Annotated in this window: 178 protein-coding genes, 2 tRNA genes, 3 rRNA genes, 1 pseudogene and 2 riboswitches; of the genes and pseudogenes, 156 read left to right on the forward strand and 28 right to left on the reverse strand. The window is 42.4% G+C overall.

Going from position 1 to position 217,123, the window contains the following annotated elements:
* Together I6N90_RS22085 and rrf are read left to right on the forward strand one after the other, a co-directional pair.
* Positions 1 to 349: ribosomal RNA gene (locus I6N90_RS22085) — 23S ribosomal RNA — on the forward strand; the annotation flags it as partial.
* A 126-nt stretch (positions 350 to 475) separates the two neighbouring features.
* Positions 476 to 592 (forward strand): 5S ribosomal RNA (gene rrf / locus I6N90_RS22090).
* 81 nt (positions 593 to 673) lie between these two features.
* Here rrf and I6N90_RS22095 read toward each other — a convergent pair.
* Entirely contained in the window at positions 674 to 874 is a 201-nt protein-coding gene (locus I6N90_RS22095) for a hypothetical protein (protein WP_197937890.1), read from the reverse strand.
* Between the two features lie 200 nt (positions 875 to 1,074).
* Positions 1,075 to 1,242, reverse strand: a complete 168-nt coding sequence (locus tag I6N90_RS22100; protein WP_197937891.1) for a hypothetical protein — start codon at positions 1,240 to 1,242, stop codon at positions 1,075 to 1,077.
* A 647-nt stretch (positions 1,243 to 1,889) separates the two neighbouring features.
* Between I6N90_RS22100 and I6N90_RS22105 the strand changes: the two genes are divergently transcribed.
* The 12 genes from I6N90_RS22105 (at position 1,890) to I6N90_RS22160 (ending at position 12,115) form a co-directional block, all read left to right on the forward strand.
* Positions 1,890 to 3,080 carry a GNAT family N-acetyltransferase gene (locus I6N90_RS22105; RefSeq protein WP_197937892.1) on the forward strand — a complete coding sequence of 397 codons (1,191 nt, stop codon included), beginning with the start codon at positions 1,890 to 1,892 and terminating at the stop codon, positions 3,078 to 3,080.
* Between the two features lie 142 nt (positions 3,081 to 3,222).
* Positions 3,223 to 4,680, forward strand: a complete 1,458-nt coding sequence (guaB, locus tag I6N90_RS22110) for an IMP dehydrogenase (RefSeq protein ID WP_197937893.1) — start codon at positions 3,223 to 3,225, stop codon at positions 4,678 to 4,680.
* 230 nt (positions 4,681 to 4,910) lie between these two features.
* A complete protein-coding gene (locus I6N90_RS22115; RefSeq protein ID WP_232243271.1) occupies positions 4,911 to 6,200 on the forward strand; it encodes a D-alanyl-D-alanine carboxypeptidase family protein in 1,290 nt (429 codons plus the stop codon).
* A 122-nt stretch (positions 6,201 to 6,322) separates the two neighbouring features.
* Positions 6,323 to 7,204, forward strand: a complete 882-nt coding sequence (gene pdxS / locus I6N90_RS22120; RefSeq protein WP_197937894.1) for a pyridoxal 5'-phosphate synthase lyase subunit PdxS — start codon at positions 6,323 to 6,325, stop codon at positions 7,202 to 7,204.
* Between the two features lie 66 nt (positions 7,205 to 7,270).
* Positions 7,271 to 7,855, forward strand: a complete 585-nt coding sequence (pdxT, locus tag I6N90_RS22125; protein WP_197937895.1) for a pyridoxal 5'-phosphate synthase glutaminase subunit PdxT — start codon at positions 7,271 to 7,273, stop codon at positions 7,853 to 7,855.
* Between the two features lie 58 nt (positions 7,856 to 7,913).
* On the forward strand, positions 7,914 to 9,194 hold the full coding sequence (serS, locus tag I6N90_RS22130; RefSeq protein ID WP_197937897.1) for a serine--tRNA ligase: 1,281 nt from the start codon (positions 7,914 to 7,916) through the stop codon (positions 9,192 to 9,194).
* 97 nt (positions 9,195 to 9,291) lie between these two features.
* Positions 9,292 to 9,380: transfer RNA gene (locus tag I6N90_RS22135), tRNA-Ser, on the forward strand.
* A 182-nt stretch (positions 9,381 to 9,562) separates the two neighbouring features.
* Complete coding sequence (locus I6N90_RS22140; protein ID WP_197937898.1) at positions 9,563 to 10,156, forward strand: lipoprotein BA_5634 family protein; 594 nt, start codon at positions 9,563 to 9,565, stop codon at positions 10,154 to 10,156.
* Positions 10,157 to 10,219: 63 nt separating this feature from the next.
* Positions 10,220 to 10,567, forward strand: a complete 348-nt coding sequence (locus I6N90_RS22145) for a hypothetical protein (RefSeq protein ID WP_197937899.1) — start codon at positions 10,220 to 10,222, stop codon at positions 10,565 to 10,567.
* Positions 10,568 to 10,581: 14 nt separating this feature from the next.
* Positions 10,582 to 10,755: a hypothetical protein gene (locus I6N90_RS22150; protein ID WP_197937900.1), complete on the forward strand. Its 174-nt coding sequence runs from the start codon at positions 10,582 to 10,584 to the stop codon at positions 10,753 to 10,755.
* A 26-nt stretch (positions 10,756 to 10,781) separates the two neighbouring features.
* On the forward strand, positions 10,782 to 10,934 hold the full coding sequence (locus tag I6N90_RS22155; RefSeq protein ID WP_197937901.1) for a small acid-soluble spore protein P: 153 nt from the start codon (positions 10,782 to 10,784) through the stop codon (positions 10,932 to 10,934).
* Between the two features lie 125 nt (positions 10,935 to 11,059).
* Complete coding sequence (locus tag I6N90_RS22160) at positions 11,060 to 12,115, forward strand: hypothetical protein (protein ID WP_197937902.1); 1,056 nt, start codon at positions 11,060 to 11,062, stop codon at positions 12,113 to 12,115.
* A gap of 77 nt (positions 12,116 to 12,192) precedes the next feature.
* Here the strand turns inward: I6N90_RS22160 and I6N90_RS22165 are convergent, their stop codons facing one another.
* Positions 12,193 to 12,549, reverse strand: a complete 357-nt coding sequence (locus I6N90_RS22165; protein WP_332262497.1) for a DUF4870 domain-containing protein — start codon at positions 12,547 to 12,549, stop codon at positions 12,193 to 12,195.
* 280 nt (positions 12,550 to 12,829) lie between these two features.
* On the opposite strand from I6N90_RS22165, the gene I6N90_RS22170 reads away from it, so the two are divergent.
* From I6N90_RS22170 to I6N90_RS22180, 3 genes are all read left to right on the forward strand, one after another.
* A complete protein-coding gene (locus I6N90_RS22170; protein WP_197937903.1) occupies positions 12,830 to 13,162 on the forward strand; it encodes a PadR family transcriptional regulator in 333 nt (110 codons plus the stop codon).
* Complete coding sequence (locus I6N90_RS22175; protein ID WP_197937904.1) at positions 13,159 to 14,505, forward strand: FtsW/RodA/SpoVE family cell cycle protein; 1,347 nt, start codon at positions 13,159 to 13,161, stop codon at positions 14,503 to 14,505. Before I6N90_RS22170 ends, I6N90_RS22175 begins: the two co-directional genes overlap by 4 nt.
* A 296-nt stretch (positions 14,506 to 14,801) precedes the next feature.
* Positions 14,802 to 18,575, forward strand: a complete 3,774-nt coding sequence (locus I6N90_RS22180) for a non-ribosomal peptide synthetase (protein WP_197937905.1) — start codon at positions 14,802 to 14,804, stop codon at positions 18,573 to 18,575.
* Positions 18,576 to 18,672: 97 nt separating this feature from the next.
* Here I6N90_RS22180 and I6N90_RS22185 read toward each other — a convergent pair whose 3' ends face one another.
* From I6N90_RS22185 to I6N90_RS22195, 3 genes are all read right to left on the reverse strand, one after another.
* A complete protein-coding gene (locus I6N90_RS22185) occupies positions 18,673 to 19,749 on the reverse strand; it encodes a hypothetical protein (protein WP_197937906.1) in 1,077 nt (358 codons plus the stop codon).
* Between the two features lie 280 nt (positions 19,750 to 20,029).
* Complete coding sequence (locus tag I6N90_RS22190; protein ID WP_197937907.1) at positions 20,030 to 21,406, reverse strand: S-layer homology domain-containing protein; 1,377 nt, start codon at positions 21,404 to 21,406, stop codon at positions 20,030 to 20,032.
* A gap of 160 nt (positions 21,407 to 21,566) precedes the next feature.
* Positions 21,567 to 21,644 (reverse strand) — tRNA-Arg (locus I6N90_RS22195).
* A gap of 347 nt (positions 21,645 to 21,991) precedes the next feature.
* Between I6N90_RS22195 and I6N90_RS22200 the strand changes: the two genes are divergently transcribed.
* Both I6N90_RS22200 and I6N90_RS22205 read left to right on the forward strand, forming a co-directional pair.
* The gene (locus I6N90_RS22200) at positions 21,992 to 24,667 is read left to right on the forward strand and encodes an S-layer homology domain-containing protein (protein WP_197937908.1); all 2,676 of its coding nucleotides are present in this window, start codon (positions 21,992 to 21,994) and stop codon (positions 24,665 to 24,667) included.
* Between the two features lie 386 nt (positions 24,668 to 25,053).
* On the forward strand, positions 25,054 to 27,846 hold the full coding sequence (locus I6N90_RS22205; protein ID WP_197937909.1) for an S-layer homology domain-containing protein: 2,793 nt from the start codon (positions 25,054 to 25,056) through the stop codon (positions 27,844 to 27,846).
* Positions 27,847 to 27,889: 43 nt separating this feature from the next.
* On the opposite strand, the gene I6N90_RS22210 is transcribed toward I6N90_RS22205, so the two are convergent.
* From I6N90_RS22210 to I6N90_RS22230, 5 genes are all read right to left on the reverse strand, one after another.
* Positions 27,890 to 28,600, reverse strand: coding sequence for an aspartate/glutamate racemase family protein (locus I6N90_RS22210; RefSeq protein WP_197937910.1), 711 nt, complete (start codon positions 28,598 to 28,600; stop codon positions 27,890 to 27,892).
* A gap of 58 nt (positions 28,601 to 28,658) precedes the next feature.
* Positions 28,659 to 29,768 carry a C39 family peptidase gene (locus tag I6N90_RS22215; protein ID WP_197937911.1) on the reverse strand — a complete coding sequence of 370 codons (1,110 nt, stop codon included), beginning with the start codon at positions 29,766 to 29,768 and terminating at the stop codon, positions 28,659 to 28,661.
* Positions 29,768 to 31,609: an asparagine synthase (glutamine-hydrolyzing) gene (gene asnB / locus I6N90_RS22220; RefSeq protein WP_197937913.1), complete on the reverse strand. Its 1,842-nt coding sequence runs from the start codon at positions 31,607 to 31,609 to the stop codon at positions 29,768 to 29,770. Before asnB ends, I6N90_RS22215 begins: the two co-directional genes overlap by 1 nt.
* 69 nt (positions 31,610 to 31,678) lie before the next feature.
* On the reverse strand, positions 31,679 to 33,154 hold the full coding sequence (locus I6N90_RS22225) for a UDP-N-acetylmuramoyl-L-alanyl-D-glutamate--2,6-diaminopimelate ligase (RefSeq protein ID WP_197937914.1): 1,476 nt from the start codon (positions 33,152 to 33,154) through the stop codon (positions 31,679 to 31,681).
* 25 nt (positions 33,155 to 33,179) lie between these two features.
* Entirely contained in the window at positions 33,180 to 34,364 is a 1,185-nt protein-coding gene (locus I6N90_RS22230; protein ID WP_197937915.1) for a carboxylate--amine ligase, read from the reverse strand.
* A 270-nt stretch (positions 34,365 to 34,634) separates the two neighbouring features.
* On the opposite strand from I6N90_RS22230, the gene I6N90_RS22235 reads away from it, so the two are divergent.
* Positions 34,635 to 34,832 (forward strand): aspartyl-phosphate phosphatase Spo0E family protein, encoded by a 198-nt coding sequence (locus I6N90_RS22235; protein ID WP_197937916.1) that lies wholly within the window; start codon positions 34,635 to 34,637, stop codon positions 34,830 to 34,832.
* A gap of 3 nt (positions 34,833 to 34,835) precedes the next feature.
* Here the strand turns inward: I6N90_RS22235 and tadA are convergent, their stop codons facing one another.
* Positions 34,836 to 35,300: a tRNA adenosine(34) deaminase TadA gene (gene tadA, locus I6N90_RS22240; RefSeq protein ID WP_197937917.1), complete on the reverse strand. Its 465-nt coding sequence runs from the start codon at positions 35,298 to 35,300 to the stop codon at positions 34,836 to 34,838.
* Positions 35,301 to 35,521: 221 nt separating this feature from the next.
* Here tadA and I6N90_RS22245 point away from each other — a divergent pair, with 221 nt between their 5' ends.
* From I6N90_RS22245 to I6N90_RS22255, 3 genes are read left to right on the forward strand one after another with little or no spacing between them, the layout of a single operon-like run.
* Positions 35,522 to 37,342, forward strand: a complete 1,821-nt coding sequence (locus I6N90_RS22245) for a PAS domain S-box protein (RefSeq protein WP_332262498.1) — start codon at positions 35,522 to 35,524, stop codon at positions 37,340 to 37,342.
* A gap of 37 nt (positions 37,343 to 37,379) precedes the next feature.
* Positions 37,380 to 38,063 carry an NAD(P)H-binding protein gene (locus tag I6N90_RS22250; protein WP_197937918.1) on the forward strand — a complete coding sequence of 228 codons (684 nt, stop codon included), beginning with the start codon at positions 37,380 to 37,382 and terminating at the stop codon, positions 38,061 to 38,063.
* 32 nt (positions 38,064 to 38,095) lie between these two features.
* Positions 38,096 to 38,797 (forward strand): pseudouridine synthase, encoded by a 702-nt coding sequence (locus tag I6N90_RS22255; protein WP_197937920.1) that lies wholly within the window; start codon positions 38,096 to 38,098, stop codon positions 38,795 to 38,797.
* Between the two features lie 100 nt (positions 38,798 to 38,897).
* Here the strand turns inward: I6N90_RS22255 and I6N90_RS22260 are convergent, their stop codons facing one another.
* Positions 38,898 to 39,749 carry a flagellar motor protein MotB gene (locus tag I6N90_RS22260; RefSeq protein ID WP_197937921.1) on the reverse strand — a complete coding sequence of 284 codons (852 nt, stop codon included), beginning with the start codon at positions 39,747 to 39,749 and terminating at the stop codon, positions 38,898 to 38,900.
* Positions 39,733 to 40,533: a flagellar motor stator protein MotA gene (gene motA, locus I6N90_RS22265; protein WP_197937922.1), complete on the reverse strand. Its 801-nt coding sequence runs from the start codon at positions 40,531 to 40,533 to the stop codon at positions 39,733 to 39,735. Before motA ends, I6N90_RS22260 begins: the two co-directional genes overlap by 17 nt.
* A 168-nt stretch (positions 40,534 to 40,701) precedes the next feature.
* On the opposite strand from motA, the gene I6N90_RS22270 reads away from it, so the two are divergent.
* The gene (locus tag I6N90_RS22270; protein ID WP_197937923.1) at positions 40,702 to 40,995 is read left to right on the forward strand and encodes a hypothetical protein; all 294 of its coding nucleotides are present in this window, start codon (positions 40,702 to 40,704) and stop codon (positions 40,993 to 40,995) included.
* Between the two features lie 148 nt (positions 40,996 to 41,143).
* Positions 41,144 to 42,379: an EAL domain-containing protein gene (locus tag I6N90_RS22275; RefSeq protein ID WP_197937924.1), complete on the forward strand. Its 1,236-nt coding sequence runs from the start codon at positions 41,144 to 41,146 to the stop codon at positions 42,377 to 42,379.
* Between the two features lie 16 nt (positions 42,380 to 42,395).
* Here the strand turns inward: I6N90_RS22275 and I6N90_RS22280 are convergent, their stop codons facing one another.
* A complete protein-coding gene (locus I6N90_RS22280; RefSeq protein WP_442950981.1) occupies positions 42,396 to 42,914 on the reverse strand; it encodes a GNAT family N-acetyltransferase in 519 nt (172 codons plus the stop codon).
* A 58-nt stretch (positions 42,915 to 42,972) separates the two neighbouring features.
* Between I6N90_RS22280 and I6N90_RS22285 the strand changes: the two genes are divergently transcribed.
* On the forward strand, positions 42,973 to 44,229 hold the full coding sequence (locus I6N90_RS22285) for an MFS transporter (RefSeq protein ID WP_197937926.1): 1,257 nt from the start codon (positions 42,973 to 42,975) through the stop codon (positions 44,227 to 44,229).
* Between the two features lie 101 nt (positions 44,230 to 44,330).
* Here I6N90_RS22285 and I6N90_RS22290 read toward each other — a convergent pair whose 3' ends face one another.
* The gene (locus I6N90_RS22290) at positions 44,331 to 44,816 is read right to left on the reverse strand and encodes a C40 family peptidase (protein ID WP_232243258.1); all 486 of its coding nucleotides are present in this window, start codon (positions 44,814 to 44,816) and stop codon (positions 44,331 to 44,333) included.
* 4 nt (positions 44,817 to 44,820) lie between these two features.
* A riboswitch (cyclic di-AMP (ydaO/yuaA leader) is annotated at positions 44,821 to 44,971 on the reverse strand.
* Between the two features lie 231 nt (positions 44,972 to 45,202).
* On the opposite strand from I6N90_RS22290, the gene I6N90_RS22295 reads away from it, so the two are divergent.
* The 5 genes and pseudogenes from I6N90_RS22295 (at position 45,203) to hisC (ending at position 49,659) form a co-directional block, all read left to right on the forward strand.
* The gene (locus I6N90_RS22295; RefSeq protein WP_197937928.1) at positions 45,203 to 46,876 is read left to right on the forward strand and encodes a glutamine--tRNA ligase/YqeY domain fusion protein; all 1,674 of its coding nucleotides are present in this window, start codon (positions 45,203 to 45,205) and stop codon (positions 46,874 to 46,876) included.
* Between the two features lie 81 nt (positions 46,877 to 46,957).
* A pseudogene (locus I6N90_RS24930) lies at positions 46,958 to 47,440 on the forward strand (molybdenum cofactor guanylyltransferase); the annotation flags it as partial.
* Between the two features lie 135 nt (positions 47,441 to 47,575).
* Complete coding sequence (locus tag I6N90_RS24935) at positions 47,576 to 48,088, forward strand: GNAT family N-acetyltransferase (protein WP_232243273.1); 513 nt, start codon at positions 47,576 to 47,578, stop codon at positions 48,086 to 48,088.
* A gap of 52 nt (positions 48,089 to 48,140) precedes the next feature.
* On the forward strand, positions 48,141 to 48,599 hold the full coding sequence (locus I6N90_RS22305; RefSeq protein ID WP_197937932.1) for a VanZ family protein: 459 nt from the start codon (positions 48,141 to 48,143) through the stop codon (positions 48,597 to 48,599).
* Complete coding sequence (gene hisC / locus I6N90_RS22310; protein ID WP_197937933.1) at positions 48,592 to 49,659, forward strand: histidinol-phosphate transaminase; 1,068 nt, start codon at positions 48,592 to 48,594, stop codon at positions 49,657 to 49,659. Before I6N90_RS22305 ends, hisC begins: the two co-directional genes overlap by 8 nt.
* 156 nt (positions 49,660 to 49,815) lie before the next feature.
* Here the strand turns inward: hisC and I6N90_RS22315 are convergent, their stop codons facing one another.
* Positions 49,816 to 52,905, reverse strand: coding sequence for an FAD-dependent oxidoreductase (locus I6N90_RS22315; protein WP_232243259.1), 3,090 nt, complete (start codon positions 52,903 to 52,905; stop codon positions 49,816 to 49,818).
* Positions 52,906 to 53,105: 200 nt separating this feature from the next.
* Between I6N90_RS22315 and I6N90_RS22320 the strand changes: the two genes are divergently transcribed.
* The 7 genes from I6N90_RS22320 to I6N90_RS22350 all read left to right on the forward strand — a co-directional run bounded on the left by I6N90_RS22320 (position 53,106) and on the right by I6N90_RS22350 (position 60,304).
* Complete coding sequence (locus tag I6N90_RS22320) at positions 53,106 to 53,264, forward strand: hypothetical protein (RefSeq protein ID WP_197937934.1); 159 nt, start codon at positions 53,106 to 53,108, stop codon at positions 53,262 to 53,264.
* A gap of 133 nt (positions 53,265 to 53,397) precedes the next feature.
* Complete coding sequence (locus I6N90_RS22325; RefSeq protein WP_197937935.1) at positions 53,398 to 53,817, forward strand: RrF2 family transcriptional regulator; 420 nt, start codon at positions 53,398 to 53,400, stop codon at positions 53,815 to 53,817.
* Positions 53,818 to 53,883: 66 nt separating this feature from the next.
* The gene (gene trxA, locus I6N90_RS22330; protein WP_197937936.1) at positions 53,884 to 54,195 is read left to right on the forward strand and encodes a thioredoxin; all 312 of its coding nucleotides are present in this window, start codon (positions 53,884 to 53,886) and stop codon (positions 54,193 to 54,195) included.
* A gap of 195 nt (positions 54,196 to 54,390) precedes the next feature.
* Positions 54,391 to 56,799, forward strand: a complete 2,409-nt coding sequence (locus tag I6N90_RS22335) for an S-layer homology domain-containing protein (RefSeq protein WP_232243260.1) — start codon at positions 54,391 to 54,393, stop codon at positions 56,797 to 56,799.
* 271 nt (positions 56,800 to 57,070) lie between these two features.
* Positions 57,071 to 58,435: an ABC transporter substrate-binding protein gene (locus I6N90_RS22340; protein WP_197937940.1), complete on the forward strand. Its 1,365-nt coding sequence runs from the start codon at positions 57,071 to 57,073 to the stop codon at positions 58,433 to 58,435.
* A 121-nt stretch (positions 58,436 to 58,556) separates the two neighbouring features.
* Positions 58,557 to 59,417 carry a carbohydrate ABC transporter permease gene (locus I6N90_RS22345; RefSeq protein ID WP_232243261.1) on the forward strand — a complete coding sequence of 287 codons (861 nt, stop codon included), beginning with the start codon at positions 58,557 to 58,559 and terminating at the stop codon, positions 59,415 to 59,417.
* Between the two features lie 23 nt (positions 59,418 to 59,440).
* Positions 59,441 to 60,304 (forward strand): carbohydrate ABC transporter permease, encoded by an 864-nt coding sequence (locus tag I6N90_RS22350; RefSeq protein WP_197937946.1) that lies wholly within the window; start codon positions 59,441 to 59,443, stop codon positions 60,302 to 60,304.
* A gap of 121 nt (positions 60,305 to 60,425) precedes the next feature.
* Here the strand turns inward: I6N90_RS22350 and I6N90_RS22355 are convergent, their stop codons facing one another.
* Positions 60,426 to 60,569, reverse strand: a complete 144-nt coding sequence (locus I6N90_RS22355) for a hypothetical protein (RefSeq protein ID WP_197937947.1) — start codon at positions 60,567 to 60,569, stop codon at positions 60,426 to 60,428.
* 186 nt (positions 60,570 to 60,755) lie between these two features.
* Between I6N90_RS22355 and ychF the strand changes: the two genes are divergently transcribed.
* From ychF to I6N90_RS22370, 4 genes are all read left to right on the forward strand, one after another.
* Positions 60,756 to 61,856: a redox-regulated ATPase YchF gene (gene ychF, locus I6N90_RS22360; RefSeq protein WP_197937948.1), complete on the forward strand. Its 1,101-nt coding sequence runs from the start codon at positions 60,756 to 60,758 to the stop codon at positions 61,854 to 61,856.
* 262 nt (positions 61,857 to 62,118) lie between these two features.
* Positions 62,119 to 63,198 carry a peptide chain release factor 1 gene (gene prfA, locus I6N90_RS22365; protein WP_197937949.1) on the forward strand — a complete coding sequence of 360 codons (1,080 nt, stop codon included), beginning with the start codon at positions 62,119 to 62,121 and terminating at the stop codon, positions 63,196 to 63,198.
* A gap of 28 nt (positions 63,199 to 63,226) precedes the next feature.
* Positions 63,227 to 63,352, forward strand: coding sequence for a hypothetical protein (locus I6N90_RS25170; RefSeq protein WP_269669549.1), 126 nt, complete (start codon positions 63,227 to 63,229; stop codon positions 63,350 to 63,352).
* A complete protein-coding gene (locus tag I6N90_RS22370) occupies positions 63,334 to 64,419 on the forward strand; it encodes a N5-glutamine methyltransferase family protein (protein WP_232243262.1) in 1,086 nt (361 codons plus the stop codon). The genes I6N90_RS25170 and I6N90_RS22370 overlap by 19 nt, the downstream gene beginning before the upstream one ends.
* Positions 64,420 to 64,797: 378 nt before the next feature.
* Here I6N90_RS22370 and I6N90_RS22375 read toward each other — a convergent pair whose 3' ends face one another.
* Positions 64,798 to 65,235 (reverse strand): carboxymuconolactone decarboxylase family protein, encoded by a 438-nt coding sequence (locus I6N90_RS22375; protein WP_197937950.1) that lies wholly within the window; start codon positions 65,233 to 65,235, stop codon positions 64,798 to 64,800.
* Between the two features lie 56 nt (positions 65,236 to 65,291).
* Positions 65,292 to 66,179, reverse strand: a complete 888-nt coding sequence (locus tag I6N90_RS22380; protein WP_197938101.1) for an RNA polymerase sigma-70 factor — start codon at positions 66,177 to 66,179, stop codon at positions 65,292 to 65,294.
* A gap of 155 nt (positions 66,180 to 66,334) precedes the next feature.
* Here I6N90_RS22380 and spoIIR point away from each other — a divergent pair, with 155 nt between their 5' ends.
* From spoIIR to I6N90_RS22440, 12 genes are all read left to right on the forward strand, one after another.
* Positions 66,335 to 67,069, forward strand: coding sequence for a stage II sporulation protein R (spoIIR, locus tag I6N90_RS22385; protein ID WP_197937951.1), 735 nt, complete (start codon positions 66,335 to 66,337; stop codon positions 67,067 to 67,069).
* A gap of 217 nt (positions 67,070 to 67,286) precedes the next feature.
* Entirely contained in the window at positions 67,287 to 68,378 is a 1,092-nt protein-coding gene (locus I6N90_RS22390) for an L-threonylcarbamoyladenylate synthase (protein ID WP_197937953.1), read from the forward strand.
* 86 nt (positions 68,379 to 68,464) lie between these two features.
* On the forward strand, positions 68,465 to 69,025 hold the full coding sequence (locus I6N90_RS22395; RefSeq protein WP_197937955.1) for a manganese efflux pump MntP: 561 nt from the start codon (positions 68,465 to 68,467) through the stop codon (positions 69,023 to 69,025).
* A gap of 31 nt (positions 69,026 to 69,056) precedes the next feature.
* Positions 69,057 to 69,635 carry a low molecular weight protein arginine phosphatase gene (locus I6N90_RS22400; RefSeq protein ID WP_197937957.1) on the forward strand — a complete coding sequence of 193 codons (579 nt, stop codon included), beginning with the start codon at positions 69,057 to 69,059 and terminating at the stop codon, positions 69,633 to 69,635.
* A 61-nt stretch (positions 69,636 to 69,696) separates the two neighbouring features.
* Positions 69,697 to 69,778: riboswitch (ZMP/ZTP riboswitch) on the forward strand.
* A gap of 186 nt (positions 69,779 to 69,964) precedes the next feature.
* Positions 69,965 to 70,423: a ribose 5-phosphate isomerase B gene (rpiB, locus tag I6N90_RS22405; RefSeq protein WP_197937959.1), complete on the forward strand. Its 459-nt coding sequence runs from the start codon at positions 69,965 to 69,967 to the stop codon at positions 70,421 to 70,423.
* Positions 70,424 to 70,461: 38 nt separating this feature from the next.
* The gene (locus I6N90_RS22410; RefSeq protein ID WP_197937961.1) at positions 70,462 to 71,067 is read left to right on the forward strand and encodes a TIGR01440 family protein; all 606 of its coding nucleotides are present in this window, start codon (positions 70,462 to 70,464) and stop codon (positions 71,065 to 71,067) included.
* Between the two features lie 70 nt (positions 71,068 to 71,137).
* Entirely contained in the window at positions 71,138 to 72,385 is a 1,248-nt protein-coding gene (gene glyA, locus I6N90_RS22415) for a serine hydroxymethyltransferase (RefSeq protein ID WP_197937963.1), read from the forward strand.
* Between the two features lie 574 nt (positions 72,386 to 72,959).
* Positions 72,960 to 74,627 (forward strand): peptide ABC transporter substrate-binding protein, encoded by a 1,668-nt coding sequence (locus tag I6N90_RS22420; RefSeq protein WP_332262499.1) that lies wholly within the window; start codon positions 72,960 to 72,962, stop codon positions 74,625 to 74,627.
* A gap of 123 nt (positions 74,628 to 74,750) precedes the next feature.
* On the forward strand, positions 74,751 to 75,683 hold the full coding sequence (locus I6N90_RS22425; RefSeq protein ID WP_197937965.1) for an ABC transporter permease: 933 nt from the start codon (positions 74,751 to 74,753) through the stop codon (positions 75,681 to 75,683).
* A gap of 3 nt (positions 75,684 to 75,686) precedes the next feature.
* Positions 75,687 to 76,631, forward strand: coding sequence for an ABC transporter permease (locus tag I6N90_RS22430; RefSeq protein WP_442950982.1), 945 nt, complete (start codon positions 75,687 to 75,689; stop codon positions 76,629 to 76,631).
* Between the two features lie 31 nt (positions 76,632 to 76,662).
* Positions 76,663 to 77,664, forward strand: coding sequence for an ABC transporter ATP-binding protein (locus I6N90_RS22435; protein ID WP_197937966.1), 1,002 nt, complete (start codon positions 76,663 to 76,665; stop codon positions 77,662 to 77,664).
* Positions 77,661 to 78,617: an ABC transporter ATP-binding protein gene (locus I6N90_RS22440; protein WP_197937967.1), complete on the forward strand. Its 957-nt coding sequence runs from the start codon at positions 77,661 to 77,663 to the stop codon at positions 78,615 to 78,617. Before I6N90_RS22435 ends, I6N90_RS22440 begins: the two co-directional genes overlap by 4 nt.
* A gap of 299 nt (positions 78,618 to 78,916) precedes the next feature.
* Here the strand turns inward: I6N90_RS22440 and I6N90_RS22445 are convergent, their stop codons facing one another.
* Positions 78,917 to 81,136, reverse strand: a complete 2,220-nt coding sequence (locus I6N90_RS22445; protein ID WP_232243264.1) for an Ig-like domain-containing protein — start codon at positions 81,134 to 81,136, stop codon at positions 78,917 to 78,919.
* A 202-nt stretch (positions 81,137 to 81,338) separates the two neighbouring features.
* Here I6N90_RS22445 and I6N90_RS22450 point away from each other — a divergent pair, with 202 nt between their 5' ends.
* The 31 genes from I6N90_RS22450 to mreB all read left to right on the forward strand — a co-directional run bounded on the left by I6N90_RS22450 (position 81,339) and on the right by mreB (position 112,538).
* The gene (locus I6N90_RS22450) at positions 81,339 to 82,430 is read left to right on the forward strand and encodes a mechanosensitive ion channel family protein (RefSeq protein ID WP_197937969.1); all 1,092 of its coding nucleotides are present in this window, start codon (positions 81,339 to 81,341) and stop codon (positions 82,428 to 82,430) included.
* A 173-nt stretch (positions 82,431 to 82,603) separates the two neighbouring features.
* Entirely contained in the window at positions 82,604 to 83,233 is a 630-nt protein-coding gene (gene upp / locus I6N90_RS22455; RefSeq protein WP_197937970.1) for a uracil phosphoribosyltransferase, read from the forward strand.
* Positions 83,234 to 83,269: 36 nt separating this feature from the next.
* Entirely contained in the window at positions 83,270 to 84,418 is a 1,149-nt protein-coding gene (gene wecB / locus I6N90_RS22460; protein WP_269669550.1) for a non-hydrolyzing UDP-N-acetylglucosamine 2-epimerase, read from the forward strand.
* A gap of 189 nt (positions 84,419 to 84,607) precedes the next feature.
* Entirely contained in the window at positions 84,608 to 84,841 is a 234-nt protein-coding gene (locus I6N90_RS22465; RefSeq protein WP_197937973.1) for an AtpZ/AtpI family protein, read from the forward strand.
* Positions 84,834 to 85,199 carry an ATP synthase subunit I gene (locus tag I6N90_RS22470; RefSeq protein ID WP_197937975.1) on the forward strand — a complete coding sequence of 122 codons (366 nt, stop codon included), beginning with the start codon at positions 84,834 to 84,836 and terminating at the stop codon, positions 85,197 to 85,199. Before I6N90_RS22465 ends, I6N90_RS22470 begins: the two co-directional genes overlap by 8 nt.
* A gap of 24 nt (positions 85,200 to 85,223) precedes the next feature.
* On the forward strand, positions 85,224 to 85,991 hold the full coding sequence (gene atpB / locus I6N90_RS22475) for a F0F1 ATP synthase subunit A (protein ID WP_197937977.1): 768 nt from the start codon (positions 85,224 to 85,226) through the stop codon (positions 85,989 to 85,991).
* 100 nt (positions 85,992 to 86,091) lie between these two features.
* The gene (atpE, locus tag I6N90_RS22480) at positions 86,092 to 86,310 is read left to right on the forward strand and encodes a F0F1 ATP synthase subunit C (protein WP_197937978.1); all 219 of its coding nucleotides are present in this window, start codon (positions 86,092 to 86,094) and stop codon (positions 86,308 to 86,310) included.
* Between the two features lie 86 nt (positions 86,311 to 86,396).
* On the forward strand, positions 86,397 to 86,882 hold the full coding sequence (gene atpF, locus I6N90_RS22485; protein WP_197937980.1) for a F0F1 ATP synthase subunit B: 486 nt from the start codon (positions 86,397 to 86,399) through the stop codon (positions 86,880 to 86,882).
* On the forward strand, positions 86,879 to 87,427 hold the full coding sequence (locus tag I6N90_RS22490) for a F0F1 ATP synthase subunit delta (protein WP_197937982.1): 549 nt from the start codon (positions 86,879 to 86,881) through the stop codon (positions 87,425 to 87,427). Before atpF ends, I6N90_RS22490 begins: the two co-directional genes overlap by 4 nt.
* Positions 87,428 to 87,442: 15 nt before the next feature.
* On the forward strand, positions 87,443 to 88,948 hold the full coding sequence (atpA, locus tag I6N90_RS22495) for a F0F1 ATP synthase subunit alpha (protein WP_197937984.1): 1,506 nt from the start codon (positions 87,443 to 87,445) through the stop codon (positions 88,946 to 88,948).
* Between the two features lie 103 nt (positions 88,949 to 89,051).
* Positions 89,052 to 89,912: an ATP synthase F1 subunit gamma gene (gene atpG / locus I6N90_RS22500; protein WP_197937986.1), complete on the forward strand. Its 861-nt coding sequence runs from the start codon at positions 89,052 to 89,054 to the stop codon at positions 89,910 to 89,912.
* A gap of 32 nt (positions 89,913 to 89,944) precedes the next feature.
* Entirely contained in the window at positions 89,945 to 91,348 is a 1,404-nt protein-coding gene (gene atpD, locus I6N90_RS22505) for a F0F1 ATP synthase subunit beta (RefSeq protein ID WP_197937987.1), read from the forward strand.
* A gap of 24 nt (positions 91,349 to 91,372) precedes the next feature.
* On the forward strand, positions 91,373 to 91,774 hold the full coding sequence (locus I6N90_RS22510; RefSeq protein WP_197937989.1) for a F0F1 ATP synthase subunit epsilon: 402 nt from the start codon (positions 91,373 to 91,375) through the stop codon (positions 91,772 to 91,774).
* Positions 91,775 to 92,267: 493 nt separating this feature from the next.
* Positions 92,268 to 92,633 (forward strand): NADH-quinone oxidoreductase subunit A, encoded by a 366-nt coding sequence (locus I6N90_RS22515; RefSeq protein ID WP_232243265.1) that lies wholly within the window; start codon positions 92,268 to 92,270, stop codon positions 92,631 to 92,633.
* Positions 92,624 to 93,142 carry a NuoB/complex I 20 kDa subunit family protein gene (locus I6N90_RS22520; RefSeq protein ID WP_197937993.1) on the forward strand — a complete coding sequence of 173 codons (519 nt, stop codon included), beginning with the start codon at positions 92,624 to 92,626 and terminating at the stop codon, positions 93,140 to 93,142. Before I6N90_RS22515 ends, I6N90_RS22520 begins: the two co-directional genes overlap by 10 nt.
* Entirely contained in the window at positions 93,139 to 93,891 is a 753-nt protein-coding gene (locus tag I6N90_RS25175; protein ID WP_197937995.1) for an NADH-quinone oxidoreductase subunit C, read from the forward strand. Before I6N90_RS22520 ends, I6N90_RS25175 begins: the two co-directional genes overlap by 4 nt.
* A gap of 7 nt (positions 93,892 to 93,898) precedes the next feature.
* Entirely contained in the window at positions 93,899 to 94,999 is a 1,101-nt protein-coding gene (locus I6N90_RS22530; RefSeq protein ID WP_197937997.1) for an NADH-quinone oxidoreductase subunit D, read from the forward strand.
* Positions 94,999 to 96,012 (forward strand): NADH-quinone oxidoreductase subunit NuoH, encoded by a 1,014-nt coding sequence (gene nuoH / locus I6N90_RS22535; RefSeq protein ID WP_197937999.1) that lies wholly within the window; start codon positions 94,999 to 95,001, stop codon positions 96,010 to 96,012. The genes I6N90_RS22530 and nuoH overlap by 1 nt, the downstream gene beginning before the upstream one ends.
* Positions 96,013 to 96,031: 19 nt before the next feature.
* Positions 96,032 to 96,481: an NADH-quinone oxidoreductase subunit NuoI gene (gene nuoI / locus I6N90_RS22540; RefSeq protein ID WP_197938001.1), complete on the forward strand. Its 450-nt coding sequence runs from the start codon at positions 96,032 to 96,034 to the stop codon at positions 96,479 to 96,481.
* Positions 96,482 to 96,997 carry an NADH-quinone oxidoreductase subunit J gene (locus I6N90_RS22545; RefSeq protein WP_197938003.1) on the forward strand — a complete coding sequence of 172 codons (516 nt, stop codon included), beginning with the start codon at positions 96,482 to 96,484 and terminating at the stop codon, positions 96,995 to 96,997.
* Positions 96,998 to 97,300: an NADH-quinone oxidoreductase subunit NuoK gene (nuoK, locus tag I6N90_RS22550; RefSeq protein ID WP_197938005.1), complete on the forward strand. Its 303-nt coding sequence runs from the start codon at positions 96,998 to 97,000 to the stop codon at positions 97,298 to 97,300.
* Positions 97,301 to 97,308: 8 nt separating this feature from the next.
* On the forward strand, positions 97,309 to 99,195 hold the full coding sequence (gene nuoL / locus I6N90_RS22555; protein ID WP_197938007.1) for an NADH-quinone oxidoreductase subunit L: 1,887 nt from the start codon (positions 97,309 to 97,311) through the stop codon (positions 99,193 to 99,195).
* Positions 99,196 to 99,197: 2 nt separating this feature from the next.
* A complete protein-coding gene (locus tag I6N90_RS22560; RefSeq protein ID WP_197938107.1) occupies positions 99,198 to 100,817 on the forward strand; it encodes a complex I subunit 4 family protein in 1,620 nt (539 codons plus the stop codon).
* Between the two features lie 3 nt (positions 100,818 to 100,820).
* On the forward strand, positions 100,821 to 102,587 hold the full coding sequence (locus I6N90_RS22565) for an NADH-quinone oxidoreductase subunit N (RefSeq protein WP_197938009.1): 1,767 nt from the start codon (positions 100,821 to 100,823) through the stop codon (positions 102,585 to 102,587).
* Positions 102,588 to 103,517: 930 nt separating this feature from the next.
* The gene (locus tag I6N90_RS22570) at positions 103,518 to 106,586 is read left to right on the forward strand and encodes a S8 family serine peptidase (protein ID WP_197938012.1); all 3,069 of its coding nucleotides are present in this window, start codon (positions 103,518 to 103,520) and stop codon (positions 106,584 to 106,586) included.
* Between the two features lie 35 nt (positions 106,587 to 106,621).
* Complete coding sequence (locus I6N90_RS22575; RefSeq protein WP_232243266.1) at positions 106,622 to 106,891, forward strand: DUF1146 domain-containing protein; 270 nt, start codon at positions 106,622 to 106,624, stop codon at positions 106,889 to 106,891.
* 329 nt (positions 106,892 to 107,220) lie between these two features.
* Complete coding sequence (gene murA, locus I6N90_RS22580; protein WP_197938013.1) at positions 107,221 to 108,618, forward strand: UDP-N-acetylglucosamine 1-carboxyvinyltransferase; 1,398 nt, start codon at positions 107,221 to 107,223, stop codon at positions 108,616 to 108,618.
* Positions 108,619 to 108,883: 265 nt separating this feature from the next.
* The gene (spoIID, locus tag I6N90_RS22585; RefSeq protein ID WP_197938015.1) at positions 108,884 to 110,119 is read left to right on the forward strand and encodes a stage II sporulation protein D; all 1,236 of its coding nucleotides are present in this window, start codon (positions 108,884 to 108,886) and stop codon (positions 110,117 to 110,119) included.
* Between the two features lie 75 nt (positions 110,120 to 110,194).
* Positions 110,195 to 110,938 (forward strand): M23 family metallopeptidase, encoded by a 744-nt coding sequence (locus I6N90_RS22590; protein WP_197938016.1) that lies wholly within the window; start codon positions 110,195 to 110,197, stop codon positions 110,936 to 110,938.
* A gap of 173 nt (positions 110,939 to 111,111) precedes the next feature.
* The gene (gene spoIIID / locus I6N90_RS22595) at positions 111,112 to 111,399 is read left to right on the forward strand and encodes a sporulation transcriptional regulator SpoIIID (protein ID WP_197938017.1); all 288 of its coding nucleotides are present in this window, start codon (positions 111,112 to 111,114) and stop codon (positions 111,397 to 111,399) included.
* Between the two features lie 149 nt (positions 111,400 to 111,548).
* The gene (mreB, locus tag I6N90_RS22600) at positions 111,549 to 112,538 is read left to right on the forward strand and encodes a rod shape-determining protein MreB (RefSeq protein WP_197938018.1); all 990 of its coding nucleotides are present in this window, start codon (positions 111,549 to 111,551) and stop codon (positions 112,536 to 112,538) included.
* Between the two features lie 92 nt (positions 112,539 to 112,630).
* Here mreB and I6N90_RS22605 read toward each other — a convergent pair whose 3' ends face one another.
* Positions 112,631 to 112,843: a hypothetical protein gene (locus tag I6N90_RS22605; protein ID WP_197938019.1), complete on the reverse strand. Its 213-nt coding sequence runs from the start codon at positions 112,841 to 112,843 to the stop codon at positions 112,631 to 112,633.
* 17 nt (positions 112,844 to 112,860) lie between these two features.
* Here I6N90_RS22605 and I6N90_RS22610 point away from each other — a divergent pair, with 17 nt between their 5' ends.
* From I6N90_RS22610 to I6N90_RS22620, 3 genes are all read left to right on the forward strand, one after another.
* The gene (locus I6N90_RS22610) at positions 112,861 to 113,724 is read left to right on the forward strand and encodes a flagellar hook-basal body protein (protein ID WP_197938020.1); all 864 of its coding nucleotides are present in this window, start codon (positions 112,861 to 112,863) and stop codon (positions 113,722 to 113,724) included.
* 65 nt (positions 113,725 to 113,789) lie between these two features.
* A complete protein-coding gene (locus I6N90_RS22615; protein WP_197938021.1) occupies positions 113,790 to 114,629 on the forward strand; it encodes a flagellar hook-basal body protein in 840 nt (279 codons plus the stop codon).
* A 21-nt stretch (positions 114,630 to 114,650) separates the two neighbouring features.
* Positions 114,651 to 115,082, forward strand: a complete 432-nt coding sequence (locus I6N90_RS22620; RefSeq protein WP_232243267.1) for a DNA-directed RNA polymerase subunit beta — start codon at positions 114,651 to 114,653, stop codon at positions 115,080 to 115,082.
* 264 nt (positions 115,083 to 115,346) lie between these two features.
* Here I6N90_RS22620 and I6N90_RS22625 read toward each other — a convergent pair whose 3' ends face one another.
* Positions 115,347 to 116,804: an MDR family MFS transporter gene (locus I6N90_RS22625; RefSeq protein ID WP_197938025.1), complete on the reverse strand. Its 1,458-nt coding sequence runs from the start codon at positions 116,802 to 116,804 to the stop codon at positions 115,347 to 115,349.
* Positions 116,805 to 116,848: 44 nt separating this feature from the next.
* A complete protein-coding gene (locus I6N90_RS22630) occupies positions 116,849 to 117,451 on the reverse strand; it encodes a TetR/AcrR family transcriptional regulator (RefSeq protein WP_197938027.1) in 603 nt (200 codons plus the stop codon).
* A gap of 200 nt (positions 117,452 to 117,651) precedes the next feature.
* On the opposite strand from I6N90_RS22630, the gene I6N90_RS22635 reads away from it, so the two are divergent.
* The 17 genes from I6N90_RS22635 to I6N90_RS22715 all read left to right on the forward strand — a co-directional run bounded on the left by I6N90_RS22635 (position 117,652) and on the right by I6N90_RS22715 (position 147,796).
* A complete protein-coding gene (locus I6N90_RS22635; protein ID WP_197938028.1) occupies positions 117,652 to 118,182 on the forward strand; it encodes a CDP-alcohol phosphatidyltransferase family protein in 531 nt (176 codons plus the stop codon).
* Positions 118,183 to 118,333: 151 nt separating this feature from the next.
* Positions 118,334 to 118,765, forward strand: coding sequence for a 3-hydroxyacyl-ACP dehydratase FabZ (gene fabZ / locus I6N90_RS22640; protein ID WP_197938029.1), 432 nt, complete (start codon positions 118,334 to 118,336; stop codon positions 118,763 to 118,765).
* A gap of 51 nt (positions 118,766 to 118,816) precedes the next feature.
* Entirely contained in the window at positions 118,817 to 120,535 is a 1,719-nt protein-coding gene (locus tag I6N90_RS22645; RefSeq protein WP_197938030.1) for a phospho-sugar mutase, read from the forward strand.
* Between the two features lie 29 nt (positions 120,536 to 120,564).
* Positions 120,565 to 122,685 carry a DUF5693 family protein gene (locus tag I6N90_RS22650; protein WP_197938031.1) on the forward strand — a complete coding sequence of 707 codons (2,121 nt, stop codon included), beginning with the start codon at positions 120,565 to 120,567 and terminating at the stop codon, positions 122,683 to 122,685.
* On the forward strand, positions 122,649 to 123,821 hold the full coding sequence (gene csaB, locus I6N90_RS22655; RefSeq protein ID WP_197938032.1) for a polysaccharide pyruvyl transferase CsaB: 1,173 nt from the start codon (positions 122,649 to 122,651) through the stop codon (positions 123,819 to 123,821). Before I6N90_RS22650 ends, csaB begins: the two co-directional genes overlap by 37 nt.
* A 7-nt stretch (positions 123,822 to 123,828) precedes the next feature.
* Complete coding sequence (locus I6N90_RS22660; RefSeq protein ID WP_197938033.1) at positions 123,829 to 124,581, forward strand: WecB/TagA/CpsF family glycosyltransferase; 753 nt, start codon at positions 123,829 to 123,831, stop codon at positions 124,579 to 124,581.
* A 209-nt stretch (positions 124,582 to 124,790) separates the two neighbouring features.
* Complete coding sequence (locus I6N90_RS22665) at positions 124,791 to 125,927, forward strand: glycosyltransferase family 4 protein (RefSeq protein ID WP_197938034.1); 1,137 nt, start codon at positions 124,791 to 124,793, stop codon at positions 125,925 to 125,927.
* Between the two features lie 167 nt (positions 125,928 to 126,094).
* Positions 126,095 to 129,835 (forward strand): S-layer homology domain-containing protein, encoded by a 3,741-nt coding sequence (locus tag I6N90_RS22670; protein WP_197938035.1) that lies wholly within the window; start codon positions 126,095 to 126,097, stop codon positions 129,833 to 129,835.
* Positions 129,836 to 130,390: 555 nt separating this feature from the next.
* Positions 130,391 to 133,243 (forward strand): hypothetical protein, encoded by a 2,853-nt coding sequence (locus I6N90_RS22675; protein WP_197938037.1) that lies wholly within the window; start codon positions 130,391 to 130,393, stop codon positions 133,241 to 133,243.
* Between the two features lie 175 nt (positions 133,244 to 133,418).
* On the forward strand, positions 133,419 to 135,890 hold the full coding sequence (locus I6N90_RS22680) for a hypothetical protein (RefSeq protein ID WP_197938038.1): 2,472 nt from the start codon (positions 133,419 to 133,421) through the stop codon (positions 135,888 to 135,890).
* A gap of 78 nt (positions 135,891 to 135,968) precedes the next feature.
* Entirely contained in the window at positions 135,969 to 136,475 is a 507-nt protein-coding gene (locus I6N90_RS22685; protein ID WP_197938039.1) for a hypothetical protein, read from the forward strand.
* 194 nt (positions 136,476 to 136,669) lie between these two features.
* The gene (locus I6N90_RS22690; RefSeq protein ID WP_197938040.1) at positions 136,670 to 136,957 is read left to right on the forward strand and encodes an alpha/beta-type small acid-soluble spore protein; all 288 of its coding nucleotides are present in this window, start codon (positions 136,670 to 136,672) and stop codon (positions 136,955 to 136,957) included.
* A 162-nt stretch (positions 136,958 to 137,119) separates the two neighbouring features.
* On the forward strand, positions 137,120 to 138,322 hold the full coding sequence (gene metK / locus I6N90_RS22695) for a methionine adenosyltransferase (RefSeq protein ID WP_197938041.1): 1,203 nt from the start codon (positions 137,120 to 137,122) through the stop codon (positions 138,320 to 138,322).
* A 189-nt stretch (positions 138,323 to 138,511) separates the two neighbouring features.
* Positions 138,512 to 142,939, forward strand: a complete 4,428-nt coding sequence (locus I6N90_RS22700; RefSeq protein WP_197938042.1) for an Ig-like domain-containing protein — start codon at positions 138,512 to 138,514, stop codon at positions 142,937 to 142,939.
* A 180-nt stretch (positions 142,940 to 143,119) separates the two neighbouring features.
* Entirely contained in the window at positions 143,120 to 145,825 is a 2,706-nt protein-coding gene (locus I6N90_RS22705; RefSeq protein WP_197938043.1) for a stalk domain-containing protein, read from the forward strand.
* A 53-nt stretch (positions 145,826 to 145,878) separates the two neighbouring features.
* Complete coding sequence (locus tag I6N90_RS22710) at positions 145,879 to 147,087, forward strand: sensor histidine kinase (protein ID WP_197938044.1); 1,209 nt, start codon at positions 145,879 to 145,881, stop codon at positions 147,085 to 147,087.
* On the forward strand, positions 147,068 to 147,796 hold the full coding sequence (locus I6N90_RS22715) for a response regulator (protein WP_197938045.1): 729 nt from the start codon (positions 147,068 to 147,070) through the stop codon (positions 147,794 to 147,796). The genes I6N90_RS22710 and I6N90_RS22715 overlap by 20 nt, the downstream gene beginning before the upstream one ends.
* Positions 147,797 to 147,866: 70 nt before the next feature.
* On the opposite strand, the gene I6N90_RS22720 is transcribed toward I6N90_RS22715, so the two are convergent.
* On the reverse strand, positions 147,867 to 149,081 hold the full coding sequence (locus tag I6N90_RS22720) for an LPXTG cell wall anchor domain-containing protein (RefSeq protein WP_197938046.1): 1,215 nt from the start codon (positions 149,079 to 149,081) through the stop codon (positions 147,867 to 147,869).
* A 261-nt stretch (positions 149,082 to 149,342) separates the two neighbouring features.
* Between I6N90_RS22720 and I6N90_RS22725 the strand changes: the two genes are divergently transcribed.
* The 36 genes from I6N90_RS22725 (at position 149,343) to argH (ending at position 185,948) form a co-directional block, all read left to right on the forward strand.
* Positions 149,343 to 149,807 (forward strand): hypothetical protein, encoded by a 465-nt coding sequence (locus I6N90_RS22725; protein WP_197938047.1) that lies wholly within the window; start codon positions 149,343 to 149,345, stop codon positions 149,805 to 149,807.
* Between the two features lie 107 nt (positions 149,808 to 149,914).
* Positions 149,915 to 152,338 carry a helicase-related protein gene (locus I6N90_RS22730; protein ID WP_232243269.1) on the forward strand — a complete coding sequence of 808 codons (2,424 nt, stop codon included), beginning with the start codon at positions 149,915 to 149,917 and terminating at the stop codon, positions 152,336 to 152,338.
* Positions 152,335 to 153,273, forward strand: coding sequence for a ComF family protein (locus tag I6N90_RS22735; protein ID WP_197938048.1), 939 nt, complete (start codon positions 152,335 to 152,337; stop codon positions 153,271 to 153,273). Before I6N90_RS22730 ends, I6N90_RS22735 begins: the two co-directional genes overlap by 4 nt.
* A 128-nt stretch (positions 153,274 to 153,401) precedes the next feature.
* Positions 153,402 to 153,821 carry a TIGR03826 family flagellar region protein gene (locus I6N90_RS22740; RefSeq protein WP_197938049.1) on the forward strand — a complete coding sequence of 140 codons (420 nt, stop codon included), beginning with the start codon at positions 153,402 to 153,404 and terminating at the stop codon, positions 153,819 to 153,821.
* Between the two features lie 95 nt (positions 153,822 to 153,916).
* Positions 153,917 to 154,183, forward strand: coding sequence for a flagellar biosynthesis anti-sigma factor FlgM (gene flgM / locus I6N90_RS22745; RefSeq protein WP_197938050.1), 267 nt, complete (start codon positions 153,917 to 153,919; stop codon positions 154,181 to 154,183).
* A 7-nt stretch (positions 154,184 to 154,190) separates the two neighbouring features.
* Positions 154,191 to 154,697, forward strand: coding sequence for a flagellar protein FlgN (locus I6N90_RS22750; RefSeq protein WP_197938051.1), 507 nt, complete (start codon positions 154,191 to 154,193; stop codon positions 154,695 to 154,697).
* Positions 154,698 to 154,714: 17 nt separating this feature from the next.
* Positions 154,715 to 156,274: a flagellar hook-associated protein FlgK gene (flgK, locus tag I6N90_RS22755; protein ID WP_197938052.1), complete on the forward strand. Its 1,560-nt coding sequence runs from the start codon at positions 154,715 to 154,717 to the stop codon at positions 156,272 to 156,274.
* Positions 156,275 to 156,295: 21 nt separating this feature from the next.
* Positions 156,296 to 157,270 carry a flagellar hook-associated protein FlgL gene (flgL, locus tag I6N90_RS22760; RefSeq protein WP_332262500.1) on the forward strand — a complete coding sequence of 325 codons (975 nt, stop codon included), beginning with the start codon at positions 156,296 to 156,298 and terminating at the stop codon, positions 157,268 to 157,270.
* Positions 157,271 to 157,279: 9 nt separating this feature from the next.
* A complete protein-coding gene (locus I6N90_RS22765; protein WP_197938054.1) occupies positions 157,280 to 157,846 on the forward strand; it encodes a DUF6470 family protein in 567 nt (188 codons plus the stop codon).
* A 104-nt stretch (positions 157,847 to 157,950) separates the two neighbouring features.
* Positions 157,951 to 158,343 carry a flagellar assembly protein FliW gene (fliW, locus tag I6N90_RS22770; RefSeq protein WP_332262501.1) on the forward strand — a complete coding sequence of 131 codons (393 nt, stop codon included), beginning with the start codon at positions 157,951 to 157,953 and terminating at the stop codon, positions 158,341 to 158,343.
* A 48-nt stretch (positions 158,344 to 158,391) separates the two neighbouring features.
* On the forward strand, positions 158,392 to 158,616 hold the full coding sequence (gene csrA, locus I6N90_RS22775; RefSeq protein ID WP_197938055.1) for a carbon storage regulator CsrA: 225 nt from the start codon (positions 158,392 to 158,394) through the stop codon (positions 158,614 to 158,616).
* Positions 158,617 to 158,748: 132 nt separating this feature from the next.
* Positions 158,749 to 160,002, forward strand: a complete 1,254-nt coding sequence (locus tag I6N90_RS22780; RefSeq protein ID WP_197938056.1) for a flagellin N-terminal helical domain-containing protein — start codon at positions 158,749 to 158,751, stop codon at positions 160,000 to 160,002.
* A gap of 140 nt (positions 160,003 to 160,142) precedes the next feature.
* A complete protein-coding gene (locus I6N90_RS22785) occupies positions 160,143 to 160,559 on the forward strand; it encodes a flagellar protein FlaG (RefSeq protein ID WP_232243282.1) in 417 nt (138 codons plus the stop codon).
* Between the two features lie 30 nt (positions 160,560 to 160,589).
* Positions 160,590 to 162,398, forward strand: a complete 1,809-nt coding sequence (gene fliD, locus I6N90_RS22790; RefSeq protein ID WP_197938057.1) for a flagellar filament capping protein FliD — start codon at positions 160,590 to 160,592, stop codon at positions 162,396 to 162,398.
* 11 nt (positions 162,399 to 162,409) lie between these two features.
* Positions 162,410 to 162,835: a flagellar export chaperone FliS gene (fliS, locus tag I6N90_RS22795; protein WP_197938058.1), complete on the forward strand. Its 426-nt coding sequence runs from the start codon at positions 162,410 to 162,412 to the stop codon at positions 162,833 to 162,835.
* Positions 162,795 to 163,133 (forward strand): flagellar protein FliT, encoded by a 339-nt coding sequence (fliT, locus tag I6N90_RS22800; protein WP_197938059.1) that lies wholly within the window; start codon positions 162,795 to 162,797, stop codon positions 163,131 to 163,133. The genes fliS and fliT overlap by 41 nt, the downstream gene beginning before the upstream one ends.
* A gap of 202 nt (positions 163,134 to 163,335) precedes the next feature.
* The gene (locus tag I6N90_RS22805; protein WP_332262502.1) at positions 163,336 to 164,520 is read left to right on the forward strand and encodes a class I SAM-dependent methyltransferase; all 1,185 of its coding nucleotides are present in this window, start codon (positions 163,336 to 163,338) and stop codon (positions 164,518 to 164,520) included.
* A 3-nt stretch (positions 164,521 to 164,523) separates the two neighbouring features.
* On the forward strand, positions 164,524 to 166,038 hold the full coding sequence (locus I6N90_RS22810; protein ID WP_197938060.1) for a glycosyltransferase: 1,515 nt from the start codon (positions 164,524 to 164,526) through the stop codon (positions 166,036 to 166,038).
* Positions 166,035 to 166,805: a glucose-1-phosphate cytidylyltransferase gene (gene rfbF / locus I6N90_RS22815; protein ID WP_197938061.1), complete on the forward strand. Its 771-nt coding sequence runs from the start codon at positions 166,035 to 166,037 to the stop codon at positions 166,803 to 166,805. The genes I6N90_RS22810 and rfbF overlap by 4 nt, the downstream gene beginning before the upstream one ends.
* Complete coding sequence (gene rfbG / locus I6N90_RS22820) at positions 166,805 to 167,860, forward strand: CDP-glucose 4,6-dehydratase (RefSeq protein WP_197938062.1); 1,056 nt, start codon at positions 166,805 to 166,807, stop codon at positions 167,858 to 167,860. The genes rfbF and rfbG overlap by 1 nt, the downstream gene beginning before the upstream one ends.
* 9 nt (positions 167,861 to 167,869) lie before the next feature.
* Complete coding sequence (locus I6N90_RS22825; RefSeq protein ID WP_197938063.1) at positions 167,870 to 169,108, forward strand: class I SAM-dependent methyltransferase; 1,239 nt, start codon at positions 167,870 to 167,872, stop codon at positions 169,106 to 169,108.
* A gap of 25 nt (positions 169,109 to 169,133) precedes the next feature.
* Positions 169,134 to 169,871, forward strand: coding sequence for a cephalosporin hydroxylase family protein (locus I6N90_RS22830; RefSeq protein WP_197938064.1), 738 nt, complete (start codon positions 169,134 to 169,136; stop codon positions 169,869 to 169,871).
* Positions 169,872 to 169,891: 20 nt separating this feature from the next.
* Entirely contained in the window at positions 169,892 to 170,425 is a 534-nt protein-coding gene (rfbC, locus tag I6N90_RS22835; RefSeq protein WP_197938065.1) for a dTDP-4-dehydrorhamnose 3,5-epimerase, read from the forward strand.
* The gene (locus I6N90_RS22840; protein WP_197938066.1) at positions 170,422 to 171,339 is read left to right on the forward strand and encodes an NAD-dependent epimerase/dehydratase family protein; all 918 of its coding nucleotides are present in this window, start codon (positions 170,422 to 170,424) and stop codon (positions 171,337 to 171,339) included. The genes rfbC and I6N90_RS22840 overlap by 4 nt, the downstream gene beginning before the upstream one ends.
* 368 nt (positions 171,340 to 171,707) lie before the next feature.
* Positions 171,708 to 171,905: a cold-shock protein gene (locus I6N90_RS22845; protein WP_028599014.1), complete on the forward strand. Its 198-nt coding sequence runs from the start codon at positions 171,708 to 171,710 to the stop codon at positions 171,903 to 171,905.
* Positions 171,906 to 172,146: 241 nt separating this feature from the next.
* A complete protein-coding gene (hpf, locus tag I6N90_RS22850) occupies positions 172,147 to 172,692 on the forward strand; it encodes a ribosome hibernation-promoting factor, HPF/YfiA family (protein ID WP_197938067.1) in 546 nt (181 codons plus the stop codon).
* A 155-nt stretch (positions 172,693 to 172,847) separates the two neighbouring features.
* The gene (gene secA / locus I6N90_RS22855) at positions 172,848 to 175,355 is read left to right on the forward strand and encodes a preprotein translocase subunit SecA (protein ID WP_197938068.1); all 2,508 of its coding nucleotides are present in this window, start codon (positions 172,848 to 172,850) and stop codon (positions 175,353 to 175,355) included.
* A 26-nt stretch (positions 175,356 to 175,381) separates the two neighbouring features.
* Positions 175,382 to 176,489 (forward strand): peptide chain release factor 2 gene (gene prfB, locus I6N90_RS22860; protein WP_197938069.1). Its coding sequence is split into 2 segments (ribosomal slippage): positions 175,382 to 175,453 and positions 175,455 to 176,489, totalling 1,107 coding nucleotides; the frame shifts between segments, so codons are not numbered across the junction.
* A gap of 116 nt (positions 176,490 to 176,605) precedes the next feature.
* The gene (locus tag I6N90_RS22865; RefSeq protein WP_197938070.1) at positions 176,606 to 177,499 is read left to right on the forward strand and encodes a YitT family protein; all 894 of its coding nucleotides are present in this window, start codon (positions 176,606 to 176,608) and stop codon (positions 177,497 to 177,499) included.
* Between the two features lie 343 nt (positions 177,500 to 177,842).
* Positions 177,843 to 178,892, forward strand: coding sequence for an N-acetyl-gamma-glutamyl-phosphate reductase (gene argC, locus I6N90_RS22870; RefSeq protein ID WP_232243284.1), 1,050 nt, complete (start codon positions 177,843 to 177,845; stop codon positions 178,890 to 178,892).
* 35 nt (positions 178,893 to 178,927) lie between these two features.
* Complete coding sequence (argJ, locus tag I6N90_RS22875; protein ID WP_197938071.1) at positions 178,928 to 180,169, forward strand: bifunctional ornithine acetyltransferase/N-acetylglutamate synthase; 1,242 nt, start codon at positions 178,928 to 178,930, stop codon at positions 180,167 to 180,169.
* Between the two features lie 30 nt (positions 180,170 to 180,199).
* Complete coding sequence (argB, locus tag I6N90_RS22880) at positions 180,200 to 181,006, forward strand: acetylglutamate kinase (RefSeq protein ID WP_197938072.1); 807 nt, start codon at positions 180,200 to 180,202, stop codon at positions 181,004 to 181,006.
* Positions 181,007 to 181,008: 2 nt separating this feature from the next.
* A complete protein-coding gene (locus tag I6N90_RS22885) occupies positions 181,009 to 182,196 on the forward strand; it encodes an acetylornithine transaminase (RefSeq protein WP_197938073.1) in 1,188 nt (395 codons plus the stop codon).
* 17 nt (positions 182,197 to 182,213) lie between these two features.
* Complete coding sequence (argF, locus tag I6N90_RS22890) at positions 182,214 to 183,170, forward strand: ornithine carbamoyltransferase (protein WP_197938074.1); 957 nt, start codon at positions 182,214 to 182,216, stop codon at positions 183,168 to 183,170.
* 43 nt (positions 183,171 to 183,213) lie between these two features.
* The gene (locus I6N90_RS22895) at positions 183,214 to 184,449 is read left to right on the forward strand and encodes an argininosuccinate synthase (protein ID WP_197938075.1); all 1,236 of its coding nucleotides are present in this window, start codon (positions 183,214 to 183,216) and stop codon (positions 184,447 to 184,449) included.
* 83 nt (positions 184,450 to 184,532) lie between these two features.
* Positions 184,533 to 185,948 carry an argininosuccinate lyase gene (gene argH / locus I6N90_RS22900; RefSeq protein WP_197938076.1) on the forward strand — a complete coding sequence of 472 codons (1,416 nt, stop codon included), beginning with the start codon at positions 184,533 to 184,535 and terminating at the stop codon, positions 185,946 to 185,948.
* Between the two features lie 147 nt (positions 185,949 to 186,095).
* Here the strand turns inward: argH and I6N90_RS22905 are convergent, their stop codons facing one another.
* Complete coding sequence (locus I6N90_RS22905; protein ID WP_197938077.1) at positions 186,096 to 187,541, reverse strand: VanW family protein; 1,446 nt, start codon at positions 187,539 to 187,541, stop codon at positions 186,096 to 186,098.
* 208 nt (positions 187,542 to 187,749) lie between these two features.
* On the opposite strand from I6N90_RS22905, the gene ftsE reads away from it, so the two are divergent.
* The 5 genes from ftsE (at position 187,750) to I6N90_RS22930 (ending at position 193,646) form a co-directional block, all read left to right on the forward strand.
* On the forward strand, positions 187,750 to 188,436 hold the full coding sequence (gene ftsE / locus I6N90_RS22910; RefSeq protein WP_197938078.1) for a cell division ATP-binding protein FtsE: 687 nt from the start codon (positions 187,750 to 187,752) through the stop codon (positions 188,434 to 188,436).
* The gene (ftsX, locus tag I6N90_RS22915; protein ID WP_197938079.1) at positions 188,426 to 189,343 is read left to right on the forward strand and encodes a permease-like cell division protein FtsX; all 918 of its coding nucleotides are present in this window, start codon (positions 188,426 to 188,428) and stop codon (positions 189,341 to 189,343) included. The genes ftsE and ftsX overlap by 11 nt, the downstream gene beginning before the upstream one ends.
* Positions 189,344 to 189,355: 12 nt before the next feature.
* Entirely contained in the window at positions 189,356 to 190,576 is a 1,221-nt protein-coding gene (locus I6N90_RS22920) for a murein hydrolase activator EnvC family protein (RefSeq protein ID WP_197938080.1), read from the forward strand.
* A gap of 203 nt (positions 190,577 to 190,779) precedes the next feature.
* Positions 190,780 to 192,243, forward strand: coding sequence for a S41 family peptidase (locus tag I6N90_RS22925; RefSeq protein ID WP_332262503.1), 1,464 nt, complete (start codon positions 190,780 to 190,782; stop codon positions 192,241 to 192,243).
* 98 nt (positions 192,244 to 192,341) lie between these two features.
* Positions 192,342 to 193,646 carry a PDZ domain-containing protein gene (locus I6N90_RS22930; RefSeq protein WP_332262504.1) on the forward strand — a complete coding sequence of 435 codons (1,305 nt, stop codon included), beginning with the start codon at positions 192,342 to 192,344 and terminating at the stop codon, positions 193,644 to 193,646.
* Positions 193,647 to 193,711: 65 nt separating this feature from the next.
* On the opposite strand, the gene I6N90_RS22935 is transcribed toward I6N90_RS22930, so the two are convergent.
* Positions 193,712 to 197,626, reverse strand: coding sequence for a collagen binding domain-containing protein (locus I6N90_RS22935; protein WP_197938082.1), 3,915 nt, complete (start codon positions 197,624 to 197,626; stop codon positions 193,712 to 193,714).
* A gap of 217 nt (positions 197,627 to 197,843) precedes the next feature.
* Between I6N90_RS22935 and I6N90_RS22940 the strand changes: the two genes are divergently transcribed.
* From I6N90_RS22940 to I6N90_RS22955, 4 genes are all read left to right on the forward strand, one after another.
* Positions 197,844 to 198,989 (forward strand): response regulator, encoded by a 1,146-nt coding sequence (locus I6N90_RS22940; RefSeq protein WP_197938083.1) that lies wholly within the window; start codon positions 197,844 to 197,846, stop codon positions 198,987 to 198,989.
* A 133-nt stretch (positions 198,990 to 199,122) separates the two neighbouring features.
* Complete coding sequence (gene uvrB, locus I6N90_RS22945) at positions 199,123 to 201,123, forward strand: excinuclease ABC subunit UvrB (RefSeq protein ID WP_442950983.1); 2,001 nt, start codon at positions 199,123 to 199,125, stop codon at positions 201,121 to 201,123.
* A 15-nt stretch (positions 201,124 to 201,138) separates the two neighbouring features.
* Entirely contained in the window at positions 201,139 to 204,027 is a 2,889-nt protein-coding gene (uvrA, locus tag I6N90_RS22950) for an excinuclease ABC subunit UvrA (protein WP_197938085.1), read from the forward strand.
* Between the two features lie 148 nt (positions 204,028 to 204,175).
* A complete protein-coding gene (locus I6N90_RS22955) occupies positions 204,176 to 204,391 on the forward strand; it encodes a hypothetical protein (RefSeq protein ID WP_197938086.1) in 216 nt (71 codons plus the stop codon).
* A 182-nt stretch (positions 204,392 to 204,573) separates the two neighbouring features.
* On the opposite strand, the gene I6N90_RS22960 is transcribed toward I6N90_RS22955, so the two are convergent.
* The gene (locus tag I6N90_RS22960) at positions 204,574 to 205,542 is read right to left on the reverse strand and encodes a sugar phosphate isomerase/epimerase family protein (protein ID WP_197938088.1); all 969 of its coding nucleotides are present in this window, start codon (positions 205,540 to 205,542) and stop codon (positions 204,574 to 204,576) included.
* A gap of 272 nt (positions 205,543 to 205,814) precedes the next feature.
* Here I6N90_RS22960 and I6N90_RS22965 point away from each other — a divergent pair, with 272 nt between their 5' ends.
* The 6 genes from I6N90_RS22965 to I6N90_RS22990 form a co-directional block, all read left to right on the forward strand.
* Positions 205,815 to 208,346, forward strand: a complete 2,532-nt coding sequence (locus I6N90_RS22965) for a DUF3656 domain-containing U32 family peptidase (RefSeq protein ID WP_197938090.1) — start codon at positions 205,815 to 205,817, stop codon at positions 208,344 to 208,346.
* A gap of 172 nt (positions 208,347 to 208,518) precedes the next feature.
* A complete protein-coding gene (locus I6N90_RS22970) occupies positions 208,519 to 210,015 on the forward strand; it encodes a carboxypeptidase-like regulatory domain-containing protein (RefSeq protein WP_197938091.1) in 1,497 nt (498 codons plus the stop codon).
* A 167-nt stretch (positions 210,016 to 210,182) separates the two neighbouring features.
* Positions 210,183 to 210,881 (forward strand): heptaprenylglyceryl phosphate synthase, encoded by a 699-nt coding sequence (locus tag I6N90_RS22975; RefSeq protein WP_197938092.1) that lies wholly within the window; start codon positions 210,183 to 210,185, stop codon positions 210,879 to 210,881.
* A 170-nt stretch (positions 210,882 to 211,051) separates the two neighbouring features.
* A complete protein-coding gene (gene pcrA, locus I6N90_RS22980; protein ID WP_197938093.1) occupies positions 211,052 to 213,418 on the forward strand; it encodes a DNA helicase PcrA in 2,367 nt (788 codons plus the stop codon).
* Between the two features lie 113 nt (positions 213,419 to 213,531).
* Positions 213,532 to 215,526 (forward strand): NAD-dependent DNA ligase LigA, encoded by a 1,995-nt coding sequence (gene ligA, locus I6N90_RS22985; RefSeq protein ID WP_197938120.1) that lies wholly within the window; start codon positions 213,532 to 213,534, stop codon positions 215,524 to 215,526.
* A gap of 521 nt (positions 215,527 to 216,047) precedes the next feature.
* A 16S ribosomal RNA gene (locus tag I6N90_RS22990) occupies positions 216,048 to 217,123 on the forward strand; the annotation flags it as partial.

Consider the following 217,123-nt stretch of genomic DNA (forward strand, 5'->3'; position numbering starts at 1 on the left):
GGGTTGGGCTGTTCGCCCATTAAAGCGGTACGCGAGCTGGGTTCAGAACGTCGTGAGACAGTTCGGTCCCTATCTGTCGCGGGCGTAGGAAATTTGAGAGGAGCTGTCCTTAGTACGAGAGGACCGGGATGGACGTACCGCTGGTGTACCAGTTGTTCCGCCAGGAGCACCGCTGGGTAGCCAAGTACGGACGGGATAAGCGCTGAAAGCATCTAAGCGTGAAGCCCCCCTCAAGATGAGATTTCCCAGTATGTAAGACCCCTTGAAGACGACGAGGTTGATAGGTTCGGGGTGGAAGTGCAGTAATGTACGGAGCTGACGAATACTAATCGGTCGAGGGCTTATCCTAATACGCTTATATAGGTCATACAACTTGTAAGCAAACAGCTAAAGACATTCAAGCAAGATCTTTCGTATCCAGTTTTCAGGGCGCAAAACGCTTTGAAGCAGATGTTTGCCACGAGCAAATGTCACGTTTGGTGGCGATGGCGAAGGGGAACCACGCGTTCCCATATCGAACACGACCGTTAAGCCCTTCAGCGCCGATGGTACTTGGACCGCAGGGTCCTGGGAGAGTAGGACGTTGCCAAGCACGAATAAACTACCGCATCTAACTGCGGTAGTTTTTTTGTGCGTACAGAAATGTGCATGTTGGCTATGCCAATGCACATTCCTATGGCAACGTTCTTCTCCCTACTGGGAGAGTATCTAACCCTTTTAATCGAAGTAACTCGGCGTAGCTGACTCGGTTTTTAGCGGAAGGTTTAGATGCCGACCGTGATGTAGCTCGAGATGCAAATTCATCCGGTGCGGAATGGCCGTTGCCAAGCACGAAGAAATTACTATCAGCCCACTCCTCAATGTAAGTTCTCATTCTAATTCCTCAATGTAAGTTCTCATTCTAATTCCTCAATCTAAGCGCATATATCCCACTATTTACTGAGGAAGGTCAATAAGTACTTCTTTTAAGCGTAAAAATACACTTATTTATTATGAAAAACCTAATTTGTTTGCTCTCTTAGTGTAAAAATACACTTATCAACCCGGGGTTGGAGCATTTCAGATGAAGTAGAGTTATTTATCTTGTGAGGAAAAGACATTGCGAAGAACCAACAAACCAAAACCAACAAACCAAAACCAACAAACCAAAACCAACAAACCAAAACCAACAAACCAAAACCAACAAACCAAAACCAACAAACCAAAACCAACAAACCAAAACCAACAAACCAAAACCAACAAACCAACTGCCTTCTCCTATGAAAGTTATTCATCTTAAAAATTTTGAATGTCATTCCCAAAAACCCATACGATTTTTAAATGAACTCAACGCGTACTGCCTAAAACCTACTATTCAAATTTTTTCTGCACTAACTAAGCTCAACCTCACAATTTACGAATGAGATACTTGAAGCGTAGGATAGAGGAGGATCTTACTCAAGAGGACATACGATCAGCTATTTGTGTAAAATGTATCGAAAATACATATTCGAGGACACAGAATCCGTTATCACACCAAAATGGTGCGAGAAATTAGAACATTTTCAAAAATAAATAAGAGATTCTGTGTCCTCCAAAATCGCAAAACAGGCGATATGGAACAAATAAGGGATCTAGTGTCCTCACATAGTGTGGTACTAGAAAAACATAGTTGTTCAATTATTCTTTTTTATGTTGAGTCTTGCTTGTAGTTTGAATCGTTTTTTATCTTCCTAACACGTATATGAACCTAATTTCGAAGGTATTATGCTTTTTTCATTTAATAAAATGTGATTAGACGCTTCTTAAGAAGCAAAGAAGCAAAAAGAGTAGAAGTTGTCCTTATTTACAGACGTAATACTTACATGATATGGTAACGGGTATATTTATTATTCAAGGAGGATCTTTTAATGCCTGAAAATCTGCGAATTGAACGTATAGGTTTGGATAGATTTACTGAAAGCGTTGAGTTATCTCAGTTTGCTTTTCAATTTAAACGTTCACCTGAAGAAATAGAAGAGTTAAAGGTTAATTTTCAAATTATACCTGCTGACCGCTTTGCAGTTATTATTGATAATCAAATTGCGGCACAGGCAACTGTTTTGGAGTTACATACAAATATTGCTGGGAAATCTTTTGCGATGGGCGGTGTAGCTGGGGTAGCTACTTGGCCAGAATATAGAAGACAAGGATTAGTAGGAAAACTTTTAGTACATGCACTTCAGGAGATGAAGGAAAAGGGACAAACATTATCGTTTCTTCATCCATTTGCTTTTGGTTTTTATCGTAAGTTTGGTTGGGAAACTTATATTGAATATAAGCAATACGAACTTACAACATCACAGTTGCCCTTAAGAACTAACTCTCCAGGGAAAATTGAGCGTAAAAGTGGATACTCCGAATTAAAACAAGTATATGATCAGTTCGCAGAACGTTATAATGGCACTTTGGTTCGATCAAATATATGGTGGGAAAGACGAGTTTGGCAAAATAAGCAGGGACAAGTTGTACTTTACTCTGACAATACAGGGAAAGCTCAAGGTTATTTAATCTATCAAGTAAAAGAAAAAGAGTTAAAAATACATGAACTGGTACATCTGAATGAGGAATCTAGATCAGCACTTTGGACATTTATTTCACAACATGACTCTATGATCGACAAAGTTTCTTTAGATGCACCAATCGATGATAGACTGGCGGACTTTTTACAGGAGCCTCGTATTAAACAAGAAATCATTCCGTATTTTATGGCGAGGATAGTTGATCTTGAAGCGTTTATTAACCTTTATCCGTTTCAAAAGAGTGCTGAATCCGATCACTTCTACCTCGAAGTAAAGGATGAGTATGCACCATGGAATGCGGGTACATATGAATTGACGATTAATTCGTCAGGAAAGGGGCATTTGTCCAGAGTGAACGAGGTTGAAGATGGAAAACCTATTATTCGAGCAGGAATTGGAGCGTTAGCTTCACTTTTTATTGGATATCGAACAGCGTCCGAATTATCGTATTCTAATGGCATTTCAGCCCAAATCGACACGATAAATCGCTTACATTCTCGAATACCCGAACGAACAACGTACTTAGCAGACTTTTTCTGAAGAATGGAACTGTGGAGGCTTGCCATTACGGGAAAAGTAAGGGATTTATCCCCATTTGACCAGCCTTGACAGCCCCTACCCCCTCTGCTAATATTGCAATAATATAAGTCAGAGGCAATGAAATTAAAGGAGGAACATACTCGTGTGGGAATCGAAATTCGCTAAAGAAGGGCTAACGTTCGACGACGTTTTGCTTGTTCCGCGCAAATCAGAAGTGCTACCTAGAGAAGTTAACATCTCAACTAAATTAAGCGAAAGTGTTAAGCTTAATATCCCGTTGATCAGCGCAGGCATGGACACCGTCACGGAAGCTGCTTTGGCGATTGCAATAGCTCGTGAGGGCGGTATCGGCATTATCCATAAAAATATGTCCATCGCGCAACAAGCAGAAGAGGTTGATCGCGTGAAGCGTTCGGAGAGCGGAGTTATTACTAACCCGTTTTCATTGACGCCACACCATCATGTATATGATGCAGAAGAGCTCATGGGCAAGTACCGTATCTCTGGCGTTCCGATTGTGGACCAAGATAAGAAGTTGGTCGGTATTTTGACTAATCGGGATTTGCGTTTCGTACACGATTATTCCATAAAGATTAGTGAAGTTATGACTCATGAAAACCTTGTAACAGCAGCAGTAGGTACTACGTTGCAAGAAGCTGAGGTTCTACTTCAACAACATAAGATTGAGAAATTGCCACTCGTTGATGAATCTAATGTACTGAAGGGCCTAATCACGATTAAAGATATCGAGAAAGCTATTCAGTTCCCTAACGCAGCTAAAGATACTCATGGCAGATTGCTTTGCGGAGCAGCTGTAGGTATTTCTAAAGATACAATGGACCGTGCAGAAGCACTCGTTAACTCAGGAATTGACGTCTTAGTTGTAGACTCTGCACATGGACATCACATTAACATTCTTGAAGCTGTTCGTAAGTTGCGTAATGCTTACCCTGATTTAACGATCATTGCAGGTAACGTTGCAACAGGCGAAGCAACAAGAGACTTGATTGAAGCTGGAGCTTCAGTTGTTAAGGTAGGTATCGGACCTGGTTCTATCTGTACAACTCGAGTTATCGCTGGTATTGGCGTACCACAAATTACAGCTATCTATGATTGTGCGACAGTTGCAAGAGAATACAATATTCCTGTCATTGCTGATGGCGGTATTAAGTATTCCGGTGACATTACAAAGGCGATCGCTTGCGGCGCTAGTGCCATCATGATCGGTAGTTTGTTTGCTGGTACTTCAGAAAGCCCGGGAGAGACTGAAATTTTCCAAGGTCGTAGCTTTAAAGTGTACCGCGGCATGGGATCATTAGGTGCAATGAAGGAAGGAAGCAAGGATCGTTATTTCCAAGAAAACGAAAACAAGCTTGTTCCAGAAGGCATCGAAGGTCGAGTTCCTTACAAAGGGCCGCTTGCTGACACTGTACACCAACTACTTGGTGGATTGCGTTCAGGTATGGGTTATTGCGGAACGTCTTCGCTTGAAGAGCTTAAGACGGATACACAATTTGTACGTATCACAGGCTCAGGTCTACGTGAAAGCCATCCACATGACGTACAAATTACAAAAGAAGCACCTAACTACTCCCTATAATATTTTTTATATATTGGTTAACAAAAAGACAGAGACATGCCACTTCATGGGTGCCTCTGTCTTTTTTATTATGTTATTGGGTATTATGTGACGAAGTAAGTTTACAATACATGTCTCCTACCGCAGTAAGAGGTGAAAGAGGTTTTATTGTAGTGTTCTCCTATGTTACAATTATGTTCGAGAAATTTAATGGAAAAATAAATGGGAAAAGGGGAACGATAGTGAAAGTAATGGGAAGGCCGGTTCGGTTATTGTCCGTCATAGCTGCCAGTTTGGCGATTTGTTTGGCTGTGTTGTCACTGGGTGCGACAAATGCATTAGCAGTAGGTTTTGACAAAAGGCCCAGTACGGAAAATTCACTTGGTTTACAGGTGAAATCAGCGATATTAATCGAAGCGGAGTCAGGTCAGGTATTATTCGAGGTTCTTCCGAATGAACCTTTGCCAATAGCAAGTATGACGAAGCTGATGACGGAGTATATTGTTCTGAATGAAATTAAAAGCGGTCGCATGACATGGGAACAAATCGTTACAGTTAGTCCTGAAGTAGAAGGTACGCACCCGTCCGAATCACAAATTTATTTGGCTACAGGCGATCAGCATTCGGTTAAAGATTTATATATAGCTATGGCAGTAGGATCGGCAAATGATGCAACAAAAGCACTTGCTGCTGCAATCTCTGGCAGTATTGATGTCTTTGTAGAAAAGATGAATAAAACAGCAGATGAGCTTGGTCTAAAATCAGCTGTATTTACTAGCGCAACAGGTTTTGAAGATACTACGGTGATGTCGGCTGCTGATATGGCGAAGCTTGCACGTATTATTTTACAAGAACACCCTGAGTTTTTGGAGTACTCAAGCATACAGTCATATAAATTCCGTGAACGTGATACACAACCAATGATTAACTTTAACTACATGCTGGGATCAAACGTAAACCAAATAGGTCTTAAGCATTTGGCCTACGAAGGTGTAGACGGCATGAAAACTGGTTTTACTGAGGCAGCAGGTTATAACTTTACAGGTACGGTCAAAAAAGGTGACATTCGCTATATTAGCGTAGTTATGGATGCAAGCACAAAGAGTACACGTTTCTTCGAAACGGCGAAGCTATATAACTATGCATATGCTACATTTGAGAAAAAGACTATCCTTCCACCAAAATCCGTTGTTAAAACAGTGGAAAAAGTGAAGATTAAAAAAGGCAAAAAGAAGTCAATTCCTGTCGTAACGGAAAAAGATATTACGTTTATGGTTAAAAAGGGTGTAGAAGCTAAAGTAACAATGGATAGCTTTGAGTTGCTTCCAGAGAAGGAACTAGTTGCCCCAATTAAAGCGAATACGAAGGTTGGTACAGTAACGTACAAGTATACTGATGAAGCAACAGGCAAAGATTTAAAATATACGGTTAACCTAGTGACGAATGAAGAAGCAGAGAAAGCAGGTTGGTTCCGTCTATTCTTCCGTGCTATTGGTGATTTCTTCTCGAACTTATTTAATAGTATTTTAGATTTGTTCTAATCCGAGTATGTTACAAGGAAATAAAGGGTTGTCGATTTACCAGCATTCCTGTAAAATCTATGGATAGAACTACTGCGGTATAATCGATATTCCAAGGGATAAAAAATAGGAGGAAAAGACAGATGGAAACAGGTACTTCGCGCGTAAAACGTGGTATGGCAGAAATGCAAAAAGGCGGCGTCATTATGGACGTAATGAACGCCGAGCAAGCTAAGGTCGCAGAAGCAGCAGGTGCTACAGCAGTAATGGCGCTTGAGCGCGTTCCTTCCGACATCCGTGCAGCTGGCGGCGTTGCCCGTATGGCTGATCCAACAATCGTAGAAGAAGTTATGAAAGTTGTTTCTATTCCAGTTATGGCTAAAGCTCGTATCGGCCATTATGTAGAAGCTAAGGTTTTGGAATCTATGGGCGTAGACTACATCGATGAGAGTGAAGTATTGACTCCAGCGGATGAAGTTTTCCATATTAGCAAACATGATTTCACTATACCATTTGTATGTGGCGCGAAAGACCTGGGTGAAGCACTTCGTCGTATTCAAGAAGGCGCAGCAATGCTTCGTACCAAAGGCGAGCCTGGAACAGGCAATATCGTAGAAGCGGTACGTCATCTTCGTCTAATCAACGGTCAAATCCGTAAAATTCAAAACTTGTCGAAGGACGAGCTATATCATGAAGCAAAACTTCTAGGTGTTGCTTATGATCTATTGCTAGGCGTTCACGAGAGTGGAAAGCTTCCAGTTGTTAACTTTGCAGCAGGCGGTGTAGCAACTCCATCAGATGCGGCTCTAATGATGCATCTTGGAGCAGACGGCGTGTTCGTTGGTTCTGGTATTTTCAAATCGGACAGTCCTGAGAAGTTTGCTCGTGCAATCGTTGAAGCAACAACTCATTATCAAAATTACCAACTAATTGCTGAAGTTTCGAAAAACCTTGGTGCTCCAATGAAGGGTATCGAAATTTCGAAGCTAAATGCATCTGAGCGTATGCAAGATCGCGGAATATAAGAATGAAGCAGGAGCCGGTCGATCCAATAGGGGAGGCCGGCCCTTTAAAGGATGGCGAGTAAAACGATGAAAATTGGAGTACTTGCGCTTCAAGGCGCTGTTGCAGAACATATACGTAGCTTAGAAGCGGCGGGCGCAGAAGCGGTCGCCGTTAAGCGAGTAGAGGAGTTAAGCGAGTTAAATGGTCTTGTAATTCCTGGTGGGGAAAGCACGACGATTGGCAAGCTTATGCGTAGATATGGCTTTATGGATGCGATCAGAGACTTCTCAGCAGAAGGTAAGCCACTATTCGGTACTTGTGCAGGACTAATTGTTCTTGCGGGTAAGATTGAAGGACAAGAGGATGCACATCTTGAGCTCATGAATATGACCGTTGCACGTAATGCATTTGGTCGTCAACGTGAGAGCTTCGAAACGGATCTAGATGTAAAAGGTATCAATGAGCCTATACGAGCTGTATTCATTCGTGCACCGCTCATTAAGTCAGTTGGCCCTGAAGTTGATGTACTATCCACTTATAAGGGTGAAATCGTAACAGCAAGACAAGGAACGCTTCTTGCTGCGTCCTATCATCCAGAATTAACGGATGATTACCGTCTTCATGCTTATTTCCTAGAGATGGTTAAAGAAGCAGCGTTAGCGAAAGCTTAAGAAGAGTTAACTATAACAACAAAACTAATTACTCTCTCCAGAGAGGAGCTTATTTAACGTGTTAGATGTAAAGATATTACGTACAGAGTTCGAAAAGGTTGAGCAAGGACTACGAAATCGTGGTGCTTCACTTGATCTTATTGCAGGTTTCCCAGCACTTGATGTAAAGCGTCGTGAGCTCATTCAAGAGACAGAGCTGCTAAAAAGTCGCCGTAACACTGTATCTCAAGAGGTTGCGAAGCTGAAAAAATCAGGTGGAGATGCTGATGCCCTCATCGTTGAGATGAGAGAGGTTGGCGACCGTATTAAGACTTTGGATGAAGAACTGCGCGAGATTGACGTTCAGATGGAGGAATTAACTTTAAACATTCCTAACATCCCGAACGAAAGTGTTCCAGTTGGCGCATCTGAGGAAGAAAATGTGGAGCTTCGCCGCATCGGAGAAGTGCCACAATTCGACTATGAACCCAAAGCTCATTACGATATCGCTCAAGAGCTTGGTATTCTTGACTTCGAGCGTGCTGCAAAAGTTACAGGTTCAAGATTTACATTCTACCGTGGTCTAGGTGCAAGACTAGAGCGTGCATTGATCAGCTTTATGATGGACTTGCACAGCGATAAACATGGCTACGAAGAAATTTTGCCGCCATATATCGTTAACCGAGATAGCTTAATCGGTACGGGCCAACTTCCGAAGTTTGAAGAGGATCTCTTCAAAATTAAAGATACGGAATATTATTTGATTCCGACAGCGGAAGTGCCAGTAACTAACCTTCATCGTGAAGAAATTTTGGATGCTGAAGAGTTGCCAAAAGGATTTGTCGCGTATAGCGCTTGTTTCCGTTCTGAAGCGGGCTCAGCAGGTAGAGATACACGCGGTCTTATCCGCCAGCATCAGTTCAATAAGGTAGAGCTAGTTAAGCTAGTGAAGCCTGAGGACTCCTATGCTGAGCTGGAGAAACTTACGAATGATGCTGAAACGGTACTTCAGCTACTGGGATTACCTTATCGTGTACTTACACTTTGCACAGGAGATATGGGCTTCACATCTGCGAAGACTTATGATCTTGAAGTGTGGATTCCAAGTGCTAATATGTATCGTGAAATATCTTCGTGCTCTAATTTTGAAGACTTCCAGGCTCGTCGTGCTGGAATCCGTTTCCGTAGAGATCTGAAGAGTAAGCCAGAGTTCGTGCATACGTTAAACGGCTCAGGTCTAGCAGTAGGACGTACAGTAGCTGCTATATTGGAGAATTATCAGCAGGCTGACGGTTCTGTCGTTATCCCAGAGGTACTTCGTTCGTATATGGGTGGAGTTAGCGTGATTGAAGCTCGTTAATTAGAGTTAAAAATAAGTTGTACCACAAGTTAAAAATAGTACTTGCATTATATTTGGATCTTGTGGTACAATATTTTTTGTTACGACTTACACATATGGAGAGGTACCGAAGCGGTCATAACGGGGCAGTCTTGAAAACTGTTAGAGCGCAAGCTCACGTGGGTTCGAGTCCCACTCTCTCCTCCATCTTTACCCTAATAAGAACTTACACCCCAACGATTATCGTTGGGGTTTTTATATTCTCAGAAATATAATGGATTCTTACATTGCTGTAAGTTTCTTGTCACTAAGATAAATGGCTCATCATTCCCTTGCACCCTATACTGTAGAGAGTAACAAGGACTACACTCAGATAGGGGCGATATATAATGAAATGGAATAAAGCGGTGATGTTGTGTGCAGCGACTGTTATAGCGGGATCTATTATGGCAGGCTGTGGTATGTTTTCGAAAGCAAATGGTTTCATCGTATATGGTGAACAGAAGCAAGTAGAAGATGCAATTCTTAAAGAGGTCAATAGGTTCGAAGAAAAAGATGTGTACCGTATTAAATTAGCAACAGATAAAGATAAAAAAATCGTAATCATGGATGAAACAACAGCAAAAGCACTTTTGAAAAAAGGGCTGATTAAAGAGGTCAGAAGTGAAAATAAAGTAGCGGCTCTTAAATCATTACCTGCGATCGAGAAAGGCAAAGGGATAATATTTGCCCAGGAAAGTAAGTCTGAAATCAACGTTGACGGACAATCCATTTCGGTCGCTTATAAGGGTAACACGGTTATTGGGGATGCAAGACGTTACGGAGATATGTTTGTAGTTCTTGAAGATGCAGATTGGAAAGAACTAAAGGGTGATGAAAAAACGATGGCCATTATTAAATATAAGAAGGACCCGAGTGAAAGACTTAAACAGTTTACCGATTCTGATGTAGAAAAAACGCAGCTTGTTAAAATAGCCGATTGAATGCACTCGATGTATAAAAGCAAATGCACCTCCACATCTTAATGGTGTGGAGGTGTTTTACTTATGGCTAAATCTGATGAGCTTCGTATAGATCCAGAGAAGCTTGCTGAAGCATGGCAACGAACGTTGCCAGAAACATTAAAGGGTTCCGATCGCTGTGAGGTGCATCGTGATGAAGTAGATGACAAATCGCTGCGAGTCACGATTTTTGCTGCCGGGCATCAAGGTTATGAGGTTGATTTTAAAGTGACGTATGTGGATAGTCGTGAAGTAAAGGTGGAACTTATTGATGTAGAAAAGGATAATGTGACCGTCGATGAGAGAACGGATATTATCCAGCAATTGATTCACGACTATAAGAGGCACTTGCATGAATGTGCGCAGGCATTGCAGCAATTGACTCACGCTTAAGGAGTGGATAGAACATGACGAAGGCGAAGGGTACTGCAGATAAGAACTTGTCGAACGTTGTAGAGGCGCTAGATGTGGAGCCTGTTAACAGTCATCAGGCACAGCAGCTTCAACAAGATAAAAACGATCGTCGTCATCAAGATTCTATAAATTTTGATCAACCGGCAGATTTGGATCATCAACACTAACACACGTAATAGAGGAGGTTTTGAAAATGGGTAAGCCGGATAGTGTACCTGTTCCAGATAGCGTTCCTCATAATCAGAAGAGCAAGCAAAGAAATAACGAAGGGCAACAGGAACCGTTGTCTGGATCGAAAAAAACAAAAAATAAAAACCATGTGGATCATCATAATCCACAAGGTTAATGAGCGGTATAAAAGGTCTCGCCTCAGCTAATTGAGGCGGGATTTTTTGGTGCGTGCTTCTAATGATGCTCAAATTAGTATAGACTGGAGATGCTAATAAAAAGTACGATGGAGGAGACATTTTCATGAAGCAACTATCTCGATTTGCACTTATTGTTATGATGATAACGGCAGTCGTTATTTCAGGATGCAGTGGAGCTACACCACCTAAACAAGCGCTACAAGCGGCAATCTTGAAAACAATGGACGCAGAATCGTATAAACTTTCGACGACGATACAAATAAACGAGTTAGATCTACCTGTTGCGACAGAAGCAAAAGGTTTCTCGATAGGCAGCTTTGCAGGAATATTAAAGGATGCAACGATTAAGGTCGACGCTCACTATTCCAAAAAATCGGTGCGAACCGATATGAATGCTGAAATTGTATTACCAGGTATGATGGATATGAAGCTTACAGTTCCAATGATTATGCAAGAAAATTTATTGTATGTAAAATTACCAGTGCTACCGTTATTACAACTTCCAGAGTCAGTGGTAGGAAAATATGTTGTAGTGGATTTGGATAAATTAGCGACGGACCAAGGTACAAATTCGCCAGCTTCTTTTGCAGAATTACAGAAGTTTATAAAAGAATTTTCGGTTGCGGGTTTGAAACATTTTGATGAGAAGACTTACTTCAGTAAAGTAAAAGCAGCAGATGCTCAGTTGATCGAGGGGCTAAAGGTTGATCAAGTTGTCACGTTTGCAATTAATGATAAAAATTATGCTGGGACAGTAGAGCTATTAGTTAATAAAGTGTTGCCGGAGCTACTCGATATCGTTCTTGCAAATGAAGCATCTCATCAAGTGTTGCAAGTGGAGAAAGCTGAGCTAGAAAAGCTGAAGGCAGATTGGGATACTGACAAAACAGAGCTTCTTAATGTGCTTCAAAATGATTTGAAAATCCATACTCTAGAGCTAACAGGCGCGATTAAAGATAAATATCTTGTTTATCAGAATGGTAAAGTAAATATGGAAGTAACGAATAAGGAAAGCGGCCTAATTAATAAGGTTGGCTTCTCATTCTCGGGACATTATACAGAGCTAAACAAAGATGTAAAGTTCGAACAAGAGATACCTAAAGAGGTACTAACTTGGGAGCAGGTAAAGGTATTGCTCTCTTCGCCGGTCGGTCTATAAATATAAAATAAACAAAGAATAAAGAACCCCACAGATCAGACTCGCTGATGTTGTGGGGTTCTTTGTTCATTACAGTATTATTTAAAGAAACGAATAGTTAGCGGATAACGATAAACGATACCATCGTTTGCTTTAACTGCAGCAATAATGACCATTACAAGCCAGAAAATACCGACTGCAATTAATAGGAAAAATCCGATAAGGATGATAGCAAGAATAGTTGAAATAATCGTATAGATCAGGATGGATAATTGGAAGTTCATTGATTCTTTGCCTTGTGCATCGATATAAGCAGATTGATCTCTTTTGATTAACCAGATGACGAGTGGTCCAATAATGGAACCAAAAGGAATGAAAAATGCTGATAATGCAAGTAGATGGCTAAGCATACCGTAAGTTTTTTCATCTTTTGTAAGACCATAGGGATGGTTCACTTATAAATCCTCCTTTTTTTGATAAGTGTGTGTGTCGATATATATATATCTTATTCTGTACAATATGCTTAGTTTTGTCAAAGCTTGTATTTGTAAATGTTACTTACATATATTTTTAAAAAGTGAACGAATGAGTTGTTGCGATTGTCAGTATAGGTAGGAGGTGAACAGGATTTGGATTTTATCTATTTAAGTACACTTGCATAAAATGGATAAATTACTTTATACTAATACATAGATATTCGATGTATAGTATTTCGATGCATAGGGAGGGTTCACAATGAAAATTAATAAGGAGTTAATGAAAGGGAGTACGGTTATTCTCATCCTTACATTGCTTAGTCGTAAAGATATGTATGGGTATGAAATGACGAAAGAAATCGAACGAGGCTCTGAGGGCGTATTCACCTTTAAAGAAGGTACGTTGTATCCCATTTTACATACGCTTGAGGTAGAACGACTGGTAGAAGCTTATTGGAATGAGGAGGGTGGCCGAAAGCGTAAGTACTATAAGTTAACGGATGAGGGACGTGCGCAGCTTGCTGAGAAGCAGCGGGAGTGGCAGTTGTTTCGTTCCACGGTCGACCGGGTAATCGGGGAGGGCAGCTTATGAGTGAAGGTCTAAAAGGGTTTGGCAAACATCCGTTAATCGTTCAGTATTTGGAGCGGGTTTGTGGGCAAGTGAAAGCTAAGGATGTACATGAGGACATACGACTTGAATTGATGGCTCATCTGGAGGAACTAGCAGAGGAAAGAAGTGATCAAGAAGATAAATCCCTAGATGAAATAGTGAATGACGTTCTGAAGCAGATGGGTGATCCAAAGCAGGTCGGTATTGGCTTTCATGCAGTACATAAACCAAAGCCAGAGTGGAGCGTTATTGCGCTAATTGTAGGAATGGTTTGTATAGCTGTGGTTTCTATATTTGCGCTACATGAAGCTTACTCAGATGTTTTTTCTATTACCAATAAATTATTCTGCGGTCTCATCGGTACGGCAGTCATGATCGCATTGTATTTTGCTGATTATCGTAAGTTGCTACGCTATTCTTGGCTACTATATTGTGCAACATTATTATTGTTGGTACTAACTAAAGTGGGTGGGTTACATGTTAATGGGAAGCAACAATGGATTGATTTGGGCCCGTTTAACTTGAATATATATGCAGCATCACCTTATTTATTTTTGATTTCTATTGCTGGAATACTACATCTTCAGAGGAAGAAGGACTTGAAAAGTAAATTATTTTTGCTAGTACGATTTGTCGGGAATATTACAACGTTTATGATGCTTCCTGCATTTTTTTATTTATCGGCATCTGCATTATCTTATTTTGGTGTTTTTTGTATAGGACTTGTCGCTCTATTAATCATGGATGGAAGAAAAAAGTTACTTCTATATAGTGTTGCGCTTGCCAGTTCGTTTGTAGCTGTTCTCTTTCACCAGGATCCATGGAGGAAAGAGTTTATTTGGATCCGGTTATTAGGATTTGCACAAAAGAAAACGGATGCCAGCTACTGGACCGAACGTTCCGTAGAAGCGATTCAATCGGGAGGGATGTGGGGGCAGGGATTAGGTGCTGTTAACAACAGACTACCCATTCCATTCGGTGAAATGCAATTTTCATATTTGGTATACAGCCTAGGCTGGGTGTTTGGTGTAGTACTTATTCTGTTTTCTCTTGTGTTTGTTATAAGATTAGCTCGGATGGGCCGTTTGCTTAAAGATGGCTACGCTAGGGGGATAATAACTGCTTTAACCACTGTGCTGGGTATTCAGCTCATATGGAATCTACTGATGTGCCTTGGTCTACTTCCTATTATGGGGCTAAATTTGCCGATCATGAATTGGAGCTCCCAAACAGTTTTTGAATTAGCAGCAATAGGTCTTATGTTAAGTGCATATCGAAGGAAAGATATGATTAGTCAAAGTCAACTGCCTAAGGCAATTGCATAGACAAATCAATCTTAAGAACCGCACAATTGTGTGGTTCTTTTTCATTGTGAAACTCATTTTTTGTATTGAACAATGATTCTAGAAATTGTACAGTAATAATTAGCTGATCGACATAATTCGCGATACAATGCATGACACCCCAGACGATATCCTTCCTTGATTAACTTTCCATTGTAAGCGCCTGAACTCACATGATGATCGTAACACAGAAGAAAATTTAGGAAAGGCAATAAGTCTTTACTCAATATTCAATATTGACGTTTGTTTACGTGTGTATCGAAACAGGGGGCTTAATAATGGACAACAAAAACAAAGAGATGGAAAGCTATTGGCTCGGAGAGCTTACGGAGCCACTGCCGAGATTGGGGTTGTCTTACGATAAGACACCAGATATCACTAGTTCTTTTAAAGGTGATATTGTAACAACTAATGTAGGAAGCTCGCGAATGGAACGGCTGGCAACGTATGTGCAGCATCATCATACGACTGAGGAGTCGTTGTTTTTGTCATGCCAATTTGCTTTGTTATACAAGCTGACGGGTGATCTAGATATGTTGATTGGTACCTCGGTTATGTCAAACGAACTGATGTACACACAACATTTGAACGGACAACTTCCGAACGGACTGGGGTTACCGATAAGGGTCAACTTTGACGAGAGGATTAGGTTTTCTGATTTGCTTCAGCAAGTAGAGGAGAAATGTTTGTATGGACTTCGCAATAGTCAGTATCTATTCGAAGAACTTGTAACGAGGTTTGATTCGGAGCGGGTGGGTGCTCTCGATAATGCACCGTATATTTCGATGTTCCGATATAGGGACTCTAATTCCCCTCACTATGCCGATGTTGGGGCTTCTTTAGCGTTTTCTTTGCAATGTCGTAAGGATGACAATGATGTTACGCTGCAAATGGTCTATGACACATCGTTATTTAGAGCAGATACAATAGAACATTATATGCGATATTATTTACATATTGTTGATCAGGTGCTGGATGATCCTGATATCGGTCTAGTTTCTATCGGATTACTTACAGAGCAAGACACTGAGGAAAGGTTAATGGTCTGCTTTGATTTTTCGATGGATTACGTAAGGGGACAACTGACGGCGCATAAGCAATTCGAGCAGCAAACCGTACTTACTCCTGAAGCTCCGGCTATAGTGTATAAGCGGCAGATTGTGACTTACCGGGAACTTAACGCCCGCGCGAACAGGCTTGCCCGTACTTTGCGGGGCGATGGGCTTACTCCTGATCAAATTGTGGTTCTAATAGCAGAGCGTTCACCTGATCTGTTGGTTGGCATATTGGCTATTTTAAAAGCAGGCGGCGCTTATCTGGCTATTGATCCTTCCTTCCCGGAGGAAAGAAAACAATATATGTTGGAGGATTGTGGTTGCCGTCTTTTGCTTGTGCAGCGAGAGCTTAAAGGAGATATAGACGCAGAGCGTATTTGGTATCTGGATGATGAGTTAAGTTATCACGAGGATGACAGCAATCTTGATACGTTGTCTAGAGCAGAGAATTTGGCTTATGTCATTTATACGTCCGGTTCTACAGGACGACCAAAAGGTATTATGATTGAGCATCACGGCTTGACCCATTTTTTTGCTGGCTTTGTAGCTCAATTGCCGTTCCAGTCGGGGCAACGTATTTTGGGACTTGCTACGGTATCCTTCGACATCTTTATTGTAGAGTCGCTGTTTCCGTTATCGCTTGGCATGACGATTGTACTTGCAAGTGAACAGGAGAAAAATGATCCTTCCCGCTTATCCCGCCTACTTACAGAGGAACAGGTAGATGTCTTGCAGTTAACTCCATCACGATTCAAGTGGTGGTCAGCACAGAGCGGCGCTGCTGAGGCTTTTGGCCGCTTAAGCCTGCTTATGATTGGCGCGGAGCCGTTGACCCCTTCGGTATGGCATTCACTTAAAGCTTGTTTGAACCCATCCGCCCGTATATTCAATTTGTACGGACCGACAGAAACGACGGTTTGGGCTTCGGCACAAGAGGTTACGGAGGAACGTAATCCGATTACGATTGGCCGAGGCTTGATGGGGGCAGTGTTCCTGGTTATGAATGCTGACGGACAGCTTCAACCTGACGGAATACCGGGAGAGCTATACATTGGCGGAGCTGGACTTGGCCAGGGGTATATGAATCGTCCTGACCTTACAGAGATAGCATTTGTTGAACATCGTTATTGTCGGAAGGGTAAGCTTTATCGTACTGGCGATATAGTCAAAAAGCTTCCAAATGGGGAGTTTTTGTATATCGGGCGCAAAGATTTTCAAGTTAAAATACGTGGTTACCGGATTGAACTCGGCGAAATTGAGCAAGTACTGCTTGCATTCTCGGGTATTCGCGAGGCGGTCATTCATACTATTCCGGTTGCGGGACAAGAGGAACAGATGTTATGTGCCTATATCGTAGGGGAGGAGAAATTGGATGCGTCAAAGTTGCGCCAATATCTTGCGGAGCAGCTACCGACGTATATGATTCCTTCTTATATGATGAGGTTGGATGCTATTCCGCTAACTCCTACTGGGAAAGTGGATCGTAAGTCGCTGCCTGATCCGACGAAACATCCCGCAGGTATGTTACAAGTTCCCCCATCTGGTGGAGAGCAAGAGAGAGAACCGCAAAACGAGAAAGAAAGCGCTTTATTTAATGTATGGGAAAAACTTTTGGGCCACCGTTCCTTTCATAGAAACCAGTCCTTCTTTGAAGCTGGAGGTAGCTCCATTATGATTATTCGAGTATGCAGCCAATTGGAGCAAGAGGGATGGAAGCTTGCAGTAGAGGATATGTTCCGTTTCCTCACAATCGCCAGCACTGCGCCGCTTTTGAAGCGTACGGCTTCAGTATTTCAAGAGTGGAGCCTGTTTTCGGGAACGATTGAAGGAAAGGTTGATTTGATCAGCCAGCAACAAGCATATATGGCGAAAGCTTATGCAAGCACAAGTGGAAGAGTATATGACAACAGAGTAGTATATCGTCCCGGCGGATTCAATGAGAGACTACTTTCGTTTGTGTTAGGGCGTTTGATGGAACAGCACGATGCTCTTCGCATTGCGTACTTCCCTAAGGGAAGAGAGGTTACTCAGTACAATCAGGGAATGTTTACACCTCTCTACAAGCTCGATATAAGCGAGTTACCAAAAGATCAACCAAGTCTATCTTTCATAGAACAGATTGTAGAGGACACCAATCGCCGAAGGGACAGATTTTCCGACTGTCGTCTCGAGACGCATTTGTTTAAAGGGGAAGCGGGAGATTATTTGGCCGTCATGGGAGATCCACTAGTGATGGACGCTGTCTCATGGAATATTTTAATAGAGGATTTGTTCTCAGCCTACAAGCAAGCCGATGCCTCGCTTGATATACGTTTACCTGCCAAAACCAACTCGTTTCAACTTTATTCCAAAATAATAGAGGAGAAGCTAAGCGGTCATAACATTGGCTACTATCATGATGTTAGCTTGCATCATACAGCCATGCACAGACATAGATTCAGTTTGGATAAGGAGTTGTCTAACCAGCTGACCTCTTCTTTTGCTAATGAAATCGACGAGTGGATTGTAGAAAATATATTAGCTCATTCGTTGCTTCAAGCGTTGAGTGATGAGGGATTTGACGAGCAGGTGCATATTAGGATTGATGGTAGAAACATTGATATGTCTGGGCTAAGTTATAGTCGGACTATCGGCAGAATGGATCAAGTATTGACGGTTGCTCTGAAAAACTATTGTTTTGAGCCGGATAGACCTGTTCACGAGATTGGTATAGGGAATGAATTGAGGGAGCCGACTGCGGAAGACGGTGAAGAAGAAGCATCACCTCGTATTCTGATTCGGATGGACAAGCTGGCGACTTTTTTACCCGATATGGAAGTAATCAATGAATACCGCCAGCCCACCGGAAATTATCATATCGAAGGTTCCTTCGGTAGGTTCGGGACAGAGGTATATGTTGCGCTGGATTATGCCAATAGCGAGGAATTGGTCAAAATGCGACGGATTGCAGACACAACTCTTAAACTGATGAGGGACGTTATCGGTTGGATTGAATAGTGGGCTTTATAAAGTAGACAAAACCGCCTGACGTTACAGGCGGTTTTTGTAATTACACTAGAATGGATAAGCGTCAGAGCTAGTTGCGAAAGCAACGTTATGGGAGCGGAATCAGCTCCGCATTATGCTGTTTAAGTTGGTTCATTAAAGTAGGGATTAGTTCAAGTTCCATATCCTTCATATATTGCAGGTTTTGCTTGATGTGTTCATACACATCGGGTACTTCCTTCACGACATGCTCGGCGTATAGGTTACGCGATTGGTGAGCAAGTTGCTCCAGTTCAAGGAAACGAAGAAGAAAGTTTTCATCCTGCGGAAGTTTATTTTCTTTTTGGAGGAAAACGACTCGGTTTCTTAACATTTTTTTGTGCTCCCAGAGCAAATGAAGTTGCCTTGGTGGATTAGGTCTCAGAAGGGACCCGGGATCATTTTTTATAATCTGAAAATGTTCAGAAAGATGATCATAACAGGAAATCCCGAATGCTAAATACTCAATATCGGATGAGAAATAGCGGTTCTGGTCATTGTTGCTACTCACTGAACGCAAATATTCGTCTAGTTGTTCATGAATTAATCGGATATTCAATGAGTAGACGAGATGAGGAAGAAGCGTAAAAAAGTAATTGTATTGATCATAGATTTCGTGATTTTTTAAATAGTTATCAATAGAATGAAAAGCCTGTTCCAGTTCCTCAAAGGAGGTTTCATGATAACCTAATAACAGATCTTTGCCAAACCCATATGTATGATAGATTTGGCGCTCCTCGTCATAACCGTATATAAGTACATGATGGGGAAATGGGTAAGCTTGATATGCGGTCGTATAGGAGATATGGTATTCGTCAAGAAATAAGACAGGATACACGCCCTCCTTAATTTTTTTGGTCAAAAAAGGGTGCAGCTTGTCCTTGAAAATCTCATAAAGCATAGGTGTATCAAGCGTACTGGATAAAATAAAAGGATTATGATTAAGTTCGTTATTGCCTCCTCGATAAAAGTCGAAAAATAATTCCTGTTTTTCCTCCAAATAGTTTTTGTTGCAGCAAACCTGAATAAAGTTGCTATAAAACCAAGAGTTGAAATGAGGCATTGTACTTGTTGTACTAAGGGTGTACGCCCAGCTGAGCAGGCCGTAAAGTGGTGGATGTACAATGGGAAGAACGTGCTTGGACAACGTAATGAACCTCCTGTTCGATGGCGATGATAGGATGGAAATACGTGTTATGAAGTTTGTTGTTCTCATGGGGTTAGATCCTGTTATTATACCAATTGTTTGGTCTTTTTGTAAGAATATAAACGATATAAGGGGGAATGACCACTATAAAAGAATAGACAGTCTTATGACAAATCTGCTGTACCTTATGGAATATATCCGCGGAAATAAAAAAGAACCGCACAATAGTGCGGATCTGGTTGACCTACTTGGAAATTAACTTCAAACTCGTTTTTTAGGGTTATACCGGGCTTAGGCTTCCAGTCATCAAGGCCTTTGAGGATGCAAGTCCGACAGGGTTGGCACCAGCCGTTCGCAATTCAAATTGAGTTTTATGGAATCCCTTCTTGTGCAGAGTTGTTGGAATCTGAACGGACATCTTTAAGCGTGTTGCGTACTGTACGTAAGCCGAAAGTTCGAAACCTTGCGGACCTCCCCAAGCGACGACAAGAGGCTGCGATTGGCTACCTTCCTGAACAATTTCCGGCGCTCCCAGTTCTGCAACCGAGCCAAACGTAATGTCCTTACTCGTCACTTTATCGATACTAACATAAAGCTTAGCACGCTGCTGAGCGTCGGCTCGCTTAATATAGCCAGAGATAGTCAAACTCACTTGGTTTACTTGATTATATGTAAAACTACTATAATGAGGACGTAGAGTTAAGTTTGTTTTGTCGGCCTTTATAAATATATATTCGTTGGATCTGTCGGACAATTGTCCTTGCGCGTCTTTCGACTTTACATAAAAAACGGTATTGGATAAGTTAGGGTCCAGGTTCTCTAAGGTAAAAGAAGTACCCGCTGTCGATCCGATCTTTATTCCATCCCATCCCATAAAAATATCGTAGCCCGCAATACCGGAGACGTCGGAAGGCGCGATCCACGTAAAAGTGATACTAGCCCCATTAGCTTCCGTTACGGAAAATTGGGTAGGCGCTGATGGTTTGGCAGTTTCACCAGGTGGTTTCTTGCTATAGGTATTCAACGAGTCGAGTAAATTAACACCCATGACGGCAGCCATCTCGCGATTGGCATTGCTTATCGGATTGAAAGTGCCATCAGGACTACCAGAGATGAGGTTTAGCTCTTCAGCCATCGCCACGTAGGGTTTGGCCCAAACAGAAATGTGGTTGGAATCGACGAATGAGGGAGTATCATGTTCGTCTAGAACAATAGCCGCATTCGACCAGGTTATCGCCGAGATTAGCAGCTTGGCCGCTTGCTCACGCGTGAGAAGCCCATCTGGATTAAAGCGGCTATTACCTACTCCGTCTACTATGCCTGCGTTACGCGCGGAGTTGATGTACGGCACTGCCCAACCCTTAACATCGGAAAATTCGGGAGATGTGGTATTCGATTGATCGATCGGCAACTTTAGCGCTCGGACCAGAATAGCAGTGAATTCGGCCCGAGTTAAATAGCCCTTTGGATTAAAATGTGTTTCGTCTACTCCGCGCAAGATACCTTGCTGGACAAGGCGGTTAATGGCATCTTTGGCATAGGACTGCTCAATATCTGTAAAAGCAGAACTGTTCGATACAGCTGTCACAGCTGTAGTAGATCCGAAGCTGGCAGCAATTAAAAGGCTGCACATGATCTTTTTTGCTATATTTCTCATACTCGTTCACCGTCCAATTATCATTTCTCCCATCCTATCATAATTGCCCTAACCTTTCATTATGGTGTTATTACATCAATTATTTTAAACTTCTATCTGGGAGCCATTGTTACAAAAAAAAAAGAACCGCACAACAGTGCGATTCTGAAGCCTTTAAGTATGGCGCGCCGCGGCGGGATTTGAACCCGCGACCCACCGTTTAGGAAACGGTTGCTCTATCCAGCTGAGCTACGGGCGCACGACAAATTATAGTTTATCACGGAGCTATGAGTGGAGCAACTAAATGATCAATGTGTATCCCCATTACAATGATATGTAATTATCTAGTGAGTGCAGAACTACGTGGTAAACCCAATGTCTTGTTTTAAATATTTAGGTCAAAATACTCAAATAAGTACAAACGGTCATTTAAAATAGTAGATAAGTCATAAAAAAGTATCGTGTTATGGTACATTATGTATTACAATATTTTAGGTTGTAAATTTATTAGATAGGTTTATGCTGGTGCATAGGACTGAAAAAACTAGATTTTAATCTATGAGGTGTACTTCTTTATTATTTTGATATGAAGATGGAGGGATTTAATTGTTGAAGTTTAACAAAGTAAACAAAGCAAAAAGATGGATCAGTTTACTCCTTGTTGCGGCGATGTCATTTACGCTACTTGGAACAGTTGGAGCAAGCACAAAACCAGTAAGTGATATTGACGGCCATTGGGCTGCGGAAAGTCTGCGTAAGTGGGTAGATAACGGATTATTAAAGGGATATGATGATGGGTCTTATAAACCGGATCGTCATGTAACAAGAGCAGAGTTTGTTTCTCTGATCAACCGTTCTTTTAAATTGACAGAGAAAGCAGAACTTGCTTTCGCAGATGTGGACAAAAAAAGTTGGGTACACGAACAAGTTTCTATAGCAGTAAAAGCGGGTTATGTTAACGGGTTTTCGGATGGATCATTCCGTCCTAATGACAAGATAACGCGTGAGCAATCAGCTAATATGGTATTTAAATTGCTTGGATTAAAGGTTTCTGAAGGAAATGCAGTGACGTTTACTGACGCTGCTAACATATCAAAATCTAGCAAGGATGCAGTAGCTACTCTTGTTAAGGAGAACATAATCAATGGCTTGCCAGATGGATCTTTTAATCCACAAGGCTTCTTGTCCAGAGCTCAGAGTGTAACACTACTAGATGCTGGTCTTGCATATAAAGTTCCAACTACTACCTATGATAAAGCGGGCGTATACGGTGATAAGTCAGTTGCAGAAACCGTTTATGGCGATGTAGTTATCTCTGCACCAGGCGTTACCCTTCAAAATATGACGATTAAAGGTGACGTTACCGTGACAGCTTCGGTTTATGAAGGTGATGTTCATTTCAAAAAAGTGAAAATTGAAGGCGAAACAAAGATTCAAGGTGGCGGTCCAAACTCTATCCATTTTGAAGATTCTGTTTTGGTACGTATTACTGTTGACAAAAAAGATGGTTCCGTCAGAGTAGTTGTTGCCGGTGCATCTTCCATTCAACAAGTTGTAGTTAATTCTTCTGTTAAGTTAGAAGAATCGGGTGTAACGGATAGTGGATTCGCTAATATTCAATTAGCAAAAGGACTTCCTGCAGGTTCCCAAGTAGATTTGCTGGGCAAATTCGAAAATGTGGACATTTTATCTTCAGACGTTAAAGTGAATGTTCCAAGTGGAACGATAAATAACTTAAATGTACAAGCAGGTGCAGTAAATAACATAATCAATCTTAACAAAGATGCAAAAGTTATTAAACTAATTCTAGACGCAGTTGCGAAAATTGTTGGTGGAGGTAGTATAGAGAATGCTACGGTGAGTAAAGATGGTGCAGCATCTAGCTTCGAAACAAAACCTAATAAGGTAGAAGGATCAGGAGCAGTGACACCAACGTCAACACCAGTATCGAATGGTGGCGGAAGTGGTGGTGGAGGGCCAGTTTCAACACCTGCACCGCAACCAACGCCAACAGCAACACCAGTACCAACACCAGTGCCAACACCAGAACTGACACCAGAACCAACAAAAATATCACCAGAAGATTGTTTAAAAAATAATTGTCTTTTTACAGAACTAGAAGCTTTGGAATTTAAAAACTTTAAGTTAATTCAATTGGACTTTATGAATGTAAAAACTGAAAAAGAAGGCTTCGATCCGAAAGTAAAATCGTATAGCATAATAACGGAAAGAAACATGGAGTCAATTACAGTTCCGATAACCGTAACAAAATCTGTTTATGCTAGTAATGTCACTATTAGCTTGTGGAACGTGCAGAATGAAAAATATAAAGAAATAGCTATTGGAAACGAGCCTGTTGATATTACGATCAATCCAATGGAAGATACTATTATTAAAATAATTGTGAGAAATAATTATTCAGATCTTCCCGGTGAATATAAGATATATATTCAATATCCGAGAACGATTCAAGAAGGAACCAAAATATTGAAAACTCCATCGTTTGATCCAGTAAATAAATCATGGAAAAATTTTTACATGCTAATATTTGGAACAATAAATGGAGAGAAGCTGACATATGGTACTCATGTTGTCAAATTATATACGAATAGGCCTATAACTGAATGCATTGGATCTTACTGTTCTATTGCAGAGGAAGATATAATCGACGGTAATGGTAAGTTGTATATTGAAGTGTATAAAAATAATAAGCTGTTTGCAGAAGGTCTATACGAGTATAATACTAACCCGGTGCAACTATTAAACGAAGATATGATTATTGAAGTAGATACAATGGATAAACAAGAATTGGTGAATTACCGTGATAAGGATATGTTTAACCAATATCCCTATAGTCATGGTTTTCAAGCATATATTAATTCAAAAAAACTTTTAGAAATTATGCCTAATGTTAAATATATTGGAGAAACCATTTGGGACATACAGGCACCAACCAGCGAGATTAAATTAGCTTTGAATCAGGATTACGTAAAGTTGAGAATTAATGCTCTAGGTTTTGAGTATCCTATTATGTCACACGATATTCTTTTTTTAGATCGTATTGATAATAAACAATCAGAACGAATGCAACTTGTTGGAAAGCGATTTACTCAATGGAATATAGAAGGCCTACCAAAAGATGCACATGATTTAGTATATTATGTTGTATTGTATGATGCATCTTATAATCCAATTGGTTATTTTACTAAAGTAGTAACGTTTGATGAAAATCATGTTGCTGACGGATATACTGCAACCCAACATTGGCAAGTTAAACCTTAAATGAAGTAAAAAGTGAGCCGCATAATTATGCGGCTTTTTTGTCGTAATTATTAATCGTATTCAGCGAAAAAAGGAACGTTATAGTGGGAGAGATTGTTCTAACTAGTTGAGGTGTTTTCTCACGGTTAAGGAACAACGTTTGTTCGTTAAGTATTGTTTTAGTAATGGTATTATTATCAACCAAACAACATAGTTTTAGTTAACGTTTAGGACTATATTCTCAACAAAAAAACGATTAGCAAGAACATATTAGTAATTTAGTCTTAAAAAATGTCGTTTTTTGGGACAATTTGTATTATAATATAACTTGATATATTTTTACTAGAAAGCATGATGTTGGTCTGGTTGGTAGAGTAATAGATTTATATTTAATGGAGGGATTTAGATTGTTGGAGTTTAAGAAAGTAAACAAAGCAAAAAGATGGATCAGTTTACTTCTCGTTGCAGCGATGTCATTTACATTGCTCGGAACTGTTGGAGCAAGTACGAAACCAGCAAGTGATATTGATGGTCATTGGGCAGCAGAAAGTCTGCGTAAATGGGTAGACAATGGACTATTAAAGGGATATGATGATGGGTCTTATAAACCGGATCGTCATGTAACGAGAGCAGAATTTGTTTCTCTGATCAATCGTTCGTTTAAATTAACGGAGAAAGCAGAATTTGCCTTTGCAGATGTGGACAAAAAAAGTTGGGTACACGAACAAGTTTCTATAGCGGTAAAAGCAGGTTATGTTAACGGGTTTTCGGATGGATCATTCCGTCCAAACGACAAAGTAACGCGTGAACAATCGGCTAATATGGTATTCAAATTGCTTGGATTAAAGATTTCTGAAGAAAAAGCGGTGACGTTTACTGACGCTGCTAACATATCAAAATCTAGCCAAGATGCAGTAGCTACACTTGTTCAAGAGAAAATAATAAGCGGATTGCCAGATGGATCTTTTAACCCACAAGGTGGCTTGTCCAGAGCTCAGAGTGTAACATTACTAGATGCTGCACTAGCATATGGAGTTCCAACTACAACGTATGATAAAGCGGGCGTATATGGTGATAAGTCAGTTACAGAAACCGTTTACGGCGATGTAGTTATCTCTGCTCCAGGTGTTACTCTACAAAATATGACGATTAAAGGTAACGTTACGTTGACAGCTGCGGTTGGTGAAGGTGACGTTCATTTCAAAAAAGTGAAAATTGAAGGCGAAACAAAGATTCAAGGCGGTGGCCCAAACTCTGTCCACTTTGAAGATTCTGTAGTCGTTCGTATGTCTATCGATAAAAAAAGTGGCAAGGTAAGAATTCTAGTTGTTGGAGCATCATCTATTGAATATGTAGAGGTTCATTCACCTGTCAAACTAGAAGAGTCATTTGTTACTGATTCAGGGATATCGAATGTTAATCTTTCCAATGAATTGCCTTCTGGATCAGAAGTGGAATTATTAGGACATTATGAAAGTGTTAACGTCATGGCATCTAATGTTAAAGTTAACATTCCGAGTGGATCAATTGAGTCATTGAATGTAAAGTCCAATGCATCAGACAACCAAATCAACTTGAGCAAAGAAGCAGTTATTCTTAAGTTAGTTCTTGATGCTGTTACTGATTTGTTAGGCGGAGGTAAGATTGAAAATGCCGTTATAAATAAAGATGCAAGTGGTTCGGAATTCGAAACAAAGCCAAGTAAGGTTGACGGCGCAGGTGCGGTAACGCCAACATCGACGCCAACCCCAACTTCAACTAGTGATACTAACTCAGGTACCGGCCCAGGTCCGATAGCAACACCAGTGCCAACGCCAGAAGTAACACCAGCACCAACAGCAGAACCAACAGCAGAACCAACAGCAGTACCAACACCAGAACCAACAGCAGTACCAACACCAGAACCAACAGCAGTGCCAACACCGGCACCAACAGCAGTGCCAACACCAGAACCAACACCAGTGCCAACACCGGCACCAACACCAGAACCAACACCAAATACATGTGTTAGTGAGGCATGTAAGGTAGCTAAAATTGAAAGTTTATCATTTGGCGATTTTGAACTTCAGCAGTTGGATGGAAACTATTATTCTACGGGTACAGTTGGTTTTGATTCAGAATCGTTTAATTATAGTGCTGTTAATACTTTACTTGAACAGACTCAAATTAATTTAAGCGTAACGAAATCAACGTATTCAAAAATAAACATTTATATTGATGTATTGGATGATGTAAGTAAGAACACCATTTACTATTTTGATTACCAAGAAGATACTATTAACATTGATGTTAAACCGGGTCAAGATGTACGTATATATATGTACGTTCAAAGCGGCGATGGAATCAGAAGCAAGTCTTATAATATTATTTTCCAAAAAAGTAGAACAATTCAAGAAGGTGTAAAGATCTTCAAAAAAGATGTTTACAATTTCACATTAAAAGATTGGTCTGTAGGTTACACATTACAAATTGGTACTTTGAATGGTGATCGATCACGTGATACGGATGTTATCGAAGTATACACCAATGATAATCCAATGAAATTGATAAGAACAGGAACACATCGTAGTGTTTATCTTAATGAATCAGAGATTACATCTGAAAAGGGCACACTTTATGTTAAAATAATTCGCGATGGTGTGGTTTTTGCAGAAGGTCCTTATCATTACGACTTCTCCCCAGTTAATCAACTAACGATTGATACTGGTCTTAGAGTAGTTGCTCTAACAAAGGAACAATTAAAAGAAGAGCTTATAAACAAGCCTTGGGAGGTAACTCCATATAGTGCGGTTTCAAAAACTTATTTAAATCCAAATAAATTTAAAGAAGTTCTTCCCAATGCGAAGTACTATTCAAGTCATTCAGTTTCAGTCATGTTCCCAACTAGTCATTATCCAATGGCATTAACTAAAGAAAACGTTAAGTTGTATATTGATCCTTACGGTTCTAATACAGCATTATTTAGTCAAACAAATGATCTTGTGCTGTATGGCGATCAAGAACTCAATATAAGTTCAACATATAGCTATATCAGTACGAGTGAAGGTCAGCCAAAAGAAGTGGACGATACATTACATTACTTTGTATTCTACGATGAACAGTTTAATGTGTTAGGTTATGTTATAATTCCACTTGTATTCGATGAAGCGCATGTCGCAGATGGGTATACACCAACCAATCACTGGAAACCAGCGCCTTAAAAGAAATAAAAACAGCTAGCCCACAACGGGACTAGCTGTTTTTTTACGCTTTAATATCTCTTCCCGACAAAGCAATAGACTTCTCCACCAGCACCTGCATAGCATCGACGCTGCACTCAGCAGTAGCTGAGCTTAGTTTGATGCAGGACAGTTCAGTGCAAGCTAGAATGACGCATTTGCAGCCATGAACCGTTACAAGCTCCTCAATGAGTGCTTCCAGCTCATCAGGGGAAAAGTCCATCTGACCTTTAACGTTGGTGTAGATGATCTTCATAACTTTAGCTTGCATCTCTGCATCTGGAACATGTAGCTCCATACCGTATTGTTCGCTTACTTTTGTGTAGATGCCAGATTGTATCGTTCCGTTTGTAGCTAGAATGCCGATACGATTATTGGAACCGTACTGCTCATGAATAATCTTTAACGTTTCATCGACCATATTAATAATAGGAACAGTTGTCATCCCTTGCATGTCATCATAGAAATAATGTGAAGTATTGCAAGGAATTGCAATATGCGCCACGCCAGCATGCTCCAGCAGTTTGAAGTCCTTCGCTACTGCTTCTAGGAACCGTTCTCCCGTTCCTTCCAAAATAACAGTCGTGCGATCAGGAATCGTTGCATGATTCAGTATGACCATATCGATATGATCCTGATCACGCTCTGCGGCTGTATTTTCGATAACTTTGTCGAAAAATACAGCAGTTGCTTTGGGGCCCATTCCCCCTATTACGCCTAAGCTCTTATGCTCCATTATTTAACCTACTTTGAATAAGAAATTTTATAATTGCGATATCTATCTTCTTACAAGATTAACCCTTTACGATTAACGCATGGCTGCCCATTTCTACATAACTATTGAAGAAGGTATCTGCATTGTAAGTCACTTGTCCTGTTAATGGATTCATGACATTTACCGTGTTGCTTGTAGCGTCATAGCCGTTCAGTACGACAACATGGAGGTTAACGGGTGCTTTGAATTTTTCATTGGTCTCATTCAAATACCAGGAATAGGTGACCTTTGGTGGAGACAGGTCTAGCGTAATCCATGTGACAACTGGAATGCCGCTGTTCAGCTTTTGCAATATATCGCTACGTGAACTTCCGCTTATATCTTCTGCAGTGTTAACGCCACTTCGGTCGCTCAAGTACTTTTCGGCTGCAACGATAATAGGTGGCGCGTAGCTGAAAAATCCGCCAGGCTGTTCTCTTGGATCCCCCGCGTAAGCTTTATAAGGATCGGCACCGTACAACTTACCATTTTTTTTCGTCCAAGGCTGCTTAGGCAAATAGTTATCTGCCATGTCGAGCTTATCTGCATCGTAACCATAATAATTGAGTACAGCAGTTAGTGAAGTGATCTCACAGCCGTTCGGAAGCTCAGGCTTTTGCATAATCGTGTCTACATTCATGTAGACGCTCTTAATCTCAATCGTTCCATCGTCTTTGCGTACAACGTCTTTGATATGGCTTTCAAGCTTACTTTTATTATCAACCGTGTGACTCGGAGCCGAAATTTCAATTCTCGTTTCCTGTTCGTTCGGTTCGTACACAGCATTAATGTCTACCTGTTTAATTTTGTAGGATGTTCCATAATTGAAAAGCCCGGATGTTGCCTTACCCGTTGAATCTGTTCGCACAGTTTCTATGATAGCAGACGTCATCTCTTCGATGATGGCAAACTCCGTATTAGCGATAGGTAAACCTGTGTCAGCATCTACACTAGTAAAGGTAATTTTACCTTGAGCAAGCTTAGGTTTCTTAGATTCTGCTGGCTTTTCCTTACCTTGATTGTCGGTAGTGAGCGGTAATCCTACAGGCTGATCTTGATTAGCAAACTGTGAGTAGATGACGACAACAACTATGATAAGAAGGGATGTAATAAGGAGCTGAACACTCCGTTTTTTGTTTTGTTTCTTCATTAATTAAAAAACCTCTTATACCATACTAGGAAAACATACACCGTCCAAATATAGCGGGCATAGTTAGCTTTCCCGTCATAATGCGAGTCGAGATATTTCATAAGCTCTTCTACATGGAAAAATTGTTTAGCCGTTTCAGACTTGAACTGCTCTTTAACAAGCGAATAGTATTTCTCTTCCTTGAGCCAATGTCTAATTGGCACAGGGAAACCTACCTTCTCGCGGTTAGCCCAAGCATCCGGCAATACTTCCTTCGCAGCCGTTCGCAAAGCATACTTCGTATTGTTTGGATGGATTCTAAGCTTCGTAGGCAATTGCCCAGCGAGCTCCATCACTTTCTTATCTAGAAATGGTACACGTAGCTCTAGCGAATGCGCCAAACTCATCTTATCTGCTTTGAGCAAAATATCACCAGGAAGCCACAGCTTCATATCGAGATATTGCATCTTCGTTACGTCGTCCTTGCCTTGAATGTTGGCATAGACGCCTTTGGTAATGCTTTGGACCGATGGTCCTTGCTTATAATCATCCTTCAGAACCGCAAGCGCATCGGATTCCTCGAATACTTTGGCTTGCCCGATAAAACGTTCCTCAACCTTCTGTCCGCCTTTAACGAGGAAGGCAGTGATACGATTTTTCGGCAATGACTTAGCGAGGAAAGACATTGGCCTTCTAAGCGCATAGGGCAATCGCTCGTACTTCTTCATCGCTGGCGTCGTTTCGTACCAAGCATATCCTCCGAAAATTTCATCTGCGCCTTCACCGGACAACACAACGGTTACATGCTTGCTCGCTAGCTCAGCAAGGAAATATAGCGGAACGGAGGATGGGTTCGATTGTGGCTCATCCATGTGGTACTGGATCGTTGGCAACATGTTGAAGCATTCCTCTGCACTAATCATTTTTCGATGATTCTCAATGTGCAAAATATCCGATAGTTCCTTAGCCAAGTTCGTTTCATTGAACATGCCCTCGTGATCTTGAAAACCGACGGAAAACGTCTTATTTGGCTTAAGCAACGCCGTAATATAGCTGGAGTCAATCCCTCCCGATAAAAAGGAGCCAACTTTGACATCGCTTATTTTATGATAGTCCACAGATTCTCTTATAGAGTCCTTGATTCGCTCAACATACTGCTCTAGTGAACCGTCCTTCTCGTTAAAAGCTACGTCCCAATAACGCGTAGTATCGAGTTTTCCATCCTTATAAATCATATAGTGACCAGGTTTAAGCTTGAACACGCCTTTAAAGAATGTTTCATCGAGTACAGAATACTGAAACGTTAAATAAGGCTTCAGCGCATTCTTATTCAGTTCTTTACGGAAAGCAGAGTGCTTTAGAAAAGACTTAATTTCCGAGCCGAACAATAGAGAGCCATCGCTTGTATTCTGAGTATAGTAAAGCGGCTTAATACCGAAATGATCTCTTGCTATAAATAGGTTGCGAAGATTCTTATCCCATATAGCAAAGGCGAACATGCCGCGCAGCTTTTGAACAATATCAACACCATACTCTTCATAACCGTGAAGGATAACTTCACTGTCTGTTTGGCTGGTGAAAACATGTCCTTTGCTCAGCAGATCTTGTTTTAGTTCTTTATAGTTGTAGATTTCTCCGTTAAAAATAAGAATGCAGCTCTTATCCTCATTATACATGGGTTGGCTGCCTTCTTGGGATAGATCAATAATTTCCAAACGTCGAAAACCGAATGTGACATCATCATCGGAAAAGATACCTCCGCTATCAGGTCCGCGATGAATAATCGTATCCATCATCGCTTGGATAGTTTGTTGCTTGTCAATGTCAGTTTGACTATTAGCAAATCCTACGAAACCGCACATAGTGGGATAACCTTTCCGTTGCATAATTTGAAGTAGATGAATGAGTTAATTTTCCGAACGCCTCATCAATTACTTGCTGCTCATAATTTCGTTGACGATCTCTGCTTCATTGAAGGGGATTTCCGTTTTGCCTATCACTTGTGACGTTTCATGTCCTTTACCAGCGATAAGAATAACGTCATCCTTTTCGCTTATATCGATTGCATATTGAATAGCTTCACGTCGATCAACGATTCCGCGATACGTACCACCAGCAGCTTCTACTGCTGCAGATACTTCTGCGATGATTGTATCTGGATCTTGGTCCTTCGGATTATCCGAAGTGACAATTGCGATATCGGAATAAGCAGCAGCGATTTTACCCATCGCTTGTCGCTTGCCGCTACCAAGTTGTCCTGGGGCAGCATACACTCCGAATACAAGTAGAAGTCGCCCTTTTGTGAACGGCCTGAGTGTAGACAAAGCTTTCTCTAGACTATCTTCCGTATGAGCGAAGTCGACTATGATTTTACGATCATCATCTTGATAGACGACTTCAAGTCGCCCTTTGATGCTTTCAACAGCCCGAATGCCTGCTGCGATTTGATCAAGGCTAATTCCGTTGCAATAGGCGCATGCTACCGCTGCTAAGCTGTTATAGACGTATATAAGGCCAGGAAGGTTGCTCTGGATAGCAATACTGCCTGTTGGTGTATGTGCAATGTAGCTCGTATAATCCGCATATTGACGAATGTCCGTGGCGCGGATATCAGCTTCATTTTCAATGCCATAAGTGACGAGCTTAGCTTGATTGGACGATATCTTGGCTGCAAGGCGTCTGCCATATTCATCATCAATATTAACGATATTGTAGTCGGTCGTTAAATCAAAGAGCATAGCCTTCGCTTCGAAGTATTCCTCCATCGTATTATGTAGCTCTAGATGATCGGGTGTTAAATTAGTGAATATACCTGATTTGAAGCGAGAAGCAGCCGTTCTTTGCAAGCTTAATGCATGAGAAGAAACTTCCATGACACAGTCATGGACGCCTGTTTCGACCATATCGGCAAACATGTGCTGGAGATGCAGCGATTCAGGAGTCGTTGGCGTCGTAGACTTTGTTTTGAGTGACTGATTGCCAACCATCGCCCCGATCGTTCCGATAACCCCTACAGTACGTTTCGATTGCTCCAGGATAGACTTAATAAAATAGGTCGTCGACGTCTTGCCATTCGTACCGGTTATACCTATTAAATTTAAATTCTCTGTAGGATCACTATAGAAACGTGCAGAGGTGTGAGCCATAGCATAGCGAGTATCCGCAACCTTCAAAATGGTAATAGGAGCGTCTACTTTAATATCTTTCTCAACAAGAATAGCAGTCGCTCCAAGCTCGACTGCTCGCTGAATATACTGATGTCCATCTACTGTGAAGCCGGTTATCGCAACGAATAAACCGTTCGGTACAACTTCACGGGAATCGAAGGCGATGGACGAAATATTTGTATTGGTGTCACCTTGTAAAATGCTGAACTCAAGGTGCTCAACTAAGGTAGCCAGCAGCATGCCATCAACCCCATTCTTATATAGACTATCTTCTAAAAAGTTTATTTAATACTTTACCACTAATAATCGACGCATAAGCTAAACCTGGTTTCGGATCGCTCCATTGCCATATTGCGTTTGCTTTCGGTTTGAACAAAGATTTGACGAACTGACCACGAGTCATCTGCTTCGTTTTTATGTAATCACGAACGGCAAGCATATCCTCATAGAAGTACCAGAATACACGATTTGTATCCCAAGTAATGGCATGTGGCTCCACAGGTGATCCTGTTAATTCCCTGTAAGTGATGTAAGGGAAGTTGATGCCTACTTTATACAAAAGATTATTTAGATTCGTTATACGAACATTAATTTCGATCAAATAATAAAGCCCAGTCTCTGCATCTTTTTTGAACTCGATTTCTGCAAAGCCCTTCCATCCAATATTCTCGAGAAAAGCGGCTCCGATATCAAATAGTTCGGGAACATGCCTTTGACCCGTATAGACCGATGCCCCGAAGTTGATCGGATATTGTCGGAATTTCTGACAAGTTAACCAGTGAGTTACTTTGGAATCTTGATTCAAATAAGCATCAAAGGTGTACATATGATCATCAAACCCTGGAATGATCCTTTGAACGATGACTTCTAGGTTAGCATCCTTAGCTTTCGCCAGTGCTTCTAGCAGTTCGGATTCGTTATTAACCTTAAATATTTTGCGTCTAAATTTAGCTACAAATGATGGAGAATCTGTTGGCTTTACGATACAAGGGTACTTTAAAATGGTAGCGATTTTTTCAAGGAAATTGTCTTCGTTCACTCGCACTGTTTCCGGAACATTAACGCCATGTTCTTCCGCAAGTCGGTGAAGCACTTCTTTATTCATTGCCTTTGTATACAGCCCTTGTTCGGTCTGTGGTATTAAATAATAGTTTCTAAGCTCGTCAAGATGTTCGTCGATGACCTCGACGTAGGAATCGTGACAAGGGATAAGAACAGGCGGTTTGCTTTGCTTGCTTGCATAGTCCTTTAGGAAAGCGATAAATGACTTTGTGTCCTCTTTGTAATGAGGTGCAATTAAACGTTCGGACGTATATTTTGACAGCGCGCCATAGGCGTGCTTTTCTGAATAATCTACAGCGACAGTATGTATACCATTAACGCCTAAACAGCGAATGGTGCTGAGTCCAATATAATAATTGCAACCTAGAATAACTGCTTTATTGTTCACAAAAAATCATCCCTCTATCCACGGTGTTATGAAATAATTTTACTGCATCGCTTCCTATATTACAATTGTGCCCATTACGATTAAGAGCCTCTCATAAGTTGAGTAGGACAAAAGCACTAACATTTGGAACAAATGTCTCCTAAATGTCGAATAATGCCTAAAAATTGTAGCTGTTCGTCGACAAGTTTTTACAAACACCACGAAAAGCACGGAGTATAATGGAACTATTACGACATGATTACTAGATAAGGAGCGTGCCTCGAAGCGACCATGGATAAAATATACTTGCTTACACAGTTGCAATCGCTTCGGCAAAAGCTTCATGAAATAGCCGAGGTGCGGGGAAGTCTGACAGATCCGGCCGTCTTAGCTGTTAGTGAAGAGGCAGATCAACTTATCGTAGCCCTTCAATATTTACAGCGTAATGAATTCGAACTTTCTTCTACCCATCGCAATAGACATAGATAATGATTACCGTTCACGCAGCCGACGGAAAAATCGGGTGAGCAACAAAGCGCATTCGGCTTGAAGAACGCCGCTAGTGAGCTCCGTTTCATGATTGAAACGGGGCTCTTGCAGTAGGTTCATTAATGTACCTGCGCATCCTGCTTTCGGGTCGGTTGTACCGTAAACGACCCGCTTAACTCGTGATTGAACAATGGCGCCAGCGCACATTGGACAAGGCTCCAGTGTTACGTAAAGCGTGCAATCGAGCAGTCGCCATGCATGTATTTGTTCACAGGCATCCCTTATCGCAACGAGTTCGGCATGTGCAGTCGGATCAAGACTTGTCTCCCTTAAGTTATGTCCACGCCCAATGATCTCATTGTTTCGGACGATGATTGCTCCAATAGGCACTTCACCAATACTTTCAGCTTTTTGAGCTTCTTTAATCGCTTCCTGCATCCAGTATTGATCTTCTTCTTCTCTTTTCATTGTGATGCTCCTTGTTATGGGGTTTATTATTTATGCAACGAACAAATATTCCGATGTTAACATAGAGTGGATAACTTTGTGGATAATTGCCACAAGTATAAACAGAGTTGTGCACAACTTATTAACAGCTGGGGATAACTTCTGTTGACAGTGTGCACAGGTTGTGAATAGTCATTTGGTTCTACTTCTAACCGATCATCTCACAAAGGAGGTGTCGTTCAGTGTCGATTAAGTCAAAGCTGTCGATAGCCATTACACTCATGTTATTTATTGTAGTCATTTTATACCATCTGCTTAGTGAATATTCGATGGTGCTTGGACTAAAAGATATGATGAATTTATCTATGGAACGTGCTTCGGTACAAGCTACTGACACAATCGAAAGCTACGAAACGCATACATTAAATAGCGACGAGGAAAAGCCAATCGTACCTGAAGCGGTTTTCTCTATTTTGTATAACCTTAATCCACGGATCAAGGAAGTAACGGTCTTTGAGAAAGATACGTTGTCGATTCGTTATGGTACATATACGTATTCTGATGCTAACAACGATAAGTCGTTTGTGCAAGCGCTAAAGTCGGGTGATTTCGTGTCTCGAAGTTTTTCACAGGACGGGAGCAATTATTTAAGGAGCTATTATTTGCCTGAGGAAAAAAGCAATTACGTAGTCAGCATCGTTTACGACAAAGTAAAGCTTGCCACGATGGTAGATCGAAAACGAGATCACACAATTATGTACACCAGCATTTTTCTAATGATTATGGTTGTCGTCATGTATTGGTTAGTTGGCGTTATGATTCGTCCTCTTAAAGATATTTTGTGGAAGGTAAATGAAGTGTCTTCGGTTCGCTTCCACAAGCCAATTCAAATTAAGGGAAAAGATGAGTTTGGTCTGCTAGCGCTGAAGATCAATGCGATGTCACAGAATTTGAGCATATATATGAATAAGCTGAGAAAGGCTTTCGAGGAAAATAGAAGGATGAAGGAGCATCTAGAGTCCTTTATTAATCACTCTAATGATGCTATTCATATTATGGATCTGGACGGAAAGGTCATACAAGTTAACCGTGCATTCGAGCATTTGTTTGGTTATGACGAAGCGGAGGTACTCGGACAGCATTACCCTACTATTCCAGATTCCCATCAGATGGAGAAACGGCAGATGATTGGACTTCTGCTTGCGGGGAAGAAGTTGCCCGCGCAAGAAACAGTTCGAATAACACGGACAGGTGAGATTATTCCGGTTAGTGTTACTGTTTCACCAATTAGAGATACCGATGGCTCGATACGAGCATTTGCAAGCATTTGCCGGGATATGAGAAGCCGTAACCGGATGGAAGAATTGCTGCGTCGCTCGGAGAAGCTGACAACAGTTGGACAACTTGCCGCTGGGGTTGCACACGAGATAAGAAACCCGCTGACAACACTGAGAGGATTTCTTCAGTTGCAACAACAAAGCCATTCGCTTAATCAATCTCATATTAAGCTTATGTTATCTGAGCTAGATCGGATTAATTTGATCGTTGGTGAGTTCCTCATTCTTGCAAAACCTCAGGCAACTAAGTTTGTTATTAAAGATATTAGGGACGTCGTACAGGATGTACTTATTTTCCTCGATAGTGAAGCGCATCTCCATAATATCGAATTTAAAACGATTATTACAGATGAAGAATGCAGCATTTCATGTGAGGAAAACCAATTAAAACAAGTATTCATCAACTTACTCAAAAATGCGATTGAAGCGATGCCAGGTGGAGGCTCTGTACATATTTCTATCCAAAAGAAGAGCAGCAATATCGCAATATCGATTACCGATGAAGGAATAGGCATACCAGAAGATATGATTTCGAAGATTGGTGATCCTTTCTTCACAGCCAAAGAGACAGGAACAGGTCTAGGAATTATGGTGAGCCAGCGTATTATTAATAGTCATCAAGGGACGTTAGATATTCAAAGTCAGGTCAATGTAGGGACATCGGTTAAATTAACTCTACCTGCCTTGAATGAGAATGTGCAGAGCGATATACTACAGGAGGCTTAATGTTTGTGTAGAGGTACCTAGGGGGAAGAGTAAATAGATGGAGCGAAGAGCGGTAATTGTCGGAGCGACAGGTCTCGTCGGTGGAGAACTTGTAAAGTTGCTTCTGAGCAGTAGGCATTATACGAAGGTGACGGTAATTGTTCGTAAAAGACTTTCCATGTCTCATCCAAGACTAGAGCAGCGACAACTAGATTTTAAAGAATTAGGACATACTCCCGCAGAGTTAATAGAAGGAGCAGATATCTACTGCACATTAGGGACTACTATGAAAAAGGCGGGTTCCAAGGAGCAATTTCAACTTGTGGATTATGACTATCCTATGGAGCTGGGTCGACTGTGCAAACGCTATGGTGCAAGAAAGATGCTAATCGTAACGGCAATTGGTTCGAGTGTAAACTCGATGTTCTTTTACAGCAAAGTAAAAGGTAGGGTAGAACAAGATCTTAAAGCACTGCAACTTCCATCACTTCTTATCTTTAAACCATCACTCATTCTGGGGCATCGTGAGGAAACAAGTTTTCGTGAAAGTTTTGTCATTAAAGCTGCAGAGAAGCTATCTTTCCTATTCAATGGGAGATGGAGCAAATACAAGCCGGTAACAGCGAATGGGATCGCACAAGCGATGATTTCAGAAGCATTGACTTGTGATATCGCTCTACATATCATAGAATCTAACGAGATTATATCTTCAGCGAAGAAGTTGCAGAAAATAAAAGGATAGTGTAGGATACGCTACAACGAGGTGAGTCTTCAGTGAGAATCAATAAATTTATAAGCGAAACTGGTTTCTGTTCCCGTAGAGAAGCGGATAAACTGATAGATAGCGGGAAAGTTACGATTAACGGAATTATTGCACAGCTTGGCAGTCAAGCGGAGCATGGCGATGATGTACGGATTAATGGTCGTCGTATTGGTGAACATAAGCGCCATGTGTATATCGCATTAAATAAACCTGTAGGTATTACATGTACGACAGAGCTTCATATTAAAGGAAATATTGTAGACTTTATCGGTCATCCAGAACGAATATTTCCAATTGGACGATTGGACAAAGATTCTGAAGGGCTGATTCTTTTGACGAACGATGGTGATGTAGTTAATCCGATTCTTCGTTCTGAAGGTAAACATGAGAAAGAATATATCGTAACGGTGAACAAGCCTATTAATGAAGTATTTCTTAAAGGTATGTCAGATGGAGTACACATATTGGGCAGTATGACCCTGCCATGTAAAGTGACTAGAGTAGCGGAGCGATCCTTCCGAATTATATTGACAGAAGGTCGCAACCGACAAATTCGTAGAATGTGCGAAGCACTTGGGTTTCAGGTGCATCGACTTAAACGGGTTAGAATTATGAATATCCACTTAGGTGAACTACAGGTTGGCAAGTGGCGCAACCTGACAGAAGGAGAACGGTCGGAACTATTCGGTCTTCTCGATTACAAACCGAACTGAATACGTTTATGAACAAAGATAGATTCTCAAATAAATAGCCTCCAATTTCCACAGTTTCATGTGGGTATTGGAGGCTTCTTTATTTATCCGAAGAGCGATATTATTTTTTTACGGTTAGCTTTTGGGGATTGGTGGCATCAACATACGTATGAATGATGGAAACTTCCACACGACGATTTTTGGCTTTATTTTCTTTCGTGTTGTTTTCTGCTATTGGATGGTATTCTCCATATCCAATTGCACTGAAACGTTTAGGGTCAAGCTGTTTGTTCTCAAGCATGACGTCCATAAAGCGAACAGCGCGCATAGAGCTTAGATCCCAGTTGGAACGGAAAGCTCTATTATTGATCGGAGTATCATCAGTGTGACCAGCAACGATAATATTGTATTGTGGATATTGCTGGATCATCTTGCTTATCGCAGTAGCGAGTTCCTTCGAATCTTCTTTAACGACAGCTTGGGCTGGTGCGAACAAAGCGTTGTCACTAATGGTTATAAGCAACTGAGACATATTCAGCTTTGTCTCTAGATCACTAGTGAGACCATTTTTATCAATGTATGTATCGATCTTTTTCTTTAAATCTTCAAGCTCTGCTTGCTCGTGTTTGATTAATTCCTGGAGAGCTGCGTCGGCATCGCTAACCTTCTCATTTTCTTTCTCGTTTTCTTGATCTTTCTGTTTTTCTTCCTCTTTGTCGTCTGCATTGGAATCTGTCTTGTCAGGGTCTTGTCCTTGCTGCACAACTGAAGGAAGTTCTAATATACCACTGCCATTGTTGAGTGCCATACTGAATGCTTTCGACATATCCTCGAATTTCTTCACATCGACAGAATTCATAGCATACAAAACGATAAATAAAGCGAGCAAGAGAGTCAGCAAGTCAGCATAAGGAATTAGCCAAGATTCGTCAACATGTTCTTCATGCTCTTCATGTCTACGCTTTTTGCTCACCTTCGCCCTCCTCCTTCTCTTTCAGCTTCAGACGCTCTGTTGGCGTCAGGAAGACAGATAGTTTTTGGTTAATGGCAATTGTGGACACACCGGATTGAATCGAAAGTAGTCCCTCTAACATCATAAGACGAATTTGAATCTCTGCTTTGGAAATACGCTTCAATCGATTAGCCATTGGATGCCATAGTACATAACCTGTGAATATACCAAGCAAAGTAGCAATAAATGCACCTGCGATTGCATGGGCGAGTTTAGCCATATCACTCATATCAGCTAGAGCTGCAACCAGACCAACAACGGCACCAAGTACACCGAGAGTCGGTGCATATGTACCAGCTTGAGTGAAAATCAAGGCACCAGCTTTGTGGCGATCCTCAGTTGCTGCGATATCTTCTAGAAGGACGTCGCGAACGAGATCTTGGTCGTTTCCGTCTATAATCATGCGCATTCCATTGCGCAAGAAGTTATCCTCGATTTCATCTACGCGTGCTTCAAGAGCAAGTAAACCCTCACGGCGAGTGATCGATGCCCATTCCATAAATTTAGAAATTAATTCTTCACGCGATGGCAGCTTTTGTTCAGAGAAGATGATTTTAAATAAAGCACCCACTTTTTTAAGCTCAGACATAGGAAACGCGATTAGAACAGCAGAAACCGTACCTACTATAATAATCATATAGGCAGCAGGATTGAGCAATGACGACAAATGAGCGCCTTTTAGTACCATCCCGCCAAGTACAGCGATTAGACTTAACACGATACCAATAATTGTTGAGTTCTTCATCATACACCCCGTCCAGTATGTTTACGACATTTCGCGAAAGCGGACTGCACCATTTCAACCTGCGAACAGCCGTTTACACATGTCTACTTCTATTTATATCGTCAAAAGGGTATTCTGAGATTATAGTAAACAACTAGTGATCAATAAATTTAAAAGGATGTGCGGAAAATGGGAGTTCGTCATGCGCGTGAATATGAAGATATTTTGAAGGAATTGACATCTGCTGTAGGAGAAATAGAAGAAAGCTACACCTTTTTTGAGATGGAGCCGGAGGAGTGGGAAGTATTGCCGGTGGAAGATCGACATGAAGTAATGGAGGCACTCGCTGACGACGTCTTTTTTGGACTCGGTTCGAATCCAGTCATTGCAGTAGGCAAAGGAGTTCTTACTTATAATGACAAACATCATATTATTGAAGTGTCGCAAGGTGACAATGTTATTCAAATTGTTAGGTTGATATAGATTTTTGTACATATACGGAGGCGATACGGGGTAAACATCTGACATTGAAAAAAATGTCGAATCTTTACATTATAAGTCGCCTCCGATACAATGGAAGAAATATAATGATAGATATTTTGACATATTAGGTTACGTTAGGGAGGGCGCTATGACAGTCATTCATCCATCGAATTCGCTTCCGAATGCGCTTAATCTCAATGATGAAGTATTAGCGGCCTATTATCAGCCTATTATTGCGCTAGATACTAGACGGATAACAGGGTATGAAGTGCTTGGGAGAGCTGTTGGAAAAGAGTCTGTACGTAGTCTTGGACCGTTTTTCGGGGATGAGTCTATTCCTATGGAGGAACAACTGCAAGTCGATAGAATCATTCGAGAGCAGGCTATTGCAAGACTAGGACAAGAGAAATCGCCGCCCCTCCTTTTTTTGAACTTGAAGCCTAGTTGGATTTATCGGTTTGGACAACTGGGTGAGATGTATACGCTTACTTTACTGAAAAAATATAATGTTGATCCTCGAAGGATTGTCATCGAGATAACAGAGGAAAGTTTCGATGGTTCGATAGATGTGCTTCTTGCTTTGGTTGAAAACTATCGTTCTTACGGCTGCCAAATTGCAATCGATGATGTCGGAAGCGGGTTCAGCAGCGCTGATCGGATCGCACAGATTCAACCGGATCTACTTAAAATTGATATGCATATGGTCAAACGGAGTGCTACTCACAATGGTTATTTCGGGGTGCTTCGATCGTTCTCTGAACTTGCAGAGCAGATCGGCGCTTCTCTTTTATTTGAAGGAGTAGAGACGACAGAAGATCTGGAGCGCGCGATTCAGTCGGGGGCACGTTATGTTCAGGGGTTCCTATTTGCAAAAGCTGAACCGAATTTACGTGATCCATATGACTTCGCTTCTATTATTGATCAAGAATTAATGCGTCATCTTAAGCAATATGCTATGACAGAGAGATACTGGCATAACCGGGCAGAAGGCATGGCCGCCAAGCTGCAAAATATAGTGAATTCATCGGACTCCCCTAATGAATCCGATGTTTGGCTTAGGCAACTGCTTCCTGATTTGGATGAATCTTTTATGCGAATCTACATTTGTAATGAAGAAGGTATTCAAGTATCCTCGGACTATCGCAATGACGCTATAGAAGGTTGGACATCGGAGGAAGACTTCAAACAGCTCAATTGGAGTTGGCGTCCTTACTTTGTACCCAATTTAGTATTATTGAACGAACAACGGCGATCAATTGTATCAAGGGTATATACAGACCTCGATACGCGCGAATGGATACGAACGATTTCGGTGCTAGTACGGAAAGGTTTTATATTATTTGCAGATATTAAGGACTCAGGTAAGCGCGCTAGGAATCGTTAATCGTAACGATACAAAGTTAAGTACTTGGATTGTAGCACATGCAATGGCATTCTTTCATACCATTTGGAGTAGGTCGCATATACGTGTCCGTAATGTGAAAGCCGGCTTTCACATATGTTCGAATTGCTCGTAAATTCCAGGATAGTACCTCCAAATCAATCTCCTGGTCAGGCGTACGGCGAAGCGCTTCCGCAGTAATTAATGCTACAACGGACATACCAAGACCATGACCACATAGATCAGGTCGAAGACCTAATCCGAGTCTTGTTACATTAGACATAGGGAAAAATTGAACGAAGCCAATTAGATGTCCTTGGATGTCTAAGATAGCCGAATATTGTTCCTTACGAAGGACGGGATCGCCAAATTCGATTTCGTCCTTTTTCAATTGCTTCCAAGTTGGCCAGTTATATATATCGTATGGAGGATTGTAGGACCAATTGCATATTTCTATAGCGTGTTCAAGTGCCAAAGGGTGAATAGTCATGTTCGCGCCAATTGAATTATAATTGGAAGAGTTGTTTGTGTTTTTCATGAATACAGTATAACAGATAGACGTTAATCGGACGTACATGTAAGGGGAATGTGTAAACATGAAGCGACTGCTATGGATCGGCTGCTTGTCTTATTTGGTCATCGGTCTTGCACATGTTATTGGCGGTTCTGTTCTAGAACAGCTTATCGAACATTATGGTGTGACCTACAAGGATGGCGGACAGTGGATAATGAATCAATTTCTTGGTTTTTTGGTAGGTGTGCTTTTTGCTCCAGCACTATCCTCTAGAATCGGGAAGCGAGGGGCTGTTCTCGCAGCAATGGGCTTGCTGGCATTGAGCCAGGCAGCTTATAGCCTATTATTGCCCTGGGGTTGGATGCTTGCATTTGCCCCTATTGCGGGTGTTGGATTTGGTATGACCGAAGCGATAGTTGGAGCAATGATTATTGACCTAATGAAAGGTAAAGCTTCCGCAATGAGCAAATTGGAGACGTTTTTCGGATTAGGCGCACTAATCATCCCAATTACTACAGCGTATTTAATCGGTCAACATATTTGGCAGCTTTCATTTCCTATATTAGCAGCGATGTCGGGTATAGCTTTTGTGATGTGGTTAACCATTTCATTTGGGAACTTAGATGAGCAGATAGGATTGCCTCCCAATGACGGTCGTATTGGAAATGAAAGAAATGGAGCCGAGAGGAATACCCTTGTACCGGGTATAAGCGAAAATATTACGACAAACAAGGGGAGCTTGATTGGTTATCCGAACAAATCTGTTCCATTCCTTGCGCTATGTGCACTATTTTTTATGATGTATGTTGGGATGGAAATGAGTTTCTCCAATTACTTACCTTCTATATTAATTACACGTACTGGTATGTCTGAATCTGGTGCTACTGCTGCGCTAAGTATTTTTTGGGGGGCAGTTGTAGTGGGTCGCTTATTTGCAGGTATTCTTGCGGAAAAGCTTGGCTACGCGAAGTATTTGCTACTAACAACAATTGGAGCTGTACTTGTATTTGGGTTACTGGTTGTTATAGAGGAGCAGGGGTGGATGCTGGTATTAATCGCAAGTAGTGGACTTTGCTTCTCAGGAATATTCGGTATCGCCTTAGTATATGCGAATGGACTACTGCCTGGAATGACAGAACGAACTACAAGTCTGCTTGTTGCGTTCGGTGGAATAGGTGGAGCATTATTCCCAAGAATAACAGGTTGGATGATGGATCGGTATCACGTACAATCAACGTTATGGTATATCGGAGTATTGGTCACCTGTATGCTACTTATTTTGATTATGATGCTATTACTTGGGAAAGCACAATCAAGAAGATCATTGTTACAAGAATAAGAGAATTGAGTACGGTTAGCCGGTAGATGCCTGTACAAAAAAGAGGTTGCTTCAAGTAGAAATACTTCGAAGCAACCTCTTTATTTGGATGATGGTTAAGACTATTCAGCAGCCACAGTATATTGAGCTAGTGCAGTTTCATCCATTACGCGACGCGCAGTGATGAAACGAGATTTGTAATAAGAAGAATCAATTTCATCGATTGTTACGCCGATACGAGTGGAAGTATGAGCAAATTTGCCCTCTCCAACATAAATACCAACGTGGGAGATGCCGCCGTTTACTTTGCCGCTAGTGTCAAAGAATACGAGATCACCTGGCTGAAGATCAGCTTTAGCAACTTTTGTTCCTTGAGTAGCTTGGTCGACAGATCTGCGGGACAATTCGATGCCCATCTTGTTAAAGACGTAGCTTGTAAAGCCTGAGCAATCAAAGCCTTTAGTCGTTGTGCCACCATAAACATAGTTCGTACCAATTACATCATCGATATAGCTGTCCATCTTGGATGTGCTCGCGAATGCGCTTCCAGCTTGGAACGCTAGGAGAAGCACAAGCCCGAATAAAATCGTGCTAACTTTCTTTTTCAATTGGTGAAACTCCTTCCAGTGCCGACGAGGTTAGCTGAGGGGTTCGGTTGAAGGTTCCCTATGATTTCTTTGGCGCTGGTCTAGCCAAACGTCGAAATCAATTCACCCAAAGTGGTTCCCCCGTTTCCCGATTGGGAATTAGGCATATCATATTGTGGTTTCGTTATTGACTATAATAAATGGAAAATGTTGCTCCGTGTTAAATGTGAGAAGATTTTAATAATGTACATTGCAACTTTTTTAGAAAAGGTATTTTTAAAAAAACAGGGTAAATAAACGAATATCCACATTTTATAAAGTCAGGTGTCCCCTTTCTAAGTGTAATTTCATCGATTATTGTGTATTATATAGGGATAAATATTTTCTCGTGGGAAAGGTTGGTCGCGATGGAGAACGCAACAGAAAACAAGGCATCATCCTCAAACTTTATTAAAAATATAGTCATAGAAGATTTGAAGAGCGGCCGTACGCAGGATATCATTACGAGGTTTCCACCGGAGCCAAATGGATATTTGCACATTGGTCATGCCAAATCAATTTGTCTAAACTTCGAGCTGGCGAAGGAGTTTAACGGAAAAACAAATCTACGTTTCGATGATACGAATCCTGCGAAGGAAGATACAGAATACGTGGATGCTATTCAAGAAGACATTCGCTGGCTTGGTTTTGAATGGGACTCACTACATTTCGCTTCCGATTATTTCGAAGAGCTTTACGACCGTGCCGTTCTTTTGATCAAAAAAGGCAAAGCTTACGTATGTGATTTGAACGCAGAGCAAACGAGAGAGATGAGAGGAACGCTCACACAGCCGGGTAAAGAAAGTCCATTCCGCAGTCGTAGCGTTGAAGAGAATCTTGATCTATTTGCACGTATGCGTGCTGGGGAGTTTAAAGATGGAGAACGTGTACTACGTGCGAAGATTGATATGGCATCGCCTAATATTACACTTCGTGACCCTATTCTCTATCGAATCTCGCATACGCATCATCATCGCACAGGTGATGACTGGTGTATCTATCCAATGTACGATTATGCACATCCGATCAGTGATGCAATAGAAGGTATTTCGCACTCTATCTGTACACTTGAGTTTGAAGATCATCGTCCTCTCTATGACTGGGCAATAGCAGAGTGTGAGATGGCTGCTGTACCTCGTCAATATGAATTTGCTCGTCTTAATGTGACGAATACAATAATGAGTAAACGCTACTTGAAGCAACTGGTTGATGAAGGTGTCGTTGATGGCTGGGACGATCCTCGTATGCCAACGATTAGTGGTATGCGCCGCCGCGGTTACACTGCAGAAGCAATCCGTACATTCTGCCGTGAAATTGGCGTATCTAAGAGCAACAGTCTAGTTGATGAACGTAATTTGGAACATTTTATCCGCGAAGATTTGAAGATGAAGGCACTTCGTACGATGGCTGTGCTACGTCCGCTTAAAGTGGTCATTACGAACTATCCTGAGGGACAAACTGAACTGTTAGACGCGGAAAACAACGCTGAAAATGAAGAGATGGGTATGCGTCAAATCCCGTTTTCACGTGAAATTTACATTGAAAGCGACGACTTTATGGAAAACCCGCCGAACAAATATTTCAGATTGTTCCCTGGTAACGAAGTGCGTTTGAAACATGCGTATTTCATTACGTGCCAAGAAGTAATCAAGGATGAGAACGGTGAAGTTATCGAGCTTCATTGTACGTACGATCCTAAGACGAAAAGCGGTAGCGGATTTAATGAGCGCAAAGTAAAAGGAACCATCCATTGGGTTGAGGCATCGCAAGCCATTGCAGCTGATTTCCGATTATTCGAGCCGCTAATACTTGATGAATCGAAAGAAGAAGATACATCCTTCATGGAACGTATTAATCCTGCTTCAATGCAAATAGAAAAAGGATTCGTTGAGCCTAATATGAATGATGCTACAGGTGGAGATAAGTTTCAATTTTTCCGTCATGGTTACTTCAATGTTGATCCTAAGGACTCTACGGGAGAGAAGCTTGTATTTAATCGTATCGTTTCTCTTAAGAGTTCCTTTGACCCTTCCAAAGCTTAAGTAAAGAGCTTCGGCAGCAGCCTGTCAAGCTTCCAGCTTGGCGGGCTGCTCTTTTTGTTAGGTGAGGAGAAGTGTTAGCTAATGAAGGACAAGGGGCTTAGGACATTCCATAGCTTAATCATTGCTGGAGGCTTAAGTAGCCGAATGGGACGAGATAAAGCGTTGCTCCCTATTGATGGGGAGCTACTGCTTGCACGCCTTGCTAAGCGGCTTCTCGGACTATCCTTATCCGTTACAATTGCGGCGGGTACAGAGGAAAAATCCGAGCTATATCGGGATCAATTAGGTACACTTTCGAAACAGTTGCATTTTGTTGTCGACGCGTTCCCGGGATGCGGGCCTTTAGCTGGATTACATGCAGGCATGTCTATCATACCCGAAGGTCATATGTTTGTTATTGCTTGCGATATGCCTGATGTTAGTGAGGAGCTGTTAGGACGGCTTTATGCGGAGCGGGATAGCGGAGCGGATGTGATCCATTTAGCTGGCCAACCATTTCATGCGTTCTACCATACACGTGTAGTGGGCCTCGTTCAATCGGCACTTGATCGCGAACATTATAGGGTTATGTCTTTACTTGATAAACTGAACACGAAGAGTTTGGTACTAAGTCAGATGGAGTCTGACCAACTATTGCTGAACTTAAATACACCTGATGATTACAGCCAGTATATAGCGAGTAAACGGAGAGATGCGATAATGAAGGAACAGTCATTTGACATAGTAGATGCTTCGCCAATCCATCTAGAACATATCGTTTCAATCTATAACTCTACTATAGCAAGCCGCATGGTAACTGCAGATTTAGAGCCAATAACCGTAGAAAGCAGACGTGCATGGTTCGATGCTCATTCTCCTGAGAGACATCCTATATGGGTTGTTCTTATGGATAATGGCGAAGTTGGCGCATGGCTCAGCTTTCAATCGTTCTATGGTAGGCCAGCTTATCAAGCAACTGCTGAAATTAGTATCTATATTGCGGAAAAGTATCGTTCGCAAGGTCTTGGTTCCTTGTTGATCGAGAAAGCCATCGCAGAGTCTCCACGACTTGGATTAACGACATTGCTTGGTTTCGTATTTGGACATAACGAGCCGAGTCTAGCGTTACTCCGCAAGTTTGGATTCGAACAATGGGCTCTCCTTCCGAAAGTAGCAGTGCTTGATGGGATTGAACGTGATCTTGTTATATCAGGCAGACGTGTAGGAGAATAGAAGAGTAGGCTGCTAGATTAGGTGGTCAGAATGAGAGGTGATAGAGGCTAACATGTTTAAAAAAGCGTATAGCAACAACTTAGGATTTAATATAATCGTTTCAATATTAGCCATACTGTACGCAATGATTATGCTTAACCTCTTATTTCTTCGAGATCGCTACTATTTGGACAGTTATGCTTATAATTTTGTTCCGTTTGATACGATTTGGCGATATATCGAGCATCGTGATCATTTTAATTTTGATATTTGGTTCAAAAATTTATTCGGTAACTTGATCTTATTTATTCCGATAGGCATGTTTCTACCGTTGCTCAATAGGAAGTATAAACGGACTTTCTCTTTAATTGCTGCATGCATTGTTCTAATTGGCTTAGTAGAAGTAGCACAAATGCTACTTAGAGTAGGTAGTTTCGATATTGACGATATTATTCTAAATACGGCTGGCGCATGGTTAGGTCTTCTGCTAACTAAGCGATTTATGAAGAGGAGACGATTGAGCAATGAGTAACTTTTGGAGTCCACTTGCGGCATCGCTAGTTCCATATGTACCTGGAGAACAGCCGAAGGACAAATCGTATATTAAATTAAATACAAACGAAAATCCATATCCACCATCTCCGAAAGTGTTAGAAGCTATTGCTGAAGCGGCGAATAGTGACCTGAGATTGTATCCCGATCCTACTTGTGGGGCACTTGTGCAGGAAGCTGCTCGTTACTATGGCTTGTCCCCCAAGCAAACATTTGTAGGAAATGGGTCTGACGAAATATTAGCGTTTGCGTTTGCAGCTTTTTTCGATCCTGCTAAGCCTGTCCTCTTTGCCGATATTACATATAGCTTTTACAAGGTTTATGCAAAGATGTATGGCTTGCAGCCGAAGTTGATCCCGCTAAATGAGGAGTTCGACATTCCGCTCGAACAATTCGAGGGTGAACATGGCGGGATTATTATCCCTAATCCTAATGCACCGACAGCTAAACTACTGCCTCTAGGCGACATTGTGACATTACTAGAACGGAATCTAGACCAGGTTGTCATCATTGACGAAGCCTATATTGACTTTGGCGGGGAGTCTGCTGTTAAGCTTATCGATCGGTACCCTAACCTACTTGTCGTTCAGACTTTGTCCAAATCGAGGTCACTTGCTGGTCTTCGCGTTGGCTTCGCATTCGGATCAGAGGAGCTCATTCAAGGATTGGATCGTATCAAAAACTCCTTTAACTCTTATACGATGGACAGACTAGCCTTGCCAGGAGCGGTAGCTGCTCTGCAGGACGAAGATTATTTTAAAGAGACGACTGAAAAGGTTATCCGTACGAGGGATCGTGTAATGGACCAGTTGTTAGGTATGGGGTTCATTGCGACTGACTCTAAAGCGAATTTTGTATTCATTTCACATCCTGCAATTGCAGCGGAACAATTGTTTATTCAGCTACGCGAGAAAGGTGTCCTGGTACGTTATTTCGCTTCGCCGCGTATCGATAATTATTTGCGTGTAAGCATCGGAACTGATGAAGAAATGGATACATTCATTGGTGCATTAAAGGAAGTTATAGCTGAGCAAACGTAAATTAAATCAATGAAACTGACTGTGATGATGCAATTGTTATTATTTTGATAACTAAAAAGGGTGCGACTCGGTCAGTTCAAACTGACGCTGTCGCACCCTTTTCCAATTGATATAGTAATGATGATTTACGGATCAAATTTGTAAATACTATTTTGATTATTCGTACACGATACCTACGTAGAACTCGACTAAGTCACGTAAAATCATAAAAAACTCGCCATTCGTAATGGCCGTTTGATCCGTAATTGAGTCTATTGTCCCCTGTGTTAGCCATCCTTTTTCGATCATTACATCGCGAGTAAGGGAATCTGCCTCACTATTGTTCATGGCATGGGCGATTGTTTTCACTGCTTGATCTACTGAAACGGGCTGCTTTCCAGGGTTTGATATTCCATCAATGGCTTTCGAAGGATCACCCTTGAAGTATGAAGCATGCTGCTTAGCCACTCGATTCATGCTGTATACAATTCGCTGCATGTTTGACTTGCCATCAAGTTCAAATGACTCATTTTTATCGCCCCCGCTTGTGACAAGCATGCTGGCGGCAGCAACAAGACCTCGATATGACTTGTGATTTTTGTAGTAAGGTGTCTCAAACGTGTTCATCTTAAGGTCCATTCCTTGCTTCGTTAATTGCTCTCGAAGTTTCTTAATAAGCTCTTTTGATTTAGAAAGTTCTCTAAAAGTAACGCCATTGTCAGCTGCTAGCTTAGCTGCAACAGCTGCAGCTTCTCCCGTCGCCATACCAAGTGGCATAACCCTTGCACTGCCGTGTGGCAACGAATCAAAGCTTGCTGCTCTTCCAACGACAAGTAACCCATCAACCTTAAGTGGCACTAACGAACGGAATGGAACACCATATTGCATTGGTGAGTAAACGACATATCCTGTATCTAGTCGGCTCGCGGCCTGAATATCAACATCGTAGGAGCCATAGGCGATCGCATCCCAGAAATCGCGATTATCCATTAAATCAGCCATAGTTAGACGATATTCGCCTTGGAAATGTCGGGATTCCCTTACATACAATTCGTCGAATGTGTACGCGAACTCTAAATCTTTAAATTCTTTGAATGTGTTTTTCAGATAGTCAACGATACGTGGTGCTTCTGCACGACCGTCCTCAAGCGCTGCTGCTAAACTTGCTGGATCGAGTGGATCAACGCCAAAAATATGCATCGCATTAATGAGCATCGTTTCATCGTTTTGCCTACCGATATTGAGCCCGCGCATCTTTATACGTTCTGGATTGCTGGATACATAATTTGCTGCATCAGTGAAACCCCAAGCACTCATCGTGTCGATGCCTGCCAGTCCAGCATCATCGAAAGAATCCCAAACCGCTTGCGTAACACCCTTCATAGCGAATACGAGTGTAACAGCCATCTGAGCATCGGGGTCACCAATATCTTCTCGTCCAAGCGTAAATGGCGCACCAGCAAGAGCGGTGATATCACCATCTTGTGTTGCGTCAATGACGGCTGGGGATGCCACCTCAAGGGTAGTTCCGTCCTGTTTGACTATGCGCATTCCAGTCACAGTCACTTGACCGTCGGCACCAGACACTACTAATGGCTCCATAGACTGCACTTTCATTAGTAGGTCGATGCTAGGTTCAGCCTCAACCATACGATAAAAGGCATTTGCAGCCGATATCGTATCGAACGATGTACCTTCTATTTGGTCGTACCACTCTTGAAAAATTCCTTTATTCAAAAAGACATGTTTACCCGGTATAGGTGATTTTTTAGGTGAAAAGTTAAGATCAAGTGAGTTGAGGCCAGCTATGGTCATAAGACCGCCTAAAATTTCACGATTTCTACCGTCCACGAGTAAGACGCTTTGACCATTACGGGCTGCTGATATTGCAGCTGCTACACCTTCAGGTTCTGTACCAGCGACGATGACGTCATACGTGCTCATCACCTCTTCGGTCGCAGCAACTTTAAGAAATTCCTGTTTAGTACTCGTATTCACTGTATCGTTAGAGCGCAAATAGTAACCTGCGAGAGCTGCACTGCCAATAAGAATAATAGAAGTGATTAATAATGCTGCTCTAAACTTTGGTGATGACGGGGCATGAGATAATTGTTCCTTGGCAAGGCCACGTTTTGGCACATTTCCGAACAAAACCCATGCGAATGGAACGAACCGAGAAATGAGTGAGACCGTAATCCAAGATGCAACTAACATAACGATCCAACTGCCCAAGTATGTTGCGTGCTCTATCCACGCGGTACCGAAGTTTGGCATATGTTTATCGTAGATGAGTAAAAATAAAATATGTATTAAATAAATGCCAAATGATAATTGTCCTAATCGATACAAAAACCTAGTAAGCATCGCCGGTAGGTGACGATAAATGAAGAAGGACACTCCGATGACGACCAATGCTGTGAAAAAGGCATGGAAGTTCCACAAAAACTCATAAAGAAGAGGATTATAAATGGTGCCATTAGCACGAGCATTAAAAAAGATCGTAACATGAGCTAGGGCTAGAGTGAGCCAGCCGCCTATCAGTATGAGCCAAAATAGGATGCGGCTGAATGAGGCGTTTTCCCTCGTCATCGCAAGCCAACCTTTTATTTTCGGGAAGTAAATGCCTAGGAAAGCACCAGTAAAGAAGAAGGATAGATACGTTAGTGACCAGCTTCCTTTATTGTTAATCCCCCACTGGAAGGGATCATAGACTACTAATAATACAAAAATCCATTGCAACACGAATCCAATCGGAATAAACATATAAGTCAGCTTTGGCAATCGTTTTGCAATCCATAAAATAAGAGGGAATAATAGATAGAATTGAATACTAATATAGATGAAATAGAGATGAGAATAAACTTCCCCACGCCATAGTTTACTAAAAAACTGCTTGATGGCTTCGGCGGTGAAGACGGGTAGATGATTAGTGAGCTTTAAGTAAAGGAAATAAACAATTGAGAATACAATATACGGAATAATAATATAGAGAAGCCTTTTTTTATAGAAGCTGATAATTAGTTTGCTATCTAAAGGACGATTGTAATAGCTATAGAAGAGAACGAAACTACTTAACAGAATGAAGGTAGGTGTTCCGAATCGCATAAAAATATTAATAAAATTATAAAAGAAAAAGTAAGCTGATTCTTTCATAAATACAGTTGCGGCAGCGCTTGCATGAACAGATAAAACGCCAATAATAGCAATCGCACGAACGAGTTGAAGTTCAGGGATATGATCTTTTTTAGCTATGGGATGAGTGGTCATAATCCAACCTTTCTTCTAGCGATAATGGGTCACATTTGGTATAAATGGTAACATTATAGATATAGGTTTGCAATAATGCGAAGGTGTCATGCTAGAGTTGATTTTACAATCATTGTCTAGAATAAAAAAGGATATTAAACCCATTTATAGAACGTTTATATTACTAATAAAGTTGCAAATAGGAAGGGGGTACATGTGAGATGGTTGTAAAAAAGATATTTGCATCAGTTAATGAGCTTGTACAGAAGCAGCCGCTAGTTGGCGCATTAATTCTAGTCATTTTCATTTCTTGTTTGATGGTGACCTTTTACGAATTTGGTTACTCAGTTGGGCAAACAATTGAATCGTTAGTTAATTGACCAACCGTTAAGATGACCGAATAAGAGCAAGGGTCATTCCATAACCTAAGAGGTATTGACCCGCCTCGCTGCCCTTGACAAAAACAACTGTAACAGATAAAATTACAGTATAAAGCAGGGAGGCCCGCTTACAGTGAATAGTGAATTTACGATTGCCGTACACAGTCTCGTATATTTAGCTTATTTGCCGGAAAAAATGGCGAGCAGCGACATGATTGCCGACAATGTTGGCACGCATTCAGCACGTGTTCGGAAAGTGATGAGCGGCTTACGCCGCAGCAGTTTTGTGGAAACCCGAGAGGGATCGGGAGGCGGTTATCGCTTAACGATTGATCCAAAGGCTGTCACACTAGCTGACATTTATCGCGTCATGGCCCAGGGTTCACTTATTCCAAGTTGGTGCTCTGGAAATCCGGGCATGGATTGTTTGGTTGGTTCCAATATGAACCAAGTCATGACGGGTATTTTTTGCACAGCGGAGAAGAAACTCGAGGAGCATCTTAGCGGAATTACGATTCAAGATGTATTGAAGCAAATTCACGCCTGCGAGTAATGATTAGTCAGCGGTGAGACGGGATATCCCTATATCATAAACAATGGATTTGAGAGGATGATTAAGATGGCAGTAGCATTGACAAAAGAAACGTTCACGCAAAGCGTTGAAAATGGTGTATCGTTGGTTGATTTCTGGGCGCCATGGTGCGGACCTTGCAAAATGCAACTTCCTATCGTGGAAGAACTATCGACTGAACTAGAAGGCCAAGCAACAATCGCAAAAATTAACGTGGATGAGGAGCCTGAATTGGCTTCCCAATTCGGCGTAATGAGCATTCCAACACTTATTTTGTTCAAAGACGGTCAGCCGGTAGACAAAATGGTTGGTCTTCAATCAAAAGACGCTCTTAAAGCGAAAATTTCAAGCCATTTCTAATAATGAACTGGCGCATGCGCCAAAAAACAAAAAACCGTAGGGATTGCTGCTATTCATTAGCATGCAACCTCTGCGGTTTTTTTGTTTTTATTAGATGTAAGGAAAAGCTAAACAATTTTCTTTATGTAGGCGCAACCAATTAATTGCTATACTCGTCTAGAAAGTGAATATATTACCATTTCTGAGGAGTGTGCAATGGTGGGTAAAATCAAACCTAACAAACTAGCGTTAGTTCTGGCAGTAGCTATGGTATCGAGTGCAATGTCTGTTTCCGTATCGGCTCAGGCTTCAAGTGAAAAACCACAACAAGTTCGTGCTGAGCTTAAAGATGTAACGTCACCGTCTTCATCACCATCACCGTCACAAGAAGAGAAAGAAACGGAACAGAAAGTTAATAAAGAAGACCTTTCCAAAGAAGAAGCGGAGAAATTGTTTAGGCAATACGTAAACATTCCGAAGGATTACGTGCTTCAAAGCTCAAGATACGGATCAGCGAGACTAGCTAAAGGTGTTCAAACTACATGGAGTATGGACTTTGTGAAACGAGTGAACAGCAAACATATTGGAAGTATTTATGTAACTATGAGTGCGAAAACTGGCCAGTTGCTTAATTATAACTCTTATACCGACAATCCAAATGCTAAGCCGTCCTATCCACTTAAGGTAAATCGAGCAGACGCACAAAAGCTTGCAACGGCATTTATCGATCAAATAGCAAAGGACTACGTGACCAAGGTTAAATTTAATGAGAAGTTTGGCGTGCAGCTTCTTCCGCCACTAAGTGGTGAAGTAAGGCATACGCTGCGTTATGATCGAATTGTGAACGGGATTCCTTATTTAAACAACTATATTCAACTTGAGATTAATAGCGAGGGACATGTACTTAATTTTGAATTAAATTGGGATGATTCTATTGTTTTCCCTGTTATCGACAAGAAGCTCACATTAGAGCAGGCGAAGGAGAAGATAGCGCAAGCTGCAAATCCAGAACTGAGATATATTATTCCGTATAATGCTCAAAACAGGGATCCTAGATTATCTTATCGATTGAATCCATTTTCTGTACAAGCAATAACAGGAGAAAAGCTAAAAGATTCATCCCAGCATCTTTATTTCGAAGGGGAAATATCGGATAAAGCTATTTCAGAGAAACCTCTGGCAATTAAGCCGAAGGAAACGAGTGTGACTGAAACACAAGCACGCAAAATTATTGAAGATGCATTTGTCCTTCCAGCGAATAGCGAGTTTGTAGGTACGTCCTTCAGTGAGTATCGTGATGATACAACTGGGAAAACGTACTCCTATTGGTCGATAGAATGGAATATAAAAAAAGATGGTAAACATATTGGGTCGATATCTGCTAACGTTAATGGTTCAACGGGATTGATTCAAAACTATAACGAATACAGTGATAATAGTAATGCTTCGACTGCTAATGTGATCACTTATGAAAAGGCAGTTGAGAAGGCAGTTGAAACGATGAAGAAGCAATTGCCATGGCTCACGAATGAGCTTTATTTAATCGAGAAAAGTCCAGAACATAATGGAACGATTAATCCAGAAGAAGTTAGAGCGTATAGTGTTGAATTCGCGCATAAGGTTCATGGTGCAATAATTGATTATGATCGGATTAGTGTGTCTATCAATGCTAAGACCGGTAATATACAGTATTATGACGTTTCGATAGCTCCAAGCACTTATCCAGAAAAAGCACCTGTAACATTAAATAAAGACATAGCTGTAGAGCGCTGGTTGGATTACTATGACATAGACCTAACATATCGTGTGATAAATCAGTATATTTGGAACGGTAAGCCGATCCCATCTGAAAAATATTATACGCTCGTCGCAGCCGGTGAGGTTGGCGATGGGAAGATTGAAAATGAAGTTGATGTTCAGCTTGTTTATCAATTAACGGCTAAACCTAGTAATGAATCATTGTATCTAGATGCTGTTACTGGCAACTGGCATAACTGGGAAACAGGTGATATTACTCAATTGGAGTTACCTTCAGCAAACGATATTTCGGGTCATTGGGCGGAACAATCCCTTCAATTAATGGTTGCTTATAAAGCGTTGGATCTAGAAGAAGGCAATGTTCGTCCTAATGAAGGCATCACACGTGGTGAAATGATTAAAATGTTAATATTAGCTCGAAATAATGGAGGTTACTACGAAGGATTTCATACGATGTCAGCATCGTTAGAATTTAAAAATCAGTCATCCTTCAAAGACGTTGCTGCTGATTCTTCTTACTTCGCTTATATCGAAAGCGCTTTGCAACAGAACCTAATTGACTTGGGCGATGGTACGTTTAATCCAGATGCTAAGGTGACGCGGGATGAAATGTCGGAGTTAATCGTAAGAGCGCTAGGCTATAATGCACTTGCGAACTATGATCATATCTTCAAAGCAAGCTTTAAGGATTCAGCTGATATTCAGAATAAGGGTCAAGCGGCCGTTGTAGTTGGTCTCAAAATTATGAGTTTATCTGACGGTAAGTTTCTTCCTAAGAAGCAAGTGACCAGGGCAGAAGCATCAGTCGCGTTCTTCCGTTACTTACAAAGTAGATCTGAACTACAAGAAGCGCCACTGCGTATGTAGAGATGTGAAGGGACACATAATAACGCCCAGAGGGGAAGTTTATTTGTATAAATAGTGCTTAAGTTTAGTGCATGAGAAATTTGCCCCTAATTTTAGAGGATAGTGTCCCTATATGTGATAGGAATATCCCCCCTGAAATTAGAGGAATGTCCCCCCTAAAACGAGCAGAAACCGTTGACGCAACCTATGCTCATGCCATAACATTTTGAGTGTAGCATGATCGCAGGACAGGGTCATGTAGAATTATAAAAATTTAAGGGGGATTTACAAAGTGAAGAAATCGGCATTTATGTTTCTTAGCTTAATTCTTGTGATGACAATGTTCCTTACTGCTTGTGGTGGTAACGGCAACAACAAACCTGCGGCATCACCATCACCTTCACCAAGTGCTGATGCATCAGCAACTCCAGAAGAGTCAAAAGCACCAGACCCTGTTAAACTTCGTGTATTCTCGACGTTTGGCGGAACTGACGCAGCTCGTGAAGCGTTCCAAAAGGCTCTTGATGCGTTCACAACGGCTAACCCTCATGTAACAATTGAAAATGATACAATGTCTGCAAATGACGATAGCTTCAGAACAAAAGTTAATACAGACATGACTTCTGGCAATGAGCCAGACTTGTTGTTCTACTTCGTTGGTGCTGACGCTAATGAAATCATTAGCGCTGGTAAAGTTGCTCCTTTGGATGAGATCCTTGCAGCTGATCCAGAGTGGAAAAATGGCTTTATGCCAGCAGCGCTTGGATTCACTAAGCACGCTGATGGCAAAACGTATGCACTTCCTTTGACTGGTTTCTATGAAGGTCTATTCGTTAACAAAAAAATCTTCGCTGATGCTGGCGTAGAACTTCCAACTGACTGGGAGAAATTGAAAACGGCTGTTGCAGCGTTTAAAGCTAAAGATATCATTCCTTTGGCTGGTCCATTTGACCAATCTCACTACCTAATTGAGCACTTTGTACTAAGTGCTGCTGGTCCTGAAGGTCAAGCTAAAGGTTTGGCTAACGGCATCGACCCTAACTGGGAAAAAGGTTTTGCAGCTGTGAAGGAACTTGCTGATCTTGGCGCATTCCCTAAAGATGCTGGAACAATTGACCTTGCAATGGCGAGCAACTACTACGCACAAGGTAAAGCAGCTATGATCCTTGAAGGTAGCTGGGCTGTTGGTGGATTTGTAAACGCAGATACTAAAGATGCTACAGTTCAAGACAACACAACTGTACTTCCTTTCCCTGCGATTCCTGGCGGCGCTGGAACTGGTAAAAACCTAGTTGGTGGTTTCGGAACTGGTTTCTACTTGGCTCAATCTACTGTTGACGATGCAGCTAAAAAAGATGCAGCAATCGCATTGCTTAAACATTTGACAACTAAAGATTCCGTTAAAACAATCGCATCAGCTAACGGCGGTATTCCAGCAGTTACTGGTGTAGAAGTTGACGGCTTGAAACAAGCTCAAAAAGACGGTCTTGCAATGATGGAAGCGGCTGATTCTGTAACTAGCCCAGTTGATAGCAAAGTTACTCCTGAAACGTTCTCTGAGCTTCGTGCTAACTTCAAAGATGTAGCATCTGGCAAAGTTTCGCCAGCTGAGGCTCTGAAAAGAGCAGAAAAAATTGAACTTGAGTACGCAAAATAATCGTTTTCCAAACGCATAATTCATTATGCATAGCTGGAGTGATGGACGCCGCCCCTTAAATCGTAAGGGCGGCGTCATCATTTCAAGTGCATATCATTGAAAATAAACATCAAAGGTGATAATGATGAAGGGTGATCGTAAGTATATCTTGATGTTTTTACTGCCGGCGGCAGCATTTATGTCCATTTTCTTGTATTATCCATTCTTAAAAAGCTTGTACCTCAGCTTCTACCGTACCAAAGGTTTCTTAAGCAAAAAGTTTGTAGGCTTCGACAACTACGTTCGTTTGTTTTCGGACGAAAAGCTTGGTGCAGCTACACTTAATACACTTGAAATTATGTTTTTTGTCGTCGTGTTTCAAGTTGGTATTGCATTGTTCCTTGCGGTTCTGGTAGACAATATTAAATGGGGTAAAGGCTTTTTCCGAATGGTATTCTTCTTCCCGGTTGTTATATCGGGTACGGCAGTTTCATTATTGTTCGTTTTGTTATACAACTACGAATTTGGTTTACTAAACAGCCTAATAGGCAATCTTGGTCTTGAGAAGATTTATTGGTTGAGTGAAAGTATGGCACTGAAGGCAGTGGCCATCCCTACTGTTTGGCACTATGTTGGATTCTATTTTGTACTATTTTTGACTGCAATGTCTAAGATTCCTTCAGACTTTTATGAAGCAGCGAAGCTTGAAGGTATTACGGGCGTTAAAAAAACGTTCCTTCTTACAATTCCTCTTATTATGAGCGATATTAAAGTAGTTATTACATTGGCAATTACAGGTACACTAAAAGTGTTCGAATTTGTCTACGTATTAACAAGAGGACAAAATGATACAGAAGTACTCGGAACGTATATGTTTAAAAAAGCTATTGTGGATCAGAACTTTGGTTATGGTTCAACAATTGCGTTGTACATCGTAGTGTTTGGCGTATTATTGGCTGTACTTGCTAATCGCCTTCTGAAAAAGGAAGAAATCACATACTAAGCTGGTATTAGGGGTGTACGTATATGCAACAAAATGTTAAAGGAGCGCGTCAGACAGTTTTCAGCAAAATTAAGATTAGCACTATTCTTATGTATACTGTGTTATTCTCATGGTCCTTGACGACGATCTATGCCCTATTCTGGATTATAAATAACTCGTTTAAGGGCTCGCAATCTGTTATGAACAATTCATTTAAAGTAGCATTAGAGCCTATATTCACGAACTATACGAATGCCTTTGAACGGATTAATATCGGAAGAGGTTATGCGAATAGTTTGATCATGTCAGGCAGCGTTGTGTTTCTTGTGCTCCTGCTTGGCGGATTAGCAGCTTATGTGCTTTCACGCTTCAACTTTAAAGGAAGAAAAGCAATTTATTCACTTCTATATGCGACATTGCTTATTCCTACATTCGCAACGGTTGTACCCGTTTATGAACTGTTGATCGAATGGAAGTTTGCTAATAAGCATATTGGTTTAATTTTTCCGCAAACAGCAGGTAACTTAACGTTTGCTATCTTGGTATTAGCGGGTTATATGTCAACGATACCGAAAGAACTTGAAGAAGCAGCGTTTATCGATGGTTGTAACCGTTGGACTTTGTTTGTTAAAATTTTGTTCCCGGTAGCTAGACCAGCATTTGCTTCGGCAAGTATCTTTGTCTTCCTATGGTCGTACAATGACTTGTTCTCAGCACTTATCTTCGTAAGTAAAGATAGCGTACGTCCAATCGTTTCCCTACTGAGCGAAATAAGCTCCCAGTACGGTACTGACTACGGATTAATGGCCGCTGCGATATCGTTAACCGTTGTGCCCGTCTTAATTGTGTACTTGTTCGTACAGAAGTTTATTGAAAAAGGGTTAACGGAAGGTGCAGTTAAGGGTTAATTGTAGCCCTTATCTCCTTTTCTAGCCTAACAGTTAATAAAAAATGACAGCCACGCTTTAATCGGTGTATACCGATTATGACGTGGCTGTCGTCCTTTTGCGTGCGTAAGGTTGTTGTACTCTAATCTGTTTTTTTCTTAGTAGAAGAGAAATTAGTGATGGATTTTGCATCTTCAATTGTATCGTTAACGAATGCCATATCTTGATTTTTTGCCTTCATGTTTGTTGTGCCTTTGTAGTTGTCTTTATGTGATTTATTTTCCATGTGTGAGCTCACCTCCTGGCTTCAAGTAGTATTTCCAGAGTGTGAGTGAACATTCCGCTTCTATTAATAAGGGTGGAAGGATGTATTTCCCTTAACGGCTAACTTGCTTAGTACTTTCATTGTCTATGCGGCTAGGGTATAATGACGAGAGTTGTTTACTATCGGAAAATAAGGAGTGTCTCATACATGGCTTTGAAAGCTGGTATCGTGGGATTGCCGAACGTCGGAAAATCCACATTGTTTAATGCGATTACACAAGCAGGTGCAGAATCTGCAAACTATCCTTTCTGTACGATTGATCCAAACGTAGGTGTTGTTGAAGTACCTGATGAGCGTTTGAATAAGTTAGTTGAGCTAGTTGTACCAAAAAGTATCGTTCCAACTGCTTTTGAGTTTGTTGATATTGCAGGCCTTGTTGCTGGAGCAAGTAAAGGTGAAGGTCTTGGCAACAAGTTTCTAGCTCATATCCGCGAAGTAGATGCAATTGTTCACGTTGTTCGTTGTTTCCAAGATGAGAACATTACGCATGTATCGGGTAAAGTTGATCCAATTAGTGACATCACTACAATTAATCTTGAGCTCATTCTCGCTGATGCAGATTCGGTTGAGAAAAAAATTGAGCGTTCTCGCAAAAACCTTAAGGGCGGCGACAAAAAGGTAGCTCAAGAGGTAGAATTGCTTGAGCGTATCAAGGAATCTCTATACAATGATATGCCTGTTCGAAGCATGGAACTAACGGAAGATGAGAAACTTCTCGTGCGTGATCTACATCTACTAACGATGAAGCCTGTTCTTTACGCTACAAACGTGAGTGAAGCAGAAGTTGCAAACTCAGATGGCAACGAGTATGTACAACTGGTTCGTAAATTTGCTGCTGAGCAAGGTGCTGAGGTTGTGCCAATCAGTGCAAAGGTAGAGTCTGAAATCGCTGAACTTGAAGGCGAAGACAAAGAAATGTTCTTGCAAGAGTTAGGTATGACTGAATCTGGATTAAATCGTTTGATCAATTCAGCTTACAAGTTGCTTGGTCTTTACACGTACTTCACAGCTGGTGTACAAGAGGTTCGCGCTTGGACAATTCGTCAAGGAACAAAAGCGCCTCAAGCGGCTGGCGTTATCCACACTGATTTCGAACGTGGCTTTATTCGTGCAGAGGTTGTATCCTTCGATGATTTGGCTGCTGGTGGTTCGATGGCAGCCGTTCGTGAAAAGGGTCAGCTTCGTCTAGAAGGAAAAGAATATGTAGTGCGTGATGGAGACGTTATGCATTTCCGATTTAACGTTTAATTGTAACGTGTTTAGGAGCGTTTGGAGTGATCCCCTTACTTGTGGAAGCACTCCAAAGCGCTCCTTTTTTGAAACAAAATGTGTTGTTATATATGACCTTAATAGGATGTTGTGGACAAGATGTGCAAATCCTGTGCACAGGCTGTGGATTATATTGTGGATAACTTTATACGGTATCTGTTAAAAAGCACATATCGATACAAAGTTCACGTTGTGATATACTAATGAATATCCTAAAGGAATAAAACAGAGGTGAATATTAGTGTTTGATCGATTACAAGCACTCGCCGACCGGTATGAAAAGCTAAGTGAGCTATTATGCGATCCGGACGTGTCCAGTGACCCAAAAAGGCTTAGAGAGCTATCCAAGGAACAGTCGGATTTACAAGGCGCATTTGATGCGTATACGGAATATAAACAAGTGTCCGAGCAATTGGATGACGCTAAAGTTATGCAAGGCGAAAAGCTCGATGATGAAATGCGCGAAATGGTAAAGATGGAGATCGACGAGCTATCTAAACGTAAAAGTGAGCTTGAAGAGAACATTCGTATCTTGTTGCTCCCTAAGGACCCTAACGATAACAAAAACGTTATCGTTGAGATTCGTGGTGCTGCTGGTGGCGATGAAGCTGCATTATTTGCTTATGAGCTATATCGTATGTACACGAAGTTTGCGGATTCGCAAGGCTGGCGTGTAGAGCTAATGGATTTCAGTGAAAATGATGTTGGCGGATTCAAAGAGGTTATTTTCATGGTGAACGGAAAAGGCGCGTACAGCAAACTTAAGTACGAAAGCGGCGCTCACCGTGTTCAGCGTATTCCAGTAACAGAATCAGGTGGACGTATTCATACATCAACATCTACGGTTGCAGTTATGCCTGAGGTTGAAGATGTTGAAATTGAGATTTTGGATAAAGATATTCGTATCGATACATTCTGCTCCAGCGGTGCAGGTGGTCAATCCGTAAATACAACTAAATCCGCAGTCCGAGTGCTCCATGTACCAACAGGTATTATGGCAACATGTCAGGACGGCAAATCTCAGAATGAAAACAAAGCAAAAGCTTTGCAAGTACTTCGCGCACGTATTTCAGATATTCGCCGTCAAGAAGAAGAAGCGAAATATGCAGGCGAGCGTAAGAGCAAGGTTGGAACGGGCGATCGTAGTGAGCGCATTCGGACGTACAACTTCCCGCAAAGCCGTGTAACGGATCATCGCATTAACTTAACGCTTCATAAGCTTGATTCTGTTATGAACGGCGACATTTCTGAAATTGTTTCGTCGCTTACGATTGCAGAGCAAGCAGATTTGATGGATCGTGAAATGATGGGTAATGCGTAAGCGGAATAAATAATAAAGATTAAACCGGATGCGGTTATCAATTGCCGCAGCTGTTGTTAAGGGGATGCCGGATTACCGTGCGTTTGCTGCTAAAGCAAATGAATCGGTGAACCGGCTCTTTTCATTAGCTGGCTTATGGACAAGGATGGTGTAGCTAACGTGGTAGAGAATCAGAACAATGAGCAAGATCTATGGTTTCAAATGCCGCTAACGCTAAGGCAAGCGTATAGAAGTGCTGCCGACTGGCTAGAACAACAGTCGGTTGAGGAGTCTCGCAGCAATGCAGAGCTTCTGCTCATGCATGTGCTTGGGATCGACCGTGCAGCGCTATTACTCGCCTGGAACGACCCTTTTCCAGAGGAAAAAGGGGACGAGTGGCGTACGCTAGTGCGGCGTAAAGCACTTGGCGAGCCGATCCAATATATGATCGGCGAGCAATGGTTCTACGACCGACCATTCATCGTGTCGCCGGCTGTCCTTATTCCGCGCCCTGAGACGGAGTTGCTCGTCGAGGAAGTGCTTGCCGCAGTTGATCGGCTATGGCCGGAGGTGGCGAGTGGTGTGGAAGTTGCAAAGCTAGGAGTTAGGGCGGAAGTGTTGAGTTCGAGTGCTGAGCAACACGGAGATGCGAAAGAGCTGGGAGCTAGCGCGGAGCAAGGAAGTGCTGGTATGCCGACCGTGGTCGATGTCGGCACAGGCAGCGGCGCCATCGCCGTGACGCTAGCATCGCAGCGTCCACGCTTACGCGTGTGCGCGTCCGACCTATCGCCGGACGCGCTTGAAGTCGCCCGCGCGAATGCGGTCCGCCAAGGTACGGCGGATCGCATTGCCTTCGCGCAGGGCGACCTGCTCGCGCCCTTCATTGCTTCAGGGCGCGGTGGCACTGCCGTCGATGGCGGTACGCACATCGACGTGCTTGTGTCCAATCCGCCGTATATACCGGCGGCGGATATGCCAGGATTGCAGCGCGAGGTGCGGGATTATGAACCGCACCTCGCGCTGGAAGGTGGGGCGGACGGGTTAGATCCGTACCGCCGCATGTTAGAGCAGCTTCCGCTACTCCCTTCTATGCCGCGCATCGTAGCGTTCGAACTTGGGATAGATCAGCCTGTTATTGTTGCTAAGCTAATGCAACAAATGGCCGCATGGGATGACATCCGCATCATCACCGACTATAACGGCATCGACCGTCACATAATCGCAGTGAGAAATGTGGAGTAGTGGATAGACGCCCTAATGTGTAGTTAGCTGTTTACTCACTGGTGGTTATATATGAGGACATAGGATCCTTTATCTGTGATAAAAGCACGTAATTTGCGACTCTTCAGGACATACGATCACTTATTATATAAAATGAGATGCTTTTGAGCTTCATTTAGGATCAATAACGGATCGTGTGTCCTCGAAAAAGTCGTAGTAACTCCTTTTTAAATAAATACAGGAACCTATGTCCTTGAATATGTAGTCGTCACCTGTCATCCGAATCAAGAGGACTACTAAACTAGATCGAATCGCATATAGGATTAACAAAAAGGAGGACGGAGCAGAGTATTTCTGCAGCCGTCCTCCTTTTTTTGATGAACTCACTTCAACTCACGCTTATTCAGGCATCTTGCCAGTCGAAATGGCGAGCCGATTCCAACCATTTATCGTAATGATCGCCATGATCAATTCACCAAGTTGCTTAGTATCGAAGTGCCTAGCTGCCTCTTCATATACACTATCAGGTACATGATTTTGTGCAATGAGCGTAATGGACTCTGTTAAAGCAAGTGCAGCACTTTCCCGTTCTGTGAAATAAGGAGTGTCTCTCCACGCGCTAAGCGCATAGATGCGTTTTTCAGTCTCACCATGTTTCCTTGCATCCGCTGTATGCATCATAATACAGAAAGCACAGCCGTTTATTTGTGATGCACGGATTTTAACTAGTTCAATTAAACTCTTTTCTAAACTTGAAGTTATAACGAACTTCTCCATACCGAGCATAGCGTCATATGCTTTTGGTAGCTCTTGCCCCAAATCCATTCTTGTTTTCATACGTTAACATCTCCTTGTTTTGGCTCTTACCAGCGCTTGTTGCGATGGTGATATATCTAAGACAAAACAGCACCTGCATTTGTGACATGACGGAGCTTCTCTGGGTTCATTATGAAATAAATCTGTTCAATTCGCTCTCCACTCTTATCCCATTGGAAGGTTATAACCTTCTTTGGAACGCCGTCTTGTAGTAGCAATAAACCGGACTGCCCGTTTACATCAGCAGGCAAAAAGTCTACTCCGAGCGTACCTTTACGCGATAAACCAAGGAGAAGAGCGATAATCCGATCGCGGCCAAGTATAGGAAATATGGCTGCACGAACTTTTCCTCCTCCATCAGAGATCATGAGCGCGTCTTCTTTTAACATAGTGATCAATGCAAGGGTATTTCCGGATTTTGCTGCTTCAATAAAAGCTTGTGCAAGTGAAGTGGCCTTCTCGCTGTGGAATGGAGGGTTATCCGTGACATAACCTAATTTTTCTTTAGCTCTGCTAAAGATTTTACGACAGTTCGATTCCGACTTATTTATCATTGAAGAGATTTCCGAATAGTCGAAAGCGAGTGTCTCTCTAAGAATGAAGATGGCTCGTTCAATGCCACTCAGACGTTCCAACATAACTAACATCGCATAAGTGACCGTCTCACTATTGTCCCATCGCACGGCAGGGTCTTCTGTTGTAGCAGATCCATAGGTGACAGATGGCTCAGGAAGCCAATTGCCAACATACGTTTCTCGTCGATTGCGTGCGGATCCTAGAAAGTTTAAGCATCGATTCGTTATCATGCGAGCTAAATACGCTTTTTCATTTTTAATAAAATCTGTTTCTAATAAAAGATAGTCCATATATACATCCTGTACAATATCTTCAGCGTCACTAATTGAGCCTAACATACGATATGCTAAACCAAGAAGCAGCGGACGGTACTTTTCATATAGTTGCATATGATTCAATGCAATCAACTCCTTTACGAGAATTTATATCTATTTTTAATAGGTTGATAGGTTTATAGAGCCAATAATTTGGACATAATGACGGATAGAGACGTTCCGGAACGCAAGCAGTCGCATCGGCAGATGCGCGAGAGGAGCTTGTGTGTATGTCCAATTATTATACTTCATCCCATTATTCCGTTAGACCTTACCGTTATCCTTACCGCAAATCTTATGGATTTATCCTTATGGCAATTATCGTTCTCATTATGAGTTGGGAATCAGCACAAATTGACGCCGCAGTTGCAGGAGGTAATATACCTGAGGAAGCGATTCGTCTTCGTATTTTGGCTAATTCGGATAGTGCATCAGATCAATTAATAAAACGTGTTGTTCGTGATGAGATTGTAAAAACGATGAATAGTTGGGCAACTGGCCCTGTAACGATAGAGGAAGCGCGTGAAACGATTCAGAACAATATGCCGGACATCGAGCGTGTTGTATCGAATGTGCTTAAAAGTAGAGGTTACACGTATACGTTCACAGCAGAGCTAGGGATGGTTGATTTTCCAACAAAAATGTACGGCAATAAAGTGTATCCGGCTGGTTTATATGAAGCATTGCTTGTAACGATTGGTGAAGGTAAAGGGCAAAATTGGTGGTGTGTTCTGTTCCCGCCGCTATGTTTCATTGATGCAACAACAGGAGAAGCTTCAGCGGCTTCAGTAGATTCCACGATAACTGAAGAAAAACCGAAGGCTGAAAAGGACGCAAGTGACAAAGCGCAAGTAGAGAAAGCTTCAGCAGATAACGATGAAAGCAAAGGGAAAACGCCAGAAACGAAATTTTTTATATGGGAGTTTATTAAATCGATTATTGATTGGTTTAAATCATTATTTTAAAAGCAGCTATTATAATAAATCATTGCACTTATAGAAATGTGAAATTAAGTAAATCAAACGTCCGCGCCGCTTTTCATAAGTGGAGGGGCGTTTTTTGTATCTCTAACAACTACTAGGAAAACACAAGCCATATTGGATCATCTCGAATATGTTTTCATTATGCTATAATAACGTTGAAGCGTCCATTATAGGTAACAGCAAGGATTGAAAACTGACTATGATAAAAACAAAGATTTGGCATGTTGACCGTCAATCTAACACTAATAGCACGAATCAAGAACAAAACAAAAAGCTATACTCTGAACTTATTGAAGGTGCGGAAATGCTGCGTAGTGGTGGCTTAGTCGCCTTCCCTACAGAGACTGTCTATGGACTAGGTGCAGATGCAAGGAACAGCGAAGCGGTTGCGGGCATCTTTGAGGCAAAGGGTCGCCCATCTGACAATCCGCTAATCGTTCATATCGCGGACATTAATCAGCTAGGTGAACTGGTTTTGCCTTATCCGCAGTTAGCAAAGGAATTAATGAACCGCTTCTGGCCGGGTCCACTTACAATAGTACTGCCAGTGCAGCCGGATAAGTTATCGCCACTTGTAACTGCAGGACTTTCAACGGTTGGTATTCGGATGCCGGATCACTCTGTTTCGTTGGAGTTATTACGTTTATCTGAATGCCCAGTAGCTGCACCTAGTGCAAATCGTTCAGGTAGACCAAGCCCAACGCTTGCACAGCATGTACTGGATGACTTGGATGGTCGCATTGACGGCATAGTTGATGGTGGACCAACTGGAGTTGGTTTGGAATCGACTGTTGTGGAGCTAGAGGATGAGCGTACATTGCGTATTTTGAGACCTGGCGGCATTACGGAAGAAGCGCTCATTGAAGCATTTCCTGATGTTTGTATCGTAAAAGAACATGTGAACGATGAAATGGTGGAGAAGCCACGTTCACCAGGAATGAAGTATACACATTACGCGCCTAAAGGTGAACTTTCCATTGTGCAAGGGGATTCTCTTAACGTAATTGTTTACATTAATAAGCAACTTGAGATTGCGAAATCAGAAAACAAGCTAACAGGTGTGCTCGCATTCAGTGAACATGTTAGTGAGTATAAGGCTGATAGGGTAATTGATTGTGGGAGCGAGAAGCGTTTAGATGAAGCTGCGCAACGATTGTATGCTGCTTTAAGGGAATTTGACGAAGCTGGTGTGCAGTTTATGTGGGCTGAGGCTTGCAAAACCGAAGGCATCGGTGGCGCATTAATGAATCGATTAGTGAAAGCAGCTGGGCATCAAATTATATACGTATAGTCGATCACGCAATTATTGAAGTATGTTCGTCCACATGTCCGCATATGTTTCAGAGAGAATGCAATCGGACATGGGGGAGATTTGCTGTGATGGATGCTAGTGCTGATGCGGGACAGTTTATTACGCTGCTCATCATTGCGATGGCGCTTGGGTTCGACGCTTTTTCCCTCGGATTAGGTATCGGATTAAAAGGAATTCGACTACGGGATATTGTGAAGTTAGGCGTAGTTATCGGGTTCTTTCATGTACTCATGCCGATTGGTGGAATGATAACAGGTCAGCTTGTTGGCGGTTTGCTCGGCAATGTGGCGACTACAGCAGCGGGAATATTACTCGTTTTGCTTGGTGGACATATGATATATAGCTCTCTTCGGGGAGATGAAGTACAATCTTTTGATCATCGTACGTTATGGGGATTGCTTGTTTTATCGCTCAGCGTAAGTATAGACGCTTTCTCTATCGGTATTACGCTTGGCATGTTTTCGGCGGATCTATTGCTAACGATCTCATTGTTTGGATTGTCGGGTGGAATAATGTCTATGCTGGGCCTGCTGCTTGGTAGGAAGGTGAGCGGTAAGCTCGGTGAATATGGTGAAGCATGCGGAGGAGCAATCCTTTTTATATTCGGGATTATATTTATTTTTTAGCTCATATACAGTCGTGAAGGGGGATGTTGGGTTGAAACGTATACTTTTTGTTTGTACAGGCAATACATGTCGGTCTCCTATGGCAGAAGCTATGTTAAGACATTCGGCTGCCAAAAGAGGGATTACAGTGGCAGTTCGTTCGGCTGGTGTATCAACAATAGATGGTTTGCCTATTTCCGACAAGGCGTTAACGACACTTCGTAGACGAGAGATTGGGCATGCAGGTTCTTCTAGAGCGATTACGGCCGAAGCCGTTAATTGGGCTGATATTATTTTGACGATGACATCTGGTCATAAACGGAATTTGCTCCACTTTCACCCGGAAGCAGTGGACAAAACGTTTACATTAAGAGAATATGCATGCCAGGATGAACAGGTTATCGCTGATATTTCTGAGCTTGAAGGTTTATATACCGAAATGCAAATGAAGCAAGCGCTAGGTGGACAATTATCTTCAGAAGAGCGCCATCGACTACTAGAACTCGAAAAACGTATTCCAAGTTTTGATATAGCAGATCCATTCGGTGGTACACAATCCCTATACGACAGCTGCTCATTAGAAATAGAAGAAGCGGTTAAAGGGTTACTTGATAAGCTGTCAAAGCGATAAAAACAAGGCTTTTGATGATTGATTTCTTCCTTATTTTGAGCTATGATAAAAATATCAATTGAGTATCCGGTGTAACTGGCGACGGAAGTGGGCTAACCACGGTGGAGCATCGGAATATACGGCCGGTCGCCTGGGCAAAGAGCAGCATGCTAATTAGCATGTCTTGCTCTTTTTTTCGTCTTTTTTCGCGGAACGAGGTATACTAACTGCATAAGGTTTTTCACAGTTTGCTAAAGAGATTTCATTTTCGGAAGCTGTGTTCTCAAAAAGGCGGCTTTTGCCGTTAGTGCTAGTTAGAACTTAGAACGTAAGAAGAAAGGGTGTTTCGTTTGAAAATTGCAATTGGTGCTGATCATGGTGGCTATCAACTGAAAAATGTGCTTGTCCCGTTTATACAATCGTTAGGTTATGAAATTGAGGATGTTGGCTGTTCATGTGAACAATCTGTAGACTATCCTGATTACGCTCTTCCTGTTGCTGAATTGGTTGCAAGCGGTAAGGCAGATCGCGGGATATTAATTTGCGGTACAGGAATCGGAATGTCGATTGCTGCTAACAAACATCCTGGCATTCGTTGTGCGCTCGTTCACGATATGTTTTCGGCTCAAGCTACACGTGATCATAATGATACGAACGTATTGGCAATGGGAGAGCGTATTATCGGACCTGGTGTTGCTCAAGAAATCGTTAGAATATGGCTTACGACACCATTCTCGAATGGTGAACGCCATGTAGGGCGCATTAATAAAGTGATGCAGCTTGAGAAGCGATTTAACGCTCAAAAATAAGCCTTTGATGCGTGAACAACGGAAGGAGACATCCTAGTATGAGCGAGCTTAGTGAAGAGACGCTAAAGGGCATTTCGAATCAGGTGCAAACCATTGTGAGAGAGCTTGCGGAAGCTGGTAAGTTATCTTCAGGTCAATTACTTGTTATTGGAGCTAGTACAAGCGAAGTGATTGGACATCGAATTGGAACGGCTGGCGCCGTGGAGGCAGCAGCAGCTATCTTCGCAGGTGTGGAGTCGGTGCGAAGAGACATTCCATTTATCCCTGTCTTCCAATGCTGCGAGCATCTTAATCGTGCACTCGTTATTGAGCAATCTGCTGCCTTACAGCTTGGACTAGAGCTTGTTCATGCTATTCCGGTTCCGAAGGCGGGAGGCTCAATGGCTGCTTATGCTTACGGGAGGTTCGTGGAACCTTGTTTAGTGGAGTCTATCGAGGCACATGCAGGTATCGATATAGGTGATACATTTATCGGTATGCATCTGAAGCGGGTTGCTGTTCCGATCCGACCTTCTACTCAGACGATTGGATCTGCGCATGTGACGATGGCTATAACAAGACCTAAGCTGATTGGCGGAGTTAGAGCTGTTTATGATGAGGAAAGTAAGTTGAAGCCTGAGCAATCCTTATTTCATTGCGAGTAGTTTATTTTGCAAGCTTAGCCGTATAGCTACAGTGTCGGCAGCTGCACTAACATACAAGGAGGAATTTGAGATGGAACATTTACGTAAGCAAGACCCAGAGGTGCTAAAGGCGTTAGGACTCGAGCTTCAGCGTCAACGCGACAATATTGAGCTAATCGCGTCAGAGAACATTGTTAGTGAGGCAGTACTTGAGGCAATGGGTTCAGTATTGACGAACAAATATGCAGAAGGCTATCCGGGCAAACGTTATTACGGCGGTTGTGAGCATGTTGATATTGTTGAAGATATCGCACGCGATCGTGCTAAACAATTGTTCGGAGCAGAACATGCCAATGTGCAGCCACATTCAGGCGCACAAGCGAACATGGCTGTATACCTTGCCGCACTAAAACCTGGTGATACTGTTCTAGGTATGAATCTTGCACATGGCGGTCATTTAACACATGGTAGCCCTGTAAATGCATCTGGCTTGCTATACAATTTTGTTGCTTATGGCGTACAAGAGGATTCCTTCACAATTGATTACGAAGAAGTTCGCAAGCTTGCGTTCAAACACCGTCCTCGTATGTTAGTTGCAGGTGCTAGTGCTTATGCGCGTACGATCGATTTTGAAAAGCTAGGTGAAATCGCAAATGAAGTTGGAGCCCTATTCTTCGTCGATATGGCTCATATTGCTGGACTAGTTGCTGCTGGCTTACATCCGAGCCCAGTTCCATACGCACACTTTGTAACAACAACTACACACAAAACGCTTCGTGGTCCACGTGGTGGCATGATTCTTTGCCGTAAAGCATGGGCTGCAGCAATAGATAAAGCGGTATTCCCTGGATCTCAAGGTGGGCCTCTTATGCATATTATTGCTGCTAAGGCAGTCGCATTTGGTGAGGCTCTTCAACCGGAATTTAAGGAATATGGTCAAAACGTAGTTAAAAATGCTAAAGTTTTATCTGAAGAATTGGTTGCTAGAGGCATAAACATTGTTTCTGGTGGTACAGATAACCATTTGATGCTTATCGATACTCGTAACTTAAACATTACAGGAAAAGTAGCTGAGCATGTACTTGATCAGGTTGGTATTACTGTGAATAAAAATGCGATTCCATTCGATCCAACAAGCCCGTTTGTGACAAGTGGTATTCGTCTAGGCACACCCGCAGCTACAGCACGTGGTATGAATGAAGAAGCTATGAAGGTAATTGCAGAGGTAATTGCTCTTGTTCTTAAAAATCCAGAAGATCAAGCCGTATTGGAAACTGCAAGAGGTAAGGTACGTCATTTGACGTCGCAGTTCCCGTTGTACGCGAATACAGCTTACTAATCGAATTTTTTAACACCGCATTGGTTAAAATACCGATGCGGTGTTTTTTTATTTCATAGAAACAAATAAAAACTTTTATGGTTTAATATTACATATATGGTTACGAAAATGTTCAGAATATTATCAAAATATAATCTTTTTGACGAGCTATTTTTATTCTTTTCAGGGTATAAAAATAATCTATTAAATAGTAAGAGAGATGAAACTTTACCCGATTAATACGTCAACTTGATTAAGAATGCCTTTTAGAATACGGGCTTGATTTAATACAAGAATGAGGTAATACAGGGCAGTATTAATGCTTATACGTGGTAGAGTAGTAAAGTAAATTGAACAAAAATGTATCGAAATTAGACTCATAAATTTTCATAAACAGGAGATAGTAAAACCGTTGCTTGGAAACATTTTCGGGCAACAATCCAGTTGACAATAGTTCAATTGTAGTTGTATATTGTTAATCGTCATATATATTTATTTTTCATGTTATTTTATGTTACATTGCGTTATAATATTAGTAAGGGTCTTATTACTGTTGGTTTTAACAAAATTATATAGAAAGTGGGAGTTGATGTTGGTGAAGAAAAATTTCAAAAAGCCAGTGCACTTCATGCTAGTCCTAGTAATCGCTTTCAGTATGTTGTTGTCCGCTTGTACGGGCGACAAGAAGAACGAACCTGCTAAGGGTGAAGGAACAGGGGAAACAAAAGCACCTCAAGAGTTCCGTTTCACACTAGCTAGTGAACCACCAAGTTTAGACCCAGCTTTGATGCAAGATGCGCAATCCAGTATTGTTTCTGAAGGTATCTATGAAGGTCTTACTCGCTTGAACGGAAAGGGCGAGCCTGAAAATGCAATTGCAAAAGAAATTAAAGTTTCCGAAGACGGCAAAACATACACATTTACACTTCGCGACGATGCTAAATGGAGCAACGGCGACGCTGTAACTGCAAAAGATTTTGAATATTCTTGGAAACGTGCTTTGAAACCAGAAACAGCAGCTCCTTATGCATACATGTTGTTCTACCTAGAAAACGGTGAGAAGTATAACGCAGGTACAGCAACTGCAGATGAAGTTGGCGTTAAAGCAATTAACGACACTACACTTGAAGTTAAACTGTACACACCAGTTACTTACTTCCCAAGTCTTCTAGCTCACTACACATACTGGCCAGTTCACCCTGCAACTGCAGAAGGTAACGAAAAATGGGCAGCTGAAGCATCAACAATCGTATCCAACGGTCCTTTCCTTTTGAAAGAATGGTTGCATGCTGACAAATTAGTACTTGAGAAAAACCCTAACTACCACAGTGCTAAAGACATTAGCTTCGACAAAGTAACGATTTCACTTGTTGAAGAAGATAGCACTGTATACCAATTGTTTGAATCAGGCGAAATTGACTGGATCGGCGCTCAAGCTGGTTCCGTACCTGCAGATCTAACAAAGAAATTGCTTGACGAGAAAAAAGCTGATGTAACTGATATCGCATCAACTTACTACTACTTGTTCAACACAACTAAAGAGCCTTTCGACAATGCTAAAATCCGTAAAGCTTTGGCAATGGCTATCGATCGTCAATCTTTGATCGATAACGTAACTCAAGCGAAACAAAAACCTGCATTCGGTCTAGTACCACCAAGCATCGCGGGCCCTGAAGGCAAATTGTTCCGTGAAGTATATCCAGACACTGATTACTTCAAAGAAAATGTTGAAGAAGCTAAGACACTTCTAGCTGAAGGTTTGAAAGAAAAAGGTCTAGCTGCATTCCCTGAAGTAACGCTTCTTTATAACACAAGTGAAGGTCACAAAAAATTGGCTGAAGCTGTAGTTGATATGTGGCGTAAAAATCTTGGTATCGAAGTTAAGCTGAACAACCAAGAGTGGGGTACTTTCTTGGAAACTAGAAATGCTGGTCAATTCGACATTACACGTGCAGGTTGGGGCGCTGACATCAACCACCCAATTAACTTCACGTATGACTTGATCCACCCTAAATCTGGTAACAACGATGGTAACTACAACAATCCAAAAGTTGGAGAGCTTCTTGATGGTTCCCTTGTTGCTACAGACGCTGCAACAAGCATCAAAATGATGGCGGACGCTGAGAAAACAGCAATCGCTGACGATATGGCTGTATTGCCAACTTACTACTATACAACTGTAACAATGCTTAAACCAGGATTCAAAAATGTTGGTTCTGACTACGCAGGTCACCTTGACTGGGTACATGGAAGCAAAGAATAAGCCACTCCATTTTCATTTAAAGCGACTAACCTAGAGTAACGTAGTAACAAAAGGGTATATATAGTCACTCTATATATACCCTTTTCAAATGCAAATAAAGATTGTGAGAGAGTGGGTGATCGTGTGCTCCGCTTCATTTTAGGCAAAGTAGTATCTATGGCAATATCGTTGTTTCTATTAGTGACAGCGACATTTTTGCTCATGAATTCCGTTCCAGGTAGCCCGTTCCAAGGGGAAAAGGCATTGAGTCCGGCAGTTCAGGCGAATTTAGAAGCGTATTACGGGCTAGACAAGCCAATGATTGTGCAATATGGTAATTATTTGAAGAATCTTCTTCAAGGTGACATGGGCGTATCCATGAAGAAAAAGTTCCAATCCGTTGATAAAATGATTAAAGAATCATTTGGTCCGTCATTGAAACTAGGTTTAACAGCAATTGTGACGTCTGTTATTGTAGGCTGCCTAATAGGTATTCTCGCAGCTATGAATCATCGTAAAATGATTGATAATGTCGTAATGAGTATCGCGGTAATTGGACTCGCGATTCCGAGTATAGTTATGGCTCCAGTTTTGCAATATATATTAGCAACAAAATTAGGTTGGTTTGGTGTTGCAGGTTTAGATGATCCACTTGACTATGTGTTACCTACAATTGCATTATCTGCTGCTCCTATCGCATTTATAGCAAGATTACTAAGATCGACTATGATTGAAGTACTAAGTGCTGATTTTATTAAAACTGCCAAATCCAAAGGACTTTCCGGTTATGTAATTGTTGCGAAGCATGCGCTTCGGAATTCGCTACTACCCGTAGTAACTTATTTGGGCTATTTAACTGCCGGAATTATTACAGGGTCTGTTGTCGTAGAGAAAATCTTCTCCATTCCTGGTATCGGAAAGCACTTTGTTTCGAGTGTTATAGATCGTGATTATCCGTTAATTATGGGTATTACTATTTTTTACGCCATCATCCTAATGGTGAGCAGGTTGTTAGCTGATATCGCTTATGTGTTGGTAGACCCACGTATGCGTGCTGGTGGAAAGGTGGGGAAATAATCGATGTCTAATAAAGAAAAAGAACGTTCTGATTCATTATCCCCAGAGATGTTTCAGAAGCTTGATAGAAAGACATTTGGTGTCGATGGAGCAGGTCGCGCAAGTTTGACTGCTTGGCAAGATATACGTATCAGACTAGTGAGTAATAAGCTTGCTATGGCTGGTTTTTGGATTATTATAGCACTTGTTATTGTGGCGATATTTATGCCATTGATCTGGCCATTTGACCATTTCACAAATGACTTATCGAAAACGAATCAACCGCCAAACGGAACACATTGGTTTGGAACGGACGATTTGGGCCGTGATATGTTTGAGAGAGTATGGAAAGGTGCGCAAGTATCTCTATTTGTCGGGGTAGTTGCAGCAATGATCGATTTGATCATTGGTATCATCTATGGTGGAATTATGGGCTACTACGGTGGTAAAGTAGATGAGGTCATGAACCGTATTTCTGAAATTTTGGCTGCTATTCCTTATTTGCTTGTTGTTATTCTATTGCTTGTTGTAATGGAACCAAGTATAACGACAATTATTATTGCCATGTCTATAACAGGCTGGATTAATATGGCGTGGATTGTACGTGGACAAGTTATGCAATTGAAAAATCAAGAGTACGCTCTAGCATCAAAATCATTGGGCGCTGGCGCTATGCGCATTATTTTCCGCCATTTGATCCCGAATGCAATGGGTCCAATTCTTGTTACGCTCACGCTAACGATTCCAAGTGCGATCTTTACAGAAGCCTTCCTAAGTTTCCTTGGTCTTGGTGTTCAGTCACCAATCGCATCATGGGGTACGATGATTGATGATGGTGTTGGCGGTATTTTGGCTGACCATTGGTGGCGTTTGTTCTTCCCAGCATTCTTCTTGAGCTTGACAATCTTTGCGTTTAACGTCTTCGGCGATGGACTGCGCGATGCATTCGATCCGAAGCTGAAAAAATAAAATCAGTTTATCTGAGAGGAGGTCATTGCTAATGAAGACCTTACTGGAAGTGAAAAATTTAAGCGTATCATTTGACGTATATGGCGGTGAAGTACAAGCCATTCGTGATATTAGCTTCCACGTGAAGAAGGGTGAATCCGTCGCAATAGTCGGAGAGTCAGGGTCGGGTAAAAGTGTTACTGCTCAATCGATTATGCGATTAAATCCTTCTCCACCGAGCAGAATTAAAAGTGGTTCTGTAAAGTTTGATGGACAAGAGTTGCTCACTTTAACGGAAAAAGAGATGCAGTCTGTTCGTGGTAATAAGATGGGAATGATCTTCCAAGATCCTATGACATCTTTGAATCCTACATTAACTGTAGGTGTTCAAATTATGGAAGGTCTTATTAAACATCAAAACGTAAGTAAATCAGATGCTATGGCTAGAGCGATTGAAATGTTGAACTTGGTAGGTATTCCAAACCCAGAGCAACGTATCAAACAATATCCACATCAATTCTCAGGTGGTATGCGTCAACGTGTAATGATCGCTATTGCACTTGCATGTAATCCTGCATTGTTGATTGCGGACGAGCCTACAACGGCACTTGACGTAACGATTCAAGCGCAAATTATGCGTGTAATGAAGGATCTTCAACAAAAGATGGGTACATCCATCATTTTGATTACCCATGACCTTGGTGTTGTAGCTGATGCGTGTGACAGAGTAATCGTTATGTACGCAGGACGTATCGTTGAGACGGGTACGAAATGGGAGATTTTCAAAAACCCACAACATCCTTATACACGTGGTCTATTACGTTCACTTCCGCGTCTTGATCAGCGGAAAGATGAGCCTCTTATCCCGATTCCGGGTACTCCACCGGATCTAATTAAGCCGCCTGCAGGTTGCAGCTTCTGTGCACGTTGTGACGAGGCGATGAAAGTTTGTGTAGATAACGATCCAAATCTGCATGTTATTGAAGGCGCTGAGTCTCATGCAGCAGCTTGTTGGATGCTACATCCTTATGCTAAACGGGAGGTGCCGGTATGAGCTCTCCATTAGTTCAAATTAATGATTTGCGTAAGTTTTTCAACTTAGGCAAAGGCAATATACTAAAGGCAGTAAATGAAATTTCTTTCGATATCGCTCGTGGCGAGACGGTTGGTGTAGTAGGTGAGTCCGGTTGTGGTAAATCAACTGCTGGACGTACCATTATGCGACTTTATGAGCCAACAAGCGGCAGTGTAACATTTGAAGGAAAAGATGTTTCCAAGTTGAGGGGTGCAGAACTTAAAGGTTTGCGCCGCAACATGCAAATGATTTTCCAAGATCCGTACGCATCACTTAATCCGCGTATGACCGTTACTGATATTATTGGTGAAGCACTTGATATTCATAACTTGGTAAGCAGTCGTGCTGAGCGTAAGCGCCGAGTAGAAGATTTGCTTGATCTCGTTAACCTGAATCCTGAGCATGCAACGCGTTACCCGCATGAGTTCTCAGGCGGTCAACGTCAACGTATTGGTATCGCTCGTGCTCTTGCTGTAGATCCAAAGTTTATCATTGCCGATGAGCCGATTTCTGCACTAGACGTATCGATTCAAGCACAAGTTGTAAACTTGATGCAGGACTTGCAAAAGCGTATGGGTTTAACATACCTATTCATCGCGCATGACCTATCGATGGTTAAGCATATTAGTGACCGCGTAGCGGTTATGTACTTGGGTAAAGTTGTTGAGCTTGCTGAGAGCAGTGAGCTATATGAAAACCCACGTCATCCGTATACACGTGCACTATTGTCTGCAATTCCAATTCCAGATCCAGAGGTAGAAGCTACGCGTGAGCGTATCGTACTGAAGGGTGATCTGCCAAGTCCGATCAACCCACCGTCTGGTTGCCAGTTCCACACTCGTTGTCCAATTGCTACTGAAAAGTGCAAAACAGACGAGCCTAAGTTAGTTGATATTGGCAGAGGACACTTTGCTTCTTGCCATTACGCATAATATTAAAAGGCTTTCTTTCAGGTGTTGCCTGAGAGAAAGCCTTTTTTGTTAAATGGTCATGAAATGATTGAAATTTTTCAAAGCGATTGATTTAATACATGCACATGTTGTCAAAATGGGCAAATGAAAAGATTAGAGAAACCAAGCTAGCCAAGTTTTGTTTGTTAAGAAACGAGCTTGAGTTCATCTTACCTGACCTAGCTAATTTAATAGAGCTGCAAGGATCAAAAAGCCCCACCAACAGACGTGTGCGCGTTTGTTGATGGGGCTATTTCGTTACTACGTCTATTACTCCAGATCTACTTCACTGTAACGCGCAGAGATACACTTCTACCTTCAAAGGTAGCTTTGATGGTTGCAGTACCTTTACCAATTGCAGTTATTTTTCCATCGATTACTGTAGCAACGTTTGTTCTAGAGGATACCCACGTTGCATTTGCAGTATGGTCGATAGCACTTCCCGTATAGTAGTAAGCTTTTAATGTCGTGCTATACGTACTACCTTTAGTTAATTGGATGGATTTAGTAGAAAGTTGTAACGATTTCAACTTAGGAGTTACTTCTACTAAAATTTCAATTGTTTTTCCTTGATAGGAACCTGAAACTTTTGTTACGCCCACATCAATTGCTTTTACTGAGGATGACCCGCTTACTGATGCAATCGCGGTGTTGTTTACAACCCAATTCATTTTCGTGCTAACGGAAACCGTTTTTCCATTTTTATAAAAACCAGTCACTTTAATGGACTTTGAACGGCCTGGATTCAGTTGAATTTTTGTAGGCTCAGCAACGAGCTTTATGATCTCTTCTTCAATTTTAACTCGAACCGTTACGGATTTCGTTAAATAAGTACCAGTAAGAGTGACAGAAGAAGCCTCAATACCTTTCATCGTTTTCTCTAAAAGTACGATGTTATCAGAAGTCGTTTTCCATGTCATAGACTCCGTTACGTTCATTTCTTCGCCATCCTCATTTACGAGGGTTACCTTTGGTAGAGCGGATGCTTTACCGATGATTATACTCATATCTTTTGATTCGGCGATTAGTTTAACTGGTTTCGTATGGACAATTATTTTCACTGGAACCGTATGACCTTGAATGTAGGCTGTAAATGTCGTTTCACCTAGTTTCTTTGCTGTCCACTTTGTTCCTTCAATGCTTGCAATCCCTTCATCAGCTGAAGTCCATTTTACAAGCTTAGAGACGTCCACAGTTGAACCGTCGAACGTTGTAGCTGTAATCTTAGGAAGATCACCGCTCATGTCCTTAAAGCCATCTACCATGTCTTTCTCTGCTTTAATCTTTGTAATACTAGGATAAACGGTGACATCAATACTGCGACTTAAACCTTTATAGGTGACAGTGATCTTCGCTGTCCCGACAGCCATCGGTTTAACGATTCCTTTATCGACAGTAGCGATTGCAACATCGGATGAGGTCCAGTCCCCGAGTTGTGTAATCTCTTCTATTTTACCTGAATTTTCTTGTACATCTGCTTTAATTTGGAGAAGTTTAGTATCATGTAGCTGAATGTGGTACTCTTTTTCCGGACTAAGTTTAATAGACTGATACGGCGTACGAACGACAGCTTCAAGTGTGCTCGTAACTCCCAAATAAGAAACGGTAATCGTTGCTGTACCAGTTGAAACAGCCTTAACGACACCCTTTTCGACAGTAAGTACTTTCGTGTTGCTGCTCGTCCATGATGCAAGTGCAGTAACGTCGCTTGCCGCTACACCACTTTGTTTATTTTCTGCCGTAGCAGTAAGCTTCACATCAGTGGAATCAATCTCAAGTTCAAGAAGATCGTTCGTTTGTTTTGGCGTAATCACTATCGATTTATATGGCGATGTTGCCGTTATCTTTATTGTATCTGATTTTCCTTTGTACTTCGCAGTGATCGTAGTTGTACCCGCACTAACGAATGTAATCTTACCTTCCTCGACTGTAGCAACAGACGGGCTGGAAGATGTCCAATCAGCATCAATGCTAATGCCATTTGGTTTGCCGTTCTTTTCCCCGTTAAGAGTAAAAGCTAACGTATCTCCAAGCTTAATATCTGGTAATGCAGTAGGGGCTTCCTTATCACCTTGCATGAGAGTTACTTTGTCGTAGGTAAAATCAGAAGTTGCTTTAATGCTTTGGGTATATCCTTTATAGGAAACGCTTATAGTGACTGTACCTTGGCCTAAGCCTGTCAGCACGCCTTTGTCTACTTTAATGATAGAACTGTTTGACGACTTCCATGTTGCTTCTGGAGTAACATTTTTCGATGTTGAACCAGAGATAGTTGCAAATGCGGTAACAATCACATTGTCATCTTCAACTAACATTTCAAGAGATGATGTGGTCGTATTGTAATCTGTAGCATCGTAACCGAGTTCAAGACCAGTAACTGTAGCTTCAGCTGCTTGCGCGACTCCTGTAAAGGACGACATGAAGAGCGCCATTATTAACGCAGCAGCAATCCATCTGCGAGCCCCCTTCGAAGACATGTTCCAACTTAAGTTTGAGTTCACTACATCCCTTTCCTTTCTCTGGAAAACTGTTTTTTCTCTTATTAATAACGGCATGTTGTGCTCAAAAATGAAGACTTAACACGTATTTCACATTTTCGACATTAGAGCAATCTATGTTAGAATGAACCTTCATTAATTGCAGCCTTTTGTTTGACATGCCTTTATCGTCAAGTCCAAATTGCCTGCGGAAGGAGATTTAACCATGATTGAAAATTGGTTTGTTGAACTGGATGAGGCGTTGCGGCTAGTCCCGCTTGGTATAGCAATTGGTATTTTCCTATTGTTCCTTTTTATTAGAAAGATGTTTGTTCGCTATATGTTCTCATTCCTAGTGAAGCGACTTCATCGCTCGAGTACTGCAGTGAAAGCGATTGAGGCTTTCCAAAAGCCGCTACAAGCGATTTTATTGATGCTAGGTGTCTATTTGGCTATCGTTTATTACGCACAGGAGAATTGGCTGATTCTGTCGGCACTGCATCGCTTATTCCGGAGCGGAATTGTAATAGCAGTAGGTGTAGGGTTTTATAACATGTCTGCATCTTCATCAACGCTACTCGAGAGTGTAAGTAAGAAGTTTGGGGTCGATGAAGCAAGCATGCTCATTCCGTTTCTGTCAAAAGCGGTTCGCTTCGTCATCATTATTCTTGTAGCAACTGTTGTTATTTCTGAGTGGGGTTTTAGTATAAATGGGGTTGTTGCGGGAATGGGGCTTGGCAGTTTGGCTATTGCACTTGCGGCTAAGGATACGCTAGGCAATATATTAGGCGGAATCATTATCATCATAGAGAAGCCCTTCTCTAAGGGTGATTGGATTTTAACGCCAAGCGTGGAGGGTGTCGTTGAGGATATTACATTCCGCAGCTCGCAGATCCGGACGTTTGCTGATGCAATTGTGACCGTTCCAAATTCAACACTTGCAGATCAACCGATTACGAACTGGAGCCGTATGGGAAAACGAAGAATTACTTTCAGTTTAAATGTTGCAATTGATACTGAGGCTAATAAGCTTAGGACTGCTATTGATCGAATTGAACAGTATTTAACAGAAGATCCTTCTGTTGATCCTGGAACAATTATGGTTCGTTTCAATGAAATTAAAGAGGGAAGCCTCGGTATTTTTCTTTATTATTTCTCGAAGACAGTCGCTTGGAAGGAGCATTTAACAGTGCGCCAAGACACTACGCTTGCAATGATGCGAATTTTGGAGGAAGAAGGAATTAAGCTCGCTTATCCTGTACAGCGGGTATTGTTAGAAAATAATTTAACATCCGAAAAGTCAGTTGCTCGGCAATAAGCTAATCGCGCGTAAACTTTTATAAACGTTAGTAAAGTCTGCATTTCGGTGCAGACTTTTTTTATTTTTGCGCCCCAGATGCAACGCTTAAACGCAAGTGCTATAATATATGGGATTGTGTCCATGCTAAAGGCATGACATTCGAAATGCATATTTGGGAGGAATTACGCTCCATGAGCAAATTAGTAATCTGTGACCATCCATTGATTCAGCATAAGCTGACGTTCATTCGGAACAAAGAGACAAACACGAAGGATTTTCGCGAATTAGTGGACGAGGTTGCGACTTTAATGGCATACGAAATTACACGCAACATTCCACTCGAGACAATTCAAGTTGAGACACCAGTGACAGTAACAGATGCAAAAATTGTTTCGGGCAGAATGCTCGGCCTAATTCCGATTCTTCGCGCTGGACTTGGTATGGTAGACGGCATCCTAAAGTTGATCCCATCCGCAAAGGTTGGACATATCGGCCTTGCGAGAGATCACGAGACACTTCAACCAAAAGAATATTATATTAACCTACCTACGGATGCTCCGAATCGTTTGCTAATCGTAATCGATCCGATGCTTGCAACTGGCGGTTCTGCTCTTGCGGCCATCGCTTCTTTGAAGAAGCGCAACTGTGAGCATATTAAGCTAATGTGCTTAATTGCTGCACCAGAAGGTGTTAAGGCGGTTCAGGAAGCTCATCCAGACGTTGACATTTATATCGCAGCTCTTGACGAGAAGCTAAACGAAAAAGGCTATATTGTTCCTGGTCTTGGAGATGCGGGAGATCGCATGTTTGGAACAAACTAGAAATAGGCATGAACTAAGATGTAGGAGTGAACACTGTTGCCCAAATTAAAGGTAATGACTATATTCGGTACAAGACCAGAGGCAGTCAAGATGGCCCCGCTAGTGTTGGAATTGCAAAAACGAGAAAATGATATTCAATCTATCGTATGTGTAACTGCACAGCATAGGCAAATACTTGATCAAGTGCTTGATTTCTTTGAAATTAAACCAAATTACGATTTGAACGTAATGAAGGATCGTCAGACCTTAACAGAAACGACAGTTAGAGTTCTTGAAGGACTTGAGCCTGTTCTAGATGAAACAAAACCTGACATCGTATTAGTGCATGGGGATACACAAACGACGTTTCTAGCAAGCTATGCTTCGTTTTTGAAGCAGATCAAAGTAGGACATGTTGAAGCTGGACTACGTACATGGAATAAGATGTCGCCGTATCCAGAAGAGATGAACCGTCAACTTGCTGGTGTACTATCTGATATTCATTTTGCACCAACAGAGTGGTCAGCGAACAATCTTCGTAAGGAAAACAAGTCAGAAGAAACGATTTACGTTACAGGAAACACGGCTACTGACGTATTCCAATATACGGTTGATGAATCTTTTGCACATCCAGTGCTTGAGTGGGCTAAAGGTAAACGAATGATTCTAATGACTGCACATCGCAGAGAATCGCTTGGTGAGCCGCATCGCAACATATTCCAAGCTGTTAAGCGTATTGCTGATGAGCATGAGGATGTTGTGGTTGTTTATGCTGTCCATCCGAATCCAGCAGTAAGAGAGCCTGCGAATGAAATATTGGGTGATCATCCGCGTATCCGTTTGATTGAACCATTAGACGTATTTGAAATTCATAATTTCTTCCCTCATGCGTACATGATTATGACGGATTCTGGCGGATTGCAAGAAGAAGCGCCATCGTTCGGAGTTCCAACGTTAGTACTTCGTGATACGACAGAGCGTCCAGAAGGAATTGAAGCAGGCACGTTGGAACTTGTTGGTACAAATGAGGATAATGTTTATGCGAGAGCTAAAGCATTGTTGAATGATACTGCTCTATATTGTCGCATGAGCCAAGCAGCTAATCCTTACGGTGACGGTAGAGCCTCAGAGCGAATTGTAGACGCAATACTCCATCATTTTGGTAGGCAAAAAGAACGCCCGGATTCGTTCACACAACGTTCATAGTTCTAGCATTAGAGGCGGCGTGAAGGCTGAATGTACAGCATACAGTGGTACTGTACGGTTTTGGCGCTTCGAAAACCTTGTAACACAAGGGTTTTTCGCCTTTTGTTCACGAAATGTTTGTTGTTATTTCAATTGACAAACCTTGAGCCGCTTCGATAAAATAAATGAGGATTGACAGGGGTGCAAGCCATGGCAGGAAAGGGCAACAATGATAATCCTTGGTTAGCGGGTGCTGTTATAGGCTCGTTAGGTGTGGAAGTCGGAGTGTGTGTTTTCTTAGGATATTGGCTAGGCTCCAAGGCTGGTGAACATTTCGGAGACGCTAAGTCTTGGATGCTCGGAGGTGTACTTGTTGGTCTGGCTGTCGGAATTGTTTCAGCCATTCTTATTCTTAGGAAGGTGTTGAAAGAATCCGATGGATAATTTATTTAAATCGGCGATACGAGTGGCACTGTTTTTTTCAGCTGCTTGCTTGTTGCTCTGGGCAGTCATTCCAGGGTGGAGGAGCGTATTCGCTGGCCTGCTGTTAGGTATTGGAGCGAGTGTTATGAATGCGCTCTTACTGAAGCGCAGAGTGGAACTAGTAGGACAAGTTGTACCAGACGGAAGCAAGCGACGAATGGGTTTAGGACTCGGAAGTCGCATGGCAACGGTGTTATTGGCTGCAATGATCGCCTATAAGTATCCAGAAACGTTCAACATGCCAGCTACGCTGGCCGCTTGTATGATGATGCCGTTTATAATATTGGTATCAGCTAGCATTTACAATAAACGACACTAGCAGCGGAGAGGGGTGAAAAATAACATGCATGAATTTCCCGTCTGGGACGTAGGTGGCTTTCGTATTGATATGTCTACATGGGGTACGATTCTCATAACGATGCTCATTACATTTATTATTGCCCGTCTTGCGGTGCGCAACCTATCGGTTGAGAATCCAGGCAAGATGCAAAACTTTCTTGAATTGGTCATTGAATTCGTTCATAACACAATCGCAAGTGCAATGCCACTGGAGAAGGTTAAACGTTACTTGTTTCTGGGGCTAACGCTTTTCCTTTACATTGTAATCTCCAATCTTCTTGGTTTGCCGTTAGGTGTTGCGTTTGAATTCACTGAAGTAAATGAGTTCTTAGGAATAACGCCTGATTTGCTAGATAAGTACCATGGGCATGTGCATATGGCTTTCTTCAAGTCGCCAACTGCCGATCTATCGGTCACAGCTGGTTTAGCGATTATCGTAATCTTCCTAGTTCATTTCTTAGGCTTGAAAGAAAATCGCAAGTACTATCTGAAGCATTACTTTGAGCCGTTCCCGATCTTCTTCCCGCTTAACGTGATCAAAGAGATTTCGAAGCCAATCACATTGTCCCTTCGTCTTTACGCGAACATCTTTGCTGGTGAAGTATTGATCTCAACAATCTTGAAGCTTGGATTATTCGGATTGCCGTTCCTAGCTGCTTGGCAAGGGTTTAGTATTTTCGTTGGTTTGTTGCAAGGTTTCTTGTTCACGATTTTGACGATGGTGTACATCTCGCAAGCAACTATCCATCACCACGAAGAAGAACATCATTAATAGTTGGTTAAATCTTATATTGGAATCCAAACGGTTCTATATGAGAGCAGTTATAAATTAGTTTTGAATCAAATAACACAAATTCGAGGAGGATTTTTCAATGGAATTAGGAGTATTGGCAGCAGCAGTAGCAGTTGGTTTGGGCGCACTTGGAGCAGGTATCGGTAACGGTCTTATCGTTAGTAAAACAATCGAAAGCGTTGCTCGTCAACCAGAACTACAAAGCAAGCTTCAAACAACAATGTATATCGGTGTCGGCGTAGTAGAAGTAGTGCCAATTATCGCAGTAGTTATCGCGTTCATGGCTTTGTTTACTTAGTAAATAATGAAATTGAAATGGCGGGGAAGGCCTAGCCCTCTTCGCCTTCGTTTTGATTACAAGCTTGTAAGGAAGGAGTTGCAGCAATGGATAAGTTTTTATGGGAATCGATGATATTTCAAATGGTTGCCTTCTTGTTCCTCTTGTGGTTGCTGAGTAAATATGCTTGGGGACCGCTTGTTGCAGTAATGGAGAAGCGCAGAGAACTCATTCGTGAGCAAATGAACACGGCAGAAACTAGTCGTAAAGCGGCTGAAGCATCGATGGATGAGCAGAAGGCTGCGCTCGAGCAAGCGCGTAAAGAAGCATACGGCATAATCGAGCAAGCAAGAACAACTAGCGTGAAGCAAGCTGACGAAATCGTTCAAACTGCGAAATCGGAGGCAACTCGTCTGAAGGACGACGCGCTTAAAGATATCGTAAGTGAAAAGAACAAAGCAATCGCGGCGCTTCGTACGGAAGTGGGCGGCATCTCCGTGAAGATCGCATCCAAAATTATCGAGAAGCAAGTGGACGAAAAGTCCCAAGAACAGCTTGTTGATAAGTACCTGAAAGAAGTAGGTAGCAAATGAGTCGGGACACGGTTGTAGCGAAGCGCTACGCAAAAGCGTTGTTCGAGCTTGCTTCCGCCGCAGGTAAAGTTTCAGAAGTGGAAGATCAGCTTAAGCTGATCGCTGACGCTTTGAAACAAGATGAAGAAACTGTGAAATTCCTTTCGTTGCCAACTGTAGCTCCAGAGGGCAAAATTGCTCTTTTGAAAGCAGTATTCGGTGACAATGTATCTGAGCTTGTGTACAACACTTTGCATGTCCTCGTGACACGCAGACGTCAATCCATCATTGGTGATGTGTACGAAGCGTACACAAAAATTGCTGGTGAAGCATTGGGACAAGCGCATGCGACGGTATATTCGGCTAAGGAGCTTACGGATCAAGAGCTTGCAGACGTTTCAGCTCAATTCGGAAGCATCACAGGCAAAAAAATTATTGCACAGCAAATAGTCGAGCCAGCTCTACTAGGCGGCTTGCAAGTTCGTATTGGCGATCGCCTTTATGACGGCAGCTTGTCAGGCAAGTTGGATCGTTTACAAAAATCTTTGAATTCTAAAGCACTGTAGATAGGGGTGAACGAATTGAGTATCAGACCTGATGAAATCAGCACGCTGATTAAACAACAGATCGAACAATATAAATCCGAGATTCAAGTCGTAGACGTTGGCACAGTCATCAATGTTGGTGACGGTATCGCACGTGTACACGGTTTGGAAAACGCGATGCAGGGCGAGTTGCTCGAATTCGCAAACGGTGTTGTCGGTATGGCCTTGAACCTTGAGGAAAGCAACGTGGGTGTCGTTATTCTTGGACCTTATACAAACATTCGTGAAGGCGACCAAGTTAAACGTACTGGTCGTATCATGGAAGTTCCAGTTGGCGAGGAGCTACTAGGACGCGTTGTTAACCCGCTAGGTTTGCCACTTGATGGTAAAGGACCAGTTAACACAACACAAACTCGTGCGATTGAATCCCCAGCACCAGGCGTTATCGACCGTAAATCGGTTCATGAGCCTATGCAAACGGGTATTAAAGCAATCGATGCGATGGTACCAGTAGGCCGCGGTCAACGTGAGCTTATTATCGGTGACCGTCAAACAGGTAAAACGACGATTGCAATCGATGCAATCATCAACCAAAAAGGTACTGGCGTTAAATGTATTTACGTTGCAGTAGGACAAAAGCAATCCACAGTAGCAAACGTTGTTGAAACATTGCGTCGTCACGGTGCTTTGGATTACACAATCGTAGTTACAGCGGGCGCTTCCGAGCCAGCTCCATTGTTGTTCTTGGCTCCATACGCAGGTATTTCCATGGCTGAGTACTTCATGTACAAAGGCGAGCATGTATTGATCGTTTATGATGACTTGTCGAAGCAAGCTGCGGCTTACCGTGAGCTTTCCCTATTGCTTCGCCGTCCACCGGGTCGGGAAGCTTACCCTGGTGACGTCTTCTACCTACATTCTCGTTTGCTAGAGCGTGCAGCTAAACTTAGCGACAAGCTTGGCGGCGGTTCTATTACAGCATTGCCATTTATCGAGACACAAGCATCTGACGTATCGGCTTACATTCCAACGAACGTAATTTCGATCACAGACGGCCAAATCTTCCTAGAAGCTGACCTATTCTACTCCGGCCAACGTCCGGCAGTAAACGTAGGTATCTCCGTATCCCGTGTAGGTGGATCCGCGCAGATTAAAGCGATGAAGAAGGTTGCTGGTACACTTCGTCTTGACCTTGCGGCATACCGTGAGCTTCAAGCGTTCTCCCAGTTCGGTTCTGATCTAGACAAAGGTACACTTGCTCGTCTTAACCGTGGTGCTCGTACGATGGAAATTCTTAAACAAGGCGCTAACCAACCGATGCCTGTTGAGAAACAAGTTATGTCCATCTACACAGCAGTTAAAGGTCATCTTGATGATATCGCTATCGAAAAAATCTCTCGTTTTGAGAAGGAATTCCTTGCATTCTTGGAATCCAATCATCCAGAGATCGGCGCTTCCATCCGCGATACAAAAGATCTTGTATCCGATAACGAAAAAGCGCTTGTTGATGCGATCAACAAATTTAAGAAAAGCTTTGCCTAATCGGCTCTGAAATATAAGCCTACACCCGTCCATCAGAACAGGTGTAGGCCCCTTACTACGCCCCAGAATGATTTCTTGGGCAAACGAAGGCGGGTGAAAATGAATGGCTAAAGGCATGCGTGATATAAAACGTGAGATCAAGAGTAAACAAAACACGAAGCAAATTACGAAAGCGATGGAAATGGTTGCGGCATCCAAGCTCAGAAGAGCACAGGAGGCAGCAGTTGCAGCAAGACCTTATGCAGATAAGCTTAAGGAGGTAGTTGCAAGCATCGCCGCGGGCACAAAGGACGTTAAACATCCAATGTTAGCAAAGCGTCCTGTCAAAAAGACAGGTTACCTCGTTATTACTTCGGATCGTGGTCTTGCGGGCGGTTACAACGCCAACATCTTGCGTAAAGTAACGCAAACGATTCAAGAGAAGCATAAATCGACGGATGAATACGCTCTGTTCGTCATTGGACGTAAAGGTCGTGATTTCTTCCGCCGTCGTAATATGCCAATCGTGGAAGAAGTAATTGGACTTGTGGATTCTCCGTCATTCGCGGATATCAAAACAGTAGCAGCGACTGCAGTTAAGATGTTTGCAGATGGTTCGTATGATGAACTAAATCTATATTACAACCAATTCGTAAATGCAATTACGCAAATCCCTACTGAAACTCGTCTATTGCCGCTAGAGGAAATTAGCGGAAATAAGTCAGTGTCAGCTTATGAATATGAGCCATCACCTGAAGGCGTGTTAGAAGTGTTGCTACCAAAATATGCGGAAACGCTTATTTACAGCGCAGTTCTAGACGGTAAAGCCAGCGAATTTGGTGCTCGTATGACAGCAATGGGCAGTGCAACAAAAAATGCAACGAAAATGATCAACGGCCTGACGCTTACGTACAACCGAGCGCGTCAAGCTGCTATCACTCAGGAAATTTCCGAGATCGTTGCTGGAGCAAACGCACAATCATAATTTTTATATAAGATGGACCAGGAGGGAAAACAATGAAAAAAGGACGCGTTGTATCCGTCATGGGACCGGTCGTCGACCTTGAGTTCGAACGTGGCAACTTGCCGGAAATTTTGAACGCTGTCAAGATCGAGCAGAAGGCTCAAGCGGGTGGAGTAGATATTAACCTAACGCTTGAAATTGCCGTTCATCTCGGTGACAACTTGGTTCGTGCAGTTGCGATGAGCACAACTGACGGTCTAGTTCGCGGCATGGTAGCAGTAGATACCGGTGCAGCAATTACGATCCCAGTAGGCGCACCAACACTTGGCCGCGTATTTAACGTACTTGGTCAACCAATCGACGAAGCTGGCGATGTGACTTCCAAAGTGAATCTTCCGATTCACCGTGCAGCACCTGCATTTGATGAGTTGTCTACGCAAGCTGAAATCTTGGAAACTGGTATTAAAGTTATCGACTTGCTTGCTCCATACGCTAAGGGTGGTAAAATCGGCCTCTTCGGCGGCGCAGGCGTAGGTAAAACGGTAACGATCCAAGAGCTTATCAATAACATTGCACAAGAGCATGGCGGTATTTCCGTATTCGCAGGTGTAGGTGAGCGTACTCGTGAGGGTAACGACTTGTACCATGAGATGAAGGATTCCGGCGTACTTAGCAAAACAGCGATGGTATTCGGACAAATGAACGAGCCTCCAGGCGCACGTCAACGTGTTGCACTAACAGGTTTGACAATGGCTGAATACTTCCGTGATGAAGAAGGTAAAGACGTTCTATTGTTCGTGGATAACATCTTCCGCTTCACGCAAGCAGGTTCCGAAGTTTCGGCCCTACTTGGCCGTATGCCTTCCGCGGTAGGTTACCAACCAACGTTGGCAACTGAAATGGGTCAATTGCAAGAGCGTATTACATCCACGAAAAAAGGTTCGGTTACTTCGATCCAAGCGATCTACGTACCAGCCGATGACTACACGGATCCAGCTCCTGCAACGACGTTCGCTCACTTGGACGCAACAACTAACCTTGAGCGTAAAATTTCAGAGATGGGTATCTTCCCAGCGGTTGATCCACTGGCGTCGTCTTCCCGTATCCTAAGTGCTGATGTACTAGGTGAAGAGCATTACAATGTTGCTCAAGGCGTGAAGAAAATTCTTCAGCGTTACAAAGAGCTTCAAGATATTATCGCGATTCTGGGTATGGATGAGCTTAGCGAAGAAGATAAAATTACGGTTTCTCGCGCTCGTAGAATCCAATTGTTCCTATCCCAACCGTTCCACGTTGCCGAGCCGTTCACAGGAACGCCGGGTAAATACGTACCGGTTAAAGAATCCGTTCGTAGCTTCAAAGAAATTCTCGAGGGCAAATATGACCACCTACCGGAAGAAGCTTTCCGTTATGTAGGTGTCATTGAAGAAGCCGTGGAGAAAGCCAAAACGCTTTAATAGCGAAGGGCGGGAGGAATCCACATGAGTACCTTTTTGGTAGAGATCGTAACACCAGAGCGCAAGGTGTATGAAGAGACTGCGAATATGGTCAGTGTACGAGGTGTTGAAGGTGAGCTAGGTATTTTGCCTAACCATATTCCACTAGTAACTGCACTTCGCATTGCTCCAGTAACAATCAAGCGTGATGGAGTCGTAGATATCGTAGCCGTTAATGGTGGCTTTATCGAAGTTCGCAAAGATAAAATTGTCATTCTTGCTGAGAGCGCTGAGCTTGCAAAAGACATTAACATCGAACGCGCAGAGGCTGCTAAGCAGCGTGCTGAACAACGTCTTGCTGCTAAGCAGCAAGATCAAGTTGACTTCCGCAGAGCGGAGCTCTCCCTGCAACGGGCGATGAACCGTCTAAACGTGAAGCAGCGTTAATTGATGTAGCGAAAAATAGCAGAAAAAACGTCGATCTATGGTCGACGGTTTTTTTGTTTTTTGGCATTAAACACGCTAACGAATCGTAACACCCTTATTTCGTAAAAATGAAGTGATTTCATAATCTAATGAACCCCACAAACGTTATTTACCTAAAATCAGACTAGTTTCTGCAATAAATGAGCCATTAACGTTATGTAGATTCGTTAGAATAAAAAAACGGTTTTTTTGCTTGATAAGCATTGTACGATTCGTTAGAATTTTTGGTGCTTGGTGCTACCAATCATTTTTCCAAACACGAATTTTGGTTGTGAGCCATTTCTAACTCGAAACGCACATACAAGCTATAAAAGTTGAATAGAATAAACGATTCGGTATGTGCTTACTGTCCAACTCCGTCATAGACGGCTGTGGAAGCATTTGTTATAATTGTGAGGAAAAATTGACCAAGATTAGACATCCTGCATTCCATCCCCAAGACGGAGGCGATTGTTTGGAAAACTACATCAATAACTACGTTGTCGTCGCTATATTCGCAGTGCTAGGATTATTGCTCCCGGTTGTTGCATTAACAGTCGGTAAAATTCTGAGGCCTAAAAAACCAACGGAAATGAAGCAAAGCACATACGAAAGCGGCAACGAACCGGTAGGTGAAGGTCAGGTTAGGTTTAATATTCGCTATTATTTGTTCGCTCTTATGTTTGTTATCTTTGATGTGGAAACCGTTTTCTTATATCCTTGGGCCGTCGCATACAATAAGCTCGGTCTTTTTGTTCTGGTCGAAATGATTATTTTCGCGGGAATGCTGCTCATTGGACTTCTATATGCGTATAAGAAGAGGGTGCTGAAATGGAATTGAACTTGGAATCGATTACATTGGAAGAGCGCAAAGAGCTGGAACGCAACGTATTTATGGGAACGCTAGAGCAGTTAAAAGCTTGGGCGCGTAGCAATTCATTATGGCCGCTTACCTTCGGGCTTGCCTGTTGTGCGATTGAAATGATGGGTACAGGTGCATCACATTATGATCTTGATCGCTTCGGTGTTATGTTCCGCACCTCCCCACGTCAATCTGATGTAATGATTGTTTCGGGCACCGTTACGAAAAAGATGGGCCCATTGCTTCGCCGTCTATACGATCAGATGCCAGAGCCGAAATGGGTCATTGCAATGGGTTCTTGCGCGACCGCTGGTGGTCCATACATTAAGTCTTATGCCGTTATTAAAGGTGTAGATCAGATCGTACCTGTTGATGTATACATACCAGGATGCCCACCGAACCCAGCGGCGCTAATCTATGGTATTAACAAGCTCCAAGAGAAGATACGCTACGAAGCGAAGACCGGAAAGCGGGTGACCGGTCGATGAGTGATGAGGATAAAAAGCAAGATGCTAACATAGAAGGTGAGTCGCAAACATCTGAGGGAGCGCCGACATCTGAACCACAAGCAGCGACGCCAGCACCAGCAAGTGAACCACAAGTGGTGACATCGGAATCAGCCCAAGCACCAGCTGTAGATCCTGAGCGGGAAGCAAAACTGAAAGCTGCTGCTGAAGCAAAAGCAGCTAGACTAGCAGCAAAAGCTAAGGCTGAAGCCGAAGCGGCTGAAGCTGAGCCTGAACAACCAAAGCTTCCATCGGTAAGGCTACCTGAACTTGAACTAATCATCAGAGTGCTTAGCAATGAAGTTGCGAGCGACGCGGTACTAGAGTCATATATCAACGAACTAAATGCCGATATGCCGACTATCGTGTTAAGTGGAGCACATTGGACAAAGGCTGCGGTCGTTTTACGGGATCATAAAGAACTGGATTTTAACTATCTCCGTAACGTATCAGGCGTAGATTATGAGACGCATTTGGAAGTTGTCTATCATTTGTTATCGCTAAAGAGCAGACGGGATGTAGTCATTAAGCTGAGAACCGACCGTGAAGCAGCTTCAGTACCTTCTGCAGCTCTAACCTGGTCAACCGCCAATTGGAACGAACGAGAAATTTATGATTTGTTAGGAATCGACTTTCCCGGTCATCCCGATCTGCGCAGAATTATGATGCCAGATGATTGGGTCGGCCATCCGCTTCGCAAAGATTATGAACCACTCGACTCGGAGGTGTGAGCAACCGGTGATTCGAACAGAAGAACTGCTACTAAATGTAGGCCCGCAGCATCCTAGTACACATGGCGTATTTCGGATTGTAGTAAAGCTTGATGGAGAGGTCATAACGGAAGCAACCCCAGTAATGGGGTATTTGCATAGGGGAACAGAGAAGATCGCTGAAAATCTAAACTTTACGCAAATCATTCCTTATACGGATCGAATGGATTATGTGTCGGCTATGACGACAAATTATGTGCTTGTTCATGCAGTAGAAACAATGATGGGTCTCGAAGTTCCACTTCGTGCGGAATTTCTACGTCTAATTGTTATGGAACTCCAACGTATAGCAAGTCATCTCGTCTGGTGGGGTACTTATTTATTGGATATTGGGGCGATGAGCCCATTTTTATACGCATTCCGAGATCGGGAGATGATCATTAATTTATTCAATGAGCTATGTGGAGCAAGGTTAACGTATAACTACATGCGTGTGGGTGGTGTGAAATGGGACGCTCCTCCAGGGTGGATGGATAAGGTGAAAGAGTTTATCCCTTACATGGAGAAGAAGCTGCAGGAGTACGACAAACTAGTAACAGGCAATGAGATTTTCCTTGCACGGATCAAAGGAATAGGTAAATATGATGCTGCTACTGCTATAGATTATGGTTTGTCGGGTGCTAATCTTAGATGCACAGGCGTCAATTGGGACTTGCGAAAAGCTGAACCTTATAGTCTGTATGAGCGATTCGAATTTGACGTTCCACTTGGTCGGAATGGAGATTGTTATGATCGTTATCGCGTTAGGCTGGAAGAAATTCGCCAAAGCCTTCGTATTTTAAAACAAGCAGTGGAGCAATTCCCGAATGATGGTGAAACGATGGGAAAAGTACCGCGGGCCATTCGTCCACCTGCTGGTGAAACCTATGTGAGGATAGAGTCGCCTCGTGGAGAGATAGGTTGCCATATTGTTTCGAAGGGAAAGGCAGAGCCTTACCGCCTAAAGTTTAGACGACCTTCTTTTGTTAATCTTCAAATATTGCCTAAGCTGCTAGTCGGAGAGTCGATGACTAATCTTATTACGATACTTGGAGGCATTGATATCGTTGTCGGAGAGGTGGACTGCTGATGGGAGCTTGGCTAACTGAACCACTTACGTGGGGAAATGCGCTAATTATGTTTCTGTGGGTTGTCTTATTTTTACTTATTGTACTTGGTTTTGTGACTTATGCAATATATTTTGAACGTAAGGTTATTGGCTGGATGCAATTACGTATTGGACCGAATCGGGTAGGGCCGCTTGGTTTGCTGCAGTCAGTAGCTGATATTTTTAAGCTATTAATTAAGGAAGATACAATTCCGCGCAAAGCTGATCGGCTTTTATTTATTGTTGCTCCGCCCTTAGCATTCATACCTGCATTTATGGTACTAGCGGTAATACCCTATTCACAAAATTTATATTTTGCCGATTTAAATGTAGGGCTTCTCTATTATGTAGCACTTTCAGGCGTATCGACATTAGCCATTGTGCTAGGAGGCTGGGCGTCTAACAATAAGTATGCACTTATTGGCGGTATGCGTTCAGCTGCTCAGATGATTAGTTACGAAGTGCCGCTCGTCATATCAATTGTTGGCGTTGTATTGCTCAGCGGAAGTTTAAACTTGAGGGATATCGTTGCTGCACAGGCGGGCGGATGGTTTTGGGATTGGAACATTATCCCTCAAATCATCGGATTTGTTGTATTCTATATAGCAGCGTTATCTGAATTAAATCGTACACCATTCGATTTGCCAGAAGCTGAATCGGAGCTAGTTGCTGGTTATCATGTGGAGTATAGCGGATTCCGATTTGCCTTCTTCATGTTAGCGGAATATGTGTATGTTTATGCGATTGCTGCATTAACGACGGTACTATTTCTTGGAGGCTGGCATCCACCAGTGCCATTCCTTGATTTTGTACCGGGCATCATTTGGTTTTTATTGAAATTTACGTTTATCGTGTTTTCGTTATTTTGGATAAGGGCTTCGTTTCCGCGTATTCGTGTAGACCAGTTAATGAGCTTAGGGTGGAAGGTGCTTCTGCCTGTAGCATTACTTAACGTATTTCTGACGGCACTCTTCTTGGAGTTGTTCGTTAAATGAGAATAAGGGAGAGACGGACATGAATGGATTGCTGCAAGGACTCGGTGTAACGCTCAAATCGTTAACAGCTCCTAAGGTGACGACCTCATACCCTGATGTACCGATTTTAATGCCAGATCGTTTCCGAGGCATTCAGCATTTTATTCCGGATTTATGTATCGTTTGCAACCAATGCGCACGTATTTGTCCTACCGATTGTATTACGCTTACTGGTAAGCCAAATCCCGACCCTGAGAAGCGGGGTAAAGTGATCGATACGTTCGATATCAATTTTGAGATTTGTATTTTGTGCGATCTCTGCACAGAGGTATGTCCAACAGAAGCGATTGTGATGACCAATCACTTTGAACTTGCTACCTATAGCCGAGATGAATTGTATAAGGATGCAGGATGGCTGACGGACAACAATACACTCGTTCGTGAAGACAATAACAATATCGGAGCACCAGCCAAAGGAGGCGCTAAGTAATTGTTTAACGTCGAATTAACGGGAGAATTTGTCGCTTTCTTCGTGTTCGCGGCGATTATGATTGGGGGAGCAGTCCTCATGATCAGTCTGGAAAAAGTCGTGCACATGGTCGTTTCCATGGCGGCTGTTTTTCTAGGATTGGCAGGTTTATATGTGCTGCTAGATGCTGAATTCGTCGCATTTGTTCAAGTGTTGATCTATGCGGGAGCTGTATCCGTTCTTATGATCTTCGGTATCATGATGACGAAGCATACTGGCGAAAGTGCAGAGCCAGCTAGACCATGGCATGAAGTGCTTGTCGCCGTGGGGGCACTTAGTTTATTTGGTTTATTATTTTACGCCATACGCTCAACGGCTTTCCCAGAAGTAGCGCCAATGCAAGGTGTAGAAGACAACACGTTGGCGATCGGTGAACTATTATTTACAGGGTACATCGTGCCTTTTGAACTGTTGTCTATTTTGCTAACAGTTGCTTTTATTGGTGCAATCGTTATCGCTAAGAAGGAGGCTGATTAAATGCTGCCTTCCTATCTCACTATAGCTGCAATATTGTTCTGCATTGGCTTATACGGTGCACTATCGAAACGGAATGGGATTATTATTCTTTTGTCGCTTGAGTTAATGCTAAATGCAGTAAACTTAAATTTGGTCGCCTTTTCAAAATATGGCGTCATCCCGTCATTAACGGGACAAATTTTCTCCATATTTTCAATTACAGTCGCAGCGGCAGAAGCTGCAATTGCTGTGGCGATACTCATTGCTCTATTCCGTGCTCGTGGCACGATCAACATCGAAGCATTCAATCGAATGAGGAGGTAAGGCTGGTTATGGACATGTACACAAAAGTTGCCTGGATCATACCGCTGTTACCGTTCGTTTCTTTTTTGTTATTGACTGCTCTCGGCAAAGGTTTTCGTACAGCTGGTATATGGATCGGAACAATAGCCTCACTTAGCGCATTTGTTGTGTCACTGCTTGTTTTACTGGAACGGTTAAAACCGAACGCGGTTGATTATAACAATGGCTTTGATTGGATTACTATTAACGAGTACGTATTCACTATTGGGTTTGAAGTTACTAATTTAACTGCATTAATGCTCGTCGTTGTGACACTTGTTAGTTTTCTGGTCAATCTTTATTCAGCAGGTTATATGAAAAACGATGAACGTATAACCGTCTTTTATGGTTATATCTCATTGTTCACCTTTTCTATGTTAGGACTTGTTTTATCCGACAATATGTTGTCCTTATATATTTTTTGGGAGCTTGTTGGTGTATGTTCGTTTCTGCTTGTTGGTTTCTGGTACACAAAACCCGCAGCTCGGGCTGCAGCCAAAAAAGCATTTATCGTCACACGTATTGGGGACGCAGGATTGTTAATCGGCATTCTGCTTCTTTTCTGGTATATGCCTGGACATTCGCTTGGTTTTACGATGATCGAAAGTGTATTTGACGGACAAGGTGGAACAATTGCAACTAGCATTACAACGGTCATAGCACTACTGATCTTCTTAGGAGCGGTGGGTAAGTCAGGCCAGTTTCCATTGCATGTTTGGTTGCCAGATGCGATGGAGGGTCCAACTCCGATTAGCGCACTCATTCATGCAGCAACAATGGTAGCTGCCGGGGTATTCCTCATCGCCCGTACATTTGACATTTTTGAAGCATCAGCTTTTGCGATGGAGACAGTTGCGTATATTGGAGGCTTTACTGCTATATTCGCCGCAACAATCGCCCTCGCGCAAAATGATATAAAAAGAATACTCGCTTATTCCACCGTCAGCCAACTTGGATTTATGATGATGGCGCTTGGGCTTGGTTCGTTAACAGGTGGTATCTTCCACTTATTCACTCATGCATTTTTCAAAGCATTGCTATTTCTTGGGGCGGGAAGCATTATTCATGCTGTACATACACAAGACATCAATGAAATGGGCGGGTTAGGCAAAAAAATGCGTATTACCGCATGGACATTCGGCATTGGGGCATTGGCGCTTTCAGGTATTCCGCCGCTTGCAGGCTTTTGGTCGAAAGATCTTATTTTAACGGTTGCGTTAGAAGAGAATCCGCTCCTCTTTGTTATTGGTTTGGTAGCAGCATTCTGTACGGCGCTATATATGACAAGACTGTTTATCCTCGTCTTCTTAGGTAAAGCAAAGTCTTCCAAAGGAAGCGAAGTGTTAGGAAAAGTGAAGGAGTCACCATGGGTGATGACAGTGCCACTTCTCGTACTTGCTGTACTTTCCGTGGTCGCTGGATTTGTGGAGACGCCTTGGAATGGCTGGTTAGGGACATGGCTGAGTGATGATGCGGAAGCACCTCATGGTAGTACAATTGCAATCATTTGTTCTATTGCGGTTGGTGTGCTTGGCTTGCTAGTTGGATGGCTCATCTATGGTAAAGGTAGTATAAGCCGTACATTCGTTACTGAACGTATGCCATGGCTGATCAGACTGCTTGAACGCAAATATTTTGTAGATGAGTTTTATGAAGTCGTTGTCATTCGTTCGTTACGTAATTTGGGAACAGGTTTAATAGCATTCGACACTTATATTATCGGGGGAGTAGTAAAATTAGCAGGTTCCGCTGCAAATGGTGCAAGTAAAATTGCACTCAGACTCCAAAATGGACATGTACAAACGTATAGTGTTGCAGCTGTCATAGGTGTTTTGGTCATAGTCATTACAATTATCGGAAGGAGGATTCTATCGTGAGCATTTTACATGATATCCCCATTCTTTCGATAATTTTATTAGCGCCGGTCCTTGGATTTACGATTATTCAGTTGCTTCCGAAACATCAAGGAGGCTGGCTGAAGATTGCAGCTATTATTACGACTTTAGTGCCGCTTGCTCTTTCTATATGGCTGTTTGTCGATTATGACAAGCAACAAGGTGGTCAGGCTTACAGCGAGTCTTATAACTGGGTTAAAGCCCCAATAGCGCTATTCCAGGGAGATGCAGAATGGTTATTTTCATTCCAGTATTCACTTGCTATTGATGGGTTGTCATTACCGCTTCTACTACTTACAGCGTTAGTGACAGCAATGGCAGCTATGGCTGCGATTCATGTGAAGAAACGTTGGAAAGCTTTCTTCAGTTGGTTCTTATTACTTGAGTTTGGTATGTTAGGTGCTTTTATGGCACGTGACGTTTTCTTGTTTTTTATTTTCTTCGAAATTACGTTGATAGCTATGTACTTCCTAATTGGCATATGGGGCTACTACAATCGAGAACGAACGGCTAATCAATTTTTGATCTACAACGGTATTGGTTCGGCTATTATGTTGATTGCATTCGTAATACTAGTTAATACAGCAGGTTTCCGGATTGAGGAGACAACGCAAGGGATTCAGTACATTTACAGCGGAAGTTACGCAGACATAACAAGTAATTTAACGGACCCCGATGCTTACGTTAATCTCCCAGAAGATGCGATTCAAGGCGGTAATCCATTCAATATAAGCGAAACTATGCAATGGACATTGTTTATTATGCTACTCGTCGCTTTTGGTATTAAGCTTCCTATTTTCCCTTTTCACTCTTGGATGCTCAAAGTACATAAGGAAGCGTCGCCGGCAGTTGTAATGATACATTCTGGTATATTGCTCAAGATGGGTGCGTACGGACTTATACGATTTGGATTTTTCTTATTCCCTGAACAAGCGCGTGAGTGGGCTGTCGTATTAGCAACACTAGGTGTCATTAACTTGTTGTACGGTGCAATCCTCGCATTCCGACAAGTGGAGTTCAAGCTTGTACTTGCATACTCCTCAATTAGCCATATGGGCATCGTCTTGATCGGTCTTGCAGCTTTCAATGAAATTGGTTTGCAGGGAGCGCTGTTCCAGCTTATCTCTCATGGACTTATATCTGCATTATTATTTTTGATCGTGGGAAGTCTCTATGAGCGTACAGGCACAACAGAGCTTAATCAGCTTGGCGGTCTTGCTCGTTCAATGCCTTTTATGAGCGGTGTTCTTCTAGCAGCGGGGCTAGCTTCGCTTGGTTTACCTGGTTTGTCTGGGTTTGTAGGCGAGTTTCTATCATTGCTAGGACTGTTCGAGTCGATGAAATGGTTAGCAGGCTTCGCAGTTCTTGGAGTTATTTTGACCGCAGTCTACGTATTGAGAAGTGTACTAAAAATAACGTTTGGTCCGCAAAAGGAAAGCTACTCGGCACTTCGTGATGCGAGATTTATCGAAGCACTACCGATGGTGATACTTCTAGCATTTATTATATTGTTAGGCTGCTATCCATCCGTCTTAACAGAAACAGTGGATCATAGCATTAGTAGCTTTATGGACGTATTACACGCAACAAAGGCAGGGGGATAAGCGATGCCGGGGGAAACGATATTTAAACCACTAACATGGTCGGATATGCTGGTAATGGCTCCTGAGCTAGCGCTTGGCGCGTGGTTTGTACTGTTAATAGTGCTTGAGATGTTGTTGCCGCAACGAATAAGACGAACATGGATAGGTGGGCTAACGTTGGTTGGTCTGCTGGGAGCATTCACTTTAGTTTTACTACGTATGATTGATATGCAGGGAGACGAAACGGTAGGTATAATTTCACTACTTGGCGATAGTTATCGGGTTGACGATTTTGGTAATCTGATGAAACTGTTATTCCTTGGGGGTACAGCACTTGTAACGTTGCTTGGAATTGGTTCTGTACAAAATGATCGTACGATAACGGAAAAGGGCGAATATTTCTACCTGTTAATACCTGCCGTTATTGGTGCAATGATCATGGCTTCGTCAGGAAACTTGGTGACATTGTACATTGGACTAGAGCTGCTTAGTATAACGAGTTATGTGCTTGTAGGTCTTCGCAGAAAATCATCCCTATCTGCTGAGGCAGCATTCAAATATGTAGTAACGGGCGGCATATCGTCTGCATTTATTTTGTTCGGTATGTCGTATGTGTACGGAGTTACTGGTGCAGTAGACTTTACAGGTATACGCGCAGCGTTACCAATGGCATTAGAGAATTATGAATCCCTTCTATATGTCGGATTTGCATTTATGCTTGCTGGTTTTGCAATTAAAATTGCAGCAGCGCCTTTTCATGCATGGTCGCTAGATGTCTATCAAGGTGCTCCAACGTCAATTGCTGCATTCCTAGCTGTTGTGTCCAAAGGAGCAACACTTGCGATAATTATCCGCATTATGTTCGAGAGTGTGTTGTTCGCAGAATCGCCTGCTGACGCAGCGAGTGGATTGATAAGTGTGAGTGACGATATATTTTTCGCGGTGCTGCTGATTGCTGCAACAGCTATGCTAGTAGGCACGATTGCCGCTCTTAGGCAGATGAATGTGAAGCGGCTGCTTGCTCTATCTGGTGTTGCAAATGGAGGTTACTTGCTAGTACCGGTAGGCATCTCTTTTACATTCGGGCACATCAATAATATAAATGAGATACTGTTTTATCTTGTAGCTTATCTATTAATGACAATTGGCGCTTTTGCCATTCACACAGTCGTTAGTCGAGCAGTTGGACACGACGAACTGAGTGGTTTTGCAGGTATGTACTATCGTGCGCCGTGGACAGCTGTCGCTATGACCATCTTTGTATTGTCACTAGCGGGACTTCCCATCTCAGCGGGATTCTTCGGGAAACTATTCATTTTATTGGGAGCAGCTCAGGCAAAAGCGTACTGGATCGTCGTCATTATGGTCCTCAGCAGTGTCATTTCGTACTATTTCTACTTTGGGCTTATTCGCCAAATGTTCATGAGAAGTAGTAACGGCGTTTCCTTATCCGCATCGCTGAGAAGCGGGATAAATGAAGAGTTAGGCCAAAATCCGCATGACGGAAGTGAAGTGAATAAAGGTGCAAGTGCGCAGGGACATGATTCGGAGGAAACATTCACGATTAATAATGTGAGCAGAACAGTGAATGAGGAAGTAGAAACGGAAACAACTGTTAAATCAGTTAATGAAACTGTAGCTACTGGAATAATTAAAATCCCGGTTACTATAGGCATAGTCATCTGGTTCTGCGCTTCTTTAACGTTAGCTGTTGGTTTGTTCCCAGGTCTTCTCTCTACTCTTATTGATTTTTTATTTTCTATAGAGTCATTTTTGACGAATATACAGTAGACATAATAGAAAATTGTAAAAATGTACATGTATAGTAGCGACACTTGTCATCAAAGCGTATAGGAAATAGTCGTTTCGGATAATGTCTAAGTCGGTATATGGAAGCTAGTATCAATGATGATACTGTGCTTGCGTATACCGATTTTTTTAAATTGATTCAATACAACAAGATGTGGGTAATGAATTAAGAGACAATTCTTTGAACTTTTATGGGGGGAGTTTCTTTTTGTGCGAAGTAAAAAGTGAAAAGTGTCAAAACGTAATTAAGAATTATTGTGATATCTCTTGCAAGAAGATTACAATGGAAACGATTTAACATGTAGAAAAACTGCTTATTTTATTTGTTTTCAAAGCATGATATCTATTTATCATGTTATCGAAGGGTAAGCATATATTAAGGGTACTTTGGTGGTTAGAAGCTATAGATCTATTGTGATTGACTTACATCTTAAGTGCATTAATACACTTAGATATTTGTTTTTTCGTGATCAGCTTGGAATTAAGTACATTAATACGCTTAGATTTTGGCTTATTTGCGATGGACTAACAAATAAGCGCATTAATACGCTAAGATGTTAATTTCTCAGAATTAACAAGGTTAATAGAGAAATTGGGACAGATTTCGGAGAAGTTGTAGACAAAACACAGTAGTAGTTTAATAAATAATACAATCAGAAATTTTAGATAGGAAGTGTAGCGGGCGAAACAGTCCGTCAGTCTGTCATACAATCGAAATGAGAGCGACGGTCTAAAAAATGGTAAGCTATACGAATTTATAGTTAAGTGCAGCGCGTCTTAACGAACAATTCGTATCTTTAGCCACTCTAGCAGAATATGACTATTGTTGTGCCCTCTTTCTATGAAAAAAAGAAGGGAAAACGTATTCGTTAAACGAAATATTAATGAAATACGTTTAAAGGCAGAAAACTAATGACGATTAATTGGAATTCCATTATCGATATAAATCGAGATCAGCAATCGCCTCATCTCGAATCGAATAGCAGCAACGCGATCTTGCCGCGCGAGCGGAAACCAAACGAGCGCCTCGACTACCGTAGAGGCGCTCACAGCCTTGCACCACAAGCGCGCGGCAAACGTCTACGCCGCGCGCTTGTGGTGCTGCTGATCGGGAGCGTAGCGCTCGGGGGCGTAATAGCCCCCGTCGCTCCTGCTCCCGTAGCAGGGGCGCTAGCGTCCGCCGTATACGCGGACGCAGGCGCAGCCCTTGAGCAGCCGCAAAGCTGGCTGCTCAAATGGACTTCCCCCGCGAAGGCGCATAAGCTGCGCGGGGTGGAAGTGATCCGCCGCCAAGAAGCTGCGGCGGTGGAAGTCGTGCGTCCCGCTGCGGACTGGGGCGAGGACGTGGATGCGTGGCTTGACCGGCTAAGTGAAGAGCCGGGCGTCGAATACATACATCCGAATAACCCAGTCAGCATCTTATCCTTGTCTGCCGATGATGAAGAGGTCCAAGCGGATAGTGAGCGTACGGTCGCAGCACCATTAGCGGCAGTGCCTAATACGAACCCTAATGACCCTGAGCTTCCTAAGCAGTCGCATCTCGCACAAATAGGTGCGCAGAAGGCATGGGAAACAGTACGAGAACAAAAAGAACTTACGATTGCGCTCGTGGATACTGGTGTTGAATTAGATCATCCTGATTTGAAGGATAATCTTGTTCAAGGAGCGAACCTCGTTAACCCGAAGAAGTCGCCTGCTGACGACAATGGTCATGGGACTAGTGTTGCTGGTGTTATTGCTGCGGCAGGCAATAACGGTATTGGTGGTTCTGGCGTACTGTGGAGGGCTAAGATAATGCCAGTAAAAGCATTAGATGAGTGGGGAGACGGCACGGAGCTTGATCTTGGTGAAGCTATTTTGTATGCCGTAAAAAACGGCGCCAAAATAATTGTCATGTCCGTTGGTCTGCATCGCTATTCCCCATACATGCAAGACATCGTAAACTATGCCGAAAATAAGGGTGTTCTGCTAGTAGCTGCATCTGGCAATGACGGAGTTAAATCAGGTAATAAGACTGCTGTTAAATATCCTGCAGCATATCCGACAGTCCTTGCAGTAGGGGGAGTTCAGCCTAACAATAGACCAGACCAGCGTTCTAATTCAGGTACTGAGCTTGATATACTTGCTCCATGGAATGTGTTCACAACAGCTTTAGGAGGAAAGTACAAGCAAGAAGAGGGAACTTCGATGGCAGCTCCTCAAGTTGCTGCGGCTGCCGCTCTAGTGTGGGCACAACATCCTGAGTACAAACCATTGGAAGTTCGTGAACTTTTGCGACAAACGGCGAAGGATATCGGAGTTAAAGGTGTTGATTCTACTTCGGGCTACGGTCTACTTGCAGTAGATAGAGCAGTCCAGGCTATTTTATTCAAAGATGCCAATGAACCAAATGATCGTCGTCAGTCAGCGACAACTTTTCCACTATTCAACGAAATGAAAGCATCAATTGGAAGTGCTGACGATATGGACTGGTACGTTATTGAGACCCCCAATGAAGGTACACTCACATTGAATTACAGAGGTGCACCAGAGGGCGGTGGAACAATACCAGTTGTTCGAATCACTCATCACAGTGGGGGTAAGCTTACGCGCGCTGAAGACATTAAGTTGTCTAGCAAAATCATCGAGTTTGATGTTAGCAAAGGTAAACAGGTTATTGGGCTAACTTTCAGTAATCCAGATGTAAAACAATCACTAAACTATTCGTTAACGAATTCTTTTGCTATTTGGCCAGATAGATTTGAACCAAATGATCAATTGAACCAAGCGAAAAGATTAGAAGCGAAGTCACAATCCGTTACGGGAACCTTTGGTCAAACAGGTGATCGTGACTGGTATGTAGTCGATTTTCAGCAAGACGGTAAGCTAGAGCTATCACTTAGTACAGATACTGTACGGATCGATCCAGGTCTTTCTTTGCAAAAGGATGGTCATTCCCTTATTCTTTACGATGAGCATAGAGAAGGAGAGGGCGAACACTCACCCGTCATATCTGTCACCCGGGGTAAATATTATATACGTGTTCACAATGCAATTGCTTTGGAAGCAAGTCCGACGATTGGCCATTATACGCTTAAGATCGGCTTTACACCCCAATTAGACGATCCTAATGAACCAAACGATAAATCCTATGAAGCTTTATTAATGAGTCCTGGTACCGAGTACAAGGGTGTTATGGGTACTGCTTCCGATACGGATTGGTTCCAGTTCCGAGTGTCTAGTCAAAGTGTTGTTAGCTTATCTGTATCAGGGATTCCTTCAGATGCAACGCTTCAATTGGAAGGCTTAGACAAACGAATGACACGTATTGCATCAGGAAATTCAGGTACGAGCGGTAAGCTAAAGACGTCCGAACAAGTACTGAAACCAGGTGTTTATTATGTGAAGCTTACTTCGAGCAAAGCGTTTAATAATCAATTTTATCGATTGAATTTGCAATCAGAGGAACTCATTTCGGGTTTTCGGGATATAAAGGGGCATTGGGCTAAAGATGATATTGTTAGCTTAACGAAACTGAATATCGTTAAAGGTGTTGGTGGGTACCGCTTTGAGCCTGAGCGGTCGATTACACGAGCAGAAGCTGTTGCGATGATTGTAAAAGCTTATAAGCCTATAACAAATATGGCTACCTCTAAGCAGTTTACTGACGTTAGCGCCTCTCATTGGGCGAGTGGAGCAATCCAGAAGGCGGTGCAGCAAGGTTGGGTACGTGGATTCCCGGATGGGAGCTTCCGACCTAATTCACCTATTACAAGAGCTGAGATGGCTGTCATAATTGGTTATGCTGAAGCGCTTAAGGTACAGTTCCCGCTTGCCCGTCCATTCGCTGATGTAGCCCCAAACGATTGGTATTCCCCGATGTTGTTTGCCATGAAAGTTGATGGTAAGCTGCAAGGAATCGAGCGAAATCAATTTAAGCCTGATGAAAAAGCCAGTCGGGGACAATTTACATCACTTTTATATCGATATTATAAAGATTAGTTTGATGGGTTAATCGACTACATGGAGGATGCAGTATGGATGCGGATGCAAATAACTTATTCAATGAAATGCAAACTTTAACGGGATTAACCGGACTGTTCTCCATTATTGTTCAACTTATTAGCATATTTCTAGTTTGGATTTTGCTAAAAGAAGTGAAGTGGGAAGCGATATTCCGCTTTCCTCGCAGCTTGAAAGCAAGGATGTTTCAAGTACTTCTTGCTGTTGCCATTGGTCATTTGCTTGCGCAGTTTGTTTTACAATACTGGGACTATTCAACCATGCTTAGAAGTTTTGTCGAATAACCTAGACGAAACATGTTAACAATGGGTAATACAAAGCTACATTTTTTGGTGAAATTAGTCGATAAGTTTGTATACAAAAATAATTGTTATAAGGAATAAAAGTGGTAATTCAAGGAATATAGTCGTAAATAACCCATTAGGGAGACTATTCCACTCTTATTCTGGCCATGTAATGTGTAAAAAGTGGAAAGAATTTACCCTTGTCGATTATTGATGCATAATGTTAAGATGAAGTTTAGTAATGTGATCGAAGTTTGTCCAAATATTCACTCAATAAGAAAATTTATTAGCATGCAATAGAAATTGCTATTCGCGGAGGGAACACAAAGATGACTAAAATTATCGTCCGCGGAGGCCAGCGTTTAATGGGCACAGTCCGCGTAAGCGGCGCAAAAAATGCAGTGCTCCCCATTCTTGCTGCCTCATTGTTAGCGACTGAAGGAGATAGCGTCATTTGTGACGTGCCCCTCTTAGACGACGTTATGACGATTCAGAATGTGCTTGCCTCATTGGGAGCTCAGGTTACTTATAAGAATGAAACGATGCGTATATCAGCGCCAATTATTACTTCATGTGAAGCACCATATGAGCTAATCCGCAAGATGAGAGCTTCCTTCTTAGTGATGGGGCCGCTTCTAGCGCGTATTGGCAAGGTTAGAATTTCATTGCCAGGTGGCTGTGCAATTGGGACTCGTCCCATTGATCAGCATTTGAAAGGCTTTGAAGCGATGGGGGCAGTCATTACCCTTGGTCATGGATTCATTGAAGCGAGCACGCCGACACGACTTGTTGGCGCCAAAATTTATTTGGATGTTGCAAGTGTAGGAGCAACTGAAAACATCATGATGGCTGCGGCACTCGCAAATGGAACAACAACAATTGAAAACGCGGCAAAAGAGCCTGAAATTGTTGATTTGGCGAACTATATTAATGCTATGGGCGGTAAGATCCGCGGCGCAGGTACAGGAATGATTCGTATCGAAGGCGTGGAACGGCTTAGCGGTGCAAAACATAACGTCATTCCAGATCGTGTTGAAGCAGGTACTTATATGATTGCATCTGCCATTACTGGCGGGGATGTATTCATTGAAGGAGCCATTGCTGATCATCTTACTCCAGTCATTTCTAAGCTACAGGAAATGGGCGTAGAAATTACGGAGAGCGATAACGGCATTCGAGTTCGTTCGAGCACAACGCTTCGTTCTGTGGATGTCAAAACGTTGCCTCATCCAGGTTTCCCAACGGATATGCAATCGCAGATGATGGCTCTACTGCTCGTATCTGAAGGTACAAGTGTAGTGACGGAAACCGTTTTTGAAAATCGTTTTATGCATGTAGAAGAATTCCAAAAGATGAATGCACATATTAAAGTAGATGGTCGATCTGCAATCGTTACTGGAGGCATTCCACTTACAGGTGCGAAAGTATGTGCAACCGATCTACGTGCAGGTGCAGCCCTTATATGTGCAGCACTACGAGCTGATGGTGAAACAGAAGTTACTGGCCTTCATCATGTGGATCGTGGTTATGTCGATATTACCGGAAAACTTGCATCACTAGGTGCGATCATTTATCGAGAAGAGTCGGAGAGCGAGACTTCTTCAACAGTTGCCGCTGGTGCACTAGGCAAAAGTACTGCAGTCGCTGGAGCGACGTTAAACGACTCAGCATCATACAAACGGGAGAAAGAGGTAGCTGTTATGAAAGTACAGCCAACCTGGGCGTAATACGCCACATATCCCCGCAAAGCGAGAGACTTCATTGCATCAGGATTTGCCACTTGGCTAATCCCGATTCAATAAAGAGCTCTCGCTTTTTTGTGTCCAAAACTATCCCCTAAGCAATGAATTGCACAATTGATAGCTTTAGAAGTTCGGAGATTAGAGAATATTCATTTTGATTCTATCCTAGTAGACCTCCTCATAGACTGTACTAGTACTGGTTGAAAGTGAGAGAGAAGGGCAGATAGAAGCCCACTAGGAAGGGGTGCAGATGAGTATTAGGGTTACCAAAAGGCTTGCTAGAATCAAAGTGTTAAAGACAGTAGGCAAGAAGCGATGGTTCATTATTTTTGGTATAGGTGTTCTATTAGGTACCATTGTTTTTGGAATGAAAGTTTCCATAGCAGCATTTGAGGAAAGATCAAATAAAGTGTATACAAGCGTGGTGGAGCGGGAACCGAAGTGGGTAAGCGCAGCGGAACAGAAAAAAACGAATGTGAAAAACAATCCTCAGTCGACTTTAAAGGACACAGAGAATACGTTAGAGTCAAATATAATGCCGATATTCACGCATCCACCTCGTAAACAAGAGGATAGGTCAGATTCGAAAGTAGCTATTATCCCTTCTGAGCAACTTAGTGGAGCATTAGATGATGTCAAAGTCAGAGTCTATCTTACAAATCAGAAGAGAGTGGAAACAGTTCCTATAGAAACCTATGTGATGGGTGTTCTTGTAGGCGAAATGCCAATGGACTTTCATTTAGAAGCTTTAAAGGCGCAAGCTATCGCAGCAAGAACCTATATCGTTCGAAAGTTATCCTCTGAGACTAAACAAGATAGAACAAGAAAGAAGGCTGATGTGCTGGATACGGTACAACATCAGGTCTATCTATCGGAAGATGAGCTCGCGAATCGTTGGAGGGGCGAAGAGAAGAAAGTGTTATTAGCTAAGCTTCAGCAAGCGGTAGAAGAGACAAAGGGATTAATTGTAACGTATAAGGGTGAACCTATTGAAGCTGCTTTTTTCTCAACGAGCAATGGTTATACCGAAAATTCGGAAGATTATTGGGAGCAATCGCTTCCCTACTTGCGAAGCGTGGATAGCCCTTGGGATAAAGAGATATCACCACGTTATGAGCAGCAGTTTGCATTTAAGAGGGCAGATATTTATCGAGCTATGGGATTATCGGGTAAGTTTGCGCGAGCAAAGCTAGTAATGAAGGTTACTGAAAGAACAGAAGGTAAACGAATTAAAGAGATACAGATTAACGGAAAGACGTATAGTGGACGCGAAGTGAGAGAGAGACTGGGACTAGCATCCTCACAATTCAAGTGGAAGATTGAGAAAGATAAAGTGATCTTCACAACGTACGGATTAGGCCATGGGGTTGGAATGAGTCAGTGGGGGGCTAATGGAATGGCGCAAGATGGTAGAGATGCAAAAGATATTTTGCTTCACTACTATACGGATTCAACTGTGGAACAAGCTTCAAAGCTTCGAAACTAGGCAAACTCTTAAAAAATGATATCCTCACGTATAAACCTAGCAGATCTGGTAACAATGGCTAGTGAGGTGATATCAATGAATGATCAAAACCAAAACAAACAGAAGCAAAGACAAGAGGAAACTCCCAAAAATAATCTGGGAGGAGCGTCTGCCGCGAACTCTAGCAGCGGACTGAAGAAACTATTCGCAAAGCGATGGGTTTCTCCAGCAATCTTCATGGCTGCGGCAGCAATTATCGTAACCTTAATGTGGATCTATCAGGGAAATGATCCGGCTAAGCCTACTACTGGCCCGGATACCTCTACTGAAGTTTCGCAAGGTGAAGGTGAGCAAGCGGGAACAGGTGAAGAAGAAGCTGCCCCGGTTGTTGCTAGTGCACTTGGTATGAAGTGGCCGGTAGCAAAGAAAGAAGAACTTCAAGAGCAAACGAAATTTTATGATGCAAAAGCAACTGCAACAGAAAGAGAAGCTGCGCTCGTTCAAGTGGGCAACACGTTCTCCCCGCATACAGGTATTGATTTTGTTCATCCAGACGGACAGCCGTTTGATGTACTAGCAGCTTTAGATGGAACGATCTCGCATATTGAGCCGCATCCTACGAACGGTCATGTTGTTGAGATTAACCACGGAGACGGTTTAGTGACTGTGTACCAAAGTTTAACTGACGTAACTGTTAAAGAAGGCGATGATGTTAAACAAGGCACAACTATCGCAAAAGCAGGCCGCAGTGAGCTCGAGAAAGATCTAGGTGTACATCTACACTTTGAGACTCGTCTAAACGGTGAAACAGTTAACCCGATCGATTACATCAAAGAATAATTCCATAACGTTATATAGAGCTAAAGTCGTACAGGCGAAGGATTTTTCCTTCGCCTGTTTCGCATTTTTGAAAATTTATTCACTTTCAAAGCTTGTCACGCTTGGACATAACGAATATATACCCACTCCACTCATATAATGTACCAAACTATCTCGAGTAGGGAGGCGGGAACGTGCACGATTACATCAAAGAGCGAACCATTAAAATAGGCCGTTGCATCGTGGAGACGAAGCATACGGTACGAACGATCGCTAAAGAGTTCGGCGTGTCCAAGAGTACGGTGCACAAGGATTTGACCGAAAGGTTGCCGGAGATAAACCCGGACCTGGCTGACCAGGTTAAGCACATTCTCGAGTACCATAAGTCGATCAGGCATCTTAGAGGTGGCGAAGCGACTAAGATTAAGTACAAAAAAACAAGTACAAAGAAGCGTGAAGTGCTCGCAGCAGGTAAGGCGTAAAGTCGACCTAATAATTCCAGATATTTTTTACAAAGCATAGAGGATTTTTGTCCTTTTTGGCGAATAATGTTCGTTAGGGGTTTTTCCTGTGTTGGAAGAACTAAAATGAGCGATTAAGCAAACATTATTCATTGGGGGACTTAAGCCTTATGCTGAGCAAGGACATCGGGATTGATCTTGGGACGGCTAATGTATCCATTCATGTAAAAGGTAAGGGCGTTGTACTTGACGAGCCTTCTGTTGTCGCAATTGAAAGCGATACGAAGAAGGTATTAGCGGTTGGTGAAGAAGCCCATCGCATGGTCGGGCGTACACCGGGCAATATTATTGCCATTCGTCCATTACGGGATGGCGTTATAGCGGACTTTGATATTACAGAAATTATGTTAAAAGCGTTTATTGATCGCGTTGAAGGACGTAAGTGGTTCAGCAGGCCGCGTATTCTGATCTGTGCGCCAACGAATATTACCTCTGTTGAGCAAAAGGCTATACGCCAGGCAGCGGAACGAAGTGGTGCGAAGGAAGTATATTTGGAAGAAGAGCCGAAGGCTGCCGCTATTGGGGCTGGAATGGATATATTCCAGCCTAGCGGCAATATGGTCGTAGACATTGGCGGCGGTACGACGGACGTGGCCGTCTTGTCTATGGGCGATATTGTTACCGCTTCTTCGATTAAGGTTGCCGGAAACAAATTCGATGACGCAATTATGAAATATATTAAAAGTAAATACAAGCTTCTGATCGGTGAACGGACAAGCGAAGATATCAAAATCAAAATTGGGTCCGTCTATGACGATGGACGCCGGGAAGAGATTGATATTCGTGGACGTGATATGGTTTCAGGGCTTCCTCTTACCGTCACGATCCGCTCGGGTGAAGTGAGAGAGGCACTGCATGATTCTATTATGTCTATCGTTGCAGCGGCGAAGTATGTGCTTGAGCAAACTCCACCGGAATTGTCGGCAGATATCATTGATCGTGGTGTCATCTTGACTGGTGGCGGAGCACTACTTGGCGGACTGGATGCTCTTCTTGCTGATGAGCTTAAAGTGCCTGTTTTGATCGCAGAAGATCCGATGCATTGTGTAGTTAAGGGAACGGGCATCTTATTAGATCATTTAGACAAGCTGAAGAAATAACGGGTATTGTATCATTGGACAAGCTTTCGCAGGTAGGGTGCTCCTCGCGAGGCACGCCGAATCGGAAATGAGTCTAAGGTCGCATGGACAAGCTATTCAACCGACTTTGCTTCCAACCGATATATATTTAAGGAATATTCAATTGGAAGAGACGGCAAATACTTCTGTTGAAATGTTTGCTTCGCAAACGAAGTAGATGCTCTCGAAGTAATGTTTGCTTCGCAAACGAAGTAGATGCTCTCGAAGTAATGTTTGCTTCGCAAACGAAGTAGATGCTCTCGAAGTAATGTTTGCTTCGCAAACATTGGAGGAGGAAGAATCAATGCTTAGAGGTCTATATACAGCGGCATCGGGAATGATTGCACAACAACGTCGTCACGACACGGTGACGAACAATATATCCAATATTCATACACCTGGTTACAAACAGAATAACGCGGTTACCCGCTCTTTTCCAGAGATGCTCTTGTCGATGACAGGTGTAGAGGGTGCGCAGCATACTTCTATTGGTCGATGGAACAGTGGTGTTTTTGCGGAAGAAAGTTTATCGATTCATCTACAAGGTGATTTAACGCAGACGAACCAATCTTCCGATTTTGCACTTATTTCTAATATCGAGGTTGAAGGTCTTTCTTTTGATGCCTCAGGTAAAGCAATTGGTCCAGATGGAGAAGTTACTTTCCAGCCCCAAGCTTTCTTTACTGTGCAGGACCCGTCAGGAGAGACTAGGTATACAAGAGGCGGAAAGTTCACTTTAACTGGTGATGGCTTTCTTATGACTAGCGATGGCTCGAGTGTGCTAGGCACAAACGGAGCACCGATTCAACTACCACCTGGCGTTGGACTGGATAGTCTCGTTTTGACGGATAATCAACGTTTTATTGACCCCAATGGAGTAGACATTGGTGTTCAGCTTTTAATATCACGCATAGAAAATCCGAATGACCTCGTCCGTCAAGGTAACGGTAACTTCAAATTCATGACGGATGCAGGCGAAGTGAGACAAACTGTGGCTGGTGAGCGAATAGAAGTAAGACAAGGTTATGTTGAACGTTCTAATGTTGATCCCGCTCAAGCTTCAGTAGATTTAATGTCAGCGTTAAGGGCTTATGAAGCGAATCAGAAAGTCATTCAATTTTATGATCAAAGCTTGCAAAAAGCGGTCAATGAGGTTGGGCGCGTCTAATTCGGACAAGGTAAATCATTCGCTGTACATTTTAAATGCGAACGAGTATAGGGAGGTATCGGGGAATGAACGCTTCAATGGTTAATGCAATGGTCTCGATGAACGCACTTCAGCAGAAGCTTGATCTTATTTCTGACAACATTGCCAATGTTAATACCGTTGGGTATAAGAGGAAAGAAGCAACTTTCGAGGATCTTCTTAATAATAGTAAAAAACAACCGGAAACATTTGATCAACCAGGTAGACTAACACCCCTTAACTTTAGTCAAGGTTGGGGTGCTAAGATGACGATGGTTCAGCCAAACCTATCTCAAGGCCCGCTGCAAGCAACTAGTCAATTGACGGACCTCGCCATTGAAGGAAATGCCTTATTCGAAGTACAGGTAGATGGCGATGGCAATCGTGCGTATACTCGTAATGGAGCCTTTCAGTTGACGATGGCTGCAAACGGTGATACGATTTTGGCAACGGGGGATGGGTATCCGGTTGTTGCAAATGTTCGTAATGCGGATGGCAACATGGTAGAAGGTAATATCGTTATGCCTGCTGGTTATTCACTTCGAGTAGACCCGGATGGAACGGTATTAGGTGTATCTTCTCAAAGAACGATTAATCTCGGTAGCATCAAGCTTCTACAGGCTACTCGTCCTGCGGCTTTATCTGCAGTAGCGGATAATTTGTTTACTATAGCAGAAGGTACTTTAGTTGATGATGCTGTTCAAGAGATTGTACCAAATGAGGATAATCGCATAGCCTTGCGTCAAGGTTATTTAGAGCAGTCTAACGTCCAGATGACGGATGAGATGACGGAGCTTATTAATGTTCAGCGTGCCTATCAACTGGCAGCAAGAGCTTTATCATCAAGTGATACGATGATGGGACTTGCTAACACGATGCGCGCGTAGGATAGAATGAAGGTGATTAGTATGGCAGATGATCGAATCAATTCGGGTCGAAATGAGTTCGATAATCAACCTGAAAAAGAAACTAATACCGAAGGGAACTCGGGCATAGGCTTAATCAGCGGCCAGCTTTCTCGTTCGCAGCGTCATGGAGGCAGTACGTCACAGACGATTGCGAATACTGCTTCAACGGGTAAAACGGGGGCTAAACAAGCAGTTTCGAAAAAAGAAAATACCGAGTGGGAAGACGATGATGAGGAACAACATCGGTTTCCTACATGGGTGAGAGTTATGTTTTGGATACTACGTAAAAGTATCGTGCCAATCATTATGCTAATTATGTTAGTCATTGGCCTGTATATAGGTTTTGTAGTTGTTGGCAAAGGGCCTAAGGATGAGGTATTCGACTGGGCGACCTGGCGTCATCTATACGATCTCGTATTTGCAGAATCATAATTGCAACTTATTATATAAAATGAAAAGGCGTAGTAACAAAGTGGATATTTCTACTTTGTTACTACGTCTTTTTTTCTAGCTATTGTTTTCGGTAACGGTGTTTGTAAAGCGAAATCGATCGACCTATGGAGCAGCAAGGTTCAAAATGATCCTTGCAGCACGGAGTTGAGTTACTTTAGAAGCTGTAAGGGTAAAAATTACTCTTACAGCAGTAATCCGAGTGACTTTAGAAACTTGTATGGGTCAAAATGGACACCTGCAATGCTAGCCCTTCGGCGCTACAGAGCGTCGAATAAAGAACGACATGACTAAAGCGATAATCGCAAATACCATCCCGATAGTGAAGGCGCTGTTAATACCGACTCCAATCGAATTAGCAACTTCGAGCGGAGAGGTAGGATCAGCAGAATCTGCTAGATAACTATTTTTGCTGGATGACATAATGCTAACAAAAAAGGCGATACCAAGCGCTCCAGAAACTTGTTGCAATGTGTTAAGAATAGCGGAGCCATGCGGATAATAAGATGGTGCTAGTCCATTCAGAGCATTCGTCTGTGCTGGCATCATAATCATCGACATAGCTATGCTCATCGTGCAGTGTAGCAAAATGATCATTGATGTGCTTGTATCCAATGATATTTGTGTGAAAGCCCACATAACAATGACTAGAATAGCCGACCCTGGTATAACAAGCGCTCGAGGACCATATTTATCGAACAGCTTGCCTGTAACTGGTGATAGGAAGCCATTTAATACACCGCCAGGTAATAGAACGAGCCCAGCTGCTGCAGCAGTCAATCCTAAACCTGACTGCATTAGAATAGGAAGCAGTAGCAGAGTAGAGAAAAGTGACATCATAACGATAATAATTAACACTGTTCCAAATGAGAACATCGGTGTTTTGAAAGCACGCAAGTCCAGCATTGGTGATTTGGAAACGAGCTGTCTCACAATAAACAGAACTAATGAGATGGAACCAGCAATAACAGCTACATAGACACGAGGGTTGCTCCAACCTCCTGCTCCTTCACCAAGACTACTAAAACCGAAGACAATTCCCCCAAATGCGACCGTAGAAAGCAGTATAGAGAGAACATCTACTTTTGGCTTTGTTATTTTCGTTACGTTCTTAAGATACACAATTGCGAATAGGATGGAGAAGATTGCAAAAGGAAGTACAAGGAAGAACAACCAGCGCCAATGTAATGATTCTAGGATGAGACCGGACAATGTTGGACCGATAGCAGGTGCGAACATGATCACAAGTCCGATACTGCCCATCGCGGCGCCCCTTTTCTCAGGCGGGTAGAGGACAAGGATGGTATTCATCATAACTGGGAGCATTAAGCCTGTTCCAAGAGCTTGGATAATACGGCCAATGAGCAATACTGAAAACTCAGGCGATAATGCGCATACGAGTGTTCCGATAGAAAATAGCGTCATTGCACCAATAAACATTTGCCTCGTAGTGAACCACTGAACAAGTAGTGCAGACACCGGAATAAGAATACCGACAACAAGCATATAACTAGTCGACAGCCATTGTACGGTCGTGTAAGTAACGTTAAGGTCAGCCATCAGATCGACGAAAGCGATGTTCAGCAATGTTTCATTAAGGATCGAAAAAAATGCACCAATGATCAAAGTGATCAATATAGGTAAACGTTTAATGTTTTCAAGATTGTTGTTTGCCGGTTCTAAAGCGGCAGAAGTTGGGTTCATTTGTGTTCCTCCATATCCATTTCTATCAGTTTCTATATCTACTGTTAATCCGTTTTGTTAGATATCCCAGTAAAAAATACATGTAATGCCGTTTGATACAACTCGAGTGATTGTTTTAATTCCATTCCCTGACTTGCTTCAAAAAGTCCCCTGATCATTGTCTCAAACACGACGCTTAATATCGCTGGATTGCCTGGTTTAAACTCTCCAGAGTCGATACCGTCTTTGATCAAGTTTTCGTGATACAAACGAGAATCTTCGAATTTGGCGATTATCTTCTCCCGCACTTCTCCTGGTTTGCCCAAGGAGTCGTCTAAAAACTCTTTGATTGCCCGGCTAAGTGGATGTTGGAGATTGCGAGTTAAGCTGATTTCAACCATGGCATTTAGAAATGCTGTAATGGTGTCGTAATGAGTCCTCTGTTCTTTCCAGAGGGCTTTCCATTCAGCTTCATTTTGATCTAATAAGGAGAAGATTAACCCCTCTTTACTTTTGAAGTGGTAATAGATGTTTGCTTTACTTGTACCTGTCAAAGCAGCAATCTCTTCAATTGAAGCAGCGTTATATCCTTTTTTCGAAAATAGCGAATGTGCGGCCTCCAAAATCTTTGCTTTAGTTTCTATTGTCTGGTTTTGTTTTTTGCTCACAGGATACCTCCCAACGGCTAATTTCTCAAACATATTTATATACTGAACGTTCAGTCAGTATATTAACATATATCCGAAACTTTGACAATTGGATGCTTGTCCCAATTAATGGGGTGTTTGTTTTCATTTTTGAATTGGTAGTTTATAATAGTTGGGAACGATGGTGGAACATTCCGGAGGACCTGGAGGAGTGTGAACGATTGAATTTGCCCAATTTATTGACTACATTGAGATTTATTTTAATCCCTGTCTACATTGGTATATTCGTTAGCGGTCATATGATTCCCGCCTTTTTGGTCGTCGTAGCTGCTGGAGTAACGGATATACTGGACGGATATATTGCCCGAAGATACGGTCAGGTTACGTCGGTTGGCGAGATGCTGGATCCACTTGCGGATAAGCTCATGCTCTTCACCGTTATTTTATCGTTGCTTCTTACTGGTCATATTTCATGGTGGGCTGCAGGGGCTATGTTTCTGCGAGATTTGGGCATGATAGCAGGGGGTTTATTGACTCACTTCCGTAAGAAAAAAAATGTTCCAGCTAATTGGATGGGTAAACTGACGACTGTTATGTTTTATGTCGCCATTATGTTTATCTTTTTTGAAGCGTCTTTTGCACATACATACTTATGGGTAGTCATCGCGTTTTCGTTTTTAACTACTTTTGTATATATGATCTCTTATAAGTCGCTTAATGCAAAAAATACACCACCGGGACATGTTCAATAGACAAAAAAGAGGCTTGACTCGGGACGATTAATGTCCGAGAGTCAAGCCCCCTTATCTTAACCTTCGCAAACTGCAGTTTTATGAAGGATAGATATAGTCTCGCTAATTTGACGCCGTTTTATACTATGAATTGTTGAAGGGAGCTTTTTTTATGATGGATATTAATGAAATTCAAGAAATTATTCCGCATCGCCCACCGTTTTTACTCATTGACCGTATTTTGGAGGTTGAGCCAGGTGTACGTGCTGTTGGTCTCAAAAATGTAACGATGAATGAGCCTTTTTTTGTTGGCCATTTCCCGGGGTACCCGGTAATGCCAGGTGTTCTGATCGTAGAAGCGCTTGCGCAAGTAGGGACAGTAGCGATGTTAATGGTTGAGGCAAATCGCGGTAAACTCGGTTTTTTTGCGGGTATTGATGGCTTCCGATTCCGTGATCAAGTAAAACCAGGGGATACTCTTATTCTTGAGGTTGAGATCACCCGTTTGAAAGGTCCGATCGGTAAAGGACGGGCTACTGCTAAGGTAGGCGACAAAATCGTTGCTGAAGGTGAGCTTATGTTCGCTTTATCCGCACGTTCATAATAATGTATTTTAAAATGTAGTCATTTAAGTGAGAAAGTGAGGTTGTTCCCTATGAGCTTACAAACTACTGAAACGATTTGGGCCCGCTATGAGGCCTGGTTGAACGATCCGTTAATCGATGAAACAACGAAGGAAGAACTGCGCAGCATCTCGTCTCAGGAAAAGGAGCTCGTAGATCGTTTCTATCGGGACCTCGAGTTTGGGACTGCTGGACTAAGAGGCATCATGGGCGCGGGAACGAACCGGTTGAACAGCTATACAGTTGGGAAAACTACACAAGGACTTGCGAACTGGTTATTGTCTCAAGATGGAGTAGAACGTCCGTCGGTCGTTATCGCTCATGATTCACGTAATAACTCGCCAGAGTTTTCGCTTGATGCGGCGTTAGTCCTTGCAGCTAATGGAATTAAAACCTATTTATTTGAAGGTCTTCGTTCAACTCCACAATTATCGTTTGCCGTTCGTACATTAGGAGCAGCAAGCGGTATTGTCATTACTGCGAGTCATAACCCGCCTGAGTATAATGGATTCAAGGCTTATGGCCAAGACGGGGGACAGCTTATACCTGAGGATGCTGAGAAAGTTATTCGAGCGATTGGTAACCTAACAGGATTCGACGAAATTAAACGTATATCTCGCGAAGATGCAGAGGCGAGCGGTTTGCTTGTATGGTTAGGTGAGGAAGCGGATCGTGCATACATCGAGACGGTTGTTGCAGAAGGTTTAAACGCTGAACTTGTGAAAGGCGATCTTGGGGAAAATTTCAGTGTTGTGTTTACACCCCTACATGGGACAGGGAATATGCCTGTTCGTGAGGCGCTTAAGCAAGCGGGCTTCCGAAATGTACATGTTGTAAAGGAGCAAGAGCAACCAGATGGCTACTTTAGCACAGTGGCATCTCCTAACCCAGAAGAGAAAGAAGCGTTTACGCTTGCGATTGAACTTGCCAAACAAGTGAATGCTGACATTATTATTGGAACGGACCCTGATGCAGATCGAATGGGCGCTGTTGTCAAAGATAATGCTGGTAATTATGTTGTGTTATCCGGTAATCAATCGGGTGCAATAATGGTTCATTATAAGCTTAGTGTTATGAAAGAGCACGGTTTACTCCCTGCTAACGGCCTTGTTATCAAAACAATAGTTACAAGTGAGATGGGGGCAGATATTGCGCGTGCTCACGATGTTACAGTTGAAAATACATTAACCGGATTTAAATATATCGGCGAAAAAATGACTACGTACGAAGAGACGGGCGAACACGCCTTCCTGTTCGGATACGAGGAAAGCTACGGTTATTTGTCCGGTACGTATGCTAGAGACAAGGATGCTAATGTTGCAGCGCTCTTGATCAGTGAGGCAGCGGCGTATTATAACAGTCAAGGGAAAACGCTATATGACGTTCTGCAAGAGCTATATAAAAAGTATGGCTATTATCTCGAAGGTCTGGAGTCGCGTACGCTTAAGGGCATCGACGGAGTCGGGCAAATTCAAGGCATCATGGATGATTGGAGACAAAATCCACCAGAAGTGATTGGCGGCGTACGCATTACAGAAGTGTTGGATTATAGCATTGGCTTAAGTGGACTAAGACCGGAAAATGTCATTAAATACATTTGCGAAGACGGGTCATGGTTTTGCTTGCGACCTTCGGGTACGGAGCCGAAGATTAAGGTTTATTTTGCGGTGAAGAAACAATCCCATGAAGCAGCAACTGTTGCACTCAAATCTATGATATCGACTGTAATGTCCCGTGTGGACCGTACATAAAAGATGAAAGCTTGGAACGGAGGATTTATTTGTTAATTCGTTGGCAGCGCTGGAATAGACAAGCGAAAGTTATTCTTTGGGTTATTACGTTGATTGGTGTTCTAGCAGCATTGCCTCTTGGTGCTCAAAGAATGGCGATGGAGAAAACATCCGATAACGTTGAATACGTATTTGACTACCGTGATATTGTTGAAGTATCTGAACTAGAGGCTCGTCCACAGCAGTTTTTGGATGAGCAACTTAAGCTTTTGAAAGATGCGGGCATTACGACAATGGCGGTTTATGAAAGTTCTCTTAGGGAGTTAATGCAGGCAGGACGATTAACTTATTATAACGAAAAAGATGCAGCGCTACTTCAAGGTAAGTTACCTGATGAACGTTCTAATAATACGTATATTCTATTCCACGGAGAGCAAGAATTTGAGCAAATCGGACCTATTGTAAGAGATGCATTCGATCGTATGGACGTAGCACATCGTGATTGGTCGTTCCAAGATCGTAAAGGTATTATTATTGAGCAGTCTGTAAGCAATGCTGTGCTCAAAACGATGGATTTTGACCCGATGACACTTAAGACCATTCAAGATGCTGGATTCCGCATATTGCCGCGATTCTCTGATCGAGTTGTGCCGTATGATTCAGTAAGAACGGATGCACAGCTTGCAAAGTTGAAGGAATATGGTGTCACCAGATTGTTGTTTGATGGCGAGAAAGCTAAAGGTGCCACTAATCAAGCTGAGTTAAATAGCTTAGATAGCTTTGGCGAGCTCTTGAACAAACATGGCATTGGTTTAACAACAATTGAAAATTTAAAGAAACCACAAGCTGGTATTAATAAATTAGCTTATTTGACAAATTATAATGTAGCTAGATTGTATTCTCTATCACCTGAAGATGCCGATAAGATGACGCCGGCAGGTATTGCGGATCGCTTCTTATTAGCTGCAAAGGATCGGAATATCCGGATGTTTTTCCTAAACACACAAGCGCTAGGGAATTCAGATGTGGGCATGCTTACTAACTCTATTGAGAAGCTTGCTGTTGCAATGGGTGGACCAGAAGGTGTTGTTGCGAAAGTAACGGGGGGTGGCTTCCCTGCTGGTGAAGCAAAGCCGTTTATTTCTGAAACAGCGTCATGGGAAAAGCCGCTTCGTGGTGTTGTTGCCATTGGTGCAGTAGCTATTATTGCGCTGCTCATAGCTGCATTCATTCCTCATGTAGCGATTCTTGTATTTGTAATTGGATTGATTGGTTCAGCGGGGCTGTACGTATTGAACAGTTCACTTATGGAGCAGGGGCTGGCACTTGGTGCTGCTGTAAGTGCTCCGACTTTGGGTATCATTTGGGTAATGAATCGTATTTACTCTCGAACGATTGGTGAACGCCGTATGGTGGGCGGTGACCAATGGAACGTTGGTGGCGCGACATTAGAACAAGATGGAAAAACACAATGGATATTCCCAGGTTTATCTATCGGACGTCGAATCGGAATTATGCTGAATTGGTTTGTTGTAGCGACATGTATTACGTTTACAGCAGTTCCGCTTGTTTTCGGACTACTAAACAATATTACGTATAGTTTGGTGCTGGAGCAATTCCGCGGTGTAAGTGTACTTCATCTTGCTCCAATATTCCTTGTAGCGATTTATGTGTTCCTCTATGAGGGTAGCGATGGTCGAGGTGTTATTGGTCGTGCTGTTAAGCTTCTGAAGCAGCCGATAACGCTGATGTGGGTTATGGTGGCAGCTGTTTTAGGAGCAGTAGGCTTCTACTACTTGTCGCGTACGGGCAACTCTGGGCAAGTTCCGTGGATCGAGCTTGTTATTCGTACTTGGCTGGAATCGACATTTGGCGTTCGTCCACGGTTTAAAGAATTTATGCTAGGGCATCCGCCGCTTATTCTTGGTTTGTTCCTTGCGCTTCGATATCGTGCAGCGTGGGTACTTATTATTGTGGGCACGCTTGGACAACTAACTATGGTGAGTACGTTCACACATATTCATACACCACTATACATTTCAATTATTCGTGTGCTGCTAGGACTGGGTACTGGGCTTGTAATAGGCGGTATCTTTATCGCTGCTTGGATCGTTTTGGAAGGAGCTTGGCGTAAATGGGTTTTGCCGAAAGTAAGAAAGTATTCCGTATAGCAATTTCTGGTTACTACGGCTTTCGTAATAGCGGTGATGAAGCGGTTCTGCGTTCGATTTTGCTAGCGCTCGAAGATGAGGCTGAGGTACAAGGTGTGCACATTCAGCCTATCGTACTTAGTGCAGATCCTGCATGGACAAGCGCGATGTACGGCGTAGAGTCAGTACACCGGATGCGCCCTGCTGATGTGCTTCGTGCACTGCGCGGCAGCGACGGTTTAATCAGCGGTGGAGGAAGTTTGTTGCAAGATGCAACGAGTGCGAAGACAATCCCGTATTATACGGGAGTGATGAAGCTTGCCCAATTGCTTGGCAAGCCAACCTTCGCCTATTCGCAAGGGATCGGCCCTGTTAATCGCCGCTGGATGGACCCATTGATCCGCAGTGTAATGCTCGGGAGCAAATATGTATCAGTTCGTGACGCCGAGTCCGCCGCTTTGCTTGGGCGGATGGGCGTCCCCCATGACCGGATCGATATCGTTCCCGATCCGGTTATGGGTTTGCCGCTACCAGAGGCTATGGCAACGGAAGCTTTGAGCGGCGAGCTAAGCGCTGCCGCTTCAAGTGCGGGCGAGACGCCGCCGATTATCGGCGTCTCGCTGCGCCGCTGGCGCGAGGACGGCGCCGATATGGCGCGCGCCGCTGAGGCGCTAGTCGCGCTGTCGAAGCGCAGGCCAGTTCGGCTGCGCTTCCTGCCGTTCCACACGCCCTCCGACAAAGTTGTGTCGGAGGAAGTGATGGAACGGCTAAGCGGCCGGCTCGGCGAAGGAAGTTCCGCTGAGCTTGCCGCCCCTGGCGACGACCCGCAACGCATGTTGCTCGCGGTCGGCCAGTGTGACGTTCTGCTGGGCATGCGCCTTCACGCGCTTATCTATGCAGCGAATCGCCATGTGCCTATGCTCGGCTTGTCTTACGATCCGAAGATCGATCAGTTCCTGAATCGATTAGGGCTTAAAGCGATCGGCTCGACGGAAGCGCTGGATGCCGAAGCTTTCGCAGACGCTTTTTGCCAGCTGCTTGATGGGCCTGAGGAGTGGCGAGCTAAGCATGGTGCAGCGATTGAGCAATTAAAACAGCAAGCAAAAAGACCGGCGCAACAAATTGTACAATTGTTGCGTCAATATAAATCGAGGTGATTTCCTCATGTCGAAACAACTACCAACCGTGCCGATTTTTGGCATACCGTTCTCGAAACTAAGCATGGACGAGACGGTACAATACATTACAACGGCAATCGAGGAAGGCAAGCAAACGCATGTCATAACGGCTAATCCGATCATGGTAATGGAAGCTTTAAACAACCCTGAATTTGCTAACGTTATGAAAAAAGCTGATATGATCGTACCGGACGGTGCGGGAGTCGTATGGGCAGCTAATTATGCAGGGGAGCCGGTGGCGGAACGAGTCACAGGTTTTGATCTTTTGCACCGTTTAATGGAGCAGGGAGAGAAACATAAGTGGACCGCATATTTACTCGGTACTTCTCAAGAAATTATCGAAGCAGCAGCAGAGAAACTGCAACTGCAATATCCGCTTGTTCGAATTGTCGGCTGTCGCAACGGATTTTTTGGTCCTAATGAAGATGAAGAGATTGTAGAAGAGATTAACAGCCTTCGTCCGCATCTTCTGTTCATTGCACGTGGAATGGAGAAAGAAGCTTGGACCATTCAATATAAGGAACGTTTAGGTGCATCCTTTATGATGGGTGTAGGAGGAACTTTTGATATTATCTCTGGCAACTTAAAGCGCGCCCCGATTGTATTTCAGAAGCTTCGACTAGAGTGGCTTTATCGTCTTGCTCAAGAGCCAAAACGGTTCAAAAGAATGCTCTCTTTGCCGAAATTCGTAGTTAAAGTGGTTCGCAACAAAGAGAACGTGACAAAAACTCGTCCTTAAGCGCTAATTTGTCGATTTTTTCAAGGAAATTGGTTGAAAACGGAGTTGGTATTTCTTTTTCGATCGGAGTATAATTCACTTCGGTAGCAAACGGAATGAGCGATGCGGTTTTTTGAATCGCATAAGCAATCGTTTCGTGGTGAAATATAAGCAGAGTGTAACTCATTGACAGTAGCTGCTTGTGTTTTCAGAAAAGGAGAGTTGTACACATGCCAGTTGGCTTATTGTATACTATTGGATTTATAATCGCTCTTGTATTAGCACTAGTAATGACACCGCTTGTCAAAAAATTCGCATTCAAGATCGGTGCAATAGATAAACCGAACCACCGGAAGGTACATACGCGTATTATGCCGCGTCTCGGAGGACTTGCCATCTATATGGCGTTCGTAGGAGCATTTTTATTGGTCTTACCGTTTATACCAGACGGATTATTGCGTCCAAGGGACGTCAATATGATCAAAGCTCTACTTTCTGGTGGAACAATTATTATTATTCTTGGAGCACTTGATGATCGATTCGAGCTATCTGCGAAAATTAAGCTTCTAGGCCAAATTGCTGCAGCATGCGTTGTCGTATTCGGATTCGATGTGCGGATCGATTTAGTAAACATCCCATTCGGAGAGACGATGCAGCCGATAGCTGGATGGATCGGCATTCCGATTACTATTTTGTGGATTGTCGGCGTGACGAATGCCATCAACCTCATTGATGGGTTAGATGGATTAGCAGCTGGTGTATCCGGTATTGCAATCGCAACAATCGTTGTGATGGCTTCGCTGATGGGCTTCCAGCCTGTTATCTTGTTGAGCACATTGCTACTTGGAGGCATTATCGGTTTCCTAGTCTTCAACTTTCATCCGGCCAAGATCTTTATGGGTGATTCAGGATCGTTGTTCCTTGGTTTCAGTCTAGCAACATTATCTATGCTGGGCTTTAAACAAGTTACATTGGTATCCTTTGTAACACCGCTACTCATTATCGGAGTACCTTTATCGGATACGTTCTTTGCGATTGTGCGCCGTTGGGTGAACAAAAAGCCAATCTTCGCACCGGACAAAGGACATCTTCATCACCGTCTTCAAGACTTAGGCTTTAGCCATCGTCGTACTGTTATGATTATATGGGGTGTAGCAGCAATATTCGGGGTATTAGCGATTATTCAATCTACCTTTATTCAATCAAGTGCAGCGAACTGGATTACCTTTGGTGTTATTTGCTTGCTTTTGTTCCTATTGCAAATTGGTGCCGAATTAATTGGTATCGTAGACAAGACACGGCGTCCACTTATTAATTTCATCACACGACTTGCGAAACTAGACACACAGCAGTCTCGTGGCAAGTAACGAACTAATATATTTTGCGAAAAAGCCCTGTATCCGATATGGATGCAGGGCTTTTATTCATGTTGTATTTTAAAAAGTTGACTAAACTTATTCCAGATTGCTACCGATAAAAAGGTATAGACTACTCTCGTTCGTATTCCATACATAAACAAAAAGGAGATCATACCTTGAAGAAACTTATTTCAGTATTACTTTCTATGGCATTAATCGTCACAATGTTGCCTCTACAGGCAAGTACACAAGTCGCACATGCTGCATCACAATTTTTTACCTTCTCAGATTTCAGTACCGTAATCGATGCACCAACAACAGTAAACTCAAACCGTGTTAATTTGGCTGGTTCGTTTAGTGATGTGTCTGCACAGACGATTACTTATTCTGTTCAGCGTATCGTTAATGGGAAGCCTGCTGATATTCCCTCGAATGGTACAGCAGCACCGTTAATAACAAACAATAACTTTATGTTTACAGGCATAGAGTTATTTGAAGGATTGAACGCTATTACAGTTAGCGGACTAAGCAGCAAAAACGATGGTATTGTTTCGTCCACGAGTTATGTTTCTTTCAATAACGTACCTGTTATAACTGACATTGAGCTTGCAGGTGGAATAAAGTTGCTTGATGGCGTAGAAGAGGTTGTATCCATCGAGAAACCAACGATTCTTATTAAGGCTTCGAATGCAACAGAAGTTGCTGTTAATGGTACAGTTGCTTTTAACGGCGCGGGTGGAACCTATATTCACTCTGGGTTAGTGCTTACGATGGGTTTGAATACAATAGAGGTAGTAGCCAGAAATGCAGGCAAAACATATACAGTTACACGTAAAATCATTTATTTCCCAAATAATGCTGCTACTGCGCATAATGTTATAGCCAGAAAAGATACTAAAAACTTCATTCAGCTTGATACGAGAGAGGTTATTCAGCCCTTCTCAGATCACACATTAGAAGGAAAAGTCGTTGTACGCTTGCCTAAACCCGATGAAAGTACTGCAGAGCCGGTAATTTCATTGGAGTTCAATAAAGATTCGGGAACTCCGAGTATGATAACAGTTCATCCAGATAATGTGGAGCTAGTAAGAACTACATCGACATTCAAAGAATATTCTTTTAAAACAACAGATACGGTTTCAGCGACAGCAAATGGTCTTTATACAGTTAAAGTGAAAGTATCACACTTAGGGCAGAACTATAGTCCTCTTATTCCGTTTACGGTTCGCAATCAAAGTTCACCTTATATAAAAGACATTCGTCAGCTATATGGTGTAAAGATTACATCGGGTTCAGAAGTATCTTTTTCATCTGATACAAAGCTTTCCAATAATTCGACAATGTTTAAAATGCCTTTATGGCTTGTCGTAGATGCTAACAACTTTAATTTATCTAATGGTCAGCATGAAGCATCTATAGCTGCTCGTTTGAATAATGTTCCGATAACCGATTCTTCATTTAAGCATACGGTATTTACATCTACCATTTCTTCCCCTTCAGGCGTAGACATTATTCGTCGAGTATATAGAATTGATGCATTGCCAGAAGGAGAAATTACATTAGAATTTAAAATTGATGATAAAACTAACGTATATACAACAACAAGAACTTTTAAAAACTCACCAATATCTTCAATACAAGTATCCAATGTATATAATGGAGAGCAGTTTAAAGGAGACACTAGTGCATTAAAGCATATTAAGGGTAGTTTAATAAACTTTTATTTACCACAAGATGCGACTACGCTTGAGTTTACAATGAATGGTCGTACCGTTCCGATGGATCTTAAAAATATTGCAGACATTACAGGTGATCCGAATGATTTCAACTGGATTAACTATGCAACGAATGAATTTAGTTTCAATCTACCAAGCGAATTGGTATATGGTGCGAATGAGATCGTCATTTCGGGTAAAGCGAACGGTATTCAAGTTTCAACAAAACTAATGGTCTATCTGTTCTCGATTACACAACCTGCAATAACACCTATTAAGCCAGTACCGCATGTACGTAATCCGAACTTAGATACTCCTGGGGATAAACGTCGTGTCGATAATGATGATGCGAAGAAGTTTAAGTTGCTTACAACTACCACTTCTTCCTTTACAACAACAGAGAAATATGTAGATTTGTTATTTACTGTTTCCAATATGGAAAATTTGACTGTTCAAGAAGATGGAAAGCCACTATTTACAACAGGTGTCGACGGTAGTGGTATAGTTATCAACGATAGCAATAAGGGTTATCTCTTCCCAGAAAATAATAATGCTGCGCAAAAAATATACGAACTCCGTCTATTTGGTATAGAGCTTAAAGAATCAGGGTCAAAAAGCATTTCAATTACAGCCAAATCAGGATCGGAAAGCATCACACAAACAATTACAATAACAAAAGAGGCAACACCTTACCAAATTTTGTCGCCAATGCTCCCGCAGGAGAAAGTAGTTAACCAAAACTTCCTCAATGTAAGTATTCGCGCTGTTGGTGCAGATAGTATTATGATCGGTAAGCAAGCGATGTCTAAGAAATCGACGGAACCGCTTTTCCGTTATCAAGTGAAAAACTTAAAGCCAGGTAATAACACGATCAAATTTACCGTTATCAGAGGCGCAGAAAAGCTGAACGGGCAGTTCTCTGTTAACTACGCTGCTGATAATACAGTAGGGGCACAATACAAAACGTCATTAGCTAGTAACGGGAAAATATCTGCTTTCAAAGGCGAAATAACGATGAGTTTCCCGAAAAATACGTTTCTCCGTCAAGCGAACATAAACCCGGGGCAACCTATCGATAATCCTGATCTATTTGATTCGCAAGAGATACTGTTTGGAATAGCAGATCGTAAAGACGGCAGAAGTGTAAAGATTTATAACGATGTATCAGATAACGCATCGGGCGTTGCGCAAGATGGTACATTCAAAACAGTAAGTTACGACGAGATTGGTGCAGCTGTAATTACACCACTTATGCATTTTGGTTATGCTTCCAATTTGTTCTGGGTTGATCCAGGTTACAAAACAGGTACTTATATGGAAGGTTATCAATTTAAAAATGGTTCTCATCCATATGAAACGGGCAATAGCTTCTTCGCTAGACCGCTTGATAAGTGGCTTGAACCATCTAATAAAGGTACGATTACATTAAAGTACGATTCAGCAATCCGTGACGTAATGGCAAATACACTTAGTATTTGGCGTTACTATAATGGTGGATGGACAAACGTGGGTGGAATCATTAACCCGAAGAACAATACCATTACAGCGCCGATTGACGGATTTGGTTTTTATGCAGTAAAAATGATGAGATTCAGCTACCCTGATGTTATTGGGCATCCGTATGCGCGTAACTCTATTGAGCTTATGTACTCAAGAGGGATGATGAACAGCAAAGACTTTAATGAATTCGGTGTGTATGACAACATTACTAGAGGCGAGTTCGCACAATTACTAGTGAAGATGTTCCAAATACCGCTTGATTATGATAACAACATGACATTTGCAGATGTTCCGCCTATTTCCGGCATAAGCAATCTGTGGGATTATCGATACATCGAAACAGCAGCTAGAAAAGGGATCATACGAGGAAGCGGCGCTCAAGTGTTTCTACCGAATGAAAGCTTAACTCGCGAGGATGCAGCGGTTATGATCGCTAGAGCTGGTGAATTGCTGAAGACAACAGGCGATAACTTTGAAAAAGACAGAAAATCATTACAAAAGGAATTTACAGATTCAAACGTTATTGAAAACTATTCACTTTCATCTGTACTAGCTGTTACAAAGGCTAAATTCATAGAGGGCTTGCCAAATACGCAGCTCGAAGGAAAGCCAACCTTTAGATTTGATCCTAAATCACAGTTAAAACGAGCAGATGCTGCTATAATCGCAGAACGTGTTATGCGGAAGAAGAAATTTATTTAGTATTACATGATCCAGAACGAGTAAAGGGCCGCTCAATGCGGCTCTTTCCCTTTAATTTATGGCAAGGTGTAAGTTTATCCATGGAAAATGTTTTGCATCGACGAACCGCATAATAACAAGGTATACTTGCGTGGTGACCTATGAAAAGGAATACGATTAGAAAATACTTAGAAACTTTTTTTGGTTTAATCGCAACTTTTCGCTCTGACATACGTTTAAATACATGACGTTATCAACAAGCGGCTATTATAACAACCGTAAAACATAGGAGAAGGAAAAAATTTGGAATGAATTCTCAACTTCCTCTTTACGGTAACGGTAGCCCAATGTATAATGTTATAGTGATGCAGCTAATCTAGCATCTATTCTTTCATGGTTTACAAGTTTCTACGACATGAGATTACATAGGGTTGATCATGTATGTAGACATCATTTATACAAATTACTGCTCTACTCTGGGAAGGGGGTGAATCGGCTATGAGGGAAACGAGCTATTTATTATCCAAACAAAACTCTCAACAACCGAAGCAATTTAGAGGAGGAGAAAAAAAGGTTATGAAGAAAAGTTTATCCTTGTTAGTTGCGATTGCCATGGTATTCTCCATGTTCGCAACTGTTGTATCTGCAGCAGAAGAAACAAAATCTGCTGGTAAGTTCCTGAACGAGTTAGGTGTTATTAAAGGTAACGGAAGTGACCTTAAAGAAGACCAAACTTGGAAACGTCAAGACATCATCGTTCTATTGTCCCGTCTTCTTGGTGAAGAAGCAGCTGCAAAAGCAACTGCAAAATCCCACACTTTCAAAGATGTAACTAACAAAGACTATGATGGTTACATTTCATGGGCAGTAGCTAAGAAATTGACTACTGGTAAAACAGCTACTGACTTCGGTTATGGCGACGAATTGAAAAACCAAGAGTTCTACGCGTTTGTAATTCGCGCTTTTGGTCAAGAAGTTGCTTACGCTGACGTTCCAGCAGCAGCAATCAAGTACGGTTTTGCAACTGACAAAACTGACTTCGCTGCAATCCCACTTCGTGGTGCTACTTACGAAGCAATCGTAAAAGCACTTAACACTGAAGTTCCTGGTAAAGGCCAAACTTTGGGCGAGCTTCTTGGCTTGATCAAAGTTACTGAAATCAAAGCTACAGCTTCCGCTGTAGGCGTTAAGAAACTAGAAGTTAAGTTCAACCAAGCGGTTGATACTGCAAAAGCTAAAATCACTGTTAAAAAAGGTTCAGCTACAGTTAACGTTGCTGACGAGGGCGTTAAGTTCTCTGAAGACAAGAAAACTGCTACTGTAACTCTTGTTAACAAATTGACTGCTGGCGACTACTCTGTTTCTGTAGCTGATCTTACTAAAGAGCCTTTGGTTTCTACAGTAACTGCTGAAGACGAGCTAGTTAAAGAAATTAAATTCTTGTCCGATAAAGCTCCTGTAGGTACAGTAACTACTGGTCTACCAGCAGTTATCGGCACAGCTGACTATTCCAAAATTTCCGTATCTTACAAAATCACTAACCAATATGGCGAAGATGTAACTAAGTCATATGAGGGTGGTTTCCAATTCAGCCCATCTAAAGGTACAGCTTCTGCAAGCAACGGTAAATTGACTGTTACTAGCTCTGCTAATAACTACTTGATCAATGAATTGGTTGTTGTTACAGCGGTTCGCCCTGATAAAGCTGGCGCAACTACTGCAGTAGCTACATTGACAGTAAGTGCACAATCACGCGTTGACAAAATCGAAGTTAAGGGTGTTTACAATGAAGCTGGTAAAACACTTCAAACATCTTCAACTTTCGCTGACTTCTTCGTATTGGTTGACGCATTTGACCAATATGGCAACAAATCTTCATTGACAGAATTGAACGATCAAGTATCTGTATTCGTTACTAATCCTACAATTTTCCAAGCTAATGAAGGTTCATTCGTAGATGGTCAAGGCGCTAACGGCGACCAAATCGGTCTTCCACTAGTTGCTCCAACTACAACTTTCTCAACTGACGGCAAAAACACTATTCGTTTTATCACTCAATACACTGGTAAAACAGTAAATTATGATGTTGAAGTTGGTAAAGGTAAAAAACTTCAAACGTTGACACTACAACAACCAGGTACAATTGCTGCTAACGATGGAACTGTAAAAATTCCTTTTGAAGCTGTTGACCAAAATGGTGAAGTTCTAAAAACTATTGATGCTGCTCAAGTAACATTGACTAGCTCCAACAACAATCAGTTCTTCGTAAAATATGATCATGTTAAAAAAGAAAGCTATCTAGAGTGGACTGTTGGTGCAGAAGGTCCTCACAGCTTGACTGCATTCGTACCAGGCAGCACTAAGCATTCTCAAATTTCTTTCAATGTTAAAGAAAATGCTCGCGCTCACACTGTAGGCGGAGTTTCTAAAATTACTAAAGACATGATGGTTGGCGCTGTGCAAACGATCAACGAAGATAACATCGTTATCTATGACCAATTTGGTCGTGTGTATGATCACACTGACACAACTGCATTCTACAACCAATACAGCATTGCTGTAACATCTTCAAACTCAGCTAAAGCATCTGTAACTGATTGGATTTACACTGCTAATGATTCAGTAACAATCAATGCACTTGTTAAAGGTTCTGAGAACATCACTATCGCTCTTGCAACAAAAGCTAATAACACAGTAACTCCAGCAGTTCCAGTAGCAATTATTGATAACACTGGTTACAACGTTAGATTGGGCGTATTGGCACTAGCTGATGTAGCTACTTTCGAAGTTGCAGATCTTCCAACAATCTTCTTCAACGCTGATCAGGATGCTCCTGGTAAGTACGCTGTTGATGTAAAAGTTATTGGTAAAAAAGCAGATGGAAAAACTGAGGTTATCGTACCTCGTTCTATCTACACAGTAACTGATAACAATGCGGGTATCTTCTACGCTAACGGCAAGTTGCATGGTAACAATGATACTGACGGAAGCGACTTCGGATTTACTTCAACAGTAAGTACAGTTGACGTAGCCGTTACAGTTATCGTTGACAGTCCTAACCAACCACTACCGATCGTTAAAGCTACTAAAGTATCTAAAGCAGATCGTGTAGTAACTACAGTTTCAACTGATAACCCAGTTAAAACTCTTGTTGATACAACTATTTCTACGCAAGCATTTGCTCAAGTAATTTCTAAAGATCAGTACGGCGTTGCTTTTGGTGCAGCTACTGATTTCTACGCAACTGTAACAAACTTGACTAACTTCTCAACAACTGATGGTGCACCAGCTCTTGCTCCAACATTTGTGAACGGTAGTTCAGCTGAAGGATTGGCATTTACTGGTCTTAAAACTGGCGATACTTTCGAAGTAACGTTCAACAGCAAAAAGACTAACCATTCCGTAAAAATCAAAGTAATCGTTCAATAATTTGAACATTGTTTTGGAAAGAAGCTTGCATATGCAAGCTTCTTTTTTTATGCAAAAAATATGATTTATTGTTTAATTTAGTTGATAAGAAAAAAATATGAGTTAGTTATGAAACTTAATGGCATTTGATAACGTCTAATTACATAAGTGAAAAATGGAAAAGGAGACTATAGTTATGAATAAAACAGTTAGATTGTCTCTCACAGCAGCAATTGCAGGTTGCTTAGTGCTTGCACCAATGCAAGGCTGGACGAAATATGATCAAATTTCATACGCAGCTACAAACGAAATGAAAGCATTTAGCGGAATGAATGTAAAAACATTCAAACTAACTAGCAAAAGCACGTTAAAGGTTAAAGATGTTATGTTTCAATATGGAGCTTCAACCAAAAGAGTCTTCTTTACAGCTGAATACTATAATGGTGATGGATCGACTATAGATGCAGCGGATTATTGGGTTCAACTTAACTCTAAAAATGGTGCTAATTACAAGCTACTAAGTTCGCCAAGTAATCCAACTGATTTGAAAATTGCACCGAAAACGTCTAAGAAGTTTACATATTATGCAGATGTTGATACGAGCTTAAAATATACAGACATTAAGTTTAAAGTAGTTAAGTGGGATTTTAGCGCACCGAACTACACGAAAGTAATTGGAGAAACAACAATAGCTTCAACATATGTAAATAAAGTACCAGCGAATCAATTTTATTTGATTCAAACAAAAGGCGAAAAAATAAAGAGCTCGCTTAAAGGTTCTAATAAAATAGATATTGGGAATTATAATGAAGTTCAAATCAAATTAAACCTTACAAATCAAAGTAATATGGCAGTACCAACTGACTATAAATATTATCTCCGTACGAAGTCAGGTTTAGTCATTACTGTAAATCCAACAGACCCTACGATCAAACAAGTTGGTGTTAACGAGTCTGTAGATTTGCTTTTAGTTTCTCAACTTAGCAAAAAGATTGATTTGGCTGGAGCAGAACTATTAGTAACTAAAATTGATGGAAAAGATAGCTTAGAAGTTCCTGTAGCGAACTATGCGGTTACTTGGAATGCTACTTCAACTCTTATTGCTAAACAGAATAAGAGCAGCAAATTTATCGTTGAAGATTCAACGGTTGAAATGTATATTAAGGATATTTACACAAACAAAGGTAATGCAACAAACGATATCGTTTTAAATATGAAGCTTGTAAATAGAGGAAATCAGGAAGTTAAGCTACCTGAGTTTACTTACGAAATCAAGACATCCAACGGAAAAGTATACAAAACAACTTCACCTGAAAAAGATTTAGTTTTGCTGCCGGATAAAGAAATTGATATTTCAATTAGTACAGAAATACCAGCAAATGCGAGTGATAAACTTGTATTGTTAATCAGTCAACCTAAGCTAGAAGCTGGTCCCCCGAAACATTTGAAAAGTGCATTCCTTTTGGATGCTATTAAACCAGCTGTTGAATTGAACACTAAAATTTATACTAGCAGTCAAGGAACTTATAAATTTAATATTGATTCTATTGAACGTCTTCCTTGGGGCGATGAAGATATTATCAATGTCTATCTTCAAGTAGCAAATATCGGTAAAGACACGGCAATTATTCCGAAGCTTGCAGGTTCCATGTCACTCAATGGCATTGAAGTAAAAGATGCAAAAACGTCTTGGACGAAGTTGGATTCTCAAATTATGATTGATCCAAATAAAACAGCAAATTTTGTTGTAAGCATGAAGGTTCCTTATACGTATACATTTAGTAAAGTGAATCTAAAAGTACTAGACCAAATAACTGCTGATAAAGCACAAACAATAGCGAATTTCACTTCTGCAAAACTAAAACCAGTTTCAAAAATAAATGTAGGTGGAACTCATTTCATTTCGTCTATAGGAAGACAATCAGAAGTTAAAATTGATCGGGTATATAAATTTGAAGGAAGCAAAAGCAACCTCGTTTATGTAGATCTAAATATGAATAATGCAGAAACTAGAGCTAAGCTGCTTCCAGTAATTAAAGCTCACTTTAATACAGGCACACATGGCGTATATGACGCCAAAATTGTAGATGTAACTACGAAAATAAACGCAAGAGAAAATGCAGTAGTAACACTGGTTGCAGAGCTGCCGAAATCAATTGAAAATTATAATGATATCGATCTAGTTATTGGTGAAGCAATGACAAATGGTGCTTATGCAACAGCTTCCAAGGATGCTGATGGATTTATTAACGTAGTAGGTTTCGATTTAAAACAAACAGAGTCAGCTATAAGTAAAGACCTACGTAATATTGAGTTGCCTTCGTATTCACTAGATATTCGTTCAGTGGATGCAAGAATAAGTGGGGGTGACAAACTAGAGCTAGGTCTAAATTATACGTTATTAGATAACTTCAAATATGCTAATAATGATCGTGAAAGAAAAGTTATTTTTGAAATAAAAACGCCTACGGCAAGTTTTGAGCAAACGGTTAAGTTAGGTACAGGCGGGATGACTGAGGGTAATTTGCAAACATTCGGTATAGATTTTGCAGGGGATAGAATAGGTTCTCATACTGTTAGCGGATTTAACCTTAATGTCTATGAGGAATACGAAGGTTTCAGAAGATTAGTTGGTACAGGCAAAATTAATGGATATTCAATGAACTAAAAATATATTCTGGCGCATTAAATCTTTATCTAGTATTCTGGTATAACTAGAATACTAGACAGAGAGGGGAATACTAGATTGAAACAAAAGCTAGTCAAAATAGTTAGCGCAACCGTATTAGTTACAGCGGGTGTATGGATAGGTGTAGTTATAGCTAAGCCGCTAGAAGCAAATTCTGGAGTAACACCAGGTTCGATTGAAGACCCTGTTGTAACTAAAAGCTATGTCGATGAGCAGATTGCAAAGCTTAATGCTGGAGGTTCATCAGGCGGCAATACAGGCGGCTCTAACGGTTCAGTCACAGAAACCAGCAACAAGCTGGAAGTTGTCGAAATACCAGTAGGTAAGACGCTGATTGCAGCAGGAGGATCGGAAGTGGTCGTTCGTTCTGGAAAGGCTGTTGCTTTCAGCTTTGATGCTAGTGGCATATCTGATTTAACAGATGGCGTTGATATTAAGAATGGTAAAAATGTGCCTAATAATCATTTGTTATGGTTCCCACGTGATGGTCGTGGAGTAAAGGGTCATGCAGATGAGAAAAAATCTGTAACGGTCATTGTTAAAGGTAAGTATTCTCTTAAGTAATTCATTTAGATTTTCAAGCTGTCATGGACCCTTAATTGGACTGTGGCAGCTTGATTGCGTTACAGCACTCTGTCAATAGTTCATCTGATTCTATGCCATATTTTACGCAGAATGACAATAGGTTATACGCTTGATTTCGGGGAAGTGAACACACACTAGGGTAGTGTACTTATCATCCACGGAGGTGTTTATAAATGAGTCGTTCCAATAAAGTTATTGTACCAAGCAGTAAAGCTGCTTTAAATCAATTAAAGTATGAAATTGCAGCAGAATTTGGATTATTATCGGGTGGTTACACTGGCGCGGGTTCTGATACCGAGTTTGCTGGAGAATTGGGTTCGGTTTCTAGTGGTGGAAGTGGAGGACAGACTGTTCAATGGTCAACGCTTTCAACTCGTCAAGCAGGGTCAGTAGGTGGAGAAATAACTCGCCGACTTATTTCACAAGCGGAGCAAGTGATTGGTGGAGGTTTTACACTTTAATTGGAAGGCATTCAGTCCATTGACACTAAGCGACATTTTATGTATCATAATTTTTTAGAAGAACAGTTGTCATAACAACCTTTTCCTTCGCGGAAAAGGTTCGTTTTTTGTGTAGAATCTTCGCACTTATCGAATACTATTGGTTGTAGGAGGTTGATACGGATGTCGGTTAAAGGACGCCACTTATTCACATCGGAATCAGTAACGGAAGGTCACCCGGATAAAATATGCGATCAGATTTCTGACGCTGTTTTGGATGCATTCTTGGAAGCAGATCCGAATGCACGCGTAGCATGTGAAGTATCGGTAGCAACAGGTCTTGTACTTGTAATTGGTGAGATCAGCAGTCAAGCAGATTTCATCGATATTTCTTCAATTGCTCGTCGCACGATTAAGGAAATTGGTTATACACGCGCTAAGTATGGTTTTGACTCTAGCACTTGTGCAGTTCTAACTTCACTTAATGAGCAATCTGCAGATATTGCACAAGGAGTTAATGCTGCACTTGAAACTCGTGATGGCAAAGATATGAAGCAAGAGAACGAAGATATCGGTGCTGGCGACCAAGGTTTGATGTTCGGTTTCGCAACAAACGAGACGCCTGAACTTATGCCTCTTCCGATCGCTTTATCACACCGTATCGCACGCCGTTTGGCAGAAGTGCGTAAAAACGATACACTTGGATACCTTCGTCCCGATGGTAAAACTCAAGTAACGATTGAATATGTAGACGGAAAGCCTGTACGTGTAGATACAATCGTCGTTTCAACGCAACATGCTGAAGAAGCAACTTTGGAGCAAATTCAACAAGATATTATGGAGCATGTTATTAAGCCGGTTGTACCAGTAGAATGGCTTGATGAGGCAACAAAATATTTCATTAACCCAACTGGCCGTTTCGTTATTGGCGGACCACAAGGCGATGCTGGACTAACTGGTCGTAAAATCATCGTTGATACTTATGGTGGTTATGCTCGTCATGGCGGCGGTGCATTCTCCGGTAAGGATCCTACAAAAGTAGACCGTTCCGCAGCTTATGCAGCTCGTTATGTAGCGAAAAACATCGTTGCAGCAGGTCTAGCTGACAAATGCGAAATCCAATTGGCTTATGCCATTGGTGTAGCTATGCCAGTATCCATTAACGTGGATACTTATGGAACAGGTAAGATCTCTGAAGAGAAATTGGTGGAGCTTATTACAAGCAACTTCGATCTTCGTCCTGCGGGCATCATTAAGATGCTTGATCTTCGTCGCCCTATCTATGCACAGACAGCGGCATATGGTCACTTCGGCCGTACTGATGTTGATCTTCCATGGGAACGCGTTGACAAAGCTGATCTACTTAAAGCAGGCGCAGGTCTGTAATATAAAGTAAATTCCTTATAAAATTATTGCAACTTAAACATCGACAAAACCGTCATTTCCTATGACGGCTGAGTCGATGTTTTTTTGTCTTTTAGGTATTTTTAATATAAAAAACGAGATAACCTAAAATTTTCATGCTGATAAGCCGAAAAATAAGATACAAGTGTATTATTTTGAGGAGTGAATGAAATGTATCGTACCCGCAAGCTGTCCTTATTCATTGCAATTGTTATGGTTCTTCAGCTTAGCTTGCCCGGTTGGTCTGATTCCAGAGTAGTAACAGCGGCCGCTAATGGCCCAATTGTAACAAGTTTAGTTCCTGCTGATAATATGACAAATGTTGCACTAGGTGCCAATTTGAAAATATCTTTTGATGAAAATGTAAAACTAGGTCCATCAACAGCCAATATATATGTAGTGAAAACATCAACTAATGAAGTAGTCGAAACAATCGGTGTTAATAGCGGCCAAGTTTCGATATCAGGTGGGAAAGATGTAATAATTGACCCAGCTCTTAGTGGGATGTCAGGAAAATTTGCTACTAATACGGACTATCATGTATTAATGGATTCAGGAGCAATATTGAATGCCTCGAATAATGCAGCTTATAGTGGTATCCAAAATGCTACTATTTGGAACTTTCGTACGGTTGCTGTAGAAGATGGCTTAAAGCCACGTTCTACAGCCCAAACGCCAGTTAATGGACCGCATCCGATTACTAGCACGATTACAGTTTCTTTTGATGAGCCGGTATATGCGGCGAGCGGTTATATTACATTGTCTTCTACAGATGATACACGAACTATTCCGGTGACATCAAGCAATGTGACGGGAAGTGGAACTACTACAATTACAATTCGACCAGAAGGAGTTCTGTTGCCGAGTACGGCATATCAAGTAACAGTTGCCAACAATAACTTTCAGGATAGTGCAGGCAATACATTTGATTCAATTTCATGGAACTTCTCTACCGCAGCAGCTCCAGTTAATTTGGCGAATTCACCTTTCTTTCCAGCAGATGATGCAACACTTGTACCTGTTGGGACTGATCTAGCGATTACTTTTGATCAACCCGTGCAAGCAAACGCTGGAAAGTATGTAGATATTAGACGTGTTAGCGATAATGGCTCTGTGGAACGTATAGAAGCGACAGATACGACACGTATTTCTATTAACAATAACGCTAGAACAGTAACTATTAATCTTAAAGCGAATCTATCTGCGAACACAGCATATTATGTCATCATAGAGTCGGGTGCCTTCTCTCAGCCTGCTCCTAATGCGCATCAATGGTTTTATGGAATATCAGCAGCAACAATCTGGAATTTCAGTACTGGCTATGGTGACGACACTAGTGCTCCCACATTTACGGCTTTAATGCCAGAGAGAAACGGCTCAAATGTTAGTTTAACTACTCCGCTTACATTGACTTTTAATGAAGAAGTTTATCCGAACAGTGGCAATATTGAAATAAGACAATCTATCGGAGGAACATTGTTCCGATCGATTCCGATTACTTCCGCACGCGTTAAAGGCGGCGGTACAAAACAGATCACAATCGATGCAACAAGCCATATATCTGCTATAGATCCTGCTAAGTCTTTTATTAACAACACAAAGTATTACGTCACGATAGGAAATCGTGCGATTCGAGATGGAGCAGGCAACTTTTTTGCGGGTTTATCTGGGGCATCTGGGTGGGAGTTTACGATTACACAAGATGGCGTTCGTCCAACACTGGACACGATATATCCAGCAAGTGGAGCGACTGCAATTGATGTAAATGCTACATTTTCTATAAGCTTCAATAAACCGATCATGAGAGGCGCTGATGTAGCGAAGATAATCAAATTCATTCCTACAAATACAGGTGCTACAGTGTCAGCTAATTTCTATGTTGATCCAAATAATAATAAACAAATTTTGATTCAACCGAGAACGCCACTAACAGCGAACATCAACTATTATATTAATATCGATGAAGGTGCAATAACCGATCTAGTGGGTAATGCATTCATAGGAATATTAAATCAATTTCAATGGACTTTCTTGACTAAAGGAGGAGACACTACTGCACCAACGGTGTCAAAGTCAGAAGTTAGTGGTTCTGTTATTAAACTCATTTATAATGAGCCATTAAATCCATGGTTGAAACCAACTCCTGCAAGTTATTATGTTACGGTAGCGGGCGTACCGCGATCTGTAACGGATGTGAAAATAGAAGGCAATGTAGTGCATCTAACACTATCTAGTACTGTAGGAGCTAATCAGAAGGTCGAGCTATCGTATACGAAACCAGCAGTTGGACTTGTACAGGACATTACAGGTAATCAAGCTGCAACTTTATCTAAAATAAACATAGCTAATGGCTACACGACCACAAGTCCTGTTGTATCAAGTGGATCTGCATCAGGGAACAATGTGGTGCTTAATTTTAGTGAAAGTTTAATGTCAGTAAGTCCTTATGCATATACACAGTTCACAGTTACCGTTGGCGGGTCAAATTATAGTACTACCTCATTGTGGCATAATGGGAGTACAGTTCAGTTGACTCTTAGCGGATCAATCCCAAGTGGACAAACAGTACGGGTCGCATATTCAGCGGGCAATTATCCGCTGTACGGCATGTCAGGAAATCAAGTTAATGCATTTAGTAATTATGATCCAAATGGAAGTGCAGGCAGCGGAGGTAGTGGAGTAGATACAAAAGCACCAGCCCTTCAATATATTACAGCTGTAAGTAATATCGTAACGATTAAATACAATGAAGTTCTAAATCAAGCGTCCAGTCCGGGGATCTATCAATTTACTGTTATGGCGGACAGCCAAGTACTAACGATTAACAATGTAGCTATATCGGGCGATAGTGTAAATTTAACTCTTAACTCATCTATTTCGACAGGTCAAGTAATTAGAGTATCCTACGTTGCAAACTGGAATACGATTAAGGATAACAGCGGTAATGCAGCTACATCTTATTCACAAGTTACCGCTACTAATGGATTTGGTTTTGGTGGTGCAGCAACGATGCAAAGTGCAATTGTTAAGGGCAATATACTAACTATCACATTTAGTGCGTATCTCGATCCAAAGGTTTCGCTTGCAGCAAATTCATTTCTCGTACGAGTCAAACAAACGTATCGTACAGTGTCAAATGCACAAGTTGCGGGCAATACTATAATCCTTACACTTAGTTCTCCCGTTAAGGCAGGCGAGCAGACGGATATTTCGTTTTTAAACAACACAAGCGGGCTCAAATCTATGACGGGACAACCAGTAACGGCATTCTCCAACGCAGCTGTCGTTAATGATACATCGTTTGCAGATAGTTTAACTGGAGATTATGAGGCCGCTGACGGCGGGGGCGTAACAATTAAAACGAGTGCTTCTATGTTGACGTCTGATACTTCTCCAGCAGGCGTTCAAACAAATCGTTACACGGTACAAAGTGATAAGTTTTTAGCTGCTATTACACTTAGCAAAGATGCTGGGATTACAAGTCCGCGTATAGTGTTCAAAGTGCCTGATCTTGAGCGAGCAGCTCTTGTAGCTATTCCAGTAATCGCACTGGAGCTAGCTCTTAAAAGTTCGAGTGATGTGACATTTGCGGTGCAGCACGGCACTGCTACCTATGAGTTGCCACTGCGATCACTCGACTTCACTACCCTTGCTAGACTAGGTGGAGGAAGCAACATGTCCAATCATCTTCTGATCGCAATAGATCAAGGTGCATCTACATTAACTAATCCGCTGATTACAGCGCTAAACAGTACTGGAGCTACAATCGTTGCAGGAGCGCTTAATTATGAACTGATGGTTGTTAATGGGCTCAGCAAACAGAAGGTAGAAACTTTTAGCGGTTACATTTCACGTACATTGAAGACGACAGGTAGTGTCGACACGAGTCAAACAGCAGCGGTATGGCTAGATCCTATAACGGGAGCTATATCCTATGTTCCGACTACGTTTAAGACAGAAAACGGTGTAACAAAAGCTACTTTTAAGCGCAAGGGAAACAGTGCATACGCACTTATAAAAAATACGGCATCGTTTACGGACCTGAGCAATCACTGGTCAGCTAGTACAGTTCATTTGATGGCGCGTAAATTTATCGTTGAAGGACATACAACATCGAAGTTTGAACCAAACAAGTCCATTACGCGAGGTGAGTTTGCTACTTATATTGCGAAAGGACTAGGGCTGTCGGGAGACCGAACGACTGCTGCTAAATTCACAGATGTGAATGCAGATACGGTGATGGGTGCTTATATTGGAGCAGCTGCAGCTGCGGGTATCGTTAACGGAATGAGTGGCAATACATTCAAGCCTGATAGCAATATTACAAGACAAGACATGGCGGCAATGATTATGCGTGCTGCGAAAGTTGCGGGGTTAACTGTACATTTACCGAGTTCATCTGATTCCTATGTGGAGAAGTTTACAGATCGTAAAGAGATCGGTGCATATGCTAAAATGAATGTAGCAGAAGCTATCTACTTAGGAATTCTGACTGGTAAGAGCCCTACAAAGTTAAGCCCGACTGCCAATGCTACCAGAGCAGAAGGTACAGTCATGATTATGCGATTGCTAGAAAAGGCTGAACTTATAACAAAATAGTTGATATGTAAAAATAGCAAGCCCCTTTGCCTTATTAAGAGCAAAGGGGCTTGTTTTTGTGCATAGGAAAATTTTTTCAAAAACGAAATAGTGATAGTAGTCTTTTATTAACGTAACTTTTCTCGTATTCTAGTAGTCTATATTAAGTAGATACATAGAGATGGGAGAGTTGCAAAAATAATGCGCAAGGTTACTAACATGAGCGATCAACAGAAGAGTAGGTTAGGGAGACGAGTGATCGTTATTGCAATAAGTGGTGTTTTGCTTGTACAGCCAGTGTCAACGATAATGCCGGGGAGTTGGCAATCATACATAGTATCACAAGCAGATGCTTCGACAGCGCCTGTTTTGAAGCTGAAGCAACAATCTATCATAACATCTGGTGCTAAGAGACTTGATTATGTTTGGCACACGACAAGGAAAAATAAATCCGTTCAAACTGATGTTCATGTCATTGAGGTAGATTTAACGAATCCCCATGTTTCATTGAATGCAATGAGCGGAAAAAACAACAGTGTTGGACAACGGAACAATATATTGAATATGACGAAGGAAAGCGGAGCAGTTGCTGGCATCAATGGTGATGTATTTGTCATGACTAACGAAGGGGCGCCACTCGGAGCGCAAGTGACGAGCGGTACTTTAGTATCCAGTCCTTCCAGACTGAAAGGGATGTATGCGTTCGCAGTTACAAGCGATCGTAAGCCAATCATTGATGCGTTTGAATTCTCTGGAACAGTAACAGCTGAGAATGGACAAGTATTTCCGTTAGAGGGCGTAAACCAGTCGACCTATTACCCTGAGGTAGCAGGTGTCACTTACAGTCACGTGGACAAAATGTTTATTTATACTCGTGCTTGGGGCGGTGCTGAACGGCCGAAGAATTCGTCGACGAAACCCACTGAAGTATTGGTGCGGGATGGGATAATCGAACAAATTACATACGACACGGCGATCCAAGGGGAAATTCCGGAAAATGGATACATTTTACGTGCGCATGGTAAAGCGGCAACATTTATTAAAGATAATATGCAGATTGGACAAGCGGCAACATCTATTTATTCACTTGTTTCACAAACGAATAAAACCCCAATAGATCCTGCTTCCCTTCAAATGTTAGTAGGTGGTCACACACTGCTTGTTGAAAATGGTGCGGCATCTCCTTTTTCAAGAGATATAAAAGGTGTGAGTGGTTCATCCTACACTTCGCGTTCTGCTGTTGGTTATTCAGCTGATGGAACGAAAGTATATATGATAACTAGCGAGAAAGCCGGAAGCAATACTGGTCTAAGTCTGAAAGAGTTACAAGATGTTATGGTACAACTTGGTGTTCATAAAGGAGTTAATCTAGATGGTGGGGGTTCCACCACGATGACGGAGCGGCCGCTCGGCGGCACGTCCATTCAATTGTCCCATCAGACGCAGGAGAGCTCGCAACGAAGCGTATCCAACGGGATAGGTGTATTTACTACTGCTCCTCAAGGATCGCTGCAAGGAATGATTGTGGGTGGCTCAAACGTGATGTTACTGGGAGGAACGGCGCAGTTTTCGGTAAAAGGTTATGATACCTATTACAATCCGATTACGGTTGACCCTACTACGCTGAAATGGAGCAACTCAAGCGATGTTGGAAGTTTCCAAGACAATGTGTTTACGGCATCCAAAATCGGAAAAACTAAGATTACAGTTAGTTCCGGTGAAATCCAGTCACAATACGACGTAGAAGTAATAGGGCAAGAACAGATTGCGTCTATGAAGATCAATAATTCTGCAGGTATGCTCACTAAAGGGTCAACTTTAAATGTTCCTGTTACAATTAAGCTTAAGAATGGGCGGACGTTTAATATGACAGGTGATGCTTTAACTTGGGAGTTTGTAGGGTTCAGCGGTTCGTATAAAAATGGCGCGGTTGTTGTGGATACGGTAGAAGACAACACTACTACTGGTTATGCAATAGCTCGTTATGATGGGTACGGAACGATGGTTCCATTTGTAAAAGGTGAACAAGCAGTATCGGTTGAGGACTTTGAAGTATCGCGTTATGCGATAACGACGCAAGTAACGCCAGCGGATACGACAAAAGGGTCCGTGAAGCTCGTTAGTGACTTGCCTGAGCAGAAGAGCAGTCGTGCGCTTCAAATCAACTATGATTTCTCGGGCGGTACGGGTACAAGAGCGGTCTATGCAATGTTAAGTCCAGAAGGGCGAACAATCGCGGGTACACCAACATCTATGACAATGGACGTTTACAGCGACAATAGTAAGAACTGGGTTCGTGCTGAATTCGTTGACGCGAAAGGTAAAGCACATTTGCTCGATGTCGCGAAGGAACTTAATTGGAATGGATGGAAAAATGTTAAGATCGATTTAGCTGCTTCAGAAATGGCTTTCCCAGCAAAGCTAAAACGAATTTACGTTGTCACGATTGATAAAGGAAGTGAATTGAAGGCAACTTCTGGATCGCTTGCAATTGATAATATTATGTTACGTACAGCAGCTGAAGTAAGTGAGCCAACAAGAGCTTCAATCGTTATGAACGTTGGAAATACAAAGGCAACAGTTAATGGGAATCCGATAAAATTAGAAGCTGCCCCTTTGATTCAAAATGGATCAACCTACGTACCGCTTCGCTTCGTGTCCGAGGCTATGGGTGCTAAAGTGGAGTATGATGATAAGACGAGAAGAGTAACGGTTCTTAGAGGCAATCAAATGATCGAGATGACAATAGGCAAGAAGGAATATCTGCTTAATGGCGTTCGATATACATCAAATGTGGCCCCATTCACACGTAATGGTAGGACACTTATTCCGGTACGCTTGTTTACAGAGAAGTTAGGTTTCAAAGTCGGATATGAAGAGAAACTTAAAAAGATTACGATAGATTAAACTTTACGGGATATGGTAAAAGTGTGGTATGATAGAGTGTAGTATCCTTTTTTATGAAGGAGTGCCAAACCGTAGTGAACCACCTGACAGTCGATATAAATAGAGTCATTACTAACGCCATACAAGTCATGGAAGATAGCAAATATCAAATCTATGAAATTTGTGAATCGGCGCGTACGGAGCTTGAGGCTCTGGAGCAAGAGTTAGAACAGGTGCTTCAAGAAACCGTGCGAACCATCGATAAGGTGGACCAATTAGAGCAAGAATACCGGCGTGCACGTATGCGACTGACTGAGGTCAGTCGTGACTTTGTGCGTTATAAAGAAGAGGATATTAAATCCGCATATGAAAAAGCAACTCAGATCCAGCTTGATCTGATGGTTTATCGCGAGAAAGAAAATTATTTGAAATCTCGTCGTGATGATCTGCAGAAGCGCGTTCGGAATGTAGAAAAGTCTATTGAGCGCGCAGAAATGATCGGTTCTCAAATCAATGTTGTGCTCCAATATTTATCTGGGGATTTGAATCAGGTAACACGTATTATCGAATCAGCGAAGACCAGACAACTTCTGGGTTTGAAAATAATATTGGCACAAGAAGAAGAACGTAAACGTATAGCTCGTGAGATCCATGATGGGCCTGCACAGTCACTCGCAAATATTGTGTTACGTACTGAAATCGCTGAGCGAATGATTATTAAGCAGCAGTTCGAATTGGTACAAGGTGAGCTCGTAGATCTGAAGAGTCAGGTGCGATCCGGTCTTGAAGAGATTCGCAAAATTATTTTTAATCTAAGACCGATGGCACTGGATGATTTGGGTCTTGTTCCTGCACTAAGAAAGTTCGCACAAGACTTCGAGGAGAAGTCAAGAATTCGAACGAAGTTTGATTTGACTGGTAAAGAAATTAGAATGCCTTCAGCCATGGAAGCGGCTATTTACCGCATGGTTCAAGAGGCATTTTCAAACGTGCTCAAACATGCTAACGCTTCATACGTATCACTTGAGATTAACTACAAACAGCAAGTTATTTCACTAACAATTCAAGATAACGGTGTTGGATTTATGGTTGGATCGGTTGGTAAGCCGACGAGCCGAAACTCTCACTTTGGCTTGGTTGGTATGAGAGAACGAGTGGAGTTAATCGAAGGAAGGATGGATATAGACTCAAAAATAGGACAAGGAACGAAGATTGTAATAGATATTCCAACGACTTCCGAACATAGAAAGGAGAATGAGAGTAATGAACCAGATATCGGCTAGCACTTCAGGAAAGATCAAAATTCTTTTGGCTGACGACCACCAGCTTTTCCGTGAAGGATTAAAGCGCATTCTAAATATGGAAGACGATATTGAAGTGATCGGTGAGTGCGGTGATGGCATTCAAGTGCTTGAGTTCTGTAATCATACGATGCCTGAAATCGTATTGATGGATATTAACATGCCGATTGAGACTGGCGTTGTTACGACAGAACGGTTAAAGGGTATGTTCCCTGATGTAAAGGTTATTATCTTATCCATTCATGATGACGAGAGCTATGTGTTTGAGACGCTTCGTAAAGGGGCGACCGGCTACTTGCTTAAAGATATGGAAGCTGAAGCTTTAATCAATGCTATTCGTTCTGTACACCAAGGACATTCTTATATTCATCCTAAGGTAACGGGTAAGTTGATTAATCAACTACGCCGGATGACCTATCTTGATGAGATGGGTGTTACTTCGGGAGCGGCAGCTACGAAGGAACCTGGAGTGAAATACATTGCAACAAACGAGAGCCCGCTAACAAGACGTGAAGCAGAAGTACTACGGCTCATGGCCGAGGGCAAGAGTAACAAGATGATTGGCGAATACTTGTTTATAAGTGAAAAAACGGTCAAAAACCACGTAAGCAGCATTTTGCAAAAGATGGAAGTTGACGATCGAACACAAGCGGTTATCAGCTCCATAAAATTCGGTTGGGTAACGTTATAATTATAACAATAGAGGCAATCTCTTGGGGTCATTTAGACCCTGGGAGACTGCCTCTATTTATGTTTTTCTATTAGCTTTCATTACGACGACGTTTCTTAAGAGTTATAAAGCCGGATGCTACAATAAATGAACCTAATAAGTAGTACGGGATGGGACTGTTTTCTCCCGTCTTCGGTAAGGTATCTACTGGAGGGATATTTTCCTCTGTCGTTTCATCTACGATGACTTCAGGTTCTTCTTCCTTTGGAGTCTCTTCTTCACCCTTAGGTAGCTGTTCTTCTTCTACAATGATCGGAGCTTCCGAAGCACTTGGAGAAGGTGAAGGCTCTATAGTTGGCGATGGTACAGGTGAAGGAGTCACAGGATCGGGTAAAATCGGCGGTATGATAGTCGATGGTGTAGGTGATGGTAGTGGTGTAGATGTTTGTGTTGGTGTCGGCGATGGTGTTGGACTACTAGGCGGCGATGGCCATGGTGTAGTATCACCAGTTGGCGGTGGTGTAGTAGTCACAGTAGGTGTTGGTGTTGTAGTCGGTGTAGTAGTCACAGTAGGTGTTGGTGTTGTAGTCGGTGTAGTAGTCTCAGTAGGTGTTGGTGTTGGCGTCGGTGTAGTAGTCTCAGTAGGTGTTGGCGTTGGCGTCGGTGTAGTAGTCTCAGTAGGTGTTGGTGTTGGCGTCGGTGTAGTAGTCTCGGTAGGTGTTGGCGTTGGCGTCGGTGTAGTAGTCTCAGTAGGTGTTGGCGTTGGTGTCGGTGTAGTAGTCTCAGTAGGTGTTGGCGTTGGACAAATGCCTCCTTTATATAACAAGAAGTTGATCAAGGTAAGATGATCATGTCCATACCCAGGGTTTAACTCGAGTTGCGGAGGACCAGCATACAAATCTAGTTGGGCGAGTCCGCAGCGAGGAAGATCAATCGTTAGTTCTGCACTGCCTGCTGCATCTACTTTTATAGTCGCTCCGCTATAATGAATCTGATTTTCATAAGGCTCAGGCGTACCTTCATAAGTATAAACGGAGAAGCTGACTTCTACACAATCGATTTTCGTTTTAAACTTCGCAGTTGCAGTGCCATCACCATTGATCTTAATAAACGGTGTAGAAGTATCTTGTTGCTCCACCTTATGGGCATGCTTTGAGTATTGCTCACAGACGACGGCTGGTGTAGCTGAGACAGCGGTAGGAGTTTCCTCGTTTAGACCTTCTGCGAAAACTAACGAGTTAAGAGGAAGAGTCAATAATAACAGCGTCATTAATGGGTATAGCAGCTGTTTCTTAAACTTGTTCATCCATTCACTCTCCTTTTATTGTTTTATACATTTTTAACTAGATCGCTGTTAAGGGATTCATCCTTTCTTTGTATGTATAGGTCATCATATTGTATATATGATTGAAGATGTACAAAAAGAATAGCATATATTATCAATTCAACAAGGGTGTATTTTTGTCGATTCGTAAGAGCTTATGCATATAAAAACCGCCTTGTCCTCGAATGCCGTAACCGATAGGCTAGAAACGGCATATAGTGATCCAAAGAGGAGGTGGCCGAAATGTTGGAGCTTCTGTTGCTGATCATGGGTTGTTACACGCTCGCAGCGTTGCTGGTGCATCTGGCTTTCTGGATTGGACGGGGGCGCAGACGCGCGAGTAACCATTATGTGCTGATTGCAGATAAAGGACAAAAAAATATGGAATGGTACTTAAGATCATTATTTTCTTTCTCAAGGTTAATTGGGAAGGATATTCGGTTAACGGTTTTGGATCAAGGCGTAACAGAAGAAACAAAAGCAATTGTGGAACGTATGAGACGGAGTGGAAAAGAGGTTCATATTCACGTTCAGAAGGATCATTCAATGGATCATTCGGAACCTCAGTGCGGTAAGCGCTCCCAATTGGATGGAATTACTCTTCAAATGTTATGGATGTTACAGGCCGAAGGAATTGTTTCGGAAGCAGAACACGCTGTATTGGTAGATTTGCAAAATCCAAATGACTTGTCGAAGATGCCATTTTAGCATATAATTTATCCATATCTTTACAAAGAGTGAAGCGCACTCGATTTTGCCGATATTCGGCATCGTCGGGTGCGCTTTTTTTTATTTCGCGAGGAGGTGCGGGACGGATGAAGGGACAAGTGTATGTGATTAAACATAGTGGATGGTGGAAGGCGATACTAACTATTCAACCGGCGGTTGATTATTTGTATTGGTTCGGCGAAGAAAGAATGGATGAAACTGCAGATATGGCATGGTTGTGGAAGGAAATGTTGCCTCTTGGTCACGCACAAGGAATCGCTGAGATGTGGAACAAGAAAGAATGGAATGGTAACGATGATCAAAATAAACGTACAAAGAGTGTAAATAATATCGTAATAGATAACAGATATGGTCGCGGTGACGAGGCAATGGATCGCCTGGAAGCGGAGAAGACGCTAGTTGAGCTGGCGAAGGCGATTGAACGGTTTAAGCTTAAGCAAATGGAGGCTAGTTCTCTTGTGGAAAAGGGGCAATTTGATTCTACTAAAATGCAGAGATCTCAAAAAAAGTGGGGGAATAAAAGGAGAGTTGAGCATTTAAACTTCGATGAAGCATTCCTTAATGCGGAGTGGTGGGAACACAATAGCGATCGAGGTAATAGGGGGAATGGAGCTGAAGCCGTAAAGTCTGAATCTGAGGGTAGAATCAGCGTAGGATTGCTTGCGGCAAAGGCTAAAATTGCCGCAGAGCTCTTACAGGGGCGCGCGCTGCTTAGCGGCGAAGCGCGCGCCCTGCTTGAGGGCGCATCCGTGCCCGGCGCAGAAGGGAGCTGGAACGAAGTGTTCCAGCTAGCTTCGCTGCTCGGGCACGTGCGCCTAAGCGGAGCGATCACCGCCGATTGGGGCGGGCGAGCGAACGCTCGTGTTCGGTGCCGCTGCCTGCGGTGCGGCAGCGGGGAAGCTTATATGCGCCGCACGCGCTGTGCGGCGTGCGGGCGGATGTGTGCCTATTGCGAAGCTTGCTTGACGATGGGGAGGAGCCGCGAATGTGAGTTACTTATTCGCGGGCTCTACAACAACCCGTTGTCGTCCAATAAGATGAGCTCAGGAAGTGGTTTGATAGAAACCCCTTATTCGATTAACGAGAGATTAGGGAAATGGGGGCTTAGCCCAGCCCAGCATTCGGCTGCGGCTGAGGCACTTCGGTTTGTAGAAGGGACACAACTTTTAAGTGGAGTTATGGAACGAGTAAAAACAAAAGGTATAAGCAGACATGTTAGTAAGGAGCTTTGTCAGGTACCAGCTGACGTTCATCAATACGTCCAGCGTGAAGTGAGCAAGCACGTGCGTAAGCTAATGCGGACGTGCAAGAAAAGACAAAATGTGCTGTGGCATAAAGAATATTTCGACAAAGGTACCTTCATTAGTCAAATGAAGAATCGTGCACTTCATGTAATTACTTCAGGAGGGAAAGAGCTTTGGCACGGAGCAACTAAGCTATTTGGTGATATCTTTTCTCGTTATAGAAGTAAAGAGGGGCAGTTTGATCGAAGGTCAGATATACAAAACTTTTTGTTATGGGCGGTTACGGGAGCGGGGAAAACGGAGATGATTTTTCCGCTCATTGATGCTGTTATAAGCAGGGGTGGGCATGTACTTATTGCTTCGCCTAGACGTGATGTTGTTATTGAGCTTGATCCTCGCATTCGTCGTGCGTTTTCAGAAGCAACTGTTGTTACGTTGTATGGAGGAAGTGAACAGCGCTGGGAGCGAGGGCATATTACATTATCGACGACACATCAGCTGTTCCGGTTTCACGAAGCTTTTGATCTAGTCATTATTGATGAAATCGATGCGTATCCATACCACGGTGACCCGATGCTCCACTACGCTGCAGATAAAAGTTGCAAGCGAGGTGCACCAAGATTGTTATTGTCGGCCACTCCACCACGCATTCTTCAATTGGCTGCGAAGCGGGGCGAACTTGCACATGCTCGTGTGCCAGTTCGTTTTCATCGTCATCCGCTACCCGTACCAAAAATTGTTCAAACAATGTCAGTGAAGCAGATGTTGGATAACAATAAACTACCGATTGGATTGGTTCAAGCACTTCGGAAATCGCTTGGCAGAGGAGCACAACTATTTGTGTTTGTACAACGAATAGCACTTGTTGATCATCTTGCTGCTCTTATTCGAATAAGGCTGCAATGTGCCGCCGTCGCAGCGACTTCATCCAAGGACCCAGAACGAGCACAGAAAGTGAGCGACTTTCGAGCGAGCAAAATTCGCATACTGGTCACGACTACGATTTTGGAGAGAGGTGTAACGATTCCAAAAAGCGATGTTTTTATTTTGGATGCTGATGGAGGGCTGTTTGATGAGGCATCCCTTGTTCAGATGGCTGGGAGAGCAGGTCGATCTGCAAGTGATCCGCATGGACATGTTTATTTTTGCGCAAAGGAACGTAGTCAGTCACAAATGAGGGCCATTCACCATATTCGAGCTATGAATCGAATCGCTAGAAAGCAAGGATATCTGAGTGATGCTTCGCGTAATGAGGTATCCAGTTGATGAGGATCATAAGTAAATTAATGGTGTTTATTACGCATGTTGGATCGCTTGCGAGTCGTTCAGTCGATTTCATGGTGCCTCAATCTAGCAACTGTACAATATGCGGTAAAGGTATGGCGTCAAATAAAACGAGAAGAGAACAGGAAACTAGAGAAATGGCTATTCTTCATCGTTCTCTGTGTGGCGAGTGTTACTCATCTATTCCTTGGTTAAGTCGTATTATTTGTTCATACTGCGGGAGAAGTGTGCAATGTGACGACTGCTTGCGACGTAAGGAGCGACCTTTCCTATTAAACCGGAGTGCGGTGACATATAGCTCCTCGATGCGGGAATGGCTGGCTCTCTACAAATATAGAGGCAACGAACGTCTCGGACCTATTCTTACCGCAATGCTAGTTCCAGTATTACTGCGATTAACTAAGGAGGTTCTAACTCAAAGTAAGCACGTAACGAAGGATAGGGAGTCTTTTTCAAAAACAAGGAAGAAGGGTTGGATGGAGCAAATAAAAAGTAGTTTAGTGTCGTCTAAAGAAAATATATGTTGGGATGCGATAACTTACGTACCTATTAGTAACGAACGAGCGCAAGAGCGCGGATTCAATCAGGCAGAGCAACTGGCGGAATCTCTTGCTACAACATTTCGTATTCCTTTATATCAATTGCTGTTACGAGAGCGTCATACCGAGAAGATGAGCTTTAAGACACGCTCGGAAAGGTTAAGAGATGCTCAACAACTTTTTTCATTAAATAGAGGGCAATTAGAGGAGCTAGTTCGAAGGGCTGATCTTCAAGGCACTTTAAATAGAAGACTTCGTATCCTATTAATAGATGATATTTATACGACAGGAAGTACAGTAGAAGCCTGTGCAAATGTTATAAAAGAGCACGAGGGTGAAAAGTTCGACATCTATGTGCTAACGTGGGCTAGATCCTGAACCATCTTTTTAGTCATAAAATGTGAATTGTTACTCTTATCAGCCAATTTCCCTAATGAAAATAGTTCAGATATCCGTTAAACTGTATATAGTTATAGTTTATTCGGATACGAGGAGGGCCAGAAGCGATGAATTTAGATAATTGTCCTCGCTGCGGCAAGTTATTTGCCAAAAATTTTAGAGATGTATGCCCGGTATGTATACGGGAAATCGATAATGAATATCAGATTTGTGCTGATTATTTGAGGAAGTATAAAGGTGCTATCATTAGTGAGCTTTCGGACCAAACGGGAGTTTCAATTAAGCAGATTACGAAATTCATTCGTGAGGGCCGCATTTCGATGGTGAATGCTCCTAATATGTCCTATGCGTGTGAATCTTGTGGAATCCCAATTCGAGAGAGTCATATATGTGAGACCTGCCGTCTAAGGTTATTAAAAGATAAAACACAGATGCTCCAAAATGCAGCTAAAAAAGTGGAAGAAGCAGAAAAGCTGACCGCTACTAAAGCTGCTTATAAAGGTCTAAGCGGGTATAAGGACAGATAAATGTAAGATACTATTAAATAAAACTTGACTAGAGCCGATAATACTTGTAAAGGTAATCGGCTTTTTTAGTTCTTGTAAATAATGAGGTGGATAAATTGAAAATAAACGAAACAAATCGGATCGGCGGAGTTAATCCTTATCAGAAGCAAGCGGAATATCGTGGGGATGAAGTTAAGAAAGCTCGTCAGAAAGACGAAGTGCAAATCTCAGCCGCAGCAAAAGAGATGCTAACGACAAGTAAGCTAGGTAATGCGGAGCGGAACGAGCGTATTAATGAACTTAAGCAGTCCGTTACTTCCGGCACGTATCACGTGGAAGCGGGCAAGATAGCAGAGAAGCTTCTACCGTATTTAAAGGAGTAGATGTCCGGTGAATGAGAACATCGAGAAAATTTTGATATTGCTGCAGGAATTAATTCATGAGCATCGCCAGCTTATCGAATATGGCAAAGCGAAGACAGATGCGATATCGAACAATAATATTGATGGGCTATCTTACATCGCTACGAAAGAGAAGCGGTGCCTTGATCGGATAATAGAGCACGAGAAAAATCGTGCTTTTTTGGTAGGCAAATATATGCTATCGCAGAAGGTAGCTAGCAATCAGCGCTCTTTTAAGATGGAGAAGCTGATCCAAGTTGTTTATCAAGCAGAAGAGAAACGTCAGCTTCATATCGCATGGAACGATTTACGAGCGGTTATAGCTGAGCTGCAGGATCTGAATGATTTTAACCAACAGCTAGTTAAGATGACACTAGAATATTTGCACTTCACACAAGATTTGTTGCTTGGACCGGAAGATGAAGAAGTGACTTATCATAAAGCGGTGCAGGGCATGGTTCAGAATCGCAGTGGCAGAGTTAATTTGAAATTGTAAGAAGAGAGGGATATTCGATGGCATCAACTTTTCATGGACTCGAAACGGCAAGGCGGAGTTTGTTCACAACACAATCTGCTCTAAATACTACGGGCCACAATATCGCAAATGCAAATACCGTTGGATATTCCAGACAAGTAGTGAATATGCAGGCTACGAGACCAATTGATGCGATTGGCTACTCGAAATCGGCAGCTGCAGGTCAGCTCGGAACGGGTGTAGAGGCGAACTCTATTACACGTATCCGCGAGCGTTTTCTAGATAATCAATTCCGTAATGAAAATAAATCGCATGGAAACTTCTCCGTGCAACTAGATACTTTGTCGAAGCTTGAAGGTATTGTTAATGAGCCTAGCGATACAGGGTTCAGAACGGTAATCTCGAACTTTTGGAACTCATGGTCGGACCTCAGTAAAAATCCAGAGAATGCAGACGGACGTAAAGTCGTTATGGAGCAGACGATGGCTATGGTGGATGCTTTCAATTATACGGCTAAACAATTAACGGACCTAAAGTCTGATCTTACCGAAAATGTAGATATCAACGTTAAAACAGTTAATTCACTAACAAATAATATTGCTCAGTTGAACGAAGAGATTCGCAGAATTGAAGGGCTGGGCGACCATGCGAACGATTTGCGCGATCAACGTGATCTATTGACAGATCAGTTGTCAGGACTCGTTGATATACGTGTTGTAGAGACGGGGATGGGCTATAACATCAATATGGGTGGTATCCAGCTCGTGGAAGGTGGAAATCGCACGGAAATAGATGCTGCCACGATTGAGGGTGTTGTTGCTTCTGGTGAATTAACGAGCGGAACGATTTACGGAACGATACATGCTAGAGATCGTTTTGTAGATGGTTATATTAAAGAACTAGATAAACTAGTCGACACGATGGCTAATGGTGAATTTGAAGTAACTTTACCTAAAGGATCGGTATTGCCGGATGGTACAGTGCTCAATGGAGTTACGTATAGTGGCGCGAATCGGACTTTGACTGAGGATACAACCGTAACTGTAAAAGGTTTAAATGGTCTTCATCAGCTTGGTTATAACATTGCTGGCGAACAAGGTGGACTACCGTTCTTCACGGATAGTGCAGGTGGAACTGCCGGATTGACAGCGGGAAGTATTAGGCTTAACCCAGCGATTGCAGCTAATTCAAATCTTATATCTACTTCTATGCGTATCACCCAAAACGCGGATGGATCTGAAACAGTTGTGAATGGTAACAATACACTAGCTGTTCTATTCTCGCAGATGAGGGATGCAAGGTTCGACTTTGACCCTGGAACAGGCGAGAGCAAAAATACTGTCGACGCATATTTCCGTTCCGTTGTAGGTCAGCTTGGTGTACAAGCTGCTGAAGCGACACGGATGCAAACGAATCAACAAATTGTTGTTGATCAAGTGAATTCGCGTAGACAATCCGTTAGTGGCGTATCGCTGGACGAAGAAATGTCCAATATGATCAGGTTCCAACATGCTTATAATGCAGCCGCTCGTAACATGACGATGATCGATGAGACGTTAGACAGAGTTATTAATGGTATGGGACGAGTAGGAATCTAACTTTAAGCATTGGGGGAATAGATGATGTCGTTTCGTGTAACGCAATCGATGATGAATACGCAGCTTCTGCGTAATATATCTAACAATATGGGACGTATGAACAATTTACAGAACCAACTTTCAACAGGCATGAAGATTAACAAACCATCAGACGATCCTGTTGGTATCACGTTTGCACTACGTTATCGTAGTGAGCTCGATGCTAACGATCAATATACGGAAAATGTAAGCTCCGCGATGTCCATGCTGGAGTATACAGATACTTCGATCGGACAAGCCGGGGAAATTATGCAGCGGTTTAGAGAGCTGATGGTAAAAGGTGCAAATGGTACATATGAACAGACGAGCATGGACGCGATTAAAGTGGAAGTTTCCCAGCTATACAATCAAATGGTGGAAATCGGGAACAGTCAGTTTAACGGTAAACAAGTATTTAACGGCGAACTAACGGGTGATAAGCCTTATCCAACAATGGGAGTTGAGGGAACGCCTAATCCAGGTGCCAATCCTCCACTTCTAAAAGCGTTTCAAGTAGCTTCTGACAATGGCAGCATTAAATATGAACTATCTGCTGGCATGAAGCTCGGTATTAACATTACAGGCAATGAAGTATTCGGTGATGCGCTATCTCCAACGGCAACACAAGCGGAGATAGATGCAAGTACTAACGTATTTGCACTTCTGCAACGCGCGCATGATATGTTAGCAGCAGGCGATCAAAAAGGTATTTCTTCCCTTATTGGGCAGGTTGATACACGTATGAATACGATGCTTACGAAGCGAGCAGAAGTTGGTGCCAAAGTTAATCGTGTCGACATTGTACAAAATCGTTTAGAGGACATCGGCATTAATCTCCAAACGGTTCAGGCAAAAACGGAAGATGCAAATATGTCCGAAGTTATTACGAACATGAAGACAGAAGAAAATGTATATCAAGCTTCTCTTTCCGTAGGTGCCCAGCTTATACGTCCAAGTTTGGTTGACTTCTTGAGATAGGAGGCTCCAATGCAAATACCTCAGATTGGAATTCGTCAACAACACGCGTCTTTATTTATAGATGCGGATATTGGAAAGCAGCATATTGAACAGCCAAAAGCGACTGTAGATATGGAGCAAGTCGAAGCGGTGCAGCAATTCCAAACAACTCAGGGCAGATTAGACATTAATCAAGATCGAATGTGGGATGCATTGGCAATGGGCAATAGTTTGGAGACGATGAGTAGAATTTATTCTGCGGCGTCAAGTATTGCCCTACAAGGATTAGCTCGTATTGTAGAAAAAGGTGATCAGATGGCTGCGATTCATTTAGGCGGAAATCCGATTGCAGAGATGGCACGTGATTGGAAGCGTACCTTCCCAGAGTTTGATTTTGTAGGGGAAGCCTCTTTTGACAATATTGATATTACCTATACTCCGGGCGAGCTCTCCATTGAAACGACTCGTGGCGGGGTGAACATAAACGTTCAAGTAAATAAACCTATTCATGAATATGAACGAGGCAAGCTAGAGATTTATATGAGTCAATACCCTAAGGTGGAATTCATCCCTCCACAAATTGACCAACTTCTATGAGAAAGAATCACATTTTGAACTATAGATCGTCAGCGTGTTACGCTTGATGTCTATAGTTTTTATTTTAATTAAATTATATATCGTTAATTTCAGGAGGTTATGCTGTGAATGCAAATATAACTACGTATCACTTCGATCAAGGAATACCTGGATTCGAACATCTTAATAAGTTTTATTTCGAACATGTTGGCGATAATATTCCTATGATGCTGATGAAGTCTACTGACGATAAGGATCTTTCATTATTGGTCACAAGCCCATTTCTATTCTATCCTGATTATGAGTGGGTGCTCTCGGATTCTACTAAGGAGGAATTAGGTATTATGCATGAGGGCGATGTTGAGATATGGTCTATCATTACGATACCTGCAGATCCCGAGAAATCGACAATCAATTTATTAGCTCCTATTGTGCTTAATAAAACAAAAGCTGTGGGCAAACAACTTATTTTGCATGACCGCAACTACAGTTCACGTGCTCCGCTTAATCGCATATAGAGTGAAGCTTTCGAAGCAGTTGTTTCACAAACTTGGAGGTGAAAAGATATGCTTGTTCTATCACGCAAAATTGATGAATCTATCATGATTGGCAATGATGTTGAAATTATCGTTCTTGGTGTGGAAGGTGACAATGTTAAGCTTGGAATACGTGCTCCCAAGGATGTGAGCATTTATCGGAAAGAGATTTACACAACAATTCAAGAGGAAAATCGAGCAGCAGCTAGTCGAACAATATCACTTGAAGATGTTGCTAAGCTGTTCGGTAAATAATTTTTTCTAACTACTATAAACAATCAAATGAAATAACCGATAAATAAATTAGCACGATAATAGTACGGCCGAATTATTATCGTTGCTTCCGCAAGGATGCGGAAATCCGAAAATTTCAAGGAGGAAATAACAATGATTATTAATCACAATATCGCAGCTCTTAACACGCACCGTCAACTAGGTGCTAACAGTGCAGCTACAAGCAAAAACATCGAGAAATTGTCTTCTGGTCTTCGCATCAACCGTGCAGGTGACGATGCAGCTGGTCTAGCAATCTCCGAAAAAATGCGTGGTCAAATCCGTGGTTTGGACATGGCTTCCAAAAATGCTCAAGATGGTATTTCTTTGATTCAAACTGCTGAGGGCGCTTTGAATGAAACACACAGCATCTTGCAACGTATGCGTGAACTTGCTGTTCAATCAGGAAGTGACACAAATACAGATTCTGACCGTGGAGAAATCCAAAAAGAGGTTGACCAACTAGTTACTGAAATCGATCGTATTTCCAACACTACTGAGTTCAATACTAAGAAACTAGTTGATGGCTCATTCAGCGGAACTTTCCAAATCGGTGCTAACGAAAACCAAACAATGAAACTTGGCATTAACGCTATGGGTTCTGCTAGTCTTAACCTTACTTCTGGCGTACAAGTTGCAGACGGAGTATTTGGTGGTACTGCTGGTAAAGTACTAGGCGAAGGTTCATACACTGTAAAAGGTACTGATCTTCTTGATGCTAAAGGTCAAATCGTTGCTTCCCTTGCAACAAACGTAGCTACAACTGCTGGTGGTGGAACATACACGTTTGCAAAAGCTACAGCACTAAATGATGGCGACACAATTAAAATTAATGCTGCTGGCGTAGCTGGTCTTACTAAAAACCTTGAAGCTGGTCAAACGAACAACAAACTTGCACCAGGTACTTATAAATTTGTAGGTTCTGATGTATTCAAAGATGACGTGAAAGTCGGAACATTTGCGACAAGCGTTATTACGTTTACAGATACTACAAAAGGCACATTGGATCTAGCAACAACATTTGGCCTAGCAAATCCAGCTGCTGGAGATACTCTAGTAGTTAAAGGTGTAGATGTTTCTAACAGAGAACAAGCATCAGCTACAATCACAGCAGTTAACAACGCTCTTGAGTCCGTTTCTGCTGAGCGTTCGAAGCTAGGTGCAGTTCAAAACCGTCTTGAGCACACAGTTAACAACTTGGGAACTTCTTCTGAGAACTTGACTGCTGCTGAATCCCGTATCCGCGATGTAGATATGGCTAAAGAAATGATGCAACAAACGAAAAACAGTATCCTTGCTCAAGCTGCACAAGCTATGCTTGCACAAGCTAACCAACAGCCACAAGGCGTACTTCAATTGCTTCGTTAATAGAACCGAAAAAACCTTAGTGTATCCTTCGGATATGCTAAGGTTTTTTTATTTGCCCGTTTTTAACCATTTGCTAATCATTTGACAAAAATTATCCGATATATGGAGTATAACAGAACACGTTGGGGGATTGATTTGTGATGAACATGGATTTATCGGTCACAGGAAGAGGTGGATCTACAGATCGTGTTGCATCGGCAAACAAATCTGTGGAACCCGTAAAAAATGCTGTAAATAATGCTGTAAATAATGCAGCAGAATCATCCGTGTATACCGTTAATAATTTGAATGATTTGAGGTCTGCTGAACTACGAGGAGACCAATTTACAGTAAGTGAAGAACAATTAGTTAAGGCAATCGACAGAGCTATTAAAGCGATGCAAGGAACACAAACGAGCCTTGAATTTACTATACATGAACAAACAAAGATGATAGCAGTCAAAGTGTTGAATCGAGAATCAGGAGAAGTTATTCGAGAAATTCCACCGGAAAAAACTCTCGATTTTGTAGCAAAGCTATGGGAAATGGCTGGCATTTTAATAGATGAAAAGAGATAGAAAATCTAAAAAGAGAAAGTAGGGAACACAATGCTACGAGTTGGTGGATTAGCATCTGGTATGGAGACGGATTTAATCATTAAAGATTTGATGGCGGCAAAACGTATTCCGCTTGATAAGATGATACAGAAAAAGCAGTTGCTTGAATGGAAACGTGACGACTATCGTACTATGAATAACAAAATACGAGAGCTTAAAGACGCTGCTTTCGACATGAAGCTAGAATCAGGTTATTTATCAAAAAAAGTAACATCTTCGCAAGAAAATAAGGTTACAGTTTCAGCTACGTCACTAGCGAGCGAAGGTCAGCACAGCATCAAAATTGACCAACTTGCTCAAGGAGCTTCACTAACATCGGGTGATTTGGCTGGAGCGGCTGGCGGTGGTAAAACACTTGGAAGCTTGAATTTAAGCAGCGATACTCAACTAGTTGTTACAGGTGAAAAAGGTTCTAAATCAATCAATATTAAAACTAGTGATTCTGTTACTCAAATGGTGGCGTTAATTAATAATGAAACAGCCTCGACGGGGGTTAGGGCTACTTATGATGAGAAGTTAGATCGGATCTTTTTTAACAGTACAAAATCAGGCACATTATCACAAGTTAATCTAGAACTAGCAAATGGAAATAACATCAATAGTATATTCGGATTCACTGGATCATCCGAAGTTACGGTTGGCGGCATGAGTTCATTGACTGGAGATAGCTACGTTAACAGCGGTATAACAGGTACGCAAGTGTTAACGGTTAATTACGGTAGCAAACAATATAATTTTAATGTAACAGCCACAACAAAAGTTGCTGATTTGGTTTCACAGATGAATAGTGGAATGATAAATGACGGTGTAGGCGTAAAATTAAACAGCAGCGGACAATTAGAATTTAGTAATTCAAATGCTGGTACTCCAATTACTTTCTCTGATGTTAGTGGGGATATTGTAATGAAATTGGGGCTGGATAATACCTGGATTAAATCATCCGCCATTAATGCCAAAGGACTTAATGCAAAGGTTGAGTTTAACGGAATAAAGGCAGAATATAACTCCAATTCATTTGAAATAGCGGGCTTTAATTTTACTGCTAAAGAAACAACTAATACGGCTGTTAACATTGGTGTTTCTCAAGACGTAGATGCAGTATTTGAACGTATTAAAACATTTATAGGAAAATATAATACGCTGATAGACGACGTGAATAAAGAATTAGTTGAAAAGAAACAACGTGATTTCAAGCCGTTGACACCAGAGCAGCGTGAGGCTATGAAAGAAGAAGATATAAAAAAATGGGAAGAAAAAGCAAAGATGGGTATGTTGTCGAATGATACCTTACTCTCTGGCGCGCTAAGTACGATGCGTTCATCATTGTCTGCATTCGTAGGTGGTATTCCTGATGGACAACTAAAGAGCTTGGCTGAAATAGGTATATCGAGTTCAAACATTGTTGGGAAAACGATAAGTGGATCGTATTCTGATAAAGGTAAAATTTATATTGATGAAAAAAAGCTGAAACAAGCGTTAACAGATAACCCAGAAGAGGTTATGGCTATATTTACGAAGAATGGTGCTACTGAAGCTACAGATGGAATCGCAACTCGATTGCATGATCAGACAACTACTATATTGAAACAAATCACCGACAGGGCAGGAACAATCACATCGGTTGACAAGAGCTTCTCACTAGGGAAAGAGAGCTTAGATATTACTGAGCAGATGAAGCGATTAACAGCAAGATTGGCTGATATGGAAACCCGTTACTACAAGCAATTCACTGCAATGGAGAAACATATTAGCAAGATGAATTCCCAAAGCTCATGGTTATCGCAACAATTTAGTCAATAGGAGGTTGCAGCATGCAACTACAACAACGTAATAAATATTTGGAAACGACAATCCAAACAGCTTCGCCTGCACAACTCCTAATTATGTTATTTGACGGTGCTATCCGTTTTTGTAAACAAGGTATTGAGTCTATTCAATCAAATAACTATGCAGATGCAAACACAAACTTATTAAAAGTGCAAAATATCGTTAAAGAATTTATGATAACCGTCGATCGTAGTTCACCATTGTCTGAAGGACTACTTGGCGTCTACGAGTATATGAATAAACGTCTCATTGAAGCAAATATTAAAAAAGAAGTAGAACCTGCACAGGAAGTGCTTGATCAGCTGATCGAACTAAAAGAAACGTGGGTTCAAGCAGCGCGACAATCTAATCAACAAGCGGGGCAAGCAAATGGAAACGTACTTAAACCAAATCATTCAGTTGTCGTCTAATTTGCTCGAGAAGATTGAGAGCAGTGATCTAGAGACATTTGAAGCATATACCGAGCAACGTGATGAACTGTTCGCTAAGTTACAAGAGCTGACTCCAACTAAGGAACAAGTGGAGAAATTACAGCCACTCGTTAGACAGATTCAGTCTCAAGACACCATCATTGTTAGTCGGATGACTCAGCTTCAACAAGAAGCGAGTGACGAACTTAACAAGCTAAAAGTAAGCCAGCGTTCGAGATCGATGTATGAATCATCGGTTGGTAATGATGACAGCATGTTTTTTGATCTAAAAAGATAATCCACCTATATAAAAAGTCGCCGACCATCGGCGGCTTTTTTGCGTTCTCTGCCCTATGCCAGACATCATATAACCAATGGAATCGTATATAAATAGTGCATATTACAATAGCACATTTACTTGTAAATGACTGCTGTGCAGTAACTTTTCGGCAGAGACGTTCATAGTAATATAAAGGTTTCTTTCGAAGGAGGTATACTTTGTGCTAATCAACAACTGCCCCGTTTGTGATTCATTACATGTAACGAGTGTGTTCACCCGTGACAATATACCTGTACTGCAAAATATATTGATGAAAAGTTACGAAGAAGCATGTCAAATCGCTAGAGGCGACCTTTCTATTACCCAATGTTCAGATTGCGGATTTGTGTTCAATCGAACTTTTGACGGGGATAAAGTCGTTTATAACAGTCAATACGAGAATACTCAATCCTATTCTACGTTTTTTGAGCAGTACCTAGATGATCTCGTTACTGACTTAGTCACCAAACATGGAATAAGGAATATGAATGTTGTAGAGGTTGGTTGCGGGAAAGGGCTTTTTCTGAAAAAAATAGTGGATCATGGAGATAACGTTGGATATGGATTTGATCCAAGCTATATTGGTCCTGAGGTGTTGCAAGGTGGGAAGCTTAGATTCGAGAAACGTTTGTATGATGAGGATTGCACACATATACAGGCAGATGCAGTAATTTGTCGTCATGTCATTGAACATATTTCAGATCCAGTTTCATTGTTAAAAACGATAAGAAGAGCACTTGAACATTCTCCTCATGCCAAAGTATTTTTTGAGACACCTTGCGTGGATTGGATTTTGGACAACAAAGTGATGTTTGATTTCTTTTATGAACATAACTCTTATTTTAATAGACAATCCATTACTAGAGCGTTCCATTTAGCTGGATTTGACATAGTGAAAGTAAAACATATTTTCAACGGTCAATATTTATGGGTAGAAGCTAAAGTTAACACGAGTGAGATACAAATTCAGCAGCATGCTGAACCTTTTATAAATAATCAAGCAGGTAGCAAGTGGTTTGCCCAACATGAGCGTAAATGGAGAGAGACGGTTGTTAGTCAACTCGAACATTATGCGATAAACGGTAAGGTGGCTATATGGGGTGCAGGGGCGAAGGGAGTCACCTTCTTGAATTTGATTGACCCTGGCAGAACATACATCGATTGCGTCATTGATGTTAATCCGAACAAAATAGGCAACTTTTTACCTGGAACGGGTCATGAAATAATCGGTATTGAAAAGGCAGCACAAAGGGGACTTTCGACAGTCATCGTTATGAATCCTAACTATTTCGAAGAAAATACGCTATTAATCGGAAGTAACCGAATAGACGTGAAGCTCATCAATATCGAGGAATGGAGTGTGTGAGCCATGAATAAAGAGGTGCTATATGAGCTAATAGAAGGTGGGAAGTATAACGAAGCTGAAAAATATTTGCTCGAAGAAATAGTAAAGCAACCGGATGATGCGGACATTCGCTATCAATTAGCCAGTGTACTACAGAGACTAGGCCACTTCGAACGGGCTATTTTTTATTATGAGCAGTCATTGGTAGGGACAAACGATGTTGTCGAAGAGATTGTTAAGAACAAAGTAGTCGAGTGCCAAGAGCAGCTTAATACGGTAAAGAAACCTTTGGTGAGTATTGTTTTATTGGCTTATAACAAATTAGATTTTACAAAAATGTGTGTGGATAGCATCTTTACGTACACGTCTCATATCGACTTTGAGTTGATTGCAGTTAATAACGGATCGACTGACGGTACGATGGATTATTTTAATAGCCTGCCGGCTAATACGAGACCTTTGCATTTGCCTGTTAACCAAGGTGTGGTTGGCGGATTTAACGAAGGGATAAAAATTGCTAGAGGAACGTATACAGCTGCTGTTTGCAACGACTTTATATTTACAACGAGATGGTTAGACAATTTGCTTACTTGTATTGAATCGGATGAAAAGATAGGTTATGTTTCGCCCGGTGCAGGTGTAATCAGCAATTATCAACGTATTCCTGCAGCCTATAACAATGTAGATGAAATGCAGCAATTTGCAGAAGGATACAATAAGTCCGATCCACTGAAGTGGCAAGAAAGAGTTCGATTATTGCCTTGTGTTCTGATGGTTAGAACGGCATTACTTAAGGAACTTGGTGGTTATGATCCTGCTTATTACTATGGCGAGTTTGCTGATGATGATATTAGCTTCCAAATTAGAAGGGCAGGATACAAGCTCGTTTTTTGCGGGGACACGTACACTCATCACTTTGGATCGATAACAGTCGGTGCTAATCAGATACTAAATAACTCTTTAGGTATATGCAGAGAAATATTTAAAAATAAATTTGGACTCGATTCTTGGGATGCTTGTGATTTTCAACCCATTATGCTTGAGAAGCTGGACTTAAACTCAACAGGCGATCAGATAAAAATATTAGGCATTAATACGAAATGCGGCAGCAATCCACTGCAATTAAAAAATATGCTTCGGTTACAAAATAGGTTGGATGTCTCTATTCACAACTATTATTGGGACAGCAAATACAAACTTGATATCGAAACGGTATCGGATCGTACAGTTTTCGGATCACTAGCTGATTTAAGCAATGTTCTAGGCGATGATCATTTCTATACGTATATCATACTTGAGATTGATCTTGAATCGCGGCGAAATCAGGACAATTTGTATGATGATTTGAGACACCATCTGGTCGATAATGGGGAGCTTGCTTGTCGAATTAGTTATTCGAACATAAGCGACCTAACCATTCTTGCTGAACCTCAAGCCGTTCAATTGGCAGGATTTGAAATCACTTCTACACAGGTAGTTGCAAATGTACTTGGCGGTCAAGACTTACTGCTGACAGCAAGACGGAGGGAACAGATATGAAGGCTGTAATTCTTGCAGGCGGACTAGGGACTAGAATTAGTGAAGAAACAATTATTAAACCTAAGCCTATGGTAGAGATCGGCAACCAGCCAATACTTTGGCACATTATGAAGATGTATTCGCACTATGGCATTAATGATTTTATTATTTGTCTTGGTTATAAAGGCTATTTGATCAAAGAATATTTCTCGAACTATTTTCTACACACGTCAGACGTCACTTTTGATATTCGCAACAACCAAATGAAAGTACATCGCAATGCCTCTGAAGCATGGAGTGTAACACTCATTGATACGGGCGAACATTCGATGACAGGAGGCAGACTGAAGCGTGTAGAGAAATACGTGGACGGTGAAACCTTTTGTTTTACTTATGGAGATGGGCTAAGTGATGTCAACATTGCTGCTCTTATTGCCTTCCACAATAAGAGCAATCGATTGGCTACCGTTACAACGGTAAGACCGCCAGGAAGATTCGGTGTTGTCGAACTGGAGAACGACAGGGTGAATGGTTTTCGCGAGAAACATGCGGGTGATTCTGCGTGGATCAACGGTGGTTTTTTTGTACTGGGACCAGAAGTATTTAAATATATTGATAACGACGCATGTATATGGGAGAAAGGGCCGATGGAGGGTTTAGCTGCGGAGAAACAGTTGTCTGCCTATTTACATGATGGGTTCTGGCAACCAATGGATACGTTGCGGGATAAAGTGAAGTTAGAGGAACTATGGTCATCGGATAAAGCGCCTTGGAAGGTGTGGTCGTAATGCGGCATTCGTTCTGGAGGGGGAAAAAGGTATTCGTAACCGGCCATACCGGCTTCAAAGGGAGCTGGCTCACACTTAGTTTGCTCCAGCAAGGTGCTGATGTTTATGGCTATGCTTTGCCACCACTCCAGCAATCGGATCTCTATCATGTAGCAAATCTTACTGAAGTGATGGGTTCACAATTCGGTGATATACGAGATCTTACTAAGTTACAGAGTGCGATTTCCAGCTATAAGCCGGATATTATATTCCATCTAGGTGCACAACCACTAGTTCGAGCCTCATATGATGATCCAATCGAAACGTTCTCGACAAATGTGATGGGAACTGTACATCTGCTTGAAGCGGCAAGGCAAGTCGATTCCGTTAAAACCATTATCAACGTGACGAGCGATAAATGTTATGAAAATAAAAGTGGTGTGCAGAAAAGTTTTGTAGAATCCGATCCAATGGGTGGACATGATCCTTATAGTGCCAGTAAGGGTTGTGCAGAGATCGTAAGCTCAGCCTATTCACGTTCGTTTTATGGAAAGAACGGCAAGTTTATTGCATCAGCAAGGGCGGGTAACGTTATCGGTGGAGGTGATTGGTCGAAGGATCGGATTATACCAGATTTTATACGCGCGATCTTGAACCAAGAAACGATGACGATTAGGCAGCCGAAGTCGATCCGTCCATGGCAGCATGTACTCGATTGTATTCATGGTTATATGCTTTTAGCGGAAAAGGTCTGGACAGAACAAGAAGCCTACGTCGGTGCTTGGAATTTTGGGCCATCAGCCAAAGCTTTCAAGACGGTTGAGCAATTAATAGAATGCAGTAGAAGCTATATCGACCGTGCAGTTGATATTCATTATTCCACTACAGAAGGGCCGTATGAAGCAGGCTATTTAGTGCTGGATAGTGGGAAGGCTGAGCAACGTCTAGGATGGGTATCGAAGCTTACATTTTCAGATGCTGTAAAGTGGACGATGGACTGGTATGACGGTTATTTGAGTGGACTGGATATGACACAAGTAACGAGCAATCAAATTAGAAATTATCATTTATTATAGGAGTTTGATATGGAAACAATAAATAATTGCAGACTGTGCGGAGATCCTTTAAAGGATCTATTTTTGGATTTGGGCATATCCCCACTAGCCAACAGCTACGTTCATGCTGAACGATTACAGCAATCAGAGCCGATGTACCCTCTGAAGACATTTGTATGCAACAGTTGTTTTCTCGTCCAAATCGAGGATTATGAATCACCCCAGCATATTTTTAGTGATTATGCCTATTTCAGCAGCTACTCAGACAGTTGGCTAAAGCATAGCAAAGCCTATGTCGACGCTATGATGACGAAGTATAAAATAAATAGTAGTCATCAGGTGATCGAAATTGCAAGTAATGACGGTTATTTATTGCAATATTTTGTTGATTATAAAGTACCCGTATTAGGCATTGAACCTGCGGTAAATGTTGCTGCAATTGCAGAAGAGCGGGGAGTTCCGACAGTTGTCGACTTTTTTGGAACTAAGCTTGCTTCGTTGCTTTTAGAACAAGGAAAAAGCGCAGACTTACTATTAGGAAACAATGTGCTAGCACATGTTCCGAACTTAAATGACTTTGTAGCTGGTATGAAAATGATACTAAAGCCAACTGGTTTAATCACAATGGAATTTCCACACCTCATGCGCCTCATTGAACATGTTCAATTCGACACTATCTACCATGAACACTACTCCTATTACTCGTTGCAGACGGTAAGCCAACTATTTAGTAAGCATGGATTGACCGTATTTGACGTAGAGCATCTGCCTACCCATGGAGGATCACTACGTATCTACGCCAAACATAGCGAAAATGAGCAATACCACGTTTCTTCTGCATTCGATCAAACGTTAGCAGATGAGCAAAGCTTCGGAATAACAGATTTAGCGATGTATGCGACGTTTAAGTCAAGAGCTGTACAGGTCAAGAGAGATATAGTAAGTATGTGCATCGCAATAAAAAACCGGTATGAAACAATCGTTGGATACGGTGCCCCTGCTAAGGGGAATACACTTCTTAATTATTGCGGGCTGGACTCTGATTACATCGATTATACCGTTGATCGAAATCCACATAAACAGGGACGTTACTTACCAGGGTCAAGAATCCCTATATTCTCACCAGAACGGATCAAAGAAACAAAACCCAATTACGTATTTATTTTTCCTTGGAATTTGAAGGATGAAATTATATCGCAAACATCGTTTATACGTCAGTGGGGTGGGAAGTGGATCATTCCTGTACCTAAAGCCATCATTATTGATTAATAAAAATAAGGGATAGGTGATTGTCATGGATAGAGCTGCATTTGAATTAGAGAAATTACAAAACATTCGAGCATTAGGAAATGATGAAACGCTAAAAAAGACAGCGCACGACTTTATTCTCCAGCAAGTTGAACATAAGTATACGTATAATTTCACATGGTTAGGTATACCGATTATTCAATTTCCACAAGACATGATCGCACTTCAGGAGATTATTTGGCAAGTTAAGCCTGATGTCATTATTGAAACGGGCATCGCTAGAGGTGGATCGGTTATTTTCTATGCGTCTTTGCAGAAATTAATCGGGAATGATGGCATTGTTATCGGTGTAGATGTAGATATTAGACCGCATAATCGAATTGAAATAGAGAATCATCCGTTGTCCGATCTTATTCATTTGGTTGAAGGAGATTCTGTAAGCGAGGAAGTCTACAAGCAAGTAGTAGACATCATTTCCGATCGCAAATCGGTTCTCATTATACTTGATTCTAACCATACGCACGAACATGTATATAAAGAATTGGAAGTCTATTCACCATTAGTTAGCGAGAGCAGTTACTTAGTCGTACTTGATACAGTAGTCGAAGATATGCCTGACCACTTTTTTGAGGATCGTCCTTGGAAACAAGGTAATAGCCCTAAAAGTGCAGTTAGACAGTTTCTAGAGCACAATCAGCAGTTCGCTGTAGATAAAAGCATAGAAGACAAACTTTTAATTACGGTTGCTCCGGAAGGATACTTGAAACGTTTGCCAAATGAGTAAATGGATACGGAGGTTGTAGGTTGAAGTTTACTGAAACGAAATTAAAAGGCTGTTTTATTGTAGAACTAGAACCGATTTTGGACGATAGAGGTTTTTTTGCGCGCAGTTGGTGCTCAAAAGAGTTTGCAACGCATGGACTCCACTCTTCATTTGTTCAATGCAATGTGTCGTTTAATGAGCGTAAGGGAACTCTCAGAGGGATGCACTATCAATCGTATCCTTATGAAGAAAGTAAACTAGTGCGATGCACAAGAGGCGCAATCTATGATGTCGTTATTGATTTAAGGGTCGATTCTCCTACCTATAAGCAATGGATAGGTGTTGACCTAACGGAAGATAACGGTGCGATGATTTTTATTCCGGAAGGTTTTGCCCATGGTTTCCAGACATTAATTGACCGTACAGAGGTGTTCTATCATATGGGACAGTTTTTTCATCCTGAAGCATCTTATGGTATAAGATGGGACGATCCTATCTTTGGAATAAGATGGCCACATGAGAAAGATCGCATCATATCGGATAAGGATCTCGGATACAGCGGTTTTGTAGGATGAAAAAAATTATTGTTACAGGTGCTAATGGGTTTGTTGGTAAACAAGTGATGGAGTTGTTGCAGCATTCAGAGTATCACGTTTATGCTCTGACATCTCATATTGGGAACAAGCAAAATAGCGAACGGGTGACATGGTTTGAAGTGAATTTGCTAGATGAGAGGCAGATTACGGCACTGTTCGATCAGCTTGAAGCTCCAACACATTTACTTCATTTGGCATGGGATACTACACCAGGCTTATATTGGAACTCTGCAACAAACTTTCAATGGGTAAAAGCTACTCTCTCGCTAGTTGATCTATTTTGCGCAGCAGGAGGAGGGAGAATAGTAGCTGTTGGTACATGTGCGGAATATGATTTGAATGCAGGGATTTGTAGAGAAGACGACTCTGCCCTAGCGTATACGACAATGTATGGCTCATGTAAAAACGCTTTGCAACATATGCTCAGCGTATACGCTCAAACACATGCAATATCCGTATCGTGGGCAAGGTTGTTTTATATGTATGGTCCACACGAGCATCCTTCTCGTCTAGTTCCTTCTGTTATTCAATCACTCATGCAGGGTGTCACAGCAGATTGCTCACATGGCAAACAAATTCGTGATTATATGTATGTAAAAGATGTGGCATCTGCTCTTGTAGCACTACTAGAGAGCGATTTAAACGGCCCAATAAATGTAGCGTCAGGCATACCCTATCTATTAAAGGATATCGTAAACGAAATAGGCGAACTTATGAAAAAACCAGATCTGGTTAGATTAAATGCGATTCGCTCACCTGAGGGTGAACCCCCGATCATACTAGCAGATATGAAGAAAATGACTAACCTTGTAGGTTGGAAGCCATCATACTCATTGAAAGAGGGACTAATAGAAACGATCGAATGGTGGCGGAAGCAGGAAATCACTCGGTAGAAAACAGGAATGTGTACCGGTAGAAAATCATGAATTAATTTATCGCAATAGCAAAATGTGTCATGGGATCATATTGTAGTAAGAAGCGATATTGGAACGATTCAATGTAATAAAACAAACAATTGTTGGGCAAATAATATCTTTAATGCACAGCGATTTAAGGCAATAATTGTAATCAATTAAACAAAAAAAACCATTTAATTTTTTTGTATTTTTAGCTGAAATATTGTCGAATCGCAGTAGTACCAACGATGTATTCGCTTACAACAAATTGTTTGACAATTCCATTATTGCGGTGTTATAGTCAAATTGTGGGCCCGATTGAAACGACGCCTCACAGCATTTGAAGATGAAGGGAATGTTTGCACATGCAAGGTAAAGTAAAATGGTTTAACGCAGAAAAAGGTTATGGATTTATTGAAACTGAGCAAGGCGGCGACGTATTTGTTCACTTCTCCGCAATTCAATCCGAAGGCTTCAAGACTCTTGAAGAAGGCCAATCGGTTGAGTTCGACATTGTAGAAGGCGCACGCGGTCCACAAGCTGCAAACGTAGTCAAACTGTAATCATCCGGCTATCATTAGCCACATTATAGATGGTGCAATTGACAGTGCCTATTACAAAGCTCCGGGAAACCGGAGCTTTTTTTGTGCGATAATCTATTTTGGTGGGTAGTCTAGTATTCTATATTTACAGCTTGTCACATAGTTGCCAACTATTATCTGAAAATTCTAAATAGATAAAAAACTATTTTGATCTGGGCACCTGCATATGCTATAATAAGAACAAGCAAAGGAGGAGTGCCCCATGAATTACAACGTTCGAGGTCAACACTTTCAGGTAACAGATGCTTTGAGAGACTACGTCGAAAAGAAACTCAGCCGATTGGAAAAATATTTTGAAGTACCAATCACCTCCGAAATAAATGTTACTCTATCCGTTACGAAAGGTCAGCACACGGTAGAGGTCACGATCCCGCTCACTGGTGTTATGCTCAGAGCTGAAGAGAAGAGCGCGGACATGTATGCATCCATAGACTTGGTCGTGGATAAACTTGAGAGACAAATTCGTAAACATAAGACGAAAGTGAATCGTAAATTCAGACAGGGCAGCGGAGTGAGAGCCTTGTTCCGTGAATCAGGCTCCGCAGTAGGCGTTTTGGAGGAGGAAGATGATCTCGAACTCGTTCGGACGAAGCGTTTCACGCTCAAGCCGATGGATGTTGAAGAAGCAATCTTACAGATGAATCTAATTGGCCATAATTTCTTCGTATTTGCTAACGTAGACAATAAGGAAGTAAACGTCGTATATAAACGAAGCGACGGGAAGTACGGGTTAATCGAACAAAACTAACATCCATTATGGAAGAAACATACGAGTATAGCAGCCTGCCTCCATTATGACGGAGGTGGGCTTTTCTTTTCCCCTAAGGGACATACATTGCGACAGACTCTACAAACTGTTACAATTTAAAACAAATAGACCTATTACCGAAAGAGGGGAATACCATGCTCGGACTGGTAAAAAAAATATTCGGAGATGCGAATGAGAAAGAAGTAAAAAGACTCATGCGCACAGTAGAAGAAATCAATAGCATGGAGTCCAAATTCACAGCATTGTCTGATGAACAATTACGTGCAAAGACAGATGAGTTTAAAGCTCGCATAGAGAAAGGTGAAGAGCTGGATGCTCTATTGCCTGAAGCATTTGCAACGGTTCGTGAAGCATCGAAACGTACACTTGGCATGAGACACTTTGATGTCCAATTGCTTGGTGGAATGGTATTGCATAATGGTAAGATTTCCGAGATGAAGACAGGTGAAGGTAAGACACTTGTGGCTACATTATCGGTATACCTAAATGCTCTACTTGGCAAGGGTGTACACGTTGTTACGGTTAATAACTATCTAGCACAGCGGGATAGTGAAGTAATGGGGCAATTGTACAACTTCCTTGGTATGACTGTAGGCTGCAATCTGCATGGTTTGTCACATTCAGAGAAGCAAGAAGCCTACGCTTGTGATATTACGTATGGTACAAACAATGAGTTTGGCTTTGACTATTTGCGTGACAATATGGTGCTGTACAAAGAGCAGATGGTACAACGTCCGCTCTATTACGCAATCATTGATGAGGTTGACTCCATTCTAGTCGATGAAGCGCGTACACCACTTATCATTTCTGGACAAGCAGCTAAATCTACAGAGCTATATCATGCGGCGGATCGTTTTGTAGGTCGTCTGAAGGATGTAGAAGATTTCACTATAGATATAAAGCTCCGCAGCGTTATTTTGACAGAAGCGGGTGTAGAGAAAGCTGAACGTGCTTTCAGTATAGAAAATCTATTTGATCATGCTAACGTTTTGATCAACCATCATATTCAACAAGCGCTCAAAGCTATCTTCATTATGAAACGTGACGTTGACTACGTTGTGGAAGAAGACGAAGTTGTCATTGTCGACGAATTTACCGGCCGTCTAATGTCTGGTCGCCGTTATAGTGACGGGTTGCATCAAGCGATTGAAGCAAAAGAACAGCTTAAGGTACAAAATGAGAGCATGACTCTTGCTACGATCACGTTCCAGAACTACTTCCGTATGTATCGCAAGTTAGCTGGTATGACAGGTACTGCGAAGACAGAGGAAGAAGAGTTCCGTCGTATTTACGGTCTTGATGTTATTCAAGTGCCGACGAACCGGTTGCTGATTCGGAAGGATATGCCTGATATCGTTTATAAGAGCGAAAACGGCAAGTTCAAGGCAGTTGTAGAAGAGATTGTAAACCGTCATGCTAACAATCAGCCTATTCTAGTTGGTACGATTTCTATCGAGAACTCAGAAAAACTTTCCGATATGCTTAAGCGCAGAGGCGTTACTCATAAAGTATTGAACGCAAAGTTCCATGCAGAAGAGGCAGAAATTATTTCTCGTGCAGGTCAGTATGGATCGGTTACGATTGCAACGAATATGGCTGGTCGTGGTACGGATATCTTGTTAGGTGAGCAAGTACCAGGTATTGGCGGCCTACACATTATTGGTACAGAGCGACATGAGAGCCGTCGGATTGATAATCAGCTTCGTGGTCGTGCGGGACGTCAAGGTGACCCTGGATCATCCCAATTCTACCTATCACTTGAAGATGAGTTAATGCGTCGTTTCGGTGCTGAAAACATTATGGTTATGATGGATCGTCTTGGTCTTGATGAAGACCAACCGATTGAAAGTCGCATGATTTCAAGAGCTGTAGAATCTGCACAGAAACGTGTAGAGGGTAGCAACTTTGATACACGTAAAGTCGTTCTTCAATATGATGATGTGATGAACCAGCAGCGTGAAGTTATTTATAAGCAACGTCGTGCTGTACTCGAATCTGCGGATATTCGTAGTGAAGTTATGGAGATGATCACGCCTGTATTAGAGCGTATCGTTGATGTTCATTGCGCGGAAGATATTCCGGAAGAGTGGGATCTACAAGCGATTGTGGACTATGTTCACGCAACGTTCCTTGAAGAAGGTTCTATTACGAAGGATGATCTATGGGGTAAGGAAAAGGAAGAAATTAAGGAGCTTCTTACTAACAAAGTTGTTGCATACTATGATGAGCGTGAAGAGCAGCTTGGTGAGGAAACGATGCGTGAGTTCGAGAAGGTTGTTGTACTTCGTGCAGTAGACAGCAAGTGGATGGACCACATCGATGCAATGGATCAATTGCGTCAAGGTATCCATTTACGTGCATACGGCGGTACGGACCCACTTCGTGAATATCAATTCGAAGGTTTCGAGATGTTTAAAGAAATGATCGAGAGTATTCAAGAAGAAGTTTCCAAATATATTATGAAAGCACGCGTCGAAAGCAACTTGGAGCGTCAAGAAGTTGTGAAGGGACAAACGACGTCAACAAGCGGCGGTGGCGAAGCTCAAGAGAAACGTCCAGCTAAACGTGATGATCGTGCTGGTCGTAATGATCCTTGTCCATGCGGCAGCGGCAAAAAATATAAGCAGTGCCACGGTAAGTAACAATAGGTTGAGGTGAAGCGATAGCCATGTTAGATGTTACAGTGAAACAGGATTTGCGTGAAATGGCGAAGCGTCTCCAAGAACTTAGGGGGTCTCTTTGACTTAGATATTAAGCTAGAGATCATTGCTAATCTTGAAGAGAAAATGTCATACCCCGACTTTTGGGATGACAATGAACGTGCACAAGGCGTCATTTCGGAGTTGAATGCGGTGAAGTCGGTTGTTGAGCAGTATGACCGACTAAACGATGAGCATGAAGAGCTTGGAATGATGTTGGAGCTCGCTGAGGAAGAAGAAGACGAGTCACTTGAAGCGGAGCTCACTAGCGGAGTAAAATCGCTGCTTGGTAAGATTGGAGACTTTGAGTTACAGCTATTGCTGAACCAGCCTTACGATCGTCTTAATGCGATCGTCGAGCTTCATCCCGGCGCAGGTGGTACGGAGTCGCAAGACTGGGGGCTTATGCTCTACCGTATGTATACAAGGTGGGCCGAGAAACGTGGCTTCAAAGTTGAAATACTTGATTATCAAGATGGCGATGAGGCGGGCATTAAGAGTGTTACGATACTCGTAAAAGGTTATAACGCATATGGCTATCTGAAAGCGGAGAAGGGTGTACATCGTTTAGTACGTATTTCACCATTCGATTCCGCTGGCAGGCGCCATACGTCATTCGCTTCTTGTGATGTAATGCCGGAGATTGATGATAATATCGAAATTGAGATTCGTTCCGAGGACTTAAAGGTCGACACGTACCGCGCAAGCGGCGCTGGTGGCCAGCACGTCAATAAGACGGAATCAGCGATTCGGATTACACATATTCCATCAGGTATTATCGTTGCTTGTCAGCAGGAACGTTCGCAGATCGCAAACCGTGAACGCGCCATGAAGACACTCAGATCTAAGCTGTATGAGCGGAAGATTGAGGAGCAGTTGAAGCAGCTAGCGGAAATTCGCGGCGTCCAATCGGATATCGCATGGGGCAGCCAAATTCGCTCGTATGTATTCCACCCATACAGCATGGTGAAAGATCATCGTACATCGGTAGAAACAGGTAATGTCGGTGCTGTCATGGACGGCGATATAGATGCATTTATCAATGGTTATTTAAGAAACCAAATCCGCCATGACTAGTTATTCGTGCGATGAATGTAGGTAGATTAAATACGTACAACATCTAGTTGTACATTGTTTTGAGGAGAGTTCCGACACTGTTTTAGTGTGGAACTCTTCTTTTTGAGAAAAGGGAGATGGGTAAAGTGGCAGAGGTTAAGGTCAAACGTAGAGACAGCATCAAGCCAAAAGATCCGAAAGCGAGAGCAGTGTGGAATTTGCTCCTGGTGCTGCTAGGTTCAGTTATTGTGGCACTCAGTTTCAATATGTTTTTGGTTCCGAATGGGATAGCGTCAGGAGGAGTATCGGGAATATCGATTTTGATCCAAAAGGTGCTCGGCATTATGCCAGCTTTGACGCAGTGGGCACTTAATATTCCTTTATTCATAGCAGGAGTGATTATACTAGGGAAAAAGTTTGGAGCTAAAACGGCATTAGGAACAGTGTTGCTTCCTTTCATCGTGTTGTTGACGGCAAATGTTCCAATTCCAACGGAAAATCCGCTACTTGCTTCCATTTACGGAGGAATCGGGGTAGGACTGGGTCTTGGTCTTGTATTTAGAGGCGGAGGCTCAACGGGTGGATTAGACTTGGCTGCACAACTTTTACATAGACTTACGGGAATTCCATACAGCTTAGCTGTTGTTGTTTTCGATGGGGGCGTTATTATTGCGGCTGGTTTTGTGTTTTCACCAGAAGTTTCGTTATATGCATTGATAGGGTTATTCGTAACAAGCAAGACGATCGATTTTGTGGAAAATGGTTTGCAGCTATCCAAGGTTGCATTCATCATTAGCGATCATACGGAAGAAGTTGCAGAAGCGATCCTTCATGACTTGGATCGGGGGTTAACGAGACTTGACGGGCATGGCGGCTTTACAGGTGAAGGCAGAACAGTGCTAATGGTCGTTGTCGGACAAAATGAAGTATATAAGTTAAAGCAGCTTGTTCGCTCTATTGATGGCAATGCATTTGTTATTATAAGCAATACAGCGGAAGTACTAGGACATGGTTTCAAGCTAGAGCACTGATAACACGCTTAAATATGAACGTATAAGCCACAAAATAGCATGAAAAAAAGTCAAAAAGTGCATTGTATTAATATTAGTGCGACTGTATAATAATACAGAGCAATCCGATATTTTCATCGAACGTTTATTACTGTACAATAAGAAGTTGTAGACAATATCCATATTTACCCTTTCCTTGAGGGTAGTTACATATTCAGTATTATTCATGTGGAGAGCATTAGCATTCAAGTTGTCACACATGTAACAAAAGCTGCGACGATGGGGAGAAGCAGGACGTTGTGGTGTTTCGGCAGTTCATTTAGTAACGGCCTTTGGTGTCGGCTTATGACAGGGGAGATTAATGATGAGCACAAAGATTGGAGTAGCCATCGTCGGTTCAACCGGCTATGGTGGTGTGGAATTGATTAGGTTATTAGCTTCGCATCCGCTTGTGGAAGTAACTTCCGTTATATCATCTTCAAACGCAGGAACACCAATAACAGAGGGTTATCCTCATTTAGCAGGTATTCAAGAGCAATTGCTCGATGATGTTGATCCGGCAGCAATCAAAGCTAAGGCAGATGTTGTATTTTTGGCGACGCCTCCTGGCGTAGCTGCTAAGTTAGCGCCTGATTTCCTAAACGCAGGTCTTAAATTAATTGATTTATCAGGCGACTTCCGTCTAAAATCACCATCGCTTTATGAGCAATGGTACAAGAAACCTGCGGCAGATGAGCAATATTTGGAGCAGGCAGTCTTCGGTCTTTCTGAAATTTATGGCGATAACGTTCGTGATGTTGACTTTGTTTCCAATCCAGGCTGTTATCCGACAGCTACATTACTAGGTTTAGTACCAGCAGTCAAAGCGGGCTTTATTAATCCGGCAACAATCATCATTGATGCTAAAACCGGTCAATCTGGAGCAGGCAGAGGAGCTTCACTTGCCACACATTATTCTGAGCTAAATGAAAACTTTAAAGCGTACAAAGTGAATACGCATCAGCATGTTCCAGAAATTGAGATGGTACTTTCTGATGTTGCGGGCAGTCCGGTTGTAATAACATTTACAACACATTTAGTTCCGATGACACGCGGCATCATGTCTACGATTTATGCTAGCGTCGATGGGAAATACTCTACTAAACAATTCATAGATTTATATAAAAGTTTCTACGAAGGGCGTAAATTTGTCCGTATTCGTCCAGAAGGCCAATTGCCTGCGACGAAGGAAGTATGGGGCTCTAACTATTGCGATATCGGCTTTTCTGTTGATGAACGTACGAATCGGGTAACGATTATATCTGTCATCGACAACCTAGTTAAAGGTGCTGCAGGTCAAGCGATTCAAAACTTAAATCTAATGATGGGTTGGGACGAGACGTCTGGTTTGCAATTTGTTCCTGTCTATCCGTAATTATATTTGTTTAATAGAAGGGGAAACGATGTACGATGGGACAGATCAACAAGGAAACTCTGTTCTCGGTCGTTGCTGACGGCTCGATAACAACACCACAAGGATTTTTGGCTGGAGGCTTGCACTGTGGCCTTAAGAAAACAACTCGTTATGATCTTGGTGCGATAGTATGTGAAGTGCCTGCAACAGCAGCAGGCGTATATACAACGAATGTGTTTCAAGCAGCTCCGCTGCAAGTAACGAAAGAAAGTATTGCAGCAAACGGAATATTGCGTGCCGTACTCGTTAATAGCGGTAACGCTAATGCTTGTACAGGCAAACAAGGTGAAGCTGACGCTTATGAGATGCGTTCACGTTTTGCTGAAGCGATTGGTGTTTCTGCTGATCAAGTTGCTGTAGCTTCAACAGGTGTAATTGGCGAAAACTTAAAGATGGATAAAGTGCGCCGCGGTATTGAAGGTTTGCCTCTGCAGTTAGATGGTGGCTTGCAAGGCGCAGAAGGTTTCTGCCAAGCGATTCTGACAACTGATTTGGTGCAAAAGATGGTTTGTGTGGAGTTGGAACTGAACGGTAAGCGTGTGTACGTGGCAGGTGCTGCAAAAGGTTCTGGCATGATTCATCCTAATATGGCGACTATGTTAGGTTTTGTTACGACGGATGCAAATATCGGCAGTCAGTCACTGCAAACGTTGCTTCGTCAGGCAACAGACTTAACTTTTAATATGATTACGGTAGATGGTGATACAAGTACAAATGACATGCTTGTTGCGATGGCGAGTGGTTTGGCAGGGAATGCGGAGCTGACGGCTCAGCATGAAGATTACTCGGCATTTGCTGCGGCACTTACATTTGTATGTGAATATCTAGCGAAAGCCATTGCTAGAGATGGTGAAGGTGCAACTAAGCTCGTCGAAGTACAAGTACGCGGAGCAGTAAGTGATGAATCTGCTCAAGCTATTGCGAAGACAGTTATTGGCTCTTCCCTTGTGAAGTCAGCTGTGTTCGGAGCGGACGCAAACTGGGGCCGGATTATTGCGGCAGTAGGCCGTGCAGGCGAACCGGTTAATCCGGATACGGTAGACATTCGTCTTGGCGACATTATGACGTTAGAGCAATCGCGTCCAGTTGCGTTTGATGAAGAAATTGCTTTGGAGTATTTGAAGGGGGATACGGTCGTTATCCATGTAGATCTTCATATGGAAGATGGAGTAGCTACAGCTTGGGGCTGTGACCTTACGTATGACTATGTCCGCATTAATGCGGCTTATCGAACTTAGAGCTGCAGGGTGGAGGCGGGGAGCATAATGATGGAACAGCGGTTTGTTATGAAATGTGGCGGCAGCACACTAGCAGCGCTGCCGAACAGCTTTTTCGATGAGCTGCGTGAGTTGCAGCAGTCTGGAGTGAAGCCTGTCATCGTACATGGCGGAGGTCCTGCCATATCAGAAACGCTAACAAAGCTAGGCATTGAAACGGAATTTGTAAATGGACTACGTAAGACGAATGATGATGTTCTTAATGTCGTTGAGATGGTGCTTGCGGGCCGTATTAATAAAGAAATCGTTCGCAAAATCGGGATGAACGGTGCACAGGCGCTCGGCTTGTCAGGTGTAGACGGTGGTCTTATTACCGCTCAGCCAGTAGCTAACGCTTCAGAGATCGGATTTGTTGGCGATGTAACGGATGTAAATGCTTTTATTATCGAGGGCGTTATGGGAATGGGCTACATTCCGGTTATCGCACCAATTGGTATTGATGGAGAAGGTCAACGTTACAACATTAACGCGGATACCGCGGCAGGAGCAGTTGCGTCCCATTTGGGCGCCGATCGGATGATTGTGGTGACGGATGTTCCTGGTATTTTGAAGACGGTGGATGGAGTGAAGAAAGTACTCTCTACAGTGACGGTAGCTGAGATCGAAGAGATGATCGTAAGCGGTGAAATATATGGCGGCATGATTCCAAAGGTTCGTGCAGCAATTCAATGTATTCAAGGCCGTGTACGTGAGGTTGTTATCGTAAGTGGACAAGAAGCGGGTGTACTTACACGGGCGGTGCGTGAAGGCGGAGTTGGCACAAGCATCATGCAATCGAATGAAGGGCGGGTGAATTAAGGATGAGTGAGACGATTACGGCGGCAGCTGCGGAAGCGTTGTTTCCTACATATGCACGTTTTCCTATTACGCTTGTGAAGGGTGAAGGTAGCTGGCTTTGGGATGATGCTGGAAATCGATATCTCGATTTCGTTAGCGGGATCGCTGTTACAAATTTGGGCCATGCACCTAAAGCGATCAAAGAAGCACTTGTTAAGCAGCTAGATGAGCTGTGGCATGTATCCAACCTATTCCAAATTCCGAACCAAGCTGAAGCTGCTAAGCTACTGACAGATAATAGCTGTGGTGATGCTGTGTTTTTCTGTAACTCGGGAGCAGAAGCAAACGAAGCTGCGATAAAGCTTGCTCGCCGCTATCAACAAGTAGCGCAAGGAAACGGTCGATACGAGATCATTACATTCGAACAGTCCTTCCATGGGCGTACACTTGCGACGTTGACTGCTACTGGTCAAGCAAAAGTGAAGGAAGGTTATGCACCTTTGCCGGAAGGTTTTACGACGATACTATTAAATGATATTTCAGCAGTCGAAGCAGCGGTCAGCGACAAAACTGCGGCAATTATGTTAGAGATGGTTCAGGCTGAAGGTGGCGTATACCCTGTCGATGGAACATATGTGAAGGCACTTGCTGAGCTTTGTCAGAAGGAAGGTATTCTGCTTATCGTAGATGAAATTCAGACAGGTATGGGTCGTACAGGTAAGCTGTTCGCTTATGAGCATTTCGGCATTGAACCAGATATATTTACACTTGCGAAAGGACTCGGAAGCGGGTTCCCAGTAGGTGCAATGGTTGCGAAGGAGAGACTTCGTGAAGGTTTTACAGCTGGGAGCCATGGTTCAACATTCGGTGGAACACCGATTGCGACAGCGGCTGTAAAAGCAACAATTGAAACTATTGTAGGTGATAAACTGTCTGCACGAGCGGCTGAACAAGGCGACTATCTGATGTCACAGCTTCGTGAGAAGTTGGCTGGTGTTAATAAAGTTCAAGATGTTAGAGGACTTGGTTTAATCGTCGGAATCGAATGTGACGGACCGGTAGCAAGTATTGTAACTGCGGCTCAAAAGCGTGGATTGCTCGTCATTACGGCTGGTCCGAACGTGATACGACTATTACCGAATTTGTTAGTAACGAAAGAAGAGATAGATGAAGCTGTAACGATATTAGCGGAGCTTCTTGAAGCTTCGTAAAGAAGGAGGAAATACACATGCAAGTCGTAAACGAAGAGTTAGCCCATAGTTTAAAAGGTCGCGATTTCCTTATGCTCGTTGATTTCAAGCCAGAGGAATTGCACTACCTAATCAACTTGGCGATAGATTTGAAGAAGAAACAAAAAGCTGGCGAAACCCATCATATTTTGAAGGGTAAAACGTTAGGCATGATTTTTGAAAAATCGTCGACGCGCACGCGCGTTTCTTTTGAAGTCGGAATGTATCAACTAGGTGGTCAAGGGTTGTTTCTAAGCGGAAACGATCTACAGATAGGCCGTGGAGAAACGATTTGGGATACAGCACAAACATTGTCCCGTTACTTGGACGGAATTATGATTCGTACGTTCGCACATCGCAAAGTGGTTGAGCTTGCAAGAGGTGCTACGATTCCTGTTATAAATGGTTTGACTGACTTATCGCATCCTTGCCAGGCGCTTGCTGACTTCCAAACGATTGTTGAGAAAAAAGGTCGCCTAGAGGGCTTAAAGATTGCTTATGTCGGGGATGGCAACAACATGGCTCACTCCCTAATGATGGGCGCAGCTAAGCTAGGTATGCATATGTCTATCGCGACACCGGAAGGTTATGAGCCGGATTCCGATATTATCGTGCAAACAAAAGCGAATGCAGCAGAAACAGGCTCACGCCTCGTTGTTACTCATGATCCGAAGGAAGCTATCGCTGATGCAGATATTATTTATACGGATGTATGGGCGAGTATGGGTCAGGAAGCAGAGCAGAAGGAACGCGAGGTTGCTTTTGCCAACTTCCAGATCAATGACGAGCTTGTGAAATATGCGAAAAAGGACTTTCAATTTATGCATTGTCTTCCGGCACATCGCGGTGAAGAAGTTAGCGAAAGTGTTATCGACGGCGCTCATTCTATCATATTTGATCAGGCAGAAAATCGTCTCCATGCGCAAAAAGCGATCATGGCAGCAATTATGTCTTAATTTATAACTTACATTATACGTTTGAAGGGGAGTTAGAGAGACTATGGCTAAGGAAAAAATCGTGTTGGCCTATTCCGGCGGTTTGGATACATCGGTCATTTTAAAATGGTTGAAAGAAACATACGACGCTGAAATTATTGCGTTCACGGCAGATATCGGACAAAAGGATGAGCTTGATGGGCTTGAGGCAAAAGCTCTTGCTACAGGAGCTTCAAAGGTTTATATCGACGATCTACGTGATGAGTTCGCAAAAGACTTTATCTATCCCATGTTCCAAGCAGGTACGATGTATGAAGGACAATACCTTCTTGGTACTTCCATCGCTCGTCCTCTAATCGCTAAACGTATGGTCGACATTGCTCGCGCTGAAGGCGCAACGGCAATCGCACATGGCGCAACGGGTAAAGGAAATGACCAGGTTCGTTTCGAACTAACGGCTGCTGCACTTGCACCTGAGATCGGTGTAATTGCTCCTTGGCGTCTAGAAGCTTTCCGTGAGCAGTTCCCGGGCCGTGCAGAAATGATCGCATATGCTGAAAAACATGGCATACCGGTTACTGCATCTGCTGCTAAACCTTATTCTACTGATCGCAACTTGCTTCATATCAGCTTTGAGAGCGGTATGCTTGAAGACCCGTGGTTTGATCCAAGCTCGGAAGAAAATGAAGAGATGTACGTACTTAGCGTATCTCCAGAGCGCGCTCCAGATCAATCCGAATATGTAGAGCTAACTTTTGAGCAAGGTGATTGTACAGCTGTGAACGGCGAATCGCTTAGCCCATTGGCAGTAATGGAGCGTCTAAATGAGCTCGGCGGCAAACATGGCATCGGCCGTGTAGATATGGTAGAAAATCGCTTCGTTGGTATGAAGAGTCGCGGCGTGTATGAAACTCCGGGCGGAACGATCCTGTTTACCGCTCATCGTAAGATGGAATCTTTAACGATGGATCGTGAAGTGATGCATCTTCGTGATTCACTAATTGCGAAATATAGTCAGTTAGTATATAACGGTTTCTGGTTTGCACCAGAGCGTCTAGCACTTCAAGCGCTTGTAACGGAGTCGCAGAAAAACGTGACAGGTGTCGTTCGTTTGAAGCTGTATAAAGGTAATGTTATCGGCGCTGGCGTACAGAGCCCTGTGAGCTTGTACAATCCAGATATCGCGACGATGGAAGCAGATCCGTCGAAAGCTTACGATCAAGGCGATGCGACAGGCTTTATTCGTCTAAACGCACTTAGATTGAAAGTATCCTCTGGCGTAGAACAAAGTAAAAACTAATAACCGGTTAAGGACGGAAGCTCGCATCGCTCGCGCGGTAGGGCTTCCGTTCCCTTGCATCCGGAAGGGAGTGCTTAATTACGATGAGTAAACTATGGGGCGGTCGTTTTACGAAACAGACAGATCAGTTGGTTGAAGAATATACAGCATCCATTATGTTCGACAAAGAGTTAGCTGAAGAAGATATTCAAGGAAGTCTGGCGCACGTAACGATGTTAGGAAGACAAGGTATCTTGCCTGCGGATGATGTGGAGAAGATCAAAGACGGTCTTCACCGCGTTCTTCAACGCATCAAACGTGATGACATCGAGTTTTCGATCGGTGATGAAGATATTCATATGAATATCGAAAAAACACTAATTGATGATGTAGGATCTGTTGGCGGTAAGCTGCATACCGGACGTAGCCGTAACGATCAAGTGGCGACAGATATGCACTTGTGGCTGCGTAAACGTGTCGTAGAATTTGTGGACATGTTGTATAAGCTTCAATCGGCTCTAGTTGAGCAGGCAAAAGCAAACATAGACACTATTGTGCCTGGTTATACGCATCTTCAACGTGCACAGCCGATTCTATTCGCACATCATTTGATGGCTTATGTTTCGATGTTCGGACGTGATATTGAGCGTCTTCAAGATAGCTACAAACGTATTAACGTACTTCCGCTTGGCGCAGGGGCGCTTGCAGGAACAACCTTCCCAATCGATCGCCACTTCGTGGCGAGAGAACTGAAATTCGATCGCGTATACGAAAATAGTCTTGATGCAGTTAGTGATCGCGATTTTATTTTGGAGTTTCTATCGCATGCTTCCATCATTATGATGCATCTGTCACGCCTTAGTGAGGAACTTATATTGTGGTCAAGCACAGAGTTCCACTTCGTGGAGCTCGATGATGCATTCTGCACAGGCAGCAGCATTATGCCGCAGAAGAAAAACCCCGATGTTCCAGAGCTTGTTCGAGGCAAAACGGGACGTGTATACGGCAATCTCGTTGGTTTGCTGACAGTGCTTAAGTCATTGCCGCTTGCGTACAACAAAGATATGCAAGAGGATAAAGAAGGTATGTTCGACACGGTGAAGACGCTACAAGGTGCTCTTCAGTTGTTCGCGCCAATGATTGCGACGATGAAAGTGAACAAGGATCGTATGCGTCAAGCTGTTAACCAAGATTTCTCCAACGCAACAGACATTGCAGATTTCCTCGTTGGCAAAGGATTGCCTTTCCGTCAAGCGCATGAGGTTATCGGCAAGACGGTGCTCTATTGTATCGAACAAAACAAGTTTTTGCTCGATTTGACAATTGAAGAATTCAAGAAGTTTTCAAGCTTGTTCGACGATCGTATCTACGCAGTGCTTCAGCCTGAGCAGGTCGTGAACGCACGTAATGTATATGGCGGTACAGCAAAAGTACAAGTTGAAGGTGCTATTGGCCGAGCGGATGCGGCTCTTGCAGAAACGGCTGCATGGGTAACAGAGTATTTGGAGCGTAGTAGATAGGGTAGGACTTTGCTAGTTGAAAAGGAAAAGGTGCTATCTCATAAGTAGAGAAATCTACTTATGAGACAGCACCTTTTTTGTGCACGCGGGGCAGGTTAACCCTAGAAAATCGGGTTAACCTGCCCTCCGCTCTACATAAAAATCCGCTTAAATGCCATCTTCCACTATACCATCAGTTGGTGTTGGATTCGCAGGTGGTGCAGGAGTAGCATGAAGTGAGTCCGGCCCTACCTCGATAATAGTAGGTTGCGCTCGATAGGTATCTTTGGAGACGCGTTCGCGCGATACTGAAATGCCATCGCGAATAAGCGTGCGGAACGTTTCTACGATAAAGCCAGGTTTTCCTTTCTCTACAATGACACTTTTACCTACAGGAAGCTCAGCGTTAACGACCTGTTGCGTCTTCGACGGTATCGTCTCTAGCGTTATGGATTCAATGTCGTAGTGCTCATTAGCTGGTTTTGATCCGAACAATTTGACGGTCAACTTACGATTCTTAACTTCTGTTCGAATAAGGATTGCTTTGCCCGTATTGTTACGGAACTTGAAGTCGATTGTATCTGTTGCGTATGTCGCATCTTGCCCTACAGGCATATAAGCAACAGGCAGAGAGTGGTTGCGACGTGAAACGATATCAAGCCCAGAGCGAAGAACTGCTTGATATAATGTACTGGATACTTGGCAAATTCCGCCTCCGATTCCTGGCACAAACTTCCCGTTCAAAATAACAGGAGCTTCTTTGTACGTATGACGCTTCTCCGCCTCGGCAATTAGTTTACTGTATGAGAACGTCTCACCCGGCGCTAAATACCAGTCGTGCAATGTTTCTGCTGTAACCGTTACATTATGTGCGCGTCCTTCTGCACTTGTTGCGAATGAGGTTGTGTACGAAATAATTTTTCGATCAATTCCCTCTGCTTTCAACTTCTCCAAAGTAATTTCAGGTTGAATAACTTTTATTGGAAGTGGGGAATGAAACAACTTATCCTCATTAGTAAGTGTGCGGCCAATTGCTTTTTCCTGCAAAAGAATCCATCCATTCACGTTACTAAGTAGCCCGTCAATATCTAGGCGGTAAGCATCGGAGTGTGCCTCATATTGAACTTCATCCGTGTCCGAAATGAAGCGCCTAGCATTTTTGGACTCATTCTTTTCGATCCAGCCCCACTGCTCCCGCAGGGCAGCATCTAACGCCTCTTGGTCCCAGCTCTGCGATAGCGTGTAGCTTTGTGAAAACTTATACCGATATAAGGCGCGATCCCATAGACTTCCTTCTCTAAGCTTAAGCAATCCCTCGCGTGCTCCTACAAACTCTGCTCGATAACCAAGCTCAGTAACATCCCAACTTTTTTTGTCGTTAGCTACTTGATTGGCTACTACTGTAATTTTTCTTGCTAGTAGTGAACGCTCGTACTTATCAATGAAATCAATTGCCTGATCGATGGACATCCCCCCAAGTGCAACGACTCCCGTATGAACACCTTCAGGAACGCTATCCTGATTAGAATAGCGCCAAATTAAAGTCATACCGATTGCTAAAAGAAGTATTAAAACTGAAAGAATGATGGTGATCGTGAATCGAAATTTCTTCATTGTGATAGACACCCTTCCCGAGTAAATAGACAGTTCTACATCTATATGCAGGAGTTCCAATGATTTTGCATCATTTAAAAAATGAAGAAAATTCGACATTTGCGACGATAATGAGAATTGTGAAAAAACAAGAAACGGCGCCACTGTTGAAGGAATTAGCCGCAAGCTGTCGAAATACTAGAATTGACTACATACAGGATGTGATGACGTGATAGAAATGTACGATATTTGGAAAACTTACGCCGACGGCACACATGCACTTCGCGGTGTTTCGGTACGCATAGATCGAAACGAATTTGTATATATCGTCGGCCCTTCAGGCGCAGGGAAATCGACTTTTATGAAACTAATCTACCGGGAAGAGGTTCCGACCAAAGGACAGCTTTCAGTAAACGGCTTTAATATCGGTAAGCTGAAACCACGCAAGATCCCTTATGTAAGAAGAAATATTGGGGTTATCTTTCAAGATTTCAGACTGCTACCGAAGTTGACTGTTTATGAAAATGTCGCATTTGCTATGGAGGTTATCGAGGCTCCTAAGAGAGTGATTAAGAAACGGACGATGGAAGTGCTTGAGCTTGTCGGATTGCAGCACAAACATAACAGCCTCCCATCACAGTTATCTGGCGGAGAGCAACAAAGGGTGTCGATTGCCCGGGCAATAGTGAATAATCCGTCGGTCATTGTAGCGGACGAGCCGACAGGAAATCTAGATCCAGAGACATCGCAAGGGATTATGAACTTGCTTGAAGAAATCAACTTCCGTGGTTCGACAATCGTAATGGCTACCCACAACAGAGACATTGTTAACTCGATGCGTAAACGTGTAATTGCTATTGAGAGTGGCTTAATTGTGCGTGATGAAGCAAGAGGGGAGTACGGCTATGAAGTTTAGTACGTTACTCCGACACATGCGTGAAGGTAGCAAAAACATTATTCGTAACGGTTGGATGTCATTTGCTTCGATGAGTTCTATTTTTATTTCATTGTTTGTATTAGGAATTTTTGTGCTCCTTGCGATGAATGTTAACTCTATGGCTGATCAGATCGAGAGCAAGGTGCAAATTCGTGTTTATTTGCAAACTGAGGTAACAAAGGAAAAAGCTGTAGAGCTTCAAAACAAAATAGGCAATATACCAGAGATAAGCAAAGTCACATTTGTTACTAAAGAAGAAGGACTTAAGATCTTAACTGATGCGATGGGTAAAGAAAACGGCTACTGGCTTGAAGGATATAACAACGAAAATAATCCGCTGCCTTTCTCTTACACCATTGAAGTGTATGACCCGCAGACGGTTCCGAATGTAGCGACACTAATTGAAGCAATTAATAAGGCAGATGGCACAAATCCGATTTACAAAGTGAAGTACGGTCAAGGGGCAGTAGAATCGTTATTTAAAATTACAAATGCTGTACGTAACATCGGTTTTATTGTCGTAATTGGACTAGCTGTAACGGCTATGTTCTTAATCTCGAATACGATCAAGATGACGATTATTGCAAGACGTAGAGAAATTGGCATCATGAAACTAGTTGGAGCTACGAATGCGTTTATTCGTTGGCCTTTCTTTATTGAAGGCGCCTTAATCGGCATCATTAGCTCACTTCTTACAACGATTGCGATACTAACTAGCTATTCACAAATAATCAAGCTAACACAAATGGACTTGTCACTCATGCTAATTAAGTTGGTTCCAATGAAAGAAGCAGGATTTACAGCAGGGTTGTTGATTATGATTATTGGTACGGTGATCGGCATTTGGGGTAGTACGATTTCGGTACGCAAGTATTTGAAAGTGTAGGTGAGCGATGGAATGAAAAAGATATGTTCAATGATTATGATGGTTGCACTTTTGGCCGTGTTTGTATTCCAACCTGTCGGAAGTGAGGCCTCATCCCTCTCACAGATTGAGCGGGATTTAGCCGCAGCCAAAAAAGAAATGAGAGAATCAGAACGTAAGCAAGCTAATGCTGAAAAAGAAGCTAGATCCGCAGAAAAAAAGAAGGATGAAATTTCTACAAAAAAAGAAGATATCCAACAAGAACTTACAAAATTGATGGATGATCTAAGCAGCCTATCGGAAAAAAAGGCGAAGAAGCAAGCTGAAAAGGATGCAAAGCACGAGGAGATTATTCAAACAGGTATCGAGCTTGATAAGGCTGAGAAAAGAGTAGTAGAGCGGGATGAACTTCTTAAATCGCGTATGCGTCTCATGTATACAAATGGTTTTGTATCGTATATGGATGTATTGTTAAGTGCTTCTAGCTTTACCGACTTTTTAGACCGTTTCGATGCACTCCAAACAATTTTGAATGCAGACCGTGAAGTGCTTGCAGCCCATAAAAAGGATAAAGAGCTAGTTATACAGAAAAAGAAGCAAACCGAAAAACAGTTTGCGGAACTTGAAACATTGTATGAGGAACTTGTGTTGCAGCAGAAGGAGCTAGTAAAGAAAGAATCCGAAAAGGAAGTTCTGATTGCTAGCTACAACGCAAATATTAAGGAATTAGATACTCAGATCACGATATTATCCGATATAAGTGAAGAGCAAGAAGCGGCACTTATGGCTCTAGCTGCAAAAGTGTCCAAGCTAAACGCAGAGAAAAAGCGGATTAAAAACCCGTTTACTGGTGGCACACTAGGCATGCCTATCGACAGTAAGTACGGTGTTACATCCAGTTTTGGAACTCGAATTCATCCTATTTATAAGAAGAAACATACCCACACGGGAATAGATTTTGGAGCACCTTCGGGTACTGCAATCTACGCAGCTGAGGCTGGTTACGTTAACGTTTCACAATTAATGAGCGGATACGGCAATGCGATCATTATTGACCATGGTAATGGATTATGGACACTTTATGCGCATATCCGTCATGGCGGCCTACTAGTAAGTGAAGGTGAAACCGTCAAAAAAGGACAAAAAATTGCTGAGGTAGGTATGACTGGAACGGCTACAGGACCGCATCTTCATTTTGAAGTGCGTAAAAACCAAGTACCGGTTAATCCAAGCGGTTATTTAAAGAAAAAATAGTAAACCAGCACCAATATAAGAGGCAGCCCATCATGATGTGGCTGCCCTTCTTGTACTCATTTTGATAGTATTTAAGCGTAAGTAAATGCAGCAGTGTAACATATGAATAGCTTTTCGGCTACTAGATGCAAATAATTTCCTTCTACATGTCATATACTATTGTGGTCTTGAAGGTTGGATTTTGATGAAGGTGGTGTACCGAGGTGTATTTTAAGGGACGTACTGTATTTGCGTTTGTAATGCTAACGATGATCGCCTCCGTACTCGTTACGATGACATTGGCTGATCAATGGATTAAAGATGATGAAAGGGGTCCTGTTTCTTCAGTCGTTTCAGCAGCTGCTGATGATGGAAATGGGAAAGGGTTAAACACGGACGAGCTTTCTAAGCTCAATGCGGTAGTACAGCTAATTGAAGCGAACTATTATGAAGATGTGGAACGCGAGGATCTATTAGATGGTGCTGTAAGCGGTATGATGGGAGCACTTGGAGATCCTTATTCCGTCTATATGGAGAAGGATGTTGCGCAACATTTCTCTGAATCCATTGAAGGTTCATTTACTGGTATTGGTGCTGAGGTGACGACGGAAAATGGTAAAGTTATTATAGTCGCACCGATTAAGGGCTCACCAGCAGAACGTTCAGGGTTGTTATCGAAAGATGTATTGATTTCTGTTAACGGTCAAAGTTTAGATGGACTTAGCCTTCAGGAAGCAGTAGCAAAAATTCGCGGGCCAAAAGGAACAAAAGCAAAAATTGTTGTGCAGCGGAATGGGTTCACTGAACCGATCCAGCTTGTTCTTATACGAGATGACATCGATGTAGAAACGGTATATGGAACATTAAGGCCGGATGGTGTTGGTATTATCGAAATTCGTCAATTCTCACTCAATACGGCGAAGAGATTTAAAGAAGAACTCATTAAGCTTGAAGGGCAAGGGATGAAAGGTCTTGTTCTAGATGTTCGCAATAACCCAGGTGGAGTTCTACCTGTTGTCGTTGATATTTCAGAGTTGATGATGAAGGAAGGCTCAACTGTCGTACAGACAGAAAATCGCAAAGGCGTGCGAGAGAAGTTGGTTGCAAAGGGCGGCGAGCAGAAATCATATCCGATTGCGGTACTGACTAATAAAGGGAGTGCAAGTGCTTCGGAAATATTAGCAGGAGCACTTCAAGAAGAGGCAGGTGCAACCGTAATTGGCGAGAAATCATTTGGTAAAGGGACTGTTCAAGTAAGCTTTAATAAGCAGCTTGGAGATGGAAGTGTAGTGAAGATGACAATAGCTAAATGGCTGACGCCAAAAGGGAACTGGATTCACAAAGAGGGCATTACGCCGAATCAGCTTGTTGAGCCACCTGATCTCTATACTGTAGCCAGGCTGACGCTAAAAGAAACTTTGAAGCCTGACAGCTTAAGTGAACAAGTCCGCAGTGCTCAAATTATGTTGCATGGGCTAGGTTATGAGCCGAAACGTGAAGATGGTTATTACGGTACAGAAACAGTTGAAGCTGTGCAAAAATTCCAAGCAGAAAATGGTCTACCTACCACTGGCGAGATTGATGCGAAAACAGCTCAAACGTTGGAGAAATCGGTCGTTAAGTGGATACAAAATAAAGAAAATGACCTTCAACTACATGAAGCGATTAAGTTTGTAGGCAGGAAATAAAGGGACCATGTCGAATCTTAAAAGGGTTGGCTTCGTGCAACGAGGCCAGCCCTTTTAATTTGTTGCGACATAACAAAGGAGTGTTCGCTTTGGAATCAGTGCAGGCAATACTGAAATTGTTAGGAGAGGCTGCTTTGCAGCTGGTGGCACAACCTTTTTATTATATAGCGGTATTATTTATTATTTTGCAATATGTCCGGCAGATGAGAATGGAACGACAGTTGTTTGCGGTCAAACTTCGTGATTGGAAAGGGCTCGTTCTTAAATCTCTTATTACAGGGTTGTTCATAGGCGTTTCGGTATCAGTTGTAAGTATTTTTGTTGGTACGACGCTTACTTCTTCAGCGGTACTATGGTTGTGGTCGATTGCAGCTCTACTCATGTTGATTAGAATTCGTTACTTATGTTTTGCGTATAGTGCGGGCGTTATCACGCTTCTACAATGGGTACTCGGTTTCACACCGCTTGCCGATCGGTCCGATTGGATCGGCACATTAGCAATGTCATTAGAACGTGTAGATGCAGCAGGTTTATTGTTTCTAGTCGCACTGCTTCATCTTGCTGAGGCGTTGCTTGTTCGTGCGCAAGGAGACAAATTATCAACACCTTTATTTCTTGAAGGGAAACGTGGTAAGCTCGTCGGAGGTTATCTTTTGCAAGGTTTCTGGCCAATTCCGTTATTTCTACTTGCTCCAGTCACAAGTGAATCAGTAACTGGAATAACCGACTATTCCTTGCCCTGGACGCCATTATTTGGTGGTGATTGGACGCAAGGATGGACGATTGTTGCACTTCCGATGATCATTGGTTTTACAGAAATGACTCGCTCCATGTTGCCGCGAACGAAAGCAAAACATGCTGCTAACAGTCTTTTAATGTATAGTGTTGTTTTGTTAGCTATGGCAATCGTTGCTTGGTGGCAACCAATACTACTTCCATTAGCAGCTATTACATCATTTCTACTGCATGAAGCAATCGTTTGGCATAGTCTTAGGACAGAGGCGAGCCGTTCACCGTTATATGTCCATGATTCACGTGGATTACGAATTTTAGGAATTGTACCAGGTACGCCGGCCGAAGCTATGGGCCTATTGGTAGGTGAAATACTGCATAAAGTGAATGGCGTACGTGTGCGTACGAAAGAAGACCTTTATGAAGCACTGGTGCAAAATTCAGCTTTTTGCAAATTGGAGATCTACAACTTCGACGGAGAGTTAAAGTTTGCTCAGAAAGCACGTTATGCCGGTGACCATCATCAACTAGGCGTCATTCTAGCACCTGATGAGCATGCGAATTATTATGCAGCAAGCGGACCTGCATCATTGCTTGGGTTGTTACGGGGTATGAGGGCGTCGAACCGAAGAGGAAGATCGGAATCTAGTGGGGAAAATATACAAGGTTAGCATTAAAAAGGCGCTGCCCTATCAGTAGATTATTCTACTGATAGGACAGCGCCTTAATTATGTTATTAATTCGTTCTACGAGTTCTCCGCAATCTTAGTACAATACCTCCACCAATAAACGCTGTTCCAATCAGGTACAAGAGCAAGTAGCTGCTCTCTCCTGTTTTCGGTAACTTGTCTACGTCAGGCGTCGTATCAATATTGCCTTCTGGAACTTCTTCCACTTCAATTTCAATCAAAATTTCTTCTTCGTTCCCATCTTCATCCGTTACGATTACAGTAAATGAATCTTTACCTGAAAAGTCGGGATCGGGTTTATATGTCCATGTTCCATCCGGTTTAACGGTAACAGTACCGTTATCTGGTTTTTTACCTACGTCTGTTACACCACCTCTAGGAACGTCAACTTCACCTTCAACGATTGTATCTTCTTTTCCGACAACAGGTGACGGAGTCGGCACAACAGGTGACGGAGTCGGCACAACAGGTGACGGAGTCGGCACAACAGGTGACGGAGTCGGCACAACAGGTGACGGAGTYGGCACAACAGGTGACGGAGTTGGCACAACAGGTGACGGAGTTGGCACAACAGGTGACGGAGTTGGCACAACAGGTGACGGTGTCGGATCAACTGGCGACGGAGTCGGGTCAACTGGCGACGGAGTCGGGTCAACTGGCGATGGAGTCGGCACAACAGGCGATGGAGTCGGTACAACAGGTGTCGGAGTCGGCACAACAGGTGTCGGAGTCGGCACAACAGGTGTTGGAGTCGGCACAACAGGTGTCGGAGTCGGCACAACAGGTGTCGGAGTCGGCACAACAGGTGTCGGAGTCGGCACCACTACTTTTTTGTTTTCAACAGATACGGCATTAACAGTTCTAGATTTGATCTTTACAGTTGTTTCTCCATTGCCAATGATAGAATAGCCAGTTGGAGGAGTAATCTCCTTCAATGTATAAGTACCATAAGGCAAATTGTTGAATTGTATTTTACCATTTGAATCAGTTGTTCTTGTGATTGCTTGGAAGCTCGCATTTGTATTATGCGTTAATCTGAATTGTGCACCAGCAAGCTTAGTTGACGGTAGTGACTCTTCTGTTTTAGTAAGGTCGATGCTTCCACGGTAAGCACCGCCTGTTCCACGGCCGCCAGACATTTGAACTTGAATTTTGACTTCGTTATCAGACTTCTTTAGAGCTACCCCAGTTCCGATAAATGCTATGCTATTTTCGATTGTTTCATTATGTTTTGCATCGATAACGGACTGATATTCTAATAGATACGGTTTGTTAATCTGTTTTAGGAAAGAAAGAACAAAGATCTCTTCTCCCGCATTTTTGTCTGCTTTAATATTTGTTATTATTTTTGCAGCATCAGTAGCTCCAAACAGTGTAGTTAGCTGAGCTTCGAAGTCAGGTGCGTTTACTGAAAGGAAGTCCAGCTTGTATACGCCTGAATTGGCATCGATAGCTTTACCTTTTTGTACAGTACCATTGCCTAATACATTTGTTTCGTACAATGTGAATGATTCTTGGGGAACCATTTGTTTCGTACTTGGTACGTCAATGATTTTTGCGTTGTTCACTGTCGATTGTCCACGATTGATCCAAATGGACCAGTCAGCGATGTAGATATCGTCTGCATTTTGTTTACCTGTTTTGTAGACATATTCATTTGCATGGTTAACGACAACAGAGCCTACTAAGTTCTTGGCAGCAAAACCCGTCGCTGATAGAACAGCTGTATTCGTTATTGTTTTGTCATTAATAAATTCGTCCTCTAGTTCCGTTTTGAAACTAATATGATAAGGACGATCAATTGAAGTGAATTTCACGGTGATTGTCGTTTTGCCAGCTGCCTCAGTGATTTCCACAGTGTAGTCAGTATCTAGAGTCAGTTTTTTTCCTAGTTCATGACCTCCGCCAGGTTTAACAGTCATTTCTTTTACTTCAATAGACTCGTTAACAAGCTTTTGTACGGAAGTAAGCTCATCTTTTACGACAACATTGTTCATCTTTTTGCTATTGTAGTTAATGCCGATATTCCATGTTATTTGCTTACTTATTGCGTCGTAGCTACCATTTTTAAAACCATTGTTTACAGTTTGTTGGTTTAGAGGAACAATAGATTCCTTCGTTTTAGTATCAGGTTTTCCACCTACAACCCAGCTTAGGATGGCTGTGTTTTTAAGTTCTGAACTAAGTACATATTTATTAACATCGTAATCATATTGAGTCTTATAAGTAATCGTATAAGCGTATTTGCCGCTATCTTTGAATTTGATTTTAAAACCTTCAATAGTAGATTCAGTGCCGCCCTTATATTCTATCGTATAAACAGAGTCAGTCACGGTTACACCATCACGCTTAACAACGATTGAACCTGGGACTAGTTTTAGAACATTAGGCGCAAAGGTATCGTCCAGTTCAATATTGCTTAGGTCGTACTTGTTACCATTCTGGATTCTAACTTCCCAATCAATTGTTCTTGCTTCGTAGTTATGATCGGTATACCCTTTATGGAAAAATTGTTGTGAGATTTCATGTGACGCACTACTATTACTGCCTTCGGAAGATACTGTATTCAAGACAGTCGAGCTATCTACAACATAATAGTCAGCTGCTGCTTTTGTCTGGTAACTGATTTTATAGGCAGAACTTGAATTTTTAATAAATGTTAAAATAAATCCTTTTTTGTCACCGACTCCGGTTACTCCGCTGACATCTTTGCTAATCGTATAGTCAGTGTCTTTAACTAAAGCTGTACCGGTTTTCCAATCGTTGTTAACATCTTCTACCGGAACAATTTTAATAGACTCCTCTATAAGGTCTAGTCTTCCGTCGAATAGATCTGTAATTACTTTACCCGCGATAGGTTGTTCGCCGTAATTGTATTTGATTAACCAATCAATCTTATGTTCATCAAGTGGGGTATAGTTTGTAACTGACTTACCTTCTAGCAATTTTCCGCGATCTTGGTTTACAGTTGCATTAGCTCCCGCCGATATACCGTTATCTCCGATAAATGTAGCGTCGTTTCTGAAACTTTTCTTAGTAAAGTCTGTTATGGACGTTTCGAACGAAACTCGATATGCAGAATCGATATTACCAAGTTGGACTTGTAGCAAATAATCGGGATTTGAAGGTAAAATAGCGCTAACGCTGCTTGGATAAACGGATTCACCTAATGTCGTGTTTCCATTCAAACTCGTATTAAGTTTGTTTACCTTGAGTGAATTGTCGATATAAGCTAAACCATCTGGCATTTTATCAGAAAGGGTAGCATTCGTTATTTGTTTCAAATCTTTGTTAACATCGATAGTCCAAGTAATTTTTGTTGGATTTTTAGACTTGTCTGTACTCCCTGACTTGGTCATTGGATTTGAGTTTGTAGAAGTTGGCTTCAGTTTAATTTTAAGATCTTCTCCAATCCCAAAATTAATCAGAACTTCTGTTTGGTTCTTAACGCTAGCTTGAGTGAAGTAGGTCCAGAAATGCAGTGTCCCCTTAGCGCCTGCTCCTTCTTTAATTTGCTCGTTGAAGGTCAATGTAACTTGTCTGCTGTTTTTGTCAGCTTGTAATGTACCGATAGATGGTTCGCCTGGAGCACTCTCTAATGGTTTATTTTTAATGTCGCTATGGAGCACCAAGGCATCTGGTAGAGTGAATATGTAAGTATCGCCGCTCGTATAGTTATGGCCGTCAGGAATCTCGAATTCGTAATCTAGTACCAAAATATTTTGAGCACCTATATCAATTCGAACATCGGGATTAGAATAATAGACTGTCTCAGTGACTGTCTGATAGACAGAAGCGATAACGGTGTCAGGTGCTGCCTGAGTCGTTAACTTCATACTGGACAAAATATTTTCTTTAATGGTTCCGGTTGCTGCATGCGCTGGATTTAAAGCTCCATTGAAGTTAAAATACTGAAAAATAAGCATTAACGATACAATGAGAGCAATTGATTTTTTCTTCACTTTTAATAGCGCCTCCTATTTTCTATCATTTTTTTGCAGATTTAATCATTATATAGAAGTGTTCTCGACAAATTCTGAACAAATGAAAAAAAATACGTCAATTTCATGACTAAAGTCGGAAAAAAGTAGGCCTATAGGTAAAAAGAAACTAATATGTCTTTTTATCGTCTATAGGTTTAAGCGACTACAGCAAGGAAATAGGATGGGGTGTACATGTATGAGAGTATTGTTAATAGACGATGAGAGATTAGCGCTTCTACAATTAGAGAAAATGCTACGTATATCGGACAGTGAAATTGAGGTTATGAGTTTTCAGCATGCCGTAGATGGTCTCTCGAAAGCAAAGGAATGGAGGCCAGATGCTGTTTTCCTCGATATTCAAATGCCGGAAATTTCAGGACTTGAAGCTGCTGAGTGGTTGCATGAGCATTGCCCGGACAGCGCAATTGTATTTGTTACGGCCCATGACGAATATGCGGTAAAGGCTTTTGAACTAAATGCAATAGATTATTTGCTGAAGCCGTTTACTGCGGAGCGGATTAGAATGACGATCGAACGACTGCATGTAAGAAGATCGATAGCATCAGTAATGGCGGGCACAGTTGAATCTCTGCAGCAACAATCCGTCATCCATTGTTTTAAAACGATACGAATGCAATCGCCAGGCGGTATTCCAGAGATCCCTAAGTGGAGAACGGCAAAAGCGCAAGAGCTGTTTGCTTATTTACTTCATCATCGTGGAATTGCTATACATAAATCGACTATTATGGAGCTGTTGTCTCCTGAAGTAGATAAGAAACGTGCAATGACACAGTTGTATACAGCTATTTATCATATCAGGCAATGTCTATTAGCGATGAAGATGGATGTTAGAATCGTTAACGCTAGCATTCAGGAGAGTTATATGCTTGAAATTGGTGAAGGAGTAACGGTTGATGTAGAAGATTGGGAGAAGGGGCTTTTGGAAGCAAAGGAACGTGAACCACTGCAATACGATAAGCTTGGTCAATTACTAAATGAATATGAAGCAGATTATTTACATGATCACGATTATGTATGGGCGGAGAATGAACGGGAACGATTCCGGCAATTATGGCTTCATCATGCACGTTTTTTTGGTCAGCATTTATTGAAGGAAAAGAGATTAGAAGAAGCATTGTTGCTGTACGAACGAATTCAAGCGAAAGAGCCATTTCATGAAGATGAAATGCTGATTGTACTTGTACTGCTCGATAAGTTAGGACATTATGACAAGGTGGTCTTATATTACGATCAAATAAAAGCATCATTTTGGGAAGAGTTAGCGTTGTCAGTACCTGAACATATACAGAAATGGTTCAAGAGCTGGAAACAAAAGCACTAGATATTCATTGCATCCATGTAGGTTAACCGATATAATATAAGGGAACACACATTCTCATTTAACCTATGACGCTTGAAATTAATGGATTTGTCCATACTATTAATATAATGAAATGGCTAGGGGGATACCGGAAGTGACTGAACCCGTGCAGGGAAAACAAGTGTTTGAATTAAAGTCGGATTATACACCTCAAGGAGATCAACCTAGAGCTATTGCGGAGTTAGTAGCGGGAGTACGGGCTGGTAACCGGCATCAAACGTTGCTAGGGGCAACCGGAACAGGTAAGACTTATACGATCGCTAATGCTATCGTGCAGTTGAACAGACCAACGCTTGTTATTGCACATAATAAGACGCTAGCTGCACAGCTTTGCAGTGAGTTTAAATCCTTTTTCCCCGACAATGCTGTTGAATATTTCGTCAGCTACTACGACTACTTCCAACCGGAAGCATACATTCCATCCAGTGACACATTTATAGAAAAAGATTCAAGCATTAATGATGAAATTGATAAGCTGCGGCATTCCGCTACAAGTGCGTTGTTCGATCGCCGTGATGTCATTATCGTTGCAAGTGTATCCTGTATTTATGGTCTAGGCTCGCCTGAGGCGTACGGCGATCTTGTTCTATCGTTGCGAGTCGGTATGGAGAAGTCCAGAGACAACATTCTACATAAACTCGTTGATATTCAGTACAGTCGCAATGACATTAGCTTTACGAGGGGTACGTTTAGAGTTAGGGGAGATATTGTAGAGATTTTCCCTGTAGCTAATAATGAGCGCGCTATGCGGATAGAGTTGTTCGGAGACGAAATCGAGCGTATTTCCGAAATAGATGTATTGACTGGCGAGATTATAGGAGAAAGAGAACATATTGCCATTTTTCCTGCTTCCCACTTTGTAACAAAAGAAGAGACGATGAAGATAGCACTCGTCAACATTGAACGTGAACTTGAAGAAAGACTTGCGGAGCTTAAAGAAGCCGGTAAGTTGCTTGAAGCGCAGCGTCTAGAGCAGCGTACGCGCTATGACCTGGAAATGATGTCGGAGATGGGTTTCTGCTCAGGTATTGAGAACTATTCCGGTCCTCTTACCTTTAGAGAGCGTGGAGCTACACCATATACGCTTCTAGATTATTTTCCAGAAGATATGCTTGTAGTTATCGATGAGTCCCATGTATCGTTACCGCAAATTAGAGCGATGTTTAACGGAGATCGTGCCCGTAAAGAGATGTTGGTTAATCATGGCTTCCGTCTTCCGTCGGCAATGGATAATCGGCCACTTCGTTTTGAGGAGTTTGAAGAGAAAACGAAGCAACTTATATATGTATCTGCAACGCCAGGACCATATGAAATTGAACATTGTCCAACGATGATCGAACAAATTATTCGACCTACCGGATTAATAGATCCTATTATTGAAGTACGTCCATCCAAAGGACAAATCGATGATTTGCTTAATGAAATTCGCGACCGCATTTCTAAAGATGAGCGTGTACTCGTGACTACATTAACGAAGAAGATGTCGGAAGATCTAACGGACTATTTGAAGGAAGTCGGCATTAAAGTTAGATATTTGCACTCTGACATTAAGACGCTAGAGCGGCTTGCAATATTGCGCGATCTGCGACTTGGCGTGTTCCATGTTCTCGTAGGTATTAACTTACTTAGGGAAGGATTGGATTTGCCAGAAGTATCGCTTGTCACCATTCTGGATGCTGATAAGGAAGGCTTCCTTCGTTCTGATCGGGCACTCATTCAAACGATAGGCCGCGCTGCACGTAATAGCGAAGGCCGCGTTATTATGTACGCAGACAAAATTACTGATTCGATGGATCGTGCGCTTAAAGAAACTGAGCGTCGTAGAGTCATTCAGCTTGCTTATAATGAGAAACATGGCGTAGAACCACAGACGATTAAGAAACGTGTACATGATGTCATCGAAGCGACAAAAGTTGCCGAGCAGAATGCGGACTACTTGTCAGGCGCAGACGGTGGAAAGTTATCGAAGAAGGAACGCCAGACGCTTATCGATCGTTTAGAGAAAGAAATGAAGGACGCAGCGAAAAACTTGCAGTTTGAGAGAGCAGCAGAGCTTCGAGATGCACTGCTTGAGCTGCGGGTCGAGATGGGATAGTAGGAGGAGAAAGTAATGGCTAGTGACAAAATAGTTGTAAAGGGCGCTCGTGCCCACAACTTAAAAAATATAGATGTAACGATTCCTCGTGATAAGTTTGTTGTATTAACGGGATTAAGCGGATCTGGTAAGTCATCACTTGCTTTTGACACCATTTATGCAGAAGGCCAAAGACGATATGTAGAATCGCTTAGTGCATATGCTAGACAGTTTCTAGGACAAATGGAAAAGCCGGATGTAGATTCTATTGAAGGCTTGTCTCCTGCTATTTCTATTGACCAAAAGACGACTAGCCGTAACCCTCGTTCTACGGTAGGTACAGTTACCGAAATTTACGATTATTTGCGGTTGCTATTTGCACGTGTGGGAAGACCACATTGCCCTGAGCATGGAATTGCAATTTCATCGCAAACGGTTGAACAGATGGTTGATCGGATTATGGAATACCCTGAACGTACCAAACTTCAGATCTTAGCCCCGCTTATTTCAGGACGTAAAGGGGAGCATACTAAGCTGCTCGCAGATATCCAGAAGCAGGGTTATGTTCGTGTACGTGTAAATGGAGAGCTGAGAGAGCTCAGTGAGAAGATCGAGCTAGAAAAAAATAAAAAGCATAGTATCGAGGTTGTAATCGATCGTATCGTCGTGAAATCGGATGTTCATTCGCGTCTTGCTGACTCTTTGGAGACAGCACTTAATCTTTCAGATGGTAGAGTGCTTGTGGACATTATCGATCAAGAAGAACTGTTGTTCAGTTCCAATCTAGCCTGCCCAGAATGCGGATTCAGCATTGAGGAGCTAGCTCCAAGAATGTTCTCATTCAACAGCCCTTATGGCGCATGTCCTGATTGCGATGGATTAGGAGCTAAGATGATTGTTGATCCGGATCTACTTGTACCGGACAATAGCAAAACCATTGCAGAGGGCGCGTTCCTTGCATGGGCAGGAAGTACGTCAAATTATTACCCGCAATTTTTGAGTGCAGTATGCGAACATTATGGTATTGCTCAAGATGTGCCTCTATCGGAAATTTCAGCAGAACATCTGAAGAAACTGTATTATGGCACTGGAGGGGAGAAAGTTCGCTTCCTATATGAAAATGATTTTGGGCATAAGAAGGAAGCTTTTGTGCCGTTCGAAGGAATCGTTCATAACTTAGAGCGCCGTTATCGTGAAACGGCATCTGATATGATGCGCGAACATATCGAAAACTATATGAGTGCAAAACCATGCGGAGGTTGTAAAGGTCAAAGACTCCGTAAGGAAAGTCTTGCTGTAACAATCGGTGAACAAAATATCTCGAATGTTACAGGTTATTCCATTGGTGAAGCTCAACGTTATTTCAGCTCATTGTCACTTACGGAGAAGGAAATGACGATTGCGAACCTTATATTGAAAGAAATTAATAGCCGCCTTGGTTTCTTAGTTAATGTTGGCTTAGAATATTTATCATTGAGCAGAGCAGCTGGAACGTTGTCAGGTGGTGAAGCGCAGCGTATACGACTCGCGACCCAAATAGGCTCTAGCTTAATGGGTGTACTTTATATTTTGGATGAGCCTAGTATTGGTCTACATCAACGGGATAATGATCGCCTTATTGAGACGTTGGAGCATATGCGTAATTTAGGTAATACGCTTATCGTTGTTGAGCATGACGAAGATACGATGATGGCTGCTGATTATATTATTGATATTGGTCCTGGTGCAGGTATTCACGGTGGTATGGTCATTGCAGAAGGAACACCTCAAGAAGTGATGAGAGACGAGGCTTCCCTCACTGGCCAGTATTTAAGTGGACGGAAGTTTATTGAAGTACCGCTTAACAGACGTTCGACAGGAGACAAATGGATTGAGGTACGTGGTGCTAAAGAAAACAATTTGCGTAATGTGAATGTAAAAATTCCACTTGGCGTTTTCACAGCAGTAACAGGTGTATCGGGTTCAGGTAAGTCGACTTTCGTCAATGAGATTTTATATAAGACTCTCGCGCGGGATTTGAATAAAGCGACGAAAGTTAGGCCAGGACAGTATAAGGAAATTCGTGGCGTTGAACATCTAGAAAAGGTCATTGATATTGACCAGTCGCCCATCGGCCGTACACCGCGCTCTAATCCAGCAACCTACACAGGTGTGTTCGACGATATTCGCGACCTATATGCTAACACGAATGAATCAAAAGTTCGTGGTTACAAGAAGGGTAGATTCAGCTTTAATGTAAAAGGTGGGCGCTGCGAAGCGTGCCGTGGCGACGGCATCATTAAGATCGAGATGCACTTCTTGCCTGATGTATATGTGCCTTGCGAGATTTGTAAAGGCAAACGTTATAATCGTGAGACGCTAGAAGTGAAATACAAAGGGAAAAACGTTGCTGAAGTATTAGAGATGACCATTGAAGATGGTTGCTCCTTCTTCGAAAACATTCCACGTATTCATCGAAAAGTGCAGACGCTGCTTGATGTTGGTCTTGGTTATATGAAACTAGGACAGCCAGCTACTACACTTTCTGGAGGCGAAGCACAAAGGGTTAAGCTTGCTGCTGAACTTTACAGACGTAGCACAGGGAAGACATTATATATACTAGACGAGCCTACGACAGGTCTTCATGTTCATGATATTGATCGATTGTTAACCGTATTGCACCGTCTTGTAGATTCAGGAGAGTCCGTACTTGTTATCGAACATAACTTAGATGTTATTAAGACAGCTGACTACCTGATCGATCTAGGTCCAGAAGGTGGAAATGGTGGCGGTATGATCGTTGCGACGGGAACACCAGAACAAGTCGTTAAGGTGGAGCAGTCTTATACGGGCAAATATTTAAAGCCTATATTGGAAAGAGATATTATCCGTACGAAGGAACGCTATAGTAATTTGGAACAGGTTGGGGTAGGTGCTAACGAGTAAACAGAATAGTTTTTGGACAGGATAGTGTCAAAGATATTGTAAATCGTGACAAAGTTGTTACGAATTTCGTTTGAGACTTGCATCAGAAGCGTCTAGAAGCTAACATAGATTAATATTAGGTTACGTGTGATTATGAGGAGGTCCCCTTATGTTTTTGGCAGAAGAAGCAGCTAAGGCTGCAAGCGTAATTGATCCATTTGATTGGTTTATGCTTGCCTTTACTGTTATTATTGCAATCGGATTTGTTAGACTGGTGACAGCTCGTCCGAGAAAAAATGTATTTGCCATTGGATTCACAGCTGTTTCCCTCGGATTGTTCTTGTTCATCGACTACATTATGATCTTTAAAGTTTGGCTCGCTTAAGTTCACAAAAAAAGAGAACAAGCTGTTCAATTAGTAGTAATCCTATGGATGGAATAGTACCTGTTTAAAAAAATGATGCTAAAAGCGAAAAAAGTGTTGGTGCAGGATTGTTACTCCTGTCCCAACACTTTTTGCGTGTGCCCAATTAATAATCGTTTGCTTTATTTATATATTATTAAATACTATACCCACCACATATCGCCGAGTGGTTCACGAATTAATACTTGTTGAAGATTTTGAACAGCTTTTGTGAAACCTTCATCCACAGACATGAGACCATCCTCATGTTCGATGCTAACAACATGGTCATAGCCAACTAGGCGTAGAGCACTAATGATGTCTGCCCAAACTTTGAGGTCATGTCCGTAGCCAACAGTACGGAATTGCCAAGCGCGATCTAGCATCTTCGAATAAGATTGCATATCAGTTACACCATGATGGTTCACATTAATTGCGTCGATCGTTGTATCTTTAGCGTGGAAATGGTGAATAGCACCAGCGCGTCCAAGAATATGAACAGCTTGAACGGGGTCGATGCCTTGCCACCACATATGGCTTGGATCAAGATTTGCGCCAATTGATTTACCTGCTGCTTCGCGAAGACGAAGAAGTGTGGCGGGGCTATGCACAGAAAAACCGCCATGTAGTTCCAGACCAATTTTCACGCCACTAGCTTCAGCAATATGACCAATCTCTGACCAATACGGAATAATTTTTTGCTCCCATTGCCATGTTAATATTTCTTGAAAATCGTTCGGCCATGGTGCGATTGGCCAATTTGGATACTTAGCATCCTCATGATCGCCAGGACAGCCGGAGAACGTATTTACAACCTCTACTCCTAGACGGTTTGCAAGTTCGATTGTTTTACGAATAATTTCGTCGTGCTCAGTAGAGATTGCTTTCTGCGGATGAAGTGGGTTGCCGTGGCAACTTAGTGCGCTAATTATTAAACCACGGGACTCTACTGCTTGCTTGAACGAAGTTAACTTGCCAGCATCAGCAAGTAGAGCGTCAAGATCACAATGGGCATTTCCTGGATATCCACCAGTTCCGATTTCAATAGCATCAAGCCCTTTTGATGCGATATAGTCGAGAGTTTCCTCAAACGGTTTATGTGAGAACAATACGCTAAATACGCCTAATTTCATCTTTAACACAACCTTTCATTATCGATGACTGGATTATAATAATTGTCGAGAATAGTATATCATTTCTCTTTATAAAACAGATGGTCGAAAGTTCAATTTGACAAAATCGCATAATAAGTCGACTAAAGAGAACGACGAATAATAAACTGGTAGCAATGTGTGGTGGAATAGAACGTCCCTCTTTGTTAAACTAGATAGAGCAAAAACGATAGTGATCGTAATTAGAAACGGCGCAAGAGATTAAACTCTAGCGATGAGAGGAATTAAAATAGATGAATACAACTGCTTTAACAAGATCGGATATTGAATTGCTAGCTCCTGCAGGTGACTGGGAATGTATGAGAGCTGCTGTAGCCAACGGTGCAGATGCAATCTTCTTCGGTGTAGAAAAATTTAATGCGCGTGCACGTGCAAACAACTTCCGTAGCGAAGAGTTGCCGGAAATAATGTCGTTTCTTCATACGTACGGAGTAAAAGGATTTTTAACCTTTAATATTCTCGTATTCGAAGATGAACTTAGAGATGCACAAAAATTGATCGAGATGAGTATTGATGCAGGTGTCGATGCGGTAATCGTACAGGATCTTGGTTTGGTTAAGCTCATTCGTGAGTTATCGCCAGACTTCCCGATTCACGGTTCCACACAGATGACGATTACTTCGCCAGAAGCTGTTGAATTTACAAAACCATATGATCTTGAGCGAGTTGTTCTAGGTCGTGAAAATAATTTAAAACAAATTCGGACGATTGGCGAACAAGCGAAGCTTCCTATGGAAGTGTTTGTTCATGGAGCACTTTGTGTTTCCTATTCCGGTCAATGTTTAACTTCCGAGATGTGGGGTGGACGTTCAGCCAATCGTGGCGAATGTGCACAAGCTTGCAGACTTCCATATGATTTGATGGTAGATGGCGAACATCAACCGATGGGCGACATAGCGTACCTTCTTTCTCCGAAGGATCTAGCTGCGATTGATCTTGTGCCAGAACTAATTGAAGCAGGAGTAACTTCTTTCAAAATCGAAGGACGTCTTAAGAGTCCCGAGTATGTAGCGAACGTGGTAAGTAAGTACCGCCGCGAGATCGATAAATATTTTGACGGTGATCGCTCGAAACCTTCTAAGGAAGAAGTACGTGAGCTTCAACAAAGCTTTTCACGTGGATTTACACATGGTTTCCTTGACGGTATAGACAATAAGCAATTGGTTGATGGAACATTCCCGAAAAGCCGTGGTGTATATCTAGGTAAAGTTGAACGTATTATGCGCGACGCAGTAACATTACGTCTTGATGCACCGGTTAAACGTGGCGACGGTATAGTATTCGATGCTGGAGATCCGACGAAAAAAGAAGAAGGTGGCCGGATTTATGATCTTCGTCGTCAAGGCGTCAAAATGGAAGGAGAAGCGCAAGAAGGAACTCTTGTTGAGCTAGTTCCGGGGCGTAACGATGTTGACCTTCGCAAAGTTAATGTTGGTGATCGGATTTGGAAGACTAACGACCCGGCATTAGATAGACAACTGAGAGCGACTTATGAAACAGAGAAGCCATATCGCGTATTCCCTCTGCAAATCCGTGTTACGGGTGCGCTTGGTGAGCCACTTCGCACGTGGTGGACGGATGTTCAAAAAGGAACAACGGTAGAAGTTGCTTCTGAGTTGTTGCTTGAGCAAGCTCAGAAACGACCGATGGATGCTGAGTTGTTAGAGGATCAATTAGGACGTCTAGGGGGTACTGTGTACCAACTGGATAAAATAGAAGTATTCTTACAAGGCGACTTAATTGTACCTATTCGCGAACTTAATCGAATTCGTCGTGAAGCGGTGGAATTACTGGCAGGAGAACGTCCAAAGCCACCTGTGTATATTAAAAACAAGGTAGATGCATTTGCTGATGCAGCGCAAAACGGCAAGAGTGAGTCTATTCCACGTAGTGGTAAAGATGCTAAGTTGACTGCACTATGTCGTAGCTTAAGCCAAGTTGAAGCGGCAATCGCAGCTGATGTTTCTTATATATATGCAGACTTTGAATTTATTAAGCAATTCCCAGCAGCAGTGGAAGCGGCGAAAAAAGCAGGCAAGCCAATAGCACTTGCTACACCGCGTATTCATATGCCTGGGGAAAATGGATACCATGCTAACATATTGAAGTTGCAGCCAGACGCAGTTTTGATTCGTAATACGGGAGCGCTCTACTACTATTTGCGTACTCGTACAGCGAACCCGGGCAAACCATTCCCAAAACTGATTGGTGATTTCTCACTTAATGTAGCTAATCATAAAGCGGTTAATCTGTTTTCAGAAGTTGGCTTAGATCTAATTACACCTTCGTATGATCTCAATATCGGTCAAATGGTGGATCTACTCGAAAGCTCAGATACGTCTAAGCTAGAAGTTGTTATTCATCAGCATTTGCCGATGTTCCATACTGAGCATTGTGTATACTGTACGTTCATGAGTGAAGGAACTAACTTTACGAACTGTGGTCGTCCTTGTGAAGAGAAACGTGCATCGCTACAAGATCGAATCGGAATGTCTCATCCCGTTCGAGTAGATGAGGGCTGTCGTAATACGGTATACAACGCGGTTGAGCAATCAGGAGCAGAGTATATCCGTAACTTTGTGGAGATGGGTGTTACACATTTCCGTGTCGAGTTTCTTGAGGAATCAGCGGAAAAGGTAACAGAAGTACTTTCTCTATATAGAGATGCTCTTGATGGTCGTATTTCTGGAACACAAGTATGGCGCAGTCTGAAAGCAACGAACCAACTCGGCGTTACGCGTGGACAACTAGTAAATAAGAAATAATGTGAAGCCGTCTTCTTCAGTTAACTGAAGGAGGCGGCTTTTTCAATTCGAATGTAGCTATTTCCTATTTCATTTAAGGTTGAAAATTCATTATGATTAATGCAACCATTGGTTGATTTAAGGCATCGTTATAAGTAAGTAGCAACTAACTATTGGTGTCATTTATTAATCGATGCTTAATGGTAAGGGGGGAATAATAATCCGAATTAAAGTTGGAGTTCTCGCTATAATACTCACACTGTTTGCAATCGTTGGTTGGATCGGATATAAGTCTCTGCCTTCTGTACTTTATCAAGGGGGACATTATGGGGCATTGTTAAAGTGGTTTCCTGATGACCATAAAGTTGTGCTAGCAGTGATGCAAAGGGCGCAAGAAGTTATTCCGGCAGAAATCGGCTGGGGGGATAATAGTATTTTTATTATGTCCTCTGGAAGTGTATCAGCCCCCGGGGGAACAATTGTTTCCAAGGAGAAACGAGCGGCAGCACGATCTCAGTTAGAGTCATTAATAAATGAGTATCCTATGATTCCTTATGTCAACAGTTTAAGACTTGATGCAGCCAAATTAAATATGTCGGGCCAAGAGTGGGATAAAGCACAGGAGTTGCTTAAAGCTATTGAACAAAGCCCGCATGAATTTATTCAGAGGAGCGAGCTGCTAGCATACTCTAAAATACTGGAATCTAGACATGTTGATCCAGAAGTTACACCCTCTATTACAGGGAATGTGAAGATTGGAGATAAGCCGGCAGCAAATGTTTACGTCATGCTTCAGCGATCAAATGAGACGGGTTGGCATTCCCCACCATATGGTCATTACCCGATAACGATCACTGATATTAAAGGAAACTATCAATTTAGCGGAATTGAACCAGGAGAGTATGATATCGGAGTTGGCGTACAGCCTGAGCAAATAGATGGTTATTATTTAACGGAAAATGAAATTAAGACAGTGAGTACCAGCCATGAAAGGACTGGAGTATTTAACTTTAAATTCGTCCCGCAGGTTCGGACAACATACCCTATCAATTATGAGACGATCGAGAGCGATGAGCTGCGATTTGAGTGGAATCCTTATGAAGGTGCGGATTACTACCATCTTTCACTTATATCATCAATAACTACAAAGGACGGAGACAATCAATCAACGATTTCGACTACTACTACGATTTCAGAGGATAAGTACCGTAATACAAAAGCAATTTATTCGCTTAAAGAGTTAAGGAGCCGAAATTTCAAAGATCCCAAAAACATAGATAGGAAAGGCAACGTTACTTTCTGGCCGAAAAATATATTGGGACCTGTTTATCCAGGCGGCCATTTTGTGTGGCTAGTGGATGCCTATGATGCTAATGGGCGTAAACTATCCAGCTCTGCAGCTTATCTTCATGGTCCCGTTAATATGAGACCAATGTTCAGTCTGCCGGAGGAAGATGCTCTAAAAGGAGATCGATTTGTAATAGAGCATAACTATGATGAAGCAATTGAGGCTTACAAACAAGAGGGTGATAACGAATACGCTCTTCGTGCATTAGCTAGGTTAGCCTCACATGGCATCAAGTCAGAAGATGAAGGTAATCCTGCTGAAGCGTTGTTTTATTTAGAACAAATCAAAGAACCGAATCAACATGATAAATCTTTTAAGTTAGAGCTAGAGGAACGACATTAGAAATCAAAGAAATAAGCCTCATCATTCATTTTTCTCCTGCCAAAATGATGGTTTGACACGTCGCATAGCCTGCCTTAGCATAGAGAAGTACGGTCCTTGTGTCTTTTTTAGGACACGAATGTTGAACGTCATATTCTATCAGGCAAAAAAGTGAGGCGTGAACATAGATGAGCAGCACATGGTTTTCACATTGGAGACATGCATTTAAACTCGATCCTGAGAAGGAATTGTCCGACGAAATGCTTGATGCATTATGTACTTCCGGTACAGATGCTATTATAGTAGGTGGTTCAAGTGGGGTTACTTTTGAAAATACTGTCGATCTTATGGCTCGTATTCGCAGATACGAACTGGATTGTGCACTAGAAGTAACTACATTGGAAGGTGCGGTGCCGGGATTCGACGGTTACTTTGTACCACTTGTTTTAAATACGGACAAGGCAGAATGGATTATCGGCAAGCAGATTGAAGGGCTGAGAGAATTTGGCTCATTCGTTCCATGGGATGAAACAGCTGCTCAAGGTTATATTATTCTGAATGAAGAAGCGACAGCAGCAAAGGTGACAGAGGCTCATACTGATTTAGACGAAGCAGGGGTTATCTCATACGTCCAAATGGCTGATCGACTTATGAGACTTCCTGTAATCTACATCGAATATAGCGGTAAATTTGGCGACATGAACATATTGAAGCGTGTGCGTGATAAGGTTGAGCACGGTCAGTTATTTTATGGCGGTGGAATCGATACGGTAGATAAAGCACGAGAAGCAGCGCAATGGGCGCACACTATTGTAGTTGGAAATATCGTATACACGGATTTGAATGCGGCATTATCTACGGTTGAAGCGGTAAAACAATCGAAGTAGAGAATTGCATACAAGCAAGAAGATCAAGTGACACCCCGCAGCATAGCTGAAAGGGGTGTTGTTTGCATCTTATGAGCAAACTATATTTTCGGAGTGCTAAATTGACATGGTGGCAGGTCGTTGTCTACACTATAAATAGGCGAACAAATGGCGAACAAAGGAGTCGAACGATGTTCAATCATATCAGTATTGATGAAGCGGTGCAGAGGTTAAATCCACCACAACGTGACGCAGTTCAAGCGACGGATGGGCCGTTGTTGATTATGGCAGGAGCGGGTAGTGGCAAGACACGTGTGTTAACGCATCGTATTGCGTATATTATTGAGAAAAAACGAGTGGCACCATGGAGTATTCTTGCCATTACGTTTACGAATAAAGCATCAAGAGAAATGCAAGATCGGGTAAGTGCTTTGGTAGGACCGTCGGGACGTGATATATGGGTATCGACCTTCCACTCCATGTGCGTACGTATATTGCGTAAAGATATTGACCGGATTGGGTTTAATTCTAGCTTCTCTATTTTGGATTCATCGGACCAACTATCAGTTATTCGCAATTGTATGAAGGACCTTAACATCGATACAAAAAAAATCGAACCGAAAGCAGTACAAGCTTCTATTAGCGGGGCAAAAAATGAATTGATCTCCGTACAACGCTTTGAGGAGAAAGTTGGCGATTATTTCGAGGGCATCGTGGCTAAAGTATATGCGATGTATCAAAAGCGTCTAAGAAGCAATAACTCACTTGATTTCGACGATTTGATCATGATGACGATTAAATTGTTTCAAGAAGTGCCTGAAGTTCTAGACTTCTACCAAAACAAGTTTCGCTACATTCATGTTGATGAGTATCAAGATACGAACCGAGCACAATATATGCTTTGCCGCATGCTTGCGGATAAACATCATAATATTTGCGTAGTTGGTGACAGTGATCAGTCGATCTACCGTTGGCGTGGGGCAGATATTACGAACATTATGAATTTTGAAAGTGATTATCCTGAAGCTCGGACGATCATGCTGGAGCAAAATTACCGTTCTACTGCCAATATTCTTGATGCAGCTAATGCGGTTATCAAACGAAATACAGGACGCAAGCCTAAGAAGTTGTGGACTGATCAGGGACCTGGCGATCTCATCTCATTCTACCAAGCGGATTCAGAGCATGACGAAGGTTATTTCGTAACAGGTGAAATTCGGAAAAATGTGAACAAGGGTCGTCGCTTCACCGATCATGCTATCCTTTATCGAACGAATGCACAGTCACGGGTAATCGAGGAAATTTTGATCAAATCGGATATCCCTTATCAAATCGTAGGCGGAATCAAGTTCTATGATCGTAAAGAGATCAAGGATCTATTAGGCTACTTGAAGCTAATTTCCAATCCAGATGATGATATTAGCTTAACACGTATTATTAATGTACCGAAGCGGGGTATCGGGGACACAACAGTGGGCAAGCTTGAAGATGAAGCGACTCGCAGAGGGACATCTGTTTTCCGAGTGTTATCGGACCTTGGAGATTTGGAGATCAATGGGCGTACAAGAACGCTGCTAAAAGAGTTCTACGAGCTCATCTTCAATTTGACGTCAATGGTCGATTATTTGACAGTAACTGAACTAACGGAAAAAGTTCTTGAGTTATCTCAATACCGTATCGAACTACAACGAGAGAATACATTGGAGTCAAAAGCTCGTGTAGAAAATATAGATGAGTTTCTGTCTGTAACAATGGACTTCGAAAAACGTAATGATGATCGCTCATTGGTCGCGTTTTTGACTGACTTAGCTCTAATAGCTGATATTGATACGATGAATAAGGATGAAGAAGAAGCAGAAAAAGCTAGCGATGCAGTAACGCTTATGACTATGCATAGTGCAAAGGGGCTTGAATTCCCAGTTGTATTTATTATAGGTATGGAGGAATCGGTTTTCCCTCACAGCCGTGCGTTAAATGATAATGAAGAGTTAGAAGAGGAACGCCGTCTTGCTTATGTAGGAATAACTCGTGCTGAGAAGCGGTTATACCTAACTTGTGCAAGAATGAGGACGTTATTTGGTCGTACGGGCATGAACATGCCTTCACGTTTCCTAGATGAAATCCCGGATGTTGTTAGAGAAGCCGTTTCTCCTGGGGGCACAATTGGTGGTTCTGGTCGCTCTGCTGGACGTAGTTTCTCTAGTGGTTCATCAGCTACAAGTGGCGGAGCACGCGCTCAAGGTTTTGGAGCGGGAAGCAACCGAACCGCACCTAGTGGAGTAGGTGGTGGTGTTCGTGTGAGCACACCATTTGATGCTGCTAGAACAGCAAAGGGCGTGACTGTTACTGGCGGCGTCGGGGCTGGTGGAAGTGGATCTGCTACTTCTGCAACTGGAAGCTATAGTGCTGGTGATCGTGTCTCTCATGGCAAATGGGGCGAAGGCGTCATCGTATCTGTCAAAGGAACAGGAAACGACATGGAACTTCAAATCGCTTTCCCTGCACCGGTCGGGATTAAGCGGTTGTTAGCAGGATTCGCTCCTATAACGAAGCTTTAATTTTGAAGTAGATCTTTTATAGAGGATAAATAAGATTTACCGTAGAACTAATCGAATAACAAAAGAAATGACTCTTTTAAGGGGGTGTACTCGTGGGCGGACAGTTACAACGAATGAAAGACCTTATCGCTCTTATTAACGAACATAATTATTACTACTACACGATGGATGAGCCGAGTATTAACGATGTAGATTACGATAAACTTTATGACGAGTTGGTCTCGTTGGAAACAGAGACAGGTGTAATCGAGCCGGATTCTCCAACACTTCGTGTGGGTGGTGAGTTGTTAAAAGGTTTTGAACCACATCGTCATCGTGCTCGTTTGTGGAGTTTGGACAAAGCTCAGAACAATGAAGACCTACTAGCTTGGAATGCAAGAGTGATTCGGGCGATTACTGATTATAATGCAAAAAATCCTGATCAAGAGCCTCTGCCGGATCCAAGCTATGTAATTGAACTGAAGTTTGATGGGTTAACGCTTAATTTAACTTATGAAAATGGTGAACTCATTCAAGCATCAACGCGTGGAAACGGAACTATCGGAGAAGGTATTTTACCGCAGGTTCGTACGATTCGCTCTCTCCCTCTAACGATTCCGTTTACAGACGGCATTATTGAAGTGCAGGGAGAAGGTATTATGGGACTTTCCACGCTTGCAAAATATAATTTGACGGCGGCAGAACCGCTTAAAAATGCTCGGAACGCTGCCGCAGGTGCGCTGCGCAACTTAAATCCGCAAACGACTGCTGAACGGAAGCTCGACGCTTTTATATATAACATCGGTTATGCTGAAGGTGTTACTTTCAATAATCATAGTGAGTTGCAACAGTTTTTGAAGGATAACAAGTTCAAAGTTAATCCGTACGTCAAGTATGTCTCCACGATGGCAGAAGTTCAGAATGAATTAGCGGATGTTGCTGCTAAGCGTGAATCATTTGACTTCTTAATAGATGGTGCAGTTGTTAAGCTAACAGATATGCGAACAAGAGAAGCACTGGGTTATACAGATAAGTTCCCAAGATGGGCAGTTGCTTTCAAGTTTGAAGCAGAAGAAACTTCAACAGTGCTAGAGTCCGTATCATGGGAAGTTGGCCGTACGGGGAAAATTACTCCAGTTGCTCGTGTAGAAGCTGTTGAGCTAGCTGGTGTAACCGTACAGAACTGTACACTTAACAATATTGGTGACATTGAACGGAAAAATTTAAAGCATGCTCTCGGCACATTAGTCACAATACGAAGATCAAATGACGTTATACCTGAAATATTGGGTAAAGCAGATGATGAACCAGGGCAAGAGATACTCTTCCCAGATCAGTGTCCGTCTTGTGGTGAAGAACTTGAGCAACGCGGTGCACACTTGTTCTGCAACAACAAGCTTGGATGCAGGCCACAAATCATTGCACGGATTACTCATTTTGCTTCTCGAGATGCTATGGACATCGAATCGTTTAGCATTATGACAGCAGAACAACTTTATGCAGATTGTGGTTTACGCGATCCAGCCGATTTATATGCACTAGTGTTTGATGATTTAATCAAGCTTGATCGATTCGGGGAGAAGAAGGCTCAGAAGCTTCTTGATGCTCTGGAAAAATCGAAGAATCGTGATCTAGCTGCTTTCCTGTTTGCATTAGGCATTCCTAATACAGGAAAAGCAACGACTAAGATGCTCGCCGATCATTATGGAAACCTCGAAGCCGTCATGGGAGCAAATGCCGAAGAATTGATCACGTTGTCCGATATCGGTAGCATCGTTGCGGAAAGTATTGTTGGTTTCTTCTCAGACCCTCTTATTATAGAGAGCATAAGACGCATGCGTGAGTATGGGGTTAAAGCTGAAGCAGAAAAGCTAGTTGTAGCTAGGCAGGATAGCGTCTTTAGTGGAAAGACTGTTGTGCTAACTGGTACGCTACCGACTATGACGAGAGATGAAGCCGCACGTAGACTTGAAGCATGTGGAGCAAAGATCTCAGGTAGTGTTTCGAAAAAGACAGACTTCGTCGTAGCGGGTGACAGCGCAGGTAGTAAACTAACTAAAGCACGTGACTTAGGTGTCACTGTTATAGACGATGAAGCTGAGCTTATACGATTACTTGGTGATGAGTAATTCGTAGAGATGCCCTCGTTTGAACAGGGCAGTGATAGAAAAGAAGTCGAGCCAAGGGGTTACTCTGGTTCGACTTCTTTCTATATTAGGGATTAATACTTCTTACTATAGTAAGTATCGATGTTGCTGATCATTAAAGGACATTAAAGATTACAAGTGAGTATTAAAAAATAATGATATGCAATTGTAAAAAACTACAAGTTGCATTCTCTTTGCCTACATGGTATATTATTTCTTGTGCTTCTGAGACACGCATTAAGCAAACGAATTACATAAGAAAATGTAAAACGAACGCTTGACACGAAGAAGAGAAGCTGGTAACATATGATCTTGTCACGAACGAAACATGTGACAAACAAGTTCTTTGAAAACTGAACAAATGGATCACGTCGAATCCAAACAATGATTTAAATCAATGATCTTCATTGGCTCTGCCAAGAAGAACATTAGCTAGTTAAGTAATGAGCAAGTCAAACACCTTGAAGGTTTTATCATTGGCTTTGCCAAGTAATAAAACTTCTAATTTGGAGAGTTTGATCCTGGCTCAGGACGAACGCTGGCGGCGTGCCTAATACATGCAAGTCGAGCGGACTTGATGAAGTGCTTGCACTTCTGATGGTTAGCGGCGGACGGGTGAGTAACACGTAGGTAACCTGCCTATAAGACTGGGATAACATTCGGAAACGAATGCTAATACCGGATACACGATTTGGTCGCATGGCTGAATCGGGAAAGACGGAGCAATCTGTCACTTATAGATGGACCTGCGGCGCATTAGCTAGTTGGTGAGGTAACGGCTCACCAAGGCGACGATGCGTAGCCGACCTGAGAGGGTGATCGGCCACACTGGGACTGAGACACGGCCCAGACTCCTACGGGAGGCAGCAGTAGGGAATCTTCCGCAATGGACGAAAGTCTGACGGAGCAACGCCGCGTGAGTGATGAAGGTTTTCGGATCGTAAAGCTCTGTTGCCAGGGAAGAACGCTTGGGAGAGTAACTGCTCTCAAGGTGACGGTACCTGAGAAGAAAGCCCCGGCTAACTACGTGCCAGCAGCCGCGGTAATACGTAGGGGGCAAGCGTTGTCCGGAATTATTGGGCGTAAAGCGCGCGCAGGCGGTTAATTAAGTCTGATGTTTAAGGCCAAGGCTCAACCTTGGTTCGCATTGGAAACTGGTTAACTTGAGTACAGAAGAGGAAAGTGGAATTCCACGTGTAGCGGTGAAATGCGTAGAGATGTGGAGGAACACCAGTGGCGAAGGCGACTTTCTGGGCTGTAACTGACGCTGAGGCGCGAAAGCGTGGGGAGCAAACAGGATTAGATACCCTGGTAGTCCACGCCGTAAACGATGAATGCTAGGTGTTAGGGGTTTCAATACCCTTGGTGCCGAAGTTAACACATTAAGCATTCCGCCTGGGGAGTACGGTCGCAAGACTGAAACTCAAAGGAATTGACGGGGACCCGCACAAGCAGTGGAGTATGTGGTTTAATTCGAAGCAACGCGAAGAACCTTACCAGGTCTTGACATCCCTCTGAYCGCATTAGAGATAGTGCTTTCCTTCGGGACAGAGGAGACAGGTGGTGCATGGTTGTCGTC

The organism is Paenibacillus sp. GSMTC-2017, from assembly GCF_016019935.1.
Classification (GTDB): Bacteria; Bacillota; Bacilli; order Paenibacillales; family Paenibacillaceae; genus Pristimantibacillus.

Excerpts from the sequence above, each read along its gene's own strand:
- I6N90_RS22095 (WP_197937890.1), bottom strand. The coding sequence starts at position 874 with ATGAGAACTTACATTGAGGAGTGGGCTGATAGTAATTTCTTCGTGCTT.
- I6N90_RS22105 (WP_197937892.1), top strand. The coding sequence starts at position 1,890 with ATGCCTGAAAATCTGCGAATTGAACGTATAGGTTTGGATAGATTTACT.
- I6N90_RS22115 (WP_232243271.1), top strand. The coding sequence starts at position 4,911 with ATGGGAAGGCCGGTTCGGTTATTGTCCGTCATAGCTGCCAGTTTGGCG.
- pdxS (WP_197937894.1), top strand. The coding sequence starts at position 6,323 with ATGGAAACAGGTACTTCGCGCGTAAAACGTGGTATGGCAGAAATGCAA.
- pdxT (WP_197937895.1), top strand. The coding sequence starts at position 7,271 with ATGAAAATTGGAGTACTTGCGCTTCAAGGCGCTGTTGCAGAACATATA.
- I6N90_RS22140 (WP_197937898.1), top strand. The coding sequence starts at position 9,563 with ATGAAATGGAATAAAGCGGTGATGTTGTGTGCAGCGACTGTTATAGCG.
- I6N90_RS22145 (WP_197937899.1), top strand. The coding sequence starts at position 10,220 with ATGGCTAAATCTGATGAGCTTCGTATAGATCCAGAGAAGCTTGCTGAA.
- I6N90_RS22150 (WP_197937900.1), top strand. The coding sequence starts at position 10,582 with ATGACGAAGGCGAAGGGTACTGCAGATAAGAACTTGTCGAACGTTGTA.
- I6N90_RS22155 (WP_197937901.1), top strand. The coding sequence starts at position 10,782 with ATGGGTAAGCCGGATAGTGTACCTGTTCCAGATAGCGTTCCTCATAAT.
- I6N90_RS22160 (WP_197937902.1), top strand. The coding sequence starts at position 11,060 with ATGAAGCAACTATCTCGATTTGCACTTATTGTTATGATGATAACGGCA.
- I6N90_RS22170 (WP_197937903.1), top strand. The coding sequence starts at position 12,830 with ATGAAAATTAATAAGGAGTTAATGAAAGGGAGTACGGTTATTCTCATC.
- I6N90_RS22175 (WP_197937904.1), top strand. The coding sequence starts at position 13,159 with ATGAGTGAAGGTCTAAAAGGGTTTGGCAAACATCCGTTAATCGTTCAG.
- I6N90_RS22180 (WP_197937905.1), top strand. The coding sequence starts at position 14,802 with ATGGACAACAAAAACAAAGAGATGGAAAGCTATTGGCTCGGAGAGCTT.
- I6N90_RS22190 (WP_197937907.1), bottom strand. The coding sequence starts at position 21,406 with ATGAGAAATATAGCAAAAAAGATCATGTGCAGCCTTTTAATTGCTGCC.
- I6N90_RS22210 (WP_197937910.1), bottom strand. The coding sequence starts at position 28,600 with ATGGAGCATAAGAGCTTAGGCGTAATAGGGGGAATGGGCCCCAAAGCA.
- I6N90_RS22215 (WP_197937911.1), bottom strand. The coding sequence starts at position 29,768 with ATGAAGAAACAAAACAAAAAACGGAGTGTTCAGCTCCTTATTACATCC.
- asnB (WP_197937913.1), bottom strand. The coding sequence starts at position 31,609 with ATGTGCGGTTTCGTAGGATTTGCTAATAGTCAAACTGACATTGACAAG.
- I6N90_RS22225 (WP_197937914.1), bottom strand. The coding sequence starts at position 33,154 with ATGCTGCTGGCTACCTTAGTTGAGCACCTTGAGTTCAGCATTTTACAA.
- I6N90_RS22235 (WP_197937916.1), top strand. The coding sequence starts at position 34,635 with ATGGATAAAATATACTTGCTTACACAGTTGCAATCGCTTCGGCAAAAG.
- tadA (WP_197937917.1), bottom strand. The coding sequence starts at position 35,300 with ATGAAAAGAGAAGAAGAAGATCAATACTGGATGCAGGAAGCGATTAAA.
- I6N90_RS22250 (WP_197937918.1), top strand. The coding sequence starts at position 37,380 with ATGGAGCGAAGAGCGGTAATTGTCGGAGCGACAGGTCTCGTCGGTGGA.
- motA (WP_197937922.1), bottom strand. The coding sequence starts at position 40,533 with ATGAAGAACTCAACAATTATTGGTATCGTGTTAAGTCTAATCGCTGTA.
- I6N90_RS22270 (WP_197937923.1), top strand. The coding sequence starts at position 40,702 with ATGGGAGTTCGTCATGCGCGTGAATATGAAGATATTTTGAAGGAATTG.
- I6N90_RS22275 (WP_197937924.1), top strand. The coding sequence starts at position 41,144 with ATGACAGTCATTCATCCATCGAATTCGCTTCCGAATGCGCTTAATCTC.
- I6N90_RS22280 (WP_442950981.1), bottom strand. The coding sequence starts at position 42,914 with ATGAAAAACACAAACAACTCTTCCAATTATAATTCAATTGGCGCGAAC.
- I6N90_RS22285 (WP_197937926.1), top strand. The coding sequence starts at position 42,973 with ATGAAGCGACTGCTATGGATCGGCTGCTTGTCTTATTTGGTCATCGGT.
- I6N90_RS22295 (WP_197937928.1), top strand. The coding sequence starts at position 45,203 with ATGGAGAACGCAACAGAAAACAAGGCATCATCCTCAAACTTTATTAAA.
- I6N90_RS24935 (WP_232243273.1), top strand. The coding sequence starts at position 47,576 with ATGAAGGAACAGTCATTTGACATAGTAGATGCTTCGCCAATCCATCTA.
- I6N90_RS22305 (WP_197937932.1), top strand. The coding sequence starts at position 48,141 with ATGTTTAAAAAAGCGTATAGCAACAACTTAGGATTTAATATAATCGTT.
- hisC (WP_197937933.1), top strand. The coding sequence starts at position 48,592 with ATGAGTAACTTTTGGAGTCCACTTGCGGCATCGCTAGTTCCATATGTA.
- I6N90_RS22315 (WP_232243259.1), bottom strand. The coding sequence starts at position 52,905 with ATGACCACTCATCCCATAGCTAAAAAAGATCATATCCCTGAACTTCAA.
- I6N90_RS22320 (WP_197937934.1), top strand. The coding sequence starts at position 53,106 with ATGGTTGTAAAAAAGATATTTGCATCAGTTAATGAGCTTGTACAGAAG.
- trxA (WP_197937936.1), top strand. The coding sequence starts at position 53,884 with ATGGCAGTAGCATTGACAAAAGAAACGTTCACGCAAAGCGTTGAAAAT.
- I6N90_RS22335 (WP_232243260.1), top strand. The coding sequence starts at position 54,391 with ATGGTGGGTAAAATCAAACCTAACAAACTAGCGTTAGTTCTGGCAGTA.
- I6N90_RS22345 (WP_232243261.1), top strand. The coding sequence starts at position 58,557 with ATGATGAAGGGTGATCGTAAGTATATCTTGATGTTTTTACTGCCGGCG.
- I6N90_RS22350 (WP_197937946.1), top strand. The coding sequence starts at position 59,441 with ATGCAACAAAATGTTAAAGGAGCGCGTCAGACAGTTTTCAGCAAAATT.
- I6N90_RS22355 (WP_197937947.1), bottom strand. The coding sequence starts at position 60,569 with ATGGAAAATAAATCACATAAAGACAACTACAAAGGCACAACAAACATG.
- ychF (WP_197937948.1), top strand. The coding sequence starts at position 60,756 with ATGGCTTTGAAAGCTGGTATCGTGGGATTGCCGAACGTCGGAAAATCC.
- I6N90_RS25170 (WP_269669549.1), top strand. The coding sequence starts at position 63,227 with ATGCGGTTATCAATTGCCGCAGCTGTTGTTAAGGGGATGCCGGATTAC.
- I6N90_RS22370 (WP_232243262.1), top strand. The coding sequence starts at position 63,334 with ATGGACAAGGATGGTGTAGCTAACGTGGTAGAGAATCAGAACAATGAG.
- I6N90_RS22375 (WP_197937950.1), bottom strand. The coding sequence starts at position 65,235 with ATGAAAACAAGAATGGATTTGGGGCAAGAGCTACCAAAAGCATATGAC.
- I6N90_RS22380 (WP_197938101.1), bottom strand. The coding sequence starts at position 66,179 with ATGCAACTATATGAAAAGTACCGTCCGCTGCTTCTTGGTTTAGCATAT.
- spoIIR (WP_197937951.1), top strand. The coding sequence starts at position 66,335 with ATGTCCAATTATTATACTTCATCCCATTATTCCGTTAGACCTTACCGT.
- I6N90_RS22390 (WP_197937953.1), top strand. The coding sequence starts at position 67,287 with ATGATAAAAACAAAGATTTGGCATGTTGACCGTCAATCTAACACTAAT.
- I6N90_RS22410 (WP_197937961.1), top strand. The coding sequence starts at position 70,462 with ATGAGCGAGCTTAGTGAAGAGACGCTAAAGGGCATTTCGAATCAGGTG.
- glyA (WP_197937963.1), top strand. The coding sequence starts at position 71,138 with ATGGAACATTTACGTAAGCAAGACCCAGAGGTGCTAAAGGCGTTAGGA.
- I6N90_RS22430 (WP_442950982.1), top strand. The coding sequence starts at position 75,687 with ATGTCTAATAAAGAAAAAGAACGTTCTGATTCATTATCCCCAGAGATG.
- I6N90_RS22435 (WP_197937966.1), top strand. The coding sequence starts at position 76,663 with ATGAAGACCTTACTGGAAGTGAAAAATTTAAGCGTATCATTTGACGTA.
- I6N90_RS22440 (WP_197937967.1), top strand. The coding sequence starts at position 77,661 with ATGAGCTCTCCATTAGTTCAAATTAATGATTTGCGTAAGTTTTTCAAC.
- I6N90_RS22450 (WP_197937969.1), top strand. The coding sequence starts at position 81,339 with ATGATTGAAAATTGGTTTGTTGAACTGGATGAGGCGTTGCGGCTAGTC.
- upp (WP_197937970.1), top strand. The coding sequence starts at position 82,604 with ATGAGCAAATTAGTAATCTGTGACCATCCATTGATTCAGCATAAGCTG.
- I6N90_RS22465 (WP_197937973.1), top strand. The coding sequence starts at position 84,608 with ATGGCAGGAAAGGGCAACAATGATAATCCTTGGTTAGCGGGTGCTGTT.
- I6N90_RS22470 (WP_197937975.1), top strand. The coding sequence starts at position 84,834 with ATGGATAATTTATTTAAATCGGCGATACGAGTGGCACTGTTTTTTTCA.
- atpB (WP_197937977.1), top strand. The coding sequence starts at position 85,224 with ATGCATGAATTTCCCGTCTGGGACGTAGGTGGCTTTCGTATTGATATG.
- atpE (WP_197937978.1), top strand. The coding sequence starts at position 86,092 with ATGGAATTAGGAGTATTGGCAGCAGCAGTAGCAGTTGGTTTGGGCGCA.
- atpF (WP_197937980.1), top strand. The coding sequence starts at position 86,397 with ATGGATAAGTTTTTATGGGAATCGATGATATTTCAAATGGTTGCCTTC.
- I6N90_RS22490 (WP_197937982.1), top strand. The coding sequence starts at position 86,879 with ATGAGTCGGGACACGGTTGTAGCGAAGCGCTACGCAAAAGCGTTGTTC.
- atpG (WP_197937986.1), top strand. The coding sequence starts at position 89,052 with ATGGCTAAAGGCATGCGTGATATAAAACGTGAGATCAAGAGTAAACAA.
- atpD (WP_197937987.1), top strand. The coding sequence starts at position 89,945 with ATGAAAAAAGGACGCGTTGTATCCGTCATGGGACCGGTCGTCGACCTT.
- I6N90_RS22510 (WP_197937989.1), top strand. The coding sequence starts at position 91,373 with ATGAGTACCTTTTTGGTAGAGATCGTAACACCAGAGCGCAAGGTGTAT.
- I6N90_RS22520 (WP_197937993.1), top strand. The coding sequence starts at position 92,624 with ATGGAATTGAACTTGGAATCGATTACATTGGAAGAGCGCAAAGAGCTG.
- I6N90_RS25175 (WP_197937995.1), top strand. The coding sequence starts at position 93,139 with ATGAGTGATGAGGATAAAAAGCAAGATGCTAACATAGAAGGTGAGTCG.
- nuoH (WP_197937999.1), top strand. The coding sequence starts at position 94,999 with ATGGGAGCTTGGCTAACTGAACCACTTACGTGGGGAAATGCGCTAATT.
- nuoI (WP_197938001.1), top strand. The coding sequence starts at position 96,032 with ATGAATGGATTGCTGCAAGGACTCGGTGTAACGCTCAAATCGTTAACA.
- nuoK (WP_197938005.1), top strand. The coding sequence starts at position 96,998 with ATGCTGCCTTCCTATCTCACTATAGCTGCAATATTGTTCTGCATTGGC.
- nuoL (WP_197938007.1), top strand. The coding sequence starts at position 97,309 with ATGGACATGTACACAAAAGTTGCCTGGATCATACCGCTGTTACCGTTC.
- I6N90_RS22565 (WP_197938009.1), top strand. The coding sequence starts at position 100,821 with ATGCCGGGGGAAACGATATTTAAACCACTAACATGGTCGGATATGCTG.
- I6N90_RS22570 (WP_197938012.1), top strand. The coding sequence starts at position 103,518 with ATGACGATTAATTGGAATTCCATTATCGATATAAATCGAGATCAGCAA.
- I6N90_RS22575 (WP_232243266.1), top strand. The coding sequence starts at position 106,622 with ATGGATGCGGATGCAAATAACTTATTCAATGAAATGCAAACTTTAACG.
- murA (WP_197938013.1), top strand. The coding sequence starts at position 107,221 with ATGACTAAAATTATCGTCCGCGGAGGCCAGCGTTTAATGGGCACAGTC.
- spoIID (WP_197938015.1), top strand. The coding sequence starts at position 108,884 with ATGAGTATTAGGGTTACCAAAAGGCTTGCTAGAATCAAAGTGTTAAAG.
- I6N90_RS22590 (WP_197938016.1), top strand. The coding sequence starts at position 110,195 with ATGAATGATCAAAACCAAAACAAACAGAAGCAAAGACAAGAGGAAACT.
- mreB (WP_197938018.1), top strand. The coding sequence starts at position 111,549 with ATGCTGAGCAAGGACATCGGGATTGATCTTGGGACGGCTAATGTATCC.
- I6N90_RS22605 (WP_197938019.1), bottom strand. The coding sequence starts at position 112,843 with ATGTTTGCGAAGCAAACATTACTTCGAGAGCATCTACTTCGTTTGCGA.
- I6N90_RS22610 (WP_197938020.1), top strand. The coding sequence starts at position 112,861 with ATGCTTAGAGGTCTATATACAGCGGCATCGGGAATGATTGCACAACAA.
- I6N90_RS22615 (WP_197938021.1), top strand. The coding sequence starts at position 113,790 with ATGAACGCTTCAATGGTTAATGCAATGGTCTCGATGAACGCACTTCAG.
- I6N90_RS22620 (WP_232243267.1), top strand. The coding sequence starts at position 114,651 with ATGGCAGATGATCGAATCAATTCGGGTCGAAATGAGTTCGATAATCAA.
- I6N90_RS22625 (WP_197938025.1), bottom strand. The coding sequence starts at position 116,804 with ATGAACCCAACTTCTGCCGCTTTAGAACCGGCAAACAACAATCTTGAA.
- fabZ (WP_197938029.1), top strand. The coding sequence starts at position 118,334 with ATGATGGATATTAATGAAATTCAAGAAATTATTCCGCATCGCCCACCG.
- I6N90_RS22645 (WP_197938030.1), top strand. The coding sequence starts at position 118,817 with ATGAGCTTACAAACTACTGAAACGATTTGGGCCCGCTATGAGGCCTGG.
- csaB (WP_197938032.1), top strand. The coding sequence starts at position 122,649 with ATGGGTTTTGCCGAAAGTAAGAAAGTATTCCGTATAGCAATTTCTGGT.
- I6N90_RS22660 (WP_197938033.1), top strand. The coding sequence starts at position 123,829 with ATGTCGAAACAACTACCAACCGTGCCGATTTTTGGCATACCGTTCTCG.
- I6N90_RS22665 (WP_197938034.1), top strand. The coding sequence starts at position 124,791 with ATGCCAGTTGGCTTATTGTATACTATTGGATTTATAATCGCTCTTGTA.
- I6N90_RS22675 (WP_197938037.1), top strand. The coding sequence starts at position 130,391 with ATGAAGAAAAGTTTATCCTTGTTAGTTGCGATTGCCATGGTATTCTCC.
- I6N90_RS22680 (WP_197938038.1), top strand. The coding sequence starts at position 133,419 with ATGAATAAAACAGTTAGATTGTCTCTCACAGCAGCAATTGCAGGTTGC.
- I6N90_RS22690 (WP_197938040.1), top strand. The coding sequence starts at position 136,670 with ATGAGTCGTTCCAATAAAGTTATTGTACCAAGCAGTAAAGCTGCTTTA.
- metK (WP_197938041.1), top strand. The coding sequence starts at position 137,120 with ATGTCGGTTAAAGGACGCCACTTATTCACATCGGAATCAGTAACGGAA.
- I6N90_RS22700 (WP_197938042.1), top strand. The coding sequence starts at position 138,512 with ATGTATCGTACCCGCAAGCTGTCCTTATTCATTGCAATTGTTATGGTT.
- I6N90_RS22705 (WP_197938043.1), top strand. The coding sequence starts at position 143,120 with ATGCGCAAGGTTACTAACATGAGCGATCAACAGAAGAGTAGGTTAGGG.
- I6N90_RS22710 (WP_197938044.1), top strand. The coding sequence starts at position 145,879 with ATGAAGGAGTGCCAAACCGTAGTGAACCACCTGACAGTCGATATAAAT.
- I6N90_RS22715 (WP_197938045.1), top strand. The coding sequence starts at position 147,068 with ATGAACCAGATATCGGCTAGCACTTCAGGAAAGATCAAAATTCTTTTG.
- I6N90_RS22720 (WP_197938046.1), bottom strand. The coding sequence starts at position 149,081 with ATGAACAAGTTTAAGAAACAGCTGCTATACCCATTAATGACGCTGTTA.
- I6N90_RS22725 (WP_197938047.1), top strand. The coding sequence starts at position 149,343 with ATGTTGGAGCTTCTGTTGCTGATCATGGGTTGTTACACGCTCGCAGCG.
- I6N90_RS22730 (WP_232243269.1), top strand. The coding sequence starts at position 149,915 with ATGAAGGGACAAGTGTATGTGATTAAACATAGTGGATGGTGGAAGGCG.
- I6N90_RS22740 (WP_197938049.1), top strand. The coding sequence starts at position 153,402 with ATGAATTTAGATAATTGTCCTCGCTGCGGCAAGTTATTTGCCAAAAAT.
- flgK (WP_197938052.1), top strand. The coding sequence starts at position 154,715 with ATGGCATCAACTTTTCATGGACTCGAAACGGCAAGGCGGAGTTTGTTC.
- flgL (WP_332262500.1), top strand. The coding sequence starts at position 156,296 with ATGATGTCGTTTCGTGTAACGCAATCGATGATGAATACGCAGCTTCTG.
- I6N90_RS22765 (WP_197938054.1), top strand. The coding sequence starts at position 157,280 with ATGCAAATACCTCAGATTGGAATTCGTCAACAACACGCGTCTTTATTT.
- csrA (WP_197938055.1), top strand. The coding sequence starts at position 158,392 with ATGCTTGTTCTATCACGCAAAATTGATGAATCTATCATGATTGGCAAT.
- I6N90_RS22780 (WP_197938056.1), top strand. The coding sequence starts at position 158,749 with ATGATTATTAATCACAATATCGCAGCTCTTAACACGCACCGTCAACTA.
- I6N90_RS22785 (WP_232243282.1), top strand. The coding sequence starts at position 160,143 with ATGAACATGGATTTATCGGTCACAGGAAGAGGTGGATCTACAGATCGT.
- fliD (WP_197938057.1), top strand. The coding sequence starts at position 160,590 with ATGCTACGAGTTGGTGGATTAGCATCTGGTATGGAGACGGATTTAATC.
- fliS (WP_197938058.1), top strand. The coding sequence starts at position 162,410 with ATGCAACTACAACAACGTAATAAATATTTGGAAACGACAATCCAAACA.
- fliT (WP_197938059.1), top strand. The coding sequence starts at position 162,795 with ATGGAAACGTACTTAAACCAAATCATTCAGTTGTCGTCTAATTTGCTC.
- I6N90_RS22810 (WP_197938060.1), top strand. The coding sequence starts at position 164,524 with ATGAATAAAGAGGTGCTATATGAGCTAATAGAAGGTGGGAAGTATAAC.
- rfbF (WP_197938061.1), top strand. The coding sequence starts at position 166,035 with ATGAAGGCTGTAATTCTTGCAGGCGGACTAGGGACTAGAATTAGTGAA.
- rfbG (WP_197938062.1), top strand. The coding sequence starts at position 166,805 with ATGCGGCATTCGTTCTGGAGGGGGAAAAAGGTATTCGTAACCGGCCAT.
- I6N90_RS22825 (WP_197938063.1), top strand. The coding sequence starts at position 167,870 with ATGGAAACAATAAATAATTGCAGACTGTGCGGAGATCCTTTAAAGGAT.
- I6N90_RS22830 (WP_197938064.1), top strand. The coding sequence starts at position 169,134 with ATGGATAGAGCTGCATTTGAATTAGAGAAATTACAAAACATTCGAGCA.
- I6N90_RS22840 (WP_197938066.1), top strand. The coding sequence starts at position 170,422 with ATGAAAAAAATTATTGTTACAGGTGCTAATGGGTTTGTTGGTAAACAA.
- I6N90_RS22845 (WP_028599014.1), top strand. The coding sequence starts at position 171,708 with ATGCAAGGTAAAGTAAAATGGTTTAACGCAGAAAAAGGTTATGGATTT.
- hpf (WP_197938067.1), top strand. The coding sequence starts at position 172,147 with ATGAATTACAACGTTCGAGGTCAACACTTTCAGGTAACAGATGCTTTG.
- secA (WP_197938068.1), top strand. The coding sequence starts at position 172,848 with ATGCTCGGACTGGTAAAAAAAATATTCGGAGATGCGAATGAGAAAGAA.
- I6N90_RS22865 (WP_197938070.1), top strand. The coding sequence starts at position 176,606 with ATGGGTAAAGTGGCAGAGGTTAAGGTCAAACGTAGAGACAGCATCAAG.
- argC (WP_232243284.1), top strand. The coding sequence starts at position 177,843 with ATGAGCACAAAGATTGGAGTAGCCATCGTCGGTTCAACCGGCTATGGT.
- argJ (WP_197938071.1), top strand. The coding sequence starts at position 178,928 with ATGGGACAGATCAACAAGGAAACTCTGTTCTCGGTCGTTGCTGACGGC.
- argB (WP_197938072.1), top strand. The coding sequence starts at position 180,200 with ATGGAACAGCGGTTTGTTATGAAATGTGGCGGCAGCACACTAGCAGCG.
- I6N90_RS22885 (WP_197938073.1), top strand. The coding sequence starts at position 181,009 with ATGAGTGAGACGATTACGGCGGCAGCTGCGGAAGCGTTGTTTCCTACA.
- argF (WP_197938074.1), top strand. The coding sequence starts at position 182,214 with ATGCAAGTCGTAAACGAAGAGTTAGCCCATAGTTTAAAAGGTCGCGAT.
- I6N90_RS22895 (WP_197938075.1), top strand. The coding sequence starts at position 183,214 with ATGGCTAAGGAAAAAATCGTGTTGGCCTATTCCGGCGGTTTGGATACA.
- argH (WP_197938076.1), top strand. The coding sequence starts at position 184,533 with ATGAGTAAACTATGGGGCGGTCGTTTTACGAAACAGACAGATCAGTTG.
- I6N90_RS22905 (WP_197938077.1), bottom strand. The coding sequence starts at position 187,541 with ATGAAGAAATTTCGATTCACGATCACCATCATTCTTTCAGTTTTAATA.
- ftsX (WP_197938079.1), top strand. The coding sequence starts at position 188,426 with ATGAAGTTTAGTACGTTACTCCGACACATGCGTGAAGGTAGCAAAAAC.
- I6N90_RS22920 (WP_197938080.1), top strand. The coding sequence starts at position 189,356 with ATGAAAAAGATATGTTCAATGATTATGATGGTTGCACTTTTGGCCGTG.
- I6N90_RS22940 (WP_197938083.1), top strand. The coding sequence starts at position 197,844 with ATGAGAGTATTGTTAATAGACGATGAGAGATTAGCGCTTCTACAATTA.
- uvrA (WP_197938085.1), top strand. The coding sequence starts at position 201,139 with ATGGCTAGTGACAAAATAGTTGTAAAGGGCGCTCGTGCCCACAACTTA.
- I6N90_RS22955 (WP_197938086.1), top strand. The coding sequence starts at position 204,176 with ATGTTTTTGGCAGAAGAAGCAGCTAAGGCTGCAAGCGTAATTGATCCA.
- I6N90_RS22960 (WP_197938088.1), bottom strand. The coding sequence starts at position 205,542 with ATGAAATTAGGCGTATTTAGCGTATTGTTCTCACATAAACCGTTTGAG.
- I6N90_RS22965 (WP_197938090.1), top strand. The coding sequence starts at position 205,815 with ATGAATACAACTGCTTTAACAAGATCGGATATTGAATTGCTAGCTCCT.
- I6N90_RS22970 (WP_197938091.1), top strand. The coding sequence starts at position 208,519 with ATGCTTAATGGTAAGGGGGGAATAATAATCCGAATTAAAGTTGGAGTT.
- I6N90_RS22975 (WP_197938092.1), top strand. The coding sequence starts at position 210,183 with ATGAGCAGCACATGGTTTTCACATTGGAGACATGCATTTAAACTCGAT.
- pcrA (WP_197938093.1), top strand. The coding sequence starts at position 211,052 with ATGTTCAATCATATCAGTATTGATGAAGCGGTGCAGAGGTTAAATCCA.
- ligA (WP_197938120.1), top strand. The coding sequence starts at position 213,532 with ATGAAAGACCTTATCGCTCTTATTAACGAACATAATTATTACTACTAC.